Genomic DNA, 227,242 nt, shown 5'->3' with positions numbered 1-227,242 from the left:
CGGACTTCCCGACTGCCGCGATCATCAACGGTCGCGCCGGCATCATCGAAGCCTACCGCACCGGTCGCGGCCGCATTTACATGCGCGCCCGCTCGATCATCGAAGACATCGACAAGGTCGGTGGCCGCCAGCAGATCGTTATCACCGAACTGCCGTACCAGCTGAACAAAGCGCGCCTGATCGAGAAGATCGCCGAGCTGGTCAAAGAGAAGAAGCTCGAAGGCATCACCGAACTGCGCGACGAGTCCGACAAAGACGGTATGCGCGTGGTGATCGAGCTGCGTCGTGGCGAAGTGCCTGAGGTGATCCTCAACAACCTCTATGCCCAGACCCAGCTGCAAAGCGTGTTTGGTATCAACGTGGTTGCGCTGATCGACGGCCGCCCGCGCATCCTGAACCTCAAGGACCTGCTGGAAGCCTTCGTGCGTCACCGTCGCGAAGTGGTCACACGCCGCACCGTGTTCGAACTGCGCAAGGCCCGCGAGCGCGGCCACATCCTGGAAGGCCAGGCAGTTGCGCTGTCGAACATCGACCCGGTAATCGCCCTGATCAAGGCCTCGCCAACCCCGTCGGAAGCCAAGGAAGCGCTGATCAGCACGCCTTGGGAATCCAGCGCCGTGGTGGCCATGGTTGAACGTGCCGGCGCCGACTCGTGCCGTCCGGAGACCCTGGACCCGCAATACGGTCTGCGCGAAGGCAAGTACTTCCTGTCGCCGGAACAGGCCCAGGCCATCCTGGAGTTGCGCCTGCACCGCCTGACCGGCCTGGAGCACGAGAAGCTGCTGGCCGAGTACCAGGAGATCCTCAACCAGATTGGCGAGTTGATCCGCATCCTCAGCAGCGCCGTGCGCCTGATGGAAGTGATCCGCGAAGAACTGGAAGTGATCCGCGCCGAATACGGTGACGTGCGCCGTACCGAAATCCTCGATGCGCGCCTCGACCTGACCCTGGGTGACATGATCCCGGAAGAAGAGCGTGTGGTGACCATCTCCCACGGTGGCTACGCCAAGACCCAGCCATTGGCTGCGTACCAGGCCCAGCGTCGTGGTGGTAAAGGTAAATCGGCGACCGGCGTGAAGGATGAGGACTACATTGCTCACCTGTTGGTCGCCAACAGCCACACCACGCTGCTGCTGTTCTCCAGCAAAGGCAAGGTGTACTGGCTGAAAACCTACGAAATCCCGGAAGCGTCCCGTGCTGCCCGTGGTCGCCCACTGGTCAACCTGCTGCCGCTGGACAGTGATGAATACATCACCACCATGCTGCCGGTCGAGGAATACACCGAAGGTCACTTCATCTTCATGGCCACCGCCAAAGGCACCGTGAAGAAGACCCCGTTGGAATCCTTCAGCCGTCAGCGCAGCGTGGGCCTGATCGCCCTGGAGCTGGACGAAGGCGACGTGCTGATCTCTGCGGCCATCACCGATGGCGAGCGTGAAGTCATGCTGTTCTCCGACGGCGGCAAGGTCACACGCTTCAAGGAATCCGACGTTCGCGCCATGGGCCGTACCGCCCGCGGTGTGCGCGGCATGCGCCTGCCAGAAGGGCAGAAGCTGATTTCGATGCTGATCCCGGAAGAAGGCAGCCAGATCCTCACCGCTTCCGAGCGCGGTTATGGCAAACGCACCGCCATCAGCGAGTTCCCGGAGTACAAGCGTGGCGGCCAGGGCGTGATCGCCATGGTCAGCAACGACCGCAATGGCCGTCTGGTCGGCGCGGTCCAGGTGCTCGATGGCGAGGAGATCATGCTGATTTCCGACCAGGGCACCCTGGTACGTACCCGTGTGGCTGAAGTGTCGAGCCTGGGCCGTAATACCCAGGGCGTCACCCTGATCAAGCTGGCCAAGGACGAGAAACTGGTCGGCCTGGAGCGTGTCCAGGAGCCATCGGAAGTCGAAGGCGAAGAGCTGGAAGGCGAGGAATTCGAAGGCGAGGTGATCGCAGCAGGCGATGACAACGTCGACGAGCCAACCCTCGACGCTGCCGCAGACGAAGAAGAACCGCAGGAATAAGCGGACACACAGGGGGCGGATGAAGATTCGCCCCCTTGTTGTTTGTCCCTTGTGAAATAGCACGTCCTTTGGCTGGACGCGGTCAATGTGGGAGCTGGCTTGCCTGCGATGGCAGCGCCGCGGTATCACTGCGCTACCGAGGTGCCCTTATCGCAGGCAAGCCAGCTCCCACAAGGGTTCGCTCCAGAGAAAGGTTGTTGCCGAACATGATTGCAGCCCCACCAAATCAGAGTGAGATTGGATGTGAGCAAGAGAGCCTATAACTTCTGTGCCGGTCCCGCGGCGCTTCCTGAAGCAGTCCTGCAGCGTGCGCAGGGTGAACTCCTCGACTGGCATGGAAAAGGCCTCTCCGTGATGGAAATGAGCCATCGCAGCGATGAGTTCGTGTCCATCGCCACCAAGGCCGAGCAGGATCTGCGTGACTTGCTGGACATCCCATCCAACTACAAAGTGTTGTTCCTGCAGGGCGGCGCCAGCCAGCAGTTCGCCCAGATCCCGCTGAACCTGCTGCCGGAAGACGGCACGGCTGACTATATCGACACGGGTATCTGGGGTCAGAAGGCTATTGAAGAGGCCTCGCGTTACGGTCACGTCAATGTCGCGGGTACCGCCAAGCCGTACGACTACTTCGCCATTCCCGGTCAGAATGAGTGGAAGCTGTCGAAGGACGCGGCCTACGTGCACTACGTCGCGAACGAAACCATCGGCGGCCTGGAGTTTGATTGGGTGCCGGAAGTCGGTGACGTTCCGCTGGTGTGCGACATGTCCTCGGACATTCTCTCGCGCCCTATCGATGTGTCCAAGTACGGCATGATCTACGCTGGCGCCCAGAAGAACATCGGTCCGAGCGGCATCCTGGTCAACATCATCCGTGAGGACCTGTTGGGTCGCGCCCGTTCGCTGTGCCCGACCATGCTCAACTACAAGGTCGCGGCCGATAACGGCTCGATGTACAACACTCCACCAGCGTTTGCCTGGTACCTCTCCGGCCTGGTGTTCGAATGGCTGAAAGAGCAGGGCGGTGTCGCCGCCATGGGCAAGCTCAACGAAGAGAAGAAGCGCGTCCTGTACGACTTCATCGACGCCAGCGGCCTGTACAGCAACCCGATCAACCTGACTGATCGCTCGTGGATGAACGTGCCGTTCCGCCTGGCTGATGATCGCCTGGACAAGCCGTTCCTGGTCGGTGCCGAAGAGCGTGGCCTGCTGAACCTCAAGGGGCACCGTTCGGTCGGTGGCATGCGCGCCTCCATCTACAATGCCGTCGACATCCACGCGATCAACGCGCTGGTTGAGTACATGGCAGCGTTCGAAAAGGAACACGGCTAATGTCTGAGCAAGAACTCAAGGCCCTGCGCGTGCGCATTGACAGCCTGGACGAGAAAGTCCTGGAGCTGATCAGTGAGCGCGCGCGGTGCGCCCAGGAAGTGGCACGGGTGAAGATGGCCTCCCTGGCCGAAGGCGAAGTGCCGGTGTTCTACCGTCCCGAGCGTGAAGCCCAGGTGCTCAAGCGTGTCATGGAGCGTAATAAGGGCCCACTGGGCAACGAAGAGATGGCGCGGTTGTTCCGCGAAATCATGTCTTCGTGCCTGGCGCTGGAACAACCGCTGAAAGTGGCTTATCTGGGTCCCGAGGGCACTTTCACCCAAGCGGCTGCCATGAAGCACTTCGGTCACGCGGTGATCAGCAAGCCAATGGCGGCGATCGATGAAGTGTTCCGTGAAGTGGCGGCCGGCGCGGTGAATTTTGGCGTGGTGCCGGTGGAAAACTCCACCGAAGGCGCGGTCAACCACACGCTGGACAGCTTCCTCGAACACGACATGGTCATCTGCGGCGAAGTCGAGCTGCGCATCCACCATCACCTGCTGGTGGGCGAGAATACCAAGACCGACAGTATCAGCCGCATCTACTCCCACGCCCAGTCCCTGGCCCAGTGCCGCAAGTGGCTGGACGCGCATTATCCGAATGTCGAGCGGGTAGCTGTCTCCAGCAACGCCGAGGCCGCCAAGCGGGTCAAGGGTGAGTGGAATTCGGCGGCCATCGCCGGTGATATGGCCGCTGGGCTGTACGGCCTGACGCGCCTGGCCGAGAAAATCGAGGACCGCCCGGACAACTCCACGCGCTTCCTGATGATCGGCAGCCAGGAAGTGCCGCCCACTGGCGACGACAAGACCTCGATCATTGTCTCCATGAGCAACAAGCCTGGCGCGCTGCATGAGCTGCTGGTGCCGTTCCATGATAACGGGATTGACCTGACGCGCATCGAGACTCGTCCTTCGCGCAGCGGTAAATGGACTTACGTGTTCTTTATCGACTTCATCGGCCATCACCGCGACCCGCTGGTCAAGGGTGTGCTGGAGAAAATCAGTCAGGAAGCCGTGGCACTCAAGGTGCTGGGCTCTTACCCGAAAGCGGTTTTGTGAGGCTTTAACATGAGTGGCAACTTCCTCACCCTGGCTCAGCCGGGCGTGCAACAACTGTCGCCTTACGTTCCGGGCAAGCCTGTGGATGAGCTGGCGCGTGAGCTGAACCTGGATCCGGCGAACATCGTCAAGCTGGCCAGTAACGAAAACCCGCTGGGCCCGAGCCCGAAGGTGTTGGCGGCGATTCGTGAAGAGTTGGCTGAGCTGACCCGCTATCCCGATGGTAACGGCTTTGCCTTGAAGTCTCTGCTGGCACAAAAGTGCGGTGTCGAGCTGAACCAGGTCACCCTGGGCAATGGCTCCAACGACATTCTTGAGCTGGTTGGTCGTGCGTATCTGGCGCCAGGTTTGAATGCGGTGTTCAGCGAGCATGCGTTTGCGGTCTATCCGATCGTGACCCAGGCGGTGGGCGCTGATGCGAAAGTGGTCCCCGCGAAAGAGTGGGGTCATGACCTGCCGGCCATGCTGGCGGCCATTGATGCCCAGACCCGCGTCGTGTTTATCGCGAACCCTAACAACCCGACCGGCACCTGGTTCGACGCGCAAGCGCTGAGCGACTTCCTGCAAGACGTGCCGGAGCATGTGTTGGTCGTACTGGACGAGGCATACATCGAGTACGCCGAAGGCAGTGATCTGCCGAACGGCCTGGATTTCCTGGCGGCGTACCCGAACCTGCTGGTTTCGCGCACGTTCTCCAAGGCTTATGGCCTGGCATCGCTGCGAGTCGGCTACGGTTTGTCCACGGCAGTGGTTGCCGACGTGCTGAACCGTGTGCGTCAGCCGTTCAACGTCAACAGCCTCGCGCTGGCTGCAGCCTGTGCGGCGGTGAAGGATGCCGAGTACCTGGAAGAAGGCCGTCGCCTCAACGAAAGCGGCATGCTGCAGTTGCAGGAAGGCTTCCGTGAGTTGGGCCTGGGCTGGATTCCGTCCAAGGGCAACTTCATTTGTGTCGACCTCGGCCAGGTCGCTGCGCCGGTATTCCAGGGCCTGTTGCGCGAAGGCGTCATTGTGCGTCCGACCGCCAACTACGGCATGCCGAACCACCTGCGCATTACCATCGGTCTGCCGGCAGAAAACGCCCGCTTCCTGGAGGCGCTGGCCAAGGTTCTGGCCCGTGGTTGATGTCACTGCATTGAAACCTGCTGTGCCTATGATCGGTCGCCTGGTGGTGGTCGGTCTGGGGTTGATCGGCGGCTCCTTCGCCAAAGGCCTGCGTGAAAGTGGGCTGTGTAGCGAAGTGGTTGGTGTGGACCTGGACCCGCAATCGCGCAAGTTGGCGGTTGAGTTGGGGGTGGTGGATCGCTGTGAAGCGGACCTGGCGCTCGCGTGCCAGGGCGCTGATGTGATCCAGTTGGCCGTGCCGATCCTGGCCATGGAGAAATTGCTCGGCGTACTGGCGGGCATGGACTTGGGGCAGGCGATCCTGACGGATGTCGGCAGTGCCAAAGGCAATGTGGTGCGCGCGGCGCAACGGGCCTTTGGTGGTATGCCAGCGCGCTTTGTGCCGGGTCATCCGATTGCGGGCTCCGAACAGAGCGGAGTAGAGGCGTCCAATGCGCAGCTGTTCCGTCGCCATAAAGTCATCCTGACGCCGCTGGAACAAACCGATCCGGCTGCACTGGCGGTGGTGGACCGTCTGTGGCGTGAGCTGGGTGCGGATGTCGAGCATATGCAGGTCGAGCGTCACGACGAAGTGTTGGCCGCAACCAGCCATCTGCCGCATTTGCTCGCATTTGGCCTGGTGGACTCGTTGGCCAAGCGCAACGAGAACCTCGATATTTTCCGTTACGCCGCCGGTGGTTTTCGCGACTTCACGCGGATTGCCGGCAGCGACCCGGTGATGTGGCACGACATCTTCCTCGCCAATCGCGAAGCGGTGTTGCGCACCCTGGACACCTTCCGCAGCGACCTCGACGCCTTGCGCGACGCAGTTGATGCCGGGGATGGCCATCAATTATTGGGCGTGTTTACCCGTGCGCGGGTGGCGCGTGAGCATTTCAGCAAGATCCTGGCGCGCCGGGCCTACATGGAAACCGCTGTGACCGCTGATGAGCTGACCTTCCTCGCCGAACCGGGTGGCCGCTTGAGCGGGCGCATTCGGGTGCCGGGCGACAAGTCGATCTCCCATCGGTCGATCATGCTGGGTTCGTTGGCTGAGGGTGTGACTGAGGTCGAAGGTTTCCTTGAGGGCGAAGATGCCCTGGCGACCTTGCAGGCGTTTCGCGACATGGGCGTGGTGATCGAAGGTCCGCACCATGGGCGTGTGACCATTCATGGCGTGGGGCTGCATGGCTTGAAACCGGCGCCGGGGCCGATTTATCTCGGTAACTCCGGTACTTCCATGCGGTTGCTGTCTGGTTTGTTGGCAGCGCAGAGCTTTGACAGTGTGCTGACCGGCGACGCGTCCCTGTCCAAGCGCCCGATGAGTCGCGTGGCCAAGCCTCTGCGGGAAATGGGCGCGGTGATCGAGACGGGGCCGGAAGGGCGTCCGCCGCTGACCATTCGTGGTGGGCAGTCGTTGAAAGGCCTGGCTTACGCGATGCCGATGGCCAGTGCCCAGGTCAAATCCTGCCTGCTGCTGGCCGGGTTGTACGCTGAAGGTAAAACTGTGGTGACCGAGCCTGCTCCGACCCGTGACCATACTGAACGCATGTTGCGCGGTTTTGGTTATCCGGTGGCGGTGGAGGGGGCGACGGCGTCCGTGGAGTCCGGTCATGCGCTGGCGGCTACCCATATTGAAGTGCCGGGGGATATATCTTCTTCGGCGTTCTTTCTGGTGGCGGCTTCGATTGCCGAGGGTTCTGAGCTGCTGCTGGAGCACGTCGGTGTCAATCCGACGCGTACCGGCGTGATCGATATTCTGCGGCTGATGGGCGCGGATATCACGCTGGAAAACCAGCGTGAGGTAGGTGGCGAGCCCGTCGCAGATCTGCGGGTGCGCGCGGCAGCGTTGAAGGGGATCGAGATTCCCGAAGCGCTGGTGCCGTTGGCGATCGATGAATTTCCGGTGCTCTTCGTCGCGGCGGCCTGTGCCGAGGGGCGAACCGTGTTGCGTGGGGCTCAAGAGCTGCGCGTGAAGGAGTCCGACCGTATCCAGGTCATGGCCGATGGTCTGTTGGCGCTGGGGGTGAAGTGTGAACCCACCGCCGATGGGATTATCATTGACGGTGGCCTGATAGGCGGTGGTGAAGTCCATGCCCATGGTGATCACCGGATTGCCATGGCGTTCAGTGTGGCCTCCCTGCGGGCGGCGACGCCGATTCGTATCCGTGACTGCGCCAATGTTGCTACGTCTTTTCCGAACTTTCTTACACTGTGTGCCCAAGTCGGCATCCGTGTTGCCCAAGAGGCTCAATTGTGAATATCAAAGCACCGGTGATTACCATCGACGGGCCAAGCGGCTCGGGCAAAGGCACGATCGCCGGCATCCTGGCCGAGCGCCTGGGCTGGTGCCTGCTGGATTCCGGCGCGCTGTACCGCCTGCTGGCATTCGCCGCACGCAACCATGGCGTCGACCTGACCAACGAAGAATCCCTGAAGCTGCTGGCAGCGCACCTCGATGTGCAGTTCGTCGGTGCGACGGAAGGTCATCCCCAGCGCATCATCCTCGAAGGAGACGATGTGACGGATGACCTGCGTAACGAACAAGTCGGTTCGTGGGCTTCCCAGGTTGCCGCGCTGCCGGCCGTGCGTGATGCGCTGCTGCAGCGCCAGCGGGCGTTCCAGGAGCCGCCGGGCCTGGTCGCCGATGGCCGTGACATGGGAACCGTGGTGTTTCCCGAGGCACCCTTGAAGATTTTCTTGACCGCCAGCGCCGAGGAGCGGGCTCGCCGCCGCTACTTGCAGTTGAAGGGCAAAGTCGATGGTGTTAGTCTGTCGAGTCTGCTAGATGAGATACGTGCACGCGATGAGCGTGATACCCAGCGCGCAGTAGCCCCGCTCAAGCCGGCGGCTGATGCCATACAGCTGGATTCCACGGAGCTGTCCATCGAGCAGGTGCTGGAACGCATCTTGAGTGAAATCGCCATTCGCGATATCGCCGGGTGATTAAGAAGGCCGCAGGGGACCAGTCATAGTCCTGCGGTGGCTTCTTTTAACTGAAACTGACCCACACCGTCTGGGGTGTGGAGATGGGCGTATTCTTCGCCCTTATCAACAGGAATTAAAATGAGCGAAAGCTTTGCGGAACTCTTTGAAGAAAGCCTAAAAACCCTGAACCTTCAGGCAGGCTCCATCATCACCGGTGTTATCGTTGATATCGATTACCAAGCTCGCTGGGTAACCGTTCACGCTGGTCTGAAGTCTGAAGCTCTGATCCCGCTGGAACAGTTCTACAACGATGCTGGTGATCTGACAATCAATGTCGGTGACGAAGTTCACGTTGCTCTGGACTCGGTTGAAGACGGTTTCGGTGAAACCAAGCTGTCCCGTGAAAAAGCCAAGCGCGCTGAATGCTGGATTGTTCTCGAAGCAGCCTTCGCAGCTGAAGAAGTGGTCAAGGGCGTTATCAACGGTAAGGTTAAAGGCGGCTTCACTGTCGACGTTAACGGCATCCGTGCGTTCCTGCCAGGTTCTTTGGTCGACGTTCGTCCTGTGCGCGACACCACGCATCTGGAAGGCAAAGAACTCGAATTCAAGGTCATCAAACTCGACCAGAAGCGCAACAACGTTGTCGTTTCCCGTCGCAGCGTCCTGGAAGCAGAGAACTCCGCCGAGCGTGAAGCTCTGCTGGAATCCCTGCAGGAAGGCCAACAAGTCAAAGGTATCGTCAAGAACCTCACCGATTACGGCGCATTCGTCGATCTGGGTGGCGTCGATGGCCTGCTGCACATTACCGACATGGCTTGGAAGCGTATCAAGCATCCTTCCGAAATCGTCAACGTTGGCGACGAGATCGATGTCAAGGTTCTGAAATACGATCGCGAGCGCAACCGTGTTTCCCTGGGCCTGAAGCAACTGGGTGAAGATCCATGGGTTGCTATCAAAGCCCGTTACCCAGAAAGCACTCGCGTTACCGCGCGTGTGACCAACCTGACCGACTACGGCTGCTTCGCTGAGCTGGAAGAAGGCGTGGAAGGCCTGGTACACGTTTCCGAAATGGACTGGACCAACAAAAACATCCACCCTTCGAAAGTCGTACAAGTCGGCGACGAAGTGGAAGTTATGGTTCTGGACATCGACGAAGAGCGTCGTCGTATCTCCCTGGGCATCAAGCAGTGCAAATCTAACCCATGGGAAGATTTCTCTGGCCAGTTCAACAAGGGCGATAAAATCTCCGGCACCATCAAGTCGATCACCGATTTCGGTATCTTCATTGGTCTGGACGGCGGCATCGACGGCCTGGTTCATCTGTCCGACATCTCCTGGAACGAAGTGGGCGAAGAAGCTGTTCGTCGTTTCAAGAAGGGCGACGAGCTGGACACCGTTATCCTGTCGGTTGACCCAGAGCGCGAGCGCATCTCCCTGGGCATCAAGCAACTGGAAAGCGATCCGTTCTCCGAGTACGTTCAAGAGAACGACAAAGGCGCCATCGTTAAAGGCACTGTGAAAGAAGTTGACGCCAAAGGCGCCATCATCGTTCTGGCCGACGATATCGAAGCGACTCTGAAAGCCTCCGAAATCAGCCGTGACCGCGTTGAAGACGCGCGCAACGTTCTGAAGGAAGGCCAGGAAGTAGAAGCCAAGATCATCAGCGTTGACCGCAAGAGCCGCGTAATCCAACTCTCCATCAAGTCGAAAGACGAAGTGGAAGAGAAAGAAGCAATCCAGAGCCTGAAATCGGCTCCGGAAGCTGCACCAGGCGAGACCACCATGGCCTCCCTGCTGCGCGAAGCAATGGCTAAGCAGAACTAAGTTCTGTCAGGCCATAGAAAAAGGGCGACTTCGGTCGCCCTTTTTTGTGCCTGAAATTCGTTGAATCAACACCGAGAACCAAGGCGTATAGCTCAGTGTCAGAACTGATTGTAGTCTTAAGAAAAAAGCGGTTCTCTTGTTGTCGCTTCAATAAGGATTTGAATGAACAGGCTTATCGTAATGCTCGCAGTGGTCGTGCTTGCGGGCTGCTCCACCACCAGCGCGAAGACCCACGCCAAGCGCGGCGTCGGCGGCATCGAGATCGATTGCTCGGGCCTGGGTAACAAGTGGGAGAAGTGTGAAAAGCGCGCTGCACGAGAGTGCAAGATGCAGGGGTACAGGGTCATCACCAAGTCCAGCGACGCCGCGGACGAAGAGGGCGACTACCTGTTCGGCTGGAACCCCGCCGGCGCAGTAACTCGCACCATGCTGGTTATCTGTAATTGATGATGGAATGCGCCTATAGGAGGTTGCCATCGGTCCTGCAGATAAGTTGCCTAACGGGCTGTTCAAATTCATCAAGTCATGCTAAAACCTTCGAAGCGCTTTTCCTAGCTGCTTGAAAAAGAAGGGAAAAATATGACGAAGTCGGAGTTGATCGAACGAATTGTCACCCATCAAGGGCTGCTCTCATCCAAGGATGTCGAGCTGGCTATCAAGACTATGCTTGAGCAAATGTCCCAATGCCTGGCGACCGGTGATCGCATTGAGATCCGTGGGTTTGGGAGTTTTTCACTTCACTATCGCGCACCGCGTGTGGGCCGTAATCCAAAAACCGGCCAGTCCGTCAGTCTTGACGGCAAATTCGTACCTCATTTCAAGCCGGGGAAGGAATTGCGTGATCGGGTGAACGAAGACGAGGAAGAAGGCGTCTGATTGACTTTCAGGAGAACGTTATGGCTAGACTCAGGCGCTTTGCATCGATTGTATCTGTTTTGTTCTTCGCGCTCGTCGTCGTTTTTTTTGTGCTCGAGAATCAGCAAGGTGCAACACTGTCGTTTTTCGGTTGGTCCACGGTTGAGCTGCCAGTTTCAGTTTTCACCTTATTGGCGTTGCTGGTGGGAATGATCGTTGGTCCGGCGATAGCGGTCGTGTTCGGTCGTAAGAAAACCCGTCAGAAGGCTTGATCGGTATGTGCTTGGGGGCTGCCGTAGTCTAATGCTTGAACCCTGCGGCGTTCTATTCTCTTGGTAGACGTAACCTGACATAAGTCTGAGTTATTCCTCCTGTTTTAAGGTGAGAGTCTTTACTGTACTGATCAGGCTGTTGAGCGTTTATCTGTATGAAAACTTTCGTCATGTCACATCAATAACCAGTAGGCGTTAATCCCCCAAGGTGTCGGGTCTGGTTCCCGTCCTCTCATTACCGTTGAGGCATGCCCTCACGCATCTGTGTTCGCTTTTGACTTTAAGGACGCAGGCCTTAAAATAGCCACCAATTTCCATGCCCTTCATCTTTAACTGCACCACACAAAGCTTATTTTTCGGGCTGTTTGCTAACGAGCTTCGACGTTTTCCTTGAACCTCTTCACCGTTGAGTATTCCGGGGCGGCATGTTGGCTTTGTTGGTCTGCAGGCATTGAGGTGAGTGGCCGACTAGAAGCTTGTCGTGCTGTGCGCGTTGCTTTAGGACTTACTATGTTCAGCGGAAAAACGCTTCTAATCACCGGTGGCACCGGTTCATTCGGCAACGCCGTCCTCAAGCGTTTCCTCGACAGTGGTATCGCAGAAATCCGCATCTTCAGTCGCGATGAGAAGAAGCAGGACGACATGCGCAAGCGCTATGCCGACACCAAGCTGAAGTTTTACATAGGTGATGTGCGCGACTACCAGAGCGTTCTCAATGCCACTCGCGGCGTGGATTACATTTTTCACGCTGCCGCGCTGAAGCAGGTGCCTTCCTGTGAGTTTCATCCCATGGAGGCGGTCAAGACCAACGTTATTGGCACTGAAAATGTCCTGGAAGCCGCTATCCAGAATTCGGTCAAACGAGTGGTTTGCCTGAGTACCGACAAGGCTGTCTACCCCATCAATGCCATGGGTATCTCCAAGGCCATGATGGAAAAAGTCATGATTGCCAAATCTCGTAACGTGGATGATGCAAAGACAGTTATCTGCGGTACTCGCTACGGTAACGTCATGGCGTCACGGGGTTCTGTAATTCCTTTGTTCATCGAGCAGATTCGTGCAGGTAACGCGTTGACGTTGACCGACCCGAGCATGACTCGCTTCATGATGACGCTGGCTGATGCCGTAGACCTTGTGTTGTATGCTTTTGAACATGGTCGCAATGGTGATCTTTTTGTTCAGAAGGCACCGGCGGCGACAGTTGAAACCCTGGCCAAGGCCTTGACCGCAATGGTCGGCAAGCCTGAGCATCCTATTCAGGTTATCGGCACTCGTCATGGCGAAAAGTTGTTTGAAGCGTTGCTGAGCCGTGAAGAAATGGCTTGCGCTGAAGACAAGGGGGATTACTACCGCATCCCCCCTGATCTGCGTGACTTGAACTATTCGAAATTCGTGGAGCAGGGGGAAGAAAAAATCTCTCGCACGGAAGACTACAACTCTCATAACACTGAAAGGTTGGATGTGGCCGGCATGCAACGGCTGCTGCTCAAGCTTGAGTTCATGAAGGCGATCCAGCGTGGCGAACTCGCTACGCCGGAGGAGTGAGTGATGAAGGTACTGATCACCGGCGCCAACGGTTTTGTCGGTAGGAACCTGATTGCGCATTTAAGTGAGCGCAATGATATCGACGTGGTCGCCTTCACCCGTGATAACAGCATCTCTCAATTGCCCGCGCTGGTTGCCGAGGTCGATTTTGTCTTCCACCTTGCAGGGGTCAATCGTCCGCAATCGTCCGATGAGTTCAAGGTGGGCAACACTGACTTGACCTTGGCCCTGTGCGACGCGATCAAAATGAGTGGCAAGCCCACTCCCGTGCTTTACACCTCCTCGACGCAGGCGGATCGAGATAATGCTTACGGTATCAGCAAGCTGGCTGCTGAGCATGCGTTGCACGATCTACAGGCGAGCCACGGTTCCAAGGTTCATGTCCTGCGCCTGCCCAACGTGTTTGGAAAATGGGCTCGGCCTGATTACAACTCGGCCGTGGCGACTTTCTGCCACAACATCACCCGAGGTCTGCCGATCCAGGTCAATGATCGACACGCGATGGTCAGCCTGGTTTACATCGACGATGTGGTCGACTGTTTCACTCAGCTAATGGACGCCGGCTCGCCTCAGGACTCAGTAGCTCAGGTGTCCCCGGTGTACAGCATTTCTGTGGGCGAGTTGGCGGATCAGTTGCATGCGTTTCGCGACAGTCGCGACACGCTGATCAGCGAGGCTGTGGGCACAGGCCTCGTGCGAGCACTTTACTCGACCTACGTCAGTTACCTGCCGGTCGAGCAATTTACCTACGACGTTCCGAAGTACGGTGACCCGCGCGGTGTTTTTGTTGAAATGCTGAAGACGCGGGACAGTGGGCAATTTTCCTATTTCACTGCCCACCCTGGCGTGACGCGTGGCGGTCATTACCACCACTCCAAGACCGAGAAATTCCTGGTAATCAAAGGCAAGGCCTGCTTTCGCTTTCGCCATATAGTATCAGGGGAGTTTTATGAGCTGTTTACCGAGGGTGAGCAGCCGCGGATAGTGGAAACGGTGCCAGGCTGGACTCACGACATTACCAATGTCGGGGAGGAAGAGATGATTGTCATGCTCTGGGCCAACGAGATCTTTGATCGTGAGCGCCCGGACACCTTTGCAATGCCGGTGGGTACTCAAGCCTGAGCATGGGTGCCTCAGGCAATGCATGGGGCGGACGGCGCCGATGCCAATGATTCTGGAAGAGTGTTGAAATGAAAAAAATGAAAGTTGTCACGGTTGTGGGGACACGCCCTGAAATCATTCGATTGTCACGAGTGATTGCCAAGCTTGACGAACACTGTGAACACATTCTGGTGCATACCGGGCAGAACTACGATTACGAATTGAACGAGATTTTTTTCCAGGACCTCGGTATTCGCAAGCCTGACCATTTTCTCAACGCTGCTGGCGCAAGTGGTGCGCAAACGATCGGCAACGTGATCATTGCGGTGGATCAGGTGCTGGAGGAGGTGAAACCCGAAGCCCTCTTGATCCTCGGTGATACCAACAGCTGCATGGCTGTGATCCCGGCCAAGCGTCGTAAGATCCCGACATTTCACATGGAAGCCGGCAATCGCTGTTTTGACATGCGCGTGCCTGAAGAAATCAATCGCCGCATTGTTGATCACACCGCTGACATCAACCTGACCTACAGCAGCATTGCGCGTGATTACCTGTTGAGCGAAGGGCTGCCGCCGGACAGGGTGATAAAGACGGGCAGTCCTATGTTTGAAGTGCTCAATTACTACCGCGATGGCATCGAGGCTTCGGATGTACTGGGGCGGCTTGGCTTGGAGGCCGGCAAGTTTTTCGTCGTGAGTGCGCATCGCGAAGAGAATATTGATTCCGACAAGAACTTCCTCAAGTTGGTCGAAGTATTGAACACCGTTGCTGCGCATTACGACTTGCCGGTGATCGTGACCACTCACCCTCGTACGCAAAAGCGCGTCGATGCCATGGGCGTTAGCTTCCACAAGAATGTGCAATTGCTCAAGCCGTTGGGGTTCAAGGACTACAACAAGTTGCAACTGACAGCCAAAGTGGTGTTGTCGGACAGCGGCACCATCAACGAAGAATCATCGATCCTCAATTTCCCCGCGCTGAATCTGCGTGAGGCCCATGAGCGGCCGGAAGGGATGGAAGAGGCGGCGGTCATGATGGTCGGTCTGGAAGTCGAGCGCGCCATGCAAGGCTTGCAGCTTCTGGAAAGCCAGGCCGCGGGGCAAGAACGGACGTTACGGCTTGTCGCGGATTACAGCATGCCCAATGTCGCTGAAAAAGTCGTTCGGATCATCCATAGTTACCGTGACTACGTCATGCGCACTGTATGGAAGCAATATTGAGTGGACATGCTCTCCCAGCAAAAGCCACTCAAGATTCTGGTGGTGACCCAGTACTTCTGGCCCGAAAATATGCGCATCAACAACATGGTCGAAGGCTTTGTCGCCAAAGGCCATGCGGTGACAGTGCTCACAGGCGTGCCCAATTATCCGGAAGGGCAGGTCTTTACCGATTTTCGGCGTGAGCCCGCGCAGTTTTCGAACTTTCGAGGGGCTCGTGTGATCAGGGTGCCGATGCTGGCGCGCGGCAAGGGCAACTTCACGCTAGCCTTGAATTACCTTTCGTATTTCAGCAGTGCCTCTATCGTGGGCAGTTACAAACTGCGTGGTGAGTCATTCGATTCGATTTTTGTGTATGGGGTATCGCCAATCATGGGGGCGATCCCGGCCCTGTTGCTTGGCCGCTTGAAAAAGGCCCCGGTACTCATTTGGGTGTTGGATCTGTGGCCGGAGAGCCTGAGGGCGGTTGGGGTTGTCAAGAGTCCCAGACTACTTGGGCTTGTCGGCAAAGTGGTGTCCTGGATCTACAACCGTACCGATTACTTGTTGTTACAGTCGCGGTCGTTCGAGGAGAACGTCAAACAATACTGTACACGTGCAATGGGCGCAGATCGGCTCGTGTATTTTCCCAGTTGGGCTGAGGATGATTTTTCCGGCGAGGTACAGGCGTCTTCCGATCTGCTACAGAGCGACGATGCCGTGTTTACGATCCTCTTTGCCGGCAATATCGGTGATGCTCAGGATTTTCCGGCCATCATGGCTGCAGTCAAGGCTGTGAAGACAGACCTACCCGTGCGTTGGGTAATTGTGGGGGATGGCCGAGCCAGTCAATGGTTGGCCAAGCATGTGGCGGAAAACCGCATGGACAACGTCTTGCTGCTCGGCCGGCACCCTTTGGAAAAAATGCCGGCGCTGTTCGCCGTGGCTGACGCACTGCTGGTTTCGTTAAGGACAAACGACGTTTTCGAGAAAACCATCCCGGGTAAGGTCCAGGCTTACCTGGCATCGGGAAAACCCGTGATCGCCATGATTGACGGCGAAGCGGCCAACGTCGTTACCAGGTCGGGGGCAGGCATGGTCTGTGGTTCAGGCGATGCCCAGGGACTGGCAAGTATCGTGCGTACTATGGGCGCCTTGCCCAAGTCCGAGCTCGAGAGCATGGGCCTTTTGGGAAGGCGTTACTACCTTGAGCATTTTTCCAAAGAGAACTTGTTCGACCGCCTTGAAGCACTTTTCAGGAAGGCGACGTTGAGGCGGAACGAAAAATGACCGGAAATCTATGCTCACCGGCACCGCTCTTGGCAGTACAGCCTGGGCGATGCCTGCGCCAGTCAGTGTCGATCAGCAATGAATGCTAAGCCCTTTTGCCCGCATCTGTTTCAGGAACTGTTTCCTACATGACCATTTGGTTAGTGTTTACCGCCGTGCTCTCAGCATCGCTTCTATTGACTTGGGTCCTACGCCGTTATGCCCTATCGCGTAGTTTGATGGACATTCCCAATGGTCGCAGTTCGCATTCTGTACCGACGCCGCGAGGGGGGAGTCGCAATCGTACTGACCTACCTGGTGGCGTTGGTAGTCGTAGCTATTGCTGGCTGGATCAGTTGGGGTGTCGCGTGGCCATTGTTGGGGGCTGGGGCGTTGATCGCGGTCGTTGGTTTTCTCGACGATCATGGTCATATCGCAGCGCGCTGGCGTCTATTGGCCCACTTTGGCGCAGCGATCTGGGCGTTGGCCTGGATGGGAGGACTGCCCACGATCAGTCTTTTCGGCAATGAATTGGACCTTGGCTGGTTCGGGCACTTACTGGCAGCCTTGTATCTGGTCTGGATGCTGAACTTGTATAACTTCATGGACGGTATTGACGGTATTGCCAGCATCGAGGCCGTCTGCGCTTGTGCAGGCGCGTGCCTGGTGTACTGGCTGACTGGTCATGAAAACCTCATGCTTGCACCGATGCTGTTGGCGGTTGCGGTGCTTGGGTTTTTATACTGGAACTTCCCTCCCGCCCGCATTTTCATGGGCGATGCTGGGAGTGGCTTCCTGGGAGTGGTGATTGGCATCTTGTCGCTTCAGGCGGCGTGGGCTGCACCTGAGATGCTTTGGGTCTGGTTGATTTTGCTGGGCGTATTCGTTGTTGATGCGACCTTCACTTTAGGTCGACGCCTGTTGCGTGGGGACAAGGTCTATGAAGCGCATCGCAGTCACGCCTATCAGTTTGCATCCCGCCTAGCGGGGCGCCATTTGCCGGTTACGCTGACGGTGATGGCGATTAATTTGTTGTGGCTATTGCCTATCGCCCTCTTTGTCGGCCTGGGGTTTGACGGCGTTTTGGGGCTGCTGGTGGCGTATATTCCGTTGGTGTTGCTGGCTATCAAGTTTCACGCGGGGGAGCTTGAGAAAGCGTGATAATTGACTGGCGCTGTAGTTTCATGGGGCTGCTGCACACTCACATGACTGTCGTTTTTTGCTGGCAGTACTAGGGACTGAGGTATAAAAGGGTTTATGGATAGTTTACGTGCCCGATTGGTGGGCTTGCCGCGCAGGCAGAAACGTTTCTTGCAAGTGGCGACCGACATCGTTCTGGTATGGGCGGCGTTATGGTTGGCATTTGTCGTGCGCCTCGGGTTTGATGACCTCAACAACCCCTTCGTAGTCCATTTGTGGCTCTTTCTCAGTGCGCCGGTGATTGCCATCCCGCTTTTTATCCACTTTGGCATGTACCGGGCAGTCATGCGTTATTTCGGCAATGATGCGCTTATTGCGATCATCAAGGCCGTTAGTCTCTCCGCGTTGTTGCTGGCCCTTGTGGTGTACTTGTACAGCAATCACCAGACGGTGGTGCCACGTTCAATCGTATTCAACTATTGGTGGCTAAGCATGGTCATCATTGGCGGCTTGCGTTTGGCAATGCGTCAGTACTTTCAGGGGGACTGGTTTACCGCTGCGCAGCACGTGCCTTTCACCAGTCGTGATGATGGCCTTATCAAGGTGGCTATCTACGGGGCCGGTGCGGCGGGTAATCAATTGGTAGCGGCCTTACGCATGGGGCGGGTAATGCGTCCGGTCGCTTTTATCGATGATGACAGTGGCATCTCGGATCGCATCATTTCGGGGTTGCAGGTGTACAAACCCAAACGTATCCAGCAGATGATCGACGAGACTGGCGCTGAGGAACTGCTGCTGGCGATACCGTCATCCACGCGGGCTCGTCGCAGAGAGATACTGGGTTATCTGGAGGGTTACCCGCTGCATGTACGCAGTGTTCCCGGTTTTATGGACTTGGCCAGCGGTCGAGTCAAAGTCGACGATATCCAGGAAGTGGACATTGCCGACCTGCTGGGCAGAGATCCCGTCCCGGCGCAGCCTGAGTTGCTGGAGCGCTGCATCAAGCACCGTGTCGTGATGGTGTCCGGCGCGGGTGGCTCGATCGGATCGGAACTCTGCCGCCAGATTCTGACGCTGGAGCCTACCAGCCTGTTGTTGTTCGATCACAGTGAGTACAACCTTTACTGCATCCTCTCCGAACTTGAACAGCGCGTTCAATCAGAATCATTGAATGTAACGCTGCTGCCGATACTGGGTTCGGTGCGGCATCAGGACAAACTGCTGGAGGTCATGAATACCTGGTCGGTCGATACGGTCTACCATGCAGCAGCCTATAAACATGTGCCTATGGTGGAGCACAATATTGCCGAAGGTATTCTCAATAATGTAATTGGCACCCTTAATACCGCTCAGGCCGCCCTGCAGGCGGGTGTCGAGAACTTTGTACTTATTTCGACCGACAAGGCCGTGCGGCCAACCAACGTCATGGGTAGCACCAAACGGTTGGCGGAGCTTGTTCTGCAAGCCTTGAGCAAAGAAGTGGCACCGACGTTGTTTGGTGACGCCTCGAACATCTCGCGGGTCAACAAGACCCGTTTCACCATGGTTCGCTTTGGCAACGTGCTGGGCTCGTCAGGTTCGGTCATTCCGCTGTTCCATAAGCAGATCCAGGCCGGCGGGCCCTTGACAGTGACCCATCCGAAAATAACCCGCTATTTCATGACGATACCCGAGGCGGCACAGCTGGTTATTCAAGCGGGTTCGATGGGGCAGGGAGGGGATGTCTTCGTGCTCGACATGGGCGAGCCTGTGAAAATCGTAGAGCTTGCCGAGAAGATGATTCATCTATCTGGCCTGAGTATCCGCTCCGACACCAATCCGCATGGGGATATCCTGATCAATTTCAGTGGGCTGCGGCCCGGTGAAAAACTGTATGAAGAATTGTTAATCGGCGACAACGTGGCTGCTACTCGTCATCCGATGATCATGCGGGCCAATGAAGAACTGTTGGGGTGGGAAGTGCTCAAGGCCCGGTTGCACGGGTTGTTGACGGCGGTTGATGCGGGTGATTTTGCGCTCGTCAGGCAGCTCTTGAAAAACACCGTCAGTGGCTACAGTCCGGAAGGTGAAATTGTCGACTGGATGCACATTCAGCGACACCGCGAAGTCTGACATCGCCATGCCGCTCTGATGGGCCTGTCTTCCGGTCCATCAGAGCTCACAATAGAGCGCGATAGCCTTTACGTTAGAGCTTCCACAACTTTTTGTTCAGTCGGAAGCTCGACAGGTAGACGAACAGCCTCGATAGGTTCATGAACCGATTGGGGCCTACCACGTACAGAATTCCCTTCAGTAAAGAATTGATGATCTGGAGCTTTCCGGAGTGAGTTTGCGCATCGCCAAACCCGGCGGGTTTGTATTGCCCACCTGCCTCGAACAAGTAGTTCTTCTTGGCAAATGTGTAAACAGGGCCGTTGGCATCAAAGGGGTCATGGCCGGTGGTTAGCTCATCCAGTACGCTGGCGTAGGCCCTTCTCAGCGTGGGGGATATGTATTTTCCATCGCTCATGTAATCAAATGCATAGGCTGCGCTGGAGGGGAAGGATGAGAAGTTGGAGAGTCGTTCTTTGTAATAGAAACTAACTTCCTGAAGGTCTTCACGTTTTTTCTCTCTTCCCGCAAATGCACGCTTGCTCAACAGTGCCGGGTTCTTCTCGTCAAACGAACTGAAGTGGAAGAAAACCAGTGGGCATTCTCCGTTTACTGTATAGCCACCCCGGCCGTCAGGCGAGAGGGTTCGTTCATGGCTATTCCAAAAAGCCACGTTGTAACCAAGATTGAATGACACGTGCAGGGTCGGGAAGAAACAGGGAGCGATACTGACCCATTTCTGATCTGTCGAAAGTCCGAATTGCGTTTCGAAATAGCAGTGCTCCAGGCAGCGCTCATTCCACCACTGGAGAAACCGTATGCCTTCTGAGGTATTGGAAACCGCGTAGAAGCCCAGGTTGAAGGAGCCAAAGCGCAGCATCCCGATATCACCTTCAACATGAGGTGTGACGTAGTGGGGCGTTAGAATGATATCCCGCGTGTCGAGCTCTCTCCATAAGCCATCGAGGCGGCTAAATACGCAGGTATCCGGGTCCAGGAAGACCACCTTGTCGTGCTGCTCAAGGAGCTTTAAGGTGATCCAGGGCTTGAGGCTGGTACTGAACTCGACGATGTCGTATTTGAAGGCGTAGTGCCGTACGTCGGCCAATCCGATCTCTTCAACCCAATAAAACTCCGCCAGGTCGGTCGGGAGGTCTATCTCGACCTTGCGATCAAAAATATAGATCTTCAGTTTCGGCTGATCGAATTTATCCAATGACTCGGCCAGCACCAGCGCCTTGGATAAATAAGCCAGATTACATACGGTAAAAATGGCTGAGCGCTCGCCGGTCATGCCTTTTTCATCAGTCACGTTTAAAAATTCCTAATGTATTGATTACCCTGACGAGGATCTGGGAGGCGCAATAGAGGGTCAGTAATCTTGTTATTCTCAGCGCGAAACCAACCTGGCGGCTCTTGAGCGCAGAAAAGATAAGTTTGAGATTCGAAGCAACAGTGTCTTTTATTCTGGACCCTGAATAGGCCCGCATTGAATACGTGCGGCCCGCGATGCGATAGCGACTATCAGCCTGCTCCGTGACATGATCGAAACCCGGTGTGGCACCGCAGACACCAATGCGATAGCCCTTGTTTAACGAATCCAGGCAGAGCTTATAATCCACACTGTCGACGAAGTAGCTGCAGTCCATCCAATCAAGGGCATTGAGTTTATCCAGAAAGTAAAGGCTGCCGCTGTTGATCAGTAAAGGTACATCCCGTACCCGGGCGCTTCCATCGGCTTTAAAGGCAATTGCGCTGAACTCGCTGTAGGCGTCGATGTTGTCGGCATAGTTGTTTTCTATATAAGACAGTGTTTCGCTGCTGAACCCGGTGTCCTGATCAAAAAACAGCAGCGCTGAATGACCTTGTTGGTAGGCATTGGCACACACTGTTGAAATGCCGATGCCCAGCCCCAGATTTTTGCCACAGGTGAAATAATGGATGCGCGGGTCAGGCTCAGCGAGTTCTCGCACGTTGGTAACGTCAGGTGAGTTGTCGAACACGTAGACTTCAAATCCATTCGACGACGTCAATTCGAGCCTGCGCAATAATTCAGCGCCTGCGTGATAGACAACAATACCTACTGCAATCTTACGCGTCATGCCATACCTTTGATGTGTGGAGCCGCCTGTGCTGGGTCACGCTTAAACATTCAACCATTTGCTCTCTTTATCGCTCCAGACTTTCACGACCCTGGCAGGGCAGCCCACAGCAATGACATGACTGGGGATATCTTTGGTGACAATGCTGTTGGCGCCGATGATCGACCCATTGCCAATAGAGGTGTTCGGCAGTACGACGACATTGTCCCCGATCCATACGTTATCGCCAATGGTCACGGGGCCGCTGCTGGCCAGCTTTCTTTCAAAAGGTGTTTCGTAGGGGCTGGATTGGTTCTCCCCCGAGTAGGCGCCGTGGGAATGGTCGGTGATGTGAATCTTGCTGCCCATCAAGACATTGCGACCAATCGTTATTTTGTTGCAACACGCTATATGCAAATGGTCGCTGGCGGAGAAGTTCTCACCAATGTCGACCTGCGGCTGGTACTTGAACGTAAGGTATTGAGAGATCGCGTGTAGCCAGAGCCCTTCACCTACCCTGAAGTTATTACCCAGCGTAATGTGTTCCAGGCCAAAGACCTTGGGCGCACGGCCAAGGTAGGCACGTCGCCCGGGGGCTGGGAAGGCTCTGAGATGAATAAACGCTCGCCATACTAAAAGACATTGCCCGAACACCATAGGAACGATAAAGACGTGATGTTGCTTGAGTTTTTTTAAAAAATAGGACACCGCGGTCTACTCATGTTGGCTGGCGTAAACAGGTGGAAGCAAACTATTGGTTTGTCACCGGTAGAGTGCGTGTGCGTTTGAGATAGAGGTTGACCACCTTGCTGAGCATCGATCTTGGTACGACTGATATCACCATGACGATCCAGCTAGGGTAGGCTACGGAAAGCCTGAGGTCCGGTCGGTACGCTTTATAGATGCCGTAGTTTAACAACCCCCTGGCCCTCAGAGACAGCATACCCTTGATCGTGAACGCGCCGGATACTTGGCCAAAGCGGGTGCAGGCTTCAAGTTTTCCTTGCAATGAATAGCTGACCGGTAACGAAAATATAAAGTTAACCCAGCAGGTCAGGCCGATCTTGAATATTTTGTCTGTGTGGGCCCAGCTGGTTTTTGTGAGGTGCGGGCTTTCAAGTGACGTAATGGACACCTGGGGTAACCAATGAATTTGAAAGGGGCGGTTCGCAATAGACTCGAAGATGATACCTGTTTGTATGAAGTTTGAATCGTGATAGCGAGAAAAGTTGGCATCATTTATCAGTGCTTTGCTATAGATCAAGCAACTCATGCAGCTCATGAGCCCTGCGAGATCTTGTAACAATGCATTGGCGTCTTGATAGGTGGATTCTGGCGTTTCAATCTTGCCTACCAGATTTACCAGTACGGCGTCGTAAGGGGTGTTTGTATTTAAGCGAGTCAATACCTTGTCGAGGTCGTCGGCACAGAATTGAGAGGTATCGCCCAACAGCCATGTGTACGCGGTGTCCGATAAAGACAGTGCTTTTTCAAAGTTTAAATCAGCACCCAGGTTTTCGTGGTTACGTGAGTAGTGCAACAGGGGGTATTCGGCTTTCCATTTCTCGACAACCTGAAAGGTTTCATCTGTCGAGGCATTATCGGAAATGAAAATTTGAATGTTGTGGTGCTTTAGTATCGGCAGGTGTGCGGCCAGCGAACTGTCAAGGAAGTCCGCTCGGTTGTAGGTAGGCAGTGCAATGGACAATACAGGGTTAGGCTGAAGACTCATGATGAACGCCTTTTGAAAGATCTAAAAATCCAATAAACCCACGGCAAGACCAAGACGTACGCACTTGTGAAGCCAGAGAACAGGTATTCAAATGGAAGGTACTTCGCAGCCAGCAAGGTAGTGATCGCGACATATAGCCCGTTGACGACCGATACCACGACCAATGGTTCTTTTTTATAGGCCCTCATGTAGATCGCCATTGCATTGACGATTAACTGCATCAGCCATCCTGTACTGACCATCAACAGAGGGAGGGTGGGCAGCAGGCGGTTCTCTATCAACGGCTGGCCCTCCATCAGCCATAGGCCAGTGAAGAGCGTTACCATACCCATTGCATAAGTCGCTATTGCCAGTGCTAAGCCTTTTTTGAAGGCTTGATCGAGCGCCGTTGTATTACGATGGGCCGCATACATATTTATTTTTGGGGTGATAATGGTTACCCATATGTTCGCGATGCTGAACATGGCCATGCAAATCGCCATTGAAAAGCCAACTTGGCCCGCTTGTACGGCCCCGTGATAGCTGAAGGACAGGGGGGTAAATATAGACAGTACAAAATAGCCGCTGATCCAGCTCAATGCGAAGCGCCACAGGAGCGGCATTATTTCCTTGAACCAAGGGTGGCTGTTGACTTTTGTCAGTTTATAAAGCTGTCCCAACATGGCTTTGTAGCGATGAAGGATTATTGAGGTGCCTGCCAGTGCACCGGCTAATAACGAAAAGGCCAGAGCATACAAGTCTGCGCCGCTGATCAGCAGGATGACGGTCACGCACACACTGATCACGCTGATGTGGAAACGAATTTTCTGAATGTCACCAACACTGTCGCATCCTTCGATGAATGACAGTGCAATGCTATTAATGAATACAATGACGGATGCCACACCGTACACCAACCACGGTAGTTGCCAGTTGACCAGGGAGGTCTTTCCATTGAGTATGAAATACCCGATCAACAGCACGGCCGGGAAAACAACGAGCGCCATGGCGCCGGCCCAGCGCATGGCGAACGATAATAATGTCGCCAATCGGCTGATGTGCTCAGGTGTGCCACAAAGTTCTTTCTGATTGTTGAACTTGAGGTGTGCAAACTCATGCGAGGCGAACAATAGCAGTACGGCAGAAAATCCCATGTCTGCGAACACGGCGAGTGCGGCCATACTGATGAAGGTGTACCAGTATCCTTGGGCTTCGGACGACAGGTAAAGGGGGACTAGGATGAGCAACGCAGGTCCCGAGAGTAATCGCCATAACTGATTTATTGCAGTGTTGCGAAAGTCATGATCGAATATTTTTTTATAGTTCATTTGATGAATTGACATCTTTCGATTTCATGAGTCAATCCTTCAATGGAATTGAAATGTGGGGTGTAGCCCAATGTCGATGCCATTCTGTTTTCGGAGTAATAGTGCTGCTTTGCGCCGGTAGCATTAATGTGTTGGGTGGCTTTTTCGGTGGTGTATTGCAGGCCGAAATTACTCTGAAGATGGTCGAGTATTGAGAACTTGTCGGCTGGGGCTTTGGTATAGCAATCGACAGCTATATTGAGGTCGCCATTGAAGGCCAATGCCTTGGATATCAGCGCGTAAAAGTCCAAAGGGGTTATGTAGTCACGAAACATGTTGGCGGGAGACGTCGTCAGTACGGTGTTGTCCTTGATTGCGCGGACAGCGTCGGTCATGAAGTAACGTGCACTCAAGTCTTGTGTGTGACTGAAGTAGTTGAATACCCGGATATCCACAATGCTAAGACCCTGAAGCGCTCGGTGCCTCGTCTCGGCATAAAACTTTGCGACAGCGTACCAATCCGTTGTTTTCAAATTGTTTATGTCAAACGTGGCGAGTGTCTGGGCTTGCGCGGGGGTTTCGAAATCACCGCCATAAGCTGCACCACTGCTCAGAAATATATAGCGGCACTTGTTGTTGGCTTTGAGATAGTCGAGTGCGAGTTTGTCATACTCATAGGTGATATCGAAAATGGCAGACCCCATTTTCGATGCCACTGCAGGGTCACCGACCCCTACAAAGTTAATGATTGCATCGAACGCAGTGTTGCGATCGAAATCGGCGTATTCAAAGATTTTGATACTTCGTTGTCCTGCGGGTATCAATGCCGATGTGTCGAGTTTGTTTTTGTCCCGCACGAACAGGCTCAGGTCGAACGTTCGAGCTGCGGCGAGTGAACGGGTCAGGTCCTGGGCAATTTGGCTGTTCGCGCCGAATATTGCGATGTGCATCAGCGTGCTGTCCGCGTTTTTTCAGGCAACTGCTGATCAATCGAGCGGCCAAATTCCAGCCGAGGACGGCATTCTCGGGCGTCGGGCATCATCAGTTCGATCAGTGCGGGACGGGGTGATTCAATAAACATCCCGACCTGCGCCGCAAATTCCTCATGGGTGCTCACGACCGTGGAGCTGATGCCGTAAGCCTCACCAATGGCTTTGAACTGTGAGGTGTAGCCGTTCCAGTAGGTCGACGAGTTACGGCCTTCGAAATACATTTCCTGGAACCCGCGGACCATTCCCAGAGAGTGGTTGTTAAGCACAATGATCAAGACGGGCAGTTGATCGCGGGCGATGATATCCAGTTCCTGGATATTGAGCTGGGCGCCCCCGTCACCTGTTATGACAATGACAGGTTTGTTGCCTGCATTGCAGGCGCCAATGGCCGCGGGGATCGCGAACCCCATGGTGCCCAGGCCACCTGAGTGGTGCATGGATTGGCCAGGGCTCAATCGCAACGAGTGTGCTGCCCACATCTGATTGTTGCCGACGTCGGCAACGAAATCGACACCATGCCCTTTGGTCAAAGCGCCAAGGGTTGAGCAGATGACGAAGGGGCTCACTGACCAATCAGTGTATTCATCGACAAAGCTCTGATCGAAATCAGCTCGCAAATCAGCAGCCCAGGCAGCCCATGCCGCGTTTTCTTGCACTTCGCAAAGGGGGAAGTCTGCGAAGAAGGTGTTCAGTTCCATCACGTAGGAGGCGTGCGCCTTAACGCGGTTGTTCAGTTGCCCTTCCATCAGGTCGATCTGGAAAACCTTGGCTTTGCGGGCGAAGTCCTCGGGTTTGGCACCGGTTTGCCGAACATCCAGGCGGCTGCCCAGTACCAACAGAAAGTCGCAATTCTGCACGGCATGATTGGCTGCACGCGTTCCATAAGCGCCGAGCATGCCCAGGTAATTGGCGCTCGCCGGGATCTTTTCAGCCCCTTTCAAGCTGGCTACGTAAGGGATACCAGACGTCTCCAACTGATTGAGCCAATGTGCGAAGTTAGGCGTGTTGACGGCCCCCCCGCCCAGCAGGATCAACGGGTTCCGAGCGCAAGCCAGTGCATTGCTGATCGTCTCGAGGTCGGCTGCTTGCAGTGGCGCTGCAATCTGTTGCGCGCAAGGCAACAAAAACGCGCTGACCGCGGCATCATCGATGTCGGTTCGCTGAATATCCATCGGGATATCCAGCAGTACCGGGCCTGGTCGTCCTTCCCTGGCGAGGTCGATAGCCTTTTGTAAGCACGGAAGCAACTCGTCTACATGCCTGACCTGATAGGCGTACTTGGTAATACTGCTGACCAGCGCCACGCTATCCAGCTCCTGAAAACCCTGTTGGCGGATATTTCTCTCGCCCTTGAGTTCGTAGGTGTTGACCTGGCCCGTCAAGAAAAGACACGGATGGCTATCAAGCCAGCAATCGGCGATGCCGGTGATCAGGTTGGTGGCGCCGGGACCACTTGTGCCCAAGGCGACGCCGAGCACTTCGTGATGTGTGGCGCGGGAAACTGCGGATGCAGCAAACGCGGCCCCTTGCTCATGGTGAACCGAGACCAGTTTGGTCTTGCCCAACTGATTGATGCTGTCAACCAGGTGCGTGATCATTCCGCCGATCAACTCATAACCATACAGAACCTTGTTCTGCGCAAGAACCAACGCTACCGCATCTGATGCTTTCATTGTTTAGAAACCGATCCCGAAAAACTCTTCCAGCTTTTCACCCACAAAATCGAAATGTTCCTGGCCCAACGAAGGCTGTACACCGAGCCAGAAGGTCTGATTCATGGTGCGGTCGGTATTCGTCAGTTCGCCAACCACACGGTACTCCAGGTTCTGGAAGTAAGGCTGGCGTGTCAGGTTGCCGGCGAATAGCAGGCGCGTGCCGATTTTGTGCTGGTCAAGGTACTTGAGCAGGTCGACTCGTTTGACCCCGCTGCTTTCCTTGAGCGTCACCGGGAAACCGAACCACGATGGGTCGCTGTTAGGGGTTGCCTCGGCAATTTCGAGGAATTCGGACAGGCTGGACAAGCGCTCCTTGAGCAGCGCGAAGTTGCGCTTGCGCGTATCGATGAAGTCCTGGGCGCGTTCGAGCTGGGCCAGGCCGCAGGCGGCTTGCATGTCGGTGATTTTCAGGTTGTAGCCCAAATGCGCGTACACGTACTTGTGGTCATAACCTTGGGGTAAGCTGCCATATTGCTGGCCGAAACGGTCGCCGCAGGTGTTGTCACAACCCGGTGCGCAGTAGCAATCGCGGCCCCAGTCGCGGAACGACTCGGCAATCACCTTGAGCATCGGGTTGTTGGTGAACACTGCACCACCTTCGCCCATGGTGATGTGGTGCGCGGGGTAGAAGCTGAGGGTGGCGATGTCGCCGAAAGTGCCTACCAGCTTACCGTCATAGGTTGCACCCAAGGCATCACAGCAGTCCTCCACCAGCCACAGGTTGTACTTTTCGCACAGGGCTTTGACCTTGCCCAGGTTGAATGGGTTGCCCAGGGTGTGGGCAAGCATGATTGCCTTGGTTTTTGGCGTGATGGCCGCTTCGATCAGGTCGGCGTTGATGTTGTGGGTGGCCATGTCAACGTCAACGAACACCGGGATCGCGCCGAATTGAACAATGGGGTTGACCGTGGTCGGGAAGCCCGCAGCCACGCCAATCACTTCATCGCCTTTCTTGATCGCGCGCTCACCGAGTTTGGGTGAGGTCAGGGTGCTGAAGGCGACCAGGTTGGCGGAAGAGCCGGAGTTGACCGACAGTAGGAATTTGACACCGATGAACTCAGCGAGCTTTTTCTCGAATTCGGCATTGAAACGGCCAGTGGTCAGCCATCCATCCAGGGAGGCCTCGACCATCAACTGCAACTCCCGCGCACCGATCACTTTGCCGGACGGTGGAATGACAGTTTCGCCGGCCACGAACGGCTTGCTCGCCAATGCAATGTTGGCGTACTGCTCGACGAGCTTGCTGATTTCCTGGCGGAGCATATCGGGTGTCATGAAAAATCCTGCTAAAAAATAGAGTTAGTTGCTGCTGGCATGCATGGCGAGCATGTAGGCATTGATTTCTTCCAGGCAAAGGGCCTGCATGTCGTTGCCGCTCAACCAGGCACGATGCCAGGTAACAATCCGGGCGAGCGTGGTTTCGAGGTTCCAGCTGGGGGCCCAGTGCAAGTGGGCGCGCGCCTTGGAAATATCTAGCTTGAGGTAGTTGGCCTCATGCGGTTGCGGGTCCTGGTCCAGTTGCCAACGGGCACCTGTACCCCAAGCCTGTACCATGTGATCGATGATCCACTCCACAGGGCGTGCATCTTCATCCTTGGGACCGAAATTCCAGCCCTGGGCAAAACGATGCCCATGGGTCCAGAGATGTTGTGCCAACACAAGGTAACCGCTCAGCGGCTCCAGCACGTGTTGCCACGGCCGGGTGGACTTCGGATTGCGTATCGTGACGGGCTGACCCTTCTCGAAGGCACCGAGAATATCAGGTATCAGCCGGTCTTCCGCCCAATCGCCGCCGCCAATCACATTGCCGGCCCTGCCGGACGCCAACGCAGCACCTTGCGGGTCATTGAAAAATGACTTGCGGTAGGCGCTGGTGATCAGCTCCACGCAGCCTTTGCTGTTGCTGTACGGGTCGTGACCACCCATGGGTTCGTCTTCACGATAGCCCCATTCCCACTCACGGTTTTCATAGCATTTGTCGGTGGTGACGTTGACGATAGCCCGCAGGTTGGGGCATTGGCGTGCGGCTTCCAGCACATGCAGGGTGCCCATTACGTTAGTGGCGTAGGTCTCGACGGGTTCGCGATAGGACAAACGGACCAACGGCTGCGCCGCCATGTGGATCAACACGTCGGGGTTGAAGCTCACCATGCTTTGGGCGATTACTGCGCGATCACGAATATCGCCTTGCTCCGACTCCATGCCTTGGGCCACCTTGGCCTCGACGAACAGGGCAGGGTGTGTCGGTGGCGCCAGGGCAAACCCCTTAACCTGCGCGCCCATGCTCGTTAGCCATAGCGCCAGCCAGCTACCTTTGAACCCGGTATGGCCGGTCAGGAAGACTCTTTTGCCTTGCCAGAAGGTAGGAGAAACGGTCGACTTCATATTCAGTCCCAGGATTTCCAGGGAGCTTTGCCAGACTGCCAAAGATCTTCCAGGTAGTGTTTGTCACGCAGCGTATCCATAGGTTGCCAGAACCCCGGGTGTTCGTAGGCCATGAGTTGGCCCTCGGCTGCAAGCTTCATCAGCGGCTCTTGTTCCCAGGTTGTGCTGTCGTCCTCCAGGTACTGGAGAACCGTGGGGCTCAAGACGAAGAAGCCGCCGTTGATCAGCGCGCCATCTCCTTTGGGTTTTTCCTTGAAGTTCAGCACTTGGCCTTTCTGGATATCCAGTGCGCCAAAACGGCCGGGGGGGAACGTTGCGGTGAGCGTTGCCGCCTTGCCATGTGCCTTGTGAAAGGCCAGGGTCGCGCTGATATCAAGATCGCTGACACCATCGCCATAAGTGAAGCAAAAGGCTTCTTCGTCCTTGACGTAGTCGGCGACACGACGCAGGCGACCGCCAGTCATGGACTCGTCGCCAGTATCGACCAGGGTGATGTTCCAGTCTTCAGCACGTTGGTCGTGCACTTTCATGGTGTTGTCGCGCATGTTGAACGTGACGTCGGACATGTGCAGGAAGTAGTTGGCAAAATACTCCTTGATCACATAGCCCTTGTAGCCGCAGCAGATAATGAAGTCATTGATGCCATGCGCGGAGTACATCTTCAGGATGTGCCAGAGGATGGGTTTGCCGCCGATCTCGACCATGGGTTTGGGGCGCACGCTGGTTTCTTCGCTTAGCCGTGTTCCCAGGCCACCGGCCAAAATAACTGCTTTCATGCTGTCTCCGGGTCAATTCGAGCTTACAAAGGCATCAGAATGGAAATGTTTGAGGGGCAGGCCAGCCTGTGTCAGCATCTCGCGCGCCGTATGGATCATGGCTTCAGAGCCACAGGCATAGACCGAGGTATCGGCCAGGTCAAGGTTTTCTGCAAGGACGGCCTGTTGAACGTATCCGGTGGCGCCTGGCCAGTGTTTACCCGCGCGTGAAAGCACGGGGCGGTAAGTCATGCCCAGCGTCGGGAAGTCAGGGAGCCAGTACAAGTCGTTTTCCGTACGCCCCCCCCAATAAACGTAAACGCGCTTGCCGATGAGGGGTTCGGATTTACTCGCCAAGGCTTCGAGCATGGCCTTTACGGGGGCGATCCCGGTACCTGTCGCCATGAACACCAAGTTTGTAGTGCTGGCGTTACGCAGGCAGAAGGTGCCAAGTGGGCCTTCCAGCCTCAGCAGGTCATTGACTTGGGCTTCACCAAACCAATACTGGCTCATCACTCCATCAGGTACTTGGCGGATATGCAGTTCGAGCTTGGCATCCTCGCGTACGGCGTTGGCAATCGAATAACTGCGGCGCACACCGTCTTTGCCTATGACGTCGATGTACTGCCCAGGAAGGTAGAACAGCGCGCTTTTGGGCGGTGTCCTGAGGACGACCCGTACCACGTCGTCCGCTAGGCGCTCCAGTGTATCGAGGCGGCAAGGCATGGTTTTGATCTGGATGTCGGCCAGCAAGCCCAAGTCTTCGATATCCAGTTCAACATCAGTCAACGCTGCTCGGCAGCACGTCAGGATGGCGCCGTTGGCACGCTCTTCGTCCGTAAGGGCGAGTTCTGGTTGCATCACCTCTGTATCACCCTGGAGCACGTTGGCCTTGCAGACGCCGCAACGACCGGTACGGCAGCTGTATTCCAGTACGGTACCTTGTGACTTTGCACACTCCAGAAGGCTTTTGCCGGATTCACCCGTGAATGACTTGTGGTTCGACAGCGTGACAATAGACATGCGTCAGGCACCACGCTCAACGTTGACGTCACAAGGATTCAATTCATCCCCTGACATGTGGGGAGCGGTGCACCTCTGCCCGAAGCTTTTGATACCCATGTACGTTTACATCTCCTGTCGTCATTACGCCGAACGTCATACCGCATTCAACGCGCAGACTACACCCCTGATGAGGGGCATTTTTAGTAGAGTTCAAAGCGGATAGAAGCAACCAGCGCTAACGCCCCACCGTTGAATCGCATACATAACAAACGGCAACATCGCAGTGAGTTGCCGTGTATTTAATAGTGAACGACCCGATGAGGCTTGCACTGTGTCGACCGGCGTTTAAGTTCGCATTGCGGCCGGGCTGCTCATAAGTGGCGGCAATTCTACCTGTTTGGGACCTTAACTGGAAATGCAGGATGGACGAGGCCTGAGCAGGCCGTCTCACTGGCCTTGCGGGTTGCGGTCATACTCTGTAACCCACCCGTTTTTGACTCCTACCCAACATCACCTAAGTTTGGGAGGCAGCTTAGGAAAGCTGCTTTTCCCTCATCGATGTCATGGAGCGTCACCAATGCAAAACACCTACATCTGCGCCCTTATCTTCGCGTTTCTCACCAGCATCTCCGCTACGACCACCGCAGCCCCTTCCATCAAGCCCGAAGCCCCAACCCCTATCGCCACTCAGATGTCCAAGGCCGAGCAATCCGCCAAGGTCAACCTGAACGCCGCTGATGCCGAAACCCTGCGCCGTGATCTCTTCGGCATCGGGGCTGCCAAGGCCAGGGCGATCGTTGCGTATCGCGAAAGCAATGGGCCGTTCACGGCGGTAGATGAGTTGTTGGAAGTGAAGGGGATTGGTAAGGCTTTGCTGGAGAAGAACCGCGAAAGGCTGGTGATCAATTAAGTCAGGCGAGAAAGCCGGTCACTGACCGGCTTTTTCACGCGTTGAAACCTGGGTTTTCAAACGCGCGCGCACAACCTCCAAGATTCGCATAGCCAATGCCGGATCTTCGACACTCCTGGCGAGCACCAATGCCCCGACCAGCGTCGACATCATCACCAGGCTTTGTTCATCACTCCGTCCATCCGCTAAAGCCGTATCAATCTGCTTTAGCCGCGCGTCGAGTACTGCGTCCGTCGTTGTACTGTGCTGGCCCCTTAGGCCGAGTTCGGAGGACATGGTAGGCAGTGGGCAGCCTTGGTCCGGAGACGTCATGTGCCATTTCGAGAGGTAACTGTCGATAAAGGCTTCCAGCGGCCGCTCCTGGCTGAACAGCATTTCGCAATGAGCATCCAGCTCTGCCGCAGCCGCCTGCAGCGCCTTCTCCACCAACTCATCCTTGGATTTGAAGTGCGCATAAAACCCACCATGCGTCAGGTTCAGCGCCTTCATCAATGGCTGTAAACCAGTCGCGCCGATGCCGTCGCGTCGAAAGCGTACGGAGGCTTCCTTGATGATGCGTTGATGGGTCTGGGCTTTGTGGTCGGGTGAGTAACGCATGGGACGGCCTCAGTGACAGGTTGGCATTCTAACCAACTTGAATCTTTTTACACATCTGCACGTTGGCATGAAACGTGATTACCTAAACGTAAAAGATTGTTCAACAATCGTGAGGTGACCATGACGCTCAGCTTGTCGTTAGCCGACCAGATTGCCTTGGAGCTTCGCGCTGACATCATCGGTGGGCGGCTGCTACCAGGCATGCCGTTGATCGAAGTGGAGCTGGTGAAAGCCTATAACGCATCGCGCAATACCATCCGTGAAGCGTTGCACCGTTTAGGGCAAGAAGGCTTGACCCGTTATGTGCGCAACAAGGGGGTTATGGTGCGGCGGCTGGAGTGTGAGGAAGTGCGTGACTTATTTGTCGTTCGTCGCACCCTGGAACTGCAGGCCATCGCCCAGAGTGGTCCTCTGACGGAGGCCCAATCCGAACGCATGCAAAACGCCATCGACGCCACCACCCTGGCCCGTGAGCGCGAAGACTGGCGGGCGGTCGCCACCCACAGCCTGATGTTTCATCAGCAGGTCGTAGGGTTGATGCGCAGCCCTTTGTTCGATGAGTTTTTTGCCCAGGTCATCGCCCAGTTGCGTCTGGTGTTCTGCGCTGCGCCTGATGAGCAACGCTTCCAATCGCCGTGGTTGGAGCGTGATCGTGAGATTTACACGTTATTGGTCCAGCAGGATAAACCGGCGGCAGGGGAGGCGATGAGCCTGTACCTGGATGACTCGGAACGCGTGTCCCTGGCCCTGTTCAACCATCCCTGATCGAGGATCTGCACCATGTACAAAGACTATCCGGCCGCTTATCAGGTCAGTAAAGGTTCGGCGCTGCAGGTCGATGCGGCGTTTTACGAGCGCATTCGTGATCGAAAAGATCAACGGCGCTTGATTGAGGCGTTTGAGGTGCCGATTCGCACGGGCAGGGCGTGGAAGGTGCCGGCCGGGCATGTATTCCGTGTGACCACGCCAGTCGGTCCGCAGGTGGGGGATTTCAACGTGTGGAACGCCAATGACCCCCGCGAGCGTTTGTGGGCGGCGCGTACGCGTCAGTTGCAGGGCGCGCATGTCAGCACTCATGACCGGCTGTGGTCGAACCTGCCATTTCTGCGGCCTTTGGTGACGATCACCGATGACAGCCTGGCCGGTTACGGCATCGATGAGCACGGCGGGCGTCTGCATGACTTGCTCGGTACGCGTTGCGATCCCTATGTGAACCGCATGCTCACCGGCGAAGACTTTCACCACCATTGCCATTCGAACCTGACCCGTGCAGTTTTGCCCCACGGTCTGACGGAATTCGACGTGCATGACGTGCTGAATATTTTCCAGTGCACGGGCCTCAATCACGACGATATGTACTTCATGAAAGCCTGCCCGGCGCAGAAGGGCGATTACCTGGAGTTTTTTGCCGAGATTGATTTGTTGTGCGCGCTGTCGACGTGCCCGGGTGGGGATCTGTCGTTGCCGATGTGGGGGCCGGATGCACAGGACCCGCTGACGGTATGCCGCCCGCTGGGGGTTGAGGTCTATACGTTGGAGGATGAGCTTCTGAGCGGTTGGAGTCAGCCCGAACGTGCTGCCTATAAGGGGCAGCACGGGTTGCATATTGCCAAGGCGTCCTGGGAATAGCCCAAGGTTCAGCGATCCTGCGCGTCCTTGGCATCCGCCTGGGCATTGCGCTCGGCCACGCGCTTGCGTTGTTCGTCGGTGAGTTCGACTTTGTTGGCGCTGTCGCGCAGCATCATCAGCCCACCGATGATCGACCCGATCGCAACTACCATAATCAACCACGCATACCACGGCATAAGGCTCTCCTTGAGGCAGATTGCCGTGGGAGAACTTTCCCACGGGAATAACTGCTTTGAGTGACGGGCTTTCTCACTAGTTCAGTGTAGGCCCGTTCTGCCTCTCAGTAGATCAGAGCCCGGTCAACATCGCATCTGCCGGTGCATCGGCGCGGTCTTGCGCAGTCATCTGGAAGTAGGCGAATCCCACCACCATGAAGCCCAGGAAGATCAGCCCGATCAGCGCGTTGAACCACGCCATAGCTACCAGGCACACCACCGCCAGTACCAGCGCAATACCCGGCACGATCGGGTAGCCTGGTGCGCGAAAGGTGCGTTCCAGCAGCGGTTCGGTCTTACGCAGTTTGAACAGACTGAGCATGCTCATGATGTACATCACAATGGCACCGAACACCGCCATGGTGATCATCGCTGCGGTCAGTGTCATGCCGCCCAGGTTGATCAGGCCATCGCTATAGATAGCCGCGATGCCGACCACGCCACCGGCGATAATTGCGCGGTGGGGTGTCTGAAAACGCGACAGTTTGGCGAGGAAAGACGGCAGGTAACCGGCGCGGGCCAGGGCGAAGAACTGACGCGAGTAGCCGAGGATGATGCCGTGGAAGCTTGCCACCAGGCCGAACAGGCCGATCCACACCAACATGTGCAGCCAGCCTGAGCTGTCGCCGACCACGGTTTTCATGGCTTGCGGCAAGGGGTCGTTGATGTTGGACAGGGTGCGCCAATCACCCACGCCGCCAGCAAAGAACATCACGCCCATGGCCAGGATCACCAGGGTCAGGATGCCGCTGATGTAGGCCTTTGGAATGGTGCGCTTCGGATCTTTCGCTTCTTCAGCAGCCATGGCCGCGCCTTCGATGGCGAGGAAGAACCAGATGGCGAAAGGGATCGCGGCAAACATGCCGGCAATCGCGGGTGCGCCAAAGGTGTCTGAGCCGGCCCAGCCGTTCAGGGCGAAGTTGCTGAAGCTGAATGCAGGTGCGACGACGCCCATGAACACCAGCAACTCGGCGACGGCGAGCACACACACCACCAGTTCAAAGGTGGCGGCGAGTTTGACGCCGAGGATGTTCAGGCCCATGAACACAATATAAGCACCGACGGCCGCGTGTTTCGGATCGAGTGCGGGAAATTGCACATTAAGATAAGCGCCAATGGCCAAGGCGATCGCAGGCGGTGCGAAGACGAATTCGATCAAGGTCGCGAGCCCGGCGATCAAGCCGCCTTTCTCACCAAAGGCACGGCGGCTGTAGGCAAAAGGGCCGCCAGCATGAGGAATGGCGGTGGTCAGTTCAGTGAAACTGAAGATGAAACAGGTGTACATCGCGGCGACCATCAATGAGGTCACCAGAAAGCCCAGGGTCCCTGCGACGCCCCAGCCATAGCTCCAGCCGAAGTATTCACCGGAGATCACCAGCCCGACGGCGATGCCCCACAAGTGCAGGGTGCCTAAAGTGGGTTTGAGTTGTGTGTTCATCGTGTTGCTCTCCCTGAACCGTTTGGAATGATTCAAGGTGTTGCAGCGGACATGCCAGGCTGAGCATCATTGTCGTAAAGCGGAGCAAGTGTCGTGCGTGGGATGGTTTAGTGTTTGAATTTTTCCAGCCTCGCACCAGTTGAGTGCGGTGGGGTTGCAACTGCCGTCATCGCGGGCAAGCCCGGCTCCCACAGGTTGACCGCATACCGATGTGGTAGCCGGGCTTGCCCGCGCTGAGGCCTTCCTAACGGCTAATCCCCCCTGTAAACCCCGCATAAACCCACTCTTTACGCCGTCTTTACGCCCCACCCACCCCCTCGCTCTCGTTCCTTTACACCACTCCTGCGGACAATTGCTCCACACGCGGCACTCGCCGCTAAACGGAGAGACTTCCATGAGCGTTCTGGACGGGGTGTCACTGCTATTGGCCGTGGCGCTGTTCATTTATTTGCTGGTTGCGCTGTTACGCGCGGATCGGACCTAGGAGCAGGCCATGCACAGTTATGACTATTGGCTGATCATTGCCTTCTTTGCGGTGGTGCTGGTGCCGGCTCCGTTCCTGGGGCGGTTCTATTACAAGGTGATGGAAGGGCAGCGCACCTGGCTCACGCCGGTATTCGGCCCGGTGGAGCGCGCCTGTTATCGCCTGTCGGGCGTGGACGAGCATCAGGAACAAAGCTGGCAGAAATACATGCTGGCCTTGCTCGCCTTCAACCTCGCGGGCTTTTTGCTGTTGTTCTCGATCCTGGTGTTCCAGGACTATCTCCCACTGAACCCGCAGAAATTGCCGGGTCAGGAATGGACTTTGGCCTTCAACACCGCGGTCAGTTTCATGACCAACACCAACTGGCAGTCCTACAGCGGTGAAGCGTCCCTGAGCTACCTCAGCCAGATGGCCGGCCTGACCGTGCAGAACTTCGTCAGTGCCGCCACCGGCCTGGCAGTCTTGGTCGCTCTTTGCCGTGGGATTGGTCGCAAATCGGCCCAGACCTTGGGCAACTTCTGGGTTGATATGACCCGTGCCACCCTCTACGGCCTGCTGCCGTTGTGCCTGGTGCTGGCGTTGTTCCTGGTGTGGCAGGGCGTTCCGCAAACCTTCGCCCACTATGTCGATGCCGTCACCCTGCAAGGCGTGGATCAAGTGATCCCTCTGGGCCCCGCAGCCAGCCAGATTGCGATCAAGCAATTGGGCACCAATGGCGGTGGCTTCTTTGGTGTCAACTCGGCGCACCCGTTTGAAGACCCGACTGCCTGGGCCAACCTGTTCGAAGTGGCATCGATCATCCTGATCCCGGTGGCGCTGGTGTTCACCTTCGGCCACTACGTCAAAGACCTGCGCCAAAGCCGCGCAATCCTCGGCTGCATGCTGGCGCTGTTCCTGATCGGCGGCGCGACCTCGTTGTGGTCTGAATACCAGCCCAATCCGACCCTGAACAACCCAGCCGTGGAGCAGACCGCTCCATTGGAAGGTAAGGAAGCACGCTTCGGCACCACCGGTACGGTGTTGTGGTCGGTGACAACCACCGCGGCGTCCAACGGTTCGGTCAACGGCATGCAGGACAGCCTCAGCCCCCTCAGCGGCATGGTTGCGCTGGTCAACATGATGGTGGGCGAGGTGATCTTCGGCGGCGTCGGCGCCGGTATGTACGGCATGTTGCTCAACGTGTTGATCGCCGTGTTTCTCGCCGGTCTGATGATCGGTCGCACCCCGGAATACCTGGGCAAGAAGTTGCAGGCCAAGGAAGTGCAATTGCTGGTGGTGACCTTGCTGGTGATGCCGGTAGGTGTGCTGGTACTCGGTGCCATCGCCGCTAGCCTGCCAGGCCCGGCCGGTGCCATCAGTAACCCCGGCCCCCACGGTTTCAGCCAATTGCTCTATGCCTACACCTCGGCCAGTGCCAACAACGGTTCGGCGTTCGGCGGCTTCAGCGCCAACACCCCGTTCCACAACCTGATGCTGGGCTTGGGTATGTTGATCGGCCGCTTCGGCTACATCCTCCCGGTACTGGCCCTGGCCGGCAGCCTGGCGATGAAGAAGACCGCACCGATCGGCCAGAACAGCTTCCCGACGCATGGCCCGCTGTTCGTGACCCTGTTGACCGTGACCATTTTGCTGGTGGGCGGCCTGAGCTTCCTGCCGACGCTGGCACTGGGCCCTATTGCTGAACACATGAGCATGGGCTTCTAAGGGGATATGAAAATGAATATGCCTGCAAAAAACGCGGCTCCGGTGCAAACCCAGGAACCCGCCAAAACTGCCATCTCCGCCCTGTGGCGCCCGGCGCTGGTCCAGGCTTTCGTCAAGCTGGATCCCCGCCAACTGCAACGCTCGCCGGTGATGCTGGTGGTCGAACTGACCGCGATCCTCACCACCGTGTTGTGCTTCGTGCCCGATACCACCGTGCCAACCTATGTCGCCGCGCAGATCGCGGTGTGGCTGTGGTTCACCGTGCTGTTCGCCAACTTCGCCGAAGCCTTGGCCGAAGGGCGTGGCAAGGCGCGTGCCGACAGCCTCAAGGCCGGCAGCGAAGGCCTGAGCGCTCGCCGCAAGGAGGCCGATGGCAGCTTCAAGGTCGTGCCGGCCACCAGCCTGCGCAAAGGCGATGTAGTGCGCGTCGCCGCCGGGGAAATGATCCCCGGTGACGGCGAAGTCATCGAAGGGATTGCGGCGGTCAATGAAGCCGCGATCACCGGTGAGTCCGCACCGGTGATCCGCGAGTCCGGCGGCGACCGTTCGGCCGTCACCGGTAACACCCGGCTGGTGTCGGACTGGCTGTTGATCCGCATCACCGCCAACCCTGGTGAGTCGACCCTCGACCGCATGATCGCCCTGGTGGAAGGTGCCAAACGCCAGAAAACCCCTAACGAAGTCGCGCTGGATATCCTGCTGATCGGCCTGACCCTGATTTTCCTGCTGGTGGTGGTGACCCTGCAGCCGTTCGCCCATTTCGCCAGCGGCAGCTTGCCCCTGGTGTTCCTGGTCGCACTGCTGGTGACGCTGATTCCTACGACCATCGGCGGCTTGTTGTCGGCCATCGGTATTGCCGGCATGGACCGCCTGGTGCGCCTCAATGTGATCGCCAAGTCCGGCCGTGCCGTGGAAGCGGCAGGTGACGTGCACGTGTTGCTGCTGGACAAGACCGGCACCATCACCTTCGGTAACCGTCGGTGTGCGGCGGTGGTCGCGGCGCCTGGCGTCAGCGGCAAGGAAGTTGCCGAGGGCGCGTTGTTTGCCTCCCTGGCGGATGACACTGCGGAAGGCAAATCCATCGTCGAATACCTGCGCGCCTTGCACCCTCAGGCCGAACCTTCTGCGGATGAGCTGACCGCCGTGCCGTTCAGCGCGGAAACCCGGTTGTCCGGTGTCGACTACCAGGGTCGTGTGTTCCGCAAAGGCGCGGTGGATTCGCTGTTGGCGTTTATCGGTCAGCCACGCCGCGACTTGCAACCGGCACTGTCGCGGGAAATCGACAAGATTGCCCAAAGCGGCGGCACCCCGTTGCTGGTGTGTGCTGATGGCAAGTTGCTCGGTGCGATCCACCTCAAAGACGTGGTCAAGCCCGGCATCCGTGAGCGTTTCGCCGAGCTGCGCAAACTGGGCATTCGCACCGTGATGGTCACCGGCGACAACCCGCTGACCGCCGCTGCGATTGCTGCTGAAGCGGGCGTGGACGACGTGCTGGCCGAAGCCACGCCGGAGAAAAAACTCGCGCGCATTCGCCATGAACAAAACGACGGTCGCCTGGTGGCAATGTGCGGCGACGGTGCCAACGATGCCCCGGCGCTGGCCCAGGCCGACGTCGGCATGGCAATGAATGACGGCACCCAGGCCGCTCGCGAAGCCGCCAACATGGTCGACCTCGACAGTGACCCGACCAAACTGTTGGATGTGGTGCAGATCGGCAAGGAATTGCTGGTGACCCGTGGCGCGCTGACCACCTTTTCCATCGCCAACGACGTGGCCAAGTACTTCGCGATCCTGCCGGCACTGTTCGCCTCGATCTATCCGCAACTGGGCGCGCTCAACGTGATGCACCTGCAAAGCCCACAGAGCGCGATTCTCTCGGCCATCGTGTTCAACGCGTTGATCATTGTGGTGCTGATTCCATTGGCGCTGCGCGGTGTGCGTGTGCAAGCGGCGAGTGCGGCGGCGCTGCTGCGTCGCAACCTGCTGATCTACGGGGTGGGCGGGATCTTGGTGCCGTTCGTGGGGATCAAGGCGATCGACATGCTACTGACTGCGTTGCATCTGGTTTGACCCGAATCCTGCGGGTACCCGATGGGTGCCCACAGGTTGCAATGACCGAATTGAGGAATCCCAAATGTCCAACATGATCCGTCCGGCCCTGAGCCTGCTGGTGCTCATGACCCTGATCACTGGCGTCGCCTACCCACTGGTGGTGACCGGCGTCGCCCAGGTCGCCTTCCCGGACCAGGCCAATGGCAGCCTGGTGCGCGACGACAGTGGCAAGGTGCGCGGCTCCAGCCTGATCGCCCAGGATTTTACCGGCGACAGCTGGTTCCACCCACGTCCATCGGCCGGCGCTTTCGCGACGGTTTCCAGCAGTGCCAGTAACCTTGGCCCCAGCAACCCGGCGCTGGCGACGCGCATTTTTGATGACGCGAACAAGCAGTGGGTGCGCAGCCAAGGGCCGGTGCCTTTGGCATCGCTGACTACCTCTGGCAGCGGTCTTGATCCACACTTGCCACCACAGGCGATTGCCTATCAACTGGCGCGGGTGGCGGCGGCGCGGAATGTGCCGGTGTCGACCCTGCAGCGGTTGCTCGATGAGCATATCGAAAGCCCGCTGGTGGGCCCGCCGGTGGTGAACGTGCTGGCGCTGAACATGGCGCTGGAAAAACTCTGAACCTCCTGTGGGAGTGGGCTTGCTCGCGAAAGCGATGTATCAGCCAATGTATTTGTTACTGATAGACCGCTTTCGCGAGCAAGCCCGCTCCCACATTGGATCTTCAGTGGGCCCGAATACTTGAATACCTGAAGGAACCCCCAAGCATGAGCGACTCCGGCCGCGCCGATGCCCTGCTAGCCGATCTGCCCCGGGACGGCCGTGGCCGACTCAAAGTATTCCTCGGTGCTGCACCCGGTGTGGGCAAGACCTACGCCATGCTCCAGGCCGCGCACACCCAGCTGCGCCAAGGCGTGAAGTTGATCGCTGGTGTGGTCGAAACCCACGGCCGCGCCGAGACCGAAGCCTTGCTCAGCGGCTTACCGCAGCAACCCTTGCTGCGCAGCGAATACCGCGGCGTGATGCTCGAAGAAATGGACCTCGACGGCCTGCTTGCCGCCAAGCCCAGGCTGGTGCTGGTGGACGAACTGGCTCACAGCAACGCGCCCGGCAGTCGCCATGAAAAGCGCTGGCAAGACATCCAGGAATTGCTCGCTGCCGGCATCAACGTATTCACTACGGTCAACGTCCAGCACCTGGAGAGCCTCAATGACCAGGTACGCGGCATTACCGGCGTGCAGGTGCGCGAAACCCTGCCGGACTGGGTGTTGCAAGAGGCCGACGAACTGCTGCTGATCGACCTGCCGTCCCGCGAGCTGCTGGAGCGTCTGCGCGACGGCAAGGTCTACGTGCCGGAGCAGGCCCGCGCGGCCATCGATGCGTTTTTCACCCAGACCAACCTCATGGCCTTGCGTGAGCTGGCGATGCAAACCGCCGCCGCCCACGTCGATGACGATTTGGCCCAAGGCTATCGCCAGCTCGGCCAGGCCGCGCCGGCGGTGCGCGGTCGCCTGCTGGTGGGGGTGGATGGTGATGCGCAGGCCGAGCGCCTGGTGCGCCATGCCAGCCGCGTCGCGCAGCGTCGACATTTGCCGTGGAGCCTGGTGCATATCGATAACGGCCGCGCGCGGGACGAGCAGTTTCGCTTGCGCTTGCAGAATGCCCAGCAACTGGCCGAGCGTCTGGGGGGCGAGGTGGTGTTGCTGCGGGCGGGGGAGGTGGCCAAAACCCTGATCCAGCACGCCGCCGAGCGCCGTGCCAGCCTGGTGCTGGTCGGCCAGTCACGAATGCGTTGGCGTCGCCGACTGTTCGGTGGTGGCCTGGCCGCGCGTTTGCTGCGTAATGCGCGTGGCTTGGAAATCAACGTGCTCGACAGCGATGATATCCCGGCACCGCCAAGGTTGCCCGATGTGCGTGGGCTGGTGTGGTTCGACTATGCGCTGGCGGTCGTGGCGACGGTGGTGGCGGCTGCGGTGGCGTGGGCAGTGTCCAGCGTCCTGCCGCTGCCGAATATCTCGCTGGTGTTTCTCGCCGCTGTATTGCTGGTGGCGGTGCGCAGCAGCCTGGGGCCATCGCTGGTGTGTGCGGCGTTGTCGTTCCTGACCTATGACTTTCTGTTCATTCCGCCGAATTTTTCTTTCTCGATCCAACGCGAAGAGGACGTACTGACCCTGTTGTTCTTTCTGTTGATGGCGGCGTTGACCGGCAACTTGGCCGCGCGTCAACGCCGGCAGTTGCAGGCGTTGCGCGATACCCAGGAAGAAACCAGCGAACTGCTCGACCTGTCACGCAAACTCACCGCTGCTACTGATCGTCAGGCGGTGGTCAGCGCCGCTGCGCATCACTTGGAAGGCTGGAGCGACCTGGACCTGTGCCTGGTCAATCGCGATGGGCAGGGTGGTTGGATGATCGAGACCGGCGGCCCGCTGACGCTCACCGAAGCCGAGCGCGCCGCGGCTGATTGGGCTTGGCAACATGACCAGCCGGCGGGCATGGGCACCGGTACCTTGCCGTTCGGGCGTTGGTGGTGGTGGCCGTTGTCGGGCGAGGAGGGCCCGCTGGGGTTGCTGGGCGTCAGTCCCAAGCCTGGGCTGGAGTTAAGTGGGCAACGCCGTCGCTTGCTCACCGCCTTGAGCCAACCGCTGGCCCAGGCTTTGGCGCGGGCGCAACTGGCCCAGGAGTTGGAGTCTGCCAGGCTGCACGGTGAGACCGAGCAACTGCGTAGTGCCTTGCTGGCGTCGGTGTCCCACGATCTGCGCACGCCCTTGACCTCTATGCGCGGCAGCATCGATAGCCTGCTGGCGCTCGGTGAGGCCATTCCATTGGAGGACCGCCGCGAGTTGCTCGAAGGCACACGTGATGAGGCCGAACGTCTCGATAGGTACATCCAAAACTTGCTGGACATGACGCGCCTCGGCCACGGCGCGTTGAAACTGGCGCGGGATTGGGTGTCGCCGGGCGATATTGTCGGCAGCGCCCTGGGCCGCCTGCGTGCGGTGCTGGCACCGTTAAAGGTGAGTACCGACGTGCCCGCTGAGTTGCCATTGTTGTATGTGCACGCCGCGTTGATCGAACAAGCGCTGGTCAATGTGTTGGAAAACGCCGCGCGCTTTTCGCCGCCGCAAGGCCGCTTGCAGTTGAGTGCCGGCGTGTCGGATAACCAGTTGTTTTTCGCCGTGGCCGATGAAGGACCGGGTATTCCCGAGGAGGAGCGCGCAAAGATTTTCGACATGTTCTACACCGCCGCCCGAGGCGATCGCGGCGGGCAGGGCACAGGACTGGGCCTGGCGATCTGTCAGGGCATGGTCGGTGCCCATGGTGGGCATATCAGCGTGGCCGACGGGATCGACGGGCGTGGCACCTGCATCACCTTGTTCCTGCCTTTGCCGACACAACCTGGCCTGGAGCGCGAGGCATGAGCTACCCTGTTTTCTTCACGGATTTTGATGGGACACCATGAGCCAGACCGCGACGATTTTGGTCATTGATGACGAGCCGCAGATCCGCAAATTCCTGCGCATCAGCCTGGCCTCCCAGGGCTACAAAGTGATAGAGGCCGGCACCGGCAACGAAGGTCTGGCCCAGGCGGCGCTGAGCAAGCCGGACTTGCTCGTGCTCGACCTTGGCCTGCCGGACATGGACGGGCAGCAGGTGCTGCGCGAGTTTCGCGAGTGGTCGACGGTGCCGGTGTTGGTGCTGTCGGTGCGGGCCAGTGAAGGGCAAAAGGTCGAGGCGCTTGACGGCGGAGCCAATGATTACGTGACCAAACCCTTTGGCATCCAGGAGTTTCTCGCCCGGGTGCGCGCGCTGCTGCGTCAGGCTCCAGCGGGGGAAGCCCAGGAAGCGGCCTTGCGTTTTGGTCCGCTGACCGTGGATCTGGCCTATCGCCGTGTGCTCCTGGACGGTGCCGAAGTGGCGCTGACCCGCAAGGAATACGCGGTGCTGGCCCAATTGGCGCGGCATCCGGGGCGGGTGATTACCCAGCAGCAATTGCTCAAGGATATCTGGGGGCCGACCCATACCGAAGACAGCCACTATCTGCGGATCGTGGTGGGGCATCTGCGGCAGAAGTTGGCGGATGATCCTACACAGCCACGGTTTATCGTGACTGAGGCGGGGGTGGGTTACCGGTTGCTGAGTGCCTAGATTTTTGGCGTCTGGCAGGGCCTCTTCGCGAGCAAGCCCGCTCCCACACTTGAACGAGTTCCGCCTTTGAAATGCGGTCGAATGTGGGAGCGGGCTTGCTCGCGAAGAGGCTATCAGCAGCACCACAGGTTTCAACTCTGCTCACTCTCATACCGATCCAGCGTATCGCTGGCAATCTCCCGACCCAGCGCGATCAACTCCGGCGCCTTGTAAAACTCGAAAAAACGACACACCCGTTTCGGCACGTTGATCAACACGTCAGGCGGGTAGCCAGCAATCTTGTACTGCGCCAGCGACGTCTGCATCACCTCGAAGCTCTGGTTGATCAAGTCGAGGAGCGATGCCGGGCCGACGTTATCGATGATAAATGACCCGGTCGCTGACTTTGGTGCGCCGGGTTTTTCCGGTGCGGCGGCGGGTTGCTGGGATTCCGGCTCGGCGGAGTCCAGCCAAGGGTTGATCTCCGCCGCCTGCGCTTCCAATGCCTCTTGCTCCAGCTTCATCAATTGTTCGGCCTGCTTGCGCCGGAACGGCAAGTGCGAACCGAGTGATTTCGCCAGGTTGTTGAAGCGACTCTTGAAGGCGGGCGGGCGCTGGATCACTGGCAATTGGTAGTGCTTCTGGTTGGTGGCGTTGAGGTTGACCGCGATGATCAAGTCGCAATGGCTCGACACCACCGGCACGATGGGCAGTGGGTTGAGCAGGCCGCCGTCCACCAGCATGCGGTTGCCCTGCATCACCGGGGTGAACAGGCTGGGAATCGCCGCCGAGGCGCGCATGGCCTGGTGCAGGCAGCCTTCCTGGAACCAGATTTCCTGCTGGTTGGTCAGGTCGGTGGCGACGGCGGTGTAGGGGATGCGCAGTTCTTCGATATTGATCTCGCCGACGATCTTGCGGATCTGGCCGAAGACCTTCTCACCGCGAATCGCGCCCAGGCGAAAACTCACGTCCACCAGGCGCAGTACGTCGAGATAATCGAGGCTTTCAATCCAGTTCCGATAGTCATCCAGCTTGCCGGCGGCGTAGATCCCGCCCACGACGGCCCCCATGGAGCACCCGGCGATACAGGCGATGTCATAGCCGCGCCGTTCGATCTCTTCGATCACGCCGATGTGGGCGTAACCACGAGCCCCGCCGGAGCCCAGCACCAAGGCAACACGTTTTTTCATGGTCCATGTCCTCCCCAAGGCAGGGTCCCACAATGCACCCATTGAGGGGGCGGCTTCAATCTTCGCAGGCGACCTGCGATATTTTTCCAGAATAGCCACGGTGCTCGGGTATGCTCTGGTATGTAGGTACTATCGATTTCAGGCTAGGGACAGGCACTTTTCCATGTAGGCAACGTCTACAACGTACGACTGTTTTTTCTATTTGAGGTGTCATCAATGAAAGCCTGGATGTGTGTACCTGTGATCATGCTGGCCCTGGCCGGTTGTGCCGGTAAGACCGCATACCGCGACAGCTGCGGCAGCCAATTGGACGCTGCCTGGAAAGAGCTGGATCTTGCCAAGGCTGAAGGCTTTGCTGGCACGGTGAGCTACTCTAAAGCGCTATCGTTATTGACGGGCGCCAAGACCCAGCAACAATTTGAAGCGTTTGAAGGCTGCTCCAACAAGGCCGAGAAAGCGCGGTTCTATATTCGTGAGTCTCGCGCCGGGCGTTGACCTGCAGCAGCGAGTAGGACTTTTCATCTGGAAGTGAGGGCAGGATGTCAGCTTTGGTCGATCAGTTAGTCGCTCAGGTCATTGGCCTGGAAGTAGGGTTACTGAGCTGCCAGGCTCGCCTCGCCGCCGTTACCGACGATGAAGCCCTGCATGACCTGCGCACCACCGTGCGGCGTCTGCGCAGCCTGTTGCGCCCCTTGCGCGGGTTGCCGGGGGTGGAACAGCTTGAGATGGCCGCCAGCACCGTCGGCCAACTGACGACGCCGCTACGCGACCGCGAGGTGCTGGCGGCGTATTTGCACCAACACGGTCATCACGAGGCCGCCAACCGACGCTTGCGTCTGCAACCTGAGGCCTATCGCCAGGTGGCGAAAAGCCCTGAGCTTGCGCATTTGCTGCTGATCCTGGATGCCTTTCCGCGTTTTATCCGTGCTTCTGAACATCAGAAATTGCTCAAAGGCCTGCGCCCGCGCATTGAAAAACGTCTGGCCAAGCAGTGGCAGCAACTCGGTAAGGCCTTCAAAGACCCTGACCATGACCGGCACCGCCTACGGTTGTTGATCAAGCGGGTGCGCTATGCCGCCGAAGCCTATCCCGAATTGGATAAGTTGCCTGCCAACGCGATGTCACGGCTGAAAAACGCGCAGGGCGCTTTAGGGGATTGGCATGATTGCTGGCAATGGCTGGCCCAGGCTGAGCAGCAGGTGGACCTGCGACCTTGTGTTGCGGTGTGGCAGCGCACCATGGCCAAGGCGGAAGGGCAGGCGGACCGCGTGCTGGAAAAACTCAGCGCCGATTGTTTCTGAACCGGTCCGGCTTTTGGCCGGAATAGGCGCTGTACCTGGCTAGTCCGATGGTTAAGATCGCTCATCTGTTCCTGTTGATGTGAGACCGCCATGCGCTTTAGTGATTTACTCGACGCTGCCCGCAGCAACCCGCTGGATGTCATTATCCCTGCCGAATGGGCCCAGGGCCGCGCGACCTTTGGTGGTTTGGTGGCCGCATTGCAATACGAAGCGCTGCGTGCCCAGGTGCCGGCCGAGCGTCCGCTACGGTCGCTGGCCATCACCTTTGTCGGCCCAGTAGCGCCGGACGTCCCTGCCAGTTACCAAGTCGAAGTGTTGCGCGAAGGCAAGGCCGTCAGCCAATTGCTTGGCCGTGTGGTGCAGAACGGTGAAGTGGCGACATTGGTACAGGCCAGTTTCGGTGCGTCCCGTGAGTCGGAAATTGCTGTCGAGAGCGCAGCGCCACCGGTGTTCAAACATTGGGATGAATGCCAGGAGCTGCCCTACATCAAGGGCGTCACCCCCGAATTCATGCGCCACCTGGCGATGCGCTGGAGTGTCGGCGGCTTACCCTTCACCGGCAATAAATCCCGTGACATGGGCGGTTGGGTTCGCTTACGCGGAGATGTCAAAGAAGAGCCACTGACTGAAGCGCATATCCTCGCCCTGGTCGATGCCTGGCCTCCGGCTTTGCTGCCGCACCTGAAAAAGCCGGCACCCGGCAGCACCCTGACTTGGACCATCGAATTTATCCAGCCCTTGCAGGATCTGACGACCCTCGATTGGTGCCAGTACCACGTCACCATCGAGCACGCCCGCGACGGCTACGGCCACGCCGCCGCCGCCCTTTGGAGCCCGAGCGGCGAGTTGATCGCCATCAGCCGCCAGACCGTAGTGGTCTTTGCCTGACCTCAATGCCGGTGGCGTTGTCGCCAGGCGCGCCACCAGCCACCACTTAGGACAAAACGCGGAAAGGTCACGAACTGCTCGACCACCAGTCGCTGCACCGCATCTTTACGATCACTGAACGGCTCACTGGCCTCGGCTTCCAGGCTATGGCCATGACGCTGCAACGCCAAGCCGGCCAGGATCCCGACCACACCCACGGCGAAACTGGCCAGACTCAGGCTGAAAACCCCGGACACGATCAACAGAAACCCGATGATGAACAGCGGCACGGCAATCAGGTGCAACGCCAGATTGGTCGGGTGCTGATGGTTCTGCGGGTAGTTACGCCATTGCCAGGCGGGAAGGTTGGGGTGACGTTTGCCCATGGTGGTGAATCCTCTGTCCGTTGAAATGGCATGGAGAGAGTTTAGGTGGGGTTGGGGGCAGGAGCGAATTGGGGCTGGCTATGGGGGTGATAGACAGCAAGCACCCCCCTATTAAGTGACCGCTGGATTTTAAATTTTTCAGCGAAAACTAGCGTCGATTCTTTCGACCTTTAATTTGACAAAGTGCTCGTTAAATTCTGGATGGTCATAGTGTATGCCTTGAGCGCTCAGCGATGTGAAGGTGAAAAATTTATCGTCACAAAGCTCACCGTAAAGGATGTAGGAATAACCAGGAGCTATCTTTTCGACCAACAAGCCGCTCGGCTCAGCACGCTCGAGCTCGCAGGTGTCGGGAAAGTTCAAGGTCAGTTCCACGTCATAGGATTTCCCAACTTCTATTTCGTAGGGGCAATAACTGATAAAGCAATTTACAATCGTCCCCTCTATGAGCAGCGTAATGTCTTCTTCTATCTGATCATTGAGTGCTAAAACGCGCGCTCTTTTATAGTTATTTGCTGTAAGGTCTGATGGTTTTGTCAGTGGCTTCGCCATTTATCATCCTCCAGAAGTCTTTTCCGCTTTTGGTGTGCAGAGTGGTTATGTGGCCATTTGTATTTGATCCTGCAAAAGCAAATTTGGCTTGCCCTGTCCTATTTGTTCCCATAAGTAAAACATAGCTGATCGTTGGTGTGCCCCTGTACACGTATTGCACAGGTGTACCTTTGCTTACGACATGACGGGCCGCAAGTAGGTATTCGTGACTGCTTTCTACTCGAAATTCAGTTCCATGCTTGTCGTAATGTTCGTTAAGTTTTTGCTCGCTGGCAAATTCCGTCGGACGTTTTGATACAGCCGGGCTATTGGGCTCAGCTCTCGTTACCCTGATTTTATCTGTTGGCTCTTCTGTTCGAGCTTGCGATTTGCATCGGCCTCCTTCTGGACAATTACTTAAGCCCAAAGGATCAATCCACCCTGTCGGATTAGGCGCGTACTGGTACGTGTTGATCCCACCCGCCAGCTTCACCGGGTCCGGCGTCAGGTAACGGCCGATATCCGGATTGTAGTAGCGATGGCGGTTGTAGTGCAGCCCGCTTTCTTGGTCGAAGTATTGGCCTTGGAAGCGCAGCGGGTTGTCGACTTTTCCGATATCGACGCGGGTGATTTCACCGTAAGCACGGTAGTGCGCGGACCAGACGATTTCGCCGTCGGGGTTGGTGAGTTCCTGTGGGGTGCCGAGGTGGTCGAGTTGGTAGTGGTAGGCCTTGGTTTCCTTTGGGCCGAAGCCTTCCAGCAGGGCCAGCGGGCGAAAGGTGTCCGGTTCGTAGAGGTAACTGCGATGGCGGTTCGCGTGGTGCTCGGCGATGAGTGTGTCGCCCTGCCAGAAAAACTCCGTAGTGATGCCGTCAACGGTTTTGCTGATACGCCGCCCAAACGGGTCGTAGCGGTAGCTGGCGGTTTGGCCGTTGGGTTGGGTGGTGCCGATCAGGCGATGCTGGCAGTCGTAGCGGTATTCGGTGACGAGGGTGTGGCCCTTGCCACGTCGTTCGCGGATGAGGTTGCCGAAGGCGTCGTAGTCGTAGTGATGGTCACCTTGGATCATCAGGCGGTTGCCGGCGACGATGTCGGGGCCGGGGCGGTTTTGCATGAGCAGGTTGCCGGCGGGGTCGTGGGCGAAGCGTTCCTGCTCACCTTGGGAGTGGTCGGCGCGGATGAGGCGGCTCAGTGCGTCATAGTGGTAGTGGTGTTCACCTTTACGGGTATCTAGGCGCCGGGTGAGGTTGCCGCATGTGTCGTAGTGATACTGGCGCTGGTAAATGGCACCTTCGACGTTGCACAGTCCGTGGTTGAACAGGCGCCCCTGAGTGTCGTACTGGTAACTGCTGAGCAGCTTTCCCTGGCCTCTTTGGTGTTCTCGACCGGTGTCGAATAGATGAGCGGTGAGCGTTTGGCCATTTACCTCGACCTTCCCAAGCAGGCCGCCTTTGGCATGATTGAACGTCACCCGGTTGTTGTCCGGTAGGCGCAAGGTTTGCAGGTTGTCACAGGCGTCGTAGCCGTAGCGCAGGGTGCCCCAGCCTTGGTGCTCGGCGGTGAGGCGGTTTTGGCTGTCGTACTCGTAGGCCAGCGCCCAGTGGCCATCCTCGACGCTTAAGAGGTTGCCTTGGCGGTCGTAGGCGTAATCGACTTGGTTGCCGTCGGGCAGGGTTTTTCTTACGAGTCGACCGGCATAGTCGCGCTCGTAACGGGTAACCAGCTGACTGCCGTCATCGCCGTGTTCGGTCTTCTCCTGAAGGTTGCCGTTGAGGTCGTAGGCGTAAGCCGTGCGCTGGCCATCAAAGCCGATTTCCTGTTGGATCAGGCCGTTGCTGTGGTATTGGAGTCGGTAGGTTTCGCCCACCTCGTTTTCGATCTCGGTCAGCAATAACCTAACGTTGTCGTACCGGTATTTGACCTGAGTGCCATCAGCGTTGATGCGACGGCTGATCAGGTGCAGGCCGTCGGCGTATTCGTAGCGGGTGACGTGGCCGAGTTCATTACGTTCGGAGGTGATTTTTCCGTAAGCGTTGTAGCTGTATTCCCGTGTGGCACCGCCCGGTAGCACAACACGGATCAACCGACCCACGCTGTCCCATTGATACTGGGTTAGCGCCCCCTGTGCATCTTCACGGGCAACCTGTCGCCCAAGGTCGTCATAGCAATAGCGCTTGATGACGCCGTTCGGCAACTGCTCCTCAAGCAACTGCCCACGCTCATTCCACACCAGCCGATGACAGCTGTGATCCGGGTACCAGACACCAACCAGTTGCCCATATTTGTTGTAGCTGTAGTCAGTAGCGTTGCCGTCAGGATCGGTCTTGCGCGTCACGTCGCCCTGGTCATTACGCTCGTATTTCCAGACCGCCTGACCCCGCCTTACAACCCGTACGAATCCATTGTCATGCTCGTAGGTCGTCGGCTCATCGTCCCCCGGAAACAGCGCCACCAAACGCCCGGCTTCGTCGTACTGATACGCCGTGATCGCTCCCAGCGGATCCTGCTCAACCGTCAGTCGGCCTTTGTCATCGTAGGATTTAAAGTGTTGGGCACCGTCAGGGTCCACGCGCTGCACCAGCCGCGCCCGCGGGTCATGCACGTAGACTTCCTGGCTTCCGTCGGCGTTAAACACCGTGACCTGCCCGTTGTCATCCCAGGCGTACCGCGTGTCCATCTGCGTGAAACTGGCCCAATGCCGGACACACCGAGCGGCCTTGCCAGCCCGTTCCCACGCCCAAAAGAAACTCGCTCCACCGGCCAAGCCACGCTCAAGAATCACGTGCTGCTCGTCGTACCGATAAACCTCGCTTTCGCCTACAGCGTTGGTCGCACAAACCAGTCGTCCACCAGCGTCATAGGCGTAGGAAACAACGTTCTGCTCCGTCACCCAGACAAACGGGCCGTCATCCACAGCCCGCTCAATCTGGTAATCCACCGCCACAATGCGGCCCGACGCATAGCGCAAAAACAACGAGCGCCCGACGCCGTTATCCAACCGCTCAATCTGCCCCAGGTAATTACGGGAAATGCGCAGCCGGTTGTCATACGCATCGCTGATCGCTGTCAGCACACCGTCGTGGAAGTGGTAGAAACGTGACCCTTGAGACAGGACTAACTCATCGGGCACAGCCCCCAGGTAGATCGCCGCTTCGGCCAGGCTGTTGGTAATTGCAGGTCGCGAAACAGTGGGCAAGGGCAGGGTGGTCGAGCGATTTTCATGATCGGTCCACACCACCGCATCGCCGGAAACACTCAGCCGATGCGCCAGCGAGTGACTCCAGCCAAACCCCAACCCGCAGTCCATTTCCACCGCACTGCTGCGGTACAAACGGGTCCACTCAAACGGCAAGAGCCCGTCCAGCATTCCATCGGTGAGCGTCAGCAGTTCTTCGCCAGTGACCATGGACACCGGGCAACCGTGCGTGGCGGTCTTGTCCGACGACGTAGCCGCATCCCCATTGGGGTTTCGGGCAGGTGCCGGTACGTCATCCACAGGCTCCTGCCGCACCAACAGCGTCCGCTGCCTGGCCTTGTCGCGCACCACCGGCACGGGGTTGGCAACCACCTGATCCCCAACCTTCAATGGCACATCCGGAATTACTCTGATCGGCGTCGCCGCGCTGCCCAGCAACAACGGCTTGGCCGCTTCGACATGCGCGTCCAACCGAGGCCCGACGAGCTGATCGGCCAGCCTCTCCAGCCACGTACGCACGCGACCCGACTTGATAGGCCCCAACACCTGCATACCCAGTCGAACGTGTACCCCCATGCCTCGCGTGGCCCAGATCAAAAACAGATTGATCAGCACTTCACCGGTGATTTCGCCCGCCAGTTCATACATCTCTGGCGGTGCAAGCATGCGTATCCAGGCGACCATTGCCGACAGATAGATGAACAACAGTGGCTCATCGCTCAGCACCAGCAGGCCATGGGCGATGGCGTCCTTGCCCAGTTTCAGCAGCTCGTCCAGTTCGGCCTGGGTGATGTACTGCAGCAATTTCTCGCTATTGGCCTTGAGGTCCGCCAACAGGTCGTACAGCTGCGTGACGTTATCCCAGAGGTTATAGAGCGCCTTACCGATCCCACCCGCGAACGCCACGCCTTGCATCGCACTTCGCTCGAACGGCGTGGCGCTGGCGAAGTCTTTCCATCGCGGCTTGAAGGTCTTCGTCCATTCATCACGCAGGCGATGTTCCAGCCCGGCGATCACCGACTGATAAGACGCATACAGTGCCTTGACGTGTGCCTTGGAAACGTTGGGGTAAAAGGTGACCTGGTAGCGTTGATCGCGGATGCACTCGTTGACTTCAAGAATGCCGCTGGCATCGATGGTTCGTCGGATAGGGGCACCGAACGGCTTGCCGTCCGATCCGATGGCTTGCAGCATCACCGGCGTATTGCCGATAGGAACAAACCGCGTGCTTTCAAACATGTGCACCAGGGTCAATGAGCCCTGAGCCTTGCAGACGGCGACCGTGCGATTGGGTTTTTTGGAAGACGCGGGAGCGACGAGGGCAACGTCTTCCCCGACTCTGAATACTTGCTCCACGTCCAGCGCTGAACCACTCCAGAAGCTCTCGGCCCATTCGTCAAATGAGTTCAGGCACGACCTGAAGTCACGAAAGACGGTTTCCACGTCCGGCGTTTCGGCATCCATGGGGTAGAGGACGAACTGCGCAATAACGGGAATCATGAAACGGCCCCATTGAGTGGGGCACTGATAGAGAAGAGCATCGGCGGTCCCTCGCGCTGATTGGTCAGGCGAGAGACTTTGGAGAGGTTGGCAGGGAAAAGAAGTCGGCGTTATTCGCCAGGAAGGCTAGGAAATTTCGCTAAGACCTCGGGTAAACCGAGGCTCGGTTGTAGGAGGGAGATTACAGGTTGAACAGTCCTACAGCTTCAACTGCCCAATCGCCTTGCTCAGTTCTCCGGCCAGGGTGGCCAGTTGATTGCTGGTGGTCGCCGAGTCGACGGTCTGCTGCACCGTGTTCTCGGTCACGTCGCGAATGCTGACGACCGCGCGATTCATTTCTTCGGCCACGTGGCTTTGCTGTTCGGCGGCGACGGCGATCTGGGTGTTGCTTTCGCGCATCTGCGCCACGGCACCGGTGATTTCGGCGAGCGCGGCGCCGGCCTCCTGGGCTTGATGCACGCAGTCGTCGGCCTTGAATGAGCTTTCCTGCATGAAGTCCACCGCGTCGCGGGTGCCCGCTTGCAGGGCCGAGACCATGCGGGTGATTTCATCGGTGGAGCTTTGCACGCGCTTGGCCAGGTTGCGCACTTCGTCGGCGACCACGGCGAAGCCACGGCCCATTTCTCCGGCGCGGGCGGCTTCGATGGCGGCGTTGAGGGCGAGCAGGTTGGTCTGCTCGGCGATGCTGTGGATCACGCTGACCACGCCGTTGATTTTCTGGCTGTCTTCGGCGAGCTTCTGGATCATTACGGCGGTTTGTTGCACGCCGGTGGACAGGCCGGCGATCGAGCGTTGTACCCGGGTGACCACTTCCTGGCCGCTGCCGGCGAGGGTATCGGCGGTCTGGGAGAGATCCCTTGTGGCGCCTGCGTGTTGGGCAATGTGATGAACCGTTGCAGTCATCTCGTTGATGGCGGTGGCGGCCTGGTCGGTTTCACTTTGCTGGCCGAGCATGCCGTGCTGTACCTCGTTCATGCTGCTGGCCAGCCGTGCGGCGCCATCGTCCAGTTGCCGGGCGGTGTGCGCCACGGTGTTCACGACGCGCTGGTAACCGGCCTGCATCGCGTTGAACGCGCTGGCCATCTGGCCGACTTCGTCCTTGCACGCCAAGGGTACGCGAGCCGACAGATCGCCGGTTTTCTCTACGTGCAGCATCACGTCCTTGAGGGTGTTGAGCTGGCTGAGCAGGAAGCGGATCAGCAATTGCGACGCGCCGAGCATCGCCAGCATCAGGATCAGGACCGCCACTGCATAGTTGGCGAAGCGTTCCTCGAACACTTGGCTCAAGCTGGGCGCGTAGGCAAGGACGGCAATGTATTGACCATCAGGGCGGGCGACGACTTCAGCGCCCAGCAGCGGGTTATCACCGAACACGGGCATAGGGTTGAACTCGACCCAACCCGTGGCGCTGCCCAGGGCTGACAGATCCTGATCGGCCAATTGTGGGATTTGGCCGCGCTTGAACGTCAGCCAGTGCTCGCCCTTGGGCAGTGTTTCCCCAGCCGGCCAGGCGTCTAGCAGCCGCGCTTGTGCCTGCGCCGAGGCGTGGGAGGCCGTGCTGCGCGCCTGTTGTTCAAGTTGCACGGCATACAGCACCAGCAGCAAGGTAGTGATGAAGGCGACCGCGTTGACGGCCCAGAATTTGTACTTCAGCGAGATATTGCTAAGCCAGGCACCCATGGAAGGTTTTCTCTGATAGCGGAAACAGCATTGGCAAGGTGCCATTATTGTGCCGCTATCGAGTCAAACGGTTTTGACGTGGGTCAATGCACCGCATCAATCCACTTCAGGCAGTCCAAAAAAGCGACGGGCGCATGCGGTGCTGTGGCGGGCGAGGTCTTCCATGCTTTCGTTTCGATGCAGGGCGACTTCGCGCAGGACTTCCGGTAGGTACGCCGGCTCATTCCGGCCATTTTTCGGCTTGGGGCGCAGGGTGCGTGGCAGCAGGTAAGGGGCGTCGCTTTCCAGCATCAGACGCTCACGAGGAATTTCCCTGACAAGTGGGTGCAGGTGTGTCCCACGGCGTTCGTCGCAGATCCAGCCGGTGATGCCGATGTGCAAGTCCAGGTCGAGGTAGCTGAACAACGCCTGCTGTTCGCCGGTAAAGCAATGCACCACGGCGGCAGTGAGATGGTCGCGGTAGTCCTTGAGAATTTCCAACAGGCGCTGGTTGGCGTCACGTTCGTGGAGGAACACCGGCAACTTCAGCTCGACGGCCAGGGCCAAGTGTTCTTCCAGGACTTTTTCCTGCTGCGGTCGCGGGGAGAAATCCCGGTTGAAATCCAGCCCGCATTCACCCACAGCCCGTACGCGGCTTTCGCTGAGCAAACCGCGCAGACGCTTGGCGCTGTCGCCGTTCCAGTCGCTGGCGGAGTGGGGGTGGATACCCGCGGTGCTGAACAGGCGTTGGCCGCTTTCATCCAGTTTTTCGCATAACTCCAAGGCCTGTTCGCTGCCCTCAATGTGGGTGCCGGTGAGCACCAATTGCTGTACGCCGGCGGCGTAGGCTCGGTCGAGTACAGCCTGGTGCTTCTCGTCGAAACTGGAGTTGGTCAGGTTGACGCCGATATCAATGAGTTGCATGGTGCTATCTCCGCCTGCGGCCGGAAAGCATATCAGAGCTGTAGATTTATAAGAAAAACGAAGAACTACAACGAGTTATAGCTGTCTTTGAACGTCGCAAGTTCATTGTGGTGGGCCGAACGCCTTACCCTGTGCCACCGTTGCGCGCAAAGCCTGCGCATAAAGCGCTCTGTTTCTGACACCCACCGCCTCGTTTTTCGCGAGCGCGTTGGCCAGTATTCTTTTCCGGAGAGCGGATGATCCGACCCTCGGCGTTGCTTATGTTGTGCCTGACGTTGCTGCTGCCCATGGCGGCGGTTGCGCGTCTGGACGGGCCGCTGGAAGTGACCAAGCCCGGCAAGGTCCGCGACCTGGCAGAGATTCGCTCCAGTCGCACCCTGCGCGTATTGGTCAATCAGAGCCGTAACAGCTCCGGCGAGGTTCAGGGCCAGGCCATCGGCGTCGAGTACCATCGCCTGCGCGCCTTCGAGCAATACCTCAATGGTCATGCCCGTGATGGCCAGGAAATCAACCTCAAGATCATTCCCAAGGCCAAGGACCAGTTGCTCGGCGCCCTGGCCCGTGGCGAAGGTGACCTGGTGGCACCGGGTGAATTGCTTGATGTGAAGGCGGCGCACAAGATCAGCGCCAGCGATCCGATTGTCAGCGATGTGCCGCTGTGGCTGGTGGGTGTGAAGGGCGAGCGGCGGTTCACCAAACTGGAGCAACTGTCCGGTCGCACCCTGGCGCTGACCACCGGGAGCGCGGCGGCGGATGCCATCAGCCAGGTCAATCAGAAGCTGGCGTTGCACAAGCAACCGCCGGTGAAAGTGGAGTGGGTGGACCCGACCCTGGCTGTGGAAGATGTACTGGAAATGGTCCAGGCCGGCATTTTTCATCTGACTATTGTTGAAAAGCCGATTGCCGAACGCTGGTCGAAGATCCTGCCCAAGTTGCGATTTGATAAGCAGGTAGCGATCAGCGAGCCGGGCGACGAATACTGGTTCGTGCGCCAGGATGCCTCGATGCTGCGGGCCAGCATTGATCGATTCCTCAAGACCTACCGGACGCCGGCCGACCAGGATGTGGCGTTCCAGCGTATTTACCGGCGTCTCTATCAAGTACGCAACCCCCTGGCGCGCGTTGACCGCCAACGCCTGGAAAAACTGCGCCCGGTATTGCAAAAACATGCCCGCGAGCAAGGCATGGATTGGCTGAACCTGGCGGCACTCGCTTTCAAAGAGTCGGCGCTTGATCCGGGTGCACGCAACAGTGGTGGTCCCACCGGCCTCATGCAGATCACGCCGTCCGCGGCGCAGCGAGTGGGGGTCAACAATATCGAGAGCCTTGATAGCAATGTGCAGGCGGGTGCGCGCTACCTGGCGATGATCCGCCGCAAGTTCTTTGCCAGTCCCAAGCTCAACGAGCGCGAGCGTATGGCGTTTGTACTGGCGGCCTACAACATGGGGCCGGAACGGGTGCAGGGCATGCGCACCGAAGCCAAGCGCCGGGGGCTGAACCCGAATCAGTGGTTCTTCCAGGTTGAACGCATCGCCATGGAGCAAGTAGGGATGGGCGGCGTCAGCTATGTTAATAGCGTCAACAAGTACTATTTGGCGTTCGAGAGGGAGCGAGAGTCCCTGGAGCCGCCAGCGCCGAAAATCGCCTCACGGAAGTAATCGATTTAATCGATATTAATTAGGCATTTTTTCGGCTTTTATCATTGCCTAAACTGATTAATATAGCGGCCAACCACCCCCTACTTAGAAAAGGATTATCACCATGAGCCCACTGATCAACAGCATCCTGGCCACCCGCGCCGGTTACGGCCTGACCATTTTGCGCATTGTCGTCGGCATCATTTTTGCCGCCCACGGTTCGCAGAAACTCTTCGGCTGGTTTGGCGGCTACGGTCTGGCCGGTACAGCCCAGTGGATGGAAAGCATCGGCCTGGCGCCGGGTACTCTGATGGCGCTGTTGTCGGGCGGCACCGAGTTCTTTGCTGGCCTGGCGTTGATTATCGGCCTGCTGGCTCGCCCTGCGGCACTGGGCCTGACCATCCTGTCGCTGGTGGCGATCTTCTCGGTGCATATCCATAACGGCCTGTTCATGGCCAACAACGGTTATGAGTTCGCGCTGGCCTTGCTCGGTGGTTCGCTGGCGGTGCTTCTGGAAGGCGCCGGAAAGCTGTCTGCGGATCGCGCCATCGCCAACTGATCCCCGTAGAACCTTCAAGAGGCCCGCCATGTGCGGGCTTTTTGCTGATCTGGATTCTTGACACCGGCCCTCCGGCTTCTCTAGGATGCCGCTCATGCGCCGATTTAAACAGCTAATTGCGGGGCGCCATGGGTGATCGTTATCGGTCCCGACAGAAGCATGCTCCATGCTTCGAAATTCCGCTAAAGCGCTGGTTCGGTGTTGCCTCTCACCTGCCCGCAGACTTTTGAGGCAGAGACACGACACGATGAATGCACTACGCCCCCTGATACGCCTGGCTCCGATCACTGCGGACCTCACTCAACGCAATCCTAAAATCCTCCTGGGCGGCAAGCACCAGCCGACGCTGTTGCGTTACCTGGACGGCTGGCCGCGTCGTACGGGCCGACCTTCCGCGTTCCTGATCCAGTTTGTCGAAGATGGCGATTCCCTTGCGCGGTTTGCCAGCAACAGTTTCGACCTTGCCGTTATCCAGGCGCCAAGTGCACGCGACGCCGATGAGGTCATCCGTCAGTTGACCCGCATTGCTCGGCAAGGGCTGATCGCCCGTCGTTGAGCGTTCAGTGAATCACACTGCCGGCTTTGAGACGACGACGGCGTTGGCCCAGAAAGACCATCCAGGCGATCAGGCATAACGTCAGGGGTATCGCAAAGGTCACGACCAGTTTTATAGCCCGCTCCATATGGCGTACCTGGGCATAAGCTTCGAGCTCCAGGGCATGCAGCTCCATGGGCAGGCGCAGACGCTCCTTGTTGAGCGCCTGCAACCGCGTGGTGGTATCCACTGCCTGGGTGCCGAGGGCGGTTGTCCACGGGCTGAGGCGTTGCCATTCTTGTTCCGTGCGTTGCAGACGCCGCTCCAGTTCGCCGGCTTTCACGCGATAGGCCTGCTTCGCGACTTTGCGCATAGCTTCCAGCCGGTTTGACGAACGTTCCTGCGCCACGCGCGGGCGAATGGCGGCGAGTGTGTCGGGGGCGGACAGGTTGTCCAGCGTATTCAAGACAAACAGCGCGTTGCCGTCCGGCGCGGAGTTGTTGACCTTGTCCATGAGCATGTCCGTGTCAGCAACCACCACGACATGAATATTGGCCGCTTTTTGCAAACCGGGCGGCAGCCCGTTGATGCCATCGGGAAACACCGAATAGCTCGGCCCCTCGATACGCGCAGCAATCACATGAGATCGTTCCTGATTCGACGCCTCTTCCATCAATGCGTCGATCTTGGCTGCGCTCGTGAGGCTATTGGCATCCAACAGGACAGACTGTTCGGAACTTTGCAGGATCGGGGTGAAGGTCGTGCGGCTCTTGCCCAGTTGGGAGAGGGCGCCACTGCTCGATACCGTCACCCTATTGAGGTTCCAGGTACTGATGTCATTTGTGTTCATCGCCTGGCGGGGCAGGTTCAACCGCACCTGATTGGGCGCGCCCGGGGCTTCCCGTGGCGTGTAGAGGTCGTCGACCACCAGCTTGTTCGTCGGCATCTGGATACCCCAGGCCGCCAGCAATTCGTTCAGCCGAGTGTTTTCTGGGGGAAGGTTTGAACGTTGTTCAGTCAACGGGTCGATAAACAACATCAATCTGCCACCCCTCAAGACAAATTGTTCTATTGCATACAGGGCTCGCTCAGACAACGCCTGTGGGTGCACGACCAGCAGCGTTTTGATCGGCTGGGGGACGGATGCGGCACTCGGCTCCAGGTTGACCAGGTCGAACGCCTGCCGCAGTTCCTGCAACAGCCGGCTCGCAGATTCGTCCATCGCCAGCCCCGACAGTAACGCAACGACCGGGCGCTCCGGGTGCTGCAATTTATAAAGCAAATGGCCGATTTCATACTCAAGCAAAGGCTCTTGGTCGAGGCTGAAGGCGCCGATGCGCCGCACACCGTGACCGACACGGGTGCCGATGAGGCCGAGAAAACCCGCATTGTCGTCAAGTCCTGACAGTCGGGCTTTGTAGGCGTCCTCCGAAAAAGGGGCCGGTTCAATAAGGTGCAGGTTGATCATGCCATTGGCCGTTTCCTCATATTCCTTGAGCAGGTCTTCAATGCGCTTGCTGTAGCGTTGTAGCGCGTAGCTTCTTTTCAGGTTGTTGTTGGAGTTGAAATAATACAAGTCCACCGGGTCTTCCAGTGCAGTCAGCAGCTGTTTTACGGCAGGCGCTAAAGTGTGGATTTTTTGCTCGGAAAGGTCCCACCGTAGATCAGGCAGTTTGCCTACCCAAACCAGATTGAACGCCAGGAAAAGCAGGAGGGTGACGGTGAGTGTCATGCTGTTGCGCAGCGAGGACCGCATTAAGAGTTTCCCTTCTCAGCTGTGTTTGTAGTTGAGGGTGACAGTCGTCGCAGTGAGAAAGGCGAGAATCATACTGATGAAGTAAAGCGTGTCCCGAAGTGTGAGTTTCCCATCATCGATGTTGCTGAATCGCAACGTAGGGCTAAGTGCTGCCAAGCTGTCAATCAGCGCGATAGGGGCTTGATGTTCAAGCGCATCCAAGATGGCAGAAAGCCCGCTGGCTGTCAGAAGCAGGCCCAGGGTCAATCCGAAAACGACGGTGCGTTGGCGTACAAATGCACAAATAAAACAACCCACCGACAAGTAACTGCCCGCGAGTAACCAACTAACGACCCATTGCGAAGCAATAACGCTGTTGTCGGGCTTGCCCAAGTAGTTGGCGATGATGACCAGAGGAAACATCAGTAACAGGGCTGTGCCTGCTACGAGCCAGGCGGCGAGGAATTTTCCGATCACCCATTCATAGGTTGTGATGGGCATGGTTTTCATCAGCCCGAGAAAACCTGCACTGGATTCATCCGCCCAGAGTTGCGTGGCCAAGGCAGGCGTCAGTAACAAGTACAACCAGGGGTGAAACTGGAAGAAAACCTGCAAGTCACTGCTGTTCTGTTCTGGCCACGGGCTTACGTATCTTCCCAATGTCACTGACAGTATCAGGAAGACGGCAATGTGCAGGTAAGTACTGGGTGTGCAGGCATAACTGGCGAGCTGGCGCCTTAAAATGATCGGTAATAATTTCAACGGGGCGCCTCCTGGCTCAGGTGGTGGACCACATCATTCAAGCGACCTGGTTCCAGGCTCAATGAGTTGATTTTCCAGCGGCGACTGGCAATCAGCGTGTTGATATGGGGATAGATGGTGTGCCCCGGCATGGCGAGAACGGTCACCGTGCCGGGTGCATGTCGATGCTCTTCGATGCCAGCCACGCCGGGCAGTACGGCCAGCGCCAGCAGGTCCAGTGGGGTGTCCGCGGCCAAGGTGACGGCCTGGAAATGACGCGAGTCGCGTTGTAGATCAGGCAGTGGGGTGTCGGCGACCAGGCGACCACCCGCGATGACAAGTGCACGTGTGCAGAACTCGGACAGTTCATCGCAATGACGAGAGGCGATGATCACTGTCATTTCTTGCGTCAATGACTGGATAAGCCCCCTGAATGAATGCTTCTGATCAGGCGCGAGTCCTTCGGTTGGTTCATCCAGCAGGAGTAGGGCAGGGCTATGCAGAATGGCCTGGGCGATGGCGACTTTGCGTTTCCAGCCGATGGAGAGCGCATCGAGGGGGGCATTGAGCACCGGAAACAGATCCAGTCGCGCTACCGCCTGTTCCAGCCGCGCGCGTTTGTCTGCGCCGTGGAGGCCGCGAACGGCCGCGATGAATTTAAGGAACGCGCTGACGGACATCGTTGGATGGCCAAGGTCCATGGACAGTTGATAGCCAACGCGTTGTTTTGCTTTAAGTGCGTGGGTTTGTATATCGAACCCCTGGATTTTTATATGACCGCTGGACGGCTGCGTTGAACCTGCTAATAGGTCGAGCAGGGTAGTTTTCGCCGTATGATCCTGCCCGAATAATCCCAGGCATTCTTGTTGAGTGGCGCTGAATGAAAGGTCGCTGAGTATGGTTGTGTTACCCGTGTGTTTTGTCAGGTTGCTTATTTCGATCATTTTTTTTACCGAAAAAGTTTGGCATGACGTAAGGGGCGTGAAAAAAGGGTACGGGTAATGGCCACTTTTGGGAATGTCGATAACGCTTATTAAGAGAAGTCCTACGCGCCGGTTAGACAGGCCGCTGAAACAATGTGCTAGGTTTCGGAATGTCCAATTTTTGAATGTTTATTTATTGTTTAGATAAACTTCTGCCCTGCACAATGAGGCCTGAATGCCATGATGTTGCTACGTACCCTTGTTCTTGAGCGCAACGGTCAAGATGCTCCAGTTAACGGTGCACTGCTCTGTGGGTTTGCCGTAGGTCAGACGGCCTCTAACTTTCTTGTCTACAGTATGGATGAGGAAGTAGAGCCGGAAAGTTCCAGGGTTTATATCGCCGTGTTACGTAAGAAAGTTGATCGCTACTTCCTGGGCGCGGTTGAGTCCAGGGAAGATCTGCAGTTGGCATTACATGTGTTTAAGCAAATTCTGACGTTGGCCGCTTCGGGAATGAAGGCGGGCGGGGTTACGGAAACCCAGGTGCCCTATCATTTTGTTGATTTGAAAGGCTGCAAGCTGCCGCCTGCCAGGCCCGAGGACCATCATTCGGTGATCATCAAGAAGGCGCTGGTGATGAAGGTGATCACCCTGGGCATGTCTGCGCCGACGCTGCCGGCGATCGAAAGCGCTTCAGTGATCGTGCCATCCATTCGTTTCTCGTCGCAAATGAGTTCATCTCCCAAAGCGATGACCCCTTCCGAGCCCGTCCGGGCACCTGTGCATCAACAGTCCGTTGAGGAAAGCCGACAGCTACCTGTCGAGGCTCCCTCAATGATGGCGCCGGCCTCACCGGCCGATGGGTTGGAACCACTGAAACGCCCACCGCCCGAAGACCCCAGTACGCTGTTCGAAGTGGACAGCACGTTGACCAATCTGGCCCGTGTTGCTCAAGAGCTGACTCAGCAAAAATTGGCAGCCATCGAACGGGAATCGGCACTTGAGCAATGGCAGGCGCGATTGCAGCAGGAGCAGGAACAATTGGATCAGAAGGTTCGAGAATTGGAACAACGCACCACTCAATTGCATGATCATTCGCTTGCTGTCAGCCAGAGGACCGAAGCCCTGAAGGTGATGACATCGCAGGTATCGGGCTTGCGACAGAGTTTGCGGGGAGTACTGCTTGAGCTGGATCAGGCGTTGGATGGCTAGACTGGCCTGGCTACTTTCGCCGGTTCATTTATCATCAACGCCAGCCAGCCGGCGCCTGGGCTTTGAGCACAGGCGGATCGGCACCTATGGACATTGCCTCGGGATGCAAGCGTTTGAGTACCAAGCTGATTACCAAAGAAGGTCATGAAGCGCTGAAGAAGGAGCTGGATTACCTGTGGCGCGAAAAGCGCCCGGACACCACGCGCAAAGTGACCTGGGCGGCCTCGCTGGGAGATCGCAGCGAAAACGCCGATTACCAGTACAACAAGAAGCTGCTGCGTGAGATCGACCGTCGCGTGCGCTACCTGCGCAAGCGCCTGGAAGACATGCGTGTGGTGGAGTACATGCCCGAGCAAGAGGGCAAGGTGTTCTTCGGTGCTTGGGTAGACATCGAAAACGAGCAGGGTGAGACCAAGCGTTTTCGCATTGTCGGCTATGACGAGATTTATGATCGAATGGACTACATCTCCATCGATTCACCCATGGCGCGTGCGTTGTTGCGCAAGCAGGTAGACGATGAGGCTATCGTGCAGACCCCGAGCGGAGAAGTGTGCTGGTGGATCACCCGCATCGAATATGTGAAGTGAGCGAAGTCGGCCCGCATTCAGTAATGAACGCGGGCCGACTGCGTTTCAGCCTTCGCGTAGCACGGTCAGTGGGCTGGCATTGAGCGCACGACGAGTGCCAAACACACCTGCACCACCGATCAGTACGGCACCGATCACCGGCAGCAGCAACAGCCACGGATGAGGCTGCCAGGCCAGGTCAAACGCATAGCGATACAACACAAAGGTCACCAACTCGGTCCCGAGCGCTGCGAGCAGGCCACTCACGGCACCCAGCAAACCGAACTCGATGCGCCTGGCCTTGACCAATAGCTTGCGCTCGGCGCCCAGTGCGCGCAGCAGTGCCCCTTGTCGGATGCGCTCATCCAAGGTGGCTTGCAGGCCGGAGAACAGCACCGCCATCCCCGCCGCCAACACAAACAGCAGCACGTATTCCACCGCAAGGGTCACTTGCGCAAGGATGCTGCGCAACTGCTCCAGCAGCGCCTCAACCTGCAAGATGGTCACCGCCGGGAAGGCCCGCGACAGGTCGACGATCTGCTGGTCATGCCCTGGCGCCAGGTAGAAGCTGGTCAGGTAGGTGGTCGGCAGATCCTTCAAGGTGCCCGGTTGGAAGATCATGAAGAAGTTGGGCTGGAAGTTGTCCCAGTTGATGGTCCGCAGGCTCGTCACCCGCGCTTCACGATTTTCACCGCCGACCGTGAACACCAGGTGGTCGTCGAGCTTGAGCTTGAGGCTTTCCGCCACCTTGGCTTCGACAGAGACGCCAGGGACTTCATCGGTGGGTTGTTGTGACCACCACGAGCCCGCGGTCAGGGCGTTGCCCGGCGGCAGTTCGGCGGCCCAGGTCAGGCTCAGGTCGCGTTGCACCGCGCGATCACCGCTGGAGTCCTTGCTGACGATTTCCTGTACGGGTTCGCCGTTAATACTGATCAAACGTCCCGGCACCACCGGATACAGCGGTGCGGATTGCGCTTGCAGTTCCAGCAGGCGGGCGCCAAACGCGTCCTTGTCGGCTGGCAGGATATTCAAGGCGAAATAGTTGGGCGCATCCTTGGGCAACTGGTTTTGCCAGGTGTCGAGCAACTCGCCGCGCAACAGGGCGATCAAGCCCATGGACAGCAGGATCAAGCCGAAGGCCAGGGATTGACCCGCCGCCGCCAGTGGGTGACGCAACAGTTGGCCCAGGCCCAGGCGCCAAGGCAGTGACGCGCGAGCCAGCAGGCGACGCAGGCTTTGCAACAGCAGCAGGAGCAAGCCGCCGAGTATCAGCGCAGCGACCACGCCGCCGCCCAGCAGGGCGAAGGTCAGCACCAGGTCGAGGCTCAGGCGCCACATGATCAGGCCCAAGGCAAACAGCGCCGCGCCATAGACCATCCAGGTACTGGAAGGAATCGGCAGCATGTCGCGACGCAATACCCGCAGCGGTGGCACACGACCCAGTGCGGCCAGGGGCGGTAGGGCGAAACCGGCGAGGGCGACCAGCCCTGTACCGATCCCGGCGATCGCCGGCAGCAGCCCACCGGGTGGCACGTCCGCCGGCAGCAGGTCGTGGAGGAAATAGAACAGGCCAAACTGCGCCAGCCAGCCGAGCACGGCGCCGGTGAGGCTCGCCAGCAGTCCCAGTACGCTCAGTTGCAGGCTGAACAGCAACATGGCTTCGCGTCGCGATAATCCCAGGCAGCGCAGCAACGCACTGGCGTCAAAACGTCGGGTTGCGAAGCGGTTGGCCGACAGCGCCACGGCCACACCGGCCAACAGCACGGCCACCAGGCTGGCCATGTTCAGGTAGCGCTCGGCCTTGCCCAGGGCGCCGCCGATCTGCTGGTTGCCGTCCCGGGAGTCCTGCAAGCGTTGGTTGGCGGCGAGGCCTGGCTTGACCAGGTCTCGATAGGTCTGCAGCACGGTGCTGCCCTGTGGGCCGCGCCACAATTCGCGATAACTCACGCGGCTGCCGGGCTGCACCACACCGGTGGCGTCCAGGTCTGCCAGGTTGATCATCACCCTTGGCGTCAGGCTGTAGAAGTTGCCGGCGCGGTCCGGCTCGTAGGTCAGCACGCGGGCCAGGCGCAGCGTCTTCATGCCCACATCGATGCTGTCGCCGACCTTGAGGTCCAGCGCGGTCAGCAGGCGCGCTTCCACCCAGGCTTCACCGGGTTTTGGTCCGCCGCCTGGGGTTTCAGCGCCAAAGGGGGCCGCCGCGCTTTTCAGTTCACCGCGCAACGGGTACTGCTCGTTGACTGCCTTGATGCTGGAGAGCTGGATGCCGTTATCGGTGGCAATGACGCTGGAAAATTCCACGATGCGGGCGTGATCCAGGCCCAGTTCGGTGCCTGAGCGGATTTGCTCCGGTCGTGCGGGCGAGCTGCCTTCCAGTACCAGGTCGGCGCCGAGGAACTCGGTGGCGCGCAACAACATGGCGCCATTGAGACGCGCACCGAAGTAACCGATGGCGGTGCTGGCTGCCACGGCCACCAGCAGGGCGAAGAACAACACGCGCAATTCGCCGGCGCGGGCGTCGCGCAGCAATTGGCGCATGGCAAGGCTGAACAGGCGCAACAGCGGCAAACGTGCCATCAAGGCTCCAGGGGCGCGACCATCAGGCCGGCTTCAAGGCGGATCAGGCGTCGGCAACGGTGGGCCAGACGCTCGTCGTGGGTGACCAGCACCAGGGTCGTGCCGCTCTCTTTGTTGAGTTCGAACAGCAGGTCGCTGATGCGCTCGCCGGTGTGGCTGTCGAGGTTGCCGGTGGGTTCATCGGCAAACAGCACGTCCGGTTCTGCGGCAAAGGCGCGGGCAATCGCCACCCGTTGTTGCTCGCCACCGGAAAGTTGGCGCGGCGAGTGGGTCAGGCGTTGGCCCAGTCCGACACGCTCAAGCAAGTGTCGGGCGCGTTCTCGGGCGTCTTTGCGGCCGTCCAGTTCCAGCGGCAGCATGACGTTTTCCAGCGCGTTGAGGCTGTCGAGCAGTTGGAACGACTGGAACACGAAGCCCACGTGCTCGGCACGGATGCGTGCGCGCTGGTCTTCGTCGAGGGTGCTGAGGGCTTGCCCGGCGAGGGTGACTTCGCCGCTGCTGGGCAGGTCCAGGCCGGCCAGCAGGCCGAGGAGGGTGGATTTGCCGGAGCCGGAGCTGCCGACGATAGCCAGGCTATCGCCCTTGTTCAGTTCCAGGCTCAGTTCGTGCAGGATAGTCAGTTCACCTTCCGCGCTGGGAACCACTTTGCTAAGGTTCCGCGCGGTGAGAATGCTTGCGCCCATGGAGAATCCGATGCGAATGTGGTTTTTGAGTGCTGGCCTGGCCTTGATGTGCATGGCCCAGAACGCAGCGGCGGGTACAGTCCTGATCGTTGGCGATAGTATCAGTGCCGGTTTCGGCCTGGATACCAGCAAAGGGTGGGTTGCCCTGCTGCAACAACGGCTCAAACAGGAAGGTTTCGACGATAAAGTGGTCAACGCTTCCATCAGCGGGGATACCAGCGCCGGAGGCCTGGCGCGGCTGCCGGCGGCGCTTGCAGAGCATAAGCCGGACGTGGTGGTGATCGAGTTGGGTGGCAACGATGGCTTGCGCGGCCAGCCACCCGCGCAATTGCAACAAAATCTTGCGTCGATGATTGATCAGTCCAAGGCCGGCGGGGCCAAGGTGCTGTTGTTGGGGATGCAACTGCCACCCAACTATGGCCCGCGATACACCACCGCATTTGCCGAGGTCTATGGTGCGTTGGCCAAGCAAAAAAACGTCCCGCTGGTGCCGTTTTTCCTCGACGGCGTGGGCGGGCATCCGGAGCTGATGCAGGCCGATCAACTTCACCCGGCGGTCGGCGCCCAGAATAAGTTGCTGGAAAATGTCTGGCCGACGCTAAAACCGCTGTTATGACGCTTTTCTACCGGCAGGCTTTCGGCTAAGGTGGCGCCCCCCCGATTTGGAGCCCCCGATGTCGCGTCCTGCCTGGTCCCTGTTTAACTACCAACTGATCGAGCCGGACGAGCAGCTGGACCTGTTCGCCTGTCAGGAAGTGCGGGTGCATCTGGTGGCGCGTCAACTTGAGCTGGGGGGCTCCATCGATCGCACACTCTGCGGCACGCTCTTGCCTGCGCAACCGCGCTGGTCGCGGGTGGATCGTTCGATTTTCCAGGACCAGCGCCTGTGCCCTTTGTGCCGTGCGATCCTGGAGTCCCAGAAGCGGGGTACGCCGCCGATCTGGCCGGAGCTGCGTTTCGAGTTGTAGGGGGCAGCTAGAAGCGCGCTTCACGTATACAATCGATGTTTACCTACCCGTCGTCTGCGAAGGATTTACCGGATGTTGTCGCGCCTTTCCGTCGTCACCTGCTGCCTGTCTCTCGCTGCACTCTGTGCGGCCGGTTCTGCGTCGGCCCTGCAGTTGCCCTTGCCACCGCCGGGTGAAGACATCGTCGGCCAGGTCCAGGTGATCAAGGCCAAGTACGAAGACACCTTTGCCGACCTGGGCACCACCTATGACCTGGGTTACTCGGAGATGGTCGCCGCCAACCCCGGCGTGGATGCATGGTTGCCGGGCGCGGGCACCGAGATCGTGCTGCCGACGCGCTTCATCCTGCCGCCGGGCCCGCGCGAAGGCATCGTGATCAATCTGGCGGAATACCGACTCTACTACTTCCCCAAGGGCCAGAACGTGGTCTACACGTTCCCGTTGGGGATCGGTCGTGAAGGCTGGGGTTCTCCTATTGCCCACACCAGCATCATCGCCAAGACACCCAACCCGACCTGGACGCCGCCCGCGTCGATCAAGGCCGAGCACGCCGCCAATGGTGACCCGCTGCCCAACGTGGTGCCGGCCGGCCCGGACAATCCGCTGGGTCCGTTCAAGTTCACCCTGGGCACGCCGGGTTACCTGATCCACGGTTCCAACATGAAATTTGGTATCGGCACGCGTACAAGTCACGGCTGCTTCCGCATGTTCAACAACAACGTGTTGGAGATGGCGGGCATGGTGCCGGTGGGGACGTCGGTGCGCATCATCAACGATGCCTATAAATTCGGTCGCAGTGGTGGCAAGGTCTACCTGGAAGCACATACGCCGTTGAATGATGACGGGACGCCGTCGGTGGTCGACAAACACACCGCTGTCATCAACGCCTTGCTCAAGCGTGAAGACTTGGCCAATCAATTGCGGGTGAACTGGGACCAGGTGCGCGATGTGGTCGCGGCGGAAGATGGTTTGCCGACGGAGATCGGCGAGCCTGGCGCGGCCTCGGTCGCCGTGAGCGCGCCGATCGACCTGCAGCAATAAGTCGCTCGATCATAAGCCCGCCACGGTCTTGCGCCGGGGCGGGCTTTTTATTGCCCGAGATTGAGGTACACACCCCAGGCAATAAAAAAGCCGACCCATAAATGGATCGGCTTGATAACAACCCCGAGGGATTATTACTTGCGGCTAGCTTTTTCAAGCATACGCAGAGCGCGCTCGTTAGCTTCGTCAGCAGTCTGTTGTGCTTTTTGAGCAGCAGCCAGAGCTTCATCAGCTTTACGGTAGGCTTCGTCTGCACGGGCCTGGGAGCGAGCTGCTGCGTCTTCAGTTGCAGTCAGACGAGCTTCGGTTTCTTTGGAGACGCTGCTGCAACCGGTAGCCAGAACTGCGGCCAGAGCCAGAGCAGAGAATTTCAGAACGTTGTTCATCGTGTTCCCCTTCAAGGACTTTCTATTAGATAGCTAGTTCGCCCAGAGTGAGCTAATAGCCGGCGTACATACTACCCATTACTTGTAGTAAGTAAACTGACGTAGCGCAAGAAGCAAAAAAAATTCTCGCGCCGAATCTATTTTGGCTAATCTTTTGGAGGTTTGTATAAAAACCGTCCAATTTTTTCGAACAGGCAAAAATTGGATCCAGGCTGAAAGGGCCGGCCCGCATGTGTTAAGCCTTGCAAACAGATGAAATTTTATATATCCACGCTGATACTTCCGTTCAGCATGGCTTTGCGTTGTCCTGCATCTTTTACGCATGTAGAGGTGACTTTAAGAGCGCCTGTTCGTCTTAAGGTTCAAGTGCCGGCAATGTTCAGGCTTTCGATCCCAGGTTGATCGGAGCCCTTTCTATATCCACCAGCGGCAGCGGATGACGAGTGCGCCTTGAGCAATTTCAGGATTGGTGCCTACTATTCCCTACGTGCTGGTTGTAAGCGCTCAGGGTTTTCTCGTTGTCGAAACCGGCACGGGGTGGCGTAGATGTTCCTTCGCCGGAAAAACATCGGTAAGGTAGGGGTCAGAAACCAAGACCCGCGAGGAGTAGTGATGAGCGAGGCGTTGTCCATCCACCATGACCAGGCTGGTCATCAGTTCGAGACCAATGTGGACGGTCATCGTGCCTATCTGACCTATATGGACCTCGGCAAACAGACCCTGGACATCTATCGGACCTTCGTGCCCAACGCACTGCGGGGCCGTGGGATTGCGGCGGCATTGACCGAGGAAGCCTTGAAGTTCGCCGAAGAGGCCGGTTACACGGTGATCCCGTCCTGCTCCTACGTCGAACGCTACATGGAGCGCCACCAGCGCCATGCCGCCAAGCTGTAAGACATAGACAATGCAATGAAAAACGCCGGGCTCAGCCCGGCGTTTTTGTGTGCGCAGTTTAAATCAGGTGCGTTTGCGCTTAGGCAATACGTCCTTGAGCTTGGCGTGCATGCTGCGCAGGGTGTTTTCGGTGGCGGACCAGTCGATGCAGGCATCGGTGATCGACACGCCGTACTGCAAGTCGGCCAGGTCTTTTGGAATCGCCTGGCAACCCCAGTTCAGGTGGCTCTCGACCATCAGGCCGATGATCGACTGGTTGCCTTCCAGGATCTGGTTGGCAACGTTTTCCATCACCAACGGCTGCAGAGCCGGGTCCTTGTTGGAGTTGGCGTGGCTGCAGTCGACCATGATGTTCGGCTTGATCTTCGCCTTGTTCAACGCCTGCTCGCACAGCGCAACGCTGACCGAATCATAGTTGGGCTTGCCGTTGCCGCCACGCAATACCACGTGACCGTAGGCGTTGCCCTTGGTGGTGACGATGGACACGCCACCTTCCTGGTTGATACCCAGGAAGCGGTGTGGGCTGGAGACCGATTGCAGCGCGTTGATCGCCACGGTCAGACCGCCATCGGTGCCGTTCTTGAAGCCCACGGCCGAGGACAGGCCGGACGCCATTTCACGGTGAGTCTGGGATTCGGTGGTACGTGCGCCGATGGCCGACCAACTGATCAGGTCCTGCAGGTACTGCGGGGAGATCGGGTCCAGGGCTTCGGTGGCAGTGGGCAGGCCCATCTCGGCCAGGTCCAGCAGCAATTGACGACCGATGTGCAAGCCGTCCTGGATCTTGAACGAGTCGTCCAGGTACGGGTCGTTGATCAAGCCTTTCCAGCCGACGGTGGTGCGCGGTTTTTCGAAATAGACGCGCATCACCAGGTACAGCGTATCGGACACTTCCGCCGCCAGTACTTTCAGGCGTTCGGCGTACTCATGGGCAGCCTTCAGGTCGTGGATCGAGCAAGGCCCGATGACAACGAACAGGCGGTGGTCGGTGCCGTCGAGAATGTCACGGATGACTTCGCGGCCCTTGGTGACGGTCTGCAGGGCAGCGTCGCTCAGGGGGATTTCGCGCTTGAGCTGATCGGGTGTGATCAGGGTCTCGTTGGATTCGACGTTTAGGTCATTGATCGGTAAATCAGCCATCGTGTTACTCGTCAGGGTCACGGGTGCCGGCCGCCAGCCATCCCCGTGCGGCGGAGCACAGCATGATTTGAATGCAGGGGGAGGAACCTTAGCGCGTAACACGGGCCCGCGACAATGGGCAAAGCCCGCTTTAATCCAGTGCTGGCGCCACAAAGGCCTCATGGGAGAACTCGCCCGCATGGCGCGATACCCACTCGCGGGCGAGGGCTTCGAGTTGCTGGGGTGTCGGCTCGGCATCTTCGTGCTGGCGGCAATAGCGCTGTATCCGGCATGCTTGCTCACCCATGCGGGCACCGAACAAGGCATGTTCGTCGGTAAACGAGATACCGACGCGGTAGCCGGTTTCCACCTTGCGGCACCACGCCACATAGCCCGGATAACGCGCGCTGGCGCCCAGGGAGGGGATGTGCAGATCAACCGCCGTGCCTTCGCGCCAGGCACGTGGCCAATCGCAGGCGATGCCGCCCAGGCCGCTGGTGTGCAGGCGTTGGCGGGGGATAGCAGGAGAGGGGCGTTGGATTAACTCGACAGCGACATCATCAGGGTGAGGTAAAAAACGACCCATGTACACGGACTCCGAGCACCGTCCAATTGACGGCGGTGGCAGCAGTATAGTGAAGGAACTGGAATTGACCGACCTGGATATTGACCAGCAATTGCTGGGATTGCCAGGTATTTCGCTCGTCGTGTTTACGAGCCAGGGGTGTTCCAGTTGCCGTTGGGCGCGCCAACAGTTGCCGGGCTGGCCGTTGCCAGTGGACCGCGTGTGCTGGGTGGACGCCGGGCAGAACGGTGGGGCGGTCGAACGCTACCAGATCTTTCATTTGCCGGCGCTGTTCGTGGTGTGCGAGGGTCAATTCCTGGGGCAAATACACACACGTCTTACGCGTGACGACGTTTTCGACTCAGTAAAACAGGCACTCACCCGTCCACCTGAGGAATTGCCATGACAGCAGTTACACCCCAGTCGCCGCGGATCGGCATCATCGGCACCGGCGCCATCGGCGGTTTCTACGGCTTGATGCTGGCGCGCGCCGGTTTCGATGTGCACTTCCTGTTGCGCAGTGAATACGCGGCGGTCAGCGAGCACGGCCTGCATCTGAACAGCACGGTGCATGGCCCCTTGCACCTGCATCCGGTACAAGCGTATGCCCGTGCGGCCGATATGCCGCCGTGCGACTGGTTGCTGGTAGGCACCAAGTCGACCGGCAACCTCGAGCTGGCCCCGACCCTCGCCCAGGTGGCCGCGCCGGATGCCAAGGTGGTGCTGCTGCAAAACGGCCTCGATGTCGAAGACAGCCTGCGTCAGCACCTGCCCGCATCGCTGCACCTGCTGGGTGGCCTGTGCTACATCGGCGTGCACCGCTCTGCCCCCGGCGTGATCGAGCATCAGGCGTTAGGCCGGGTAAACCTGGGTTATCACAGTGGCACGGCGGCCAATGATGGTGCCGCCCAACAGGCGATCGTCGAAGCCGGCGCAGCGCTGTTTCACAAGGCTGGCATTGAGTCCCAGGCCATGGCCAGCGTGCATCAGGCCCGTTGGCACAAACTGGTGTGGAACGTGCCCTACAACGGCCTCTCGGTATTATTGGGCGCGGGCACCACGGCCATGATGGCCGACGAGTCCAGTCGCGCGCTGATCCAGGCGCTGATGGCCGAAGTGATACAGGGTGCCCACGCCTGTGGTCATGACATCCCGCAAAGCTACGCCGAGCAGATGTTCACCATGACCGAAACCATGGACGACTATCTGCCGAGCATGTACCACGATCACGTGCACAAACGCCCGCTGGAACTGGCGGCGATCTACGCCCGGCCACTCGCTGCCGCCAAGGCTGCCGGGTGCGAACTGCCGCGGATGCAGGCGCTGTACCAAGCCTTGAGTTTCATTGATCGACATAACCGCTGAGTTCGAGGGCACACGATGGCAAAGGGATTGGGCGACAAACTGGTGCTGGCGATCTCGTCGCGGGCCCTCTTTGACTTGAGTGAAAGCCACAAGGTCTACCTGGCCGAAGGGGTCGAAACTTACCGCCAGTACCAGATCGAACACGAGGAGGAAATCCTCGAGCCCGGTGACGCTTTCCCGCTGGTCAAGAAGCTGCTGAGCCTCAATGCCAGTCTCGGCCGTGCCCGGGTCGAAGTGGTGTTGGTGTCGCGCAACAGTGCCGACACTGGCCTGCGCGTGTTCAATTCAATCCAACATTACGGCCTGGATATTTCCCGCGCCGCTTTCGTAGGCGGGCGTAGTCCTTATCCTTATCTGGCAGCGTTTGGTTGCCATCTGTTTCTTTCTACCCACGCTGAAGACGTGCGCAGTGCCCTCGATGCCGGGTTTGCAGCGGCGACGATTCTGTCCGGCGGTCCGAACCGTGCCTCCAGCGAAGAACTGCGCATTGCCTTCGACGGCGACGCGGTGCTGTTCTCCGATGAGTCGGAACGCGTGTACCAGGCCGGGGGGCTGGAGGCGTTCCAGGCCAATGAGCGGGAGTCGGCGCGCCAGCCTTTGCACGGCGGTCCTTTCAAAGGGTTTCTGGCGGCACTCAACTTATTGCAGCGCGAGTTTCCCGATGAGGCCTGCCCGATCCGCACCGCCTTGGTCACTGCCCGTTCGGCGCCGTCACACGAGCGGGTGATTCGCACCTTGCGTGAATGGGATATTCGCCTGGACGAGTCGTTGTTCCTGGGCGGCCTGGAAAAATCCGCGTTCCTGGAGGCGTTTGCTGCCGATGTGTTCTTCGATGACCAGGCCGGGCATTGCGAGAAAGCCATGGAGTTTGTCGCCACCGGGCATGTGCCCCATGGCATCAGTAATGAGGTGAAGCTGTAAGTCAGTCGAAGTCAGCGAGGCGCTGCTAAGCTGATTTCATCTCCGCCATCCTGGCCGCCCAGGAGGTTCTATGATTCGTTCGATGCTGTACGCCACGGACCTCGGTCTGTATGCGCCTTATGTGATGCAGCATGCGCTGGCGCTGGCGCGGACGTTCAAGGCGGACCTGTATGTGATTCACGTAGTCGAGCCCATAGGGCTGTTCGCCGAATCGGTGTTACAGAGCTACCTTGATGAGAAGGCCCTGAGTGAGTGGCAAAGTCAGGGGGTGACCACGGTCATGGCGACGATCGAACAGCGGGTGCTGGACAGTTTTCGCGAGGAGTTGGGTGACGGGGAGCAAGACCTGAAGTTGATTCGCTCGGTACGGGTGATCCAGGGGGACCCGTGTGAGGTGATACTCGACCAACTGCGCAAACTTTCCGTAGACCTGTTGATCGTAGGTAGTCATAGCCATGCAACCGCGGCGGCCACCCCGTTGGGGCGCACGGCTGCTCGGGTGCTGCAGTTGTCTACGGTGCCGGTTTACCTGGTGCCTTCGTTGCAGCGTCGACGCAGTGAGGACGTGTGATGGTTGGGAACGATAAAAAGTTCTAGATTTATCCATCGAACCTTTAATATAGTTATATACCGTCGCTGATACCCGTGGCGTCTATCTGCTTTGAGGGACACATATGAAGCTTCAACAACTGCGCTACATCTGGGAAGTGGCGCACCACGACCTCAACGTTTCCGCTACCGCTCAAAGCCTTTACACCTCGCAACCCGGTATCAGCAAGCAGATCCGCCTGCTCGAAGACGAGCTGGGCGTTGAAGTGTTCGCGCGCAGTGGCAAGCACCTCACCCGTGTCACCCCGGCCGGTGAGCGCATCATCACCACCGCTGGCGAGATCCTGCGCAAAGTCGAAAGCATCAAGCAGATCGCCCAGGAATTCTCCAACGAGAAGAAGGGCACCCTGTCCATCGCCACCACCCACACCCAGGCGCGTTATGCGTTGCCGCCGGTGATCCGCGATTTCATCAAGCAGTACCCGGACGTGGCCCTGCACATGCACCAGGGTTCGCCGATGCAGATCGCCGAGATGGCCGCTGACGGCACCGTCGATTTCGCCATCGCCACCGAGGCCCTGGAGCTGTTCGGCGACCTGGTGATGATGCCGTGCTACCGCTGGAACCGTTGCGTCGTCGTGCCTCAAGGTCACCCGTTGGCCAAGCTGCCGAAGTTGACCCTGGAAGCCCTGGCTGAATACCCGATCGTGACTTACGTATTTGGTTTTACCGGCCGTTCCAAGCTTGACGAAGCCTTCAGCCATCGCGGTCTTACGCCGAAAGTGGTGTTCACCGCAGCCGACGCCGACGTGATCAAGACATACGTGCGCCTGGGGCTGGGCGTGGGCATCGTCGCCAAGATGGCGGTCGACACTGCGCTCGACAAAGACCTGGTGGTGCTGGATGCCAGCGAGCTGTTCGAGTCCAGCGTGACCAAGATTGGCTTCCGTCGTGGCACCTTCCTACGGGGCTTCATGTGCGACTTCATCGAGAAGTTTGCGCCGCACCTGACCCGTGAGGTCATGGCCAAGGCGATCCAGTGCCACAATAAGCAGGAGCTGGAAGCGTTGTTTGATGGCGTTGAGCTGCCCGTCCATTAAGTGAATGAATGCGATCCACTGTAGGAGCTAGCCTGCTCGCGACAATCGTCAACGATAACGCAGGGCGCCAGGATTAACGCGGCGTGCTTGTGTGCTTCGCGAGCACGCTCGCTCCTACAGGTTATCGGGCCTCGGTAACCGTAAAATGTTGCCGAGCGCCCGCCACCAGAATCTCCACCTCATCGCCTTCGAACTTACCCAGCAAGCTTTTGCCCAGTGGCGAGCGCGGGGTGATGACGGTCACCGGTTGCCCGACCACATCGACCTTCAAGCCCGCCGCGTCCGGCGCCAGGAACAGCCACTGCTGGCGACCGTTTTCGTCTTCCAGGCCCAGTAGCGCGCCGATTTCAATGCCCCGCTGATCATCGTAAGCACGCAGTTGCATGTTCTGGCACAGCGCCAACGCTTGCTTGATCTCCTCCACGCGTTTGGCTTGCCCCGCCGCCAGGTAGGATGCTTCCAACCCCAGGGTGTCGTATTTGTTCTCTGCGATGTTTTCTTCGTGGGTCGCGGTTTCGTAGGCGGTCTGCGCGGCGCGTTGGGCAATGTCGAGGTCGAGGGTGAGCTTTTCCAGTACGAGCGGGTGCACGGCGTGTTTATTCATGGTCATCAATCGCAGAATTGCAGGACATTGGCCCGGGTCTTTTCGTTGGGGGCGTTCTGGTCCTGTTGCAGCCAGAACTGGCATTTGGGATTGGACAAGTTACGCGCATTGTTGCGGGCCTGGTCCAGGGTTTGTTGTTGTTCCTGCTTCTGCAGGTTTTGCTGGTACTGCTCGAACATGCGGTTCGGCGGTTCAGGTGCCACCACCGCAGGCTTGCCCAATTGCTGCACGGCCTGGGCCACCGGTGCCAGGCTCTGCGGGAACAGATAGCGCGATGCCAGCCAAGCCGTCAGCGCGATGGCGATAAACCCCAACCACACCCCAAACGCGATGGAAGCACTGAGCTTGAACAGCGACAACGGACGATCAGACATGATGGCCTCCTGGCAGGCATTGACGGCGTGGCGGCAATTGTCGCACAGCCACCGTGCAGAATAATCGCGATCAAGTCTTCTGCATCCGCGCATTTATGCGGACAATCGAGCCTTTGAGCGTTGGAGCCCGGAATGAAAGACCGCTGGGATATTTTTTGTAGTGTCGTCGACAACTACGGCGACATCGGCGTGACCTGGCGCCTGGCCCGGCAATTGGTCGCGGAGCACGCCTGCGATGTGCGCTTGTGGGTCGACGACCTGCGCGCGTTCGAACGCATGTGTCCGGACATCGATGTGGAGCAAGACCTGCAATGGCAGGAAGGCGTCGAAGTGCGCCATTGGCCGGCCGAGTGGGTGAGTGTACCGGCAGCGGATGTGGTGATCGCCGCGTTCGCCTGCCAGTTACCGCCCGACTATATGGAAGCCATGGCTGAACGCGAACGTACGCCGTTGTGGATGAACCTGGATTACCTGAGTGCTGAAGAGTGGGTGGTGGGCTGTCATCGGCTGCCATCGGTGAAATTCAAGGGCGTGCAGAAGTACTTCTTCTTTCCCGGGTTCCGCACCGGCACTGGCGGGTTATTGCGTGAGGCGCGGTTGCTGGAACAACGTAATGCGTTTCAGCAGGATGCCGGTGCACAACGAGACTTCCTACAAGCCTTGGGCATAGTTCCCGCAGTCGATGCGCGGCTGATCTCTCTGTTCGCCTACGAAAATGCTGGCCTCGCCAGCTGGCTCGACGTGTTATCGACGGACGGGCGTGCCACTCATCTGCTGGTTCCGGAGGGGCGTATTCTGGGCGACGTGCAGCGCTGGCTCGATGTGGAACGGCTGGTCGCGGGCGATATCCAGCAACGCGGATCGCTGACGGTGCAGGTCATCGCGTTCGTGCGCCAGGGACAATACGACCGTCTACTGTGGTGCTGCGACTTCAATGCCGTGCGCGGCGAAGACTCGTTCGTGCGCGCCCAATGGGCCGGGCGGCCGTTGTTGTGGCACATCTACCGTCAGGACGAAGACATCCATCTCGACAAGCTCGACGCCTTCCTGGAGCTGTACACCGCCGACTTATCAGCGGCGGCAAGCGCGGCGTTGATCGGTCTCTGGCAAGCCTGGAACACGGAGGCCGATATGGCTCAACCGTGGAAAATGCTGCTGGAGCACTGGCCGGAGGTGAGCCAGCGCGCCGAAACATGGTGTCTGGAACAGGGTTTGCAAGCCGATCTTGCGACGGCGCTGGTGAAGTTTTATGAAAGTTGGATATGATACGCCACCTTGAATTTTGTAAATCCCATCCAAATTTCGGATATATGCAATGAAAACTGGTAAAGAACTGAAACCCGGTACAGTGATCCGTCTCGAAAACGACCCTTGGCTGGTTCAGAAAGCTGAGTTCACCAAGTCTGGTCGTAACAGCGCAATCATGAAGACCAAGCTGAAGAACCTGCTGACCGGTTACAAGACCGAGATCGTCTACAGCGCCGATGACAAACTGGACGACGTAATCCTCGACCGCAAAGAAGCGACCCTGTCCTTCATCAGCGGCGACACCTACACGTTCATGGACACCACTGACTACACCATGTACGAGCTGAACGCTGAAGATATCGAAGCCGTTCTGCCGTTCATCGAAGAAGGCATGGAAGACGTCTGCGAAGCTATTTTCTTCGAAGAGCGCCTGGTTTCCGTAGAGCTGCCGACCACTATCGTGCGTAAAGTGGCATACACCGAAGGTTCCGCTCGCGGCGACACTTCGGGCAAGGTGATGAAGCCTGCCAAGCTGAGCAACGGTACCGAACTGCAAGTGGCCGATTTCATCGAAATCGACGACCTGATCGAAATCGACACCCGCGAAGGTGGTTCGTACAAAGGTCGCGCCAAGAAGTAATTCTGGCCCTGCCGATACGAAAAAAGCCCGACCATGCGTCGGGCTTTTTTATGCGCGTTACGTTTTACTTCAAGTGTTGCTTCAGTTCATCCGAGGCCTGGAGCAGCGCGGAGCGGACTGCTGGGACTTGGCTGACCACGTTGAGCAAACCGTAGTCGTGGATCATGCCGTTGTAACGTACGGTGGTGACCGCTACACCGGCTGCGTCCAGCTTGCGGGCATAGGCTTCGCCTTCATCGCGTAACACGTCGGCGCCGGCTGTTTGAATCAGCGCCGGCGGCAAGCCTTTCAGCTGGTCAATGGTCGCCCGCAGCGGCGAGGCGTAGATCTCGGCGCGCTGGTTGGCGTCGGTGGTGTAGTTGTCCCAGAACCACTTCATCATGTTGCGGGTGAGGAAGTGCCCTTCGGCGTATTGGTTATAGGACCCTGTGTCGAAATTGGCGTCGGTCACCGGCCATAACAGCACTTGGAACTTGATCGCCGGTGTGCCCTTGTCCTTGGCCATCAGGCTGACCACTGCCGCCATATTACCGCCGACACTGTTGCCCGCTACCGCCAGGCGCTTGCCATCGACGTTGATCTCTTGGCCGTGCTCGGCCACCCATTTTGTCGCGCCGTAGGCTTGGTTGATCGCCACCGGGTAGTGCGCTTCCGGCGAAGGTGTGTAGTTGACGAACACCGCCACCGCCCCCGAACCCACCACCAGATCCCGCACCAGGCGTTCATGGGTCGGATAGTCCCCAAGCACCCAGCCGCCGCCGTGGAAGAACATGAACACCGGCAATGTGCCCTTGACCCCGGCCGGACGCACGATGGTCAGGTCCAGCGGCTTGCCATCGACCTGGATGGTCTTCTGGCTCACATCCGCTTTGGGCAAGGTCAGCTTCACACCGGCCTGGGCGCCGGTCAGTACGGCACGGGCGTCCTTTGGCGTCAGTTGTTCCATCGGTTTGCCGGTGCCGGCGTTCAACACGTCCAGAAAAGCTTGGGTGGAGTGTTCGACTTCACCTGACGCAGCAAAGGCGTTGGTGATGGACAAGGCGAGCAGGGTGCCGGTGAGTGCTTTACCAATTGTGTTCATTGCGTTCTCCAGGGGCGGCCGAGGTCATTTAGACAGTCACGTGCAGGCGTACATCAACGTTGCCACGGGTGGCGTTGGAGTACGGGCAGACTTGGTGAGCGGCGTCGACCAGGCTTTGCGCGTCGTCTTGAGCCAGGCCCGGCAGGCTGATGTGCAGGTCGATATCCAGGCCGAAACCACCAGGAATCTGGCCGATACCGACGTGGGCGGTGATCGAGGCGTCATCCGGGATTTTGCGTTTTGTCTGGCTGGCGACGAATTTCAGGGCGCCGATGAAGCAGGCCGAGTAGCCGGCAGCGAACAGTTGCTCAGGGTTGGTGGCCTGGCCGCCGGCGCCACCCAGTTCTTTAGGGGTGGAGAGTTTGACGTCGAGGATGTTGTCGTTGGAAACAGCACGGCCATCACGGCCGCCGGTGGCGGTAGCTACTGCGGTATAGAGCGTTTGCATGGCGTTTTCCTCTTTGTTTTAGCGCTAAATGTTTGCGCGCTAAGTAGTTGGTGAGGAGAATGTATAGCGCCAATGTTTTGCGCGCAAGATAAATTTATAAAATTATTCAGAGGGCGGGACGAACGGTCGTTGTCTGCGGGCGCAGCGGAGTCGACGCCCTTGAAGGGGAAGGGGTTTAAATGCTGGCTTGCAGGTTAGCGCGCAACGCAATCAGGTCGCCCTGCAACTTACGCAATTGGTCCAACTCCAGGCCGCTTGCACCGAGGATGCAGTGGGGAATTCCCATGGCCCGGTCTTGCAGGGCGCGGCCGGCGGCGGTCAATTCCACGACCACCACGCGTTCATCTTCGCGGCTGCGGGTACGGCTGAGCAGGCCTTCGACTTCCAGGCGCTTGAGCAGCGGTGTCAGCGAGCCCGGATCAGTCAGCAGGCGACTGCTGATTTCGCCGACGGTCAAACCATCCTCTTCCCACAACACCATCATTGCCAGGTACTGCGGGTAGGTCAGGCCCAGCGCTTGCAGCAGTGGCTTGTAGACCTTGGTCATCAGCAGCGAGGTCGAGTGCAGGGCGAAGCACAGCTGGTTATCCAGCATCAGGGATTCGCAAGGATCGGGATTTTTGCTCATGGCGTTGCCTCCGGAAAACGTCTCTGGGCTGGAATCTAGCGGGCAAATCTTTAATGCGCCAGATAATTCTGTCCGAGCGGTCAGACCAAGCCACTTTGCAATGCCAGGTCCCACGGCGGCACGGGGCTGAAGCGGGTTTTGAGGTATTCCAGCAACAAGCGGCTGCGTGCGTTGGGTTGCTGTTCCAGGCGTAGTGCATAGATCCCGGTGGTTTCGGGGCTGGGCAGGCCATTTTCGCAAAACAATGGCAGCAGTTCGCCGCGCACCAGGTATTCACTGGCCAGCCAGGTGGGCAGGTGGGCAATGCCCAGTCCGGCCAGGGCACCGGACAGCAAGGCTTCGGCGTTATTTGCACTCATGCGGATGCGACGTGGGCGATAGGTAGCACGGCGCCCATCCAGCTCGAATCGCCAGGCGAATGTTGGCGCCAGGCCATCCCAGTCCAGCCCGTCGTGTTCGCTCAGCTCCTGAGGGTGGTTCGGCATGCCTCGGCTCTTCAGATAGGCCGGGCTGGCACAGGCGACGCGCACGATGCTCGCCAGTGGGGTAGCGATCAACCGCGTGTCGACGATATGCCCGGCGCGCAGTACCAGGTCAACCTTGCCCAGGTGCGCGCCCTGCATGTCCACAAAACTGTCGATCAGATGCAGGTGCACATCCAGCCCTGGGTAGACATTCAGGAAGTCCGCAATCACCGGCGCCAGGTGCCGTCGACCGAACGCCGCTGGCGCATCCACCCGAATCAGACCCTCCGGCGCATGGCTCAACGACACGGCTTCGGCCCGTGCTAATTGCAACTCGCTGACGATCCGCCGCGCCCGCTCGGCAAACGCCACACCCGCCGGGGTCGGCACTACCGCGTGGGTGCTGCGCTGGAATAGGCGGCTGCCCACCGAGCTTTCCAGGCTGTCGATCCGCCGCGCCACCGCGGAGGGCGTCAAGGGATGACGGCGTGCTGCCGCGGAAAAACTGCCGGTTTCCAACACATCGAGAAACAGGCTCAGTTGATCAGTCAGAGTATTGGGGTTCATCAAACGAATGCTTATGCGAGATTGGCACAGCCATTGTGCGTTGCTGTGCGTTTCCGCGCCAGAGTCGACTGCGTAGGATGCAAGGCCTGTGATTGCGGAGTGACAAGCTGTGTTGGATTTAATGATGTACCTGGTATTGGGCGCGGCCCTCGGCACAGTGGGTGGGCTGTTCGGCATTGGCGGCGGGCTGATCGCGATCCCGGTGCTGGGCGTGTTGTTCGGCCTGGATCAGCAACTGGCCCAGGGCACGGCACTGGTGATGGTCGTGCCCAATGTGATGCTAGCGCTGTGGCGCTACCACCAGCGCAACCGCATTGAACTGCGCCATGCGTTGCCGTTGGGCGTGATGGGTTTCAGTTTCGCCTGGCTCGGTTCGATCTGGGCCGTGGGCCTGGATGCGGGCGCCATGCGCATCGGCTTTATTGCCTTCCTGCTGACGCTCTCGGCCTACAACCTGGTGCGCATGTTCACCCGCAACGCACCGCCGACGGCGCAGATGCGTTACTCCTGGCCGTGGCTCGGGGTGCTGGGTGCGGCATCCGGTTCCATGGGCGGTTTATTCGGTGTGGGTGGCGCAGTGGTTGCCACGCCGGTGCTGACCAGTGTGTTCGGCACTAGCCAGGTGGTTGCCCAAGGCCTGTCCCTGGCCCTGGCACTGCCGAGTACCGGTGTAACTCTGGTCACCTACGCCTGGCACCAGGAAGTGGACTGGATGATCGGCGTCCCCTTGGCCATCGGCGGTTTGCTCAGTATCAGTTGGGGCGTGAAAGTCGCCCACGCCCTCCCGGAGCGTGTACTGCGCGGCCTGTTCTGCGGCTTTCTGGTGGTGTGCGCGGTGATGCTGACCTTTAAGGTCTGAAACCTTCGATGATGTATTCCGCCAGGCAGTCGGTGATGGGCGAATTCATCTGGGGGTTGCGCAACAAGTGCAGGTTCATCGAGGGCAGGGGGGGCAGGCCTTCGTCCTTGCCCAGCACCCGCAGGTCTTCAGTCACCAGGCTTTCCATGCTGACCATCACCGCCAGGCCGGCGTTGACCACCGCCTGGATCGCCGCCACGTTGGAGCTGTGATAGGCGAGGCGATAATCCCGCCCGGCCGCCTCCAGTGCTGAGCGCGCCCACTGGGTATAGAGACAGTCGACACCGGACATCGCCAGTGGCAGGGCATCATGCTCGTCCGTGCAAAAGCACGGCGCTGCCACCCACACCATGCGTTCTGTGCGCAACAGCTCACCGATTTCATTGCCTGGCTCGCGGCTGACGACGGTCAACGCCAAATCCCGCCGCTGCATCAGCACTGATGAAGATTCGCAGTGCATCTCGATCTGAATCAGCGGGTAGGCCTTGGAAAACTGCTTGAGAATTCCCGGTAGGAAACGCATCACGTAATCATCTGGCGTGCCGATGCGCACCAACCCCACCATGTGCGGCTCACGCAGGGTGTTGAACACCTCACTGTGCAGTTTCAGGATGCGCCGTGCATAGCCCAGCAACACCTGGCCCTCGGGCGTCAGTCGCACCTGCCGACCATCACGCTCGAACAGCTTGCGCTGCAACACGTCTTCTTCCAGGCGCTTCATCTGCATGCTCACCGCCGATTGGGTGCGGTTGACCAATTCACCTGCGCGGGTGAAACCACCCTGGTCGGCAATGGCGACGAAGGTGCGCAGCACTTCTGTGTCGATGCTCGGAAAGCTGGACAATTGATCAATCTCTGAGATGTATTGCATAAAAAACATTCGTTGGATTGATCATAAGCCCAGGCACACACTTGCGCCATCCCCACTCGAGGGCGCGAAGATGAAAGGTCAAAGAGGTTTTGTGTTGATGGCGAAACGTCCGTTTGCCGGGCTGTTTCACAAGATTGCCCGTTGGCAGGTGGTGCATGCGGAACGCCAGATGCTGGCAACCTTGAGCGATGATGCGCTCAAGGATATCGGGCTCAATCGCGGCGACGTAGAGCAGGAGCGGCAGCTGCATTTCTGGCAAGACCCGCTGCGAAAATGATCGCGGATGCAGTAGGGTGGGTGGCGCGCCCATACGGAGATTCCCATGCCCGCCGACCTGTCTTTTTCACTCAAGCAAGCTCGGCGCATGGCGCTGGCGGCCCAGGGTTTTTCCGGGCGCCAGGCGCCTGCACTGATTAAGGCTGCGCATCTCAACCGGATGATCGAGCGTCTGGGTGTATTGCAGATCGATTCAGTGAATGCCGTGGTGCGCTCGCATTACCTGCCGCTGTTTTCCCGTTTGGGTCATTACTCCCCTTTACTCCTTGAGCAGGCGGCCTGGAGCCAGGGCCGGCGGCGTTCGTTGTTCGAATACTGGGGGCATGAGGCTTCGCTGTTGCCGCTGGCGCTTTACCCGTTGATGCGTTGGCGCATGGCGCGGGCGCAGCAGGGGCAGGGAATTTATTCGCAGATGGCGCGTTTTGGGCGTGAGCAGCAGACCACGATCCGGCGGGTTTTGCAGATCGTCGAGCAGCAGGGCGCGCTGGGTGCTGGTAGTTTGTCGACCCGTGCGGAACGTGCCGGTCCTTGGTGGGACTGGAGCGATGAGAAACACGCGCTGGAATGGCTGTTTGCTGCCGGCCTGGTGACTGTTGCAGGCCGACGCGGCTTTGAACGTCTCTACGATCTGCCAGAGCGGGTCATTCCCAGCGATATCCTTCAAACCTCTGTGACTGAGGCGCAAGCCCAGCGCGGTTTGCTGCTGCACAGCGCTACGGCGCTGGGCGTGGGCACCGAAAAGGACCTGCGCGATTACTTCCGTCTCGACCCTGCCGACAGCCGCTCTCGCCTCGCCGAACTGGTGGAAGACGGCCAACTGCGGGTTTGCCAAGTACAAGGTTGGAAGCAACCGGCTTACTGCCTGCCTGACCCGAAAGTGCCACGCAACGTGCCGGCCAGCGCTCTGCTGTCGCCGTTCGACTCGCTGGTCTGGGAACGCAGCCGCACCGAGCGTCTGTTCGACTTCCGATACCGCCTGGAGATTTATACCCCGCAAGACAAGCGAGTGTACGGCTACTACGTGCTGCCGTTTCTGTACAACGAACGGATCGCTGCACGCGTCGACCTGCGCGCCGAACGCGCCAATGGACGCCTGGCGGTGCATGCGGAGCACGAAGAAGAGTCGGGACTCGATGATGAGGGTATGCAGGCGCTGGCGCAGAACCTGTTGCAAATGGCCGGTTGGCTGGGACTGGAACAGGTGCAGCTCAATTGCCAGCGGCCGAGTGCCGACCGGTTAAGGGCGGCAATGCTTGATAGGGGTGGGCTTTAGGGCCTCTTCGCGAGCAAGCCCGCTCCCACATGTGACCGCGTAGATCCTGTAGGAATGCCGTCGAATGTGGGAGCGGGCGTGCTCGTGAAGGCGTCAGTGCAGGCGACTTAAATCTCAGCGTTTGACTTGTTTAAGCGTCTCGGCAATCAGAAACGCCAATTCCAGCGACTGATCGGCATTCATCCGTGGGTCGCAGTGGGTGTGGTAGCGGTCCGACAATCCATCCTCGGTGATCGGCCGCGCGCCGCCGATGCACTCGGTGACGTTTTGCCCGGTCATCTCGATGTGAATCCCGCCGGCATAAGTCCCCTCGGCCTGGTGCACCTGGAAGAACTCCTTCACCTCGCCCAGGATCTGCGCAAAGTCGCGGGTCTTGTAGCCGCTGCTGGCCTTGATGGTGTTGCCGTGCATCGGGTCGGAACTCCACAGCACCTGCTTGCCTTCGCGCTGCACGGCGCGAATCAGGCCTGGCAGATGGTCGCCGACCTTGCCTGCACCCATGCGTGCGATCAGGTTGAGGCGGCCGGGGTCGTTGTCCGGGTTGAGGATGTCGATCAAGCGGATCAGGTCATCCGGGTTCATGCTCGGGCCGACCTTGACCCCGATCGGATTGTTCACTCCACGCAGGAACTCGACGTGGGCGCCATCCAGTTGGCGGGTGCGGTCGCCGATCCACAGCATGTGCGCCGAGCAATCGTAGTAGTCGTTGGTCAGGCTGTCGCGGCGCACGAACGCTTGCTCATAGTTGAGCAGCAACGCTTCGTGGGCGGTGAAGAAACTGGTTTCGCGCAGTTGCGGCGAGCTGTCCATACCGCAGGCGCGCATGAAGGCCAGCGTCTCATCGATGCGGTCGGCCAGTTGGCTGTATTTCTCGGCCAGCGCGGAGTTGGCGATGAAGTCCAGGTTCCACTTGTGCACTTGGTGCAGGTCGGCAAAACCGCCCTGGGCGAAGGCGCGCAGCAGGTTAAGGGTGGCGGTGGACTGGTGGTAGGACTGCAGCAGGCGGTCCGGGTCCGGCACGCGGCTTGTTTCGTCGAAGCCGATACCGTTGACGATGTCGCCACGGTAAGCGGGCAGGGTGATGCCGTCGATGGTTTCATCGTTGGCCGAGCGCGGCTTGGCGAACTGGCCAGCCATGCGCCCGACCTTGACCACCGGGCAACCGGCGGCGAAGGTCATCACGATGGCCATCTGCAGCAGTACCTTGAAGGTGTCGCGGATTTTCGCGGCGGAGAACTCGGCAAAACTCTCGGCGCAATCGCCGCCTTGCAGCAGGAATGCGCGGCCCTGGGTCACCTCGGCAAACTGGCGACGCAACTCGCGGGCTTCCCCGGCAAACACCAGTGGCGGGTAGCTGGCCAGGTTCTGCTCTACTTGCAGCAAGTGCGCAGCGTCCGGGTACTGGGGTTGTTGCTGGATCGGCAGGGCGCGCCAGCTGTCGGGGCTCCAGGGTTGGCTCATCATGAACTCGATTGGCTGATTAGAGATCGGGCGCCAATGTTATCAGCAATTAGTGCGTGACCTGTTGCCGCCGGTTGGCCGACAATCGCGCCTTTGCCGTGCGGTAAACCGTTAGGAGTAGTGATGACCGAGGAGCGTGTCGAGCGCCTGCTGGCCGAAGTCCATGATGATTTCGGCATGATCCGTGTGCTCGAAGTGGCGGATTACCGGTTTCTGGAATTCGGAGATGCCATCGAACAGAGCTGCGTATTTACCGCCGACCCCAGCTGGCTGGAGTACGACTACACCCGCGCCATGTTGATCGGCGCGTTGTGCCATGAGCAACCGGAAAGCGCGCTGTTCCTTGGGTTGGGCGCCGGCACGCTGACCCAGGCCTGTCTCAAGTTCCTGCCGCTGGAAGACGTGGAAGCCATCGAGCTGCGCCCCGATGTGCCGCGCCTGGCCATCGAGTACTTGGGGCTGGACGACGACCCGCGGCTGTATATTCGCATTGGCGATGCCCTGCAATTGCTCGACAGCGCCGAAGCGGCCGACTTGATCTTTGTTGACCTCTATACCGACGTCGGCCCCGGTGTCGGGCACCTGGCCTGGACCTTCCTGGAAAACTGCCAGAAAAAACTCAATCCCGGTGGTTGGCTGGTGATCAACCAGTGGGCCACCGACGATGGCAAACCCCTGGGGGCGGCGTTGTTGCGTGGCTTGTACCACCGGCATTACTGGGAACTGCCGGTGAAGGAGGGCAATGTGATTCTGCTGGTGCCGTCGGAGCTGGATCAGGTATTGGACCTGGGTGCGCTTTCGGCGCGTGCCGAAGCGTTGGCGCCGCGGTTGGGATACTCGTTGCAGCCGTTGATCAAGGCGATTCGTCCCGCAACCTAGTCGCCTGTAACGATGCCATCGCCGGCAAGCCTGCTCCCACATTTTGACCGCATTTCCCTGTTGAAATGCATTCCCCTGTGGGAGCGGGCTTGCCCGCGAAGAGGCCGGTACTGCCCGTTCAAATACCCTTGAACACCCCAGGGCGCTTCTCGATCATCGCTCGTACGCCTTCCTTGGCATCCTCGCTGTTGAGCAGTTTATCCACCATCGGCGGCAAAGCCGCAGCCGCCACGGTCTCGCCTTCCACCCGCGCCAGCCGTGCCGACATCAACGTGGCCTGTACGCCCAGAGGTGCCTGGCGGGCGATACGGTTGGCCAGTTCGACGGCGCGGGGCAGCAGGTCTTCGCTGGCCATCACTTCCTGCACCAGGCCCAGGCGCAGGGCGTCATGGGCGTCGAACTCATCGCCGGTCAACAGCCAGCGCATGGCGTTGCCCCAGCCGGCAATCTGATGAAAGCGCAACGTCGCGCCGCCAAACGGAAAGATCCCACGCTGAACTTCCATCTGCGCAAAGCGCGTATTGCTGGCGCAGAGGTTGATATCTGCAGCCAGCATCAGCTCTATCCCGATAGTCAGGCAGTAACCCTGGGCCGCGACGATCACCGGTTTGCTCACGCGTGGGCCGGCAAACACGCCCCAGGGATCGCAACCGCCCAAGGGCGGCTGCCAGCCACCGGCCATCACCCCACTGACATTGGCCAGATCGAGCCCGGCGGTGAAGTGATCGCCATGGGCGAACACCACGGCGACCCGCGCGTCGGTGTTTCGATCAAATTCGCCATACGCCAGGCTCAGCTCATTGAGCAGATCCAGATCGAACGCGTTGCGTTTGGCCACCCGGTCCAGGCCTAAAAGCAAGACATGACCCTGGAGTTCACGGCTGACGCGGCTGCTACTGGCTTGATTCATGGGTGTGCCCTCGGGCGCAGGGAAGGATTTCGGACCAAAGGGGCCGAAAGGTAAGGTGAAACGTTTAAGTGTTATGACCAGCAGGGCCGGGCCTTTGAAAAATAGACCTTGCCGGTGTTATCTGCAAAGGCTGTGACACAGCGCGGTTTGTCGGTGCTTTGCGATAAAAAAAGCTCCCTTTTTCAGCTATTTCCGGTATAGTGCGCGCCGGCCTTTAACCGGGCCGCGTTTAGGTAGCGCAATTCCCCGAAGTCAGCTTCGGCTGCACGTCCGCACAGCGGACTCTCCCTTGACGAATCTTTTTCATTCATTCGTTTTCGCAAATCCCCGCCGACAAAGCAGCCAGGGCGACTCTTGAGTCTCAACACGGCATGCGCAGCTTTGGAGCATGGGTCTTTGCGGATGCACTTAGAGGCAGACCCATGACCCAGGAAACCGGCGGCTTCGCCGCTTTTAATCTTAACCCGAATATTCTTGCAGCCGTCGCAGCGACCGGCTACGAAGAGCCTTCGGCGATTCAGCAGCAATCGATCCCGATCATCATGGCCGGCAAGGACATGATCGGCCAGGCGCAAACCGGTACCGGCAAAACCGCCGCGTTCGCTTTGCCTATCCTGCATTGCATCGATCCTGCCAAGCGCGAACCGCAAGCCCTGATCCTGGCGCCAACCCGTGAGTTGGCGCTGCAAGTAGCAACCGCTTTTGAAACCTACGCCAAGCAAATGCCGGGCGTAACCGTTGTGGCCGTTTACGGCGGCGCGCCTATGGGCCCACAACTGAAAGCAATCCGTAATGGCGCACAGATCGTTGTCGCCACGCCGGGCCGTCTGTGCGACCACCTGCGTCGTGACGAGAAAGTCCTGTCGACCGTGAACCACCTGGTTCTGGACGAAGCTGACGAAATGTTGAAGCTGGGCTTCATGGATGACCTGGAAGTCATCTTCAAGGCGCTGCCACCGACCCGTCAGACCGTTCTGTTCTCGGCCACCCTGCCGCAGTCGATCCGTGCCATTGCCGAGCGTCACCTGCGCGATCCAGAGCACGTGAAGATCCAGACCAAGACTCAGACCGTTACCGCGATCGAACAGGCTCACCTGTTGGTTCACGCTGACCAGAAGACCTCGGCTGTATTGAGCCTGCTGGAAGTCGAAGACTTCGACGCCCTGATCATGTTCGTGCGCACCAAGCAAGCGACCCTGGACCTGGCCAGTGCCCTGGAAGCCAAAGGCTACAAAGCCGCTGCGCTGAACGGTGACATCGCCCAGAACCAACGTGAGCGCGTGATCGACTCTCTCAAGGATGGCCGTCTGGACATCGTTGTGGCGACCGACGTTGCCGCCCGTGGCCTCGACGTTCCACGTATCACCCACGTGTTCAACGTTGACATGCCGTACGACCCAGAGTCCTACGTTCACCGTATCGGCCGTACTGGCCGTGCCGGTCGCGAAGGTCGTGCACTGCTGCTGGTGACTCCACGTGAGCGCCGCATGCTGCAAGTGATCGAGCGTGTAACCGGTCAGAAAGTTGCCGAAGTCCGCCTGCCGGATGCCCAAGCCGTTCTGGATGCTCGCATCAAGAAACTGACCAACAGCCTGTCGCCACTGGTGGCTGACGCTGAATCGACTCACGGCGACCTGCTGGACCGCCTGACCGCCGATATCGGTTGCACCCCGCGTGCCCTGGCTGCAGCCCTGCTGCGCAAGGCGACCAATGGTCAAGCCTTGACCCTGGCAGCTATCGAGAAAGAACGTCCACTGGTGCCGAACAGCGCTCCGCGCGGTGATCGTCCAGAGCGTTCCGGCGACCGTCCAGACCGTGGTGATCGCGAGCGTCGTGCTCCAGTGCCATTGGCTGAAGGCCGTGCTCGTTGCCGTACCGCGCTGGGCGCGCGTGATGGTATCGCTGCCAAGAACCTGCTGGGCGCTATCCTCAATGAGGGTGGCCTGGCACGTGAAGCCATCGGTCGCATCCAGGTTCGTGACAGCTTCTCCCTGGTGGAGCTGCCGGAAGACGGTCTGGAAAAACTGCTGGCCAAGCTGAAAGACACTCGCGTTGCCGGTAAGCAGCTGAAGCTGCGTCGCTACCGCGAAGATTGATCCGCCCCTGGGCTGATTGATCGCACATAAAAAATCCCCGACTGGTTCGGGGATTTTTTTTGGCTGAAATTCGCCTGTAGGCGACGGCAAGGGGCGTTAGCCGAAGCGGTAGATGTCCATGCCCAACGCGCCCATAGTGAAGCCTTGGTGCGCGATGCTGAAATCACCCCCAGCGCCACGTGCGAAGTACAGCGGCAGCAGGTGCTCGTCACTGGGATGGCTGCGTACGGCATTCGGCGCCTGGCGCCGATAGTCGTGCAGGGCGGCTTCATCGTCGGCTGCCAGCTTATCGACCACCCAGTCCCGGAAGTCTCGCGCCCATGGCTCGATGCTTTCAGGCCCTGCATGCCAGTCCAACTCGCCCAGGTTGTGGGTGATGCTGCCCGAACCGATCAGCAGTACGCTGTGCTCACGCAGGCTGGCAAGGGCATGCCCGACACGGGTCTGCAGAACAGGGCCCATGCGGCTGGGCAGGGACACCTGTACCACCGGGATATCGGCCGTTGGGTACATCAGCGACAGCGGCACCCAGGTGCCGTGGTCGAATGGACGACGGTCATCGGTGCGGGCATTCAGACCGTCGGCCTTCAGCAACTCGACAATCCTACCGGCCAGTTGCGGGTCGCCCGGCGCCGGGTACTGCACGGCAAACAATTCGCGAGGGAATCCGCCGAAGTCGTGCCAGGTTTCAGGCGTGGCGCTGCCGCTGACCAGGAGTTCGTCGCTTTCCCAGTGCGCCGACACCACCACGATGGCCTTCGGGCGTGGCAACTCGGCAGCAAGACGCTGCAGGGCCGGGCCGCTGGCACCGGGTTGCAGGGCAAGCATGGGCGAACCGTGGGAGATAAACAGGCTGGGGAGCATAAGTGGGGTCCTGAGCGTTAACATGGGCCCATCTTCAGTCAGATCATTGATCTAAATCTAATATAAGTTTTAGCACCATTTGATCGAATTTTATGGAGGATCTATGGAACCTGAGTTTTGGCAGGAGCGCTGGGCGCGCAATCAGATCGGCTTTCATCTGCCCGAGGTCAACCCTTACCTGCAACGACATTGGTCGCAGCTGGCGCTCGTCGAGGGCGCCAGGGTGCTGGTGCCCTTGTGCGGCAAGAGCCTGGACCTGATGTGGTTGGCCAGTCATGGGCTGCGGGTGATGGGGGTGGAGCTGTCGGAGCAGGCCGTGGAGGCGTTTTTCAGCGAACAGAACCTTGTGCCACGTATCACTCGGCGGGATGCCTTTACGGTGTACCAGACTGATCTGATCGAAGTGTGGTGCGGCGACTTCTTCGCTCTGGACGCCGAAGCCTTGGCCGGTTGCACCGCATTATATGACCGCGCCGCCCTGATCGCCTTGCCGCCGCTGATGCGTGCGCAGTACGCCGAGCATTTGAGTCGCCTGCTGCCTTCGGGTTGCCAGGGACTGCTGATCACCCTTGATTACGACCAGTCGCAAAAAGCCGGGCCACCGTTTGCTGTGACGGATGATGAAGTCAAGGTGCTGTTCGGCTCGGACTGGACCGTGAAGACGCTGCAAGAGCAAGACGTCCTGGGGGAGAGCTGGAAGTTTGTTCAGGAGGGTGTCACGCGGCTTGATGAGCGGGTTTATTGGCTGGGCAGGGCGTAAACCTTGTCCATAAAAAAAGGGGCGATCCAATCGCCCCTTTTTTGCAATGCGGGTTATCAGCCCATGCGACGCAGTGCGTCGATACGCTCTTCCAGCGGCGGGTGGCTCATGAACAGGCGAGCCATGCCCTGCTTGATGCCACCGTTGATGCCGAAGGCGGTCAGGCTGTCCGGCATGTGCACCGGCAGGCCCTGCTCGGAGCGCAGGTGTTGCAGCGCTGCGATCATCGCCCCGGTACCGGCCAGGCGGGCACCGGCTTCATCTGCACGGAACTCTCTCTTGCGTGAGAACCACATAGTGATTGCGCTGGCCAGGAAGCCCAGCACCAACTCGGCGAAGATGGTCGCCACGAAGTAGGCAATGCCGCGGCCGCCTTCGTTCTTGAAGATCACCTTGTCGACAAAGTTGCCGATGATCCGTGCAAAGAACATCACGAAGGTGTTCACCACGCCTTGTACCAGCGCCAGGGTGACCATGTCACCGTTGGCCACGTGGCCGATCTCGTGGGCCAACACGGCCTTCACTTCATCGTACGAGAAGCGTTCCAGCATGCCCTGGCTAACCGCAACGAGTGCGTCGTTCTTGTTCCAGCCGGTCGCAAAGGCGTTGGCTTCATAAGCCGGGAAGATCCCGACTTCAGGCATTTTGATACCGGCTTCGCGGGATAACTCCTCAACGGTCTGCAGCAACCATTGCTCGTGCCGGGTACGGGGTTGGGTGATCACCTGGGTGCTGGTGCTCATCTTCGCCATCCACTTGGAGATGAACAGCGAGAACAGCGAGCCGGCAAAACCAAAGACCGCACAGAAAATCAGCAGCTGATTGAGGTTCAGGTCAACCCCGTTGGCCGCCATGAACCCATTGAAGCCGAAAAGGCTCAAGGTGATGCTGGCAATCAGCACGACCGCAAGGTTAGTGGCCAAGAACAGCAGGATGCGCATCATGGTTGTAGAATTCTCCTCATGCTTAATATGTCGCGTACTGCGGGGTATATAAGGTGCGGCATGGGGTGATTCAACCGAGCGACTATTTCAAACTGTGTCCTACAGCTTGAATGTAGAGCCTTGAAGGGCATTTCCGATGGGGAAAAGACGGCTGAATCGGTTTTCCGTAGCCTCGCAGCCCTGTAATTACGGGGGGTAGGTGGCTTTTGCGCTGGCCGCGAACTGCCTGTCTGTGGGAAAGGCAGAGAAGTGTTGCCAGATACTCGCTGTACGACCGATTGTCGGTCGTACAGCGCCGTTTCCATTACTGGCGATAGGACTTGAGGAAGTTGCCGATGCGACCAATGGCCATTTCCAGATCGTCCACACGCGGCAGCGTCACCACGCGGAAGTGATCCGGCCACGGCCAGTTGAATGCGGTGCCTTGCACCACCAGCAGCTTTTCCGACAGCAGCAGGTCGAGCACGAATTTCTCATCGTTGAGGATCGGGCACACCTTTGGGTCGATCCGCGGGAAGGCGTACAGCGCACCCATGGGTTTCACACAGCTCACGCCCGGGATTGCGTTGAGCAGTTCCCAGGTGCGGTTGCGCTGTTCCAGCAGCCGGCCTTGGGGCAGAACCAGATCATTGATGCTCTGGTAGCCGCCCAGGGCGGTCTGGATGGCGTGCTGGCTCGGTACGTTGGCGCACAGGCGCATATTGGCCAGTATGTCGATACCTTCGATGTAGCTCTGGGCGTTGTGCTTGGGGCCGGAGATCGCGATCCAGCCGGAACGGAAGCCCGCCACGCGGTAGGACTTGGACAGGCCGTTGAAGGTCAGGCACAGCAGGTCCGGCGCCAGGGAGGCGGTGCACACGTGCACGGCGTCATCGTAGAGGATCTTGTCGTAGATCTCGTCGGAGAACACCACCAGGTTGTGCTGGCGTGCCAGTTCGAGCATGCCCAGCAAGACTTCCCTGGAGTACACCGCACCGGTCGGGTTGTTCGGGTTGATGATCACCAGAGCCTTGGTGTTCGGGGTGATCTTGGCCTTGATGTCGGCCAGGTCCGGGAACCAGTCTGCGCCTTCGTCACACAGGTAGTGCACCGGATGGCCGCCGGCCAGGGTCACAGCGGCGGTCCACAGTGGGTAGTCGGGCGCCGGCACCAGCACTTCGTCGCCGTTGTTGAGCAAGGCCTGCATGGACATCACGATCAGCTCGGACACGCCGTTGCCCAGGTAGATGTCTTCGATGCCGACACCTTCGACCTGCTTTTGTTGGTAGTACTGCATCACCGCCTTGCGTGCGCTGAACAGGCCCTTGGAGTCGCTGTAGCCCTGGGCGGTGGGCAGGTTGCGGATCACGTCCTGAAGGATTTCGTCCGGCGCTTCGAAACCAAAAGGCGCCGGGTTGCCGATGTTCAGCTTGAGGATGCGATGGCCTTCCTCCTCCAGGCGTTTGGCGTGCTTGAGCACTGGGCCGCGAATGTCGTAGCAGACGTTGGCGAGCTTGTTCGATTTGCTGACCTGCATGGCGATGTGATCCTGAAAATGAACGATCCAGACGGTGGGGACACTACCGTACTGCGAATCCTGCGGGGCCCGCACCCATAAATACGTTTGAATGCCGGTAGCGCGGGTGCCAGACTGGCGTTTTGAAGAGGCGCAATCATACGTGCCGCCTGATCCATGGAAAAGACACAGATCAGGCTTTTTCAGTTGCCGAGGTGTACCGATGGAAAAGTTGCAGAAAACCGTTGAAGAATGGAAGGCGATGCTCGATCCGGAGCAATACAACGTGTGCCGTCTCAAGGGCACCGAGCGACCCTTCAGCGGCAAGTACAATGGCACCAAGACCGACGGTGTGTACCACTGCATTTGCTGCAACGAGCCGTTGTTCGACGCCAAAACCAAGTTCGACTCCGGCTGCGGCTGGCCGAGCTTCTATGCGCCGATCGCCGACAGCGCGATGATCGAGATCCGTGACGTCAGCCACGGCATGATCCGCACCGAAGTCACCTGCGCCAAATGCGATGCCCACCTGGGGCATGTGTTTCCGGACGGTCCGCCGCCGACCGGCCTGCGTTACTGCATCAACTCGGTGTGCCTGAACCTCGTCCCGCGCTGAATTGAACCGCGCGGCGCCCTGTAGGAGCGAGCCCGCTTACTCCTACAGGTGTGGGTTGATATCACGGCATCAATATCGTCAATTAAATTGCACGCAATTGAATTGCTTACTATGTTTGTTGTTCTTTTCTCCCGATCGAGGCATTGCCATGAGCAACAACCTGCTGAGCATCCCTTGCACCACCATCAAGGGTGAGCAAAAGACCTTGGCCGATTTCGCCGGCAAGGCCATCCTCGTGGTCAATACCGCGAGCAAGTGCGGCTTCACCCCGCAATACAAGGGGCTGGAACAGCTCTGGCAGCAGTACAAGGACCAGGGATTAGTGGTGTTGGGCTTCCCCTGCAACCAGTTCGGCAAGCAAGAGCCCGGTAACGAAGGCGCAATTTCCGAGTTCTGCGAGCTGAATTTCGGCGTCAGCTTCCCGCTGTTCAAGAAGATCGACGTGAATGGCAGCGACGCCCACCCGTTGTTCGTGCAACTGAAAGAACAGGCGCCGGGCCTGCTGGGCTCCAAGGGCATCAAGTGGAACTTCACCAAGTTCCTCATCGGCCGTGACGGCCAGGTGGTCAAACGCTTTGCGCCGACCACTAAGCCGCAGGACCTGACCCAAGAGATCGAAGCCCTGCTCAAATGACCGTCTCCCTGGCTCTCGACAACCAACTGTGTTTCAAGCTCTACGCCGCGTCCAGGGCGGTGACTCGCGCATACAAGCCGATGCTCGATCAATTGGGCCTGACTTATCCGCAATACCTGGTGATGCTGGTGTTGTGGGAGTGGCACGCCGCCACGCCGGCGCAACCCACGGTCAAGGCGTTGGGTGAGCGCTTGATGCTGGATTCGGGCACGCTGACGCCGCTGCTCAAGCGCCTTGAGCAACTCGGTTTGGTCAAGCGCCAGCGCAGCGCCAAGGATGAGCGGGAGGTGCACCTGAGCTTGAGCGAAACCGGTGTGCAGTTGCGCGACCAGGCTCATGGGCTCAAGACCCGGCTGCTGTGTGACAGCGGCATCGACCTGAACCAGGCCGACGCCCTGCGCGATGGCCTGGATCAGTTGCTTCGGCAGATCAGAGACTTGTCGTCTTCGGCACCCACAGCTCCAGCAGGCCACTGAGTTCTTCGCGACGGAACGGCTTGGCCAGGTAGTCGTTCATGCCCGCGGCCCGGCAACGTTCGCGCTCTTCGGACAGCGCGTTGGCGGTCAACGCGACAATCGGCAGGTCCGGCCAGCGCCCGCTGCGACGAATCTGCCGGCTGGCTTCGTAGCCGTCCATCACCGGCATATTGCAGTCCATCAACACCAGGTCGAAGTGTTGTTCCTCAAGAAACTTGAGTGCCTCGCCACCGTGGGCGGCCACGATCACCTCACACCCCAGTTTGCTGAGCATACCCTTGGCCACCAGCTGGTTGACCGGGTTGTCCTCCACTAGCAGGATGCGTGCCCTGTGCACCAGGGGCGCGGTTTCCATCTGGATCGGGTCGAGGATCAGTTGCGCGTCGCTGCGCAAGTTACGTTGCAGTATCTGATACAGCGCATTGCGGCTCAGCGGGCGCGCCTGTTGTTGCAGCGGTGCGAGTGCGGCGACTTCTTCACTGGGCATGAAATTGCCATAGGCGGTCACCACCAGGATCGGTGCCGTGATGGTGGGGCGCAGGCGAAACAGGCATTCCGGGCAGTCGGTGATCAGCAGGTCGGGGGTTTGCCCGCTTAAATCTTCATCACGCGGGTAGCATCGGGGTGTCAGCCCCCAGTGGGGCAGCAGGGTGGTGAGCAGTTCCGTCAGGCCGCTGCCGGTGCTGGTGATGGCGATCACTTCACCCTTGAGCGGTGCGGGTTGTATTGCGGGAAGATGGGTGGGCAGCGGCAGGTCGGCGCAGAACTGGCTACCGAACCCCACTTCGGAGCTGATGCTCAGCCGGCCTTTCATGGCTTCACACAGGTTATGTGTCAGCGCCAGACCCAGGCCCGTGCCGCCGAACTGGCGAGTGATACCGGCGCCGGCCTGGGTGAAGGGTTGGAAGATCTTCACCTGGGCTTCCTGCGCAATACCGATGCCGGTATCGCAGACCTCGATACGTACCTGGCCTTCATGCGCGCTGAGGCGAACATCCACGCGGCCGAAGCGCGTGAACTTCAAGGCGTTGGACAGCAGGTTGCTGACGATCTGCCGTACACGGGTCGGGTCGCCCAGGACCTGGGCGGGAAACTGCGGGTCGATCAGGCACGTCAGCTCGACGCTCGGCGCGGCGTTCTGCGACAACAGGTTGGCGGTGTCTTCCACCAGCGAACCCAGGTCGAACGGGATGCGCTCCAACTCCAACTGGCCAGCGTCGAACTTGGACAGGTCGAGGATATCGTTGAGCAACTCCACCAGCACCTTGCCCGAGTCATGGGCTATAGACAGTTGCTGGCGCTGTTCGGCGTTGAGTGGGCTGTCGAGTGACAGCGCGATCATCCCCAGCAGGCCGTTGAGCGGTGTGCGGATTTCGTGGCTCATGTTGGCCAGGAACGCCGCCCGTGCCTGGGCCATGCCCAATGCATGCATCTTCGCCGCTTCCAGTTCATCGTTGGACTGGCTCAGCCGCTGGTTGCTGGCTTTGAGCTCCAGGGTACGGGCAGAGACGATGTCTTCCAGTTGCCCGAGGTATTCGGTGAGCCGATCTTCAGCGTGACGACGTTGCTGGATCTCCGTCTCCATGTTCTCAAACTGCTGATTGGCAACGTTCACCAGCACGCCGATTTCGTCGTGCTCATGGCCCGGTGGGCAATCCAGGCGTGCCTGTTTGCGGTTGCTCAATTCGCGGATGATACGTACCAGGGGCTGGGTCAACATCACGTAGAACAAACCCAGCAAGATGCCGGTCAGTAACAGGCTGCGGACGAAGCCGTTGAGGAGGGTGACCTCCGCGCGGCGCAGGAAGCGGCTACCAAAGGCATAGGTGTCCACGTCCAGGCGTAGCACGCCGAGGGACTCGTTGGGCATATGGCTGAGGAACAATCGGTCTTCAAACTGGCGGTTGGCACCGAACAGGAAGTCGCTGACCGGGCGGTAGGAGCTTTCTTTGCGTGGGCGGTCGACATCGGCCAACACCACACCGTTGTTGTCGATCAACTGGGCATGAATGATGGCGGGGGAGTGCAGCAGGCCCAGGGTCAGTTCCTGAGCCAGTTCGGCGTCGATGTTATAGGCGATGCGTGAGGCGGGGTTATGGCTGATTTCGATCAGCGAGCGAATTTCGCGGTTGATGGATGCGTCTTCGCTGGCATAATCAATGCCGATTTGGATCAGGCTGAGCAAGGTTCCCAAGACGAAACCGACCAGCACAGTCAATCTGGCTTGTTTATAAGACAAGCGGTGGGCGAACTTGATATCCATCGAGTGTTGAACCACTTCACGTTTCCCTTCGCCCGGCAAGCATAGCTGAACATCCACAGGCTCTGGCTTACCCGGCATGAATCGTTTTTTTACGCAGCCTCGTGCGGTCTGCCGCAGGGTTGCCAATACGCCATCTTTTGCAAGAACTTGCCAGAGGAATAATCGTGGATTCTCGATTGGATGCCTTTCTTGAACGGGCCGACGCAGTGCTAGCCCGCCTGGAACCGTTGTTGCCCGCGCCGCGTCAAGCCATTGATTGGAACCAATGCCTGGCTGCCCGCTGGCAGCGTGAGGGCCGCAGTGGTTTCTTGTTGCCGCTGGACGTGAGCCTGGAGATGCGCCTGTCCGACCTGATCGGTGTGGACAAGCAACGTGAAACACTGGCACGCAATACTCAGCAATTCATCGACGGCCTGCCCGCCAACCACGCCTTGCTGTGGGGTTCGCGTGGCACTGGCAAATCGTCCATGGTGCGTGCCTTGCTCGCCCAGCATGCCAAGGCCGGTTTGCGCCTGATCGAAATCGAGCGCGACCATTTGGCCGATCTGCCGCGTGTGGTCGAGCAACTGGTCAAGCTGCCGCAGCGGTTTATCCTGTTCTGCGATGACCTGTCATTCGAGGCCGGTGAAGGCGATTACCGCGTACTGAAAAGCGTACTGGACGGCTCACTCGAACAGGCCCCGGAAAACGTACTGCTGTATGCCACCTCCAACCGCCGCCACCTGGTGCCGGAAAACCAGAGCGACAATGACAACTGGAAACGCGTGGATGGTGAGTTGCACCCAAGCGAAGCGGTAGAGGACAAGATTGCCTTGTCCGATCGGTTTGGTTTGTGGCTGTCGTTCTATCCGTTTACCCAGGAGCATTTCCTGGATGTGGTGGAGCACTGGATCGGCGAGCTGGCGAGCAAGGCCGGTTTGCAGTGGCAGCGCGATGAAGCCCTCGACATCCTCGCCGTACGCTGGGCAACCGGCCGTGGCAACCGCAACGGCCGCTGCGCTTACCAGTTCGCCCGTTACTGGGTGGGCCTCAAATTGCTGGAGCGTCAACCATGATCGACCTACAAAGCGCCGGTACCGGCCTGAATGGCTATGCCATGCTGTGCGCGCAGTTGGAGTCGCTGCTGGCCGATGAGCGGGATTTCATCGCCAATAGCGCGCAGTTCTCTGCGTTCCTGTTCAACCAGCTGGACGACTTGAACTGGGCCGGTTTCTACCTCAACCGTAACGAAGAACTGGTGCTGGGCCCGTTCCAGGGCCAGATCGCCTGTGTGCGCATTCCATTCGGCCGTGGCGTGTGCGGCGCGGCAGCGGCAACGCGCCAAACCCAGCGGGTGGAGGACGTGCACGAGTTTCCCGGGCATATTGCCTGTGACAGCGCCTCGAACAGCGAACTGGTGGTGCCTCTGGTCAAGGACGGCAAGCTGATTGGCGTCCTTGACCTCGACAGCCCATCGCTGTCGCGTTTTACCCTTGAGGACCAGGCGGGTATTGAACAACTGGCGGCGATTTTCCTGAAATTGACCGACTGCTGACGGTTCCATCGGGGGCGAGCCGGGAGGCTCGCTCCCGCCTATTGCTCTGTCGTTAAACTGTCCAGTTGCATTCGCAGCTGCCTTTCCAGTTCAAGCATGCATTTTTCCAGAGTCTTGATGCCGGTTTCGATCAGTGGCAGTTCATCACCTCGGGCACACCCCTGTTCCAGCGCTTCGCACTGAGCGGCCAGTACGCTGGCTTGCACAATGCGCGCGGCGCCCTTGATCTTGTGCGCCTGTTCGATGATGTCTTGGAGTGGCGCCTGTCGAGCCACTAGCGCAATTATTTCCTGGCGGTCATGCGCGCTGCTGCTCAACAACTCCTCCAGCAGGCGCCGGCTCAGTTGCGGGTCGCCTCCCGTCAACGCGTCCAACCTGCTCAGATCCAGCAGTGTACTGGTGGGGTGTGGACCGATCTGCGCCAGCTGTCGCTCCAGTATCGTGAGGCTGATGGGTTTGAACAGGCAGTCGTTCATTCCCGCTTCAGCGCAGCGCCGCTTCTCTTCCGGTTGGGCATTGGCCGTGAAACCCAGTATGACGCAAGGGGGCAACTGCTCGCGTTGTTCGTATTCACGGATGGACCGGCTTAACTCATAACCGTTCATGATGGGCATGTTGCAGTCGGCGATGACCAGGTCGAAGTGTTCCTGGCGCCAAGCCTGGAAGCCGGCCGCGCCATGCTGGGCAGCCGTGAACTGGTGGCCGAGGTAACCCAGTTGCTGGCACATCAGCAAGCGGTTCGCGGGGTGATCATCTACCACCAGCACATTGAGCACCGGCGCAGGCGTGGGGGTTGCCGGCTTGGGTTCTTCCACCGCATGCACGGGCTGCAGGCTGTGCATCTTAAGGCTTACGTACACCTGCGTGCCCACCATGGGAACGCTGCTCAGGCTCAATTGCCCGCCCATCATTGCGCACAGGCTGCGGCAGATCACCAACCCCAGGCCCGCCCCGCTGCGGGCCAGGTGCCCCGAGTTGTCGGCCTGGGAGAAGGGTTCGAACAAGCGCAATTGATCTTCTCGGCTGATGCCTATACCCGTGTCCTCGACCACCAGCTTCATTTCGACTTGCTGCGGCAGGTCGGTAGCGTGCACCTCCACCTTGACCTTCACCTCACCGCGCTCGGTGAATTTGATGGCATTGCTCACCAGGTTCGACAGCACTTGTTTGAAGCGCAGCGGGTCGATCAGGACGTCGGTGTCGTCAAGCCCAGGTTTGAACTCCAGCAGCAAACTGAGCGTCTTCTGGCGCGCCAGGCCGTCGAACACGCGGACCACCGACTCAATCACGTCCTTCAGGTTTACCCGCTCGGGGGACAGGCTCAGTCGGCCTGACTCGATGCGCGCGATGTCGAGGATATCGCCGATCAGCTCCAGCAGGTCCTTGGCCGAGTGGTAGGCAACCTCGATGGCCGGGCGATCCAGATGGCCCTGATCTGCTCGCTTGAGGGTCAGTTCCAGCATGCCGATGACGGCGTTCATCGGTGTGCGTATTTCGTGGCTCATGGTCGCAAGGAAGGTACTTTTGGCGCGGTTGGCCTCATCGGCACGCTCCTTGGCCGCGCGCAGCTCATCGAACAGTTGGCGCCGTTCGCTGATGTCGATCCAGCCTCCGATGATGCCCTGGACTTCGCCGGTCGAGTCGCGATAGGGGAGGATCCAGTGATAGATCGTCAGTTTTTTTCCGCGAATATGCAGGGGGCGATCCACGATCAGCGGGTTGCCTTGCGCGACCACACGCTGATAGTCAGCGTGGTATTGCGACGCTTCTGTTTCCAGTGCCGTACTGATCTGAAGGGCACTTTTTCCGATGACGTCCTCACGCTTGACGTCGAATACCTGCAGGTAGCTGTCGTTACAGGTCTGCAACAGGCCGTTGCGGTCGCGTACGTAAATCGGATGAGGCGTTTCATTGACCAGCGCGCGCATGAATTCGAACTGATCGTTGAGGGCGCGCTCGGCCATCCTGCGATGTTGTATCTGGCGGCGCATGTAGGCGTTCCAGGCCAGCGAGATCAATAGCAGCAGCCCGGTGCCGATGATGATCTGGGCAATCAAGTCGTGGTAGTCGCGCCAGTAGCTGTCGGAGGCGGCGGTGTAGCCTCGCCAGCGGCTGTTGATCACACCGAGCTCATCCGGAGCGATACTGAGCAGCGCCTTGTCCAGGATCGAGCTCAATTCCGTGGCGTCGCGTGAGGTGGCCAGCGCGAAAAGGGCTGGCAGGGTGCCGATGCTGGTGCCGATCTGTAATCTGTCCTGGAAGACGTGTGAAGACAGCAAGTAGTTGGCGACCACCAGTGAGTTCACCGCACCCTCAACGTGGCCTTGCGCGAGTAATTCCGCAGCCTTGAAGGTGTCACTGGTTTCCACCAGTTGGATATGTGGGAAGTCCTTGCGAAGAGTGACTTCGAGAGGGTTACCCTGGGTGATCGCCAGACGTTTGCCGGCCATTTGTTCCAGGTTCAACGGGGCGTCAGGCTCTTTGCGCGTCAGCAGTACGTAGGAGTTTTCCAGGTAGGGACGGCTGAAGTTCAACTGCGTCTCTCGCTCACTGCTGGGCACAATGGCGCCGATGATATCGACTTTGCCGGTGTCGATTTGTTCGATCATCGCGTTGATGTCACGCCCGCGTTGAATCTCGAAGCGTAGCCCGGTACGCAGGCGTATCAGTTCCAGGAGGTCGGCTGTAATGCCGCGGAAATTGCCGTCGGCATCAAAGAACGTCAGCGGCGCAAAGGTTTCGTTGGCGATGACCGTGACCACGGGGTGTGCCTTGAGCCAACGCTCTTCGCGTTGGGTCAGTTGCAGCTTCTGATCGGTCAGCAGAATGTCGCTGCCGGCACTCCAGCGTTTGGCGATGTTTTCCCGTTCATGGGTGGGCAGTGCTGCCAGCACGGCGTTTACGATGTTCAAAAGGATGGGCTGGTCCTGGCGCAGGGCAAAACTAAATCCGTAGGCTTCGTGCTTGCCGAAGTTGGCCATATGGATATTTTTCAGGTAACCCTTGTTGATCATGTAATGGGTGGAAATGGTATCGCCAAGAAACACATCGGCCTGGTCGAATGCGACGGCATTCAACGCATTCTGATAGGAGGGATAGGCACGAATAATGGCCTTTGGATACAGCTTTTGTACCTCCTCCAGGGGCAGGTAGTGGTAGACCAGGCTCAAGCGAAGACCGGCCAGGCCATCGCTGAGGCTGCGGGTTTCTCCTTCGCGTGTTACCAGAACAGGCTGGTCCACGGCATACGGTGCCGAAAGGGTGAGCAATGGATGGGTGGCTTCAAAGCCGTTGGAAGAACCCAGCAGGTCGATTTCACCTGACTCCAGTGCCTGGATGGACGCTTCCCGGGTCGGGTAGCGCTGCACCCTGACGGGTAACGCCAGTGCCTTGGCCAACACCCCGGCGTAATCGGCGGTGATGCCTTCATAGTCGTACCCGCTCGACGTGATATCGAACGGCGGGTAGTCGGGGGCTGCCGTACCCAGGATCAGCTCACGTTTGTTCTGCAGCCACCGGCGTTGAGTGGCGTCCATTGGCGTGTCCAGTTGGACGTTCCCTGCGCGGCTCAGTAAATTATAGTGCTCCGGTTGTGTTGCAGCGGCGAGCACAGTGGTGCTCAGGCACACGCCTGCGCTCAAAATAATGAGATAGTCCTTTATACACTTCGGCATCCGCTTTCTCACACCAGCGCGTTTCGTTTTGCCAGCTCGATAAGTTCTACCAAGGACTTTGCTTTCAGTTTTTGCATAAGCCTCTTTTTATACGTGCTGACGGTTTTGTTACTTAAAAACATTCCTTTGGCAATTTCCTTGTTGGTACGGCCTTGTGCAAAAAGTTGCAATACCATTAACTCTCGATCATTCACTGTTTTGAACAGCTCCAACTCTTCGTAGTTTGCTTCCGGTCCGCTCGTATTCAAGGCCTGGCTGGGAAAGTAGTTATAACCGGATAATACGGCGCGGATCGCACTCAGCAATTCACTCAGATCACCTTCCTTGCACACATAACCATCGGCACCTGAGCGCATGCAGCGAGTAGCAAACAGGGTGGGGGTTTGCGCCGTGAGGATAAGGGTCTTCATGGAGGTATTCATGGAGTTGAAGCGGCATAGCACTTCGAGCCCATCCAGTTTTGGGATTCCGATGTCCAGAATGATCAAGTCCGGAAGGCACTCGCGAACCATTTGTATCGCATCACAGCCATTATCGGTTTCGCCGACGACTTTATAGCCTTCGTGTTCCAGCAGCATTCGAATGGCCAGCCTGATTACAGGGTGATCATCGATGATGAAAACTGTGTTCATAATCATATTCCACGCAAGTGCAAATAAAGCGGGCACATTAGCTCAGAAGTTGAGGTGGGAGGATGAAGCAGCGGGGGGGAAGGTGCAAAACAGGAAAAGTCCTACAACAAAAACGGCTTAGGCTCACGCATTGCGAAGGCTTTGTGGGCGTTCATGTCGGCGCCTCAGGTTATTTGAAGGGTAAACCGCATGCCTGATGTTATCTAGCCAATCTCGGTAAGTTCTCTTAAGGCAGGATGTTTAATTTCCTACATTGATGAAAGCCATGAGTTCGTCCTGGTTCAGCGGTTTTGATAAGTAACCCAGCAGCGGCAGATTCCGCCGAAAGGCTTGCTTGCTCAGATACTCCAATTCGATCACGGGTAAACCACTGAGTAAAATGGCACCTGCTATAAAACATTGGCGGCTGGCTATTTCTATCAACTCCAGTCCAGGCAGGTCGGGCAGGCATTGATCGCACAGCATGAGATCGAAGGGGGCTTCGCCCTGCGTCATCAGTTGGATCGCTTGTTCAGCGTTTTCAGCCAGCGTCAATTGGTCGAAGCCAAAGCTCTTGAGCAGGCACTGGGTGGCAAGGCGCTGAAAGGGGTGATCCTCCACCACCAGGAGTCGAAGGTTGGACTTGAGCATAGGATGGGCACACGGTGAGTCAGATGGCGATTGGGCACGACGTAAAAGCGTGCGCGATTGTTCATCGTATGCTTGTACGAATTCGATCAGGCCGCTCTGTTCCCTTCGTAGGTAGCTTCCTTTCAGGGAGCAGGCGGTTGATCAAACGCTATTGAGGGCTAGAGCGCCCGGTCATCTCACGGGCCATCTCGGTGGCGTAGCTGTCGGTCATGCCGGCGATAAAGTCGATCATTCGCAGGAACGAGGTGTGCAGCGGCCACGCCGGGTCTGGCGCGTTGTTGCCCAGCAGATCGAGGATGCGTCGGTTCTTGAACGACGGCGTGCGTCCGCCGTGCTGCTCCAGGGCCGCACCGCAGAACGCATTCAGGAGAATTTCCAGGGTGGTGTAGGCGCCGATCTCGTGCAGCGTCTTGCGCTTGTCCTGGAAGATCTTCTTGCGCGCCATGTCCTTGGCATCCAGCACACAGCGCTTGGCCGGGCCGTGCATATGTTCTACCAAGTCGCCGGGCAGGGTGCCGGCGAGCAGGGCGTCCTGCTGTTCGACGAAGGCCTGTGCGGCTGCGTTGGTCAGATGTTCGATGGCCTTGCCGCGCAGGATTGCCAATTTGCGTCGGCGCGAGTCATGGGCGCCCAGTTGGCGATAGGTTTGGGGCAGATCGTCGCCCACCAGGTTCAGTAGCAGCGACTCGACTTCGGCGTATTCCAGCAACTCCATTTCCAGGCCGTCTTCCAGGTCGATCAAGGCGTAGCAGATATCATCCGCCGCCTCCATCAAGTACACCAGCGGGTGTCGGGCCCAGCGTTGTTCTTCGAGTTGCGGCAGGCCGAGCTTGTGGGCGATCTGCTCGAGGATCGGCAGTTCGCTCTGGTAGCAGCCGAACTTGTGCTTCTTGTAACCCAGGGAGTCCGCGTGGCGGGCGGTCCATGGGTATTTCAGGTAGGTGCCCAGGGTCGCATAGGTCAGCCGGGTGCCGCCGTCGAACTGGTGGTATTCCAGCTGGGTCAATACGCGGAAACCTTGGGCGTTGCCTTCGAAGTTGAGGAAGTCGTTACGCTCGGCGCTACTCATGTCGTCCAGCCAGCCGCGTCCTGCGGCTTGTTGAAACCAGTGGCGGATGGCGTCTTCGCCAGAGTGCCCGAACGGTGGGTTGCCGATGTCATGGGCCAGGCAGGCCGATTGCACCACCATGCCCAGGTCGCTGGGGTCACACCAGTCGGGCAGGGCGTTGCGCAGGGTTTCACCGACGCGCATGCCGAGGGAGCGACCCACGCAGCTCACTTCCAGGGAGTGGGTCAGGCGCGTGTGGATATGGTCGTTGCTGGAGACAGGGTGCACTTGGGTCTTGCGCCCCAGGCGACGAAAGGCGCCGGAGAAGATAATACGGTCATGGTCTTTGTGAAACGGGCTACGCCCCAGTTCTTCCGGGCTGTGCAGCGGTTTGCCAAGACGTTCGCGAGTCAACAGGGTGGGCCAATCCAAGGCGGGTACTCTCCGTGCGGTGAATGACCCTCCCAGCTTCCCGGTTCAGCGTGCCCTGGGCAAGCGAAAATCTACAGCCCGGCCGCGTCGATATCGATTAACAGCAAACGCTGACCGTTTTCGAAGAATTGTCCGGCCGTGAGGCAATACTGGTTGGTGGTGGCGTCGCGGTAGGTCGAGGACAGGGTCAGGCGACGTTCTTCCCAGCCTTCGGCCAGCAAGTGATAGAAGTAGGGGCGCCATGACCAGTTGTGGCCCAGGTAGCGGCTATCGGACTGCCAGGCATCCTGGCGCCACTCGAAGTTGGGTGTCAGCTGGGTGCCGTGCCGGTCACACTGGTAGAAGCGCAGCAGCCAGGGAAACGCCGGCAGTTGCGGCAGTTTGCTCAACGGTGCCTGGGCCTGGGCCCAGGTTTGCAGGATCTTCATCAGTTCGACCAGTTGATGGCGCAGCTGCATGATCCGCCCGCGCTCCGCCAGCTTCTGCTGGACGTAGGCCGCGCGCAATTGGGCGAAGCGCGGGACGAAGGCGTCGGCGGCGAACCAGTCCAACCGGGCCTGGGCAAACAGATAACCCTGTACATAGCGCGAGCCGCACTCCAGGGCAAAGCGCAACTGCGCCTCGGTTTCCACACCTTCGGCAATGATCCAGCAACCGGTCTTCTCGGCCATTTGCGCCAGGGCACGCACCACTTCACTGCTTGGCCCACCACGGGCAGCTTCCTGGAACAGGCGCATGTCCAGCTTGAGGATATCCGGCTGCAACGCCAGCACCCGGTCGAGCTGGGAATAGCCGGCGCCAAAGTCGTCGATGGCGATGCGCGCACCGGCTTCGCGATAGCGCGCCACCACGTCAGCCAGGCGACGGATGTCGCCACCCAGCTCGGTGATCTCGAACACGATGCGCTGCGGATCGACGCCATGGTGCTGGATCTGTTTGAGGCTCGGCAGGGCCTGGCCCGGTCGCAGGCGATTGATCCAGCGTGGCGAGATGTTCAGGCTCAGGAACCAGTCTTTGGGGGCTTCATGCAAGCGGCTCAGCGCATTGTCGCGAATCTGTCGGTCGAGTCGGCGCAAGGTTGCGCCCGGTGTGCGCGGGTCAGCGAACAGCGGGCCTACGGACTGCAGGCGACCGTCAGCCTGACGCAGACGGCCCAGGGCCTCGACGCCGGCGATGCGGCCCGTGGCAGTGTCGATAAACGGCTGGAAGCAGGCGAGCGGTTGCCCGTCGATCACGGCGCCTCCTTAGAATGGTTGGCGAAAAAAGGCCCGACCCTCGAAATGAGGGCCGGGCCGTTTCTGTTAGCAAGAATGCAGCCAGCCAGGCTCAACTTTTACGCGAAGAGCCCTGCATGGCCAGTTTGATCAGCGGGATCAAGCCGGCACCGAGGCGCACCAGGCGCGTCAGGCTGCCGATACCACCGCCCTTGGCGCCTTTGCCGGTAAAGAAGCCCATCAGCGTCACCGCGGCCACGCCCCACAGCGGCGCGTGCTTGAGGCCGAGGCTGTCTTGCCAGTTATGGCCCAGGTTGCGCACCTTGTTCAAAGGCAGCATCAACTGCTGGGACTCGTGGCGAATCTCCTGACGGTGCATTTCCATGCGCAGACGAATCAACGCCTTGCGCATTTCCCGGCGGGAGGTGGTTTTCGGGATTTCAGTGATGCTCATGGCAGCAGGCGCTCCCGGTCATTGGCCAGCTCTTCGAGGGTGGCGTGGAACGGCGTGGACTCATCAAACACCGCCGCTTTCAAGCGCACCCCGCAAAACGCTGCGGCCAGGGTGTAGAACACGCACAGGCTGATGATCCCGGTCAGGCGATAACCGGTGTCCCAGACGAGGATCATCACCAGCGTGGACAGGCCCACCAGCAACAGCAGCGCAAACACCAGCGCCAGGCCGGCAAACAGCAGCAGGCTGACGGTGCGGGCTTTCTGTTCCTGCAATTCGATGCCAAACAATTCGACGTGGCTGTGCAGCAAGCCCAGTACGGCCGCGCCCAGACGTCTTGAGGTGGTGCCCGTGGACGAGCCCGTTTCGCCGATAGACATGATTAGCGCCTTGTGGCCAGCAGGCCGATCAGAAAGCCCACGCCGGCAGCAATGCCCACCGACTGCCAAGGGTTGGCTTGCACGTAATCTTCGGTCGCAGTGACCGCCGCCTGCCCGCGTTCGCGCAGGGAGTCCTCGGTCAATTGCAGGGTTTCGCGGGCCTTGAGCAGGCTTTCGTGGATCTTGCTGCGCAGCTCGTCAGCCTGGTCACCCGCCAGCACCTTGGTGTCATCCAGCAACTTTTCAGTGTCGCTGACCAGGGTTTGAAAATCCGCCATCAGTATTTCTTGAGCAGTCTTTGCAGTTCTTCTGGCCATGGGTATCTCCGTGATTGGCTGATCTGTACGTTTTCGAGTCACCGGCTTCGGTGAAGGTTCAGTGCAATTGTGTGGTACAGCTTTTGCTTTGCCTTGGTGCGCAGGCCCTGAGGCTTGCGCTGAATCTGGGCGGTCGGGCAGGAAGCCTTGAAAAACCTTACCCTAAATAACTGAAATTCGCGGAAAAACCCTATCGGTATCGGCTTGTTGTGTTGATCGCTGCGCTAAAGCGGTTCACGCCCTCTTAAGAGGGGTGGGGCCGGCGGTGCCAATTTAGTGCGCGCAACCCCGGATTGAACCGCTTTGGTGCTTTTTGCCTTTATTGCAGGCCTGCCAACCTCCATGGAAAATTTGCACAGTGCAGTGGACACGCTCGTCCACAGTTCCAATACCCTGTTTATTCTGATCGGCGCGGTCATGGTCCTGGCGATGCACGCGGGCTTCGCGTTCCTTGAAGTCGGTACGGTACGCCAGAAGAACCAGGTCAACGCGCTGTCGAAGATCCTCAGCGACTTCGCTATCTCTACGTTGGCCTATTTCTTTATAGGCTATTGGATCTCCTACGGTGTGAGCTTCATGCAACCGGCGGCGGTGATCAGTGCCGACCATGGCTATGGTCTGGTGAAGTTTTTCTTCCTGCTGACCTTTGCGGCGGCGATCCCAGCCATCATTTCCGGGGGCATTGCCGAGCGTGCACGGTTTGCTCCACAACTCTGCGCTACGGCGTTGATCGTGGCATTTATCTATCCGTTTTTCGAAGGCCTGGTGTGGAACGGCAATTTCGGTCTGCAGGCCTGGCTGCTCGCGACCTTCGGTGCCAGCTTCCATGACTTTGCTGGCTCCGTGGTGGTGCATGCCATGGGCGGGTGGCTGGCGCTGGCGGCGGTGTTGCTGCTTGGTCCGCGCAACGGACGTTACCGCGAGGGGCGCTTGGTGGCGTTCGCGCCGTCGAGCATTCCGTTCCTGGCGTTGGGTTCTTGGATTCTGATCGTCGGCTGGTTTGGCTTCAACGTGATGAGCGCGCAGACCCTGAACAGCGTCAGCGGCCTGGTGGCGGTCAACTCGCTGATGGCCATGGTGGGTGGCACGGTTGCGGCCCTGATCATCGGCCGCAACGACCCAGGCTTCCTGCATAACGGCCCACTGGCCGGGTTGGTGGCGATCTGCGCCGGTTCCGACCTGATGCATCCGGTGGGCGCGCTGGTCACGGGTGCAGTCGCTGGCGGCTTGTTTGTGTGGTTCTTCATCGCGGCCCAGGATCGCTGGAAGATCGACGACGTGCTGGGTGTGTGGCCCTTGCACGGCCTGTGCGGCGTGTGGGGCGGCATTGCCTGCGGCATTTTCGGCCAGACAGCCCTGGGTGGATTGGGCGGCGTCAGCCTGATCAGCCAGTTGATCGGCACGGCCCTTGGCGTGCTGGTGGCGTTGGTGGGCGGCCTGCTGGTATACGGCGTGATCAAGCGCGTGCATGGGCTGCGCCTGAGCCAGGAAGAGGAGTACTACGGTGCGGACCTGTCGATCCACAAGATCGGCGCGGTCAGTCAGGATTGATCGGCGCCTCGTCAGCGGCGTCCGGGTGTGAGTAAAAGCCGTGCAGCAGGCGATAGCGGTTCTGCCGCACCTCATCGACTCGCGCCTGGACCTGTTGGTCCGGCAGGCCTAGCAGGATCAGGGCGTGGGAGGCGAGCATCAGGCTCGACTCCAACAGCTCGGGCACCACTTCGCTGGCGCCCGCGGCTTTCAGTTCCGCGAGCTGGCTGTCATCGCGAGTGCGCACCAGGATCGGCACTTCGGCGTTGATCCGGCGCGCCTCTTTCAACACCGCCAAGGCGACATCGCTGTTGTCCACGGCAATCACCACCAGCCGCGCACGTTCCACGCCGACCGCGCTGAGCAGGGCGCCGCGCCGACAGTCGCCGTAATGCACGCTGCTGTCTTCGGTGGCTGCTTCCTGTACGCGCTCCGGGTCGTCATCCAGGGCGATATATGCCTGTTGTTCCTTGCGCAGAAAACGCCCGATCGATTGGCCGACGCGGCCATAGCCGCAGATCACTGCGTGCCCGCGCAGCTCGGCGTTCAGCGCAGTGATTTCTTCCAGTTGCACTTGCTGGTTGGGTTTGCGGTGCAGGCGCAGGGCGATGCCAGGTGCGGCGCGCAACAGCAGCGGCGTGAGCAACATCGAGCAGAAGGTCGCCGCGAGCAACAAACCGTTGAATTCGTCAGGGATCAACCGGCTCTGCTGCATCTGTGCCATCAATGCAAAGCAGAACTCGCCACCCTGGGCCAGGGCCAGGCCGCTGCGCCAGGCTGTTTCACTGTCGCTGCCGCGCAGCTTGACCAGCACGGCGACCACGCAGCCTTTGACCAGCATCAAGGTAAGGGTCAGGCCGAGGATGAGCAGGCTGTGGCTGACAAACAATTGCAAGTCGATGAGCATGCCGATGCTGACGAAAAACAACCCTAGCAGGATGTCGCGAAAGGGCCGGATATCCGCCTCGATCTGGTGACGGTAGTGGCTTTCGCCCAACAACATGCCGGCCAGGAACGCCCCAAGAGCCGGGGAGAGCCCCAAGAGGTGAGTGAGCCAAGCGGTCAGCAACACGATCACCAGCGCCAGCAGCACAAACAACTCCGCTGAATGGGAGGCCGCCACTTCATGAAACAGCCGTGGCAATAACCAGCGACTGGCGAGCAGCAGGCCGACAAACAACACCACGGTCTTGCCCAGGGTCAGTGGCAGCGCCCAATACCAGGCTTGCTCGCCAGTGCCGGCGAACACCGGCACCAAGGTCAGCAGTAACACCGCTACCACATCCTGGAACAGCAACACGCCAATGGCGTTCTGGCCATGACTGCTGAAGATTTCCCCGAGGCTGGTCAGCTCCTTGCTGACGATGGCCGTGGATGACAGCGCCAGCCCAGCCCCCAGCAACAGGGCGATACCCGGCGCCACGCCCAGGATCATCAGCAACAGCCCCAGTAGCACCCCGCACCCCAACACCTGCAGGCTGCCCAGACCAAACACCACACGGCGCAGGGCCAGCATCTTGGTCAAGGAAAACTCCAGGCCCAGGGAGAACAGCAGGAACACCACGCCCAGTTCGGCAAGGTCGGGCAGCTCTTCGCTGTCATTCACCCAGTCCAGCGCGGTGGGTCCCACGGCCAGGCCGACGCAGAGGTAGCCCAGCACGGGCGGCAACTGCAGCCGGCGAAACAGCGCAATCACCACCAGGGATGAGGCCAGAATGATCAGCAGGTTGGCAAACACACGCATCTCCGTTGCAAGGGGGCAGGCAAAAAGCCGCAAGAGTCGGTGAATCAGTTATAGGCCATGGTGACCTGGGTCAGGGTTTTTGTGGTGGTGGGCTTCATGCCGCCACCGGGCATAGAATGTTGACCTACTTTCTGATCAGGTCCATTCGTCATGCTTCCTGAATGCCAGCTATTAGGCACCGTGGGTTGCCATCTTTGTGAGATTGCCGAAGCCGAAATCATGCCGCTCGTCGATAACGGGTTGCTGGTCGAACTGGTGGATATCACCGACCCCGAGGACCTGACCGAGGTCTACGGCCTGCGGATTCCGGTGCTGCGTCGGGTGGACAGCGGTGCGGAACTGGATTGGCCATTCGACACACAACAGGTTGTTGCCTTCCTTCGTTAGGTTTATGCGATGGCAGGTTTCCAAATATTAAGTTACTGTATGTTTGTACAGCGATTGAAATAGAGGGAACGCCCGTGGTGAATGTCGAACAACTGAAAAGCAGCGTCAATCGCATGTCCGCCGACGTGGTGCGCGATGCGGTGAAGGAGCTGTGCCTCGATGGTCTGGTCACGGAAGGCAAGACGCCGTTCAACAAAGTGCACTTCAATACCTGTTTTGCCGAGATCGAGGCGCTGTTCCAGCGCGCCGGCTACCACAAGCAGCTGGATGTGGTGGGGTACCAGGGGTTGTTGTACGCGTTGTACGATCCGGGCCGTTGGGAAGCGGTGGATGTGCTGCGCTGGCTCAAGGAATTCACCGAGGCCGCCAGTGCCTCGCCGATCCTGCGGGCGGAGTTGGCCAAGGCCTGAGATCGGCCCTAGGCTCAATCCCGCTGCATGCGGGATAATGCCCGCCTGTTTGGTCAAAGGCGTCGAGCATTTCATGTCCACCTCCGGTTTTTCCGCGTCCCAACACCAAGCCAGCACGTTGTATCTGCCCCCCGGCCCTTGGGTGACGGTGCTGGATTGCCTGTGCGAGCACTTTCCGGCCATCGGCCGCGAACACTGGCTGGATCGCATCGCGCGAGGCCGAGTGCTGGATATCAACGGCAGCCCGATCGCCCTGGACCTGGCCTACAAGGAAGGCTTGTGCATCTACTATTTCCGCGAAGTGCCAAACGAGAAAGTCATCCCGGTGCAGGAAACCATCCTGTATGCCGACGAGCATCTGGTGGTCGCCGACAAACCGCACTTCCTGCCCGTGACCCCGGCCGGTGAATACGTCGAGCAAACCCTGCTGCGCCGTTTGATTCGCCGCCTGGATAATCCATCGCTGGTGCCGTTACACCGTATCGATCGGCACACCGCGGGGCTGGTCCTGTTCTCGGCCAACCCGGCCAGTCGCTCGGCTTACCAGCAACTGTTTCCCACGCGCCAGATCGATAAATTCTACGAAGCCATTGCGCCAGCACTGCCGGACCTGACGTTCCCCAGGGTGCATAAAAGCCGGCTGGTCGATGGCGAGCCGTTCTTTCGCATGCAGGAAGGTCAGGGTGTCGCCAACACCGAAACGGCCGTGGAGGTGCGCGAGAAAAAGGGCGATTTGTGGCGTTATGGCCTGTTCCCGGTGACGGGCAAGAAACACCAGTTGCGCGTGCACATGACCGCCCTCGGCGCGAGTATCTGTAACGACCCGTTCTACCCTGAGGTGATCAAGGACGCGGTAGACGACTACGCCAACCCCCTCAAACTGCTCGCCCAGGGTGTGCGGTTCATTGACCCGGTCACGGGTGAAGAGCGCAGTTTCCGCAGTCGGATCACCCTCGACTGGTAACCCCCGGAAACGACAAGGCCCGCGCGAGGCGGGCCTTGATGGCAAACGTTAAGACTTACAAGTCTTTGACGGTGCGAACCTGGTCTTTGTTGATGCGGGTGCGCTTGCCGTCAAGTTGTTCGAATTCGTAGAAACCCGAATCTTCATTGTATTTCGGGGTGTCGACGGCCTGGATTTCGCGACCGTCATTCAAGGTGATCACTGTTGGCGAGGCGCAACCGGCGAGGGTGGCGAGGCCCAGTGCAAGCATGAGAGCGGCGATGGTCCGTTGAGTCATGAGTCTGTCTCCGAGAGAATACTTTTTAATAGCTGACCTTGTGACGCGTGCAGCGCCGACAAAGTTCCTTGTGCGAGGTTCATTCTGACACGCCCGATGGCGTCTGTAACAGCTCCGGCGTATTAAGGTTGGCCAGGCGAGGGTCATCCGCCGGGCATTCCAGACCCACGCCGCCCAGTTGTAGAAACAGCTTGCGCGGGCTGCGCTCACCGGCCTGCCACGCGCTGTCTACCGCGTCGCGCAGGCCGGTGGGGACGATGCAGATCAACGGTTCCCAGAACGCACCATGGCGCACCATCACCGGCAGCCGCGGGTTGCGTTGCGCGGTTTCACGCAGCGCCTGGATCAGCCCTGCGTCGACATGCGGCACATCGCACGGCAGTATCAGCAGGTGCGCATGACGTGCGGCGGCGAGTCCCGCCCGGATACCGGCGAGCGGGCCGGGGAAGTCCGGGTTGTCGTCATTCACCAGCTGGTCGGCATAGGCGCCATAGTGTTGCGGGTTGCGGTTGCACGAGATGATCAGGTCATCCGTGAGCGGTCGCACCAAACGTTGCACGTGCGCGATCAAGGGCTGGCCGCGCCATTCCAGCAAGCCTTTGTCCTGGCCGCCCATACGTTGGCCGCGCCCGCCGGACAGCAGCAGCACCGAGCAGGGCAGGAGGGATGAATCGATAGGCATAACGGTTCCGCAGCGGCAGCAAAAGGGGGGCCTGTGATATAACATCGGGCTGTTCCTTCGACAACCGGACCGTGCCATGAAAGCCAAGGCAGATGCGCCCTTCGTACCCCTGAATATCGCTGTATTGACCGTCAGCGACACCCGTACCCTCGACACCGATACCTCCGGCCAGGTCTTTGTCGACCGCCTGACTGCCGCCGGCCACCACCTGGCCGAGCGCGTGCTGCTCAAGGACGACCTCTACAAGATCCGCGCCCAGGTCGCTCACTGGATCGCCGACGACGTGGTGCAAGTCGTGCTGATCACCGGCGGCACCGGCTTCACCGGCCGCGACAGCACCCCCGAAGCGGTGAGCTGCCTGCTGGACAAACAGGTCGATGGTTTTGGTGAACTGTTCCGTCAGATTTCCGTGGCCGACATTGGCACGTCCACCGTGCAATCCCGTGCCCTGGCCGGCCTGGCCAATGGCACCCTGGTGTGCTGCCTGCCGGGTTCCACCAATGCGGTGCGCACTGGTTGGGATGGCATCCTCGCCGAGCAACTGGACAACCGTCACCGCCCGTGCAATTTCGTACCGCACCTGAAACAGGCTGAGCCTTGTGAGTCCCGTGGGTAAGCCCGGCAAGACCGGCGCTCTGCTGCCGGTGGAAGACGCGTTGGCACAGCTGCTGGCCATGGCCGAAGCCGCGCCGATCCGCGAGCAGGAAACGCTGCTGCTGGCGGACTGCGACGGCCGTGTACTGGCGCAAGACCTGATCTCCACCCTCGACCTGCCGCCGTGGCCAAACAGCGCCATGGACGGTTACGCCGTGCGCCTGGCGGACTGGACGGGGGAGCCGTTGGTGGTCAGCCAGCGGATTTTCGCAGGGCAGGCGCCACAGCCTCTGGCGGCGGGCACCTGCGCCCGCATCTTCACCGGCGCCCCGGTGCCGGAAGGGGCCGACTGCGTGGAAATGCAGGAAAACGCCGTGGTTCACGCCGATGAGCGCGTGAGCTTCACCGAACCTCTGCACGCCGGCCAGAACATCCGCCCCCAGGGCCAGGAAACCACGGTTGGCGAGTTAGTGTTGTCGGCCGGCACGCGCCTGGGCCCGATTGAACTGGGGCTGGCGGCGTCCCTCGGTCGTGATCGCCTGGCGGTGGTACGCCGCCCGCGCGTGGCGGTTTTGTCCACCGGTGATGAACTGATCGAGCCGGGCTTGCCGCTGGGGCCGGGGCAGATCTACAACAGCAACCGACGGGTGCTGTGCTCATGGCTGGCGCGCATGGGTTGCGAAGTGATCGACGCCGGCATCTTGCCGGACGATCTGGAGCAGACCCGCGCACGTCTGGGCGGTTTGGGCAGTGTCGACTTGATCCTGTCGACGGGCGGTGTGTCGGTGGGCGAAGCGGACTTTCTTGGGATCGCCCTGCGTGAAGAGGGTGAGCTGGCGTTGTGGAAGCTGGCTATCAAACCCGGCAAGCCGCTGACCTTCGGCCACTTCCGTGGCGTACCGGTGATCGGCCTGCCAGGCAACCCGGCGTCGACGTTGGTGACGTTCGCGCTGCTGGCACGCCCTTACTTGCTGCGCCGCCAAGGTGTGCAGGATGTCGAGCCATTACGTTTTGCAGTGCCAGTGGGGTTCACCTGGCCCAAGCCGGGCAATCGCCGCGAATACCTGCGCGGTCGTATCGAGCAGGGCAAGGCGATCATCTACCGCAACCAGAGCTCCGGCGTGCTGCGCAGTGCGGCGTGGGCGGAGGGGTTTGTGGAGGTGTTGGAGGGGACGACGCTGGAGATGGGTGACCGGGTCAATTTCATTCCTCTAAGTGAAGTTCTGAACTGAACACAGGTCAAAAAAGTGGGAGCGGGCTTGCTCGCGAATGCGTTGGATCAGCCAGCGCATTGAGTGGCTGACACACCACATTCGCGAGCAAGCCCGCTCCCACAGTTTGTTTTGTGTTTGTCTGTGAGTCAGTAGTCATCCCCACGCTCCGTCACATCCCGCTCCACCGGGCCCGCATCCGGGTCATACCCCACCGGGAACTTGCCCTTCAATGTCCATGCAAACGCAATGATCTCGGCAATCGTGCGGTACAACTCCTCTGGAATGCTGTCACCCAGTTCCATCCGCGCCAGCAGCTTCACCAGCTCGGCGTTTTCATAGATGGGCACTTCGTTTTCCCGCGCCAGCTTCAGGATGGCCTCGGCCAGGGCATCGTCGCCCTTGGCGGTCAGGGTTGGTGCCTGCTGGCCGTCGTACTTGAGGGCGATCGCCTGGCGCGGTGGCGTAGGGTTTTTCATGCGGTCTCATCCACCCAGCGTTGCTCCAGTCCGGTTTTAGGCCCGCGCGGCGGGGTGCCGAGGTGGCAATCGAGGTCGCCGACATTGATGCCCGATGTCACCAGGCGTTCGCGCAGGTTGCCCAAGTGGCTTTCGATCAAGCTGGCGGTAAAGGGCCGGGAGGCCCACAACTGGCTGGACAGTTTGCCCTGGCTCAATTGCGCCTGGACCTGCAAAGGCCCCAGCGGCTCCATGTCGAAAGCCAACTCGACGCGCCAGAGCATCTGTTTGGCGTCCTTTTTTTCTTTGCGATCGGGCTGATCCTTGTCCGGCGCCGGCTCTTCGCGTTGGAACTTGACCTGCAACGGCACGATGTCCTGCAGGGTGCGCATGGGGATTTCCAACTGCCAGGTGGTTTGCAGGCGGCCGTCGGCGGTGGTGCCTGTTTGTTCCAGACTCGACAGCTGATGGCTTTGCAACCGCGAGATCGCCCCGGCGGCCAGGCGCAGCAGGTTTTCCAGGTCGCCTTCGCCTTCCAGTTTTGCCATCAACCGTTCGGGCAGTGGGAAGCCGGCGGGCATCTGGCGCGCGCTGACCTGGCCGAGCGTATTCAGTGGACTGCGCACGAAGTTGGGCAGCACCTGGGCCAGGGTGTTGGCGGCGAGGATGGCATTCATATTGGTGTTGGCGGGTAGGGCTGGCAGCAAATCGGCGACCAGGCGCAGCAAGGCGCCTTTCATATCCAGAGGCGGGATCTGTGGGTTTTGCCCGGCAAGCAGCTTGGCTTCAAGAAACGCGCCGCTGTTCTGGATGACTTGCGCCAGTACCTTGGGATTGCTGACCTGGGCCAGGTCGGGCAGGGCGGCAAGCAAACGCTCGGCGGCGCCGCGCAGCTCGGCGGAGGTCGTGTCGCCGCGCGGCAGGTTTTGCAGCGCGGTGAAGACCGCATCCAGCGAGCCCTGGCGACTTTGCTGGGTCGACAGTTGCTGCGTGACGGCCAACTGATCCTTGAGCCCGCTCAACGGCACAAAGCTCAAGGTCTGCGTATTCTGCACCACAGCGCTGAGCAGGCTGCCGACGCGCAGTGGCTGGGGGCTTTCCACGCTCAGGGTCGCGCCGGCCAGCGCGCTGTTGAGCACGGTGACCAATGACCGATAGATCGCCGGTTGCGCCGTGCCCTGGGGCAGCATCTGGGTGGTCAGCACCTTGGCCTGCAACAGTGTGCCCACCGGCATCTGATTCGTGTCGATGCGGGTGAGGGCGGCGACATTGGCGCTCAAGGCTTGTTGCAGGCTGAGGGTCAGGTTGCCGGTGGGCGTCTGGCTCACCGCCACGTTGCTGCCCAACGGCAGCGGCTGCGGGCTGCTTGCCTGCACCAATGTCTGGCGACCGCCCTCGAGGGTCAACTTGAGCAACAACTGAAAGGCTTCACCGCCTTGTTTCAGGGCGATGACCTCGGCATTCGCGGTTTTCCCGGGGTCGATCAGGCCGATCTGCGGCTCCAGCAGTTTCAACAGTTCGCCGGCCACAGGCGCAGGGCCGGGCCCGGCTGCCGGAGCAGGTGGAAGCGTAGGAAGGTTGATCTCACCGGTCATCGCGCGCGTCGTCTCTGGGGAAATTGCCCTCTTTAGAGTAGGGCATCACATGTATAATGCCGCCCGTCTGCAAAGAGAGCGGTAAAAACCTCACAACTATTTGATCCAGCTCTCTAAAATCGGTCGCCAAAGCCGTTATTGTGCATTTCTCTTTAACGGCCGCTGCACCGCCGACTTGAACCGTAAAGGCCCGCGATCTTTTGACCAGCCCTCTTCTTGAAGCCGTAGCGCTCTCCTGTGAACGCGACCTGCGCCTGCTGTTCGAGCACCTCGAATTGCGGCTGACGGGCGGTGACATGGTGCAGGTCAGCGGGCCCAACGGCAGCGGCAAGACCAGTTTGCTGCGCCTGCTGGCAGGGTTGATGCAGCCCACGGCTGGTGAAGTTCGACTGAATGGCAAACCCCTCAACGAACAACGCACCGAACTGGCACGCAACCTCATTTGGATCGGCCACGCCGCCGGGATCAAAGACGTGCTCACCGCCGAAGAAAATCTCGGCTGGCTCAGCGCCCTGCATCATCCCGTATCCCGCGATGCCATCTGGCAGGCTCTGGCCGCCGTCGGCCTCAAAGGCTTTGAAGATGTTCCCTGTCACACCTTGTCCGCCGGTCAACAGCGCCGCGTGGCTCTGGCGCGTTTGTATCTGCCGGGCCCGCCGTTATGGATTCTCGACGAGCCCTTCACCGCCCTGGATAAACAAGGCGTCGCCCAGCTTGAAGAGCACTTGGCGCGGCATTGCGAACAGGGCGGCACGGTATTGCTCACCACCCACCACACCCTGACGCGTATGCCCGCCGGCTACCGTGATCTTGACCTGGGGGAGTGGTCAGCATGAGCGTATTCGCCCTGTTGGTCGCCCGCGAAGCGCGGTTGCTGTGCCGTCGGCCGGCCGAACTGGCCAACCCGCTGGTGTTTTTCGCAATTGTCATCGCGTTGTTCCCGCTGGCGGTCGGCCCTGAGACTAAACTGTTGCAAACCTTGTCCCCAGGACTGGTGTGGGTGGCCGCGCTTTTATCGGTTCTGCTCTCGCTGGACGGGTTGTTTCGCAGTGATTTCGAAGACGGTTCCCTGGAACAGTGGGTCCTTTCGTCGCACCCCCTGCCACTTCTGGTACTGGCCAAGGTGCTGGCACACTGGGCTTTTTCCGGCCTGGCACTAGTCTTGCTCTCGCCGCTGCTGGCGATGATGCTGGGCTTGCCCGTCGAATGCCTGCCGGTGTTGCTCCTGTCCTTGTTGCTCGGTACGCCGGTGCTCAGCCTGTTGGGGGCGGTGGGCGCAGCGTTGACCGTGGGTTTGAAGCGGGGTGGCCTGTTGCTGGCCCTGTTGATTCTGCCTTTGTACATCCCGGTATTGATCCTGGGCAGTGGTGCTTTGCAGGCCGCGCTCATGGGCATGCCGGCGACCGGTTACCTCTTGTGGCTTGGTAGCCTGACCGCCCTGGCGGTAACCCTGACACCCTTTGCTATAGCCGCCGGCCTGAAGATCAGCGTCGGCGAATAATGAGGTCTGGTTAAGCGTTGTCTTAACCAGTAAAGACCCTAAGCTTTTCGCAACGACGAAAAGCTACCGTGATGGATACAGCAATGAACTGGACCTGGTTTCACAAGCTCGGCTCGCCCAAATGGTTCTATGGCATCAGCGGCAAGCTGCTGCCGTGGCTGAGCGTCGCCGCCGTGTTGCTGATCGGCATCGGCCTGGTCTGGGGCCTGGCCTTCGCGCCGCCGGACTACCAGCAAGGCAACAGCTTTCGCATCATCTATATCCACGTTCCCGCCGCGATGCTGGCCCAGTCCTGCTACGTGATGCTGGCGGTGTGCGGCATCGTCGGCCTGGTGTGGAAGATGAAACTGGCGGACGTGGCCCTGCAATGCGCTGCGCCGATTGGTGCGTGGATGACTGCCGTGGCGCTGGTCACCGGCGCGATCTGGGGCAAACCCACCTGGGGCTCATGGTGGGTGTGGGATGCACGACTAACGTCCATGTTGATCCTGCTGTTCCTGTACTTCGGTCTGATTGCCCTGGGCAACGCGATCAGCAATCGTGACAGCGCTGCCAAAGCCTGCGCGGTGCTGGCGATTGTCGGCGTGATCAACATCCCGATCATCAAATACTCGGTAGAGTGGTGGAACACCCTGCACCAGGGCGCCACCTTCACGCTCACCGAAAAGCCGGCAATGCCCGTAGAGATGTGGGCGCCGCTCCTGTTGATGGTGTTGGGGTTCTACTGTTTCTTCGGCGCCGTGCTGCTGATGCGCATGCGCCTCGAAGTGCTCAAGCGTGAATCGCGCACCCGTTGGGTCAAGGCCGAAGTACAAAGCAGCCTGGGAGCGCGCGCATGAGTTTTGCTTCTTTCAGCGAGTTTCTCGCCATGGGCCATCACGGCCTGTATGTCTGGACGGCCTATGGCATCTGCCTGGCAGTGCTGGCCCTCAACGTCGCCGCGCCGATCCTGGCCCGCAAGCGTTACCTGCAACAAGAGGCGCGTCGTCTGCGCCGGGAGACCGATAAGTGAATCCGCTGCGTAGAAAGCGTCTGTTGATCATTCTTGCGATTCTGGTGGGCGTCGGCATTGCCGTCGGCCTGGCCTTGAGCGCCCTGCAGCAGAACATCAACCTGTTCTACACCCCGACCCAGATCGCCAATGGCGAAGCGCCGGTGGACACACGGATCCGCGCCGGCGGCATGGTTGAGAAGGGCTCACTGAAGCGTTCCGGTGATTCCCTCGACGTGACCTTCGTGGTCACCGACTTCAACAAGGCCGTGACCATCACCTACCGCGGCATCCTCCCGGACCTGTTCCGCGAAGGCCAGGGCATCGTCGCCCTGGGCAAGCTCAATGCCGACGGCGTGGTGGTGGCCGACGAAGTGCTGGCCAAGCACGATGAGAAATACATGCCGCCGGAAGTCACCAAGGCCCTGAAAGACAGCGGCCAATCCGCGCCAACGCCTGCCAAGGAGGGCTAAGCCATGACGTCCGCACTGTTTATTCCGGAGCTGGGGCAGTTGGCGATGATCCTCGCCCTGTGCTTTGCCATCGTCCAGGCCGTGGTGCCATTGCTCGGCGCCTGGCGCGGTGATCGCTTGTGGATGAGCCTGGCGCAGCCTGCGGCCTGGGGCCAGTTTGCGTTCCTGCTGTTCGCGTTTGGCTGCCTGACCTACGCCTTCATGACCGACGACTTTTCCGTCGCCTACGTCGCCAACAACTCCAACACGGCGTTGCCTTGGTACTACAAGTTCAGTGCCGTGTGGGGCGCCCATGAAGGTTCGCTGCTGCTGTGGGCGTTGATCCTCGGCGGCTGGACCTTCGCCGTGTCGGTGTTCTCCCGGCAACTGCCGCAAGTGATGCTGGCTCGCGTGCTGGCGGTGATGGGCATGATCAGCATCGGCTTCCTGCTGTTCCTGATCATGACCTCCAACCCGTTCAGCCGCATCCTGCCGCAGATCCCGGCGGACGGGCACGACCTCAACCCATTGCTGCAGGACATCGGCCTGATCGTGCACCCGCCGATGCTCTACATGGGTTACGTGGGGTTCTCGGTGGCCTTCGCCTTCGCCATCGCCGCCTTGCTCGGCGGACGTCTCGATGCGGCCTGGGCGCGCTGGTCGCGGCCGTGGACCATCGTGGCCTGGGCGTTCCTCGGCATCGGTATCACCTTGGGGTCCTGGTGGGCCTACTACGAACTTGGCTGGGGCGGCTGGTGGTTCTGGGACCCGGTGGAAAACGCCTCCTTCATGCCCTGGCTGGTCGGTACCGCGCTGATTCACTCGCTGGCCGTCACCGAAAAACGCGGCGTGTTCAAGAGCTGGACCGTGCTGCTGGCCATCGCGGCGTTTTCCCTCAGCCTGCTCGGCACATTCCTTGTGCGTTCGGGCGTGCTGACCTCGGTGCATGCGTTCGCGTCCGACCCTGAGCGCGGCGTTTTCATCCTGATCTTCCTGCTGTTTGTGGTGGGGGGTTCCCTGACGTTGTTTGCGTTGCGTGCGCCAGTGGTCAAGAGCCGGGTCGGCTTCAACCTGTGGTCGCGGGAAACCCTGTTGCTGGGCAATAACCTGGTGCTGGTGGTGGCCGCGTCGATGATCCTGCTCGGCACCCTGTACCCGCTGGTGCTGGATGCCTTGAGCGGCGCCAAGTTGTCCGTGGGCCCGCCGTACTTCAACGCGTTGTTTATCCCGTTGATGGGCCTGTTGATGGTGGTGATGGCCGTTGGCGTGCTGGTGCGCTGGAAAGACACCCCGGTGAAATGGCTGGTGGGCATGCTGATGCCGGTGCTGCTCGGCAGCGTGGCCTTGGCCGTGATCGCCGGGGTTGCCTACGGCGATTTCAACTGGGCAGTGCTCGCCACCTTCCTGCTCGCCGCCTGGGTATTGCTGGCCGGCGTGCGTGACATCTTTGACAAGACTCGCCACAAAGGCCTGATCAAAGGCCTGCCAACCCTGACCCGCAGCTATTGGGGCATGCAGATCGCCCACATCGGCATCGCCGTGTGCGCCCTGGGTGTGGTGCTCTCCAGTCAGAACAGCGCCGAGCGCGACCTGCGCCTGGCACCGGGAGAGTCCATGGACCTGGCCGGTTACCACTTCATTTTTGAAGGCGCCAAGCACTTCGAAGGGCCGAACTTCACGTCAGACAAAGGCACCGTTCGTGTAGTCCGCAACGGTAAGGAAATCGCCGTGCTGCACCCGGAAAAACGTCTGTACACCGTGCAGAGTTCGATGATGACCGAGGCCGGTATCGACGCCGGTTTCACCCGCGACCTGTATGTGGCGCTGGGTGAACCCTTGGGCGACGGTGCCTGGGCGGTGCGTGTGCATGTGAAACCGTTTGTACGCTGGATCTGGTTCGGCGGCTTGCTCACCGGTTTCGGTGGTTTGCTGGCTGCGCTGGACCGGCGTTATCGGGTCAAGGTCAAGAGCCGGGTGCGTGAAGCCCTCGGTCTGCAAGGAGCGGCGGTATGAAGCGTTGGTTGATGGTTGTGCCGCTGGCGTTGTTCCTGGTGGTCGCCGTGTTCCTGTATCGCGGTCTGTATCTGGACCCGGCCGAGCTGCCCTCAGCGATGATCGGCAAGCCGTTCCCGGCGTTTTCACTGCCGACCGTGCAGGGCGACAAGACCCTGACTCAAGCTGACTTGCTGGGCAAACCGGCGCTGGTCAACGTGTGGGGCACCTGGTGCATCTCCTGCCGTGTCGAACACCCGGTGCTGAACAAGCTGGCCGAGAAGGGCGTGGTGATCTACGGCATCAACTACAAGGACGACAATGCGGCGGCCTTGAAATGGCTGGCCGAGTTCCACAACCCTTATCAGCTGGATATCCGTGATGAAGACGGCAACCTCGGTCTGAACCTCGGCGTCTACGGTGCCCCGGAGACCTTTTTCATCGATGCCAAGGGCGTGATCCGCGACAAGTACGTCGGTGTGATCGACGAAGTGGTCTGGCGCGAGCAACTGGCCGCCAAGTACCAGGCACTGGTCGATGAGGCCAAGCCATGAAGCGTCTGTTAGCCGCTGCAGTCCTGGCTCTTGGACTGGTCGGCGTGGCCCATGCCGCCATTGACACCTACGAGTTCGCCAAGGACGGTGATCGCGAGCGCTTTCGCGAACTGACCAAGGAACTGCGCTGCCCCAAGTGCCAGAACCAGGACATCGCCGACTCCAACGCACCCATCGCCGCCGACCTGCGCAAAGAGATCTTCCGCATGCTGGGGGAGGGCAAGGACAACCAGCAGATCATCGACTTCATGGTCGACCGCTACGGTGATTTCGTGCGCTACAAACCGGCCCTCACCGGCAAGACCGCGCTGCTCTGGTTCGGCCCCGCCGGGCTGTTGCTGACTGGCGTGGTGGTGATGGCCGTGATTGTGCGCCGCCGCCGCGCCGCGCCGACCGATGGTTCCGACGCGCTGTCCCCTGAAGAGCGTAAACGCCTCGACCAATTGCTGGACACCAAGACTGATGATTGATTTCTGGCTCGCAGCCGGCTTGCTGCTTCTGATTGCCCTGAGTTTCCTGTTGATCCCTATACTGCGCGGCCGCCGTGCCCAGCGTGAAGAGGACCGCACCGCGTTGAACGTGGCGCTGTACCAAGAGCGTGTCGCCGAGCTGCAAGTGCAGCAGGACGAAGGCGTGCTCAACGCCGCGCAACTCGACACCGGCCGCGCCGAAGCGGCGCGTGAATTGCTGGCCGACACTGAAGGTGTAGAAAAGCCCCGTGAATCGCGCCTGGGCAAGCCGCTGCCATTTCTGGCCGCGTTTTTGGTGCCAGTCCTGGGTGTTGCGCTGTACCTGCATTACGGGGCCAGCGACAAGGTTGAACTCACCCGCGAATTCTCCCAGCCACCGGTGTCCATGGAAGACATGACCCAGCGCCTGGAACGCGCCGCCGCCGCCCAGCCGGATTCGGCAGAAGGCCTGTACTTCCTGGGCCGTGCCTACATGGCCCAGGACCGGTCCGCCGATGCCGCCAACGTGTTCGAACGCACCGTGGCGCTGGCCGGTCGTCAGCCGGAACTGCTCGGCCAGTGGGCCCAGGCGCAGTACTTTGCCGACAACAAACAGTGGTCGCCCAAGGTTCAGGCGTTGACGGACGAGGCCTTGAAGCTTGATCCGAAGGAAGTCACCAGCCTTGGCCTGCTGGGTATCGCTGCGTTTGAAGGCCAGCGTTATCAGGAGGCTATCGACTACTGGAACCGTCTGCTGGCCCAGCTGCCACCGGAAGACAACTCCCGTGCGGCGTTGCAAGGCGGTATCGACCGTGCTGCCGAAAAACTCAAAGAGAGCGGTGGCACCGTCGTCCCTCAAAAAGCCGCGATGAAAGTTCGTGTGGATCTGAGCGCCGACGTGAAGGCCAAAGCCCTGCCCACCGACAGTGTATTCATCTTCGCCCGCGCCGTGAAAGGCCCGCCGGCACCGTTGGCAGCCAAACGCGTCACCGTCGCCGAACTGCCGATCACCGTCGAACTGGACGATGCCGACGCAATGATGCCGCAGTTGAAACTGTCGAACTTCCCCGAAGTCCAACTGGTTGCGCGCATATCCCGGGCAGGTGTTCCGACAGCTGGCGAATGGATCGGCCGCAGCCAACCCTTGGCCAGCACCACTACTGCGCTGCAGCAGCTGACCATCGACAGTCCGGATAAGTAATTTCGAGGAAACGCCTATGACCGCACTCGCAAGAATCACCCTGCTCAGCCTGGTATTGGGCCTGAGCGCTTGTGCGGTCCACCGCCCACCTCCTGCGCCCACCGGCCCGACCATTCCACCGTCGGGCCCGTCGACCCAGCCGAGCACCAAGCCGTCCGGCCCGGTGACCCCAGCGCCGAAGCCAGTGCCGACTAAGTCAGCGACGTTCGCCCCACCGCCGGGCGCGGTGAGCCACTGGGACGGCAGGATGCAGGTGTATGTGCTCGACGAACAGCCCGACACCTTCTACCGCCAGCGCACCTACTACCGCTGGAGCAACGGCTGGAGCCGCTCCATCAGCCCGAACGGCCCATGGGAAGAAACCGACGTGCAAGGCGTGCCGCCGGGGTTGAGCAAGCAATACGCGCAATGACAAAAGGCGACCTTTGAAAGGTCGCCTTTTTTATTCTCAACAGCCAACCTGGCCCTCAACCCCCCACTTACCGTCGGCCCAGGTAAGAGGGCGCGCCAAACGTGGTGCGCGGCGGGTGGGACTCGGGTAATGTGGCCGCCGCCGGCCTGGCGGCTGAGGGATTGCTGGGTATACTTTCCAGTGACTATTGCCCGGCCAGCCTCTGGGGAGCAGTCAAGATGATTAGCCTGGGCTTCCGGTAGTGCAACAAGCAGGGCGACAAGCGAAGAGGGTGTTTTGATGGCAGGCAGGTTGATCTATCTCATCGGGCCCTCCGGCTCGGGCAAGGACAGCCTGCTGGATGCCGCACGCCCACGTCTGGCCGAGCGCGGTTGTCGCATTGTGCGCCGCGTTATCACTCGCTCGGCAGAAGCGGTGGGCGAGGCGGCGCAAGGGGTCAGCCCGGAGCAGTTCGCCTCGATGCAGGCCGAGGGCGCATTTGCGCTCAGCTGGCAGGCGAATGGCTTGTCCTATGGCATTCCGAAAGTGATCGACGATTGGTTGGCGGCAGGTGACGACGTGCTGGTCAACGGCTCCCGCGCGCACCTGGCACAGACCCGCGAGCGTTATCCGACGTCGCTGGTGTTGCTGCTGACGGTGGATCAGGCGGTACTACGCCAGCGCTTGATCGCACGCGGGCGTGAGGCACTGGTGGATATCGACGCCCGCCTGGCACGCAATGCGCGGTTCACTGCCGAGTTGATCGCGGGGAATGGGGCGGGGTTGTTCGTGCTGGACAACTCCGGTCCCCTGGAACATACGGTCGAGCGCCTGCTGTGCTGCCTCGACCACGGGCACTCGGCATGCGCCTGACGCGGGCGTTGTGCAGTATTGAGGAAATCGGTGCGCAACACGGGGTGTCGACATTTAGGAACCGAGCGCGTTCCTCTACGTGCCATTCATTGAGGCTATAGGGTCAGCTCGACGGGATCATCCGTGTTGGTGATAGTAAACCCGTCCACCTATTCCACACCAGTTCACCGATGCGCAGGGCGACGTCGATGTCTTCTCATGTGTTTACGGTGTCGAGCAGGCAGGTTTTCAATATCCCGTAAAACAGCCGTCAGTCAGCCCCGCGTCTTTTGTGCTTGAGTAAAGATAACTCTAGGGTTACTTTTATTCAGGCCAAGCCAAGGAGGCAGGGGTGCAAAGCAGGTTATTGATCAAAGAACTGCAAGAGGCGGGTTGGGTGTTGGACCGGGTCGCGGGCAGTCATCATATTTTTACTCACCGCTATAACCCGTACACCATTCCGGTACCCCACCCAAAAAAGGACCTGCCGCTGGGCACTGTCAAAAGCATCAGGAAACGCGCCGGCTTGTTTCAGTTTTAAGGAGAACATTCATGCAATACCCAATCTGTATCGAATGGGGCGATGACTTCACCGCCACCGGTATTCAGATCCCCGACATCCCTGGCGCAGTCACCGCAGGGGACAGCTTTGAGGAGGCCTATAACGCTGCGGTGGAAGTCGCCCACATCATGCTGCAAGAGATTGCCGCAGAGGGTGGACCGATCCCCCTGCCAACGTCGGTGGCCAACCATCATGCGCACGAAGATTACGCCGGCATGGGCTGGGGGATGTTGGAGTTGGATATCTCGCCCTACCTGGGCAAGACCGAGAAGGTCAATGTGACCTTGCCCGGTTATGTGATCCAGCGCATCGACCGTTATGTGCGTGAGCACAAGGTCAAGAGTCGCTCTTCCTTTCTGGCGGATGCCGCGCTGGAGAAGCTGGTGCGGTCCTGAGGAAGATTTAAGGGATATGTCCTGATCGTTGGGAAAATAGCGTACTGGCACGCGAAGTGCTTTTTTAGATTTTGTTTTTTTCTTGTTAAAACAACTCGATGCCGCCCGGGATTTTGTGTTGTCGGGTGTTTAAATTGCAACGGAATACCTGGTTGTATCGCCTCCTGTTTCGACGCGCGCAGGTGTTGCGGTTAGAACCAAATCTGCGTTGGTATCGGATTTTTCAGCGTGCGAATTTACCTCTGGAAGGGTTGGTCAACGATCGCTTGGCCGGCTCCCGTTATTGAAACCAAAGGTGTCGCACAATGAATAATTATGACCTGCGCAGTAGGAGCTCTCTGAATAGCGTGCCGGTAGCGGACTTCGGCCCGTTGGGTGTGGGGGCTGGGAGTAAACCGTCTTACACAACGGACCAGGCGGCTAATCAACTTACCCGGGAAAACCTGCGTTTTCATGACCGTAATGGTGATTCGAAAGTCGATGTGAATTACACGGTGGACAACAGCTTCACCCACCAGCAGCAGGGGCGCGTCCGCCAGGCAGTGCAGTCCTGGCAGGATGTCGCCAATATCAACTTTCGCGAGCAGGCGAGTGGGACGGACGGCACTCTCAACATTCGCAACAATCCGGGCGGTGATCGAGGGGTGGCCACCTTTCCTGGCCGTTTCACTACCCAGACTTCAGCCACGATTGGCACGCGCAGAGAAAACGGGGCACCGGCATTGGGCAGTCAGTTTTCGATAACGGCTATCCATGAGATCGGCCACGCCATTGGCCTGCAGCATCCAGGGAACTACAACGGGAACGGTTTCGATTACCTGAACAGCGCGGTCTACGCCGAGGATACCAAGGCGCGTACGGTGATGAGTTATTGGTCGGAAAAAAACCAGAAGGGACACGACTTCAAAGGGCAGAATCCGTCCGCGCCGATGATGGACGATATTGCAGCGGCACAACGCTTGTACGGGGCCAATCACCAAACCCGTAACACCAATACCACCTATGGCTTCAACTCCAATACTGAGCGCGAGGCGATGAGCCTCAAGAGCGCTGCTGACAAACCGGTTTTCTGTGTCTGGGACGGTGGTGGCGTCGACACGATGGACTTCTCCGGGTTCTCCCAGGATCAGAACATCAACCTGAAAGCCGAATCGTTTTCCGATGTGGGCGGGCTGAAGGGCAATGTGTCCATTGCCAAGGGCTGCACGATTGAAAACGCGATTGGCGGCTCTGGCCGGGACACTGTGTCGGGCAATGAGGCCGCGAATCGGCTCAAGGGCGGCGGAGGGGGCGACACCCTGAGAGGCGGTGGCGGCGCGGACACCTTTGTCTACGACAAGGCCAGCGACTCCACGCCGACTGACCCGGACATGATCCAGGATTTCACCAGCGGTACGGACAAGATCGATGTGTCGGGCGCCTTGAAGGGCGCTGGGTTGAGCGGCCTGGCCTTCACTGATCGGTTCACGGGGCGAGCCGGTGAAGCGGTGCTCAAGCATGACCCCGGCACAGGCCTTTCAAGCCTGGCCATTGACCTGAAGGGAACGGGCAACGCGGACCTATTGATCAAGAGCAAGGGCGCGATCAAGCCAACTGATGTGCAGTGGGGCGGTCAAGCGCCTGAGGTTCAGCCTGCACCTGCACCCGTGCCGACACCCACGCCGACACCGACACCGACACCGCCTCCGGTCCCAACACCCGCTCCCTCCCCGTTGCCGGATAAGGCACAGGAACACGCCGCCGGCTTGATTCAGATGTTCGCCACCACTCTGCTAGCATTTTTCTCGCAGTTGCTGAGCCGGCTGACATCGCCGTCCGGCCAAGCATCCGCGGAAAAAAACCAGTCTTGAACCGCTGCCTCAAGCAGTGGCGACTGTGGCCTGGCGTGAAGCACTGAGGAACCGCAGTAACGCAATCAGAGGGAATGCGCTGCCCACCAGCATCACGCCCAGCCAGCCGCCGTGTTCATACACGCTGCTGGCAATCGCCGAGCCGAAGGCGCCGCCAATAAAGATGCTGGTCATGTACAGCGCGTTCAGGCGGCTGCGGCTGTTGGCGTCGAGGGCGTAGATAGCGCGCTGGCCGAGCACCATATTCATCTGCACGCAGAAGTCCAGGACCACACCGGTCACGGCCAGGCCGATCACGCTGTACGACGGGTGTACAAAGGCCGGCAGGAAACTCAACGCCGCAAACAGCATGGCCAGCAACGAAGCGCGATGGGTATGCCCGGCATCGGCCAGGCGACCGGCGACGGGCGCCGCAATGGCGCCCAGCGCACCGACCAGTGCAAACAGCGCGATCTCGCTTTGGCTCAGGCCGTGGTTACGCGCCAGTTCCAGTGGGGCAGCGGTCCAGAACAGGCTGAAGGTGGCGAACATGCAACCCTGATAGAACGCCCGTTGGCGCAATACCGGTTGCTCACGCAGCAACGTGCCGAGGGAGCGCAGCAACTGGCCATAGGTGGCACTGTGGTCAGGCTGGCGCTTGGGGATGGTGATCAGCAACACCACGCTGATTAACGCCATCAACGCCGCAGCGGCCATGAACATTGCGCGCCAACCGAAGTGGTCCGCCACCACGCTGGACACGGGCCGAGCCAGCAGGATGCCCAACAACAGACCGCCCATGATGCTGCCGACCACGCGGCCTCGGGACTCGGCGGGTGCCAGGTGCGCGGCCAGCGGGATCAGGATCTGCACCGACACCGAGCTGAAGCCGATCAGCAGCGACACCAGCAGGAACAGGTTCGGTTGTTCGGTAAATGCCGCCCCCAACAGGCTGGCGATGGCCAGCACGGTGGTGGCGATCATCAGCTTGCGGTTTTCCAGCAGGTCACCCAGCGGTACCAGGAAAAACAGGCCCAGGGCGTAACCAATTTGTGTCAACGAGACGATCAGGCTGGCCATGGCGGGCGTCAGGCCGATGTCCGGCGCGATCAGCTCGATGATCGGTTGTGCATAGTAAATGTTGGCAACGATGGCGCCGCAGCAAAACGCGAACAGCATCACCATGCTCCGGGTCATGGTGGTTGTAGCGTGGGAGGTAGCGTTCATGGTGTTCTCATAAAAGCGAATGAAAGTGAGGCGAGCCTAAAGACAACACCGTAGACCGGGTAGGCCGCTTGCAGTGATAACACTCATGCCCAGTAATGATGAGTGAATCGTTAACTTTCGGCGCGAAGGGTGATGATACATTCAGGCACAACTGCCGAAACAGGAAATTGAAGGTCATGAAAATCACATTGAACAAGATGCTCCTGGCTTCCACGCTTGCCGCCGCCATGGCCGTGGGCCTGGCCCAGGCCGAGGATGTCCCGCGGGTGGGCGTACGCGGCGCCATCACGGCGATGGAGGGCGACGCGATGCACGTCAAGGTCAACAGCGGCGAGGACGTCATCGTGCACCTGACCCCAAGCACTCAGGTGCGCGCGGTCACCCTGGCCAAGATCGATGAGATCAAGCCGGGCAGCTACATTGGCTCCGCCGCCATGCCCAACGCCGATGGCAGCCTGACGGCGCTGGAAGTGCACGTGTTCCCACCGGCCATGGCCGGCACGGGCGACGGGCATCGCGCGTTTGACTTGAAGGAAGGCAGCAGCATGACCAACGGCACCGTCGGCGACCTGGTGGTCAGCAACGGGCGGACGTTGACGGTGAAATACAAAGGCGGCGAACAGAAGATCGTGGTGCCGGAGGATGTGCCGATCGTCAACCTGGAACCTGGCGATCGCAGCTTGCTCAAGCCAGGGGTGAAGGTGGTGATGTTTGCGGCGCAGGGGGCGGATGGGATCATCACTGCCCAGGCTATCTCAGCCGGCAAGGATGGCGTGACACCACCGATGTAAAGTCTGGCGCAGAACCCAATGTGGGAGCGGGCTTGCTCGCGAATGGGGAGTATCAGTCACTGAATCAGTTGGCTGATACACCGCATCCGCGAGCAAGCCCGCTCACACAGGTTTAGTGCGTTGCGTCAGTTATTGACCCGAGTAAACCTGATCAAACACCCCACCATCATTAAAGTGGGTCTTCTGCACCGTGCGCCAGTCACCAAAGGTCTTCTCTACCGACAGGAAGTCGACTTTCGGGAAGCGGTCAGTGTATTTGGCCAGCACTTTCGGGTCACGTGGACGCAGGTAGTTGTTCGCCGCGATTTCCTGACCTTCCGGCGACCACAGGTACTTCAGGTAGTCTTCGGCGGCCACGCGGGTGCCTTTCTTCTCGACCACCTTGTCGACCACCGACACCGGTGGCTCGGCTTCGGCGGAGACGCTTGGATAGACCACTTCGAACTGATCGCGACCGAATTCACGGGCGATCATTTCCGCCTCGTTCTCGAACGTCACCAGCACGTCACCGATCTGGTTGGTCATGAAGGTGGTGGTGGCCGCACGGCCACCGGTATCCAGCACCGGTGCCTGTTTGAATAGCTTGCCGACAAAGGCCTTGGCCTTGTTTTCATCGCCGCCGTTCTTCAGCACATAGCCCCAGGCCGACAGGTAGGTGTAGCGGCCGTTACCCGAGGTTTTCGGGTTGGGCACGATCACCTGCACGCCGTCTTTCAACAGGTCCGGCCAGTCCTTCAGGGCTTTTGGGTTGCCTTTGCGCACGATGAAGACCGTGGCGGAAGTAAACGGCGCGCTGTTGTTCGGCAGGCGAGTGACCCAGTTGTCCGGCACCAGCTTTCCATTGTCGACCAGGGCGTTGATGTCGGTGGCCATGTTCATGGTGATCACGTCAGCCGGCAGGCCGTCGATCACCGAGCGCGCTTGTTTGCTGGAACCACCGAAGGACATCTGCAGGGTCAGCTTGTCGTTCGGGTGTTCGGCTTCCCAGTGCTTCTGGAAAGCGGCGTTGTAGTCCTTGTAGAAATCGCGCATTACGTCGTAGGAGACGTTGAGCAGTGTGACGGGTGCGGCCTGGACGGCGCCCGCCAGGGCAAGGCCGGCGGCCAGGAGAGAGGCGCTAACGAGTTTTTTCACTGCTCATTCCTTGTTGTTCGAGACGGTTGTCAATTGAGTAGGGGCAATTTGCCAGCGACTATAGCTGGCGCCGCATAGACGCTTAAAGATTAAAACGTACTTTGCTTATTCCACTTTATGGAAAAGGTTGCTCCCGCAGCGCGAGCAGAAGGCGGCATTTGGCTCATGGCTGTTCTTCTTGCACACCGGGCAGTCGGTTTGCAGCTGTTCGCCCCGCATTGCGCTCGCCAGTTCAGCGGTAAAAATCCCGGTGGGCACGGCGATGATCGAATAACCGGTGATCATCACCAGCGATGAAATCACCTGGCCCAACGGCGTCTTCGGCACAATGTCGCCAAAGCCCACGGTGGTCAGGGTCACGATGGCCCAGTAGATGCCCTTGGGGATGCTGGTAAAGCCGTGCTCCGGACCTTCGATCACGTACATCAAGGTGCCGAACACCGTGACCAGCGTGCACACGCTGACCAGGAACACCACGATCTTCTGCTTGCTGCCCCGCAACGCCGACATCAGGTAGTTGGCCTGCTTGAGGTAGGGGCTGAGCTTGAGCACGCGGAAGATCCGCAGCATTCGGATGATGCGGATGATCAGCAGGTACTGCGCATCGCTGTAATACAGCGCGAGGATGCCGGGCACGATGGCCAGCAAGTCCACCAGCCCATAAAAGCTGAAGGCATAGCGTAACGGCTTGGGCGAGCAATACAGGCGCAACCCGTATTCGATCAGGAAGATCAGCGTGAAGCCCCATTCGATATAGGCCAGCACATCGGCGTAGTTCTGGTGTATCTGGTCGATGCTGTCGAGCATCACGATCACCAGGCTGGCGAGGATGATCAGCAGCAAGATGCCGTCAAAGCGCCGCCCGGCGACCGTGTCACTTTGAAAAACCATGACGTAGAGCCGCTGGCGCCAGTCGTTATTGCTGTCCATAAATCCCGCCTGAAACGAATATCGAGCAAGCCTAGGGGGATTCGAAGGGCCTGTCCATGCGGGGTTTGCGCAGCACCCGAGCGCCAGCGCGCACCAGCCAACAGGCGAGGATGAACGGCGCGGTCAACGCCGGCAGATGCAGGGCGGCAAAGCCTGGGGTGAGGGTGATTGCCAGCAGGATGCCGAGCAGCGGCAGCCAGGGTTGGCGACGTATTTGGCTCAACGCCACGGCAGCCAGCGCCGGGTTGTAGCTGTGCAGGCCAAGGAGGGCAGTGGCGGGTTCGTCCAGCCACAGCGCGATCAGTACGCCGACACTGGCGCCGATCAACGCCCAGGTGGCCGCGCGGCGGTTGGCCAACCACAGGCCCAACGCAATCAAGGCGCCGGCCACAGGCTGGTCCAGCAGCATGATTTGGGCGAGCCCGGTAAAAGGCGCGGTGAAGATGGCCGAGGCGTCGGGTACGTTCAGGGCAAATGCGCGCTCCGGCACGGTGCCCAGCAGCAACCAACCCAGGCCGACAAACGGTGCGGTGTAGGCGGGCAAATCACTGGGCTGAGTGGCGCGTTTCAACCATTGCCGCGTCAGGATCGCACTCAAGCCACCGCACGCCAGGATCAGCGGCGGCAACACGGCTGACCAGGCGAAGTGCTGGCTGATCAACAACCCCAGCAACACGCCGTTGTAGCTGTACAGCCCTGCCTGGCGTTCGGCCTTGGGATAGCCCCGGCGCTGGGCCGTGAGCAACCCCGCCAGGCCTCCCAGCAGCGCGCCGCCGAGCAAGGTCGGCGCGCCGATCAGGATCGCCAGCAGGCACAGCAGGCCACACAGCGGCTGGCGCTGCAGGAAGATCTGGCTGAAGCCGTTAAGCAGGGCTTCGGCCCAGTCGGGACAGGTTGGGTTGTGCATTTGGGGTCATTCAATCAGGCCGAGTTGCCCTTATCGCAGGCAAGCCCGCTCCCACAGTTGACCGAGTTTTCATGTCGAACATCGATCAAATGTGGGAGCGGGCTTGCCCGCGATGAGGCCCTTACAGACGCTAAATCAACGTCTCGATACGCAGTGAGTTCGTCGACCCCGGCTGCCCGAACGGCACCCCCGCCGTAATCACCAAGGTATCCCCACGCTCCGCCATCCCCTGCGCCTGGGCAATCTCCAGCGCCGTGGAACACACCTCGTCTACTTGGCGCAGCCTGTCATTGACCACCGAATGCACGCCCCACGCCACGCTCAACCGCCGCGCCGTGGACAGGTTCGGCGTGAGGTTGAGGATCGGCGACACCGGCCGTTCCCGCGCCGCGCGCAGACTGGAACTGCCCGACTCGCTGTAGTTCACCAGCACTGCCACCGGCAGGATGCTACTGATGCGGCGGATTGCGCAGCTGATGGCGTCCGATACGGTGGCATCCGCCTTCGGTCGGCTGACGTCGAGCTGAGCCTGGTAATCGGGGCCGTTCTCCACCTGGCGGATGATCTTGCTCATCATCTGCACGGCTTCCAGCGGGTATTCGCCGGATGCGGTTTCCGCCGACAGCATCACCGCGTCCGCGCCTTCGGCCACGGCATTGGCGACATCGGTGACTTCGGCGCGGGTCGGAGCCGGTGAGAAGCGCATCGACTCCAGCATCTGGGTCGCCACCACCACCGGTTTGCCCAGTTGGCGGCAGGTACTGATGATGTCTTTCTGGATCTGCGGCACACTCTCGGCGGGCACTTCCACGCCCAGGTCGCCTCTGGCCACCATGATCGCGTCGCTCAGTTCGGCGATTTCCTGCAGGCGCTGCACGGCCGAGGGCTTCTCGATCTTGGCCATCAGGAAGGCCTTGTCGCCGATCAGCTCGCGGGCTTCGCGGATATCTTCCGGGCGCTGTACGAACGACAGTGCCACCCAGTCCACGCCCAGCTCCAGGCCAAAGCTCAAATCGCGCCGATCCTTGGCGGTCAATGGGCTGAGCTCCAGCAGGGCTTGTGGGACGTTCACGCCTTTGCGGTCAGACAATTCGCCGCCGTTCAGTACGGTGGTGTCGATGGCGTCGGCATGTTTGGTGATGACCCGCAGGCGCAGCTTGCCATCGTCCAGCAGCAGGTCCATGCCGGGTTCCAGCGCCGCGATGATTTCCGGGTGGGGCAGGTTGACCCGACGCTGGTCGCCCGGTGTTTCGTCCAGGTCCAGGCGCAATGCCTGGCCACGCACCAGTTGCACCTTGCCCTCGGCAAAGCGCCCGACCCGCAGCTTCGGCCCTTGCAGGTCCATGAGGATACCCAGCGGGTAATTCAGCTGACGCTCGACCTGACGAATCCACTGGTAGCGCTGGGCGTGGTCGGCGTGGTCGCCGTGGCTGAAATTGAGCCGGAAGATGTTCACGCCAGCTTCCACCAGCTCGCGGATGTCGTCGATACCGTCGGTGGCCGGGCCCAGGGTGGCGAGGATTTTGACCTTCTTGTCAGGCGTCATGTTTGGCAGTCTCAAGGATCAGGATGGCGCGGAAGTCGTTGACGTTGGTGCGCGTGGGCTCGGTGATGATCAAACCGTCGAGGGCGGCGAAATAGCCGTAGCCGTTGTTGTTATCCAGCTCGTCGCTGGCCGACAGGCCGAGGGCTTCGGCGCGCGAATAACTGCACGGCGTCATGATGGCGCCGGCGTTGTCTTCCGAGCCGTCGATGCCGTCGGTGTCACCGGCCAGGGCGTACACGCCGGGCAGGCCCTTTAGGCTGTCGGTGAGGCTCAGCAGGAACTCTGCATTGCGTCCGCCACGACCATTGCCATGTACCGTCACGGTGGTTTCGCCGCCGGAGAGAATCACGCACGGCGCTGCCAGCGGCTGGCCGTGTTGCACGATCTGTCGGGCGATGCCGGCGTGCACTTTAGCCACGTCCCGCGCTTCGCCTTCCAGGTCGCCGAGGATTAATGGACTGAACCCGGCCTGGCGCACTTTTACGGCGACTGCCTCCAGGGATTGCTGGGGGCGGGCGATCAATTGGAAGTGGCTACGGGCGAGCACCGGGTCGCCGGGCTTGACGGTTTCCGAGGCGGGGTTTTGCAACCAGCTGCGCACCGAAGCGGGGGCGTCGATGTTGTAGCGCTTGAGGATCGCCAGGGCTTGTTGCGAGGTGCTGGGGTCTCCGACCGTCGGGCCGGAGGCGATCACCGTGGCCTGGTCGCCCGGCACGTCGGAAATCGCGTAGGTGTATACAGTGGCCGGCCATGCCGCTTTCGCCAATCGACCGCCTTTGATGGCCGACAGGTGCTTGCGCACGCAATTCATCTCGCCAATGGTGGCACCGGATTTGAGCAGGGCTTTGTTGATGGCCTGTTTGTCGGCCAGGGTGATGCCCTCGGCGGGCAGCGCCAGCAGGGCAGAGCCACCGCCGGACAACAGGAAGATAACGCGGTCGTGCTCCGTCAGGTTGCTGATCAGTGCCAGCACGCGCTGGGCCACGGCCAGGCCGGCGGCATCGGGCACCGGGTGAGCGGCTTCGACGACTTCGATTTTCTGGCACGGCGCGCCGTGCCCGTAGCGGGTCACGACCAGGCCGGTGACTTCACCCTGCCAGACGTTTTCCACGACCAGGGCCATGGCGGCAGCCGCTTTGCCAGCGCCGATCACGATCACACGACCGCTGCGGTCGGCGGGCAGGTAGGGTTCAAGGACTTGCCGGGGGTGGGCGGCGTCGATGGCTGTGGCAAACAGCTCGCGAAGCAGGTGTTGCGGATCGACCGACATAAGCGGGCTCCCGGGGATTCTTGTTATTAGAGGTGCATCACGTTTCGGATCGGAATGCGATCAAATGTGGGAGCGAGCTTGCTCGCGAAGGCGGTCTGACATCCATGCTGACTGATCGACCTCTTTCGCGAGCAAGCTCGCTCCCACACTCGACCGCATTTCAAAGGTGCGGTGAAACGGGGTTATTTATCGCGAATCGAGAAATTCGCCATATGTTCCAGGCCCTTGATCAGCGCCGAGTGGTCCCAGTTAGCGCCGCCAATCGCGGTGCAGGTGCTGAAGACTTGCTGCGTACCGGCGGTGTTCGGCAGGTTGATCCCCAATTCCTTGGCACCGGCCAGGGCCAGGTTGAGGTCCTTCTGGTGCAGGTTGATACGAAAGCCCGGGTCGAAGGTGCCCTTGATCATGCGCTCGCCATGCACCTCAAGGATTTTCGACGAAGCGAACCCGCCCATCAGCGCTTCACGCACCTTGGCCGGGTCGGCGCCGTTCTTGGAGGCGAACAGCAGCGCTTCGGCCACCGCCTGGATATTCAGCGCCACGATGATCTGGTTGGCGACCTTGGCGGTCTGCCCATCACCATTGCCGCCCACTAGGGTGATGTTCTTGCCCATGGCCTGGAACAGCGGCAGGGCGCGTTCGAAGGTCTGCGGTTCGCCGCCGATCATGATGCTCAGGATGCCGGCCTTGGCACCGACCTCACCGCCGGACACCGGTGCATCCAGGTACTGCGCGCCGGTTTCGTTGATCTTTGCTGCGAACGCCTTGGTGGCGGTGGGGGAGATCGAGCTCATGTCGATCACGACTTTGTTCGGCGACAGGCCAGCCGCGACGCCGTCTTTGCGGAACAGCACGTCGTCGACCTGCGGGGTGTCCGGCACCATCACGATGATGAACTCGGCCTCCTGCGCCACTTGCTGAGGGTTGGCCAGGGCCACGGCGCCCGCGTCGACCAGGGCTTGCGCAGCCTTGCCGTGGTGCTCAGAGAGGAACAGTTGGTGACCTGCTTTCTGCAGGTTGGCGGCCATGGGTTGGCCCATGATGCCGGTGCCGATAAATCCGATTTTAGCCATGAGAAAAGCCTCTTGTTATTCGGTATGTAGCGACCTGTCAAACGCCGCAGGTCCAATGTGGGAGCGGGCTTGCTCGCGAAGGTATTTCATTCAACATTGGCGTCGACTGATGCACCGCTTTCGCGAGCAAGCCCGCTCCCACATTTGGGGTTTGTGTTGTGTCTGTTAGATCGCGTTGTGGGTTTTGAGCCAACCCAAACCGGCTTCGGTGGTGGTCAACGGCTTGTATTCACAGCCGACCCAACCCGTGTAGCCGATGCGGTCCAAATGTTCGAACAGGAAGCGGTAGTTGATCTCGCCGGTGCCCGGCTCGTTGCGCCCTGGGTTATCCGCCAGCTGGATGTGGTTGATCTCACCCAGGTGCGCGGCCATGGTGCGGGCCAGATCGCCTTCCATGATTTGCATGTGGTAGATGTCGTATTGCAGGAACAGGTTGTCGCTGCCCACCTGTTCGCGAATCGACAGGGCTTGCGCCGTGTTGTTCAGATAGAAGCCTGGGATGTCACGGGTATTGATCGCTTCCATCACCAGCTTGATGCCCACGGCTTGCAGTTTTTCGGCGGCGTACTTGAGGTTGGCGACGAAGGTCTTTTCCAGAATCTCGTCGTCAATGCCTTGTGGCCGGATGCCTGCCAGGCAGTTGATCTGGGTGTTGCCCAGCACTTGGGCGTAGGCGATCGCCAGCTTGACCCCGGCACGAAACTCCTCGACCCGGTCGGGGTGGCACGCCAGGCCGCGTTCGCCCTTGGCCCAGTCGCCGGCCGGCAGGTTGAACAGCACCTGGGTCAGGCCGTGGGCGTCAAGTTGCGCCTTGATTTCGGCAGAGCTGAATTCATAGGGGAACAGGTACTCGACACCTTCGAAGCCCGCATCGGCGGCCGCTTTGAAACGGGCAAGAAAGTCCTGTTCGGTAAACAGCATGGACAGGTTGGCGGCGAAACGCGGCATAAGGTTCTCCTTAATCGAGCAGGGAAATGGCAGTCGGCGCATCGTTGCCGACCAGTGCCAGATCTTCGAATTCGTTGACGGCGTTGATCTCGGTGCCCATGGAAATATTGGTGACGCGCTCCAGAATAATCTCAACGATCACTGGAACCTTGAATTCTTCGATCATCTCCTCGGCGCGACGCAGGGCCGGCGCGATCTGGCTTGGTTCGAATACGCGCAGGGCCTTGCAACCCAGGCCTTCGGCGACGGCGACGTGGTCTACACCGTAGCCGTTGAGTTCCGGGGCGTTGAGATTGTCAAAGGACAGCTGCACGCAGTAGTCCATTTCAAACCCGCGCTGGGCCTGGCGGATCAGACCGAGGTAGGAGTTGTTCACCACCACGTGGATGTATGGCAGCTTGAACTGCGCGCCCACGGCCAGTTCTTCGATCATGAACTGGAAGTCATAGTCGCCCGACAGTGCCACCACCTTGCGGCTCCGGTCAGCCTTGACCACGCCGAGCGCGGCGGGAATGGTCCAACCCAACGGGCCGGCCTGGCCGCAGTTGATCCAATGCCGCGGCTTGTACACGTGCAGGAATTGCGCGCCGGCAATTTGCGATAAGCCGATGGTGCTGACGTAGCAGGTGTCTTTGCCGAACACCTGGTTCATTTCTTCGTAAACGCGCTGTGGCTTGACTGGCACGTTGTCGAAGTGAGTCTTGCGGTGCAGGGTGGCTTTGCGTTGCTGGCAGTCGTTCAGCCAGGCGCTGCGGTCCTTCAACTTGCCGGCGGCTTTCCACTCGCGGGCCACTTCAATGAACATCGTCAGGGCGGAGCCGGCGTCGGAGACGATGCCCAGGTCCGGGGTGAAAACGCGGCCGATCTGCGTCGGCTCGATGTCGACGTGAATGAACGTGCGACCCTCGGTGTACACCTCCACCGAGCCGGTGTGGCGGTTGGCCCAGCGATTACCGATGCCCAGCACCACGTCCGACTTGAGCATTGTCGCGTTGCCATAACGGTGGGACGTCTGCAGACCGACCATGCCGACCATCTGTGGGTGATCGTCCGGAATGGTGCCCCAGCCCATCAGGGTCGGAATCACCGGGATGCCGGTCAGTTCAGCGAATTCAACCAGCAGCTCGCTGGCGTCGGCGTTGATCACGCCCCCACCGCTCACCAGCAGTGGGCGTTCAGCCTTGTCCAGCAGCGCCAGGGCTTTTTCCACCTGCACGCGGGTTGCCAGTGGCTTGGCCAGGGGGAGTGGCTGGTAGGCGTCGATGTCGAATTCGATCTCGGCCATCTGCACGTCGAACGGCAGGTCGATCAGCACGGGGCCCGGGCGGCCGGAGCGCATTTCGTAGAAGGCTTTCTGGAAGGCGTACGGCACTTGGCCGGGTTCGAGGACGGTGGTCGCCCACTTCGTCACCGGCTTGACGATGCTGGTGATGTCCACGGCCTGGAAGTCTTCCTTGTGCATGCGGGCGCGGGGTGCCTGGCCGGTAATGCATAGGATCGGGATTGAGTCGGCCGAGGCGCTGTACAGGCCGGTGACCATGTCAGTGCCCGCCGGGCCCGAGGTGCCGATGCACACGCCGATATTGCCGGCCTTGGTGCGGGTATAACCCTCGGCCATGTGGGAGGCGCCTTCAACGTGGCGAGCAAGGACGTGATCGATGCCACCCACCTTCTGCAAGGCCGAATACAGCGGGTTGATCGCGGCGCCCGGGATGCCGAAGGCGGTGTCCACACCTTCGCGGCGCATCACCAGGACAGCGGCTTCGATTGCTCTCATTTTGCTCATGATTTTGGTGCCTCTTGCGTTTTGTAATTGTATACAAGTGGTGTCTGGTCAAAGTGTATTCACGGCGAGCGGCGCAGGTCAATGCATTTTATGCACGGGTCTTTACGTTCGTCGGAACAGCTTTTTTCGGCGTATGGAGCCTTTGTGCGAAAATATTGTATACAAAATTAAAAGTCATTGTGTTCTATTTGTTTGATCGAGCATCTGATCATTCAGACCTCCACCGCTTTCCCAATAACAAAAGAAGGACGGCACCATGAGCGCTTTAACCTTGAAACTCGCCACCCAACTGGCCAGCCAGGCCCTCAGCGCCGGGCGCACCATCTCAGCCGCACCGCTGACCATCGCCGTGCTCGACAGCGGCGGCCATCTGGTCACCCTGCAACGCGAAGATGGCGCCAGCCTGCTGCGCCCGCAGATCGCCATCGGCAAGGCCTGGGGCGCGATCGCCCTGGGCAAGGGCTCACGCCTGCTGGCGCTGGACGCGCAGCAGCGCCCGGCGTTTATCGCGGCGTTGAATAGCCTGGGGCAGGGCAGCGTGGTGCCCGCGCCGGGCGGGGTGTTGATTCGGAGTCAGGAGGGCGTGGTGCTGGGGGCGATTGGAATCAGCGGGGATACGTCGGATATTGATGAGCAGTGCGCGATTACGGCGATCGAGGGGGTGGGGTTGATGGCGGATGCGGGGGTGTCGGCCTGATTTTTTGCTGTTCTGTCGGGCCTCATCGCGGGCAAGCCCGCTCCCACACTTGAATGAGTTCACACATTTATATTTGTGAATACGCTCAAATGTGGGAGCGGGCTTGCCCGCGAATGCAGGCGACTCAGTATCCAGTCAAAGCCAAATCGCATCCCAAAGTGGGTAGTCGCCACACTTCTTTACCAGACCCGCCCGCAGAGGGTTGGCCACGATGTACCGGGCGATTCCTTCAAGGCTTTCTTCCCGCCGTACGGCATGGTCATGAAAACCAGGTTGCCATAAGCGTCCTTGACGGCCTGAAACCGCATTCACTATTCGAGTACTTTTAGACTTCACCTGGCGCATCAAATCGGCAAGTGAGCCCTTTTCCAATGAGATCAACCAATGGAAATGATCGGGCATCACTACCCAAGCCAAAGAAGTAGCCAGCCCTTGATGCTGGGCAATCCTGAACTGCTGCACGACCAGCCGGCCCAGTTTGAAGTCACTGAATATAGGTATTCGATCAAGGGTATTACTGGTCAGCAAATAGACACGGTTGGGTTCGTCATAGCGACCAATACGCAGGCGATTTGAAGCAGGTTGATCAAGCATTCCTTAGCCCCTCTTCAGATGGAGTTCTGAGAGGCTAGATCAGCTAGTTAATGCCGATCGGCAGGCTTTTGGCAGGATGTGTCTGGGAGGGCGCTTTCGCGAGCAAGCCCGCTCCCACAGGGGGGTGGCAGTGTTCTTGCTATTTATGTCAGTCCGGCTCACACCCCTTGAGCACCAGTCTGATAATCGTTTGCGCCGCCGCCTCATAATCCGCCTCATCCAGCTTGGCCTTCCCGGTTACCGCCGAGATCTGCCAATCAAAATCCGCATAGGTCTGCGTCGCCGCCCAGATGCTGAACATCAAGTGATTGGGGTCAATCGGCGCAATCAGGCCACGATCCACCCAGCTTTGGATGCACGCGATATTGTGCTTGGCCTGGGCGTTGAGCTGCTCGACCTGATCCGCACTGAGGTGCGGCGCGCCGTGCATGATTTCACTGGCGAACACTTTGGAGGCGAAGGGCAGGTCGCGGGAGATGCGGATCTTGGAACGGATGTAGTTGCTCAGGACCACCGAGGGCTCGCCGTCCGGGTTGAACGGCGTGGAAGCAGCCAGGATCGGCTCGATAATGCTTTCGAGCACCTCGCGGTAGAGGTTGTCCTTGGACTTGAAGTAGTAATAGACGTTGGGCTTGGGCAGCCCGGCCTTGGCGGCGATGTCGCTGGTTTTGGTCGCGGCGAAGCCCTTGTCGGCAAACTCCTCGCTGGCCGCCCGCAGGATTTTTTCTTTGTTGCGCTCGCGAATGGTGCTCATGAACCAGAGGTTTCCTTGCCAGTACAGGCGGTTGCGCATGGTAGCACCGGCCATCCGCGCGCCTCAACAATGTGCCCATAAAGCGTTGCGCCGCGCTATGCTCGGTCCATCCCTCTCTAATGGAAGCCCGATTCATGGCAGGAAGCAGTTTGTTGGTGTTGATCGACGATATCGCCGCAGTACTCGATGACGTTGCCCTGATGACGAAAATGGCGGCGAAAAAGACCGCCGGCGTGCTGGGTGATGACTTGGCGCTCAATGCCCAACAGGTCTCTGGGGTGCGCGCCGAGCGGGAAATTCCCGTGGTGTGGGCGGTGGCCAAGGGCTCCTTCGTCAACAAGTTGATCCTGGTGCCCACCGCCTTGTTGATCAGTGCGTTTGCGCCTTGGGCGGTGACGCCGCTGCTGATGCTTGGCGGGGCCTACCTGTGTTTCGAAGGTTTCGAGAAACTCGCGCACAAGTTCCTACACAGCAAGGTCGAAGACCACGCCGAACATGCGCAATTGGTCAAGGCTGTGGCCGATCCGGCCATCGACCTGGTGGCCTTTGAAAAGGACAAGATCAAAGGCGCCATTCGCACTGATTTCATCCTTTCGGCCGAGATCATCGCCATTACCCTCGGCACCGTGGCCGATGCGCCATTGACGCAGCAGGTGATCGTGCTGTCCGGTATCGCCATCGTCATGACCGTGGGCGTCTACGGGCTGGTGGCCGGTATCGTCAAGCTGGATGACCTGGGCCTGTGGCTCACCCAGAAGCCTGGCCAGGCGGCGCGCAGTATCGGTGGCGCTATCCTGCGCGCGGCGCCTTACATGATGAAGAGCCTGTCGGTGATCGGTACGGCGGCGATGTTCCTGGTGGGTGGCGGGATCCTTACCCACGGCGTGCCGGTGGTGCATCACTGGATCGAGACGGTCAGCCAGAGTGCTGGCGGGATGGCGTGGTTGGTGCCGACGTTGCTCAATGGCGTGGCGGGGATCATCGCCGGCGCGGTGGTGCTGGCGGTGGTCAGCGGGGTGGGCAAGCTCTGGAACACCGCGAAGGCTTGATCGCGCAATAAAAAAAGGCCATTCAATCGAATGGCCTTTTTTGTGGGCGTTTACTCGGCAATCTGCAACTTGCGTGATTCCGTATAGATGTACCGCACCTTCTCATACTCGAACGGCGAGTTCATCTGGCCATACCGAAAGCTGGTCTGGTAACGCTTGTCTACCGCACGCAACGCCCAGATTTCCGGGTGGTTGGAACTGACTTCCGACACGTTGAGGAAGTTGATCTGGGTTTCCGCGCCGTAGTCGACGATCAGGCCGCCGGTGTCGCGCAGGTTCGACGGGCCAAAGATCGGTAGCACCAGGTACGCACCGCCTGGCACACCGTAGAACCCCAGGGTCTGGCCAAAGTCTTCGCTCTGGCGTGGCAGGCCCATGGCGGTAGCCGGGTCCCACAGGCCGGCGATGCCGATGGTGGTGTTGACCAGCAGGCGGCCGGTGGTTTCCAGGGAGCGATGGCCTTTAAGCTGCAGCAGGCTGTTCAACAGGTTGGGCACATCGCCCAGGTTGTTGAAGAAGTTGCTCACGCCGGTGCGCAGGAAGCTGGGCGTCACGTAGGTGTAGCCGTTGACCACCGGCAGGAACACCCATTGGTCGAAGCGGTAGTTGAAGTGGTACACGCGACGGTTCCACGATTCCAGCGGGTCATACACGTTGAGTGCAGTGAGCGACGAACGCTCGAACTCACGCTGATCCAGGCCCGGGTTGAACTTGAGTTTGGTCAGCGGTTCCTTGAACCCATCGGCGTCGACATTGACCGGCTCATGGGCCTTGCTGTTGTCGGCATTGGCCACGCCTGCGCACATCAAGGCGGCAAGCAGCAGAAGATATTTAGCCACGGAAGAACTCCAGCATGGCGTCGGCGTTGACGCGGTAATTTAGGTTGCCGCAATGGCCGCCCAGCGGGTAGACGGTCAAGCGATCGCCGAAGGTTTTACGCAGGAAGCCGAGGTCGCCTGGGCCAAGAATCACGTCGTCGGCGTTGTGCATCACGGCGATCTTCGGGTTGGTGTGCAGGTAGTCCTTGAGGGCGTACAGGCTGACTTGGTCAACCAGTTGCAACAGGCTGCCGCCGTCGGAGCGGGCGCGCCACATCGGAATCACTTGTTCGGTGAGGTAGCAATCGAAGTCGCACTGCAGCGCACGCTTGAGGAACGGCGTCAGGCTGGTGCCTTCGGTGATCGGGTACTTCGGCGGGATGATCAGGCCGCGGCGGTTGATCAGGTCCGAAGTGAAGGCGATGTCGGCCGCCGAGAAGCGGAACGAAGTACCGATCAGCATGGCCATTTGTTCGTTGGTCAGGTGCTGCTTGGATTGCTGGAAGTCGTAGAGCAGGGCATCGTTCAGGTCGATGTAGCCCTTTTGCTGGAAGTAGCGGGTCAGCTTGCTCAGCACCAATTCATAGAAGGTGGTGGTGTTGTTGATGCCTTTCACCTCGGTCTGCACCAGCTTGTCGAGGTTGGTGATCGAGGTGTAGAGGTTGACCGGCGGGTTGAGCAGCAAGACTTTCTTGAAGTTGAAGCTGCGACGGGTCTCGTCGAGCTTGCTAACGAACGCCGCATCCAGCGCGCCGAGGCTGTAGCCGGTGAGGTAGAAGTCGGTCACCGGCAGCGAAGCGTTCTGCGCGCGCACGGCTTGCATCACGCGGTACATGTCTTCGGCGTCTTCCTGGGTGATACCCGGGGTGGCGAAGCGCGAGGCGGCGCTGATGAAGTCGAAGCTGGTGGGCGACGACAGTTGCACCACGTGGTAGCCGGCTTGGTAATACAGCTTTTTAAGGTATTCGTTGATGCTGCTGTCAAACCGCGCACCGGTGCCCGCGATCAGGAAGATCAACGGCGCGGCGCGATCCTGCTTGGCGATGCGGTAAGTGAGTTTCTTCACCGCCCAGAAGTTGTCCGGCAGGCTGAACTCGCGCTCGGGGCGCATGTTCAGGGTGTAGTCGGACTGGTTGATCTCGTCATCGCTCGGCAATTTCGGCCGAAGGTCAGGCGGGGTAGTGGCGATGGTCGCTTCGAACGGATTCGTCAAAGGGAAGCCATAGGTGGCCTGGTCGATATCGACGGCCAGTGCTGACGCACTCAAAAAAAGGCTGCCCAGCAAGGCAGCGCAGCGCAAGGAACGGAGCATGACTTAATCCCTAGGAGGAAACGTACTTAATGAAGTTCGCAGGCTATGACCGCCGTCCACTCGCCGAAGTGCCATCACGCGGCACGAAATGTCGGAAAAAAGGCGGAATCGGGGTAATAGTAGCCAGACGATACACGTTGACACGTATAGGTAAAAATTAATTGTGTGTATGCGCCTTGCCAACGGCCTCTGGCGCATTAAGCTGAGCGCCGTTTTTGCCTATTGGAGTGCCCCAATGTCCCATCGTTTTCCGTTGATACTGCTGCTTATTGCCCTGCCGCTGTGGCTGGCCGCCAGTTATGGCGCACGCTACGGCTTTATGGAAGATGGCCAGTGGGTGGGGATCTGCGCGGATGAGGCCAGCCGCTGGGAATGCCAGCTGCGTTCAAACCTGGGGTTGATGATTCACTTCAAGGTGTTGGGCTGGGCGGCGTTGATCACGTCGCTGCTGGCGTTTTTCGTGCCGGGGCGGGCGGGGTGGGGGTTGGCGGTGCTGGGGATGGTGTTCGGCCTGCCGGCGCTGGCGTTGTACAACACCACGTTTGCGGTGTTTGCGGTGGTGATTGCGGGGTTGCGGTTGGTCAGGAAGCCTCGGGCTGCTTGATAGAACCTCTTCGCAGGCAAGTCGAAGCGGCGGTTCGACGCTTCGACTTGCTCGCGAAAGCGGTCTTAAGCCTTGCGCACCCGCAGGCAACGCCACAAGGCTGCAACCATGAGCAGGCTGACCATGGCCCAGCCCCACGCCTGCTGGTTCAGCAAGCCTTCACGGTACAGTTGTGGCGCAACGCCAGCGCCGATGATAAAGGCCAGCAGCGCAATCTCCCGACGCGGTCCCGTCACCGGTCGCACCAGGTACACCAAGGCTGGCAGCAGCAGCGCCGCGCTTGGGAAGCTGCGATAGCGCGGATCAAACACCAACGTCAGCATCATCACCGCACCCGCGAACCCGGCAATCGCCACCAGCCAGCCTGCGCGCTGCTCCAGCCAGTCGAATGCCCGCTCACGCCAACCTTCCCGTGCGCTCAACGCCAATGCCGCGTGAGCCAGCACCAGCAGGTTCAACACCAGCAGCAACCCCGCCCACACCCATTCATCATTAAAGCGCGCCGTCACGCGGGTCAGCTCGGCCCAGGTGCCGATGGAGCAAGCCGCCACCGCACCCAACAGCGGCAGGGCAATAGCGGCACGCGGGCTGCGTATACGCCCCCCCAGCACCAGAGTGCCCAACAGGATAATCCCGCCGACGCCCAGCCATAGCGGCCAGTACGGCACGTTGGTCACCGCCCCGGCGAGGATGCCCTTGTCCTGGCGATCCGCATCGAACAGGCCCCAGTAACCGCCCACGGCGCCTTCGCTCGCACGTTTCCAGGGTTGGTCAAAGGCTTCAATCAGGTTGTAGTGCCAGCCATTCGCCTCAGCCATGGCTACAAAACCGCGCATGAACTTGGCCTCATTGACCCGGCTCGGTACGGCGGTCTCGCGCTGGCGGCCTTCGCTTGGCCAGCCGGTTTCACCGATCAAGATGTCCTTGGGTGCAAACTTGTTGCCGAAGGTCTGGCGCACATCGCCCACGTGCTTGAGGGCCTGGTCGATGCCCGATGGATCATCTTCCCAGTACGGCAACAGGTGGATAGTGAGGAAATCCACCGCCGGGGCGATTTCCGGGTGTTGCAGCCAGAACTCCCACACATCCGCGTAGGTCACCGGCTGCTTGATCTGGCTTTTGACGGTCTGGATCAGCTTCACCAGCTGTGCGGCGGTGACTTCCTTGCGCAGCAGCGCTTCGTTGCCGACGATCACGGCTGTGACCACATCCGGGTGGGCGTTGGCCGAGGCGATCAGTTCGTCGATTTCCTTTGCGGTCGCTACCGGGTCGCTGCTCACCCAGGCCCCGGCCATCACCTTCAGTCCATGCTTGCGCGCCATGTCCGGCAAGGCTTCCAGGCCGGTCATGGAATAGGTGCGAATGCACTCGAAGCGGGTGGCAAGCAGGGCAAGGTCGGCGTCCATGCGTTCGGGGCGCAGGGCGAACGGCTGGTCGAACGGCGATTGATCTTTATCGAACGGGGTATAGGACGCGCACTGCATCTTGTGCGTGGCGCTGGCGACATCGGGCAGCACGACGGGCCGGCCGAGGCCATACCAATAAGCAAAGAGGGCCAGCAGGCCGAGGATCAAGGCGAAGCAATAGGGCAGGGCAGGGAAGCGGGCGGTCGCAGGCATGGTCGGCTTATCTGGAGGAGCAAAGGCGCGCATCTTACCCGGATTTGCCCCGTCTCAGTGGGGATGCATAATTTTGACATGCAAAGTTCAGGCGGGATTTTGACGCAGGGTCCTACAAAACATCCTACTGGCGATGTGATGTCGTTCCTTGCTTGCAGGATGTCGTTGACAGAGCAGGTCGAACACCCGGGCAGGTTGATGATCGAGGTGTCAGTACTCCGCTGACGGCGCACTACCGTGATCGATGCGCGTGAAGGGGGCGCGGTGCACCACATAACAACAGGTTGACGTCGCTCGGCATTCGCCGGGCGCAGCACTTTCGGGGAAGTACTATGAAGATGCGACGACTCTTGGGCGCAGCTGCCACTCTGGTAGTTGCGATGAGCTCCACACTGGCCAGCGCCGACAGCAAGACCCTGAGCATCGGCTATGTGGATGGCTGGTCCGACAGCGTGGCCACCACCCACGTGGCGGCAGAAGTGATCAAGTCCAAGCTCGGTTATGACGTGAAACTGCAAGCCGTCGCCACCGGGATCATGTGGCAGGGCGTGGCCACCGGTAAGCTCGACGCCATGCTCTCCGCCTGGCTGCCCGTCACCCACGGCGAGTACTGGGCCAAGAACAAGGACAAGGTGGTCGACTACGGCCCCAACTTCAAAGACGCGAAGATCGGCCTGATCGTGCCGGAGTACGTCAAGGCCAAGTCCATCGAAGACCTCAAGACCGACACCACCTTCAAGAACAAAATCGTCGGTATCGACGCCGGTTCGGGCGTGATGCTCAAGACCGACGAAGCCATCAAGCAGTACGGCCTCGATTACAAACTGCAAGCCAGTTCGGGCGCGGCAATGATCGCCGAGTTGACCCGTGCCGAAGACAAACAGGAGTCCATTGCGGTCACCGGTTGGGTGCCACACTGGATGTTCGCCAAGTGGAAACTGCGTTTCCTGGACGATCCAAAAGGAATTTATGGCGCTGCTGAAACCGTCAACAGCATCGGCAGCAAAGGCCTGGAGAAGAAAGCGCCGGAAGTCGCGGCCTTCCTGAAGAAATTCCAGTGGGCCTCCAAGGACGAAATCGGCGAAGTGATGCTGGCGATTCAAGAAGGCGCCAAGCCTGATGCCGCGGCCAAGGACTGGGTTGCCAAGCACCCTGAGCGTGTCGCCGAATGGGTCGGTAAGTAGAACCCCAGTTACAACCCTGTGGGAGGGGGCTTGCCCCCGATGGCGATGGTCCAGTCAGAGTGTTTTTGACTGACGCTCCGCCATCGGGGGCAAGCCCCCTCCCACATTAATTTCACGCCTCGCAAATCTTCCTGTGCTCGCGCAAACCCTCGCTACACTCCCTCTAATACTAAGGTCGTCTGGAACCTGTTCCGCAGCCGCATACAGTGGATACGTTCCAATAATAAAAAAGCTGTGCTGCGAGGATAAAAACAATGAACGACAGCATTTACCTCTCGATTCAAAACAGCCCGCGTTTCAAGGAGCTGGTGAGAAAAAGGGAAAGGTTCGCCTGGATTCTCTCGGCGATCATGCTAGGGCTTTACTCCGCTTTCATCCTGTTGATCGCCTACGGGCCACAATTACTGGGGGCCAAGATCAGCCCCGGTTCGTCGATCACCTGGGGCATTCCCCTGGGCGTCGGGCTGATTGTGTCCGCTTTCGTCCTGACCGGCATCTATGTGCGTCGGGCCAATGGCGAGTTTGACGACCTGAACAATGCGATTCTCAAGGAGGCTGCGCAATGATCCGGCGTCTACTGGCAATATTGGGTGCTTCGATCTTTGCTCCAGCCGTTTGGGCGGCGGACGCATTGACCGGTGAAGTGCACAAGCAACCCCTGAACGTTTCGGCCATCGTGATGTTCGTCGTGTTTGTCGGCGCCACCCTGTGCATCACCTATTGGGCCTCCAAGCGCAACAAGTCGGCAGCCGACTACTACGCGGCCGGCGGCAAGATCACCGGTTTCCAGAACGGCCTGGCGATTGCCGGTGACTACATGTCGGCGGCGTCCTTCCTGGGGATTTCCGCGCTGGTCTACACCTCCGGTTATGACGGCCTGATCTATTCGATCGGCTTCCTGGTGGGCTGGCCGATCATTCTGTTCCTGATCGCCGAGCGCCTGCGTAACCTGGGCAAGTACACCTTTGCCGACGTGGCGTCCTATCGCTTGGGCCAGACCCAGATCCGCAGCCTGTCGGCTTGTGGTTCGCTGGTGGTGGTGGCGTTCTACCTGATCGCGCAGATGGTTGGTGCGGGCAAGCTGATTCAACTGCTGTTCGGCCTGGACTACCATGTAGCGGTGATCCTGGTGGGTATCCTGATGGTGCTCTATGTGCTGTTCGGCGGCATGCTGGCGACCACTTGGGTACAAATCATCAAGGCCGTGCTGTTGCTGTCGGGGGCCTCGTTCATGGCGCTGATGGTGATGAAGCATGTCAACTTCGACTTCAATGCCCTGTTCTCCGAGGCGATCAAGGTTCACCCTAAAGGTGAGGCGATCATGAGCCCCGGCGGCTTGGTGAAAGACCCGATTTCAGCGTTCTCCCTCGGGCTTGCGTTGATGTTCGGTACGGCTGGCCTGCCACACATCCTGATGCGCTTCTTCACCGTCAGCGACGCTAAAGAAGCGCGCAAGAGCGTGTTCTACGCCACAGGTTTCATCGGTTACTTCTACATCCTGACCTTCATCATCGGCTTTGGCGCGATCCTGCTGGTCAGCACCAATCCGGCGTTCAAGGATGCAGCAGGCGCCTTGATGGGCGGCAACAACATGGCGGCAGTGCACCTGGCCAACGCGGTGGGTGGCAGTATCTTCCTGGGCTTCATCTCGGCCGTGGCCTTCGCCACCATCCTCGCGGTGGTTGCCGGTCTGACCCTGGCCGGTGCTTCGGCGGTGTCCCATGACCTGTACGCCAGCGTGATCAAGAAAGGCAAGGCCAACGACAAGGACGAGATTCGCGTCTCGAAGATCACCACGATTGCCTTGGGCGTCTTGGCTATCGGCCTGGGTATCCTGTTCGAAAGCCAGAACATTGCGTTCATGGTCGGCCTGGCGTTCTCCATTGCTGCCAGTTGTAACTTCCCGGTGTTGCTGCTTTCCATGTACTGGAAAAACCTCACCACCCGTGGTGCGATGATTGGTGGTTGGCTGGGGCTGGTCAGTGCCGTTGGCCTGATGGTGCTGGGCCCGACCATCTGGGTGTCGATCCTGCACCATGAAAAAGCCATCTTCCCTTATGAGTACCCGGCGCTGTTCTCGATGATCATTGCGTTCGTCGGCATCTGGTTCTTCTCCATCACCGACAAGTCGTCGGCGGCAGAGAAAGAACGTGCGCTGTACTTCCCGCAGTTTGTGCGTTCGCAGACTGGCCTGGGGTCGAGTGGGGCTGTTAGCCACTAACCGCTGTAACCGCTACAAAAAAATGCCCCGGTCGTGAGATCGGGGCATTTTTTTGCTTTTATTGGTAACGGATTCCACAAAACTGTTTCTCAAATCCTGTATCAATAAAAGTGCCTTCACCTTGGCTGGGTCAACCACGATCCATTCTAGTGGCCGGCTTGCCGACGATAGCCCTCCTTGAACCTGGAGCTATGCTTGTGGGCCTCATCGCTGGCAAGCCAACGCCTGCGGAGGTCGGTGCTGGCAGAAACAAATAAGGCCTCCAGAGGAGGCCTTATTCAGTGCAACTAAGCGGTTGAATGCTTACTTGCGATCTTCCAACTGGGTGATGTCACGCGACTCGTAGCCGGTGTACAGCTGGCGTGGGCGGCCAATCTTGTACGGGCTGGAGAGCATTTCTTTCCAGTGGGAGATCCAGCCCACGGTCCGCGCCAGGGCGAAGATCACGGTGAACATGCTGGTTGGAATGCCGATCGCCTTGAGGATGATCCCCGAGTAGAAGTCGACGTTCGGGTACAGCGAGCGTTCGATGAAGTACGGGTCGGTCAGGGCGATCTCTTCCAGGCGCATGGCCAGTTCGAGTTGCGGATCGTTCTTGATGCCCAGTTCCTTCAACACTTCGTCGCAGGTCTGCTTCATCACGGTGGCGCGCGGGTCGCGGTTCTTGTAGACCCGGTGACCGAAGCCCATCAACTTGAACGGATCGTTCTTGTCCTTGGCCTTGGCGATGAACTTGTCGATGTTCGAGACATCGCCGATTTCATCGAGCATGGTCAATACGGCTTCGTTCGCACCGCCGTGGGCAGGGCCCCACAGTGCGGCGATACCGGCGGCGATACAGGCGAACGGGTTGGCACCCGAAGAGCCTGCCAGGCGGACGGTAGAGGTGGAGGCGTTCTGTTCGTGGTCGGCATGGAGGATGAAGATCCGGTCCATGGCCTTGGCCAGCACCGGGCTGATCGGTTTGATCTCGCACGGCGTGTTGAACATCATGTGCAGGAAGTTTTCCGCGTACGTCAGGTCGTTGCGCGGGTACATCATGGGTTGGCCCATGGAGTACTTGTAAACCATTGCGGCCAGGGTCGGCATCTTGGCAACCAGGCGGATCGCGGAGATTTCGCGATGCTGCGGGTTATTGATGTCGAGGGAGTCGTGATAGAAGGCCGACAGGGCGCCGACCACGCCGCACATGACGGCCATCGGGTGGGCGTCGCGACGGAAGCCGTTGAAGAAAGTCTTCAACTGCTCGTGAACCATGGTGTGGTTCTTCACGGTGCTGACAAACTGGGCTTTCTGCTCGGCTGTTGGCAATTCGCCATTTAGCAGCAGGTAGCAGGTTTCCAGATAGTCCGATTTCTCGGCCAGTTGCTCGATCGGGTAGCCGCGATGCAGCAAAATGCCATTATCACCATCGATGTAGGTGATCTTCGACTCGCAAGAGGCGGTCGACATGAAGCCTGGGTCGAATGTGAAACGGCCCGTGGCCGTCAGGCCCCGTACGTCGATAACATCGGGACCAACGGTGCCGGTTAAAATGGGCAGCTCGACGGGGGCTGCGCCCTCGATGATCAACTGCGCTTTTTTGTCAGCCATGTGGCCTCCTATTTATGCTTCAAATCATCAGACAGACCCCCCACGCAGGGCCCGCACCACTATATTGATATAAATCCAGATGTCAATTTGCCTAAAGTCTTGCAGCAGAAGGCTTTAACCGTACTTTTTCCTCGAAATTGACTGCCGTTTACGCCTTTTATTCCCCCAGCGCAATCCGCTATTAGGGTGAGGAGTGCGCGTTGTCATTAGTAACCTAACTGTCTATACTCGGCCACCGACCGCCAAGGGCTTTTGGGCTTGCTTTCATTGGGGGTCGCACTCCCTGGGTGGTGCTTACCTGACCAGTGCACTCCCCAACAACTTTGCCCTGATTGTTAGGGGCTCTTCAGTGTGAAAAAAAGCCGTGAATAGCCAACGACCTGTAAACCTAGACCTAAGGACCATCAAACTCCCCATCACCGGCGTTACGTCGTTCCTGCACCGTGTTTCCGGCATCATCCTGTTCCTGGGCTTGGGCATCATGCTTTATGCATTGAGCAAATCCCTGGGTTCCGAGGAAGGATACGCCGAGGTGAAGGCATGCTTGACCAGCCCGCTGGCCAAGTTCGTAGCATGGGGCCTCCTGTCCGCTCTGCTGTATCACCTGGTAGCCGGTGTGCGCCACTTGATCATGGATATGGGCATCGGTGAGACGCTGGAAGGCGGCCGCCTGGGCTCGAAAATCATCATCGCCATTTCCGTGGTGCTGATCGTTCTGGCAGGAGTTTGGATATGGTAACCAGCGTTACGAATCTGTCGCGTTCGGGCCTCTATGACTGGATGGCACAGCGTGTGTCTGCGGTCGTTCTCGCGGCTTATTTCATTTTCCTGATCGGATACCTCGTTGCAAATCCGGGTATCGGCTATGAGCAATGGCATGGCCTGTTCTCCCACAATGCAATGCGAATCTTCAGTCTGCTGGCCCTTGTTGCCCTGGGCGCACACGCCTGGGTCGGCATGTGGACCATCGCGACCGACTACCTGACGCCGATGGCGCTGGGCAAGTCCGCGACCGCAGTACGTTTCCTCTTCCAGGCAGTCTGCGGCGTCGCGATGTTCGCTTACTTCGTCTGGGGTGTGCAGATTCTTTGGGGTATCTGATTCATGGCTAACATTCCAACTATTTCATTCGACGCCATCATCATTGGTGGCGGCGGTGCTGGCATGCGCGCTGCGCTGCAGCTGGCCCAGGGCGGTCACAAGACTGCCGTGATCACCAAGGTGTTCCCGACCCGTTCCCACACCGTATCGGCCCAGGGTGGCATCACCTGCGCCATCGCCTCCGCCGACCCGAACGATGACTGGCGCTGGCACATGTACGATACCGTCAAGGGTTCCGACTACATCGGTGACCAGGACGCTATCGAATATATGTGTCAGGAAGGCCCGGCCGCGGTGTTCGAGCTGGACCACATGGGTCTGCCGTTCTCCCGCACCGAGCAAGGCCGTATCTACCAGCGTCCATTCGGCGGTCAGTCGAAGGATTACGGTAAAGGCGGGCAGGCTGCCCGTACTTGCGCCGCTTCCGACCGTACCGGTCACGCGCTGCTGCACACCCTTTATCAGGGCAACCTGAAAGCCGGTACCACGTTCCTGAACGAGTACTACGCGGTCGATCTGGTGAAGAACGCGCAAGGCGAGTTCGTCGGTGTGATCGCCATCTGCATCGAAACCGGTGAAACCACCTACATCCGCGCCAAGGCTACCGTGCTGGCGACTGGCGGTGCAGGCCGTATCTACGCGTCGACCACCAATGCCCTGATCAACACCGGTGACGGCGTCGGCATGGCACTGCGTGCCGGCGTACCGGTACAAGACATCGAAATGTGGCAGTTCCACCCGACCGGCATCGCCGGCGCTGGTGTACTGGTGACCGAAGGTTGCCGTGGTGAAGGTGGCTACCTGATCAACAAGCACGGCGAGCGTTTCATGGAGCGTTACGCTCCGAACGCGAAAGACCTTGCTGGTCGTGACGTTGTTGCCCGTTCGATGGTTAAAGAGATCATCGCCGGTAATGGCTGTGGCCCGAATGGCGACCACGTGCTGCTGAAGCTCGATCACCTGGGCGAAGAAGTGCTGCACAGCCGTCTGCCAGGTATCTGCGAGCTGTCCAAGACTTTTGCTCACGTTGACCCGGTGGTTGCTCCGGTTCCGGTTGTTCCAACCTGCCACTATATGATGGGCGGCGTGCCGACCAACATCCACGGCCAGGCGATCACCCAGAACGCCGAAGGCGAGGACGAGATCATCCACGGTCTGTTCGCTGTAGGCGAAGTGGCTTGCGTATCGGTGCACGGTGCCAACCGTCTGGGCGGCAACTCGCTGCTCGACCTGGTGGTATTCGGCCGCGCTGCCGGCCTGCACCTGGAAAAGGCGCTGACCGACGGCATCGAATACGATGACGCGACCGATGCCAACATCGAGGCTGCACTGGCTCGCCTGAACGCTCTGAACGAGCGCACCGATGGCGAAGACGTGGCTACCCTGCGTCGCGAGCTGCAAAGCTGCATGCAGAACTACTTCGGTGTATTCCGTACCGGCGAATACATGCAGAAGGGTATTGCCCAGCTGGCCGATCTGCGCAAGCGCATCGCCAACGTCAAGATCAACGATAAGAGCCAGGCGTTCAACACTGCTCGTATCGAAGCCCTTGAGCTGCAAAACCTGCTGGAAGTGGCCGAAGCGACCGCAATCGCTGCCGAGGTTCGCAAGGAGTCCCGTGGTGCTCACGCCCGTGAAGACTTTGAAGATCGCGACGACGAAAACTGGTTGTGCCACACCCTGTACTTCCCGGGTGACAAGCGCGTGACCAAGCGTGCCGTGAATTTCTCGCCGAAGACGGTTCCGACGTTTGAACCGAAGATTCGGACTTACTAAGGGTGGCTGCCATGTTGAAAGTCAGTGTTTACCGCTACAACCCTGATCAGGACGCTGCGCCGTTCATGCAGGAATTCCAGGTCGATACCGGTGGTAAAGACTTGATGGTGCTGGATGTACTGGCACTGATCAAAGAGCAGGACGAAGGTTTCTCCTATCGTCGCTCTTGCCGTGAAGGTGTGTGCGGTTCCGACGGCATGAACATCAACGGCAAAAACGGCCTGGCGTGCATCACGCCGCTGTCCGCCGTGGTCAAAGGCAACAAGCTGATCGTTCGTCCACTGCCAGGTTTGCCGGTTATCCGTGACCTGGTCGTCGATATGAGCATCTTCTACAAGCAATACGAGAAAGTTAAGCCGTTCCTGCAGAACGACACGCCGGCTCCGGCCATCGAGCGTCTGCAGTCCCCGGAAGAGCGCGAGAAGCTCGACGGTCTGTACGAGTGCATCCTGTGCGCTTGCTGCTCGACTTCGTGCCCGTCCTTCTGGTGGAACCCGGACAAGTTCCTGGGTCCAGCTGCCCTGCTGCAAGCGTACCGCTTCCTGGCAGACAGCCGTGATACCAAGACGTCCGAGCGTCTGGCTTCGCTGGATGACCCGTTCAGCGTATTCCGCTGCCGCGGGATCATGAACTGCGTCAACGTATGTCCCAAAGGCCTGAACCCGACTAAGGCCATTGGTCACATCCGTAACATGCTGCTGCAGAGCGGCGTGTAACCGACGTTGTAGTAAAGGCAGGACCGTTGTGCCCGTAAATGCTACGGCGCAGGCTTCAACCGGCGCCGTAGTTTTAACTTGAGCAGCGACTTACAAAGCCGCGGCTCTTATTTTGAAGAAATGAGACAAGCAGGGGCATTCGGGTTGGTACCCGAACTATCAGCGTGATCCTAAGTGGCTTGTTTTGGTCGCTGCACTTGGCCTTTTGCAAGCAAACTCGGTGTTTTCGCCGGTGGTGTCCCCAAATCGAGGGTGACCAAGCATGCAAGAAAGCGTGATGCAGCGCATGTGGAACAGCGGCTATCTTTCAGGTGGTAACGCTGCCTATGTGGAAGAGCTTTATGAGCTCTACCTGCACGACCCTAACGCTGTGCCAGAAGAATGGCGCACCAAATTTCAGACGTTGTCTTCAGACGGCAACGCTGCCACCGATGTATCGCACGCAACAATTCGCGATCAGTTCGTGCTGCTGGCAAAGAACCAGCGCCGCGCCCAACCGGTTTCCGCCGGCAGCGTGAGCAGTGAGCATGAGAAGAAGCAAGTTGAAGTATTGCGACTGATCCAGGCCTACCGGATGCGTGGCCACCAGGCGGCCCAGCTTGACCCGCTGGGGCTCTGGAAGCGTCCTGCACCTGCTGACCTGTCGATCAATCATTACGGCTTGACCAATGCCGATCTTGATACGACCTTCCGTGCCGGCGACCTGTTCATCGGCAAAGAGGAAGCGAGCCTACGCGAAATTCACGAAGCGTTGCAGCAGACATATTGCCGCACCATTGGCGCTGAGTTCACGCACATCACCGATTCCGAGCAACGCCACTGGTTCCAGCATCGCCTGGAAGGTGTGCGTGGTCGTCCGGTGCTGTCTGCCGACGTACGCAGCCACCTGCTCGAGCGCGTCACCGCTGCCGAAGGCCTGGAAAAATACCTGGGCACCAAATACCCGGGCACCAAGCGTTTCGGTCTGGAAGGCGGCGAAAGCCTGATCCCGATGCTCGACGAGCTGATCCAGCGTTCCGGTTCCTACGGCACCAAGGAAATCGTGATCGGCATGGCTCACCGTGGTCGCCTGAACGTGTTGGTCAACACCTTCGGCAAGAACCCGCGTGAGCTGTTCGACGAGTTCGAAGGCAAGAAGAAAGTCGAGTTGGGTTCCGGTGACGTTAAATACCACCAGGGCTTCTCGTCCAACGTGATGACCACCGGCGGTGAAGTTCACCTGGCCATGGCCTTCAACCCATCCCACCTGGAAATCGTTTCTCCAGTGGTCGAGGGTTCGGTCCGTGCCCGCCAGGATCGTCGTAACGACACCACCGGTGAAAAGGTCCTGCCGATTTCCATCCACGGTGACGCGGCATTCGCCGGTCAAGGCGTGGTCCTGGAAACTTTCCAGATGTCGCAGACCCGCGGCTTCAAGACCGGCGGTACCGTTCACATCGTCATCAACAACCAGGTTGGCTTCACCATCAGCAACCCGCTGGACGCGCGCTCTACCGAGTACGCCACCGACGTTGCCAAGATGATCCAGGCGCCGATTCTCCATGTGAATGGTGATGATCCGGAAGCCGTGCTGTTCGTGACCCAGCTTGCTATCGACTATCGCATGCAGTTCAAGCGTGACGTAGTGATCGATCTGGTTTGCTACCGCCGTCGCGGTCACAACGAAGCCGACGAACCAAGCGGCACCCAGCCGTTGATGTACCAGCAGATCACCAAGCAGCGCACCACCCGTGAGCTGTACGCCGAAAGCCTGACCAAGGCCGGTGTGGTTGACGATGCACGTGTTCAGGCCAAAGTCGATGAATACCGCAACGCGCTGGACAACGGTCTGCATGTAGTAAAAAGCCTGGTTAAAGAGCCGAACAAAGAGCTTTTCGTTGACTGGCGTCCATACCTGGGCCACGCCTGGACTGCGCGTCACGATACGTCGTTCGATCTGAAGACCTTGCAGGAATTGTCCGCCAAACTGCTGGAAATTCCTGAAGGTTTCGTGGTCCAGCGCCAAGTGGCGAAGATCTACGAAGACCGCCAGAAGATGCAAGCCGGCGGCCTGCCGATCAACTGGGGTTACGCCGAAACCATGGCGTACGCGACCCTGGCGTTCGAAGGTCACCCGATCCGCATGACCGGCCAGGACATCGGCCGTGGTACGTTCTCGCACCGTCACGCGGTATTGCACAACCAGAAAGACGCGGGCACCTATATCCCGTTGCAGAACCTGTACGAAGGCCAGCCACGTTTCGACTTGTACGACTCGTTCCTGTCCGAAGAAGCGGTTCTGGCGTTCGAATACGGTTACTCGACCACCACGCCAAACGCGCTGGTGATCTGGGAAGCCCAGTTCGGCGACTTCGCCAACGGTGCCCAAGTGGTTATCGACCAGTTCATCACCAGCGGCGAGCACAAGTGGGGTCGCCTGTGCGGTCTGACCATGCTGCTGCCACACGGTTATGAAGGTCAGGGTCCTGAGCACTCCTCGGCCCGTCTGGAGCGTTACCTGCAGCTGTGCGCCGAGCACAACATCCAGGTGTGCGTGCCGACTACGCCGGCCCAGATCTACCACTTGCTGCGTCGCCAGGTGATCCGCCCACTGCGCAAGCCGCTGGTAGTGCTGACGCCGAAGTCGCTGCTGCGTCATAAATTGGCCATCTCGACCCTGGAAGATCTGGCGGATGGTTCGTTCCAGACCGTGATCCCGGAAATCGACGCGCTGGACGCGGCAAAAGTGACGCGCCTGGTCCTGTGCAGCGGCAAGGTCTACTACGACCTGCTGGAAAAACGCCGTGCCGAAGGCCGCGAAGACATCGCCATCGTGCGTATCGAGCAGCTTTACCCGTTCCCGGAAGACGACCTGATGGAGGCCATCGCGCCTTACACCAACCTCACTAATGTGGTGTGGTGCCAGGAAGAACCGATGAACCAGGGCGCGTGGTACAGCAGCCAGCATCACCTGCGTCGCAGCATCGGCAACCACAACAAGGCCCTGGGCCTTGAATATGCCGGCCGTGATGCTTCCGCTGCACCTGCGTGTGGTTATGCGTCGATGCACGCCGAGCAGCAGGAAAAACTGCTGCAAGATGCTTTCACTGTTTAACGCCTTCGCGCTGACTGAAACCGAATTTTAAGGACCCACAGATAATGGCTATCGAAATCAAAGCCCCGTCATTCCCGGAATCGGTTGCCGATGGCACCGTTGCCACCTGGCACAAGAAACCAGGCGACGCTGTAAAGCGTGACGACCTGATCGTCGACATCGAGACCGACAAAGTCGTGCTGGAAGTGTTGGCCGAAGCTGACGGCGTGCTGGGCGCAATCGTTGCCGAAGAAGGCGCTACCGTGCTGTCGAACCAGGTACTGGGCTCGATCGAAGAGGGCAGCGCTGCTGCTGCCGCTCCTGCCGCTGCCGCTGCACCAGCTGCTGCTTCGGCTCCAGCCGCTGCTCCGGCTGCTGGTGGTGAAGATCCAATCGCTGCACCGGCTGCCCGTCAGCTGGCTGAAGAGAATGGCATCAACCTGGCTTCCATCAAGGGCACCGGCAAAGACGGCCGTGTGACCAAGGAAGACGTGGTTGCCGCTGTTGAAGCCAAGAAAAACGCTCCAGCTGCCGCACCTGCCAAGGCTGCTGCCCCGGCTGCCGCTGCTCCAGTGTTCGCCGCTGGCGACCGCACCGAGAAGCGTGTACCGATGACCCGCGTACGTGCCACCGTGGCCAAGCGTCTGGTTGAAGCACAGTCGAACATGGCGATGCTGACCACCTTCAACGAAGTCGACATGACCGAAGTCATGGCCCTGCGTTCGAAGTACAAGGATCTGTTCGAGAAGTCCCACAACGGCGTGCGCCTGGGCTTCATGTCCTTCTTCGTGAAAGCCGCCACCGAAGCGCTGAAACGCTTCCCGGCAGTGAACGCTTCCATCGACGGCAACGACATCGTTTACCATGGCTACGCAGACATCGGCGTTGCCGTGTCCAGCGACCGTGGCCTGGTGGTTCCAGTACTGCGTAACGCCGAGCTGATGAGCCTGGCCGAAATCGAAGGCGGCATCGCCACCTTCGGCAAGAAAGCCCGTGACGGCAAGCTGACCATCGACGAGATGACCGGCGGTACCTTCACCATCACCAACGGTGGTACCTTCGGTTCGATGATGTCGACCCCGATCGTCAACCCACCGCAAGCCGCGATCCTGGGCATGCACAACATCATCCAGCGTCCGATGGCCATCAACGGCCAAGTCGTGATCCGCCCAATGATGTACCTGGCGCTGTCGTACGATCACCGCCTGATCGATGGTAAAGAAGCCGTGACTTTCCTGGTGACCATCAAGAACCTGCTGGAAGACCCGGCTCGTCTGTTGCTGGATATCTGATTGAAGCAGCTGCAAGTTGCGAGCTACAAGCTGTAAGAAAAAAGCAGCTTGGCTTGCCGCTTGCGGCTAAAAGCTTGTCGCAAATAGAGGATCTATTTTCATGACACAGAAATTTGACGTCGTAGTGATTGGTGCAGGTCCTGGCGGCTACGTTGCCGCCATCAAGGCCGCACAATTGGGCCTCTCGACTGCTTGCATCGAAAAATACACCGACAAGGAAGGCAAACTGGCATTGGGCGGTACTTGCCTGAACGTTGGTTGCATTCCTTCCAAGGCGCTGCTGGACAGCTCCTGGAAATTCCACGAAGCCCAAGACGGCTTCGCGATCCACGGCATCCACCATGCCGGCGTGACTATGGACGTACCTGCAATGGTCGGCCGTAAAGCCAACATCGTCAAAGGCCTGACTTCCGGCGTTGCCACCTTGTTCAAGGCCAACGGTGTGACTTCCCTGCAAGGCCACGGCAAGCTGCTGGCCGGCAAGAAAGTTGAAATCACCAAGCCAGACGGTTCGACCGAGATCATCGAAGCCGAAAACGTGATCCTGGCTCCAGGCTCCCGTCCAATCGACATTCCGCCTGCTCCAGTTGACCAGAACGTGATCGTTGATTCGACCGGTGCCCTGGAATTCCAAGCCGTGCCTAAGCGCCTGGGCGTGATCGGCGCTGGCGTGATCGGCCTGGAACTGGGTTCGGTGTGGTCCCGCCTGGGTTCCGAAGTCACCGTGCTGGAAGCCCTGGACACGTTCCTGCTGGCTGCCGACACCGCTGTATCGAAAGAAGCCCTGAAAACCCTGACCAAACAAGGTCTGGACATCAAGCTGGGCGCTCGTGTGACCGGTTCGAAAGTCAACGGTGAAGAAGTTGTCGTCAACTACACCGACAAGGATGGCGAAAAGACCATCACTTTCGACAAGCTGATCGTAGCCGTTGGTCGCCGTCCAGTGACCACCGACCTGCTGGCAGCCGACAGCGGCGTGACCCTCGACGAGCGCGGTTACGTGCACGTTGACGATCACTGCGCGACCACCGTGCCGGGCGTCTACGCCATCGGCGACGTGGTGCGTGGCATGATGCTGGCGCACAAGGCTTCCGAAGAAGGCATCATGGTTGTCGAGCGCATCAAGGGCCACAAAACCCAGATGAACTACGACCTGATCCCATCGGTTATCTACACCCACCCGGAAATTGCATGGGTCGGCAAGAACGAACAGCAGTTGAAAGCTGAAGGCGTTGAAGTTAACGTCGGCACCTTCCCGTTTGCCGCTTCTGGCCGTGCCATGGCAGCCAACGACACCGGTGGTTTTGTCAAAGTCATTGCTGATGCCAAGACTGACCGCGTATTGGGCGTCCACGTGATTGGCCCAGGCGCAGCAGAACTGGTTCAGCAGGGCGCGATCGGTATGGAATTCGGCACCAGTGCCGAGGACATCGGCATGATGGTCTTCTCCCATCCGACGTTGTCCGAAGCGCTGCACGAAGCCGCGTTGGCAGTGAATGGCGGCGCCATCCACATCGCCAACAAGAAGAAGCGCTAAGCGAGATAATAAGAAACCACGGCGGAGTTGCCCGTCGTGAGCCTTGCGCGCAAGACTCACCGCGGAATATCCGCTGGACGCAGTCTTGCGCAGCTTTACGGGCCTTGAGCCCCGCAAGTTGCGCAAGCAGCAGTCACAGGTGGCGCGGCACTCATAATGAGCGCAGCGCCGAATGCGCAGTACCTAACGAAGACGGTAAAAAGCATGAATCTTCACGAGTATCAGGGTAAGCAGCTGTTCGCTGAATACGGCCTGCCAGTTTCCAAGGGCTACGCAGTAGACACCCCGGAAGCAGCAGCAGAAGCTTGCGACAAAATCGGCGGCACCGAGTGGGTTGTCAAAGCCCAGGTCCACGCTGGTGGTCGCGGTAAAGCGGGCGGCGTTAAGCTGGTTCGCAGCAAAGAAGACGCCAAAGCCTTCGCACAGCAGTGGCTGGGCAAGCGTCTGGTGACTTACCAGACTGATGCCAATGGCCAGCCAGTCACCAAGATCCTGGTTGAATCGTGCACTGATATCGCTAAAGAGCTGTACCTGGGCGCTGTCGTTGACCGTTCGAGCCGTCGCATCGTGTTCATGGCTTCCACCGAAGGTGGCGTGGACATCGAGAAAATCGCTCACGAAACCCCAGAAAAAATTCTGAAAGCCACTATCGATCCACTGGTGGGCGCTCAGCCATTCCAGGGTCGCGAGCTGGCTTTCCAGTTGGGTCTGGAAGGCAAGCAAGTTGCCCAGTTCGCCAAGATCTTCGTAGGTCTGGCCAAACTGTTCCAGGATCACGATCTGGCCCTGCTGGAAGTGAACCCGCTGGTGATCAAGGCTGACGGCGATCTGCACTGCCTCGACGCCAAGATCAACATCGACGCCAACGCCATGTACCGTCAGCCTAAGCTGAAGACTTTCCACGATCCGTCGCAAGACGATCCGCGCGAAGCGCACGCCGCCAAGTTCGAACTGAACTACGTAGCACTGGAAGGCAACATCGGTTGCATGGTCAACGGTGCTGGCCTGGCCATGGGTACCATGGACATCGTCAACCTGCATGGCGGCAAACCAGCCAACTTCCTCGACGTGGGCGGTGGTGCTACCAAGGAACGCGTAACCGAAGCCTTCAAGATCATCCTGTCCGACTCCAACGTCGCCGCAGTACTGGTCAACATCTTCGGCGGCATCGTTCGTTGCGACATGATTGCCGAAGGCATCATCGGTGCAGTGAAAGAAGTCGGCGTTAAAATCCCGGTTGTTGTTCGCCTTGAAGGCAACAACGCTGAACTGGGCGCTAAAGTACTGGCAGAAAGCGGTTTGAACATCATCGCGGCTACCAGCCTGACCGACGCTGCTCAACAAGTTGTCAAAGCTGCGGAGGGCAAATAATGAGCGTCCTGATCAATAAAGACACCAAAGTTATCTGCCAGGGTATTACCGGTTCGCAAGGTAGTTTCCACACCCAGCAAGCCATCGAATACGGCACTAAGATGGTCGGTGGTGTAACGCCTGGTAAAGGCGGCACCGAGCACCTGGGCCTGCCAGTGTTCAACACTGTGAAAGACGCTGTAGCTGCCACTGGCGCCACCGCCAGCGTGATCTACGTTCCAGCTCCTTTCTGCAAGGACTCGATCCTGGAAGCAGCATTCGGCGGCATCAAGCTGATCGTTTGCATCACCGAAGGCATTCCTACCCTGGACATGCTGGACGCTAAAGTTAAGTGCGACGAGCTGGGCGTAGTCCTGATCGGCCCTAACTGCCCAGGCGTGATCACTCCAGGCGAATGCAAGATCGGCATCATGCCAGGTCACATTCACTTGCCAGGTAAAGTCGGTATCGTTTCCCGTTCCGGCACCCTGACCTACGAAGCTGTCAAGCAAACGACTGACGCCGGTTTCGGCCAGTCGACTTGCGTCGGCATCGGTGGTGACCCGATCCCAGGCTCGAACTTCATCGACATCCTGAAGCTGTTCCAGGAAGACCCGAAGACCGAAGCGATCGTGATGATCGGTGAGATCGGCGGTTCGGCTGAAGAAGAAGCGGCTGCCTACATCAAGGCACACGTGACCAAGCCGGTTGTTTCCTACATCGCTGGTGTGACTGCCCCTGCGGGCAAGCGCATGGGCCATGCTGGCGCAATCATCTCTGGCGGCAAAGGCACTGCAGACGAGAAATTCGCTGCGCTGCAAGACGCAGGCGTTAAAACCGTGCGTTCGCTGGCAGACATCGGCAAGGCCCTGGCCGAGCTGACCGGTTGGGCTGTCAAGTAAGCCTCGCGCTTAACTGACGCTTCACCACACAAAGGCCACCTTCGGGTGGCCTTTGTGCATTCTGAAGTTGGTGAAGATCTAGGTGGGGGAGCGGGCTTGCTCACGAAAGTGGCGTGTCAGTCAGCTTGCGAGTGGCTGATACACCGCTTTCGCGAGCAAGCCCGCTCCCACATCCGGTCGCATTTCAAAATTTAGATATGAAAACGCGACATAAAAATGTCGCTTATCGGACAGTTCGCCCCCCAACAGTGCGTTTGACCCGCAAATTCGTTAGGCTAGCCGCCTCTTTATGCGTGCGCATCCCAAAAGGAAGCCCCGCGCTAGACCGGTCGGCTCCCATAAGGGCCGACAGTATTTCCCTCATCCATAGGGAATCCCTCTCTAAATTCCGATTCAGTAGTGTGGTATTTCCTCAAATGAAAGTGTTGAAAAGCCAGGATGTCCTGGCGTTGGGCTTTATGACTTTTGCCCTGTTCGTGGGCGCCGGCAACATCATCTTCCCGCCTATCGTTGGTTTGCAGTCCGGGCCTCATGTCTGGATGGCAGCGCTGGGCTTTTTGGTCACCGCAGTGGGTTTGCCGGTGGTCACCGTGATCGCCCTGGCCAAGGTGGGTGGCGGTATGGACGCGCTGAGCAGCCCGATCGGCAAGATCGCCGGCGGCCTGCTGGCGGCGGCGGCGTATCTGGCGGTAGGGCCGCTGTTCGCCACCCCGCGTACTGCGACCGTATCCTTCGAGGTGGGCCTGGCGCCGCTGACCGGCGAAAGCCCGCTGGCACTGTTCCTCTACAGCTCGGTGTATTTCCTGGTGGTGTTTTTTGTCTCCCTCTACCCAGGTCGACTGCTGGACACCGTAGGTCGCTTCCTGGCGCCGCTGAAGATCATCGCGCTGGCCATCCTCGGTATCGCCGCATTCGCCTTGCCGGCCGGCGATGTAGGCGTCGCTACCCAGGAATATGTGGCTGCACCGTTCTCCCAAGGTTTCATCAATGGTTACCTGACCATGGATACCCTGGGCGCCCTGGTATTCGGCATCGTGATCGTCAATGCCATTCGCTCCCGTGGCGTCGAGTCGCCGAAGCTGATCACCCGCTACGCCATCATTGCCGGCCTGATCGCCGGTGTGGGCCTGGCACTGGTGTATATCAGCCTGTTCCGCCTTGGCTCGGGCAGCCATGAAGTCGCCGCCGGTGCTGCCAATGGCGCCGCGGTATTGCACGCCTATGTGCAACACACGTTTGGCTCGCTGGGCAGCGGCTTCCTGGCTGTGCTGATTTCCCTGGCGTGCCTGGTCACGGCGGTCGGCCTGACCTGTGCCTGCGCCGAGTACTTCAGCCGGATCCTGCCGTTGTCCTACAAGACCCTGGTGGTGATCCTGGCGCTGTTCTCGCTGTTCGTGTCCAACCTGGGTCTGACCAAGCTGATTGCCTTCTCGATCCCGGTACTGACCGCGATCTACCCGCCGTGCATCGTGCTGGTGGCGTTGAGCTTCTGCAAAGACTTCTGGCTAGAGCAGGGTCGTATTGTCGGCCCGGTGATGCTGGTGTCGTTCATCTTTGGCTGCATCGATGCGCTCAAGGGCGCTGGCCTGGCGGATTGGATGCCTGCACAGTTGGCCAACCTGCCGCTGAGCGAGCAGGGCCTGGCGTGGTTGGTGCCGTCGGTGATGACGCTGGCTGTGGCGTTTGCGGTTGATCGTATGCTGGGCAAGCGCAGCGAAGCGATCGCTTAAGTCACGTTTTCCGCTGTACTGAAATGCCTCGTATCAATCGATACGGGGCATTTTTTATGCTTATGAGACAACAACCTTCTAAAGTTGGAGCTCGGTAAATGGGGAGCGGGCTTGCTCCCACATTTGGACCGCGCCCGCCACTCCATTTTATGTGTAACAGGACCCACATGTCGTTCGTCGAAGCCAATCAGATCCACCTGCTCGCCGCCCTCTGGTTCGTCCTGTGCTGGGGCGGCTATACCCGTTACGCCGCCTGGAAAGCCCGCGACACAGCCTGCCTGGCCAGTGTGTTGCATCTGTATCGCGAAGACTGGATGCGCCGCATGCTGCTGCGCGACAACCGCATCGCCGACGCCAGCGTGATCGGTAACCTGGAGCGCAACGCCTCGTTCTTCGCCTCCAGCACCTTGATTATCCTCGCCGGCATTCTCACCGTGCTCGGCGCTTCCGAGCGCGCGGTGTCGTTGCTGGCGGATATTCCCATGGTGCAGCAGGCTTCCCAGGGCATGTCGGAGATCAAGCTGCTGTGCCTGGCGCTGGTGTTCGTCTATGCGTTTTTCACATTCAGCTGGTGCATGCGGCAGTACAATTTCGCGGCGGTGCTGGTGGGGTCGGCGCCGATGATCGGTGAGCGGCATGTGTCGGAGCAGGAGCGCAATGCGTTTGCCCTGCGCGCGGCGCGGGTGATCTCCATGGCTGCCAACCAGTTCAACTTCGGCCTGCGCTCTTACTACTTCGGCATGACCATGCTGGCGTGGTTTGTCAGCCCCTGGTTGTTCATGTTGATGAGCAGTGGGGTGGTGTTGGTGCTGTACCGTCGGGAGTTTCATTCCGACGTGCTGCAAGTGATGGTGTATACGCAGACGGACACACCGCCGCCGGAAGCGGTTAAAGAAGCTGCTTAACTAAACCTTCAGATAAAAACCCCAGACAAAGTAAAGCCCGCTATCTAAGCGGGCTTTCTTTTTGCAGCCAAGCTATTTCAAGCCGCGGTCTCAAGAACCGGTGGCAGGGGTAGCAGGTGCTGCTTCTTTTGCGGCGGCTTCGTTCGATTCAGCCTGAGCTTTGGCAGCATCGGCGTTTTCTTTCGCAGCGTCGTTCACTTTATCCTGAGCCTTCGCCATGTCTTTCTGAGCTTGCTCAGAGTGCGCGGCGGCGTCTTGGGCTTTGTCTTCGGATTTCTTGTCGCAGGCAGCGAGACCGAGGGCAGCGGCGAGCATCATGGAAATAGCTAAAGTCTTGCGCATGGGTGTTTCTCCTTATTGAAGATATCTACTGGCCTTTCGAGCATGGCGGTTCGGCATTAGTTCCTTTTATTCCATAGATATATAAATCGCTGCCTAACCGGAACTTTTGTCCGGACCCTCGATTTCGTGGATCAACATTAATAAGAGTCTTTAACGAATGACCGAAAATCCCCTGTTGGCGCGCGCGGCGCGCTTTGTTTCGGCCTTGCGCCATTGCCAGGTGCTGGGCATTACCGCTCATCAGGCCAGCGAGGAGGGCATTACCTTGGTCATGCCCTACGCCCCGCATTTGGTGGGCGATCCCCGGTCGGGCGTGATCCACGGCGGCGCGCTGACCTCCCTGATGGACACCGCCTGTGGCATGGCCACCCTTTGTGTATTGCCGGAATTCGAGGTGTGCCCGACCCTCGACTTGCGTGTTGACTACATGCATCCCGCTGCGCCGCACCAGCCGGTGTACGGCTTCGCCCAATGCTACCGGGTGACCACCGACGTGATCTTCACCCGTGGCTTTGCCTATCAGGATGATCCGCAACAACCCATCGCCCATGTGGTGGGCACGTTTATGCGCATGGGCAAGCGCCTCAAGGGTGCGCAAGGGTTGGGCAACACGATCAAGGGAGCGCAGGCATGACGCACCGATTCAAGACCCGCCTGGAACAGGCCCATGAGCGCGGCGATTATGAGGCGTTGCTCAACCTGATCCCCTACGCCAAGCTCATCGGTATCGAATGCACTCGGCTGGGGGATGAGCTGCTGTTCCGGCTGCCCGCCAACAAGGACAATATTGGTAACCCCATATTGCCGGCACTGCACGGCGGCGTGATCGCCGGCTTCATGGAGCTGTCCGCCGCGCTGCACCTGCTGGTCTTCACCGGTGCGCCGGGCATTCCGAAAATCATCGACTTTTCCCTGGATTACCTGCGCGCCGGGCAGTTTCGCGACACCTACGCCAAATGCCAGGTCTGGCGTCAAGGCCGACGGGTGGCAAACGTCGCGATCACTGCCTGGCAAAGCACTGCCGCAGAACCCATCGCCACCGCCCGCGCGCATTTCAAGATCGAGGAATCGAGCCGCCCTTGAAATCCTGGTCTTAGCCCCCAACTTTGATGACAACCCGCCGCCAACCCTCAAGGGCGCGGCCACTGCCATCCAATTGGAGTTTGATGACCATGAGTGTGGAAACTCAAAAGGAAACCCTGGGCTTCCAGACCGAGGTGAAGCAACTGCTGCACCTCATGATCCATTCGCTGTATTCCAACAAGGAAATCTTCCTTCGCGAATTGATCTCGAACGCCTCTGACGCTGTCGACAAATTACGTTTCGAAGCCCTGTCCAAGCCTGAGTTGCTGGAAGGTGGCGCCGAACTGAAAATCCGTGTGAGCTTCGACAAGGACGCCAAGACCGTCACCCTCGAAGACAACGGCATCGGCATGAGCCGCGAAGACGCGATTACCCACTTGGGCACCATCGCCAAATCCGGTACTGCCGACTTCATGAAAAACCTGTCGGGCGACCAGAAGAAAGATTCGCACCTGATCGGCCAGTTCGGCGTGGGCTTCTACTCGGCCTTCATCGTGGCCGACAAAGTAGAAGTGTTCAGCCGCCGTGCCGGCCTCGACGCCAGCGAAGGCGTGCACTGGTCGTCCAAAGGTGAGGGCGAATTCGAAATCGCCACTATCGACAAGGCCGACCGTGGCACCCGTATCGTCCTGCACCTTAAATCGGGTGAAGACGAATTCGCCGATGGCTGGCGCCTGCGTAACATCGTCAAGAAGTATTCCGATCACATCGCCCTGCCGATCGAACTGCCGAAAGAACAGGCTGCCGCTGAAGGCGAAGAGGCTCCAGCCCAGGAATGGGAAGTGGTCAACCGCGCCAGCGCGCTGTGGACCCGTCCGCGTACCGAGATCAAGGACGAGGAATACCAGGAGTTCTACAAGCACATCGGTCACGATTACGAAAACCCGCTGAGCTGGAGCCACAACAAGGTCGAAGGCAAGCTGGAATACAGCTCGCTGCTCTACGTACCGGCGCGTGCTCCGTTCGACCTGTACCAGCGTGAAGCGCCGAAAGGCCTGAAGCTCTACGTGCAGCGTGTGTTCGTGATGGACCAGGCGGAATCCTTCCTGCCGTTGTACCTGCGCTTCATCAAGGGCGTGGTCGACTCCAACGATTTGTCGCTGAACGTTTCGCGGGAAATCCTGCAGAAAGATCCGATCATCGACTCTATGAAGTCGGCGCTGACCAAGCGCGTACTCGACATGCTGGAAAAACTGGCGAAGAACGAGCCTGAGCAATACAAAGGCTTCTGGAAAAACTTCGGCCAGGTCATGAAAGAAGGCCCGGCGGAAGATTTCGCCAACAAGGAAAAAATCGCCGGCCTGCTGCGCTTTGCCTCGACGCATGAAGAGGGCGGCGAGCAGGTTGTGTCCCTGGCCGAGTACCTGGCACGCGCCAAGGAAGGTCAGGACAAGATCTACTACCTGACTGGCGAAACCTACGCCCAGGTCAAGAACAGCCCGCACCTGGAAGTCTTCCGCAAGAAAGGCATCGAAGTGTTGCTGCTGACCGACCGTATCGATGAGTGGCTGATGAGCTACCTCAACGAATTCGATGGCAAATCCTTTGTCGACGTGGCCCGTGGTGACCTGGACCTGGGTAACCTGGACTCCGAAGAAGAGAAGAAAGAAGCCGAAGAAGTCGCCAAGTCCAAAGAAGGCCTGGTTGAGCGGATCAAGGCGTCCCTGGGCGATGCCGTCAGCGAAGTGCGCGTGTCGCACCGTCTGACCGATTCCCCGGCGATCCTGGCGATCGGCGAGCAGGACCTGGGCATGCAGATGCGCCAGATCCTCGAAGCCAGTGGCCAGAAGGTTCCGGATTCCAAGCCGATCTTCGAGTTCAACCCGGCACACCCGCTGATCGAGAAACTCGACGGCGAGCAAAGCGAAGAGCGGTTTGGCGACCTGTCGCACATCCTCTTCGACCAGGCGGCCCTGGCCGCTGGCGACAGCTTGAAAGACCCGGCCGCCTATGTGCGCCGCCTGAACAAGCTGTTGGTTGAACTGTCGGTTTGACCCTGAAGTAAAAAAACCCGCTTCGGCGGGTTTTTTCGTTCTGGCGCTCCAACAGGGAGCACGTTGCGCCGAATGGTTAATTCACCTCAACTGGAGTAAACGATGAGCCAAGTCACTGTACGTTCCGTGGTCTATCAGATTGATGGCCAGTCCTATGAAAGCCGCCTGGCGTTTGATGCCAGCCACAAGGGCCCGCTGCCGGGCCTGCTGATGGCGCCGAACTGGATGGGCGTGAGTGCGGGGGCTGAGGAGATCGCCAAAAGCGTGGCCGGCAAGGGCTACGTAGTACTGATCGCCGACCTCTACGGCCAGACTGTGCGCCCTTCGAATGGTGATGAGGCCGGCGCTGCGATGATGCCGCTGAAGAACGACCGTGCGTTGTTGAACAAGCGCATGCAGGCGGCATTCGAGCAACTGCAGGGCCAGACCGAGGCCGCCGTTGATACGTCGAAACTGGCGACCTTTGGTTTCTGTTTCGGCGGTTGCTGCTCCCTGGAACTGGCGCGTACCGGTGTGCCGGTCAAGGCTGCCATCTCGTTCCACGGCACCCTCGACACGCCGAACCCGGCGGACGCGAAGAACATCAAAGGCTCTGTGCTGGTCCTGCATGGCGCTTGCGACCCGTTGGTGCCCAAAGAGCAACTGCCGGCGTTCGAAGATGAAATGAACGCGGCGGGCGTGGATTGGCAATTGCTGAGCTACGGCGGCGCGGTGCATTCCTTCACCGACCCGCATGCAAACGTGCCGGGCAAAATGATGTACGACGCGAAGACTGCCAAGCGGGCGTTCCAGTCGATGCATAACCTGTTGGATGAAGTGTTCAAGGGCTAAATCTCTAGCGCTTGTTCGGACCTCTTCGCGAGCAAGCCCGCTCCCACATTCGACCGCACTCCGACAGGGTAAACGCGGTCGAGTGTGGGAGCGGGCTTGCTCGCGAATGCTATCTCACAGGCAATTCAATTCTTTCGGACTCACCCGGCACCGTCGGCCAATCCCCAGCCGCCCAGCGCTGCCTGGCCTGTTCGATCACCGCCGGATCACTCGCGACAAAATTCCAATTTATCCGCCGTGGCCCATCCAGTGGCGCGCCGCCAAACACCATCAGGTGGCAATCGCTCTCGGCGAACAGTGTCATTTCCTGCCCGGCCGGCAGTACCACCAAGCTGTGCACCTCCAATGCTTCCCCCTCCAACTGCGCCTCGCCCTCCAGCACATACACCGCCCGTTCCTCATGCTCATCAGGAATCAGCAGGGTCGTGGCCGTTTGCATGCGTACCTCGGCATACAACGTAGGCGATAGCACCGGCACCGGCGATTTGAGGCAGAACCCATCACCCGCGATCAGGCGGATCTGCACGCCGAGGTTGTCACTCACCGGCAGGCTCGCGGCCGGGTGATGGCTGTAATGCCCCGGCCCCGTTTCGTGGTCCTTTGGTGATGCCAGCCAGACTTGCAGCCCATGCAGGCTGAAACCTCTGGCCTTGAGCGCCTCGGGTGTACGCTCGACGTGGGCAATCGCGCTGCCGGCGGTCATCCAGCTGACATCGCCGGCGTGCACCACCTGGTCCGAACCCAGGCTGTCTTTGTGCTGCAAAGCGCCTTCGAACAGATAAGTGAGCGTGGACAGACCAATATGCGGGTGTTGGCGGATATTCATGCCGTCGCCCGGTGCATAACGGGTGAGCAGCATATGGTCGAAAAACACGAAAGGCCCGACGCTGCGGCATTCTCGCGACGGCAGCGGGCGCAGGATCGGTTGGCCCTCGACATCTTCGGGGCGAGGGCGGATCACGGTGAGGGTGGTCATGGTGCGTCCCAATCTGAGCGGGTTGGATGCTGCTGAGCATAACCCGCTCGGTAGGATGTTGCCGCTATTGGCTGAAGGCACCTTCCGACAGCTTCGTCTCAATGCTGACGTCGGCGGTGGTCATCAGCTTGTGCACCGGGCAGCGATCCGCCACACGGTGCAGCTCGTCGCGTTGTTCGTCGGTGAGGACGCCCTTGAGCGTCAGCGTGACGTTGAGTTTGTATTTACCCTTTTGTTCTTCGGCGGCGTCATGGGTGACTTCTACGGTTACGCCGGAAAGCGGGATGTCTTTCTTCTGTGCGTAGAGCTTGACGGTCAATGCTTTGCACGACGCCAGCGCGGCGTCGAAGTAGTCGTGGGGGGAGGGCGCCGAATCATCGCCGCCCAGGCTTTTGGGCAGGTCGGTAAACAACTCATGGTTGTTGATATTGACGCTATGGCGGAAATTGTCCTGGTTCAGGGTATTTACGGTAACAGGCATGGTAAACCTCACAGGGTGACAGGATGAAGGTCATGCAGTTATAGAGCATGCTGGCACTTCGGTGTTCCGCGTTTTTTTGCCGGATGAACCCCGGTGGGGCGCGCAAGGTCTACCCGTATCAGCCCTTATCGAGGTGTTACCGTGCCCTGGACCCGTCTGACGCTTGCCCTGTTGCTCACCGCCGGCAGCCTTGTTGCGCAGGCCCGCGACTATGCCTACAGCGATGCGCACCTGCATTACGTCGATTTCTTTCAGGAAACCGCGGGCATGGACAAGCTGCTCAAGGCGATGGCCGACAACCGCATTGAGCATGTGATGATTTCCGGCATTCCGGTCGCGAAGAAGTGGCACGAAGACGAACCCAAGCGCCCACGCTATTACGCCGGTGATGACGCCGATGCTTATTGGTACAGCGCCACCGACGTGATCGTTGCGGCAGCGGTCAACAAGCTGACCCCTGAACAGCGCCAGCACTTTCATCCGTTCCTGTCGGGCTTCAATCCTAACGACAAGAACTCGGATGCCCATATCCAGCGCATGCTCGACCTCAACCCAGGGCTGTGGCAGGGCATCGGCGAAGTCTTCACGCGCCATGACGACCTCACGGCCATCACGGCGGGCGACACGCCGCGCGCGAACAACGAAGCCATGACCCGCATCTATCACCTCGCAGCGGAAAACGACCTGCCGGTGATGCTGCACTCCAACATCACCTCCAAACGCGAGCGTAACCCGCTGTACCTCGCCGAAGTGGAGGAGCCGCTGCGCAACCATCCCCACACGCGCTTTATCTGGGCCCATGCCGGCACCAGCAAGGAAATCCACCGCCACCAGGTGCAGATGGACTTTTTGCTGCCCACCTTGAGCCGCCTGCTGGAGGCTTATCCCAACCTGTATGTTGACCTGTCCTGGAGCATGCTCACGCCGTATCTGCTCGATGACGCAGGCCAGCCTCGCCCGGAGTGGGTAAAGCTGGTGGAACGCTTCCCGGAGCGCTTTATGCTGGGCTCGGATGTCGTAGGGCGGTTCAACAAGCTGGGTAAGGAGATGCGCCGCTTTGACCCTTTTCTCGATGCCTTGCCTGAGGATGTGGCGCAAAAAGTTGCGCGGGATAACTTTCTTTCCGTCCTGCCTAAAGCGAACCAAGAGGGTGCAGCCCGTTGATATCGCGTTTTGGTCTTACGCAACGGCCGTAACGGGCCGATAACGTTCAAGAGCCAGCTGCAAATGGATGCAGCGCGTTTGGAAGGAGCCAAGGCATGAGTATCAGAAGTCTGAATATCGCCCCGCGCGCGGGATTGGGGTTTGGCGTGTTGGCGTTGATGGTGTTTGCCCTGGGCGGCTTTGCCCTGTTGCAGATGGCCAATATGCGCCAGCAGTCGGATCAGGTGGAAAACAACTGGCTGCCCAGCGTGATGGCGGTGGGGGATATGAGTCAGGACCTGCTTCGCATCCGTGCGCTGACGTTGCGCCTGCTGGTCAACCGCGACCCCCAGGCGCTGGCGCAGAATGAACAGAAACTCACTGAAATCAAAGCCAACCTGCATCGCGCTCGAACGTTGTATCAGGGCTTGATCGTATTGCCCGCCGAACAAGTGTTATTTGATCGCTTCAAGGCCGAAGAAGCGCGCTACCTCGAACGTCAGGAGCAGGTGGTGACCTTGTCCAAGGCCAATCAACTGGAGGATGCGATCCGGGTGGTCAACGGCGAAATGAACCAACTGGCTGACGAAATGGCGGCGACGCTGCGCGAACTGGTGACCTTGAACAAGACCAGTGCCAACCAGGCCGCAAGCCTGGCACAAAGCGTATTCAGCCAGTCGCGCATTTGGGTGATCGGCATGATTGTGCTCACGGCGCTGGTCACCATTGGCCTGGCGGTATTGCTGACGCGCAGTATCGTGCTGCCGCTGGCACAGTCGTTGAAAGTGGCCCAGGGCGTCGCGAGCGGCGATTTAACCGGTGAGATCAGTGTCCGTGGCCGCGACGAACCGGCGCGCTTGCAGCAGGCGCTCAAGAGCATGCAGGAAAATCTGCGTGACACCATCCGGCGCATATCCGAATCGTCGAACCAACTGGCGTCGGCTTCCGAAGAGCTGAGTTGCGTCACGGAGGACGCGACGCGTGGCTTGCATCAACAGAGCCAGGAAATCGAGCAGGCCGCCACGGCCGTCAACCAGATGACCGCCGCGGTCGAAGAGGTGGCAAGCAATGCAGTGGCCACGTCGCAGGCGTCGTGCGAATCCGACCGCATCGCCCAGCGTGGGCGTGAGCAGGTGCAGCAGACGGTGGTGTCGATTGAAGCGCTGGCCACCGATGTGACCGACAATGTGACGCAGGTCGAGGACTTGGCGCAGAAGGTCTATGGCATCAGCAAGGTGCTGGACGTCATCCGCTCGATTGCCGAACAGACCAACCTGCTGGCGCTGAATGCGGCGATCGAAGCGGCACGTGCCGGGGATGCCGGACGTGGTTTTGCGGTAGTTGCGGACGAGGTGCGCGCCTTGGCCCACCGCACCCAGCAGTCGACCCAGGAAATCGAACAGATGATCAGCGGGATCCAGCAGGGTACCGATCAGGCGGTCAGCTCGATGCAGCAGAGCAATACACGGGCGCGCTCCACGCTGGATATCGCCAAGTCGGCAGGCACGGCGTTGGAGGAAATTGCCTCGGCATTTACCCTGATCAACGAGCGTAACCTGGTGATTGCCAGCGCGTCTGAGCAACAGGCGGCAGTGGCGCGTGAGGTGGATCGCAATCTGATGAACATTCGCGATTTGGCGCACCAGACGTCAACGGGGGCGAATCAGACCAGTGCCGCGAGTCACGATTTGTCGCGGCTGGCGGTGGACCTGAACACGCTGGTGGCGCGGTTTTCGGTGTAGGGCGGGAAGCCGAGGGGGCCCCTTCGCGAGCAAGCCCGCTCCCACACTTGACCGAGTACCTTCTAAAGAAATGCGGTCAGTGTGGGAGCGGGCTTGCTCGCGAAGCAGGCGACTCGGTCCTGAGTTGATTGCCCACAAAAAAGCCCCGAACCAGTCGGGACTTTTTCATGCGATCAAGCGACAGGCCTTACTTACCCTGCCAGCGTTTCAGCACCAGGGTGGCGTTAGTGCCTTGGCGCACCAGACGTCAACGGGGGCGAGTCAGACCAGTGCCGCGAGTCACGATTTGTCGCGGCTGGCGGTGGACCTGAACACTCTGGAGGCGCGGTTTTCGGTGTAGGGCGGGAAGCCGAGGGGGCCCCTTCGCGAGCAAGCCCGCTCCCACACTTGACCGAGTACCTTCTAAAGAAATGCGGTCAGTGTGGGAGCGGGCTTGCTCGCGAAGCAGGCGACTCGGTCCTGAGTTGATTGCCCACAAAAAAGCCCCGAACCAGTCGGGGCTTTTTCATGCGATCAAGCGACAGGCCTTAATTACCCTACCAGCGTTTCAGCACCAGGGTGGCGTTAGTGCCTTGGCGCACCAGACGTCAACGGGGGCGAATCAGACCAGTGCCGCGAGTCACGATTTGTCGCGGCTGGCGGTGGACCTGAACACTCTGGTGGCGCGGTTTTCGGTGTAGGGCGGGAGACCGAGATGGCGCCATCGCAGGCAAGCCAGCTCCCACATTTGACTGTGTTTACAATTCAAACTGTGGGAGCTGGCTTGCCTGCGATAGAGGCGGCGCGGTCTCACCTGTAATCACCCACAAAAAAGCCCCGAACCAGTCGGGGCTTTTTCATGCGATCAAGCGACAGGCCTTACTTACCCTGCCAGCGTTTCAGCACCAGGGTGGCGTTAGTGCCTTGGCGCACCAGACGTCAACGGGGGCGAATCAGACCAGTGCCGCGAGTCACGATTTATCGCGGCTGGCGGTGGAACTGAACACTCTGGTGGCGCGGTTTTCGGTGTAGGGCGGGAAGCCGAGGGGGCCCCTTCGCGAGCAAGCCCGCTCCCACACTTGACCGAGTACCTTCTAAAGAAATGCGGTCAGTGTGGGAGCGGGCTTGCTCGCGAAGCAGGCGACTCGGTCCTGAGTTGATTGCCCACAAAAAAGCCCCGAACCAGTCGGGGCTTTTTCATGCGATCAAGCGACAGGCCTTAATTACCCTGCCAGCGTTTCAGCACCAGGGTGGCGTTAGTGCCACCAAAGCCGAAGCTGTTGCTCATCACGGTGTCGATTTTTGCATTCTCAACGGTTTTGGTCAGGATCGGCATGTCAGCCACCACCGGATCAATCTCGTCGATGTTGGCCGAGCCGGCCATGAAGTTGCCTTCCATCATCAGCAGGCAGTAGATCGCTTCGTGAACGCCGGCGGCGCCCAGGGAGTGACCCGACAGGCTCTTGGTGGAGCTGATGGCTGGCGCCTTGTCGCCGAAGACCGCACGCACGCCTTCCATTTCCTTGGCGTCGCCGACCGGAGTCGAGGTGCCGTGGGTGTTCAGGTAGTCGATTGGGGTATCTACAGTGGACATGGCCATCTGCATGCAACGGATGGCGCCTTCACCGCTCGGGGCAACCATGTCGTAGCCGTCGGAAGTGGCGCCGTAGCCGACGATTTCCGCGTAGATCTTGGCACCACGGGCCAGAGCGTGTTCCAGCTCCTCGACCACCACCATGCCGCCACCGCCGGCGATGACGAAACCGTCACGCTTGGCGTCGTAGGCGCGGGAGGCCTTTTCCGGGGTTTCGTTGTATTGAGTGGACAGCGCGCCCATGGCGTCGAACAGGAACGACTGGCTCCAATGCTCTTCTTCACCGCCGCCGGCGAATACGATGTCCTGCTTGCCCAGCTGGATCTGCTCAACCGCAGTACCGATGCAGTGTGCACTGGTGGCGCAGGCGGAGGAGATCGAGTAGTTCACGCCCTTGATCTGGAACGGCGTGGCCAGGCAGGCCGAAACGGTGCTACCCATGGTCCGCGTGACACGGTAAGGGCCAACGCGCTTCACGCCTTTTTCGCGCAGGATGTCCAGCGCTTCCATCTGGTTGAGGGTCGATGCGCCGCCGGAGCCGGCGATCAGGCCGGTGCGTACGTTCGATACCTGGTCGTCGCTCAGGCCGGAGTCGGCGATCGCGTCTTTCATGGCCAGGTAGGCATAGGCGGCAGCGTGGCCGACGAAGCGATAGATCTTGCGATCAATCAGCTCTTCGAGGGGCAGGTCGATGGAGCCGGAAACCTGGCTACGCAGACCCATTTCGGCATATTCCGGGTTGAAGCGGATGCCAGGGCGACTTGCACGCAGGTTAGCGGTGACGGTCTCTTTGTCATTGCCCAGGCAAGAAACAATGCCCAGACCAGTGATAACGACGCGGCGCATGCGGATAACCCTTAAAAGTTGTCAGTGGAAGTGAATACGCCGACCCGAAGGCCTTCGGCAGTATAGATCTCGCGACCGTCGACGCTCACCGAACCATCGGCGATGGCCAGGTTCAGCTTGCCCTTGAGGACGCGCTTGATTTGAATGTTATAGGTGACTTTCTTGGCGGTCGGCAGAACCTGGCCAAAGAACTTCACTTCGCCCGAACCCAGGGCGCGGCCGCGGCCAGGCAAACCTTGCCAGCCGAGGAAGAAACCGACCAGCTGCCACATGGCGTCAAGGCCCAGGCAACCTGGCATCACTGGGTCGCCTTCGAAATGGCAGGCGAAGAACCACAGGTCCGGGGTGATATCCAGCTCGGCGACCAATTCACCTTTGCCGTACTTGCCACCCTCTTCGCTGATATGGGTGATGCGATCCACCATCAGCATGTTCGGGGCGGGCAGTTGCGCGTTACCTGGGCCGAACAGCTCACCGCGACTGCAGCGCAGCAGGTCTTCCCGAGTAAAGGCGTTTTGTTTGGTCATGCGAGCTCCTCAATAATCCCATGCGGCAGGGTAGGGTAAATCTTCCCGAACCGAATGAAGCGTTCATGCCTCATGTCGGCAGCCTACACATAGACTATTGCGTTGTAGTGAAAGTCACAGCGGCAAGGTACTGAATGTACACTTGTTCACTGAAATTTTAAACCGGGCCTGTTTATGGGCCCGTTCGGGTGCCTAAGACTGCCGCACTTTCGTCTTTCACGCCAGTCGGACTTGGCTGATGGCGCGGCGCTATTGCACCCAACGTTGTAGGATTTGCTGCAAATCCGTGCGTTTGAACGGCTTGGCCAGGTAATCGTTCATTCCCGCTGCCAGACAGGCTTCACGGTCGCCCTGCAAGGCGTTGGCAGTCAGGGCGATGATCGGCAGGTCGGCGCAACCCGGCAACTGCCGAATCTGCCGGGTGGCTTCGTAGCCGTCGATCACCGGCAGCCGGCAATCCATCAGGATGGCGGTGAAAATCAGGCTCTCGGCGCTGCGGATCGCCTCGGCACCGTCGGTGGCCAGGCTCACTTCAAAGCCCAGGCTGCGCAGCATGGCTTCGACCACGGCGCGGTTGACCGGGTTGTCTTCCACCAACAGCACATGGCGACCATCGCCTGCGCCGGTTTTGCCGTCGGCGTCGCTGGCGATGGCCGGCACGCTGTGCTGGTCAATGGCCAGCGGAATTTCCAGGGTGAACACCGAGCCGCGGGCTTCTTCGCTCTGGGCGCGCAGGGTGCCGCCCATGCGTTCGGCCAGGGTTCGGGCGATGGGCAGGCCCAGGCCGGTGCCGCCGTAACGTCTTGAAATGGAACTGTCGGCCTGCTGGAACGCATCGAACATCAATTCCAGGCGTTCGGCGGAAATCCCGATGCCACTGTCGCGCACGGTGCAGGTGAACCACACCAGTTCATGGTCGAGGGTCTGCCAGTGTGGCTCGATGCTGACGTTGCCGTGCTCGGTGAACTTCAGCGCGTTGCCGATCAGGTTCACCAGAATCTGACGGATCCGCGTCGGGTCGCCCTGCACCCGCAAGGTATCCATCCCTGGCGGAATCGACAGCTCCAGCGCCAGCCCGCGCTGCTGGGCGCTGTGCTGAAACGCCTGGGCGCAGCTGTTGATCAGGTCCGCCAGGTTGAACGGAATGTGCTCCAGCTCCAGCGCCGCGCGCTCGATACGCGAGAAGTCGAGGATATCGTTGATCACCTTGAGCAAATGCTCGGTGGACTCCGACGCCAGCGCCGCGTACTCGGTCTGTTCTTCGGTCATCTCGGTGGTTTCCAACAACTGCAACATGCCCAGCACGCCGTTCATGGGTGTGCGCAACTCATGGCTCATCATCGCCAGGAAATCCGATTTCGCGTTGTTGGCCCGCTCGGCCTCTTCGCGAGTCTGGATCAACTGGGCCATGGCCTGTTGCTGTTCGCGGCTGGCCTGGTTGAGGCCTTCGGCGAGGTTGTTGATATGCCGAGACAGGTCGCCCAGTTCGGAGTCGTCCACGATCGGCAACGGCGTCTTGTAGTCGCCTTGCTGGATCGCCTTCACCGCATGGCCCATGGCGCTGATCGGCTGCGACAGGCTGGCGGCCAGGCGCCGTGCGAGCAGGAAGGTAAACAGGAGGGCGAACAGCGCGAGGATGCCGGCCTTGAAGAGGATCTCCTGCTGGCGCTGGCTGAAGGCATCGTTGGACATGCCGACGATCACGCGGCCCAGGTAGTCAGCGCGCGGGGCCTTGGATTCGTTGAGGTTGTCCTGGAAGAAATCATTGCCGAGCTGAATGTGTTGCAGGCGGATCGGCGCCTGGAACACTTTGACTGACAGCGACCGGTCATGTTTCTCCGACGGTTGCTCGACATACACGAGGATATTCTCGCTGCTGTCCTGGATTTCCAGGAAGCGCACATGGGGCGTGGCCAGCGTGGCGCGCAACAGGCTGTCGAGCACGTCATTGTTGCCGGAAATCACCCCGTACTCGGTGGCGGGCGCCAGTTGGTTGGCGATCAACTGGCCGGTGTGGTCCAGTTCCTGGCGCAGGTCCTGGATACGCACGAAGGTGAAGAAGCTGATCAACAGCAACGTCAGCAACAGCGCCGGGCCCAGGGTAATGAGCTGGGTGCGGGTGTTGATGTCCCAACGACGACGCAAGGTCATGGGCGTTTTTCTCCTTCGGCCAATCGGGTGGCGACACTGGCTTCGTCCACCTGTTCGATCCCCAGTGAGCGCGCGACTTGCGGGTTGCCCACGACTTTGAAGCGTTCCGGGTACAGCGAGTGCGGCCAGTTGGCCGGCGAGTGGTCGAGCAGGCGGTCGAGCACGACAAGCCAGTCGGCCTGGTCGCTGTAAGTGCTGGCCAGGCTGCCGGCCCGCACGAAGCCCGCGTTCGGGCCTATCAGCGGCAACTGCTGGGCGTAACTGCTCAGCAACAGGTTCTTCGCGGTCTTCGGGTTGTACAACTGCGGGTCGTCGAGGCCGAGCAGTACGTCACTGTTGCGGAACAGGGTCTGCAGCGGCCGACTGTCAGTAATGTTGTCCCAGAGCTGCGGCACGATTTCCAGGCCCAGTAGCGTTGCGTGCTGGCGCAGTTCAGGCAGCAGGAACTCGCTGTCGGCGCCATAGAGCACGCCGATACGCCGGGCCTGCGGCAGGATGCTCGCGATCAGGCGTAGTTGGCGATCGAGCGGTGGGTCGCTCCACAGCAGGCTAATGCGTGGGTGCGGCATGGTGCCCAGGCGCTGATGGGCTTGCAGGCGGCTGATGCGCAGCACCAGGGTCGGTGGGCCCTGGGGCTCTTGCAGGCGCCAGTCGAGGCCGGGCAGGTCCAGCAGGATCAAGCGCGTGGTTGCCGGTAGGCGGCCGGGTGCCGGCAAGTCTTTGAGGGCGGTAAAGGTGATACGGTCTTCCGGGCGCTGCTGGGCCAGGGCCTGGGCAAAGGCCTGCACCCCGGCGCCGTCTTCGGCGGCGGTCAGCAGGATGTCGGCGCTCCACGCCGGCGCGGCCATCAGAAGACAGGCGAGCAGCACCGCTCGCCGCCAGAGTCGAGTGATAAACAGGCCGGTCATCCGTGACGAGTCGCCCATGTCAGAACTCTAACTCGGCACTGAAGTAGAGCACGTGGCGATGGTCATAGTTGTTGTCGGCCCAGGTCGTGGGCTGGTTGTCGAGGCGTTCTTGCAGCATGCCGGCCAGCTCCACATTGGCTTTGCCCAGGGCAATGCGCTTGGCCACCCGCAGGTCGACCCGTTCGAAGCGATATTGGTTGAGTGCGTCATCGCCATAGTAGAACAGCGCACTGGACCAACCCTGGCCCCATTCACGCAACCAGCCGGCGGAGCCGCTGTTGCGGGCGGTCTGTGCTTTGTCCAGCGGGTTGCTGGTGCTGGCGTCGACGTAAGCGTAGGTAAGGCGCAGGCGGTCGGCATTGCTCACGCGCCAGTCGAACTGCGACTCGGCGCCGGTAAACCGAGCGCTGTTGGCGTTGCTGGCAATGTACTGGTTATTGCGCAGCGGCGAGCTGATCATGTCGGTGATCTCGTCGTAGAACAGTTTCACGTCCATGTTCAGCCCGATGTCGGCAAAGAAGCCGTTGTACCCCAGTTCCCGTGACTTCATCATCTCTTTATCGAGGTTGCCCGGGCCCCGGGTTTTTACGAAGTATTGCCCGGTGGTCTGCCCATAGGCCGGGGAGCTGAGGTTGGTGACGCGATAACTCCAGTTGACGTTGTTCTCGAACATGTCCGGGGAGCGGATCGCCTCGGAGTACACCGCGCGCAAGCCGTGGCGCGGGTTGATCAGGTAGTTGACCGCCACCCGTGGCGTCAGCGAGTTGCCGCTCAGGTGGGTGTCTTCATACATGGCGCCGCCTTGCAGTAGCCAGTGCTCGCTGGCGCGCCATTCCAACTGGCCGAACAGGCGCCAGGTGGTGTCGTCCAGGGTGCCGTTGAAGTAGGTGTCGGAGTCGGCGCGGTCGTAGCGGTAGTTCATGCCGCTGACCAGACGCAGGCTGTCGGACAGGCTGAGCGTGTCCTGAATCTCCAGGTCGTAGCGGCTTTCGCGGGTGCTCTGGTCGATGTCACCGCACACGCTTTGGCTGGCACCGTCGCGCCACTGCTGCAGCACTTGGTTGGCCAACGCCTGCTCGGCGGCGTTGCCCGGTGGTGCGCTGCCCTGGCTGTAGGTGTCCATGTGCCGGGCCAGCAGTTCGGCGTAATTGGGGTTCATCTGCCACAACTGGGTCAGTTCGGGGCTGAATGAGACTTTGGCGTCACAGGCTTTCCAGATCTGGCGGCGGTCCCACTGTTGGGCGGAGCCCTGGATGTACAGGCTGTGATCCGGGTTGAAGTCGAAGTTCCAGCGCAGGGAGCCGGCGTAATCCTTGGCGGTGACGTCGGAATTGTTGCCGCCTTCGGTAATCCCTGCGAAGACCGGGCTGTAGGTATACGGCCGCTGGTTGGTGCCTTCCTTCGCGTCCAGCTGCAGGTCGATGCTTTGTTGCGTGTTCAGCGTTTGGCTGATGGCCAGGCTGAAGCGGTTGAGACGGCGGCTGTCACGACGGTCTGCGCCGGTGGCATCGCTGTCGAAGCCGTCGTCCTGTTGCCCGGAGAGGGACAGGCGCAGGTCACCGGTTTCCCAGCCCGCGCCCTGGCTGGCATAGAAATCATTGATACCGCGTTCGCCACGCACCACTTTTAACCGCGTGCCGTGGCTGTTGGCCGGCGAGCGCGTAAGAATGTTGACCACCGCCATCAGCGCATTGGCGCCGTAGCTGACGGTGTTGGGGCCACGGAACACTTCAATGCGCTCGATATCTTCCATGGCCACCGGAATATCGCTCCAGTCCACGGTGGCCAGGCCCGCGCGATACACCGAGCGGCCGTCGATCAACACCTGCATGCGCCGCGCATCGCTGGCACTGGTGCCGTGGTAGTTCACCGCGGCCTGGTTGCCGGTGGTGTAACCGACCATCATCCCCGGCACCAGCCGCAGCAACTCGCTGATGTCCCGCGCGCCGCTGGCCTTGATCAGCTCGCGGTCGATCACGGTCATGCTGCCGGGCACCGCGGCGGCCGACTGCTTGAGGCGCGTGGCCGTCAACACCTGGGGGAGCGGCTGGCTGTCGAGGAACAGATCGTCGGCCATGGCTGGCGCGCTGCACAGCAGCATCAGCCACAGAGATGAACGGGGAGGAGGGGCCAAATACACGGCACGGCCTTGATAATTACGGATAGCCGCCCATGTTAACTGAGGTGGGGCCTTTTGCCAGTCGTCGGACTTGCAATTGCGTCATGAAAATGTGGCATTTTCCGACAAACGCACGAATTGATACGGGGGCTGGCCGCCAGCGGGTCGGCCCGTATAATGCCGCCATCGCCACTGGTATGGATTAACGGATTGCATATGACTGAACAGCGCCCTATTGCGGTCCTGGGAGGCGGAAGTTTTGGTACCGCCGTGGCAAACCTGCTGGCCGAGAACGGCCACGCCGTGCGCCAGTGGATGCGCGATCCCGAACAGGCCGAGGCCATTCGGGTGCACCGGGAAAATCCGCGTTACCTTAAAGGCATCAAGATTCATCCGGCGGTCGAGCCTGTCACCGACCTGCTGGAAACCCTTACGGCGTGCGACCTGTGCTTCGTCGCGCTGCCGTCCAGCGCCTTGCGCTCGGTGCTGGCACCCCACGCCGAGCGTCTGGCCGGCAAGCTGCTGGTCAGCCTGACCAAGGGCATCGAGGCGCAGACCTTCAAGCTGATGAGCGAAATCCTCGAAGAGATCGCTCCCCAGGCGCGCATTGGCGTGCTGTCCGGGCCGAACCTGGCAAGGGAAGTTGCCGAACACGCGCTGACCGCCACGGTTGTCGCCAGTGAAGATGAGGAACTGTGCGAACGCGTCCAGGCCGTGTTGCATGGCCGTACTTTCCGCGTCTACGCCAGCGGCGACCGCTTTGGCGTCGAGCTGGGCGGTGCGCTGAAAAACGTCTACGCGATCATTGCAGGCATGGCCGTCGCGCTGGGCATGGGCGAAAACACCAAGAGCATGCTGATCACCCGCGCCCTCGCCGAGATGACCCGTTTTGCGGTGAACCAGGGTGCCAATCCGATGACCTTCCTGGGGCTGGCGGGCGTGGGCGACTTGATCGTCACCTGCTCCTCGCCGAAAAGTCGCAATTACCAGGTCGGGTTTGCGCTTGGCCAGGGCCTGAGCCTGGAAGACGCAGTCACGCGTCTGGGTGAAGTGGCCGAAGGGGTCAACACCCTCAAAGTACTCAAGGCCAAGGCCCAGGAAGTGGGCGTCTATATGCCGCTGGTCGCCGGGCTGCACGCGATCCTGTTTGAAGGCCGCACCCTGAACCAGGTCATCGAGTTGCTGATGCGCGCCGAGCCCAAGACCGATGTCGACTTCATTTCCACCAGTGGTTTCAACTGAGGAACGCGTCATGAACGATCCGAAAGCAGCCCCCAAGTACGAATCCATTGCCCTGCGCATCCTGTGGATGCTGGTGTTTGCCCTGGTGTGGCAGGTGGCGCAGTTCCTGCTCGGCGCACTGGTGGTGGTGCAACTGATCTACCGCCTGGTCTACAGCGCCCCGAACCTGGGCCTGATGAACTTCGGCGACAGCCTCAGCCAGTTCCTGGCGCAGATCGGCCGCTTCGGCAGCTTCCACACCGAACAGAAGCCGTGGCCTTTCGCCGACTGGCCGACCCCGCGCGCGCCCGAGGGCGAAGCCGCCCACAGCGTGCCGCCGGCGCCGCATCCGGTGCGTGATGAAGAGCCAAAGCTGTGAAGCTGTGGATACTGCGCCACGGTGAGGCCGAAGGGCATGCCCGCACCGATGCCGAGCGCAACCTCACCGAGCACGGCCGTGGAGAAGTGTTGCGCAGTGCCGCGCACCTGATCGACCAGCCCCTGAGCGCGATCATCGCCAGCCCCTATGTGCGGGCGCAGCAAACTGCGCACCTGGTGCGCGATGCATTAGGTTTCGAACCGGAAATCCGCACGGTGCCGTGGCTGACCCCCGAGGGCAACCCGCTGCTGGTGCTGGAGAAGCTCGACACCGATGACAACGTGCTGCTGGTCAGCCATCAACCGTTGGTGGGCAGCCTGATCAGCTTTTTGCAGCACGGTCACCTGCGGCAGCCACAGCCGATGCACACCGCCAGCCTGGCGGAACTGGAAGGGGATTTCCCGCTGGCGGGGCTGATGAACCTGGTCAACGTGAAGAATCCGTAGGCTTTATCGCGGTTTTGTGTGTGCTATATAGTCAACCAAGCAAGTGCTTGGTTGGCTATCGTCGGACCACAAAGGAGCGCGTCCCATGCCCGTCGCTTTTCGTTTGCCGTTGCAGGTCTTCTTCGAACGTGAAGCGCGACATCCGCGCCAAACCTTTCTGGTGCAGCCCGTCGGTGATGGCGAGGTGCAAAGCCTTACCTGGGGCGACGTTGGCCACCAGGCTCGCTGCGCCGCGAACTGGCTGCGCGCCCGGGAGTTGCCCCAGGGCTCGCACATTGCGTTGATCTCGAAAAACTGCGCCCACTGGATCATTGCCGACCTGGCGATCTGGATGGCCGGCCATGTCTCGGTGCCGCTCTACCCCAACCTCACCGCTGATTCCGTTGCCCATGTGCTGACTCATTCCGAGGCGGCGTTGGTGTTGATCGGCAAGCTTGATGATTGGCCAGCCATGGCGCCCGGTGTGCCTAAGGATGTGCCGACCATCAGCCTGCCGTTGTGCCCGTCGGGCGAGTTCGATTTCAGTTGGGCCGATCTGCAGGCCTCCTCGCCGATTCAGGATGACCCGGCACCGGCCGCCTCGGACCTGGCCACCATCATTTATACCTCCGGTACCACGGGCCTGCCCAAAGGCGTGATGCACAGCTTCGGCGCGCTGGGGTTTGCCGCGACCCGTGGTACGGCGTTGTTTGGCTTGGGTGAGGGCGACCGGTTGTTGTCCTACCTGCCGCTGTGCCACGTGGCGGAGCGGATGTTTGTGGAAATGGCCTCGATCTACACCGGGCAAACAGTGTTTTTCGCCGAAAGCCTGGAGACGTTTCTGGTGGACCTACGCAGGGCGCGTCCGACCGCACTGTTTGGCGTGCCGCGCATCTGGACCAAATTCCAGATGGGCGTCTACGCCAAGGTTCCGGCAAAACGCCTTGACACCTTGCTGCGCCTGCCGTTCATCGGCAAGCGTGTGGGCCACAAGGTGCTCGCCGGCCTGGGCTTGGACGCGTTGCGTATCGCGCTTTCGGGGGCAGCGCCTGTGCCTGAAGCGCTGCTGCGCTGGTATCGGCGGCTGGGCCTGGACGTGCTTGAGGTGTATGGCATGACCGAGAGTTGCGGCTACTCCCATGTTTGCCGTCCCGGTCAGCAAACCCTCGACTGGATCGGCCTGCCTTGCCCCGGTGTTGAAGTGCGTATCGATCCTGCGGGGGAAGTGCAGGTGCGGAGCGGTGCGACCATGCTCGGCTACTACAAGGACCCGCAGAAAACCGCCGAGACGATCACCGCCGATGGCTTCCTGCGCACGGGGGACAAAGGCGAGCAGGACACCGAGGGCCGTCTGCGCCTGACCGGACGGCTGAAGGAGATCTTCAAGACCAGCAAGGGCAAATACGTGGCCCCGGCGCCGATCGAAAACCGCCTGGCCGAACATGCGCGTATCGAGCAGGTGTGTGTGGTGGGGGATGGGTTGAGCGCGCCTATTGGTTTGTGCGTATTGTCGGCGGTGGAACAGGACCCGCAAGCGCTGCGCAGCAGTCTTGAACGTTGGTTGGTACAGGTCAACCAGACGCTGGACAAGCATGAGCGCCTGCGCCAACTGGTGGTGGTGAAAGACAGTTGGGCAGTGGAAAACGGCTTTTTGACGCCGACCTTGAAGATCAAACGCAACGCGATCGAATCGACTTACGGTGAATATTTCCAGCGGTGGAGCGAGCGTTCCGAAACGGTTCTGTGGCAGGATTAGGGCCGTAATAAAACCAATAAGGACAATTCCATGAGCCTGTGGCGCACCCAACCGAATATCGAACAACTCAACGCGATCCAGAAAAACACCATCGGTGAACTGCTCGATATCCGCTTTGAAAGCTTCGACGACGATTCCCTGACCGCCAGCATGGTAGTCGACCATCGCACCCATCAGCCCTACGGCCTGTTGCACGGCGGCGCGTCGGTGGTGTTGGCCGAGAGCGTCGGCTCTATGGCGGCCTATCTGTGTATCGACCCGAGCAAGTTTTATTGCGTCGGCCTGGAGGTCAACGCCAACCACCTGCGCGGTGTGCGTAGCGGGCGGGTGACGGCGGTGGCCAAGGCGATCCATATCGGTCGCACCACCCAGGTCTGGGACATCCGCCTGACAAGCGATGAGGGCAAGGCCAGTTGCGTGTCGCGCCTGACCATGGCGGTGGTGCCGCTGGGCGAGAACCCGCCGGCGCGATAGGTGTGGCGTGAGTGTCATCATTCCTGGCAGTTACAGTCATTGCTGTGCCGGCTGGGCATGGTGACAATCAATCTCTGTTTTTGTAGATGGATCCGGTATGTCGCAGCACGTGTTTTTTGCTCACGCCAATGGCTTCCCCTCGGCTACCTACGGCAAGTTGTTCGCCGCCCTGGCCCCGGAATATACGGTGGCCCACCTGCCGCAGCACGGTCACGACCCCCGATTTCCGGTGGACGATAACTGGCAGAACCTGGTGGACGAGTTGATCCATCACCTGGAACAGCAACCTGAGCCGGTGTGGGGCGTGGGCCATTCCCTCGGTGGCGTGTTGCACCTGCACGCGGCCATGCGGTGCCCACAGTTGTATCGCGGGGTGGTGATGCTGGATTCGCCCGTGCTGACCCGCGCGGACCGCTGGGTGATTCGTGCGGCCAAGCGCTTGGGTTTTATCGACCGCTTGACCCCGGCCGGACGCACCCTGGGCCGTCGCGAGGAATTTACCGACCTGGAGGCGGCGCGCAGTTACTTCGCCGGCAAAACCCTGTTCCGTGGCTTTGACCCGGAATGCTTCGACGCTTACCTGCAACATGGCCTGTATCAGGTGGGCGATCGCCTGCGCCTGCGCTTCGACCCAGCCACCGAAATCAGCATCTACCGGGGCGTGCCCCACACCAGCCCCGGCCAGGTGCGCCAGTTGAAGGTGCCGCTGGCGGTGGTGCGCGGTCGGCAAAGCCGGGTGGTGATGCGTCACCACGCCAACGGGGTCGGGCGCCTGCCCATGGGCGAAATGCTCACGATGCCTGGTGGCCACATGTTTCCCCTTGAACGCCCGCAAGACACCGCGGCGTTGATCAAGAACCTGTTTTCCCGCTGGGAAGCCCGCGAGCGCAGCTGCGCATGAGCACGCCGGTCGAAGAAGTCCGCCTGAGCCTGCCGCATATCGAACTGGCGGCCCATCTGTTTGGCCCCGAGGACGGTTTGCCGGTGATCGCCCTGCATGGCTGGCTGGACAATGCCAACAGCTTTGCGCGACTGGCGCCGAAACTTCAGGGCTTGCGCGTCGTTGCACTGGATATGGCCGGGCATGGGCATTCGGCGCATCGTCCTACAGGTGCCGGTTATGCCTTGTGGGATTACGTCTATGACGTGCTGCAAGTCGCTGAGCAACTCGGGTGGAAACGTTTTGCATTACTTGGTCACTCTCTCGGCGCGATCGTGTCCCTGGTGCTGGCCGGCGCGTTGCCGGAGCGTGTGACCCACCTGGGATTGATCGACGGCGTGATCCCGCCGACAGGCAGCGGTGAGAACGCCGCCGAGCGGCTGGGTATGGCTTTGCAGGCGCAATTGAACCTGCAGGAAAAGCGCAAGCCGGTCTATACCACCCTGGATCGAGCGGTCGAAGCGCGCATGAAAGGGGTAGTGGCGGTCAGCCGCGAAGCCGCAGAACTGCTGGCCCAGCGCGGTTTGATGCCAGTGCCGGGCGGTTACACCTGGCGCACCGACAGCCGTCTGACCCTGGCTTCGCCGATGCGCCTGACCGACGAACAAGCGATGGCCTTCGTGCGGCGCGTAGCTTGTCCTACTCAATTGGTGGTCGCTGCGGATGGCATGCTGGCGAAACATTCCGAATTGCTTTCCCAGCTACCCTTTGCAGTCAGCACGCTGCCAGGCGGCCATCATTTGCACTTGAATGAGGAGTCCGGCGCGGTCCTTGTTGCAGACTGTTTCAATCGGTTCTTCTCCGCGCCTTGACTTGGGGCGGTCAACTGCCGAGGCTGGGCGGATTGATAGGGAGTCAACCATGAACTACTTCAACACCGCTGTGACCTCCGATGGCCAGGGCTCGTTGATCTTATGAGCGTGCGTAACGGATGTATCCGTATCCTGGGCTTGAGCCTTTTGAGCCCACTGGTATTCGCCGCCGACGTACCGGGCAGCCAGGACCTGCCCACCGTGGCCCGTCAGGTCGATTCGCAAATTGTCGACTACCGTCCCGCCGAAGAAAAAGAACGTATCTACCCCATGGGCGCGATCCGCAAGATCAGCGGCCAACTGCGTTATGAAGGCCAGGCCACCGCCCGCGGCCAGACCTCCGCCATCACCTATGAACTGCCCCCCGAACACAGCTCCAGCGCCGCGTTTACGGCAACGCGTGAAGCGTTGCAGGAAAAGGGCGCGCAGTTGTTGTTCTGGTGCCAGGCCCGGGATTGCGGTGAAAGCAGCCTGTGGGCCAATGAAGTGTTCGGCAACGCCAAGCTGGTGGGTGCCGACGGCCAGCAGGAATACCTGCTGCTGCGCCTGGCGGCTCCCCAGGAAAACTCCCTGGTGGCGCTGTACGGCATCACCCGTGGTAATCGCCGCGCCTATCTGCATGTAGAGCAGTTGGATGCCAGCGCGCCGTTGGCCGACCTGTTGCCCACCTCTGCGACCCTACTGCGTGAGTTGAAAAGCACCGGCGAGCTGGATTTTCCCGCACTGGGCGGCGACCCTGACGACACCTGGCTGACCCTGATTTCCCGTGGCCTGAACCTGGATGCCACGTTGCGCGTCAGCCTGACCGGCCCGACCGCTGAGGCCTGGCGCCAGGCGCTGGTTGACAAGGGCGTGCGCGCTGCGCGCATGGAAATCGGCACGGGTGACGCCAAGGGCCTGCACCTGCATCTGATACGCTAGGCGTAACAGGGCGAACGGACCCGTGCCGTTCGCCTAAGCTGTCTTCCTACAGTCTTCCTTTCGAGATCCTACATGCTCAATAACGATCGCCTACTGGTGCAAATCCTGCTGCTGGTGCTGTTCGGTGCCAGTTTCTGGGTGATGGCGCCGTTCTGGTCGGCGCTGTTCTGGGGCGCGGTGCTGGCGTTTGCCAGCTGGCCGTTGATGGTCCTGCTCACCCGCTGGCTGGGGGGGCGGGAATCCTTGGCCGCCGGCATCCTCACGTTGGGTTGGATGCTGCTGGTGGCGCTGCCGCTGGTGTGGCTGGGTTTCAACCTCGCGGATCACGTGCGCGATGCAACGGCGTTGATCAAGGATATCCAGGTCGACGGCTTGCCGGAGGCGCCTACCTGGCTCGGCTCGATCCCCTTTGTCGGCGAACGGCTGGTGGCGATGTGGGACAGCATTGATCAGCAGGGCGCAGCCTTGATGGTCAGCATCAAGCCTTACCTGGGGCAGGTCGGCAACTGGTTGCTGGCGCGCAGCGCGCAAATCGGTGGGGGGATTCTGGAACTGACCCTTAGCCTGGTATTCGTGTTCTTTTTCTACCGTGATGGGCCGCGCCTGGCGATGTTCGTTCACCGCCTGTTGGAACGCTTGATCGGCGATCGCGCTGGCTACTACATCGAACTGGTGGCCGGCACCGTACAGCGGGTGGTCAACGGCGTGATCGGCACCGCCGCCGCGCAAGCGCTGTTGGCGTTGATCGGCTTCTTGATTGCTGGCGTACCGGGCGCGCTGGTGCTGGGTATCGTCACCTTCCTGCTCAGCCTCATCCCCATGGGCCCGCCGCTGGTATGGATCCCGGCCACGGCCTGGCTGGCCTGGAAGGGCGACTACACCTACGCGGTGTTCCTCGGCGTGTGGGGCACCTTCATCATCAGCGGCGTGGACAACGTGCTCAAGCCGTACCTGATCAGCCGTGGTGGCAACCTGCCGCTGGTGATCGTGCTGCTTGGCGTGTTCGGCGGCTTGATTGCGTTTGGGTTCATCGGCCTGTTTATTGGTCCGACCCTGCTGGCGGTGGCCTACAGCCTGTTGATGGATTGGAGCGCAACCCATGCCCAAGGACGGCGGGAAGATAAACCCCTGTAACTGACCGGTAAAGATCATTGTGGGAGCTGGCTTGCCTGCTCCTGCATGAGTCCGTGTTGGCCCTTCAGACCCTGGGCAACCACATCACGGCGGTCAGCCCACCACCCGGTGTTTCCTCCAGGTCCAGCCGACCGCCGAGGCGTTCCGCCGCCTCCTTGGAAATCGTCATGCCCAGGCCGACACCGCCGGAGTTGCGATTGCGTGAGCCCTCCAGGCGATAGAACGGCTCGAACACCGCCTCACGCTTGTCAGCGGCGATGCCGGGGCCGTGGTCGATCACGCGGATCACCAAGGCCTCGCGGCTGTCCGTCAGTTCGATGCGCGCCGTACCGGCATAGCGCAGGGCATTGTCGATCAGGTTGTTGAGGCACGAACGCAAGGCCATCGGCTGCACCTGTAGCGGCGCGCAGGTGCCGGCGAACTGCACGTCGGCGCCCTGGTCCTGGGCGTTTTCGCTCATCGACTCCACCAGCGCCTGCACGTCCAGCCAATGCCGGGCTTCGCTGGTGCGTTGCTCGTGCAGGTAGCTCAGGGTGGCGTCGAGCATGCCGATCATGTCGTCGAGGTCCTGGCGCATCTGGCCCTGCAGCTTGGTGTCGTCGATCTGTTCCAGGCGCAGCTTGAGGCGTGACAGCGGGGTGCGCAGGTCATGGGAAACCGCGCCAAGCATGCGCGCACGCTGGCTGACCTGTTCGCGGATACGCCGTTGCATCAGGTTAAACGTCGACGCGGCCTGCTGTGCCTCACGCGGTCCCGATTCGTCGAGGGGCGGGCTGTCGAGGTCCAGGCTCAAGCGCTCGGCGGCTTCGCTCAGGCGCTGAATCGGACGGCTCAGCAACTTGGCACCGTACCAGGCCGCAATGATCAGCGAGATGAATTGGAACGTCAGCGGCACCACCGGGCCGCCAAACCACGGGCGCTTGTGCTTGGGCAGGGGCTTCATCGTGCCGTCGGGCTGTTCGACAAAGGTTTCCTGAGGCGGCGGGGGCGGGCCGTAATAGCGAAACCAGGAGAACGCCAGCACGTGGGCCAGGATAATCGCTACCAGCAACACGCCAAACAGTCGACCGAATAACGTGTTGAAGCCGTTACGCATTAACCGATATCCCGTGCATCGAACAGGTAGCCTTCGCCACGCACGGTCTTGATCAGGTGCGGGGCCTTGGGGTCATCCCCGAGTTTTTGCCGCAGGCGCGACACCAGCAAGTCGATGCTGCGATCAAAGGCCTCAATGGAACGGCCTCGGGCGGCATCCAGCAATTGCTCACGGCTCAATACCCGGCGCGGGCGCTCGATGAACACCCACAGCAGGCGGAATTCTGCGTTGGACAGCGGCACCACCAGGCCATTATCGGCGACCAGTTGGCGTAACACGCTGTTGAGGCGCCAGTTGTCGAAGCGGATGTTGGCGCGCTGTTCGGTGCGATCATCGCGCACTCGGCGCAGGATGGTCTGGATCCGCGCTACCAGCTCACGCGGCTCGAATGGCTTGGACATATAGTCGTCGGCGCCCAGTTCCAGGCCGATGATCCGGTCGGTGGGTTCGCAGCGGGCGGTGAGCATCAGGATCGGGATGTCCGACTCCGCGCGCAGCCAGCGGCACAGCGACAGGCCGTCTTCACCCGGCAACATCAGGTCAAGCACCACCACATCGAAGGTTTCTGCTTGCATGGCCTGGCGCATCGCGGTGCCGTCGGTGACGCCGGTGGCCAGGATGCCGAAGCGCGCGAGGTAATCGATCAGCAGTTCACGGATCGGCACATCGTCGTCAACGATCAGCGCGCGGGTGTTCCAGCGTGTGTCATCGGCGATCACTGCGCCTTTTTGCTCGTCGTTCAAAGAGACGGAAGGGGTCTGCATAATGCGATCATCTGCCTGGTCGTTGCGGTCAGCATAGGCGCCCAGCCCCATGGCTGGAAGTGCTGGTCGGTGGGTCGTGCGAGCGAGGCTAGCCGAGGGGCGTGTTGGGGGCGTGTCGTGAATGTATCAACTTTGAAATAATTGCAGAAAATGCCCGCCCGATGGCGGTTGGTCAGTATTTACCGATCATCGGATCCCGCAACGGCGCCGCTTGCGCTACAATCCGCGCCGATTTCGACTTGCCTGAGAGCCCATTCCAATGTCCGTCTGCCAGACTCCTATCATCGTCGCCCTGGATTACCCCACTCGTGACGCCGCACTGAAGCTGGCTGACCAGTTGGACCCGAAGCTTTGCCGGGTCAAGGTCGGCAAGGAACTGTTCACCAGTTGCGCCGCGGAAATCGTCGGCACCCTGCGTGATAAAGGCTTCGAGGTGTTCCTCGACCTGAAATTCCACGATATCCCGAACACCACCGCTATGGCGGTCAAGGCCGCCGCCGAAATGGGCGTGTGGATGGTCAACGTGCACTGCTCCGGTGGCCTGCGCATGATGAGCGCCTGCCGTGAGGTGTTGGAGCAGCGCAGCGGTCCTAAACCTTTGCTGATCGGTGTGACCGTACTCACCAGCATGGAACGCGAAGACCTGGCTGGCATCGGCCTGGACATCGAACCCCAGGAGCAAGTGCTGCGCCTGGCTGCCCTGGCGCAGAAAGCCGGCCTCGACGGCCTGGTGTGCTCGGCGCTGGAAGCCCAGGCGCTGAAAACCGCGCACCCGTCGCTGCAATTGGTGACCCCGGGGATTCGTCCTGCGGGCAGCGCCCAGGACGATCAGCGCCGCATCCTGACGCCGCGCCAGGCACTGGACGCGGGTTCCGATTATCTGGTGATCGGTCGTCCGATCAGTCAGGCGGCGGATCCGGCCAAGGCGTTGGCGGCAGTTGTCGCTGAAATCGCCTAAACAACGGGTAGGCGCTGCTGACTTGCCAGCGATGGGGCGCTTGCTACCGCTGGCGGCTAAACCGGCATCCCTGCCGGTTTAGCCGCCCAATCCCTGTCGAATTGCGGCCAGCGTTTTTGGGGGAGTGGTTACATTGGGTTCAGCTGCGTCAGCTGACCTTGAGCACCAACTTCCCGAAGTTCTCCCCGTTGAACAGCTTCATCAACGTCTCCGGGAACGTCTCCAGCCCCTCCACGATATCTTCCTTGCTCTTGAGCTTGCCCTGGGCCATCCAGCCGGCCATTTCCTGCCCGGCAGCGGCAAAGCCTGCAGCGTGATCCATCACCACAAACCCTTCCATGCGCGCGCGATTGACCAGCAGTGACAAGTAATTGGCCGGACCTTTCACGGCTTCCTTGTTGTTGTACTGGCTGATGGCGCCGCAGATCACCACGCGGGCTTTCAGTGCCAGGCGGCTGAGGACGGCATCGAGAATATCGCCGCCGACGTTATCGAAATACACATCCACGCCTTTGGGGCACTCGCGTTTGAGTGCAGCGGGCACGTCTTCGCTTTTGTAATCGATGGCGGCATCGAAGCCCAGCTCATCCACCAGGAATTTGCACTTGTCGGCGCCACCGGCAATGCCCACCACACGGCAGCCCTTGAGTTTGGCAATCTGCCCGGCAATGCTGCCCACGGCACCGGCCGCGCCGGAGATCACCACGGTTTCGCCGGCCTTTGGCGCACCGGTGTCCAACAGTGCAAAGTAGGCGGTCATGCCCGTCATGCCCAAGGCAGACAGGTAGCGCGGCAAAGGCGCCAGTTTCGGGTCAACCTTGTAGAAGCCACGCGGCTCGCCCAGGAAATAATCCTGCACGCCCAGCGCACCGTTGACGTAGTCGCCGACGGCGAACTTCGGGTTGTTCGAGGCAATCACCTTGCCCACACCCAGCGCGCGCATCACCTCGCCGATGCCGACCGGCGCAATATAGGACTTGCCTTCATTCATCCAGCCGCGCATGGCCGGGTCGAGGGACAGGTATTCGTTATGCACCAGCACTTGGCCGTCCTGGGGCGTGCCCACCGGGACTTCCTGGTAAGTGAAGGTGTCCCGGGTGGCCGCGCCGACCGGGCGCTTGGCGAGCAGGAATTGGCGGTTGGTCTGGGCGGTCATGGTGGCGACTCTTCTGGAAATGAACCTGAAGTGATAGCCCTTCAATGGGCAGGGAGCAAGGTTCACCGAGGGCGCGAATGCCGGTCGATAGGTGTTGCTGATAGTCGCCAGGTGGCCCTTATCACTGCGATCCATGCAGCCCCAACCGGCGGTTTGATAGTGCTGACGCGTCCGGCGCGGCGTTGGCTAGACTCGACCCACCGCTTTTTCTCCCACAGGACATCTTCTATGAGCATGACGTTTTCCGGCCAGGTCGCTCTGGTGACCGGCGCCGCTGCCGGTATTGGCCGCGCCACCGCGCTGGCGTTCGCCGCCGAAGGTTTGAAGGTCGTGGTTGCCGATTTGGATGCAACGGGCGGTGAAAACACCGTCGCCCTGATCCATCAGGCCGGCGGCGAAGCGCTGTTTGTGCGCTGCAACGTCACGCTGGAGGCGGACGTCCAGCAATTGATGGCCCAGACCCTTGCCGCCTATGGTCGCCTGGACTACGCCTTCAATAATGCCGGGATCGAAATCGAAAAGGGCAAGCTGGCCGACGGCAGCCTGGATGAGTTCGACGCGATCATGGGTGTCAACGTCAAGGGCGTGTGGTTGTGCATGAAGCACCAGTTGCCGCTGCTGTTGGCCCAGGGCGGCGGGGCGATCGTCAACACCGCGTCAGTCGCGGGGTTGGGCGCGGCGCCGAAGATGAGTATTTATGCGGCTTCCAAACATGCGGTGATTGGCCTGACCAAATCGGCTGCCATCGAGTATGCGAAGAAGAAAATCCGCGTCAACGCGGTCTGCCCGGCCGTGATCGATACCGATATGTTCCGGCGAGCCTATGAAGCCGACCCACGCAAAGCTGAATTTGCCGCTGCCATGCACCCGGTGGGTCGCATCGGCAAGGTCGAGGAAATTGCCAGTGCGGTGCTTTATCTGTGCAGCGACGGTGCGGCGTTTACCACGGGTCAAGCCTTGGCGGTGGACGGTGGTGCGACCGCAATCTAGGACCTCACGCCGCCCTCCATTCGAAAAGGTTTGGGGGGCTGTGGGGCGTTTCCATAGATGGCGGAGTGCCCCGTCAGAATGTGTATCATTAGGTAAATAATCCAACAAAATCAATGATTTAATAAGTATTGGCAGGCGGTCGAAATGGGCTTCTGTGCTTAACTGTTCCGGGTTGAATAACAGACAGTTGAAGTGAGTGGCGCATGGATTTAGGGATCGATCGACAAGCCCTTGTACCGGTGGTGCAGCAAATCATCAGCGCAGTGACGCAATGGATTCGCTCGAGTGGCGCGAGCCCCGGCACGCGCTTACCGTCCATTCGACAGGTGGCCCTCGATAACTTGCTCAGCCAATCCAGCGTGATCGAGGCGTTCGAGCGGATGGTTGCCCAGGGTGTGCTGGTTTCCAGGCCCGGTTCGGGTTTCAGCGTGGCCCAGCCGCCCGCTTTGCCTGAGGACCTTTGGTACGAAGGTGCGGAGCGGGGATGGGGCACCTTCGTTGATAGCCCACTGGGCGAACTGAAGTTGGGCTGCGGCTGGTTGCCGGATGCCTGGCGTGAAAGCGATGACATCAGTTACGCGATTCGTGAGGTCACTCGAACCGACACCGCCGGCCTGTTCAACTACAGCACGCCATTGGGGTTGCCGGCGCTGCGCGAACAACTGTTCAAGCGCCTGAGCCGAATCCACATTGCTACCCACCAGGACCGTATCCTCACCACGGCGGGCGCAAGCCATGCCCAGGACTTGCTGATACGCACCCTGCTCAAGGCCGGCGACTGCGTGGTGGTCGAAACGCCCGGGTACGGCAACCTCTATCGGCAATTGGCTTTTCACGGCGTGCAACTCCTGCAAGTCCCGCGAACCCCCGGAGGCCCGGATATTCCGGCGCTGGAGGCGCTGCTGCAGCGGCATCGGCCCAAGTGCCTGTTCATCAACAGCCTGTACCACAATCCCACCGGCTCCAGCCTGTGCCGCACGGTGGCAGAGCGTTTGCTGGAGCTGGCGCGGCGCGACAATTTCCTGATCGTTGAAGAAGATGTTTTCGGTGACCTGCAACACGCCAGTTGCACACGCCTTTCAGCACTGCCCCATGATGATCGGGTGATCTACGTCGCCAGCTTTTCCAAAACCTTGAGCAGTGCCTTGCGCGTAGGTTACCTGAGTGCCAGCGCCGCGATCATCGCGCAGTTGGCCAGCCTCAAGACCCTGACCGGTTTCGGCACTTCACGCTTTGCCGAAGCGGTGGTGGTCACGCTGCTCGCAAATGGCACCTACCGCAAATGGGTACAGCGCTTGCGCAAGCGGCTGAACACGCAAATGGCAGCTACGCTACAGGTGCTGGAGGACGAGGAGTGGGAGGTGTTCGCCATACCTGCAGGCGGTATGTTCCTGTGGGCTCGTCCGGGAGTAGGGGACTGGTCACAGTTGCAGGCATGTGCCCGACGGCTCGGCGTTCTGTTGTCGCCGGGGGCGCTGTTCAGCCCAACCAGCGAGCCCAGTGAGTGGCTGCGCATCAACGTGGCCTATGCCGCTGATCAACGGGCGTTGGCGTTGTTCCGCGCCATGGGGCCCGCCAGATCGACCTCGACCATTCTGAAAACGACGAGTGTGTAGCTTTTTGCCATTATTGTGGCGCCAACGACTTGTGTTCAGTGCCTTGTGGTTGCGACTCTCGCCTGTGTAAACAAGGCTCGATGGCAACCGCCATTGCAAGAGGATTCAAGTGCAATGATTTCGGCCGTGCAACGACAATTCGCCAACCTCGGTATGGCAAAAAAACTGGGCTTGGGCTTCACCCTGGTACTGCTGCTGACGGCGTTGATCGCAGCGATCGGCGTGTGGTCCCTGCAAACCATTGGTCAGCGTTTCGAAGGGCTCAAGGCCATGTCGTCGCTGAACAGCGGTTTACTCAAGGTGCGCCTGATCGAGCAGGACTACGCGTTGCACGCCGATCCCAAGGCCGTCGACGCCCTGCATGAAAGTGTCGATGCCTTGGCGGCTCTTGCGGCCAGTCTCAAGGCCCAGTCGGCGGCCAACGTGCCGGTGATGACCGATGTCGAGGAAGCCTTGGCCGCCTACCGCAAGGCGTTCGATGAGTTTGTCGAATTGACCCAGACCAAGGACCTGGCGTTGGAAATGGCCAGTTGGTCGGTGTCCAGCGTGGCGAACAATCTGGATGTGCTGCAGGCCGGGCTGGCGGATGACGGCGCCTATGGCCTGAAGGAAAGCCAGGGTAAGGAAGGCGCTGAGTTTATCGAGCAGGCGGGGCAGGTCAGCCAGGTGTCGCGCCTGATGCTGCAGGCCATGAATGAAGCTCATGTACGCCTGAACCAGAGCCGTAAAGTCGATGAAGACACCAGCGAACAAGGCAAGATCGAGCAAGCCGACCAGGCCCTGGCCCAGGTCGAGCAACTGAAGACCTCGGTCAAGGACTCTGGCTACCAGACCGTGCTCAACGAAGTCGCCGGGCATATCGCCGCCTTCAGTGAAAAACTCGGTGAGTACACCGGGCTACTGGCTCAAGAGAAGGTGGTCTACAAACAGTTGCATGATCGGGCGGACCAAGTGGTCAGCCGGGTCAACCAGGCATACGACGCCGAAGACCAGTCCATGCAGGCGCAGTTGAAGAAAAGCTCAATGCTGATCCTCGGTTCTTCGGCCCTGGCCTTGCTGGTGGGGTTGATAGCGGCGTGGGTGATCACCCGTTTGATCGTCGCACCGCTGCGCAGCGTGATTGCCGTGGCGCAGCAGATCGCCGCCGGCGATTTGAGCGGGCGCATGGAGGTCAACCGCCGTGATGAAATCGGGCAGTTGATGCAGGCCATGCAACAGATGGGCAACGGGCTTAGCCAGATGGTCAGCGGCCTGCAAGCCGGTATCGAGCAACTGGCCAGTTCGGCGCATTCCTTGTCCAGCGTCACCGAGCAGACCAATGTCGAGGTCAGCAGCCAGAAAGAAGAAACCGAACAGGTCGCCACGGCGATGAACCAGATGACCGCCACCGTGCATGACGTGGCACGCAACGCCGAAGAGGCCGCGCAAGCCGCACAGACCGCCGATGAAAAAGTCGATAGCGGTCAGCGGGTCGTGCGCCAGAGTTTGCAGCGCATCGAGTTGTTGGCCACTTCCAGCTCCAGTGCGAGCGCCAGCATCGAGAGCCTGAGCGCGGAGATCCAGCATATTGGCAGCGTGTTGAGTGTGATCAAAAGTGTGGCCGAACAGACCAACCTGCTGGCGCTCAACGCCGCCATCGAGGCCGCCCGCGCTGGCGAGCAGGGTCGTGGTTTTGCGGTGGTTGCCGATGAAGTACGGGCCTTGGCAAAGCGTACTCAACACTCCACCGAAGAAATCGAACGACTGGTCAGCACCTTGCGCAGCGCGGCACAGTCCTCGGTGCAGCAGATCCAGCAAAGCGGGGAGTTGGTGAAGCTGGCGGTGAGCGATGCCCTGGAAACCGAAAGTGCCTTGGGCAGCATCGCGGTGGCGGTGTCGTTGATCCAGCAGATGAACCAGCAGATTGCCGCGGCGGCCGAGGAGCAAAGCTCGGTGGCCGAAGAGATCAACCGCAGCGTCACCAGTATCCGCGCCAGTGCCGATCAGTCGGCGTTGAGTATGCAAGGCAACGCCGCGTCGAGCATTCAGCTGGCGCAGTTGGGGGCGGAACTCAAGGGTATGGTGGGACACTTCCGCCTATGATCGCTGCACGTTGGCAGCGACCGCAGGGGAAGGGCGGTCAGGCGTTGTTGGCGAGGAAAGTCAACAGGGCTTCGTTGACGAAGTCCGGGTTTTCCCTTGCGCTGATATGGCCTGCTTCCGGAATCAGGATCAGGCTGCAGCCGATCAGCCCGGCCATTTCCTCGGACTCGGCGGGAGGGCGTGGTTTGTCCTGCTCGCCGCACATCACCAGCGTGGTATCGGCGTCCAGGCGTGGGAGCTGCTCCAGTATGTCTTCGCGACTGAAGATCAACCGACCCAGGGGCACGATGCTCTGCAACAGGCGCTCCTTGGAGTAACCCTGCAATTGCTTGCGGAAATCCTGGTACAGCGCTGATTCGCGGTCGATGCCCGGGCGGAAGAAGATCGGCGCCACCACATCCAGCAACGGCTCGGGGATCGCGCCGGCGTCTTCGATCATCTTGAAGAGTGAGAAATAGTACTGGCGCGTGGCCTCGGGCTCGGCGCCCAGGTAGGTGTCCATCAGCACCAGGCTGTTGATCCGCTCGGGAGCCCGCAGCGCCAGGCGTGCGCCCCACATACCGCCGACCGAGAGCCCCACCAGGTTGATCTGTGCAATATCCAACTGGTCAATCAGGGTCAGGGCCTGGCGTGCCAAGTCATCAAGGGAGCGGGTTTGCGCCGGCAACGAAGCGGATTCACCATGGCCCCACAGTTCGGGCACGATCATCCGGTACTGTTGCGACAGGGCCTCGATCTGTGGCGACCACATGTCGGCGTCCCACAGGTAGCTTGAACCGAGCAGGACGACTGGGCCTGTGCCCTGGTCTACGTAGTGCAGCGGTTGTCCATCAATGACGGCGACGGGCATAACGGGCCTCTGACTTCACGGAGTAAGGGGCACTTTTTTACGCTAGTCGGGCGCGTGGGGATAGATGCAAAGTGATGGCATCTTGTGAAGCCATGAGGTTGTAGTGAGCCGGGCAAGCCCGCTCAACACAGGCTCGCCCCACGACCGCACAATCAGTCGTAGATGACTTTTTTCTTCCACTCGGCGTCGGCATCCACCACTTTGAGGCCTTCGGTAAGTTCGTTGATTTCGTCTTCGGCGGGCTTGCTGTTGGTCAGCACCGTCGAGTTCGCGCGGACCAGCTGGGCTTCCAGGTGTTGCAGCTGCGCGCTGTAGATCGCCGGCTCCGGCTGTTTACGCAGGTACTGCACGCCACGCTCGAATGCCAGGCGTGCCTGGCCCGGCTGAGCCTGTTGCAGGGCGTGCTGGCCAAGGTTGTTGAAGAACTCGATATGCAGCAACACCAGGATATGGCGGATTTCCCGGATCCAGTGCTTGGCCTCGTTGGCCGGCAGGAAACCGTCCTGGGCGGCGCGGGTGACCTGGCCGTGCAGGGCTTCGAGCAGGAAACGCACGTCCTTGGCCTTGGCTTCGGTCTGGATCGGCGCAGGCGGGTTGTTCACCGGGATCGATTCGCCCTGGGCCACCAGCGCATTCAGCTCGGCGATGCGGGCTTTCAGCGCTGCGCTGCCTTTGTTGAGGTTCAGCAGGCGCTGGTTGACGTTGAGCTCCAGGCGGGTGATCAACAGTTTGAGTGCCGGGGTCATCAACTGGCCGGGGAAGGTCTCGGTGATTTCACCGCAACGGCGCAGACGATCATTAAGCTCGATCTCGGTGCGCTTCTTTTCAAGCTTGTTGTTTTCCACCACGTGGTTCATGTAGCCAATGGCGATCAGTATTGCGATCCCGGCTATTACCAGCAGGGTGATCATGAGTGGTGTCACCGGTGTGACCTCTTTATAGGGTTTACAGTAGAGTGTAGTGACTGGGCCATCCGGCGGATAGGACTGATCGACCAGTTGCCCGGGTAGTTTGCTTCTATATAGATAGGCGCTCCCTGCATGGATGCACATTGCCATCATTTGCCAGCGTGAACTATAGCGTCTTGTCGGGCGCCAGAATATAGGCGTCAAAGCCCGGCCGCGCACAATCTGCCCGCAAGCCCGCAAAGCAGGTCGAAGTCATTGATTTTAATAAATTTATCCTTGGGGGTTGACGACCTTTCAATCCATCCATAGAATGCGCGCCACTTAACGCGTAAAGCACACAGCGAAACGCGGCTAGGTAGTGAATGTTGTACGTGTGTCCCCTTCGTCTAGTGGCCTAGGACACCGCCCTTTCACGGCGGTAACAGGGGTTCGAGTCCCCTAGGGGACGCCAATTTGCGGGAATAGCTCAGTTGGTAGAGCACGACCTTGCCAAGGTCGGGGTCGCGAGTTCGAGTCTCGTTTCCCGCTCCAAGTTTAAGCAGTGTGGCTCTCGGGCGGCACTGAGTGAAACCAGGGCATGATCTTCGGATCTAACCTCTGGGCACTGAAATACACACCATGTGTTTCAGTTGTGTGTCCCCTTCGTCTAGTGGCCTAGGACACCGCCCTTTCACGGCGGTAACAGGGGTTCGAGTCCCCTAGGGGACGCCATTTGCGGGAATAGCTCAGTTGGTAGAGCACGACCTTGCCAAGGTCGGGGTCGCGAGTTCGAGTCTCGTTTCCCGCTCCAATTTAAGCAGTGTGGCCTTCGGGCGGCACTGAGTGAAACCAGGGCATGATCTTCGGATCTAACCTCTGGGCACTGAAATACACACCATGTGTTTCAGTAGCGTGTCCCCTTCGTCTAGTGGCCTAGGACACCGCCCTTTCACGGCGGTAACAGGGGTTCGAGTCCCCTAGGGGACGCCATTTGCGGGAATAGCTCAGTTGGTAGAGCACGACCTTGCCAAGGTCGGGGTCGCGAGTTCGAGTCTCGTTTCCCGCTCCATATTCAACAAAAACGCCGATCAGCAATGATCGGCGTTTTTGTTTGTGCGCGTTTTATCGTGCATTCGCCGCTTTGGCCAAGCGCAACGTGGCCTCGCGGATTTCTTCCTGGTTCAGCGATGCGAAGCCCAGGCGCAGCGCATTTTCCGCCTGGTCCATCGGTGAGAACTGTCGGCCGCTGCGGACGACCAGCCCGTGGTCCAATGCGCTTGCTACCATCCGGTCGACGTTTATCTGAGCGTCGAACCGCACCCATAGCGCCAGCCCGCCTTCTGGCTCCCGTACACTGATCCGCTCGCCGAACGCCTCATGCAGGCACGTCTGCAAGGTTTCACGGCGGGCGCGGTATTCCTTCGATACCCGGCGCAGATGTTTCTTGAGTTCGCCGTCGTTGATCAGGTCTGCGAGCATGGTTTGCGCGACTGCATCGGCATCGCCCAGCATCAATGCGGCGTTGCTGTGCAAGGCTTCGACCACCTGCGCGGGAGCCACCACATAACTGCAGCGAAACGTCGAGCCGAGGGCCTTGGATAAGGAGCCGATATAGATCACATGGCGCTGGGCGCGATCGCTTGCCAGGGGCAAGTAGGGCCGCCCATTGAAGTGATACTCATGGTCGTAATCTTCTTCGATGATGCAGAAGTCGTGCAGCGCCGCCAATGCCAGCAACTGTTGCCGCCGTGCTGCGTGCAGGCTCACGGTGGTGGGGAACTGGTGGTGCGGCGTGAGATAGATCATCCGTACCTGATGTTCGCGGCACAGGCGGTCGATCTGGTCCGTGCGACAGCCTTCTTCGTCGATGTCCACCGTGACCAGTTGCGCGCCCAGCTTGCGGAAGATTTCCCACGCCGGTGGGTAACTCAGGCGCTCCACCAGGACCACGTCGCCGGGTCTGAGCAACAGGCTGGCGGTCAGGTACAGCGACATCTGGGTGCCTTGGGTCAGGCAGATGTTTTCGGCGCTGACCGTCAACCCACGGTTGTTGCGCAGCATCTCGGCCAGGGCGCAGCGCAAATGGTAGCCGGTGCCCTCGCTGCCGTAGCGCAGGGTGTTGGACGCGAAGCTGTTGCGTAGGGCGTTGCGGTAATAGCGGTGCAACACGGCTTGGGGCAGCAAGCGGTGGTCGCTGGTGCCGTTATCGAAAAACAGCGCGTCATGCCGATGATTCAGCGCGGTCACCTGGGCGTTCTGGGTGAAATACGCAGCGGTGGTCTGCGCCAGGATGGGCGGAGCGAAGGACGCTTGCGCGCGACTCGGCAGTTGTTTGGACGTCAACTGCGCATTGACGAACGTTCCGCGCCGCGGCTCGCTGACCAGCCAACCCTTGGTCAAGGCCTCTTCGTAGGCCAGGATCACGGTCTTGCGGTTGACGTCGAGCAACTGCGCCATCTCCCGTGTGCCCGGTAGCAAGGTGCCGGGCGCCAATCGTCCTTCCACGATTGCGGCCACCAGGCCTTCGGCAATCTTGCGGTAGGACGCCTGCCTGGCAGTGTCGTCCAGCTTGAGCAGCGGGCGCCATTTTCGCATCTGGACCATCTGAAGTATCCAAAACTGGAGGTTTTAATGGGCCTAGTCTAACGCAACAATCAAGCCTCACTCACCCCGAGGTTGTTATGAATACACGCCATATCGTCGAACTGTCCCCCTCGGGGAAAACCTTTGAGGCCGGTGACGAACTGTTGCTGGATGCGATGCTCGCCAACGGTTTGTCGGTGCCGTTTTCCTGCCGACGCGGGGCCTGTGGCTCATGCAAGGTGGTGGTCGCAGAAGGGACATACCGGGCCAAATACCTGGCGCCGGATGCACCCGCGCCGTGTTATCCGTTGGCAGCCAATGAGATGCTGTTGTGCCAGAGCCACGCCTGCGGCGACATGCGCCTGGAAATCCCCGGATGGTCGCTGGACACGCCCGCGCGGGTGGTCGAGGCGCAGGTCGTGAGCAAGCGCGCACTGAGCCCCGACATCATTGAACTGGTGATGATGCCGGACAGGCCGCTGGTGGTGCGGGCGGGCCAGTACCTCAAGTTCTGCCTGGTCGATGGCGACTCGCGGTGCTTCTCGATCGCTAACCTGCCGGCCGGAGACGATGGGCGCCTGGTGTTTCAGATTCGTCAGGTAAGCGGTGGGCTGTTTTCCGAGACGCTCCTCAGCGACCTCGATGCCGGGGACCTGTTGCAATTGGAAGGGCCGTTTGGTGCCTGCACCTGGCAGGAAACGGATGACAGCCCTGTCGTCCTGTTCGCCACCGGCACCGGTTATGCGGGCATCAAGCCGATCCTGCTGACAGCGTTGGCGCGCAACGTCGAAGTCACGCTGTACTGGGGAGGGGCGCAACCTGCGGATTTTTATGACCGTGCATTCCTGGCTGACGCGAGCGCCGCGCACCCGGGTTTTTGCTGGCATCCGGTGCTGGCGTCGCAGGGTAGGGTGCAGGAGGTTGCGTTGAGTCACGGGCATGCCTGGGAGCAAGCGCAGGTGTACGCGTGCGGTAACGCCGCAATGATCCGCCAGGCCCGCGAGCAGTGTCTCGACGCGGGCTTGCCGGCGCACCGGTTTGTTGCCGAAGCCTTTGTGCCCAGTGGTTGCTCAGGCGCGCAAACGCCCTTGCCCGCGTTTGACCCGATCTGGGAAAAAGTCGGCCCCCGCTACTCGTTTGACGGCATGCTGGCGGCACGTGACCAATCCATCCGTGCCCTGGCGGCGATTGCGAGCCGCCTCAAGGTTGGCATGACCACCGGCGAAGCCCTCGACATGGCCGCCGAGCAGCTGCAGGCCATGGGCGCATCCCACACCTGGCATCCGACCTATATCCGCTTTGGCGACGACACGGTCCGGCCCCCCCGCGAAGGGATTGACCGTCAGCGCAGGCTGCGCGCCTCCGATATCGCCGTGGTCGACCTGGGCCCGGTGTGGGACGGCTATGAAGGCGATTATGGCGATACCTTTGTGTTCGGTGATTCGCCGTTGCACCTGGCATGCCGCGCGGCACTGCACGAGGTCTTCGACGAGACCCGCGAAGCCTGGTTGCGCGGCCTCACCGGGCGCGAACTCTATGACTTTGCCGAGCAAAGCGCGGTGTCAAAAGGCTGGAGGCTGGCGCGCAATCTCGCGGGGCATCGTCTTGCGGATTTTCCTCACGCATTGTTCGAGTGCAAGGACCTGGCCGATCTGGAGATCCCGCCGAGCGAAATGGCCTGGGTGCTGGAAATCCAGCTGTGCCATCCCACGGAACCGGTCGGTGGTTTTTTCGAGGATATATTGATGCTGCAAGCGTGAAGAGCCCGCCGTTGCGGCGGGCTGCTTTACATCAGCGCTTGGCTCAGAGCTTCGGCAGTTGGCCGATACGGCCCATCATTTCAGTCACGATCTGCAGGTCCAGCAGGAACTGGTCGACGGTCTTGAATTCGTTGTCGGTGTGCCCGGTGTACTTCACTTCCGGACGCGCCAGGCCGAATTGCACGCCGTTGGGCAGTTCATGCACGGAGGTCGCGCCGGCCGATGTGCCGAACGTGTGATCCATGCCCAGGTTTTCGCTGGCCACCGCCAACAGCGCTTTGACCCACTCACCTTCAGGGTTGCGGTACATCGGTTCGGCCACCGAGTAGGTGAAGTCCACCTTGACCTTGGTTTTCTTTTCCCAGGCGCTCAGCTTGTCGGCGATCTCGGCCTTGAGTTTTTCCGGCGACTTGCCCTTCGGCACGCGCAGGTTCACCGCCAACTTGAAGGCCTTGTCATCCAGGCCGACAAAGGTCAGCGAAGTGGTCAGCGGACCCATGAACTCATCGGAGAAGCCCACGCCCAGCTTGCCGCCCAGGTAGTCCAGGCCCCAGTTGTCGGATGCATAACGGGCGGCGTCAGTGATGTGGTTGTGCTTGAGGGCGATCTTGCCATCGACGCTGTGAATCAGCTCCAGCATGCGCGCCACTGGGTTGACCCCGGATTCCGGCTCGGACGAGTGCGCGGACACGCCGGTGACGGTCAGCTTGACGTCTTTGCCATCGACCTTGGTGGCCACTTCAAAATCACCACCGTTGCGCTTGGCGTATTCGGTGCCGGCCTTCTGCAGGCTGGCGGCCAATTCGGCAGGCTTGTCGCTGACGAACGTTGCCACCGAGGCCGACGGAATCTGGTTGGTGGCCATGCCACCGGTCATCGCGATGATTTCCGCGCCTTTGCCTTCACCCTTGCGACGCGGGAAGGTAGCCATCACCGTGCCGTAGCCTTTCTCGGCAATCACCACCGGGTAGCCGCCGTCCAGCGCCAGGTTGTACTGCGGTGTCGGGTTCTTTTCGAAGTAATACGGAATCGCGTCGCCGGAAGTTTCTTCGGTGGTGTCCACCAGCAGCTTGAAATTGCGCGCCAGCGGCAGTTTTTCTTCCTTGATCACCTTCATGGCATACATCGCTACCACGATGCCGTTCTTGTCATCCTCGGTGCCACGTCCGTACATGCGGTCGCCGATCAGCGTGACCTTGAACGGATCGAGCTTGGTGCCGTCTTTCAGCACCCAATTTTCCGGCGTCACCGGCACCACATCGGCGTGGGCGTGGATGCCGACCACTTCATCACCGCTGCCTTCCAGGGATATTTCGTACACACGGTTGTCGATGTTGCGAAAGTTCAGGTTAAAGGCCTTGGCCAGGTCCTGGATCTTGCCGGCAATCTTGATGAATTCCGGGTTCTTGTATTGCGGCAGACCGTCGACATTAAAGGTCGGGATTTCCACCAGCTCGCGCAGGGTTTCGGTGGCGGCCTTGCCGTATTTCACACGGGTGTAGATGCCGAGCAGGCGATTGATTTCGTTCTGCTGGTCGGCGCTCAGGGTTTTATTGTCGAGGAAGGCATTGATCGCCGGGCCCACGTCGCTGGTTTTGCCCATATCGCCCTTGGCCAGTGTGCCGAGGAAACCGCGAAAATCGGTGACGGACGTTTCGCTGAAACTCTTGAGAATCGCCGTGCTCTGGTCTGGAGTGATGTTAGCGAACGCGGGGCTGGATAGGGCCGAGAGGCTCGCGGCGAACAGGGTGGCAGCCGCCAATTGCTTGAGTGGGAAGTGCATGGAAAGACGCATTCCTTTGCAGGTAGTGAGTGGGAAGTTTCTGATCAATCTGTCAGAAACATTTCCACACACTACCACTACTCAGGTGCCACTGGTCAATGCTGGCCAGGGTGGGGCTCGGGGTACTCCTCGGTCACGTTCAAGGCTCTAGCGTAGGGCCCATCCCACAATTGCGCATGCAATTCCCCGACACGCTTGGCCATCGCTTCGCTGCGCATCACCACTTCCAGGTTGCGCGAATTATCCAGATACCCGCCCAACCAGTTGCTGGTGCCGATCCAGGCAACCTGGCCGTCGATCTCCATGGTCTTGCTGTGGATCACCCGCGCATACGGGATAAAGCCTTGCTTGGCTTGCGGCAGGGTGACGATCTTGACTTGGACGTTGGGCAACACCGCCAGGCTTTTGAGGTAGGGCAGTTCCAGCGCGTCGGTGTTCCAGTTGGACACCATCAGCTTGATCGACACCCCACGTGCCGCTGCCGCGCGCACGGCGTTGTCGATCACCGCGTAGTACGGACGCGTCTTGTCGGGTCCGTAGGACAGTGGCGCGTAGTCCAACAGTTGCACGCGCACCTCGTGCTTCGCTTCGTTCAGCAGGCGTGGCAGTTCCAACTGTGAGTCGCCCACGCCCGGTGGGTTGTAGCGTTGCGGGCTGGCGACCAGGTAGTTGCCGGTGCGCGGTGGTGCATTGCGTGTGACAGGCAGCGGCACCGGTTGGTTGTCGGTCAAGGCCTGCTGGGCTTTCCAGTCCTGCTCGAAGATCGCTTGCACCTGGCTTACCACGGTCGGGTCGGTGATGCGCAGCCCGGTTTCGTGGATGTGTTCCAGTGAACGCCAATCGAAATTCTGGCTGCCCACGAAGGCCTGCTTGCCGTCCACTACCAAGTATTTGGCGTGGATGATGCCGCCGCTCACGCGCGCGTAGGGCAACACACGAAAGGTCAGGTTGGGGATCGCCCGCAAGCGTTCCAGAGTGGAGGCTTCCGACAACTTGATGCCTTTTTCTTCCAGCAGAAAGCGAATCTTCACACCGCGTTTACCGGCGGCTTCCAGGCGTTCAATCACGCGGTCCATCACCGAGCCCGGATGATCGACGGCGTAGAATTGGCCGATATCGATGCTGCTTTTTGCACCGTCGAACAGTTCGCTCCATACCGGGCCCGGTTGACGCAAGTCGTCGGTACCGAGGGCGGTGTCCACCGGCACGGTGTGCACCAGTTCAAACCCCGGAATCGAAAAGTCCGCCTGGACCAGCGGACTCATGAGCAAGCCTGCCAGGCCTGCAATGCGCAATTTCAAGGAAACGGACATAGGGATTCCCATCGGAAAAGAAAAGCGGGCGCATTGCGCGCCCGCTGTTACGGTTACGCCGTGCGGCTGTGCAGCGGCGTCGGCACCAGGTGCGGCACTTCACTCTGCACGCGGGCGCCGGTGGCGGCGCGGATCAGCAGGATTTTCAGCTGATCGTTGATGCGTTCCAGGCTGTCCTGGAAGAAGTTGTGGAACACCACGCAGAACAGCGCGATGGCGATCCCCAGGCCGGTGGCGAACAAGGCCGTCCCGATACCACCGGAAATCTGCCCTGGATCAGACACACCCGCCGTGGCCAGCGCCTTGAAGGTGTCGATAATGCCGAGGATGGTGCCCAGCAAACCCAACAGCGGGGCGGCGGTGGTGATGGTTTCGATGATCCACAGGCTGCGGGCCAGTGGCGCACGAGTGGTCAGGTATTGGGTTTCGATCACGTCATCCAGGTCCTTGCGCGAACCTTGCGAGGCTTTCTGTGCCAGGACCGGCAACACCATGCTCAGCGGCAGGCTGTCACGGCGGATCAGGCTTTCCGGCAGGTCGCGCTCGCTGTGCACATTGGCGCCCAGCACCTCGGTCAGCGCACGAGCTTGCCTGCGTACATAGGCGAAGTAAATCCCGCGTTCGATGGTGATAAAGATCGCGATGGCCATCGCGGCATACATCACATAAAAGGTGATGTCGTGGAGCAGGTTCATGTCCATGTTCACTTACCTCGCAATTAGAAGTTGGCTTCCAGGGAAACCGTCACGGTGCGTTCCAGGCCTACGATGTAGGCAGGGTCGCCGTCGCGGAAACCGCTGTAGCTGGCCGCGTTGGTCTTGGTGGTGTAGACGCCGTCCAAGTATTTCTTGTCGAACAGGTTGTCGACGTTCAGGCGCAGGGTCGCGTCCTTGACCACCTTTTTGTCCACCGGCAGGTAAATACCCGCGCCGGCGTTGAACACGGTGCGGCCGGAGATGGCTTCGTCGTTGGTCAGGTCGCCGTAGAGCTTGCTGGTGTACTTACCGCCGAAGGTGCCGTAGAAACGGCCGTCGTCGTAGCCGATGTTGGCGGCCAGCATGTTTTTCGGCACGTTGGCGAACTGCTTGCCGCTGGTGGGCAACACGATGGCTTTGCCGGCGTTGTAGACGGTCAGGTCGTCTTGCTGCTCGGCCTTGGTGTAGGTGTAGGAGGTGTAGTAGTTGAAGTGATTCGGCAACAGGCCGCTCCACTCCAGCTCCAGGCCGCTGTTGTTGACGGAGCCGGCGTTGATGTCGGCGAAGTCGCCGTTGATGTCGCGCGACGACACCTGGCGATCCTTGAACTGCATGTAGAACAAAGTGGCGGCTACGGTCATGTCTTCATCGGTGTAACGCCAGCCCAACTCATGGTTCCAGCTGGTTTCCGGCTTGGAGTCGATGGAGCCGACGCCTTTGTCGTACAGCACGTAGTTCTGCGGGATGCGCATGTTGCGCGACAGGCTGTAGAACAACTGGTCGCGTTCGTCCAACTGGTATTTCAGGCCGGCGTTGGGCAGCAACTTGTTGTAGGTCTGGTTACGTTTTTCCGGCTGCTCGGTGAGGCTGCCGTGGTTGGTGCCGTCGCGCTTGACGTTCATGTAGGCCAGGCCCGCGATCAGGGTCCAGTCCGAGTTGATGTACCAGGTGTCCTGGGCCCAGACCTTCTGCGCCGGGGTGATGGTGAAGCGGTCGCGACCCTGGATGGTGTTGCCGTTGGCATCGGCCACGGCGTCGTTGGAGTCCGGCCAGGTGTCCACCGGCTTGCCATTGGACTTGAGCGGAATGAACGGCTGGGTCTGGCTTTGGCGTGCGCGTTCGTACCAGTAGCCGACTTGCAGGCTGTGGTCGCCCAGGTCCCAGTTCAGTTTGGTGGTGATGCCCGGACGCCAGGTCTGGGTGCGCGAAGGGCGGTAGTACACACCGCTGTTCGGGGTGCCGTCGGCGTTGTATTGGGCGCCGGTGGGCAGGTTGCCCAGGTCGAATACGCCAGCCTGGTTCGAGCCGCGGTTCAGCGCATAGCTGGACGAGCCGACACCGCTGCCGTTACCCCAGTAGTAATACGGGATCACCGACAGCGCGAGGTTGTCCGCCAGTTTGAACTGAGTATTGAGCACGGCGGTGAACGTCTGGAACGGGTTCTGCGCCAGCGCGTAGTAGCTGTTGTACTTGCCGTTGCTGCCCACGGTAGGTGTGGCGGGGTAGGGGTCGTACTTGCGGCCGTTCTGCTGGTACTGGGCCTTGGTCAGTTGGCTGTAGCTGTTGTTGTCCTGCTCGTGGTACTTGAGGATCAGGTTGGCGGTGTTGCCATCGCCAGCGTCGAAGAAGCTGTTCCACTCGACCTTGTCCGCGCGCACGGCGCCGGAACCGCGCCACATCTGGCCTTCGGTATGCGACGCCGACAACCAGTTGCTCAGGCCGTTGATCTCGCCGGTATTGAGACGGGCAAAGGTCTTGCGCGTGGCGTTGCTGCCCATCACCTGTTTGACGAATGCCCCGGTTTCCTTGGTCGGGCGAATGGTCACGATGCCGATGTTGCCGCCGCTGGAACCGATGTGCGGACCGTCGGCTTCCGAGGAACCCTGGGTGACGAAAATCTGCTCAATGTTTTCCGGGTCGCCCAACAGGTTGGAGTACAGCGCGTAGTTGCCCGAGTCGTTGATCGGCATGCCGTCCACCGACATTCCCACCTGGTCGGAGTTGAGCCCGCGCATGGTGAAACGAAAGCCGGACAGGCCAGTGTTGTCTTCGCTGGAAATGTTCAAGCCTGGGGTGTACTTGAGCTTGTCCACGGCGTTGCCGGTGGCGGTCTGTTTATCCAGCGCTTCCTTGGTTACGGTGGAGCGGCCCTTGATGCTTTCTTCCTGCACCATGTAGCCGCCATCTGCCGTGGCTTTGCCCTGAACCCCAATAGTCCCGACGTCGCTGTTGTTGGTGTCGGCCATGACCATTCCCTGGCCCATGCTTGCGGCAACGAGTGCCAGATGAATCCGTGTGAACCTCATCTCTGTCGTCCTGGTGTCGGGTGCTTATTGCACGCTGTAGTTGAAGGTGGCGGTGAAGCGCTGCTCATTGCGGCCCCCGAAGGCTTGCTCGGGGAACGGCTTGACTTGCTTGATGCGACGCAAGCTGTTGGTGGCGGCCCGGTTGAGCAACATGCTCGAGGCCTGGGTTTGCAAGCCGGAGTCGAGAACCCGGCCCTGGCGATCGACCAGCAACCAGACCACCACTTCGCCGGTCGGGCGTTCGAGGGAGGCCTGACGCCCGGTGGGATACTGCTTGTAGGTGTCCAACTCGTTGCGCAGCCCCTTGAGATAGCCGCCTTCCAGTGCTTGGCCATCGACCTTAGGTGGCGCAGGCGGCGCGGGCGTCGGCGCGACCTGTGCCACAGCCGCCGGTGCCGGTTTGGCAGTGACCGGTGGCGGAGCCGGTGCAGGTGTCGGTTGGGCGACTATGGGCTTGGGCACAGGTTTCGGCTTGGGCTCATGCTTGGGTTTGGGCAGCGGTTTTGGCGGCGGTGGCGGCGGGGCTGGCTCGGCCTCTTCATCCTCGATCACCGGCGGTGGCGGCGCTTGTTCCACCACCGGCTCCGGGATCACTTCCGGCTCCGGCTCGACCAACGCCAACTCGACCGCCGATTCGTCATAAACCGGCTCGACCTTCAACGTCTGGGACTGGATACCCACTGCAATCAGGACCAGGGCGATCAGGGCCGGAACGCTGCCCAGCAGCTGACGCGCACGAAACAATACGTACATGATCAGGACTTACGCGTAGCAATGGACACGGAGGTAAAGCCACCCAGGCGCAGGGTGTCCATCACTTCCACCAGGCGCGAAACCTCCACGCCTTTGTCGCTGTTAACGATGATGGTCGACTTGGTGTCGGGCTTTTCCGCCGCTTTCAGCGCCGGCACCAGCGCGTCGACCGTGAGGTCCTTGCCATCCAGTTGCAGTTGGCCTTCCAGGCCCAGTGTCAGGATGAATTTGTTCTGTGGTTTGAGCTGCTGCGAACTGCTGGCGCTGGGCAGTTGCGTCTTCATGCCGAGGGCCGGAATCACGTTCAGGCTCACGAGTACGAAAAACACCAGGAGGAACATCATCACGTCGATCATCGGGATCAGTTCGATGTGCGCCTTGCGTTTTTTCGGTTCGTCCCAGGTTCTCATTCCGCTACCCCGTTATTGAATTAGGGGCGACACGCTAACAACCAAAAATGACCGATTGGTTAACTTTAATTGACGTTTTGAGGGCTCTAGGACGCGTCTTACAGGCGAATCTCAAGACATTTTTGTGACGTAACAGAATTGACATGTGGCAGGAGCACTCTCAAAAACTTTACTTCGAGGGCCCCTGGAAATGAGCCGTGAGCTGCCACAAATATCCACGTCGCGACTGTTAATGCGCGCACTGGAAAACCATCAGGCCGAGACGTTGTGGGGCCTCGCCAACGGTCCGAACATCGCAGATAACACGGCGAGCATTCCCTCGCCTTACACCCTCGAAACGGCGCAGAACTTTATCGAGGGCATGCAGCAAAAATTTCACTCGGCCCACCTGTTGAGCCTGGGCATGCATCGGCGTGACTGCGGTGAACTGATCGGCATCGTCAGCCTGCGCATCAACCCGGCCCACCGCTATGGACATTTGGGCGGGTGGGTAGCGGCGGATGCGCGCAACCAAGGGTATGCAGCAGAGGCGGCGCGTGCGCTGATGGACTACGGTTTTTCCGAACTCGACCTGCACCGTGTGGGCAGCCAGTGTTTCAGTCGCAACAAAGAGTCGGCGCGGGTCATGGAGAAAATCGGCTTGCGGTACGAAGGCTGCATGCGCGGGGCGTTCCTCAAGAACGGCGTGCATGAGGACATGCTGGTGTTCGCCACGGTGCGTGAGGATTGGGAGTTACGGCGGTGAGTGGTGAGGTTGATCATGGCCGGCGCCGGGTGCTTGCCGGGCTGGCCGTCGCCACCACGTTTTCGATCCTCAGTCCGTTTGCGCGCAGCGCCGGAGTGGACTATCCGTTCACCCTCGGCGTGGCGTCCGGAGACCCGTTGCCCGACGGGTTTGTGATCTGGACACGCCTGGCGCCTTTGTTCAATGCCGCGGATGGCCGGGGTGGCTTGAGCCGATCGGTTCCGGTGCGTTGGCGGGTCGCCAGCGATGCCGCCATGAGCCGCGTGGTGCGCCAGGGCGAGGTCATGGCCAGCGAGCGCTGGGGGCATTCAGTGCATGTGGAAGTCGCGGGGCTGGAGGCGGGCCGGCCTTACTGGTATCAGTTCGAAGGGCTTGGGGCACAAAGCCCGGTGGGGCAGTCGCGCACGGCGCCGGGCGTGCATGCCATGACGTCGGCGCGCCTTGGGTTTGTCTCGTGTTCCCACTGGGAGCGCGGTTATTTCAGTGCCTATCGCCACCTGGCAGAGGAGCAGCCCGACCTGGTGTTTTTTCTCGGCGACTACATCTACGACAGTTCCTACGCGGCGGATTCGGGCAAGATCATTCGCTCCCACGGCAGCGGCAATGCAGTGAGCCTGAGCGACTATCGCAACCGCTATGCCCTGTACAAAACCGATCCGGATCTACAGGCCCTGCACGCCGCCGCACCGAGCGTGGCGACCTGGGATGATCACGAAGTGCAGAACGACTACGCCAACCGCTGGTCCCAGGATCCCAGGGTCCCTGTCGCACAATTTATGCAGCAGCGGGCGGCGGCCTACCAGGCTTACTACGAGCATATGCCGTTGCGTGCCAGCAGCTTGCCGAAGGGGCCGGACATGCGCATTTATCGACGCCTGGACTACGGCCGACTGGCCCGCTTCCACGTGCTGGACGGTCGGCAATATCGTTCCGAACAACCGTGCATTTTGGCCAATGGCAGTCACCAGGGGCATATTGCCGATAACCTCTGTCATGACTTGCGCGACCCTGGCCGAACCCTGCTTGGTTGGCAGCAAGAGGCCTGGTTGGACCAAGGGTTTGCCCAGTCGAAGGCGCAATGGAACATCATCGCCCAGGACCTGCTGGTGGCCCCGTTGACCCAGCGTGACCTGACCAACCACAAACCGGGACGTTGGACCGACGGTTGGGATGGCTACATGGCCAATCGCTCACGGATGCTGGCTTCCATCGAACGTAACCGGGTCAGCAACCCGGTGTTCTGGGGCGGTGATATCCATTCGTTCTGGGTGACGGATCTGCAGGCTGATGGCAACAACCCGGACTCGCAGGTGGTGGCCACGGAATTTGTCGGCACTTCAGTGACGTCCGACGGCCCGCCCTTTGACGCGTTCAGCAAGCTGCTGCCTCTCAACCCGCATGTGAAGTTTTTCGACAGCCGCCAGCGGGGGTATGTGTCGGTGGAGGTGGAAGCACACAAGATGCTCACGAACCTGCGTGTGATTACCGACCCCCGCGACCCGGCGGCCACGGTGTCGACCCTCAAGTCATTTGTGGTGGAGTCTGGGTGGGCGGGGGCGATTGAGGTTTAAGCGATTTCGTAGCGCACCGACAGCGCACCCTTTTTCTCCGACAGGGCCAGGATGCTCACCTGGCCCAATTCGCTCAGCGCCTGCACGTGGGTGCCGCCGCAGGCATACGCGGGCAATTCGCCGAAGCCGACTTCGCGGGTGCCGTCTTCCAGGTTCATGTGGCGCGGGTAATCCGCGGCGATCCATTGGTTGACCTGTTGCTGGAGCGCCTCGGCTTCCATGGCTTGCGCCGCTTCGCCACGGATGAAGGTGATCTTGCCTTCGCCGGGCCAGTGATGAGCCTTGATCGGCATCCAGCCCAGGGCCTCGCCTGCGTTGCCGATCAGGTGCCCGGCGGAATGCAATCGGGTGTGTAACGTGCGGCGCTGTTCGTCGACCCGAGCGGTGATCGGACCGGGTTCCAATGGGCGGTCGACATAGTGCACCACGCGGTCGGCTTCCTGGGTGACGCGAAGTACAGTGCTTTCACCGAGCCAGCCGGTATCGAAAGGTTGCCCGCCGCCCTGTGGGTGAAAAATCGTCGACTGCAGGATGACTGCAAACTGCTCCCCGTGAGGTGTGCAACTCAACACCTCAAGCTCGGCAGTCAGGTGGTCGTGGGTAAAAAACAGGCGCTCGGTCATGATCTACATCCGCATCAGGGTTCTGCGGGCAGTATAAATAGTGCGTGGATAGGTGATAATCCATTCAATTATCAATGGACCTGTGCACCATGAGCATCAATCTTCCTTTGCCGCTGCTGGGCGAAATGGCGATTTTCGTCAAAGTGGTGGAAACCGGCAGCTTCTCCGAGGCCGCCCGGCAGCTGGGTGCTTCGCCTTCCTCGGTGAGCCGCAGCATTTCTCGCCTGGAGAAGGCCCTGGCGACGCGCTTGCTGCAGCGCACCACGCGAAAGTTGCGCCTCAGCGAAGGCGGGGAGGAGGTGTTCAAGCGCTGCCAGGAGATGGTCAGCGCGGCGCGCTCGGTGATGGAGATCAGCGGCCAGTTCACCCATGAAGCCGAAGGGCTGGTGCGAGTCAGCGTGCCCAAGGCGGTGGGGCGGTTTGTGGTGCACCCGCATATGCCGGAATTCCTGCGGCGTTATCCCAAGGTGGATGTGCAGTTGATCCTGGAGGATCGCCAGGTGGACATGATCGATGACAATGTCGACCTGAGCATCCGCATCACCGACAGCCCACCGCCGGGGTTGGTGGGTCGGCAGTTGTTGCCCATCGAGCATTTGCTGTGCGCGACGCCGCAGTACTTGGCCGCACACGGTACGCCGGGGCATCCCCATGATCTGCTGGCGCACAGCTGCATCTACCTGGGGGAGACACCCGGTGATTCACGCTGGAAATTCCGCCAGGCTGGCAAGGCCGTGACGGTTGCGGTGCGCGGGCGTTACGCGGCGAACCACACCGGGGTTCGGCTGGATGCGGTGTTGCAGCATGTGGGTATCGCCAGCTTGCCGTATTTCACGGCGCGCCACGCGTTGGAGGAGGGGCGGTTGGTACAGGTGTTGCCGGCGTGGGACTTTATTGCGTCCTACCATGGCGAGGCGTGGTTGCTGCATTCGCCCACGCGGTATCTGCCGCCGAAGTTACGGGTATTTATCGATTATCTGGTGGCGTGCATGGCGAAGGAGCCGACGTTGCGTCGGCCCATTCCAGGTCGCTGATCAGTGCTTGCTCTGGTCGTCCGGCATGGCCAGTAGCTGCTTTTCCTGGTTCCAGTCGAACGGTTCGTCGTTCTGTTCGGCTTCGAAGCGACGTTCTTCCAGCGCCTGGTACAGGTCCAGTTCTTCGTCGGGCATGAAGTGCAGGCAGTCACCGCCAAAGAACCACAGCAGGTCGCGCGGCACCAAGTGGGCAATCTGCGGGTAACGCAGGATGACCTGGCTCATCAGGTCCTGGCCCAGGTACTGGCTTTCGATCGGGTCGATCGGCAGCAGGGCGCGCAATTCGTCGAAGCGCTCCAGGAACAGTGAATGGCTTTCCTCGGGCACCTGTTCGGCTTCGCCGACGGCAACCAGGATGCTGCGCAGGTGGTCGAGCAAGACGAGATGATCGGCAACGACGTTGGACACGAGATAAGTCCTCTAAAGCAAAAACGGGCGCGAGAGTATATAGCTCTCGCGCCCGTATTTATATGACCACTGGGATCAGCGGACTTTACCCTCAGCCTGGGTCAGCTCTTCCTTGCTGAAATCGTCCACGTCGATCACCTTGCGCCGTGCCGCTTCCGCCTCACGCAAGGTGTGCGCTTCGGCCGGCTGCAACACGCCTGCGTGCAGCGCGGCGTCGATGGCGTGTTCCCCGGCAGTCGGCTTGACCTGCCCGCTCTTGAGTGCCATGTGCAGTTTCTTCTGCAGCGGATGGCTGGCGCCGAGCAGGTCGTAGGCATGTTGCAAGGCGCCTACCGGATCTTCCGCCGATTGCGGTCGGTAGCAGCCGGCCAGCAACTCTTCCAGGGTCGGGTCGCCCTTGGCACGGCCGATCACCGCAGCCACTTCGGCATCCAGCGCATCCGACGGCCCGGTATGGCGACGGCCGAACGGGAACACGATCACCCGCAGCAGGCAGCCCAGCACCTTGTTCGGGAAATTGCTCAGCAGTTCATCCAGCGCACGTTCCGATTCGCCGAGGCTTTCTTCCATGGCCCAGGCAAACAGCGGTTCCAGGTGATCCGGCGAATCCAGGTCGTGATAACGCTTGAGTGCGGCCGACGCCAGGTACATATGGCTCAGTACATCACCCAGGCGTGCCGACAAGCGTTCGCGACGCTTCAACTCGCCACCCAGCAGCATCATGCTCAGGTCAGCCAGCAGCGCGAATGCGGCAGCCTGGCGGTTGAGTGCACGGAAGTAGCCCTGGCTCAAACGATTGCCCGGCGCCTTCTCGAAATGCCCCACCCCGAGGTTCAACACCAAGGTACTGGCGGCGTTGCTCACGGCAAAACCGATGTGTTGCATCAACAGCCCATCGAACTCCTTCAATGCCTGGTCATGGTCTTCGCGACCGGCCAGGGCCATTTCCTTGAGCACGAACGGATGGCAGCGGATCGCGCCCTGGCCGAAGATCATCAGGTTGCGCGACAGGATATTCGCGCCTTCTACGGTGATGAAGATCGGCGCGCCTTGCCAGTTGCGGCCCAGGTAGTTGTTCGGGCCCATGATGATGCCCTTGCCACCGTGCACGTCCATGGCGTGGCTGATGCACTCGCGGCCGCGTTCGGTGAGGTGGTACTTGAGGATCGCCGACAGCACCGAGGGTTTTTCCCCCAGGTCGACGGCATTGGCGGTGAGCATGCGTGCGCTGTCCATCAGCCAGGCGTTGCCGCCGATACGCGCAAGGGCTTCCTGGATACCCTCGAAGGCCGACAGCGGCACATTGAATTGCTCGCGCACCTGGGCGTATTGGCCGGTCACCAGGCTGGTGAACTTGGCCGCGCCGGTGCCCACGGCGGGCAGGGAGATCGAACGGCCCACCGAGAGGCAGTTCATCAACATCATCCAGCCTTTGCCGAGCATTTCCTGGCCACCGATCAGGAATTCCAGGGGGATGAACACATCCTTGCCGGCGTTGGGGCCGTTCATGAAGGCGGCGCCCAAAGGCAGGTGGCGACGGCCGATTTCCACGCCGGGGGTGTCGGTGGGGATCAGCGCCAGGCTGATGCCCAAGTCTTCCTCTTCACCCAGCAGATGGTCCGGGTCGTGGGCCTTGAAGGCCAGGCCGAGCAAGGTCGCAACCGGGCCGAGGGTAATGTAGCGTTTTTCCCAGTTCAGGCGCAGGCCGAGTGTTTCCTTGCCTTCCCATTCACCTTTGCAGATCACGCCAGTGTCCGGCATCGCGCCCGCGTCGGAGCCGGCCAGTGGGCCAGTCAATGCGAAGCAGGGGATGTCATCGCCACGGGCCAGGCGCGGCAGGTAGTGGTTGCGCTGTTCTTCGGTGCCGTAGTGCAGCAGCAGTTCGGCCGGGCCGAGAGAGTTGGGCACCATCACGGTCGATGCCAGGTCACCGCTGCGGGTGGCGAGCTTCATCGCGACCTGGGAGTGGGCATAGGCGGAGAAGCCCTTGCCGCCATATTCCTTGGGAATGATCAGGGCGAAGAAACCGTGGGTCTTGATGTGTTCCCAGGCCGCGGGCGGCAGGTCCATGGCCTGGCCGATTTCCCAGTCGCTGACCATGGCACAGAGTTCTTCGGTGGGGCCATCGATAAACGCCTGTTCTTCTTCGGTCAGTTGCGCCTTGGGGTAGGCCAGCAACTTGTCCCAGTCCGGGCGACCGCTGAACAGTTCGCCGTCCCACCAGACGGTGCCGGCGTCGATGGCATCGCGCTCGGTCTCGGACATCGGCGGCAGGACTTTCTGGAACCAGCTGAACAGTGGCTTGGTGAAGTATTGGCGGCGCAGGTCGGGCAGCAGCAGGGGAGCGGCCACCAAGGCGATCAACACCCAGAAGATCAGCAGCAGCCAACCCGGTGCATGGCTCCAGGCGCCCATCGCCAGCAGGTAGACGGCGACCACGCCCAGGGCGGGCAGGGGCGCGACGCGGCGGTGTGCGAGGTAGGCAATGCCGACCACCAGCACCAGTATCCACAACAACAGCATATTCAATCCTCCGTGAAAACAGGGGCGAAACCACCAGGGAGCTTAGTCGGCATCCGAACAAGCGGGGTGATCAGGGTGTAACGAGATTTGGCCGATTCGTCGTTATCTCCAAGACAGGCCTGTGGTTAGACTCCAGGCTTCCTTCGGAGATAAAGCTCATGGATACCTACCTGAGTCCCAGCCGCTTCATCGATAGTGACCACCCTGCGGTGGTGGAGTTCGCCGAAAAACACCGTGGAACCCGTAGGGATTTTAGTGACCAGGCAGTCAGCCTCTATTACGCCGTGCGTGAGGCGATTCGCTATAACCCCTATACCTTCAGCCGCGATCCAGACACATTAAATGCCAGCTTCGCCCTGTCCACCGGCGAAAGCTATTGCGTGCCCAAAGCCACCTTGCTCGCCGCCTGTGCCCGCCACTGCGGCATTCCGGCGCGCATCGGCCTGGCGGATGTGCGCAATCATTTGTCGACGCCACGCCTGATCGCGTTGCTCAAGAGTGATGTATTTGCCATGCACGGTTATACCGAGCTTTACCTCAACGATCGTTGGGTCAAGGCCACGCCGGCGTTCAACCAGCAACTGTGCGATGTGTTCGATGTACCGCCGTTGGATTTCGACGGCCTCCACGACAGCGTCTTCCACGCGTTCAATCGCCAAGGCCAGCGATCGATGGAGTACGTGGTCGACCACGGGCAATTTCCTGACGTGCCCGAGGCCTTCTTCTTCGCCCACATCCAAGCGTGTTACCCCCATCTGTTTGCCGAGGATATGCCGCCGTTACTGGGCGACATGCAGAGCGATTTGAGCCGCGTGTGAACCGGCGTATGCTGCTGCCTTCATCTAGCCATGTTCATCAACAACAAAGGCGCGGTCATGCTGAAAATCTGGGGTCGTAAAAATTCATCAAACGTCAGGAAGGCACTGTGGTGCGCCGAGGAACTCGGCCTGGACTATGAAGCAATTGATGCGGGCGGGGCTTTTGGTGTGGTCGACACGCCGCAATACCGGGCGTTGAACCCCAACGGCCGGGTGCCGATGATCGAAGACGGTGACTTCGTGCTGTGGGAGTCCAACACCATCGTGCGCTACCTCTGCGCCAAGCAGGCTTGCCGCTGGTATCCGACAGACGTGAAAGCCCGCGCCAACGCGGAAAAGTGGATGGACTGGACCACGTCGACCTTTGCCGAACCGTTCAAGATCGTATTCTGGGGCGTGCTGCGCACCCCGGCGGAAAAACAGAACTGGGACACCATCCACGCCGGTCGCCAGGCCTGTATCGATGTGCTCAAAACCGTTGATGAAGCGCTTGCTACACAGCCGTATCTGTCGGGCAACGAGATCGGCATGGGCGATATCCCGTTGGGCAGCTTTATCTACGCCTGGTTCGAAATGCCCATCGAACGGCCCGCAATGCCCCATCTAGAGGCCTGGTATGCGCGCCTGCAGCAGCGTCCGGCTTACCGCAAAGCGGTCATGACCGCGTTGACTTAATACTGACTATTAATACAGGTGACTGTACTTGTGCGGCGCGGGCAAGCACCATGCTTGTCATGCGCCGCCGTTGAACTACCTGGGCTGCGCCCTCATCTACTCTTTCTATTCCCTTCTTTGGTGCGTAATCCGATATGAGTTCCGCTCTGTCCATCCGGCAGCTAACCAAAACCTACGGCAACGGTTTCCAGGCCCTGAGTGGTATCGATCTGGACGTTGCCGAAGGTGACTTCTTCGCCTTGCTCGGCCCCAATGGCGCCGGCAAATCCACCACCATCGGTATCCTCTCGACCCTGGTCAACAAGACCAGCGGCACGGTGAATATCTTCGGCCATGACCTGGACAAATCCCCGGCGGCGCTCAAGCGTTCCATCGGCGTGGTGCCCCAGGAATTCAACTTCAACCAGTTCGAAAAGACCTTCGACATCGTCGTGACCCAGGCCGGCTACTACGGCATCCCGGCGAAAGTCGCCAAGGAACGCGCCGAGCAGTACCTGACCCAACTGGGCCTGTGGGACAAGCGCGATGTGCCGTCGCGTTCGCTGTCCGGCGGCATGAAACGCCGGCTGATGATCGCCCGCGCATTGGTGCACGAGCCGCGTCTGCTGATCCTCGACGAGCCTACTGCCGGCGTGGACATCGAACTGCGTCGCTCGATGTGGACTTTTCTCACCGAGCTGAACGAGAAGGGCATCACCATCATCCTCACCACCCACTATCTGGAAGAGGCTGAGCAGCTGTGCCGCAACATCGGCATCATCGACCACGGCACCATCGTCGAAAACACCAGCATGCGAAACCTGCTGGGTCAGTTGCATGTGGAAACCTTTTTGCTCGATCTGAAAAACAACTTGTCGGCGCCGCCGCAACTGCTCGGCTACCCGAGCCGCCTGGTGGACAGCCACACCCTGGAAGTGCAGGTGGACAAGGCCATGGGCATCACCGCGTTGTTCACGCAGTTGGCAACCCAGAACATCGAAGTGCTGAGCCTGCGTAACAAAACCAATCGCCTTGAGGAGTTGTTCGTGTCCCTGGTGGAGAAAAATCTGGCGAAGGTGGCGGTATGAGTTCCGAACTGCAACCCAACCTCGTCGCGCTGCAAACCATCGTCTATCGCGAAGTGAAGCGCTTTACCCGGATCTGGCCGCAGACCCTGCTGCCGCCGGCGATCACCATGGTCCTGTACTTCGTGATCTTCGGTAACCTGATCGGCCGCCAGATTGGCGACATGGGTGGCTTCACTTACATGGAGTACATCGTGCCGGGCCTGATCATGATGTCGGTGATCACCAACTCCTACGGTAACGTGGTCTCCAGTTTCTTCGGCAGCAAGTTTCAGCGCTCCATCGAAGAACTGATGGTGTCGCCGGTGTCGCCCCATACCATCCTGATCGGCTACACCCTCGGCGGTGTGCTGCGTGGGTTGATGGTGGGCGTGATCGTCACCCTGTTGTCGCTGTTCTTCACCCACCTGCAGGTGCATCACCTCGGGGTCACCATTCTGGTGGTGGTACTGACGGCGACGATCTTCTCGCTGCTGGGTTTCATCAACGCCGTGTTTGCACGCAACTTCGATGATATTTCGATTATTCCGACCTTCGTGCTGACGCCGCTGACCTACCTGGGCGGGGTGTTCTACTCCATCAGCTTGCTGCCGCCGTTCTGGCAGACCGTGTCGTTGGCCAACCCGGTGCTGCACATGGTCAACGCCTTCCGCTACGGCATCCTGGGGGTGTCGGACATCAAGATCAGCGTGGCGATCACGTTCATGTTGGTGGCGACCGTTGTGCTGTATATCGGTTGCGCGAAGTTACTGGTGAGCGGACGCGGGATGCGCACGTAAGCGCTGACCTGAACGCGGTCAAAAATGTGGGAGCGGGCTTGCTCGCGAAGGCGGTATGTCAGTTACAGAATGTACTGACTGATCCACCACCTTCGCGAGCAAGCCCGCTCCCACATTTGGTTTTGTGTAAGGGCTTCAGACCTTCAGTGCCAGTTCGATCAGCCTATGCAGCTCTTCAACCGTCAGCGGCGTGGTCGAGAATAGAATACGAAACACCGTTGGCGCCGCCAGCAGATTGATCAGGTGATCCACGCTCGGCGGGCTGCTGTCCGGATAGCGATCGACAATCGCCTGAAACTGCCCGCTCAGGATGCTCACGCAATAGCCTGGCGTCTGGCTGCACTGCACATCCCGCATCATGTTCCGTCCAGGCTCCGAACTCATCTCATCCAGATACTGCTCGGCCCAGGCCTGCAGGTCACCGCGCAGGCTGCCGGTATTCGCCGGCTCGCTGTCCGGGCGCATCCGCGCCAACGCCACATCCGCCAGTAGCACAGATAGATCGCCCCAACGCCGGTAGATGGTCGAGGGCGTAACCCCCGCGCGCGCAGCGATCATCGGCACAGTGACGCTGGAGCGCTCATGGGCTTCCAGCAGTTCACGCACGGCTGAATGGACGGATTCTTGTACCCGGGCACTACGGCCCCCCGGGCGGAGGCCTTCTTTTATCGCCATGATTGTGACCTTAACACAAAGAATTTGCTTTAAGCCTGGCCTGGTAGCACACTGCACAAAAGCAAAATATTAGCTTTAGCGGAGTGTGCGTATGTCCAACCCGATTTCTCAGCGTTCCAGCCTGGTGTTCCTCGCGATCACCTTGCTGACGTTTCTCGCCGCCTCCAGTGCGCCGACGCCGTTGTATCACCTGTATCAGGAGGGCCTGCATTTTTCCGCAGGCATGCTCACGCTGATCTTTGGCGTCTATGCGTTGAGTCTCCTGGTGGCACTGCTGACCGTTGGCTCACTGTCGGACCATCTGGGACGCAAGCCGGTGATTTTTACCGCGTTGATCTTGAACATGCTGGCGATGCTGCTGTTTATCAATGAAGGCAGCGTGGCCTGGTTGATTGCCGCACGTACGCTGCAGGGCTTTGCTACGGGCATGGCCACTGCCGTACTGGGCGCGGCACTGCTGGACACGGATCGCCAGCAAGGCCCACTGGTCAACAGCGTAGCGCCGTTGCTGGGCATGGCCTGCGGTGCGATGGGCAGCAGTC

Annotated in this window: 212 protein-coding genes, 6 tRNA genes and 5 pseudogenes (2 of these 223 cut by a window edge); 130 read left to right on the top strand and 93 right to left on the bottom strand. The window is 59.7% G+C overall.

The genetic code is table 11. The features are described 5' to 3' along the window. From gyrA to AB4O08_RS04475, 16 genes and pseudogenes are all read left to right on the top strand, one after another. Positions 1-2,012: the 3' portion of a DNA gyrase subunit A gene (gyrA, locus tag AB4O08_RS04550; protein WP_010211963.1), read on the top strand. Its footprint begins 643 nt before the window's first position; 2,012 of the gene's 2,655 nt are visible here — the last part of the coding sequence; its start codon lies beyond the left edge, outside the window; the stop codon is at positions 2,010-2,012. 243 nt (positions 2,013-2,255) lie between these two features. Continuing rightward, positions 2,256-3,341: a 3-phosphoserine/phosphohydroxythreonine transaminase gene (gene serC / locus AB4O08_RS04545; protein ID WP_010211962.1), complete on the top strand. Its 1,086-nt coding sequence runs from the start codon at positions 2,256-2,258 to the stop codon at positions 3,339-3,341. Then, on the top strand, positions 3,341-4,435 hold the full coding sequence (gene pheA / locus AB4O08_RS04540) for a prephenate dehydratase (protein ID WP_003172650.1): 1,095 nt from the start codon (positions 3,341-3,343) through the stop codon (positions 4,433-4,435). Before serC ends, pheA begins: the two co-directional genes overlap by 1 nt. 9 nt (positions 4,436-4,444) lie before the next feature. Continuing rightward, positions 4,445-5,557: a histidinol-phosphate transaminase gene (gene hisC / locus AB4O08_RS04535; protein WP_021490947.1), complete on the top strand. Its 1,113-nt coding sequence runs from the start codon at positions 4,445-4,447 to the stop codon at positions 5,555-5,557. Between the two features lie 28 nt (positions 5,558-5,585). Further along, on the top strand, positions 5,586-7,796 hold the full coding sequence (locus AB4O08_RS04530) for a bifunctional prephenate dehydrogenase/3-phosphoshikimate 1-carboxyvinyltransferase (RefSeq protein ID WP_042570763.1): 2,211 nt from the start codon (positions 5,586-5,588) through the stop codon (positions 7,794-7,796). Beyond that, positions 7,793-8,482, top strand: a complete 690-nt coding sequence (cmk, locus tag AB4O08_RS04525) for a (d)CMP kinase (protein WP_010211955.1) — start codon at positions 7,793-7,795, stop codon at positions 8,480-8,482. Before AB4O08_RS04530 ends, cmk begins: the two co-directional genes overlap by 4 nt. Before the next feature lie 120 nt (positions 8,483-8,602). Further along, positions 8,603-10,288, top strand: a complete 1,686-nt coding sequence (gene rpsA, locus AB4O08_RS04520) for a 30S ribosomal protein S1 (RefSeq protein WP_010211953.1) — start codon at positions 8,603-8,605, stop codon at positions 10,286-10,288. A gap of 162 nt (positions 10,289-10,450) precedes the next feature. Further along, the gene (locus AB4O08_RS04515; protein WP_042570764.1) at positions 10,451-10,735 is read left to right on the top strand and encodes a lipoprotein; all 285 of its coding nucleotides are present in this window, start codon (positions 10,451-10,453) and stop codon (positions 10,733-10,735) included. A 132-nt stretch (positions 10,736-10,867) separates the two neighbouring features. Further along, complete coding sequence (ihfB, locus tag AB4O08_RS04510) at positions 10,868-11,164, top strand: integration host factor subunit beta (protein ID WP_003218804.1); 297 nt, start codon at positions 10,868-10,870, stop codon at positions 11,162-11,164. A gap of 20 nt (positions 11,165-11,184) precedes the next feature. After that, the gene (locus AB4O08_RS04505) at positions 11,185-11,415 is read left to right on the top strand and encodes a lipopolysaccharide assembly protein LapA domain-containing protein (protein ID WP_010211950.1); all 231 of its coding nucleotides are present in this window, start codon (positions 11,185-11,187) and stop codon (positions 11,413-11,415) included. A 510-nt stretch (positions 11,416-11,925) separates the two neighbouring features. After that, on the top strand, positions 11,926-12,960 hold the full coding sequence (locus AB4O08_RS04500; RefSeq protein ID WP_010211948.1) for a polysaccharide biosynthesis protein: 1,035 nt from the start codon (positions 11,926-11,928) through the stop codon (positions 12,958-12,960). A 3-nt stretch (positions 12,961-12,963) separates the two neighbouring features. Continuing rightward, the gene (gene wbjC / locus AB4O08_RS04495) at positions 12,964-14,082 is read left to right on the top strand and encodes a UDP-2-acetamido-2,6-beta-L-arabino-hexul-4-ose reductase (RefSeq protein WP_021490944.1); all 1,119 of its coding nucleotides are present in this window, start codon (positions 12,964-12,966) and stop codon (positions 14,080-14,082) included. Positions 14,083-14,150: 68 nt separating this feature from the next. Further along, positions 14,151-15,281 (top strand): non-hydrolyzing UDP-N-acetylglucosamine 2-epimerase, encoded by a 1,131-nt coding sequence (gene wecB, locus AB4O08_RS04490; RefSeq protein ID WP_042570765.1) that lies wholly within the window; start codon positions 14,151-14,153, stop codon positions 15,279-15,281. A gap of 6 nt (positions 15,282-15,287) precedes the next feature. Then, complete coding sequence (locus AB4O08_RS04485; protein ID WP_031290440.1) at positions 15,288-16,547, top strand: glycosyltransferase family 4 protein; 1,260 nt, start codon at positions 15,288-15,290, stop codon at positions 16,545-16,547. 128 nt (positions 16,548-16,675) lie between these two features. Continuing rightward, positions 16,676-17,687, top strand: a pseudogene (locus AB4O08_RS04480) (MraY family glycosyltransferase). Between the two features lie 96 nt (positions 17,688-17,783). Next, a complete protein-coding gene (locus tag AB4O08_RS04475; RefSeq protein ID WP_460114726.1) occupies positions 17,784-19,778 on the top strand; it encodes a polysaccharide biosynthesis protein in 1,995 nt (664 codons plus the stop codon). A 73-nt stretch (positions 19,779-19,851) separates the two neighbouring features. Here the strand turns inward: AB4O08_RS04475 and AB4O08_RS04470 are convergent, their stop codons facing one another. The 11 genes from AB4O08_RS04470 to AB4O08_RS04420 are packed head-to-tail and all read right to left on the bottom strand — an operon-like array spanning position 19,852 to position 31,726. Next, complete coding sequence (locus tag AB4O08_RS04470) at positions 19,852-21,069, bottom strand: glycosyltransferase family protein (protein ID WP_050513961.1); 1,218 nt, start codon at positions 21,067-21,069, stop codon at positions 19,852-19,854. Then, a complete protein-coding gene (locus AB4O08_RS04465; RefSeq protein ID WP_010211940.1) occupies positions 21,062-21,859 on the bottom strand; it encodes a glycosyltransferase in 798 nt (265 codons plus the stop codon). Before AB4O08_RS04465 ends, AB4O08_RS04470 begins: the two co-directional genes overlap by 8 nt. A gap of 42 nt (positions 21,860-21,901) precedes the next feature. Continuing rightward, positions 21,902-22,546 (bottom strand): DapH/DapD/GlmU-related protein, encoded by a 645-nt coding sequence (locus AB4O08_RS04460; protein WP_010211938.1) that lies wholly within the window; start codon positions 22,544-22,546, stop codon positions 21,902-21,904. A 43-nt stretch (positions 22,547-22,589) separates the two neighbouring features. Then, positions 22,590-23,570: a glycosyltransferase family 2 protein gene (locus AB4O08_RS04455; protein WP_021490942.1), complete on the bottom strand. Its 981-nt coding sequence runs from the start codon at positions 23,568-23,570 to the stop codon at positions 22,590-22,592. Then, complete coding sequence (locus tag AB4O08_RS04450; protein ID WP_226994543.1) at positions 23,567-24,892, bottom strand: hypothetical protein; 1,326 nt, start codon at positions 24,890-24,892, stop codon at positions 23,567-23,569. Before AB4O08_RS04450 ends, AB4O08_RS04455 begins: the two co-directional genes overlap by 4 nt. After that, on the bottom strand, positions 24,874-25,806 hold the full coding sequence (locus AB4O08_RS04445; protein ID WP_460114725.1) for an NAD-dependent epimerase/dehydratase family protein: 933 nt from the start codon (positions 25,804-25,806) through the stop codon (positions 24,874-24,876). Before AB4O08_RS04445 ends, AB4O08_RS04450 begins: the two co-directional genes overlap by 19 nt. Then, complete coding sequence (locus tag AB4O08_RS04440) at positions 25,806-27,521, bottom strand: thiamine pyrophosphate-binding protein (protein WP_045791174.1); 1,716 nt, start codon at positions 27,519-27,521, stop codon at positions 25,806-25,808. The genes AB4O08_RS04445 and AB4O08_RS04440 overlap by 1 nt, the downstream gene beginning before the upstream one ends. A 3-nt stretch (positions 27,522-27,524) precedes the next feature. Then, positions 27,525-28,838 (bottom strand): lipopolysaccharide biosynthesis protein RfbH, encoded by a 1,314-nt coding sequence (rfbH, locus tag AB4O08_RS04435; protein ID WP_021490939.1) that lies wholly within the window; start codon positions 28,836-28,838, stop codon positions 27,525-27,527. Between the two features lie 24 nt (positions 28,839-28,862). Continuing rightward, entirely contained in the window at positions 28,863-29,948 is a 1,086-nt protein-coding gene (gene rfbG, locus AB4O08_RS04430) for a CDP-glucose 4,6-dehydratase (RefSeq protein WP_042570770.1), read from the bottom strand. A 2-nt stretch (positions 29,949-29,950) separates the two neighbouring features. Next, a complete protein-coding gene (gene rfbF / locus AB4O08_RS04425) occupies positions 29,951-30,724 on the bottom strand; it encodes a glucose-1-phosphate cytidylyltransferase (RefSeq protein ID WP_010211927.1) in 774 nt (257 codons plus the stop codon). A gap of 12 nt (positions 30,725-30,736) precedes the next feature. After that, positions 30,737-31,726 (bottom strand): FAD-binding oxidoreductase, encoded by a 990-nt coding sequence (locus tag AB4O08_RS04420; RefSeq protein WP_047541566.1) that lies wholly within the window; start codon positions 31,724-31,726, stop codon positions 30,737-30,739. A 559-nt stretch (positions 31,727-32,285) separates the two neighbouring features. On the opposite strand from AB4O08_RS04420, the gene AB4O08_RS04415 reads away from it, so the two are divergent. Continuing rightward, complete coding sequence (locus AB4O08_RS04415) at positions 32,286-32,618, top strand: ComEA family DNA-binding protein (RefSeq protein ID WP_010211925.1); 333 nt, start codon at positions 32,286-32,288, stop codon at positions 32,616-32,618. Between the two features lie 18 nt (positions 32,619-32,636). Here AB4O08_RS04415 and AB4O08_RS04410 read toward each other — a convergent pair whose 3' ends face one another. Then, on the bottom strand, positions 32,637-33,215 hold the full coding sequence (locus tag AB4O08_RS04410; RefSeq protein ID WP_010211924.1) for a TetR/AcrR family transcriptional regulator: 579 nt from the start codon (positions 33,213-33,215) through the stop codon (positions 32,637-32,639). Between the two features lie 120 nt (positions 33,216-33,335). Here AB4O08_RS04410 and AB4O08_RS04405 point away from each other — a divergent pair, with 120 nt between their 5' ends. Continuing rightward, positions 33,336-33,980 carry a GntR family transcriptional regulator gene (locus AB4O08_RS04405; protein ID WP_031290438.1) on the top strand — a complete coding sequence of 215 codons (645 nt, stop codon included), beginning with the start codon at positions 33,336-33,338 and terminating at the stop codon, positions 33,978-33,980. 15 nt (positions 33,981-33,995) lie between these two features. Then, positions 33,996-34,844: an urea carboxylase-associated family protein gene (locus tag AB4O08_RS04400; RefSeq protein WP_010211920.1), complete on the top strand. Its 849-nt coding sequence runs from the start codon at positions 33,996-33,998 to the stop codon at positions 34,842-34,844. Positions 34,845-34,852: 8 nt separating this feature from the next. Here AB4O08_RS04400 and AB4O08_RS04395 read toward each other — a convergent pair whose 3' ends face one another. Together AB4O08_RS04395 and eat are read right to left on the bottom strand one after the other, a co-directional pair. Continuing rightward, the gene (locus AB4O08_RS04395) at positions 34,853-35,020 is read right to left on the bottom strand and encodes a DUF2897 family protein (RefSeq protein ID WP_460114724.1); all 168 of its coding nucleotides are present in this window, start codon (positions 35,018-35,020) and stop codon (positions 34,853-34,855) included. A gap of 112 nt (positions 35,021-35,132) precedes the next feature. Further along, on the bottom strand, positions 35,133-36,497 hold the full coding sequence (eat, locus tag AB4O08_RS04390) for an ethanolamine permease (RefSeq protein ID WP_010211919.1): 1,365 nt from the start codon (positions 36,495-36,497) through the stop codon (positions 35,133-35,135). A 394-nt stretch (positions 36,498-36,891) separates the two neighbouring features. Here eat and kdpF point away from each other — a divergent pair, with 394 nt between their 5' ends. From kdpF to AB4O08_RS04360, 6 genes are all read left to right on the top strand, one after another. Then, positions 36,892-36,981, top strand: coding sequence for a K(+)-transporting ATPase subunit F (gene kdpF / locus AB4O08_RS04385; RefSeq protein WP_010211917.1), 90 nt, complete (start codon positions 36,892-36,894; stop codon positions 36,979-36,981). 9 nt (positions 36,982-36,990) lie between these two features. After that, entirely contained in the window at positions 36,991-38,685 is a 1,695-nt protein-coding gene (gene kdpA, locus AB4O08_RS04380; RefSeq protein ID WP_010211915.1) for a potassium-transporting ATPase subunit KdpA, read from the top strand. Between the two features lie 12 nt (positions 38,686-38,697). Next, positions 38,698-40,755 carry a potassium-transporting ATPase subunit KdpB gene (gene kdpB, locus AB4O08_RS04375; RefSeq protein WP_191629903.1) on the top strand — a complete coding sequence of 686 codons (2,058 nt, stop codon included), beginning with the start codon at positions 38,698-38,700 and terminating at the stop codon, positions 40,753-40,755. 64 nt (positions 40,756-40,819) lie between these two features. Beyond that, a complete protein-coding gene (kdpC, locus tag AB4O08_RS04370; RefSeq protein ID WP_010211912.1) occupies positions 40,820-41,365 on the top strand; it encodes a potassium-transporting ATPase subunit KdpC in 546 nt (181 codons plus the stop codon). A gap of 146 nt (positions 41,366-41,511) precedes the next feature. Further along, entirely contained in the window at positions 41,512-44,163 is a 2,652-nt protein-coding gene (locus AB4O08_RS04365; RefSeq protein WP_042570775.1) for a sensor histidine kinase, read from the top strand. A 37-nt stretch (positions 44,164-44,200) separates the two neighbouring features. Further along, positions 44,201-44,890 (top strand): response regulator, encoded by a 690-nt coding sequence (locus AB4O08_RS04360; protein ID WP_010211910.1) that lies wholly within the window; start codon positions 44,201-44,203, stop codon positions 44,888-44,890. A gap of 131 nt (positions 44,891-45,021) precedes the next feature. Here the strand turns inward: AB4O08_RS04360 and AB4O08_RS04355 are convergent, their stop codons facing one another. After that, positions 45,022-46,059: a patatin-like phospholipase family protein gene (locus AB4O08_RS04355; protein WP_010211909.1), complete on the bottom strand. Its 1,038-nt coding sequence runs from the start codon at positions 46,057-46,059 to the stop codon at positions 45,022-45,024. A gap of 216 nt (positions 46,060-46,275) precedes the next feature. Between AB4O08_RS04355 and AB4O08_RS04350 the strand changes: the two genes are divergently transcribed. From AB4O08_RS04350 to AB4O08_RS04340, 3 genes are all read left to right on the top strand, one after another. Next, positions 46,276-46,554: a hypothetical protein gene (locus AB4O08_RS04350; RefSeq protein WP_003172685.1), complete on the top strand. Its 279-nt coding sequence runs from the start codon at positions 46,276-46,278 to the stop codon at positions 46,552-46,554. Positions 46,555-46,598: 44 nt separating this feature from the next. After that, positions 46,599-47,360 carry a CHAD domain-containing protein gene (locus AB4O08_RS04345; protein WP_460114723.1) on the top strand — a complete coding sequence of 254 codons (762 nt, stop codon included), beginning with the start codon at positions 46,599-46,601 and terminating at the stop codon, positions 47,358-47,360. 90 nt (positions 47,361-47,450) lie between these two features. Beyond that, entirely contained in the window at positions 47,451-48,248 is a 798-nt protein-coding gene (locus tag AB4O08_RS04340) for an acyl-CoA thioesterase (protein WP_198581509.1), read from the top strand. Between the two features lie 2 nt (positions 48,249-48,250). Here AB4O08_RS04340 and AB4O08_RS04335 read toward each other — a convergent pair whose 3' ends face one another. The 5 genes from AB4O08_RS04335 to AB4O08_RS04315 form a co-directional block, all read right to left on the bottom strand. Then, a complete protein-coding gene (locus tag AB4O08_RS04335; RefSeq protein WP_010211905.1) occupies positions 48,251-48,613 on the bottom strand; it encodes an Mpo1-like protein in 363 nt (120 codons plus the stop codon). 138 nt (positions 48,614-48,751) lie between these two features. After that, complete coding sequence (locus AB4O08_RS04330) at positions 48,752-49,165, bottom strand: hypothetical protein (RefSeq protein ID WP_460114722.1); 414 nt, start codon at positions 49,163-49,165, stop codon at positions 48,752-48,754. After that, positions 49,122-53,840 (bottom strand): RHS repeat-associated core domain-containing protein, encoded by a 4,719-nt coding sequence (locus tag AB4O08_RS04325; RefSeq protein WP_460114721.1) that lies wholly within the window; start codon positions 53,838-53,840, stop codon positions 49,122-49,124. The genes AB4O08_RS04330 and AB4O08_RS04325 overlap by 44 nt, the downstream gene beginning before the upstream one ends. A 198-nt stretch (positions 53,841-54,038) precedes the next feature. Beyond that, positions 54,039-54,743 (bottom strand): methyl-accepting chemotaxis protein, encoded by a 705-nt coding sequence (locus AB4O08_RS04320; RefSeq protein ID WP_420865036.1) that lies wholly within the window; start codon positions 54,741-54,743, stop codon positions 54,039-54,041. Positions 54,744-55,616: 873 nt separating this feature from the next. Beyond that, entirely contained in the window at positions 55,617-56,423 is an 807-nt protein-coding gene (locus AB4O08_RS04315) for a TatD family hydrolase (RefSeq protein WP_010211895.1), read from the bottom strand. Positions 56,424-56,659: 236 nt separating this feature from the next. Between AB4O08_RS04315 and AB4O08_RS04310 the strand changes: the two genes are divergently transcribed. The 3 genes from AB4O08_RS04310 to AB4O08_RS04300 all read left to right on the top strand — a co-directional run bounded on the left by AB4O08_RS04310 (position 56,660) and on the right by AB4O08_RS04300 (position 59,175). Continuing rightward, entirely contained in the window at positions 56,660-58,081 is a 1,422-nt protein-coding gene (locus AB4O08_RS04310) for an MltF family protein (protein ID WP_045791168.1), read from the top strand. A gap of 103 nt (positions 58,082-58,184) precedes the next feature. Continuing rightward, on the top strand, positions 58,185-58,619 hold the full coding sequence (locus AB4O08_RS04305) for a DoxX family protein (RefSeq protein WP_010211891.1): 435 nt from the start codon (positions 58,185-58,187) through the stop codon (positions 58,617-58,619). 247 nt (positions 58,620-58,866) lie between these two features. After that, entirely contained in the window at positions 58,867-59,175 is a 309-nt protein-coding gene (locus AB4O08_RS04300) for a class I SAM-dependent methyltransferase (RefSeq protein ID WP_460114720.1), read from the top strand. Positions 59,176-59,179: 4 nt separating this feature from the next. On the opposite strand, the gene AB4O08_RS04295 is transcribed toward AB4O08_RS04300, so the two are convergent. The 3 genes from AB4O08_RS04295 to AB4O08_RS04285 are packed head-to-tail and all read right to left on the bottom strand — an operon-like array spanning position 59,180 to position 62,574. Next, positions 59,180-60,910 carry a Gldg family protein gene (locus AB4O08_RS04295; RefSeq protein WP_460114719.1) on the bottom strand — a complete coding sequence of 577 codons (1,731 nt, stop codon included), beginning with the start codon at positions 60,908-60,910 and terminating at the stop codon, positions 59,180-59,182. Between the two features lie 15 nt (positions 60,911-60,925). Continuing rightward, positions 60,926-61,651, bottom strand: coding sequence for an ABC transporter permease (locus tag AB4O08_RS04290; protein WP_044286856.1), 726 nt, complete (start codon positions 61,649-61,651; stop codon positions 60,926-60,928). Further along, a complete protein-coding gene (locus AB4O08_RS04285) occupies positions 61,648-62,574 on the bottom strand; it encodes an ABC transporter ATP-binding protein (RefSeq protein ID WP_460114718.1) in 927 nt (308 codons plus the stop codon). Before AB4O08_RS04285 ends, AB4O08_RS04290 begins: the two co-directional genes overlap by 4 nt. Before the next feature lie 219 nt (positions 62,575-62,793). Between AB4O08_RS04285 and AB4O08_RS04280 the strand changes: the two genes are divergently transcribed. After that, positions 62,794-63,765: a hypothetical protein gene (locus AB4O08_RS04280; protein WP_010211883.1), complete on the top strand. Its 972-nt coding sequence runs from the start codon at positions 62,794-62,796 to the stop codon at positions 63,763-63,765. Positions 63,766-63,878: 113 nt separating this feature from the next. Next, positions 63,879-64,352: a transcription elongation factor GreB gene (gene greB / locus AB4O08_RS04275; RefSeq protein ID WP_010211882.1), complete on the top strand. Its 474-nt coding sequence runs from the start codon at positions 63,879-63,881 to the stop codon at positions 64,350-64,352. 45 nt (positions 64,353-64,397) lie between these two features. Here greB and AB4O08_RS04270 read toward each other — a convergent pair whose 3' ends face one another. Together AB4O08_RS04270 and AB4O08_RS04265 are read right to left on the bottom strand one after the other, a co-directional pair. After that, positions 64,398-66,908, bottom strand: coding sequence for an ABC transporter permease (locus AB4O08_RS04270; protein WP_010211881.1), 2,511 nt, complete (start codon positions 66,906-66,908; stop codon positions 64,398-64,400). Next, entirely contained in the window at positions 66,908-67,591 is a 684-nt protein-coding gene (locus AB4O08_RS04265) for an ABC transporter ATP-binding protein (RefSeq protein WP_005786391.1), read from the bottom strand. Before AB4O08_RS04265 ends, AB4O08_RS04270 begins: the two co-directional genes overlap by 1 nt. A gap of 10 nt (positions 67,592-67,601) precedes the next feature. Here AB4O08_RS04265 and AB4O08_RS04260 point away from each other — a divergent pair, with 10 nt between their 5' ends. The 3 genes from AB4O08_RS04260 to AB4O08_RS04250 all read left to right on the top strand — a co-directional run bounded on the left by AB4O08_RS04260 (position 67,602) and on the right by AB4O08_RS04250 (position 69,600). Beyond that, the gene (locus tag AB4O08_RS04260; protein ID WP_010211880.1) at positions 67,602-68,207 is read left to right on the top strand and encodes an arylesterase; all 606 of its coding nucleotides are present in this window, start codon (positions 67,602-67,604) and stop codon (positions 68,205-68,207) included. A 58-nt stretch (positions 68,208-68,265) separates the two neighbouring features. After that, positions 68,266-68,559 (top strand): hypothetical protein, encoded by a 294-nt coding sequence (locus AB4O08_RS04255; RefSeq protein ID WP_010211879.1) that lies wholly within the window; start codon positions 68,266-68,268, stop codon positions 68,557-68,559. Positions 68,560-68,631: 72 nt separating this feature from the next. Further along, entirely contained in the window at positions 68,632-69,600 is a 969-nt protein-coding gene (locus AB4O08_RS04250; protein WP_010211877.1) for a L,D-transpeptidase family protein, read from the top strand. A 134-nt stretch (positions 69,601-69,734) separates the two neighbouring features. On the opposite strand, the gene oprI is transcribed toward AB4O08_RS04250, so the two are convergent. Next, positions 69,735-69,986, bottom strand: coding sequence for an outer membrane lipoprotei OprI (oprI, locus tag AB4O08_RS04245; protein ID WP_003172710.1), 252 nt, complete (start codon positions 69,984-69,986; stop codon positions 69,735-69,737). A 612-nt stretch (positions 69,987-70,598) separates the two neighbouring features. Between oprI and AB4O08_RS04240 the strand changes: the two genes are divergently transcribed. Next, entirely contained in the window at positions 70,599-70,880 is a 282-nt protein-coding gene (locus tag AB4O08_RS04240; RefSeq protein ID WP_003189869.1) for a GNAT family N-acetyltransferase, read from the top strand. A 63-nt stretch (positions 70,881-70,943) separates the two neighbouring features. Here the strand turns inward: AB4O08_RS04240 and AB4O08_RS04235 are convergent, their stop codons facing one another. Next, complete coding sequence (locus AB4O08_RS04235; protein WP_010211874.1) at positions 70,944-72,020, bottom strand: 3-deoxy-7-phosphoheptulonate synthase; 1,077 nt, start codon at positions 72,018-72,020, stop codon at positions 70,944-70,946. Positions 72,021-72,150: 130 nt separating this feature from the next. Then, the gene (locus AB4O08_RS04230) at positions 72,151-72,585 is read right to left on the bottom strand and encodes a PilZ domain-containing protein (RefSeq protein WP_010211873.1); all 435 of its coding nucleotides are present in this window, start codon (positions 72,583-72,585) and stop codon (positions 72,151-72,153) included. Between AB4O08_RS04230 and AB4O08_RS04225 the strand changes: the two genes are divergently transcribed. From AB4O08_RS04225 to cysB, 5 genes are all read left to right on the top strand, one after another. Further along, the gene (locus tag AB4O08_RS04225) at positions 72,584-72,970 is read left to right on the top strand and encodes a YbbN family protein (protein ID WP_010211871.1); all 387 of its coding nucleotides are present in this window, start codon (positions 72,584-72,586) and stop codon (positions 72,968-72,970) included. The genes AB4O08_RS04230 and AB4O08_RS04225 overlap by 2 nt on opposite strands. Further along, positions 72,967-73,929, top strand: a complete 963-nt coding sequence (locus AB4O08_RS04220; RefSeq protein WP_010211869.1) for a putative 2-dehydropantoate 2-reductase — start codon at positions 72,967-72,969, stop codon at positions 73,927-73,929. The genes AB4O08_RS04225 and AB4O08_RS04220 overlap by 4 nt, the downstream gene beginning before the upstream one ends. 15 nt (positions 73,930-73,944) lie before the next feature. Beyond that, positions 73,945-74,850 carry a 5'-nucleotidase gene (locus AB4O08_RS04215; protein WP_106120329.1) on the top strand — a complete coding sequence of 302 codons (906 nt, stop codon included), beginning with the start codon at positions 73,945-73,947 and terminating at the stop codon, positions 74,848-74,850. Positions 74,851-74,920: 70 nt separating this feature from the next. Next, positions 74,921-75,421 carry a universal stress protein gene (locus tag AB4O08_RS04210; RefSeq protein WP_010211866.1) on the top strand — a complete coding sequence of 167 codons (501 nt, stop codon included), beginning with the start codon at positions 74,921-74,923 and terminating at the stop codon, positions 75,419-75,421. A 103-nt stretch (positions 75,422-75,524) separates the two neighbouring features. Then, positions 75,525-76,499 (top strand): HTH-type transcriptional regulator CysB, encoded by a 975-nt coding sequence (gene cysB / locus AB4O08_RS04205; protein WP_010211864.1) that lies wholly within the window; start codon positions 75,525-75,527, stop codon positions 76,497-76,499. 121 nt (positions 76,500-76,620) lie between these two features. On the opposite strand, the gene AB4O08_RS04200 is transcribed toward cysB, so the two are convergent. Continuing rightward, positions 76,621-77,103 (bottom strand): GreA/GreB family elongation factor, encoded by a 483-nt coding sequence (locus AB4O08_RS04200; RefSeq protein WP_010211861.1) that lies wholly within the window; start codon positions 77,101-77,103, stop codon positions 76,621-76,623. 5 nt (positions 77,104-77,108) lie between these two features. Beyond that, entirely contained in the window at positions 77,109-77,477 is a 369-nt protein-coding gene (locus AB4O08_RS04195) for a hypothetical protein (RefSeq protein WP_010211859.1), read from the bottom strand. Between the two features lie 132 nt (positions 77,478-77,609). Between AB4O08_RS04195 and earP the strand changes: the two genes are divergently transcribed. Both earP and AB4O08_RS04185 read left to right on the top strand, forming a co-directional pair. Then, positions 77,610-78,743, top strand: coding sequence for an elongation factor P maturation arginine rhamnosyltransferase EarP (earP, locus tag AB4O08_RS04190; RefSeq protein WP_236267177.1), 1,134 nt, complete (start codon positions 77,610-77,612; stop codon positions 78,741-78,743). Between the two features lie 49 nt (positions 78,744-78,792). After that, the gene (locus tag AB4O08_RS04185; protein ID WP_003172723.1) at positions 78,793-79,365 is read left to right on the top strand and encodes an elongation factor P; all 573 of its coding nucleotides are present in this window, start codon (positions 78,793-78,795) and stop codon (positions 79,363-79,365) included. A 64-nt stretch (positions 79,366-79,429) separates the two neighbouring features. Here AB4O08_RS04185 and AB4O08_RS04180 read toward each other — a convergent pair whose 3' ends face one another. From AB4O08_RS04180 to AB4O08_RS04165, 4 genes are all read right to left on the bottom strand, one after another. Next, a complete protein-coding gene (locus tag AB4O08_RS04180; protein WP_236267178.1) occupies positions 79,430-80,446 on the bottom strand; it encodes an alpha/beta hydrolase in 1,017 nt (338 codons plus the stop codon). Positions 80,447-80,474: 28 nt separating this feature from the next. After that, positions 80,475-80,894, bottom strand: coding sequence for an organic hydroperoxide resistance protein (locus AB4O08_RS04175; protein WP_010211852.1), 420 nt, complete (start codon positions 80,892-80,894; stop codon positions 80,475-80,477). Between the two features lie 175 nt (positions 80,895-81,069). Further along, positions 81,070-81,522 (bottom strand): MarR family winged helix-turn-helix transcriptional regulator, encoded by a 453-nt coding sequence (locus tag AB4O08_RS04170; RefSeq protein WP_010211851.1) that lies wholly within the window; start codon positions 81,520-81,522, stop codon positions 81,070-81,072. A gap of 80 nt (positions 81,523-81,602) precedes the next feature. Next, positions 81,603-82,553, bottom strand: a complete 951-nt coding sequence (locus AB4O08_RS04165; protein ID WP_021492244.1) for a LysR family transcriptional regulator — start codon at positions 82,551-82,553, stop codon at positions 81,603-81,605. Between the two features lie 109 nt (positions 82,554-82,662). On the opposite strand from AB4O08_RS04165, the gene AB4O08_RS04160 reads away from it, so the two are divergent. Next, positions 82,663-83,412 (top strand): sulfite exporter TauE/SafE family protein, encoded by a 750-nt coding sequence (locus tag AB4O08_RS04160; protein ID WP_010211849.1) that lies wholly within the window; start codon positions 82,663-82,665, stop codon positions 83,410-83,412. On the opposite strand, the gene AB4O08_RS04155 is transcribed toward AB4O08_RS04160, so the two are convergent. Next, entirely contained in the window at positions 83,402-84,283 is an 882-nt protein-coding gene (locus AB4O08_RS04155) for a LysR family transcriptional regulator (RefSeq protein WP_032882913.1), read from the bottom strand. The two genes, AB4O08_RS04160 and AB4O08_RS04155, sit on opposite strands and share 11 nt — an antisense overlap. Positions 84,284-84,353: 70 nt before the next feature. On the opposite strand from AB4O08_RS04155, the gene AB4O08_RS04150 reads away from it, so the two are divergent. Continuing rightward, positions 84,354-84,560, top strand: coding sequence for a DUF1127 domain-containing protein (locus AB4O08_RS04150; protein ID WP_010211847.1), 207 nt, complete (start codon positions 84,354-84,356; stop codon positions 84,558-84,560). A 45-nt stretch (positions 84,561-84,605) separates the two neighbouring features. Continuing rightward, positions 84,606-85,832 carry a winged helix-turn-helix domain-containing protein gene (locus AB4O08_RS04145; protein ID WP_460114717.1) on the top strand — a complete coding sequence of 409 codons (1,227 nt, stop codon included), beginning with the start codon at positions 84,606-84,608 and terminating at the stop codon, positions 85,830-85,832. Positions 85,833-85,946: 114 nt separating this feature from the next. On the opposite strand, the gene AB4O08_RS04140 is transcribed toward AB4O08_RS04145, so the two are convergent. After that, on the bottom strand, positions 85,947-87,293 hold the full coding sequence (locus tag AB4O08_RS04140; RefSeq protein WP_010211845.1) for a class II 3-deoxy-7-phosphoheptulonate synthase: 1,347 nt from the start codon (positions 87,291-87,293) through the stop codon (positions 85,947-85,949). 123 nt (positions 87,294-87,416) lie between these two features. Here AB4O08_RS04140 and AB4O08_RS04135 point away from each other — a divergent pair, with 123 nt between their 5' ends. Further along, the gene (locus tag AB4O08_RS04135) at positions 87,417-88,172 is read left to right on the top strand and encodes a spermidine synthase (protein ID WP_010211844.1); all 756 of its coding nucleotides are present in this window, start codon (positions 87,417-87,419) and stop codon (positions 88,170-88,172) included. A 118-nt stretch (positions 88,173-88,290) separates the two neighbouring features. Here the strand turns inward: AB4O08_RS04135 and AB4O08_RS04130 are convergent, their stop codons facing one another. Next, entirely contained in the window at positions 88,291-89,082 is a 792-nt protein-coding gene (locus AB4O08_RS04130) for a crotonase/enoyl-CoA hydratase family protein (RefSeq protein ID WP_045792378.1), read from the bottom strand. 422 nt (positions 89,083-89,504) lie between these two features. Here AB4O08_RS04130 and AB4O08_RS04125 point away from each other — a divergent pair, with 422 nt between their 5' ends. Next, positions 89,505-91,178 (top strand): DEAD/DEAH box helicase, encoded by a 1,674-nt coding sequence (locus AB4O08_RS04125; protein WP_010211841.1) that lies wholly within the window; start codon positions 89,505-89,507, stop codon positions 91,176-91,178. Between the two features lie 96 nt (positions 91,179-91,274). Here the strand turns inward: AB4O08_RS04125 and AB4O08_RS04120 are convergent, their stop codons facing one another. Then, a complete protein-coding gene (locus AB4O08_RS04120) occupies positions 91,275-92,042 on the bottom strand; it encodes a DODA-type extradiol aromatic ring-opening family dioxygenase (protein WP_154846904.1) in 768 nt (255 codons plus the stop codon). A 103-nt stretch (positions 92,043-92,145) separates the two neighbouring features. Here AB4O08_RS04120 and AB4O08_RS04115 point away from each other — a divergent pair, with 103 nt between their 5' ends. Then, entirely contained in the window at positions 92,146-92,802 is a 657-nt protein-coding gene (locus tag AB4O08_RS04115; protein WP_010211839.1) for a thiopurine S-methyltransferase, read from the top strand. Positions 92,803-92,858: 56 nt separating this feature from the next. Here the strand turns inward: AB4O08_RS04115 and htpX are convergent, their stop codons facing one another. Beyond that, positions 92,859-93,746 (bottom strand): protease HtpX, encoded by an 888-nt coding sequence (htpX, locus tag AB4O08_RS04110; protein ID WP_010211838.1) that lies wholly within the window; start codon positions 93,744-93,746, stop codon positions 92,859-92,861. 304 nt (positions 93,747-94,050) lie between these two features. Next, complete coding sequence (locus AB4O08_RS04105) at positions 94,051-95,262, bottom strand: pyridoxal phosphate-dependent aminotransferase (protein WP_010211837.1); 1,212 nt, start codon at positions 95,260-95,262, stop codon at positions 94,051-94,053. 202 nt (positions 95,263-95,464) lie between these two features. Between AB4O08_RS04105 and msrB the strand changes: the two genes are divergently transcribed. From msrB to AB4O08_RS04090, 3 genes are all read left to right on the top strand, one after another. After that, positions 95,465-95,857: a peptide-methionine (R)-S-oxide reductase MsrB gene (msrB, locus tag AB4O08_RS04100; RefSeq protein ID WP_010211836.1), complete on the top strand. Its 393-nt coding sequence runs from the start codon at positions 95,465-95,467 to the stop codon at positions 95,855-95,857. Positions 95,858-96,005: 148 nt separating this feature from the next. Next, positions 96,006-96,491: a glutathione peroxidase gene (locus AB4O08_RS04095; protein WP_010211834.1), complete on the top strand. Its 486-nt coding sequence runs from the start codon at positions 96,006-96,008 to the stop codon at positions 96,489-96,491. Beyond that, the gene (locus AB4O08_RS04090; protein WP_010211832.1) at positions 96,488-96,967 is read left to right on the top strand and encodes a MarR family winged helix-turn-helix transcriptional regulator; all 480 of its coding nucleotides are present in this window, start codon (positions 96,488-96,490) and stop codon (positions 96,965-96,967) included. Before AB4O08_RS04095 ends, AB4O08_RS04090 begins: the two co-directional genes overlap by 4 nt. Here AB4O08_RS04090 and AB4O08_RS04085 read toward each other — a convergent pair. Further along, complete coding sequence (locus AB4O08_RS04085; RefSeq protein WP_029529199.1) at positions 96,921-99,230, bottom strand: hybrid sensor histidine kinase/response regulator; 2,310 nt, start codon at positions 99,228-99,230, stop codon at positions 96,921-96,923. The two genes, AB4O08_RS04090 and AB4O08_RS04085, sit on opposite strands and share 47 nt — an antisense overlap. A gap of 164 nt (positions 99,231-99,394) precedes the next feature. On the opposite strand from AB4O08_RS04085, the gene AB4O08_RS04080 reads away from it, so the two are divergent. Further along, a complete protein-coding gene (locus AB4O08_RS04080) occupies positions 99,395-100,285 on the top strand; it encodes an ATP-binding protein (RefSeq protein WP_010211829.1) in 891 nt (296 codons plus the stop codon). Then, entirely contained in the window at positions 100,282-100,764 is a 483-nt protein-coding gene (locus tag AB4O08_RS04075; RefSeq protein WP_010211827.1) for a GAF domain-containing protein, read from the top strand. The genes AB4O08_RS04080 and AB4O08_RS04075 overlap by 4 nt, the downstream gene beginning before the upstream one ends. 38 nt (positions 100,765-100,802) lie before the next feature. Here AB4O08_RS04075 and AB4O08_RS04070 read toward each other — a convergent pair whose 3' ends face one another. The 8 genes from AB4O08_RS04070 to AB4O08_RS04035 form a co-directional block, all read right to left on the bottom strand. Then, positions 100,803-104,438: a transporter substrate-binding domain-containing protein gene (locus AB4O08_RS04070; RefSeq protein ID WP_460114716.1), complete on the bottom strand. Its 3,636-nt coding sequence runs from the start codon at positions 104,436-104,438 to the stop codon at positions 100,803-100,805. An 8-nt stretch (positions 104,439-104,446) separates the two neighbouring features. Next, positions 104,447-105,070 (bottom strand): response regulator transcription factor, encoded by a 624-nt coding sequence (locus AB4O08_RS04065; RefSeq protein ID WP_010211823.1) that lies wholly within the window; start codon positions 105,068-105,070, stop codon positions 104,447-104,449. Positions 105,071-105,310: 240 nt separating this feature from the next. Further along, a complete protein-coding gene (locus AB4O08_RS04060; RefSeq protein WP_021492236.1) occupies positions 105,311-105,700 on the bottom strand; it encodes a response regulator in 390 nt (129 codons plus the stop codon). A 148-nt stretch (positions 105,701-105,848) separates the two neighbouring features. Continuing rightward, entirely contained in the window at positions 105,849-107,180 is a 1,332-nt protein-coding gene (locus AB4O08_RS04055; RefSeq protein WP_010211819.1) for a deoxyguanosinetriphosphate triphosphohydrolase, read from the bottom strand. Between the two features lie 71 nt (positions 107,181-107,251). After that, positions 107,252-108,415, bottom strand: a complete 1,164-nt coding sequence (locus AB4O08_RS04050; protein WP_042570788.1) for an EAL domain-containing protein — start codon at positions 108,413-108,415, stop codon at positions 107,252-107,254. 91 nt (positions 108,416-108,506) lie between these two features. Further along, complete coding sequence (locus tag AB4O08_RS04045) at positions 108,507-108,848, bottom strand: hypothetical protein (protein WP_042570789.1); 342 nt, start codon at positions 108,846-108,848, stop codon at positions 108,507-108,509. Next, the gene (locus tag AB4O08_RS04040) at positions 108,845-109,228 is read right to left on the bottom strand and encodes a phage holin family protein (RefSeq protein ID WP_021492234.1); all 384 of its coding nucleotides are present in this window, start codon (positions 109,226-109,228) and stop codon (positions 108,845-108,847) included. Before AB4O08_RS04040 ends, AB4O08_RS04045 begins: the two co-directional genes overlap by 4 nt. Before the next feature lie 2 nt (positions 109,229-109,230). After that, positions 109,231-109,545, bottom strand: coding sequence for an ElaB/YgaM/YqjD family protein (locus AB4O08_RS04035; RefSeq protein WP_010211812.1), 315 nt, complete (start codon positions 109,543-109,545; stop codon positions 109,231-109,233). 342 nt (positions 109,546-109,887) lie between these two features. On the opposite strand from AB4O08_RS04035, the gene AB4O08_RS04030 reads away from it, so the two are divergent. Then, positions 109,888-111,096 carry an ammonium transporter gene (locus tag AB4O08_RS04030; RefSeq protein ID WP_010211811.1) on the top strand — a complete coding sequence of 403 codons (1,209 nt, stop codon included), beginning with the start codon at positions 109,888-109,890 and terminating at the stop codon, positions 111,094-111,096. Here AB4O08_RS04030 and AB4O08_RS04025 read toward each other — a convergent pair. Beyond that, positions 111,083-112,819 (bottom strand): cation:proton antiporter, encoded by a 1,737-nt coding sequence (locus tag AB4O08_RS04025; protein ID WP_021492232.1) that lies wholly within the window; start codon positions 112,817-112,819, stop codon positions 111,083-111,085. The genes AB4O08_RS04030 and AB4O08_RS04025 overlap by 14 nt on opposite strands. A 150-nt stretch (positions 112,820-112,969) precedes the next feature. Between AB4O08_RS04025 and AB4O08_RS04020 the strand changes: the two genes are divergently transcribed. The 3 genes from AB4O08_RS04020 to AB4O08_RS04010 all read left to right on the top strand — a co-directional run bounded on the left by AB4O08_RS04020 (position 112,970) and on the right by AB4O08_RS04010 (position 114,580). Continuing rightward, positions 112,970-113,206 carry a glutaredoxin family protein gene (locus tag AB4O08_RS04020; protein WP_010211808.1) on the top strand — a complete coding sequence of 79 codons (237 nt, stop codon included), beginning with the start codon at positions 112,970-112,972 and terminating at the stop codon, positions 113,204-113,206. Between the two features lie 74 nt (positions 113,207-113,280). Then, a complete protein-coding gene (locus AB4O08_RS04015) occupies positions 113,281-113,616 on the top strand; it encodes a hypothetical protein (protein ID WP_021492231.1) in 336 nt (111 codons plus the stop codon). 73 nt (positions 113,617-113,689) lie between these two features. Next, entirely contained in the window at positions 113,690-114,580 is an 891-nt protein-coding gene (locus AB4O08_RS04010; protein ID WP_010211806.1) for a pseudouridine synthase, read from the top strand. A gap of 55 nt (positions 114,581-114,635) precedes the next feature. Here the strand turns inward: AB4O08_RS04010 and AB4O08_RS04005 are convergent, their stop codons facing one another. Together AB4O08_RS04005 and mobA are read right to left on the bottom strand one after the other, a co-directional pair. After that, positions 114,636-114,857: a YgdI/YgdR family lipoprotein gene (locus AB4O08_RS04005; RefSeq protein WP_010211805.1), complete on the bottom strand. Its 222-nt coding sequence runs from the start codon at positions 114,855-114,857 to the stop codon at positions 114,636-114,638. Positions 114,858-114,936: 79 nt separating this feature from the next. Beyond that, positions 114,937-115,539, bottom strand: a complete 603-nt coding sequence (gene mobA / locus AB4O08_RS04000) for a molybdenum cofactor guanylyltransferase MobA (protein ID WP_460114715.1) — start codon at positions 115,537-115,539, stop codon at positions 114,937-114,939. Between the two features lie 76 nt (positions 115,540-115,615). On the opposite strand from mobA, the gene moaB reads away from it, so the two are divergent. Together moaB and AB4O08_RS03990 are read left to right on the top strand one after the other, a co-directional pair. Further along, positions 115,616-116,155, top strand: coding sequence for a molybdenum cofactor biosynthesis protein B (gene moaB, locus AB4O08_RS03995; RefSeq protein WP_460114714.1), 540 nt, complete (start codon positions 115,616-115,618; stop codon positions 116,153-116,155). Next, entirely contained in the window at positions 116,139-117,365 is a 1,227-nt protein-coding gene (locus AB4O08_RS03990) for a molybdopterin molybdotransferase MoeA (RefSeq protein WP_029529197.1), read from the top strand. Before moaB ends, AB4O08_RS03990 begins: the two co-directional genes overlap by 17 nt. A gap of 128 nt (positions 117,366-117,493) precedes the next feature. On the opposite strand, the gene AB4O08_RS03985 is transcribed toward AB4O08_RS03990, so the two are convergent. Next, on the bottom strand, positions 117,494-117,823 hold the full coding sequence (locus AB4O08_RS03985) for an EscU/YscU/HrcU family type III secretion system export apparatus switch protein (protein WP_010211799.1): 330 nt from the start codon (positions 117,821-117,823) through the stop codon (positions 117,494-117,496). Continuing rightward, entirely contained in the window at positions 117,820-119,397 is a 1,578-nt protein-coding gene (fliK, locus tag AB4O08_RS03980) for a flagellar hook-length control protein FliK (protein WP_460114713.1), read from the bottom strand. Before fliK ends, AB4O08_RS03985 begins: the two co-directional genes overlap by 4 nt. Before the next feature lie 200 nt (positions 119,398-119,597). Here fliK and ccmA point away from each other — a divergent pair, with 200 nt between their 5' ends. The 15 genes and pseudogenes from ccmA to AB4O08_RS03905 all read left to right on the top strand — a co-directional run bounded on the left by ccmA (position 119,598) and on the right by AB4O08_RS03905 (position 130,587). Then, positions 119,598-120,233 (top strand): cytochrome c biogenesis heme-transporting ATPase CcmA, encoded by a 636-nt coding sequence (ccmA, locus tag AB4O08_RS03975; protein ID WP_010211794.1) that lies wholly within the window; start codon positions 119,598-119,600, stop codon positions 120,231-120,233. Then, positions 120,230-120,898 carry a heme exporter protein CcmB gene (gene ccmB / locus AB4O08_RS03970; protein WP_003189951.1) on the top strand — a complete coding sequence of 223 codons (669 nt, stop codon included), beginning with the start codon at positions 120,230-120,232 and terminating at the stop codon, positions 120,896-120,898. The genes ccmA and ccmB overlap by 4 nt, the downstream gene beginning before the upstream one ends. A gap of 83 nt (positions 120,899-120,981) precedes the next feature. Continuing rightward, the gene (locus AB4O08_RS03965; RefSeq protein ID WP_010211793.1) at positions 120,982-121,737 is read left to right on the top strand and encodes a heme ABC transporter permease; all 756 of its coding nucleotides are present in this window, start codon (positions 120,982-120,984) and stop codon (positions 121,735-121,737) included. After that, the gene (ccmD, locus tag AB4O08_RS03960; protein ID WP_010211791.1) at positions 121,734-121,910 is read left to right on the top strand and encodes a heme exporter protein CcmD; all 177 of its coding nucleotides are present in this window, start codon (positions 121,734-121,736) and stop codon (positions 121,908-121,910) included. The genes AB4O08_RS03965 and ccmD overlap by 4 nt, the downstream gene beginning before the upstream one ends. Further along, positions 121,907-122,362 (top strand): cytochrome c maturation protein CcmE, encoded by a 456-nt coding sequence (gene ccmE, locus AB4O08_RS03955; RefSeq protein ID WP_042570794.1) that lies wholly within the window; start codon positions 121,907-121,909, stop codon positions 122,360-122,362. Before ccmD ends, ccmE begins: the two co-directional genes overlap by 4 nt. A 3-nt stretch (positions 122,363-122,365) precedes the next feature. Continuing rightward, positions 122,366-124,354: a heme lyase CcmF/NrfE family subunit gene (locus AB4O08_RS03950; protein WP_021492223.1), complete on the top strand. Its 1,989-nt coding sequence runs from the start codon at positions 122,366-122,368 to the stop codon at positions 124,352-124,354. Beyond that, the gene (locus tag AB4O08_RS03945; RefSeq protein WP_010211784.1) at positions 124,351-124,887 is read left to right on the top strand and encodes a DsbE family thiol:disulfide interchange protein; all 537 of its coding nucleotides are present in this window, start codon (positions 124,351-124,353) and stop codon (positions 124,885-124,887) included. Before AB4O08_RS03950 ends, AB4O08_RS03945 begins: the two co-directional genes overlap by 4 nt. Beyond that, complete coding sequence (locus tag AB4O08_RS03940) at positions 124,884-125,357, top strand: cytochrome c-type biogenesis protein (RefSeq protein ID WP_010211783.1); 474 nt, start codon at positions 124,884-124,886, stop codon at positions 125,355-125,357. Before AB4O08_RS03945 ends, AB4O08_RS03940 begins: the two co-directional genes overlap by 4 nt. Next, entirely contained in the window at positions 125,350-126,537 is a 1,188-nt protein-coding gene (gene ccmI / locus AB4O08_RS03935) for a c-type cytochrome biogenesis protein CcmI (protein WP_460114712.1), read from the top strand. The genes AB4O08_RS03940 and ccmI overlap by 8 nt, the downstream gene beginning before the upstream one ends. Positions 126,538-126,553: 16 nt before the next feature. Further along, entirely contained in the window at positions 126,554-126,949 is a 396-nt protein-coding gene (locus AB4O08_RS03930) for a hypothetical protein (RefSeq protein ID WP_010211781.1), read from the top strand. Between the two features lie 89 nt (positions 126,950-127,038). Then, a pseudogene (locus AB4O08_RS03925) lies at positions 127,039-127,176 on the top strand (alpha-D-ribose 1-methylphosphonate 5-triphosphate diphosphatase); the annotation flags it as partial. 52 nt (positions 127,177-127,228) lie between these two features. Further along, entirely contained in the window at positions 127,229-127,801 is a 573-nt protein-coding gene (phnN, locus tag AB4O08_RS03920; RefSeq protein ID WP_010211780.1) for a phosphonate metabolism protein/1,5-bisphosphokinase (PRPP-forming) PhnN, read from the top strand. A gap of 331 nt (positions 127,802-128,132) precedes the next feature. Further along, positions 128,133-128,321, top strand: a complete 189-nt coding sequence (locus tag AB4O08_RS03915) for a type II toxin-antitoxin system HicA family toxin (protein ID WP_010211777.1) — start codon at positions 128,133-128,135, stop codon at positions 128,319-128,321. An 11-nt stretch (positions 128,322-128,332) separates the two neighbouring features. Then, positions 128,333-128,737 (top strand): type II toxin-antitoxin system HicB family antitoxin, encoded by a 405-nt coding sequence (locus AB4O08_RS03910; protein ID WP_010211776.1) that lies wholly within the window; start codon positions 128,333-128,335, stop codon positions 128,735-128,737. A gap of 305 nt (positions 128,738-129,042) precedes the next feature. Further along, positions 129,043-130,587: a M10 family metallopeptidase C-terminal domain-containing protein gene (locus AB4O08_RS03905; protein ID WP_252958875.1), complete on the top strand. Its 1,545-nt coding sequence runs from the start codon at positions 129,043-129,045 to the stop codon at positions 130,585-130,587. A gap of 9 nt (positions 130,588-130,596) precedes the next feature. Here AB4O08_RS03905 and AB4O08_RS03900 read toward each other — a convergent pair whose 3' ends face one another. Further along, the gene (locus AB4O08_RS03900; RefSeq protein ID WP_460114711.1) at positions 130,597-131,793 is read right to left on the bottom strand and encodes an MFS transporter; all 1,197 of its coding nucleotides are present in this window, start codon (positions 131,791-131,793) and stop codon (positions 130,597-130,599) included. 176 nt (positions 131,794-131,969) lie between these two features. On the opposite strand from AB4O08_RS03900, the gene AB4O08_RS03895 reads away from it, so the two are divergent. Beyond that, positions 131,970-132,584 carry a DUF5666 domain-containing protein gene (locus AB4O08_RS03895; RefSeq protein WP_021492218.1) on the top strand — a complete coding sequence of 205 codons (615 nt, stop codon included), beginning with the start codon at positions 131,970-131,972 and terminating at the stop codon, positions 132,582-132,584. A 129-nt stretch (positions 132,585-132,713) separates the two neighbouring features. Here the strand turns inward: AB4O08_RS03895 and AB4O08_RS03890 are convergent, their stop codons facing one another. The 8 genes from AB4O08_RS03890 to gcl all read right to left on the bottom strand — a co-directional run bounded on the left by AB4O08_RS03890 (position 132,714) and on the right by gcl (position 142,178). Beyond that, positions 132,714-133,718, bottom strand: a complete 1,005-nt coding sequence (locus AB4O08_RS03890) for a sulfate ABC transporter substrate-binding protein (protein WP_010211770.1) — start codon at positions 133,716-133,718, stop codon at positions 132,714-132,716. 105 nt (positions 133,719-133,823) lie between these two features. Beyond that, positions 133,824-134,648, bottom strand: a complete 825-nt coding sequence (locus tag AB4O08_RS03885; protein WP_010211769.1) for an ion transporter — start codon at positions 134,646-134,648, stop codon at positions 133,824-133,826. 31 nt (positions 134,649-134,679) lie between these two features. Next, positions 134,680-135,555: an urea transporter gene (locus tag AB4O08_RS03880; RefSeq protein ID WP_010211768.1), complete on the bottom strand. Its 876-nt coding sequence runs from the start codon at positions 135,553-135,555 to the stop codon at positions 134,680-134,682. 130 nt (positions 135,556-135,685) lie between these two features. Further along, positions 135,686-137,101, bottom strand: coding sequence for a pyruvate kinase (gene pyk, locus AB4O08_RS03875; RefSeq protein ID WP_154846894.1), 1,416 nt, complete (start codon positions 137,099-137,101; stop codon positions 135,686-135,688). Beyond that, positions 137,091-138,371: a glycerate kinase type-2 family protein gene (locus AB4O08_RS03870; protein ID WP_047543534.1), complete on the bottom strand. Its 1,281-nt coding sequence runs from the start codon at positions 138,369-138,371 to the stop codon at positions 137,091-137,093. The genes pyk and AB4O08_RS03870 overlap by 11 nt, the downstream gene beginning before the upstream one ends. A 182-nt stretch (positions 138,372-138,553) precedes the next feature. Then, positions 138,554-139,444 (bottom strand): 2-hydroxy-3-oxopropionate reductase, encoded by an 891-nt coding sequence (locus AB4O08_RS03865; protein ID WP_460114710.1) that lies wholly within the window; start codon positions 139,442-139,444, stop codon positions 138,554-138,556. Between the two features lie 165 nt (positions 139,445-139,609). Then, on the bottom strand, positions 139,610-140,392 hold the full coding sequence (hyi, locus tag AB4O08_RS03860; protein ID WP_010211763.1) for a hydroxypyruvate isomerase: 783 nt from the start codon (positions 140,390-140,392) through the stop codon (positions 139,610-139,612). A gap of 10 nt (positions 140,393-140,402) precedes the next feature. Next, positions 140,403-142,178, bottom strand: coding sequence for a glyoxylate carboligase (gene gcl / locus AB4O08_RS03855; RefSeq protein ID WP_021492214.1), 1,776 nt, complete (start codon positions 142,176-142,178; stop codon positions 140,403-140,405). 256 nt (positions 142,179-142,434) lie between these two features. On the opposite strand from gcl, the gene AB4O08_RS03850 reads away from it, so the two are divergent. Next, complete coding sequence (locus AB4O08_RS03850) at positions 142,435-142,875, top strand: GlcG/HbpS family heme-binding protein (protein WP_044286883.1); 441 nt, start codon at positions 142,435-142,437, stop codon at positions 142,873-142,875. 135 nt (positions 142,876-143,010) lie between these two features. On the opposite strand, the gene AB4O08_RS03845 is transcribed toward AB4O08_RS03850, so the two are convergent. Together AB4O08_RS03845 and AB4O08_RS03840 are read right to left on the bottom strand one after the other, a co-directional pair. Continuing rightward, entirely contained in the window at positions 143,011-143,469 is a 459-nt protein-coding gene (locus tag AB4O08_RS03845; RefSeq protein ID WP_106120165.1) for an REP-associated tyrosine transposase, read from the bottom strand. Positions 143,470-143,617: 148 nt separating this feature from the next. Continuing rightward, the gene (locus AB4O08_RS03840; RefSeq protein ID WP_010211756.1) at positions 143,618-144,223 is read right to left on the bottom strand and encodes a TetR/AcrR family transcriptional regulator; all 606 of its coding nucleotides are present in this window, start codon (positions 144,221-144,223) and stop codon (positions 143,618-143,620) included. 134 nt (positions 144,224-144,357) lie between these two features. Between AB4O08_RS03840 and AB4O08_RS03835 the strand changes: the two genes are divergently transcribed. Beyond that, positions 144,358-145,272, top strand: coding sequence for a DUF808 domain-containing protein (locus AB4O08_RS03835; protein WP_042570804.1), 915 nt, complete (start codon positions 144,358-144,360; stop codon positions 145,270-145,272). A 50-nt stretch (positions 145,273-145,322) separates the two neighbouring features. Here AB4O08_RS03835 and AB4O08_RS03830 read toward each other — a convergent pair whose 3' ends face one another. Together AB4O08_RS03830 and AB4O08_RS03825 are read right to left on the bottom strand one after the other, a co-directional pair. Next, positions 145,323-146,111, bottom strand: a complete 789-nt coding sequence (locus tag AB4O08_RS03830; protein WP_010211753.1) for an MlaA family lipoprotein — start codon at positions 146,109-146,111, stop codon at positions 145,323-145,325. Then, positions 146,104-147,402, bottom strand: coding sequence for a serine protein kinase PrkA (locus AB4O08_RS03825; RefSeq protein WP_010211752.1), 1,299 nt, complete (start codon positions 147,400-147,402; stop codon positions 146,104-146,106). The genes AB4O08_RS03830 and AB4O08_RS03825 overlap by 8 nt, the downstream gene beginning before the upstream one ends. Positions 147,403-147,637: 235 nt before the next feature. Here AB4O08_RS03825 and AB4O08_RS03820 point away from each other — a divergent pair, with 235 nt between their 5' ends. After that, complete coding sequence (locus AB4O08_RS03820; RefSeq protein ID WP_069673346.1) at positions 147,638-148,006, top strand: hypothetical protein; 369 nt, start codon at positions 147,638-147,640, stop codon at positions 148,004-148,006. Positions 148,007-148,071: 65 nt separating this feature from the next. Here AB4O08_RS03820 and AB4O08_RS03815 read toward each other — a convergent pair whose 3' ends face one another. Next, positions 148,072-149,625: a glycoside hydrolase family 17 protein gene (locus AB4O08_RS03815; RefSeq protein WP_187517363.1), complete on the bottom strand. Its 1,554-nt coding sequence runs from the start codon at positions 149,623-149,625 to the stop codon at positions 148,072-148,074. Positions 149,626-149,957: 332 nt separating this feature from the next. Here AB4O08_RS03815 and AB4O08_RS03810 point away from each other — a divergent pair, with 332 nt between their 5' ends. The 3 genes from AB4O08_RS03810 to AB4O08_RS03800 all read left to right on the top strand — a co-directional run bounded on the left by AB4O08_RS03810 (position 149,958) and on the right by AB4O08_RS03800 (position 153,030). Beyond that, the gene (locus tag AB4O08_RS03810) at positions 149,958-150,809 is read left to right on the top strand and encodes a glycine betaine ABC transporter substrate-binding protein (RefSeq protein ID WP_010211747.1); all 852 of its coding nucleotides are present in this window, start codon (positions 149,958-149,960) and stop codon (positions 150,807-150,809) included. A 254-nt stretch (positions 150,810-151,063) separates the two neighbouring features. Continuing rightward, the gene (locus AB4O08_RS03805; RefSeq protein ID WP_010211745.1) at positions 151,064-151,375 is read left to right on the top strand and encodes a DUF485 domain-containing protein; all 312 of its coding nucleotides are present in this window, start codon (positions 151,064-151,066) and stop codon (positions 151,373-151,375) included. Then, entirely contained in the window at positions 151,372-153,030 is a 1,659-nt protein-coding gene (locus tag AB4O08_RS03800) for a cation acetate symporter (protein WP_010211744.1), read from the top strand. The genes AB4O08_RS03805 and AB4O08_RS03800 overlap by 4 nt, the downstream gene beginning before the upstream one ends. Positions 153,031-153,333: 303 nt before the next feature. Here the strand turns inward: AB4O08_RS03800 and gltA are convergent, their stop codons facing one another. Next, positions 153,334-154,623, bottom strand: a complete 1,290-nt coding sequence (gene gltA, locus AB4O08_RS03795; RefSeq protein ID WP_003204440.1) for a citrate synthase — start codon at positions 154,621-154,623, stop codon at positions 153,334-153,336. A gap of 364 nt (positions 154,624-154,987) precedes the next feature. Here gltA and sdhC point away from each other — a divergent pair, with 364 nt between their 5' ends. The 11 genes from sdhC to AB4O08_RS03740 all read left to right on the top strand — a co-directional run bounded on the left by sdhC (position 154,988) and on the right by AB4O08_RS03740 (position 169,005). Then, positions 154,988-155,362 (top strand): succinate dehydrogenase, cytochrome b556 subunit, encoded by a 375-nt coding sequence (gene sdhC / locus AB4O08_RS03790; protein ID WP_003172804.1) that lies wholly within the window; start codon positions 154,988-154,990, stop codon positions 155,360-155,362. Next, positions 155,356-155,724, top strand: a complete 369-nt coding sequence (sdhD, locus tag AB4O08_RS03785) for a succinate dehydrogenase, hydrophobic membrane anchor protein (protein ID WP_003172805.1) — start codon at positions 155,356-155,358, stop codon at positions 155,722-155,724. Before sdhC ends, sdhD begins: the two co-directional genes overlap by 7 nt. A gap of 3 nt (positions 155,725-155,727) precedes the next feature. Next, complete coding sequence (sdhA, locus tag AB4O08_RS03780) at positions 155,728-157,500, top strand: succinate dehydrogenase flavoprotein subunit (protein WP_010211741.1); 1,773 nt, start codon at positions 155,728-155,730, stop codon at positions 157,498-157,500. Positions 157,501-157,511: 11 nt separating this feature from the next. Next, positions 157,512-158,216, top strand: a complete 705-nt coding sequence (locus AB4O08_RS03775; RefSeq protein WP_003172807.1) for a succinate dehydrogenase iron-sulfur subunit — start codon at positions 157,512-157,514, stop codon at positions 158,214-158,216. Between the two features lie 262 nt (positions 158,217-158,478). Continuing rightward, entirely contained in the window at positions 158,479-161,310 is a 2,832-nt protein-coding gene (locus AB4O08_RS03770) for a 2-oxoglutarate dehydrogenase E1 component (RefSeq protein WP_010211737.1), read from the top strand. Between the two features lie 44 nt (positions 161,311-161,354). Next, positions 161,355-162,581: a 2-oxoglutarate dehydrogenase complex dihydrolipoyllysine-residue succinyltransferase gene (gene odhB, locus AB4O08_RS03765; protein WP_010211736.1), complete on the top strand. Its 1,227-nt coding sequence runs from the start codon at positions 161,355-161,357 to the stop codon at positions 162,579-162,581. A gap of 100 nt (positions 162,582-162,681) precedes the next feature. After that, positions 162,682-164,118, top strand: coding sequence for a dihydrolipoyl dehydrogenase (gene lpdA, locus AB4O08_RS03760; protein ID WP_010211733.1), 1,437 nt, complete (start codon positions 162,682-162,684; stop codon positions 164,116-164,118). Between the two features lie 204 nt (positions 164,119-164,322). Beyond that, a complete protein-coding gene (gene sucC, locus AB4O08_RS03755; protein ID WP_003233235.1) occupies positions 164,323-165,489 on the top strand; it encodes an ADP-forming succinate--CoA ligase subunit beta in 1,167 nt (388 codons plus the stop codon). After that, complete coding sequence (sucD, locus tag AB4O08_RS03750) at positions 165,489-166,370, top strand: succinate--CoA ligase subunit alpha (protein ID WP_003172813.1); 882 nt, start codon at positions 165,489-165,491, stop codon at positions 166,368-166,370. The genes sucC and sucD overlap by 1 nt, the downstream gene beginning before the upstream one ends. 416 nt (positions 166,371-166,786) lie before the next feature. Beyond that, positions 166,787-168,100: a branched-chain amino acid transport system II carrier protein gene (gene brnQ, locus AB4O08_RS03745; protein ID WP_010211728.1), complete on the top strand. Its 1,314-nt coding sequence runs from the start codon at positions 166,787-166,789 to the stop codon at positions 168,098-168,100. Between the two features lie 167 nt (positions 168,101-168,267). Further along, positions 168,268-169,005, top strand: a complete 738-nt coding sequence (locus AB4O08_RS03740) for a DUF599 domain-containing protein (protein ID WP_010211727.1) — start codon at positions 168,268-168,270, stop codon at positions 169,003-169,005. A gap of 90 nt (positions 169,006-169,095) precedes the next feature. On the opposite strand, the gene AB4O08_RS03735 is transcribed toward AB4O08_RS03740, so the two are convergent. Then, complete coding sequence (locus AB4O08_RS03735; RefSeq protein WP_010211724.1) at positions 169,096-169,347, bottom strand: hypothetical protein; 252 nt, start codon at positions 169,345-169,347, stop codon at positions 169,096-169,098. Between the two features lie 157 nt (positions 169,348-169,504). On the opposite strand from AB4O08_RS03735, the gene AB4O08_RS03730 reads away from it, so the two are divergent. From AB4O08_RS03730 to AB4O08_RS03715, 4 genes are all read left to right on the top strand, one after another. Then, on the top strand, positions 169,505-169,981 hold the full coding sequence (locus AB4O08_RS03730) for a PaaI family thioesterase (RefSeq protein WP_047543517.1): 477 nt from the start codon (positions 169,505-169,507) through the stop codon (positions 169,979-169,981). Then, on the top strand, positions 169,978-170,430 hold the full coding sequence (locus tag AB4O08_RS03725; RefSeq protein ID WP_010211720.1) for a PaaI family thioesterase: 453 nt from the start codon (positions 169,978-169,980) through the stop codon (positions 170,428-170,430). The genes AB4O08_RS03730 and AB4O08_RS03725 overlap by 4 nt, the downstream gene beginning before the upstream one ends. 89 nt (positions 170,431-170,519) lie before the next feature. Beyond that, the gene (htpG, locus tag AB4O08_RS03720) at positions 170,520-172,424 is read left to right on the top strand and encodes a molecular chaperone HtpG (RefSeq protein ID WP_010211718.1); all 1,905 of its coding nucleotides are present in this window, start codon (positions 170,520-170,522) and stop codon (positions 172,422-172,424) included. A gap of 102 nt (positions 172,425-172,526) precedes the next feature. Continuing rightward, positions 172,527-173,255, top strand: a complete 729-nt coding sequence (locus AB4O08_RS03715) for a dienelactone hydrolase family protein (RefSeq protein WP_021492553.1) — start codon at positions 172,527-172,529, stop codon at positions 173,253-173,255. Between the two features lie 109 nt (positions 173,256-173,364). Here AB4O08_RS03715 and AB4O08_RS03710 read toward each other — a convergent pair whose 3' ends face one another. Then, positions 173,365-174,231: a pirin family protein gene (locus tag AB4O08_RS03710; RefSeq protein WP_010211714.1), complete on the bottom strand. Its 867-nt coding sequence runs from the start codon at positions 174,229-174,231 to the stop codon at positions 173,365-173,367. A 64-nt stretch (positions 174,232-174,295) separates the two neighbouring features. Next, entirely contained in the window at positions 174,296-174,712 is a 417-nt protein-coding gene (locus tag AB4O08_RS03705; protein WP_021492563.1) for an OsmC family protein, read from the bottom strand. Positions 174,713-174,853: 141 nt separating this feature from the next. On the opposite strand from AB4O08_RS03705, the gene AB4O08_RS03700 reads away from it, so the two are divergent. The 3 genes and pseudogenes from AB4O08_RS03700 to AB4O08_RS03690 form a co-directional block, all read left to right on the top strand. Continuing rightward, on the top strand, positions 174,854-175,876 hold the full coding sequence (locus tag AB4O08_RS03700) for an amidohydrolase family protein (RefSeq protein WP_137206496.1): 1,023 nt from the start codon (positions 174,854-174,856) through the stop codon (positions 175,874-175,876). Positions 175,877-175,971: 95 nt separating this feature from the next. Next, positions 175,972-176,694, top strand: a pseudogene (locus AB4O08_RS03695) (MCP four helix bundle domain-containing protein); the annotation flags it as partial. Between the two features lie 291 nt (positions 176,695-176,985). Continuing rightward, a pseudogene (locus AB4O08_RS03690) lies at positions 176,986-177,597 on the top strand (methyl-accepting chemotaxis protein); the annotation flags it as partial. 1,198 nt (positions 177,598-178,795) lie between these two features. Here AB4O08_RS03690 and fabB read toward each other — a convergent pair. From fabB to AB4O08_RS03665, 5 genes are all read right to left on the bottom strand, one after another. Further along, entirely contained in the window at positions 178,796-180,016 is a 1,221-nt protein-coding gene (gene fabB / locus AB4O08_RS03685) for a beta-ketoacyl-ACP synthase I (protein WP_021492133.1), read from the bottom strand. An 11-nt stretch (positions 180,017-180,027) separates the two neighbouring features. Beyond that, the gene (gene fabA, locus AB4O08_RS03680; protein ID WP_010211704.1) at positions 180,028-180,543 is read right to left on the bottom strand and encodes a 3-hydroxyacyl-[acyl-carrier-protein] dehydratase FabA; all 516 of its coding nucleotides are present in this window, start codon (positions 180,541-180,543) and stop codon (positions 180,028-180,030) included. Between the two features lie 249 nt (positions 180,544-180,792). Then, positions 180,793-182,694, bottom strand: a complete 1,902-nt coding sequence (locus AB4O08_RS03675) for an ATP-binding protein (RefSeq protein ID WP_010211700.1) — start codon at positions 182,692-182,694, stop codon at positions 180,793-180,795. Continuing rightward, positions 182,691-183,620 carry an ABC transporter substrate-binding protein gene (locus tag AB4O08_RS03670; protein WP_305378229.1) on the bottom strand — a complete coding sequence of 310 codons (930 nt, stop codon included), beginning with the start codon at positions 183,618-183,620 and terminating at the stop codon, positions 182,691-182,693. Before AB4O08_RS03670 ends, AB4O08_RS03675 begins: the two co-directional genes overlap by 4 nt. Position 183,621: 1 nt before the next feature. Further along, entirely contained in the window at positions 183,622-185,742 is a 2,121-nt protein-coding gene (locus AB4O08_RS03665) for a TonB-dependent receptor plug domain-containing protein (protein WP_021492131.1), read from the bottom strand. A 195-nt stretch (positions 185,743-185,937) separates the two neighbouring features. Here AB4O08_RS03665 and AB4O08_RS03660 point away from each other — a divergent pair, with 195 nt between their 5' ends. The 9 genes from AB4O08_RS03660 (at position 185,938) to AB4O08_RS03620 (ending at position 193,783) form a co-directional block, all read left to right on the top strand. Next, on the top strand, positions 185,938-186,963 hold the full coding sequence (locus AB4O08_RS03660; RefSeq protein ID WP_010211695.1) for an NAD(P)H-dependent glycerol-3-phosphate dehydrogenase: 1,026 nt from the start codon (positions 185,938-185,940) through the stop codon (positions 186,961-186,963). Positions 186,964-186,973: 10 nt separating this feature from the next. Beyond that, positions 186,974-187,321, top strand: a complete 348-nt coding sequence (locus AB4O08_RS03655; RefSeq protein WP_010211694.1) for a DUF4389 domain-containing protein — start codon at positions 186,974-186,976, stop codon at positions 187,319-187,321. Further along, a complete protein-coding gene (gene sixA / locus AB4O08_RS03650; RefSeq protein WP_042572456.1) occupies positions 187,318-187,767 on the top strand; it encodes a phosphohistidine phosphatase SixA in 450 nt (149 codons plus the stop codon). The genes AB4O08_RS03655 and sixA overlap by 4 nt, the downstream gene beginning before the upstream one ends. Positions 187,768-187,852: 85 nt before the next feature. Continuing rightward, positions 187,853-189,502 (top strand): AMP-binding protein, encoded by a 1,650-nt coding sequence (locus AB4O08_RS03645; RefSeq protein ID WP_460114709.1) that lies wholly within the window; start codon positions 187,853-187,855, stop codon positions 189,500-189,502. A gap of 30 nt (positions 189,503-189,532) precedes the next feature. Next, positions 189,533-189,976 carry a hotdog fold thioesterase gene (locus AB4O08_RS03640; RefSeq protein WP_010211688.1) on the top strand — a complete coding sequence of 148 codons (444 nt, stop codon included), beginning with the start codon at positions 189,533-189,535 and terminating at the stop codon, positions 189,974-189,976. Positions 189,977-190,073: 97 nt separating this feature from the next. Further along, the gene (locus tag AB4O08_RS03635; RefSeq protein ID WP_010211687.1) at positions 190,074-190,877 is read left to right on the top strand and encodes an alpha/beta fold hydrolase; all 804 of its coding nucleotides are present in this window, start codon (positions 190,074-190,076) and stop codon (positions 190,875-190,877) included. Next, positions 190,874-191,728, top strand: a complete 855-nt coding sequence (locus AB4O08_RS03630; RefSeq protein WP_021492128.1) for an alpha/beta hydrolase — start codon at positions 190,874-190,876, stop codon at positions 191,726-191,728. Before AB4O08_RS03635 ends, AB4O08_RS03630 begins: the two co-directional genes overlap by 4 nt. Before the next feature lie 102 nt (positions 191,729-191,830). Further along, on the top strand, positions 191,831-192,649 hold the full coding sequence (locus tag AB4O08_RS03625) for a DUF4892 domain-containing protein (RefSeq protein ID WP_010211685.1): 819 nt from the start codon (positions 191,831-191,833) through the stop codon (positions 192,647-192,649). 72 nt (positions 192,650-192,721) lie between these two features. Further along, complete coding sequence (locus AB4O08_RS03620) at positions 192,722-193,783, top strand: AI-2E family transporter (RefSeq protein ID WP_010211684.1); 1,062 nt, start codon at positions 192,722-192,724, stop codon at positions 193,781-193,783. A gap of 64 nt (positions 193,784-193,847) precedes the next feature. On the opposite strand, the gene AB4O08_RS03615 is transcribed toward AB4O08_RS03620, so the two are convergent. Both AB4O08_RS03615 and AB4O08_RS03610 read right to left on the bottom strand, forming a co-directional pair. Beyond that, positions 193,848-194,879, bottom strand: a complete 1,032-nt coding sequence (locus AB4O08_RS03615; RefSeq protein WP_010211683.1) for a sensor histidine kinase — start codon at positions 194,877-194,879, stop codon at positions 193,848-193,850. Continuing rightward, positions 194,879-195,643, bottom strand: a complete 765-nt coding sequence (locus tag AB4O08_RS03610) for a response regulator (RefSeq protein ID WP_031290855.1) — start codon at positions 195,641-195,643, stop codon at positions 194,879-194,881. The genes AB4O08_RS03615 and AB4O08_RS03610 overlap by 1 nt, the downstream gene beginning before the upstream one ends. Before the next feature lie 259 nt (positions 195,644-195,902). Here AB4O08_RS03610 and pyrF point away from each other — a divergent pair, with 259 nt between their 5' ends. After that, positions 195,903-196,601: an orotidine-5'-phosphate decarboxylase gene (pyrF, locus tag AB4O08_RS03605; protein WP_010211681.1), complete on the top strand. Its 699-nt coding sequence runs from the start codon at positions 195,903-195,905 to the stop codon at positions 196,599-196,601. 148 nt (positions 196,602-196,749) lie between these two features. Here pyrF and AB4O08_RS03600 read toward each other — a convergent pair whose 3' ends face one another. Beyond that, a complete protein-coding gene (locus tag AB4O08_RS03600; protein ID WP_010211680.1) occupies positions 196,750-197,757 on the bottom strand; it encodes an NADP-dependent oxidoreductase in 1,008 nt (335 codons plus the stop codon). A gap of 228 nt (positions 197,758-197,985) precedes the next feature. Here AB4O08_RS03600 and AB4O08_RS03595 point away from each other — a divergent pair, with 228 nt between their 5' ends. The 4 genes and pseudogenes from AB4O08_RS03595 (at position 197,986) to AB4O08_RS03580 (ending at position 202,445) form a co-directional block, all read left to right on the top strand. Beyond that, entirely contained in the window at positions 197,986-198,747 is a 762-nt protein-coding gene (locus tag AB4O08_RS03595; RefSeq protein WP_010211676.1) for an SDR family oxidoreductase, read from the top strand. A 203-nt stretch (positions 198,748-198,950) separates the two neighbouring features. Then, positions 198,951-200,363: an aminotransferase-like domain-containing protein gene (locus tag AB4O08_RS03590; RefSeq protein ID WP_010211674.1), complete on the top strand. Its 1,413-nt coding sequence runs from the start codon at positions 198,951-198,953 to the stop codon at positions 200,361-200,363. Positions 200,364-200,477: 114 nt separating this feature from the next. Further along, positions 200,478-201,539: pseudogene (locus AB4O08_RS03585) on the top strand (HAMP domain-containing protein); the annotation flags it as partial. Continuing rightward, entirely contained in the window at positions 201,528-202,445 is a 918-nt protein-coding gene (locus AB4O08_RS03580) for a methyl-accepting chemotaxis protein (RefSeq protein ID WP_420865035.1), read from the top strand. The pseudogene AB4O08_RS03585 and the gene AB4O08_RS03580, both read left to right, overlap by 12 nt. Before the next feature lie 37 nt (positions 202,446-202,482). Here AB4O08_RS03580 and AB4O08_RS03575 read toward each other — a convergent pair whose 3' ends face one another. Further along, positions 202,483-203,295, bottom strand: a complete 813-nt coding sequence (locus AB4O08_RS03575) for an alpha/beta fold hydrolase (RefSeq protein WP_460114708.1) — start codon at positions 203,293-203,295, stop codon at positions 202,483-202,485. A 152-nt stretch (positions 203,296-203,447) separates the two neighbouring features. After that, entirely contained in the window at positions 203,448-204,218 is a 771-nt protein-coding gene (locus AB4O08_RS03570; RefSeq protein ID WP_010211670.1) for a hypothetical protein, read from the bottom strand. Positions 204,219-204,578: 360 nt separating this feature from the next. Here AB4O08_RS03570 and AB4O08_RS03565 point away from each other — a divergent pair. The 6 genes from AB4O08_RS03565 to AB4O08_RS03540 all read left to right on the top strand — a co-directional run bounded on the left by AB4O08_RS03565 (position 204,579) and on the right by AB4O08_RS03540 (position 205,251). Beyond that, positions 204,579-204,654, top strand: a tRNA-Glu gene (locus AB4O08_RS03565). Positions 204,655-204,658: 4 nt separating this feature from the next. Beyond that, positions 204,659-204,734, top strand: a tRNA-Gly gene (locus AB4O08_RS03560). Positions 204,735-204,838: 104 nt separating this feature from the next. Then, a tRNA-Glu gene (locus AB4O08_RS03555) sits at positions 204,839-204,914 on the top strand. Between the two features lie 3 nt (positions 204,915-204,917). Continuing rightward, positions 204,918-204,993, top strand: a tRNA-Gly gene (locus AB4O08_RS03550). Between the two features lie 103 nt (positions 204,994-205,096). Then, a tRNA-Glu gene (locus AB4O08_RS03545) sits at positions 205,097-205,172 on the top strand. A 3-nt stretch (positions 205,173-205,175) separates the two neighbouring features. Next, positions 205,176-205,251: transfer RNA gene (locus AB4O08_RS03540), tRNA-Gly, on the top strand. A 53-nt stretch (positions 205,252-205,304) separates the two neighbouring features. Here AB4O08_RS03540 and pdxR read toward each other — a convergent pair. Then, positions 205,305-206,786 (bottom strand): MocR-like pyridoxine biosynthesis transcription factor PdxR, encoded by a 1,482-nt coding sequence (gene pdxR / locus AB4O08_RS03535; protein WP_047543498.1) that lies wholly within the window; start codon positions 206,784-206,786, stop codon positions 205,305-205,307. Positions 206,787-206,863: 77 nt separating this feature from the next. On the opposite strand from pdxR, the gene AB4O08_RS03530 reads away from it, so the two are divergent. Further along, positions 206,864-208,525, top strand: coding sequence for a M24 family metallopeptidase (locus tag AB4O08_RS03530; RefSeq protein ID WP_010211668.1), 1,662 nt, complete (start codon positions 206,864-206,866; stop codon positions 208,523-208,525). A gap of 43 nt (positions 208,526-208,568) precedes the next feature. Here the strand turns inward: AB4O08_RS03530 and AB4O08_RS03525 are convergent, their stop codons facing one another. The 6 genes from AB4O08_RS03525 to AB4O08_RS03500 form a co-directional block, all read right to left on the bottom strand. Then, positions 208,569-210,308 (bottom strand): dipeptidase, encoded by a 1,740-nt coding sequence (locus tag AB4O08_RS03525; RefSeq protein ID WP_154974517.1) that lies wholly within the window; start codon positions 210,306-210,308, stop codon positions 208,569-208,571. Between the two features lie 95 nt (positions 210,309-210,403). Further along, positions 210,404-211,621: a phospholipase D-like domain-containing protein gene (locus AB4O08_RS03520; RefSeq protein WP_010211664.1), complete on the bottom strand. Its 1,218-nt coding sequence runs from the start codon at positions 211,619-211,621 to the stop codon at positions 210,404-210,406. Between the two features lie 53 nt (positions 211,622-211,674). After that, the gene (locus tag AB4O08_RS03515) at positions 211,675-212,322 is read right to left on the bottom strand and encodes a MotA/TolQ/ExbB proton channel family protein (RefSeq protein WP_029529194.1); all 648 of its coding nucleotides are present in this window, start codon (positions 212,320-212,322) and stop codon (positions 211,675-211,677) included. A gap of 17 nt (positions 212,323-212,339) precedes the next feature. Then, on the bottom strand, positions 212,340-214,622 hold the full coding sequence (locus AB4O08_RS03510) for a TonB-dependent receptor (protein ID WP_460114707.1): 2,283 nt from the start codon (positions 214,620-214,622) through the stop codon (positions 212,340-212,342). Between the two features lie 24 nt (positions 214,623-214,646). Beyond that, a complete protein-coding gene (locus AB4O08_RS03505) occupies positions 214,647-215,375 on the bottom strand; it encodes an energy transducer TonB family protein (RefSeq protein ID WP_045792358.1) in 729 nt (242 codons plus the stop codon). Positions 215,376-215,377: 2 nt separating this feature from the next. Continuing rightward, positions 215,378-215,785, bottom strand: a complete 408-nt coding sequence (locus AB4O08_RS03500) for an ExbD/TolR family protein (RefSeq protein WP_005786670.1) — start codon at positions 215,783-215,785, stop codon at positions 215,378-215,380. A gap of 190 nt (positions 215,786-215,975) precedes the next feature. On the opposite strand from AB4O08_RS03500, the gene AB4O08_RS03495 reads away from it, so the two are divergent. After that, a complete protein-coding gene (locus tag AB4O08_RS03495; protein ID WP_460114706.1) occupies positions 215,976-216,530 on the top strand; it encodes a GNAT family N-acetyltransferase in 555 nt (184 codons plus the stop codon). Further along, positions 216,527-218,101: an alkaline phosphatase D family protein gene (locus AB4O08_RS03490; protein ID WP_044286910.1), complete on the top strand. Its 1,575-nt coding sequence runs from the start codon at positions 216,527-216,529 to the stop codon at positions 218,099-218,101. The genes AB4O08_RS03495 and AB4O08_RS03490 overlap by 4 nt, the downstream gene beginning before the upstream one ends. On the opposite strand, the gene AB4O08_RS03485 is transcribed toward AB4O08_RS03490, so the two are convergent. After that, a complete protein-coding gene (locus AB4O08_RS03485; protein WP_021492118.1) occupies positions 218,098-218,724 on the bottom strand; it encodes a serine-tRNA(Ala) deacylase AlaX in 627 nt (208 codons plus the stop codon). The genes AB4O08_RS03490 and AB4O08_RS03485 overlap by 4 nt on opposite strands. Positions 218,725-218,813: 89 nt before the next feature. Here AB4O08_RS03485 and AB4O08_RS03480 point away from each other — a divergent pair, with 89 nt between their 5' ends. Beyond that, positions 218,814-219,758: a LysR family transcriptional regulator gene (locus tag AB4O08_RS03480; RefSeq protein WP_010211654.1), complete on the top strand. Its 945-nt coding sequence runs from the start codon at positions 218,814-218,816 to the stop codon at positions 219,756-219,758. Here AB4O08_RS03480 and AB4O08_RS03475 read toward each other — a convergent pair whose 3' ends face one another. Beyond that, positions 219,759-220,166 (bottom strand): PA2817 family protein, encoded by a 408-nt coding sequence (locus AB4O08_RS03475; protein WP_010211653.1) that lies wholly within the window; start codon positions 220,164-220,166, stop codon positions 219,759-219,761. It abuts the gene before it with no gap. Between the two features lie 75 nt (positions 220,167-220,241). Then, a complete protein-coding gene (locus tag AB4O08_RS03470; protein ID WP_047543477.1) occupies positions 220,242-222,689 on the bottom strand; it encodes an acyl-CoA dehydrogenase in 2,448 nt (815 codons plus the stop codon). Between the two features lie 158 nt (positions 222,690-222,847). Between AB4O08_RS03470 and AB4O08_RS03465 the strand changes: the two genes are divergently transcribed. The 4 genes from AB4O08_RS03465 to AB4O08_RS03450 all read left to right on the top strand — a co-directional run bounded on the left by AB4O08_RS03465 (position 222,848) and on the right by AB4O08_RS03450 (position 226,025). Next, complete coding sequence (locus tag AB4O08_RS03465) at positions 222,848-223,507, top strand: transglutaminase-like domain-containing protein (RefSeq protein WP_010211651.1); 660 nt, start codon at positions 222,848-222,850, stop codon at positions 223,505-223,507. Between the two features lie 57 nt (positions 223,508-223,564). Next, on the top strand, positions 223,565-224,182 hold the full coding sequence (locus AB4O08_RS03460) for a glutathione S-transferase family protein (RefSeq protein WP_010211650.1): 618 nt from the start codon (positions 223,565-223,567) through the stop codon (positions 224,180-224,182). A gap of 134 nt (positions 224,183-224,316) precedes the next feature. Next, a complete protein-coding gene (locus AB4O08_RS03455; RefSeq protein ID WP_010211649.1) occupies positions 224,317-225,249 on the top strand; it encodes an ABC transporter ATP-binding protein in 933 nt (310 codons plus the stop codon). Then, positions 225,246-226,025: an ABC transporter permease gene (locus AB4O08_RS03450; RefSeq protein ID WP_010211648.1), complete on the top strand. Its 780-nt coding sequence runs from the start codon at positions 225,246-225,248 to the stop codon at positions 226,023-226,025. Before AB4O08_RS03455 ends, AB4O08_RS03450 begins: the two co-directional genes overlap by 4 nt. 135 nt (positions 226,026-226,160) lie before the next feature. Here the strand turns inward: AB4O08_RS03450 and AB4O08_RS03445 are convergent, their stop codons facing one another. After that, positions 226,161-226,700 carry a TetR/AcrR family transcriptional regulator gene (locus tag AB4O08_RS03445; RefSeq protein WP_021492115.1) on the bottom strand — a complete coding sequence of 180 codons (540 nt, stop codon included), beginning with the start codon at positions 226,698-226,700 and terminating at the stop codon, positions 226,161-226,163. A 91-nt stretch (positions 226,701-226,791) separates the two neighbouring features. Here AB4O08_RS03445 and AB4O08_RS03440 point away from each other — a divergent pair, with 91 nt between their 5' ends. Beyond that, positions 226,792-227,242, top strand: partial view of an MFS transporter gene (locus tag AB4O08_RS03440; protein WP_010211645.1) — the start only. 743 nt of this gene lie beyond the right edge of the window; the window shows 451 of its 1,194 coding nt (coding positions 1-451); the start codon lies at positions 226,792-226,794; the stop codon falls past the right edge of the window.

The organism is Pseudomonas sp. H3_E07 (genome assembly GCF_054668895.1).
Note: the sequence above shows the minus strand (reverse complement) of the source record. Positions and strands in the feature narration are given on the sequence as shown.

Bases quoted from the DNA above. Each gene is read 5' to 3' on its own strand.
- pheA (WP_003172650.1), top strand. From the start codon at position 3,341: ATGTCTGAGCAAGAACTCAAGGCCCTGCGCGTGCGCATTGACAGCCTG.
- hisC (WP_021490947.1), top strand. From the start codon at position 4,445: ATGAGTGGCAACTTCCTCACCCTGGCTCAGCCGGGCGTGCAACAACTG.
- AB4O08_RS04530 (WP_042570763.1), top strand. From the start codon at position 5,586: ATGATCGGTCGCCTGGTGGTGGTCGGTCTGGGGTTGATCGGCGGCTCC.
- rpsA (WP_010211953.1), top strand. From the start codon at position 8,603: ATGAGCGAAAGCTTTGCGGAACTCTTTGAAGAAAGCCTAAAAACCCTG.
- AB4O08_RS04515 (WP_042570764.1), top strand. From the start codon at position 10,451: ATGAACAGGCTTATCGTAATGCTCGCAGTGGTCGTGCTTGCGGGCTGC.
- ihfB (WP_003218804.1), top strand. From the start codon at position 10,868: ATGACGAAGTCGGAGTTGATCGAACGAATTGTCACCCATCAAGGGCTG.
- AB4O08_RS04505 (WP_010211950.1), top strand. From the start codon at position 11,185: ATGGCTAGACTCAGGCGCTTTGCATCGATTGTATCTGTTTTGTTCTTC.
- AB4O08_RS04500 (WP_010211948.1), top strand. From the start codon at position 11,926: ATGTTCAGCGGAAAAACGCTTCTAATCACCGGTGGCACCGGTTCATTC.
- wbjC (WP_021490944.1), top strand. From the start codon at position 12,964: ATGAAGGTACTGATCACCGGCGCCAACGGTTTTGTCGGTAGGAACCTG.
- wecB (WP_042570765.1), top strand. From the start codon at position 14,151: ATGAAAAAAATGAAAGTTGTCACGGTTGTGGGGACACGCCCTGAAATC.
- AB4O08_RS04485 (WP_031290440.1), top strand. From the start codon at position 15,288: ATGCTCTCCCAGCAAAAGCCACTCAAGATTCTGGTGGTGACCCAGTAC.
- AB4O08_RS04475 (WP_460114726.1), top strand. From the start codon at position 17,784: ATGGATAGTTTACGTGCCCGATTGGTGGGCTTGCCGCGCAGGCAGAAA.
- AB4O08_RS04465 (WP_010211940.1), bottom strand. From the start codon at position 21,859: ATGACGCGTAAGATTGCAGTAGGTATTGTTGTCTATCACGCAGGCGCT.
- AB4O08_RS04455 (WP_021490942.1), bottom strand. From the start codon at position 23,570: ATGAGTCTTCAGCCTAACCCTGTATTGTCCATTGCACTGCCTACCTAC.
- AB4O08_RS04450 (WP_226994543.1), bottom strand. From the start codon at position 24,892: ATGTCAATTCATCAAATGAACTATAAAAAAATATTCGATCATGACTTT.
- AB4O08_RS04445 (WP_460114725.1), bottom strand. From the start codon at position 25,806: ATGCACATCGCAATATTCGGCGCGAACAGCCAAATTGCCCAGGACCTG.
- AB4O08_RS04440 (WP_045791174.1), bottom strand. From the start codon at position 27,521: ATGAAAGCATCAGATGCGGTAGCGTTGGTTCTTGCGCAGAACAAGGTT.
- rfbH (WP_021490939.1), bottom strand. From the start codon at position 28,838: ATGACACCCGATATGCTCCGCCAGGAAATCAGCAAGCTCGTCGAGCAG.
- rfbG (WP_042570770.1), bottom strand. From the start codon at position 29,948: ATGAAGTCGACCGTTTCTCCTACCTTCTGGCAAGGCAAAAGAGTCTTC.
- rfbF (WP_010211927.1), bottom strand. From the start codon at position 30,724: ATGAAAGCAGTTATTTTGGCCGGTGGCCTGGGAACACGGCTAAGCGAA.
- AB4O08_RS04420 (WP_047541566.1), bottom strand. From the start codon at position 31,726: ATGTCTATTGTCACGCTGTCGAACCACAAGTCATTCACGGGTGAATCC.
- AB4O08_RS04415 (WP_010211925.1), top strand. From the start codon at position 32,286: ATGCAAAACACCTACATCTGCGCCCTTATCTTCGCGTTTCTCACCAGC.
- AB4O08_RS04410 (WP_010211924.1), bottom strand. From the start codon at position 33,215: ATGCGTTACTCACCCGACCACAAAGCCCAGACCCATCAACGCATCATC.
- AB4O08_RS04405 (WP_031290438.1), top strand. From the start codon at position 33,336: ATGACGCTCAGCTTGTCGTTAGCCGACCAGATTGCCTTGGAGCTTCGC.
- AB4O08_RS04400 (WP_010211920.1), top strand. From the start codon at position 33,996: ATGTACAAAGACTATCCGGCCGCTTATCAGGTCAGTAAAGGTTCGGCG.
- AB4O08_RS04395 (WP_460114724.1), bottom strand. From the start codon at position 35,020: ATGCCGTGGTATGCGTGGTTGATTATGGTAGTTGCGATCGGGTCGATC.
- eat (WP_010211919.1), bottom strand. From the start codon at position 36,497: ATGAACACACAACTCAAACCCACTTTAGGCACCCTGCACTTGTGGGGC.
- kdpF (WP_010211917.1), top strand. From the start codon at position 36,892: ATGAGCGTTCTGGACGGGGTGTCACTGCTATTGGCCGTGGCGCTGTTC.
- kdpA (WP_010211915.1), top strand. From the start codon at position 36,991: ATGCACAGTTATGACTATTGGCTGATCATTGCCTTCTTTGCGGTGGTG.
- kdpB (WP_191629903.1), top strand. From the start codon at position 38,698: ATGAATATGCCTGCAAAAAACGCGGCTCCGGTGCAAACCCAGGAACCC.
- kdpC (WP_010211912.1), top strand. From the start codon at position 40,820: ATGTCCAACATGATCCGTCCGGCCCTGAGCCTGCTGGTGCTCATGACC.
- AB4O08_RS04365 (WP_042570775.1), top strand. From the start codon at position 41,512: ATGAGCGACTCCGGCCGCGCCGATGCCCTGCTAGCCGATCTGCCCCGG.
- AB4O08_RS04360 (WP_010211910.1), top strand. From the start codon at position 44,201: ATGAGCCAGACCGCGACGATTTTGGTCATTGATGACGAGCCGCAGATC.
- AB4O08_RS04355 (WP_010211909.1), bottom strand. From the start codon at position 46,059: ATGAAAAAACGTGTTGCCTTGGTGCTGGGCTCCGGCGGGGCTCGTGGT.
- AB4O08_RS04350 (WP_003172685.1), top strand. From the start codon at position 46,276: ATGAAAGCCTGGATGTGTGTACCTGTGATCATGCTGGCCCTGGCCGGT.
- AB4O08_RS04345 (WP_460114723.1), top strand. From the start codon at position 46,599: ATGTCAGCTTTGGTCGATCAGTTAGTCGCTCAGGTCATTGGCCTGGAA.
- AB4O08_RS04340 (WP_198581509.1), top strand. From the start codon at position 47,451: ATGCGCTTTAGTGATTTACTCGACGCTGCCCGCAGCAACCCGCTGGAT.
- AB4O08_RS04335 (WP_010211905.1), bottom strand. From the start codon at position 48,613: ATGGGCAAACGTCACCCCAACCTTCCCGCCTGGCAATGGCGTAACTAC.
- AB4O08_RS04330 (WP_460114722.1), bottom strand. From the start codon at position 49,165: ATGGCGAAGCCACTGACAAAACCATCAGACCTTACAGCAAATAACTAT.
- AB4O08_RS04325 (WP_460114721.1), bottom strand. From the start codon at position 53,840: ATGATTCCCGTTATTGCGCAGTTCGTCCTCTACCCCATGGATGCCGAA.
- AB4O08_RS04320 (WP_420865036.1), bottom strand. From the start codon at position 54,743: ATGACTGCAACGGTTCATCACATTGCCCAACACGCAGGCGCCACAAGG.
- AB4O08_RS04315 (WP_010211895.1), bottom strand. From the start codon at position 56,423: ATGCAACTCATTGATATCGGCGTCAACCTGACCAACTCCAGTTTCGAC.
- AB4O08_RS04310 (WP_045791168.1), top strand. From the start codon at position 56,660: ATGATCCGACCCTCGGCGTTGCTTATGTTGTGCCTGACGTTGCTGCTG.
- AB4O08_RS04305 (WP_010211891.1), top strand. From the start codon at position 58,185: ATGAGCCCACTGATCAACAGCATCCTGGCCACCCGCGCCGGTTACGGC.
- AB4O08_RS04300 (WP_460114720.1), top strand. From the start codon at position 58,867: ATGAATGCACTACGCCCCCTGATACGCCTGGCTCCGATCACTGCGGAC.
- AB4O08_RS04295 (WP_460114719.1), bottom strand. From the start codon at position 60,910: ATGCGGTCCTCGCTGCGCAACAGCATGACACTCACCGTCACCCTCCTG.
- AB4O08_RS04285 (WP_460114718.1), bottom strand. From the start codon at position 62,574: ATGATCGAAATAAGCAACCTGACAAAACACACGGGTAACACAACCATA.
- AB4O08_RS04280 (WP_010211883.1), top strand. From the start codon at position 62,794: ATGATGTTGCTACGTACCCTTGTTCTTGAGCGCAACGGTCAAGATGCT.
- AB4O08_RS04270 (WP_010211881.1), bottom strand. From the start codon at position 66,908: ATGGCACGTTTGCCGCTGTTGCGCCTGTTCAGCCTTGCCATGCGCCAA.
- AB4O08_RS04265 (WP_005786391.1), bottom strand. From the start codon at position 67,591: ATGGGCGCAAGCATTCTCACCGCGCGGAACCTTAGCAAAGTGGTTCCC.
- AB4O08_RS04260 (WP_010211880.1), top strand. From the start codon at position 67,602: ATGCGAATGTGGTTTTTGAGTGCTGGCCTGGCCTTGATGTGCATGGCC.
- AB4O08_RS04255 (WP_010211879.1), top strand. From the start codon at position 68,266: ATGTCGCGTCCTGCCTGGTCCCTGTTTAACTACCAACTGATCGAGCCG.
- AB4O08_RS04250 (WP_010211877.1), top strand. From the start codon at position 68,632: ATGTTGTCGCGCCTTTCCGTCGTCACCTGCTGCCTGTCTCTCGCTGCA.
- oprI (WP_003172710.1), bottom strand. From the start codon at position 69,986: ATGAACAACGTTCTGAAATTCTCTGCTCTGGCTCTGGCCGCAGTTCTG.
- AB4O08_RS04240 (WP_003189869.1), top strand. From the start codon at position 70,599: ATGAGCGAGGCGTTGTCCATCCACCATGACCAGGCTGGTCATCAGTTC.
- AB4O08_RS04235 (WP_010211874.1), bottom strand. From the start codon at position 72,020: ATGGCTGATTTACCGATCAATGACCTAAACGTCGAATCCAACGAGACC.
- AB4O08_RS04225 (WP_010211871.1), top strand. From the start codon at position 72,584: ATGTACACGGACTCCGAGCACCGTCCAATTGACGGCGGTGGCAGCAGT.
- AB4O08_RS04230 (WP_010211873.1), bottom strand. From the start codon at position 72,585: ATGGGTCGTTTTTTACCTCACCCTGATGATGTCGCTGTCGAGTTAATC.
- AB4O08_RS04220 (WP_010211869.1), top strand. From the start codon at position 72,967: ATGACAGCAGTTACACCCCAGTCGCCGCGGATCGGCATCATCGGCACC.
- AB4O08_RS04215 (WP_106120329.1), top strand. From the start codon at position 73,945: ATGGCAAAGGGATTGGGCGACAAACTGGTGCTGGCGATCTCGTCGCGG.
- AB4O08_RS04210 (WP_010211866.1), top strand. From the start codon at position 74,921: ATGATTCGTTCGATGCTGTACGCCACGGACCTCGGTCTGTATGCGCCT.
- cysB (WP_010211864.1), top strand. From the start codon at position 75,525: ATGAAGCTTCAACAACTGCGCTACATCTGGGAAGTGGCGCACCACGAC.
- AB4O08_RS04200 (WP_010211861.1), bottom strand. From the start codon at position 77,103: ATGAATAAACACGCCGTGCACCCGCTCGTACTGGAAAAGCTCACCCTC.
- AB4O08_RS04195 (WP_010211859.1), bottom strand. From the start codon at position 77,477: ATGTCTGATCGTCCGTTGTCGCTGTTCAAGCTCAGTGCTTCCATCGCG.
- earP (WP_236267177.1), top strand. From the start codon at position 77,610: ATGAAAGACCGCTGGGATATTTTTTGTAGTGTCGTCGACAACTACGGC.
- AB4O08_RS04185 (WP_003172723.1), top strand. From the start codon at position 78,793: ATGAAAACTGGTAAAGAACTGAAACCCGGTACAGTGATCCGTCTCGAA.
- AB4O08_RS04180 (WP_236267178.1), bottom strand. From the start codon at position 80,446: ATGAACACAATTGGTAAAGCACTCACCGGCACCCTGCTCGCCTTGTCC.
- AB4O08_RS04175 (WP_010211852.1), bottom strand. From the start codon at position 80,894: ATGCAAACGCTCTATACCGCAGTAGCTACCGCCACCGGCGGCCGTGAT.
- AB4O08_RS04170 (WP_010211851.1), bottom strand. From the start codon at position 81,522: ATGAGCAAAAATCCCGATCCTTGCGAATCCCTGATGCTGGATAACCAG.
- AB4O08_RS04165 (WP_021492244.1), bottom strand. From the start codon at position 82,553: ATGAACCCCAATACTCTGACTGATCAACTGAGCCTGTTTCTCGATGTG.
- AB4O08_RS04155 (WP_032882913.1), bottom strand. From the start codon at position 84,283: ATGCAATACATCTCAGAGATTGATCAATTGTCCAGCTTTCCGAGCATC.
- AB4O08_RS04150 (WP_010211847.1), top strand. From the start codon at position 84,354: ATGAAAGGTCAAAGAGGTTTTGTGTTGATGGCGAAACGTCCGTTTGCC.
- AB4O08_RS04145 (WP_460114717.1), top strand. From the start codon at position 84,606: ATGCCCGCCGACCTGTCTTTTTCACTCAAGCAAGCTCGGCGCATGGCG.
- AB4O08_RS04140 (WP_010211845.1), bottom strand. From the start codon at position 87,293: ATGAGCCAACCCTGGAGCCCCGACAGCTGGCGCGCCCTGCCGATCCAG.
- AB4O08_RS04135 (WP_010211844.1), top strand. From the start codon at position 87,417: ATGACCGAGGAGCGTGTCGAGCGCCTGCTGGCCGAAGTCCATGATGAT.
- AB4O08_RS04130 (WP_045792378.1), bottom strand. From the start codon at position 89,082: ATGAATCAAGCCAGTAGCAGCCGCGTCAGCCGTGAACTCCAGGGTCAT.
- AB4O08_RS04125 (WP_010211841.1), top strand. From the start codon at position 89,505: ATGACCCAGGAAACCGGCGGCTTCGCCGCTTTTAATCTTAACCCGAAT.
- AB4O08_RS04120 (WP_154846904.1), bottom strand. From the start codon at position 92,042: ATGCTCCCCAGCCTGTTTATCTCCCACGGTTCGCCCATGCTTGCCCTG.
- AB4O08_RS04115 (WP_010211839.1), top strand. From the start codon at position 92,146: ATGGAACCTGAGTTTTGGCAGGAGCGCTGGGCGCGCAATCAGATCGGC.
- htpX (WP_010211838.1), bottom strand. From the start codon at position 93,746: ATGATGCGCATCCTGCTGTTCTTGGCCACTAACCTTGCGGTCGTGCTG.
- AB4O08_RS04105 (WP_010211837.1), bottom strand. From the start codon at position 95,262: ATGCAGGTCAGCAAATCGAACAAGCTCGCCAACGTCTGCTACGACATT.
- msrB (WP_010211836.1), top strand. From the start codon at position 95,465: ATGGAAAAGTTGCAGAAAACCGTTGAAGAATGGAAGGCGATGCTCGAT.
- AB4O08_RS04095 (WP_010211834.1), top strand. From the start codon at position 96,006: ATGAGCAACAACCTGCTGAGCATCCCTTGCACCACCATCAAGGGTGAG.
- AB4O08_RS04090 (WP_010211832.1), top strand. From the start codon at position 96,488: ATGACCGTCTCCCTGGCTCTCGACAACCAACTGTGTTTCAAGCTCTAC.
- AB4O08_RS04085 (WP_029529199.1), bottom strand. From the start codon at position 99,230: ATGGATATCAAGTTCGCCCACCGCTTGTCTTATAAACAAGCCAGATTG.
- AB4O08_RS04075 (WP_010211827.1), top strand. From the start codon at position 100,282: ATGATCGACCTACAAAGCGCCGGTACCGGCCTGAATGGCTATGCCATG.
- AB4O08_RS04070 (WP_460114716.1), bottom strand. From the start codon at position 104,438: ATGCCGAAGTGTATAAAGGACTATCTCATTATTTTGAGCGCAGGCGTG.
- AB4O08_RS04065 (WP_010211823.1), bottom strand. From the start codon at position 105,070: ATGAACACAGTTTTCATCATCGATGATCACCCTGTAATCAGGCTGGCC.
- AB4O08_RS04060 (WP_021492236.1), bottom strand. From the start codon at position 105,700: ATGCTCAAGTCCAACCTTCGACTCCTGGTGGTGGAGGATCACCCCTTT.
- AB4O08_RS04045 (WP_042570789.1), bottom strand. From the start codon at position 108,848: ATGAGCATCACTGAAATCCCGAAAACCACCTCCCGCCGGGAAATGCGC.
- AB4O08_RS04040 (WP_021492234.1), bottom strand. From the start codon at position 109,228: ATGTCTATCGGCGAAACGGGCTCGTCCACGGGCACCACCTCAAGACGT.
- AB4O08_RS04035 (WP_010211812.1), bottom strand. From the start codon at position 109,545: ATGGCCAGAAGAACTGCAAAGACTGCTCAAGAAATACTGATGGCGGAT.
- AB4O08_RS04030 (WP_010211811.1), top strand. From the start codon at position 109,888: ATGGAAAATTTGCACAGTGCAGTGGACACGCTCGTCCACAGTTCCAAT.
- AB4O08_RS04025 (WP_021492232.1), bottom strand. From the start codon at position 112,819: ATGCGTGTGTTTGCCAACCTGCTGATCATTCTGGCCTCATCCCTGGTG.
- AB4O08_RS04020 (WP_010211808.1), top strand. From the start codon at position 112,970: ATGCTTCCTGAATGCCAGCTATTAGGCACCGTGGGTTGCCATCTTTGT.
- AB4O08_RS04010 (WP_010211806.1), top strand. From the start codon at position 113,690: ATGTCCACCTCCGGTTTTTCCGCGTCCCAACACCAAGCCAGCACGTTG.
- AB4O08_RS04005 (WP_010211805.1), bottom strand. From the start codon at position 114,857: ATGACTCAACGGACCATCGCCGCTCTCATGCTTGCACTGGGCCTCGCC.
- mobA (WP_460114715.1), bottom strand. From the start codon at position 115,539: ATGCCTATCGATTCATCCCTCCTGCCCTGCTCGGTGCTGCTGCTGTCC.
- moaB (WP_460114714.1), top strand. From the start codon at position 115,616: ATGAAAGCCAAGGCAGATGCGCCCTTCGTACCCCTGAATATCGCTGTA.
- AB4O08_RS03985 (WP_010211799.1), bottom strand. From the start codon at position 117,823: ATGAAAAACCCTACGCCACCGCGCCAGGCGATCGCCCTCAAGTACGAC.
- fliK (WP_460114713.1), bottom strand. From the start codon at position 119,397: ATGACCGGTGAGATCAACCTTCCTACGCTTCCACCTGCTCCGGCAGCC.
- ccmB (WP_003189951.1), top strand. From the start codon at position 120,230: ATGAGCGTATTCGCCCTGTTGGTCGCCCGCGAAGCGCGGTTGCTGTGC.
- AB4O08_RS03965 (WP_010211793.1), top strand. From the start codon at position 120,982: ATGAACTGGACCTGGTTTCACAAGCTCGGCTCGCCCAAATGGTTCTAT.
- ccmD (WP_010211791.1), top strand. From the start codon at position 121,734: ATGAGTTTTGCTTCTTTCAGCGAGTTTCTCGCCATGGGCCATCACGGC.
- AB4O08_RS03950 (WP_021492223.1), top strand. From the start codon at position 122,366: ATGACGTCCGCACTGTTTATTCCGGAGCTGGGGCAGTTGGCGATGATC.
- AB4O08_RS03945 (WP_010211784.1), top strand. From the start codon at position 124,351: ATGAAGCGTTGGTTGATGGTTGTGCCGCTGGCGTTGTTCCTGGTGGTC.
- AB4O08_RS03940 (WP_010211783.1), top strand. From the start codon at position 124,884: ATGAAGCGTCTGTTAGCCGCTGCAGTCCTGGCTCTTGGACTGGTCGGC.
- ccmI (WP_460114712.1), top strand. From the start codon at position 125,350: ATGATTGATTTCTGGCTCGCAGCCGGCTTGCTGCTTCTGATTGCCCTG.
- AB4O08_RS03930 (WP_010211781.1), top strand. From the start codon at position 126,554: ATGACCGCACTCGCAAGAATCACCCTGCTCAGCCTGGTATTGGGCCTG.
- phnN (WP_010211780.1), top strand. From the start codon at position 127,229: ATGGCAGGCAGGTTGATCTATCTCATCGGGCCCTCCGGCTCGGGCAAG.
- AB4O08_RS03910 (WP_010211776.1), top strand. From the start codon at position 128,333: ATGCAATACCCAATCTGTATCGAATGGGGCGATGACTTCACCGCCACC.
- AB4O08_RS03905 (WP_252958875.1), top strand. From the start codon at position 129,043: ATGAATAATTATGACCTGCGCAGTAGGAGCTCTCTGAATAGCGTGCCG.
- AB4O08_RS03900 (WP_460114711.1), bottom strand. From the start codon at position 131,793: ATGAACGCTACCTCCCACGCTACAACCACCATGACCCGGAGCATGGTG.
- AB4O08_RS03895 (WP_021492218.1), top strand. From the start codon at position 131,970: ATGAAAATCACATTGAACAAGATGCTCCTGGCTTCCACGCTTGCCGCC.
- AB4O08_RS03885 (WP_010211769.1), bottom strand. From the start codon at position 134,648: ATGGACAGCAATAACGACTGGCGCCAGCGGCTCTACGTCATGGTTTTT.
- AB4O08_RS03880 (WP_010211768.1), bottom strand. From the start codon at position 135,555: ATGCACAACCCAACCTGTCCCGACTGGGCCGAAGCCCTGCTTAACGGC.
- pyk (WP_154846894.1), bottom strand. From the start codon at position 137,101: ATGACGCCTGACAAGAAGGTCAAAATCCTCGCCACCCTGGGCCCGGCC.
- AB4O08_RS03870 (WP_047543534.1), bottom strand. From the start codon at position 138,371: ATGTCGGTCGATCCGCAACACCTGCTTCGCGAGCTGTTTGCCACAGCC.
- AB4O08_RS03865 (WP_460114710.1), bottom strand. From the start codon at position 139,444: ATGGCTAAAATCGGATTTATCGGCACCGGCATCATGGGCCAACCCATG.
- hyi (WP_010211763.1), bottom strand. From the start codon at position 140,392: ATGCCGCGTTTCGCCGCCAACCTGTCCATGCTGTTTACCGAACAGGAC.
- gcl (WP_021492214.1), bottom strand. From the start codon at position 142,178: ATGAGCAAAATGAGAGCAATCGAAGCCGCTGTCCTGGTGATGCGCCGC.
- AB4O08_RS03850 (WP_044286883.1), top strand. From the start codon at position 142,435: ATGAGCGCTTTAACCTTGAAACTCGCCACCCAACTGGCCAGCCAGGCC.
- AB4O08_RS03845 (WP_106120165.1), bottom strand. From the start codon at position 143,469: ATGCTTGATCAACCTGCTTCAAATCGCCTGCGTATTGGTCGCTATGAC.
- AB4O08_RS03840 (WP_010211756.1), bottom strand. From the start codon at position 144,223: ATGAGCACCATTCGCGAGCGCAACAAAGAAAAAATCCTGCGGGCGGCC.
- AB4O08_RS03835 (WP_042570804.1), top strand. From the start codon at position 144,358: ATGGCAGGAAGCAGTTTGTTGGTGTTGATCGACGATATCGCCGCAGTA.
- AB4O08_RS03825 (WP_010211752.1), bottom strand. From the start codon at position 147,402: ATGCTCCGTTCCTTGCGCTGCGCTGCCTTGCTGGGCAGCCTTTTTTTG.
- AB4O08_RS03820 (WP_069673346.1), top strand. From the start codon at position 147,638: ATGTCCCATCGTTTTCCGTTGATACTGCTGCTTATTGCCCTGCCGCTG.
- AB4O08_RS03815 (WP_187517363.1), bottom strand. From the start codon at position 149,625: ATGCCTGCGACCGCCCGCTTCCCTGCCCTGCCCTATTGCTTCGCCTTG.
- AB4O08_RS03810 (WP_010211747.1), top strand. From the start codon at position 149,958: ATGAAGATGCGACGACTCTTGGGCGCAGCTGCCACTCTGGTAGTTGCG.
- AB4O08_RS03805 (WP_010211745.1), top strand. From the start codon at position 151,064: ATGAACGACAGCATTTACCTCTCGATTCAAAACAGCCCGCGTTTCAAG.
- AB4O08_RS03800 (WP_010211744.1), top strand. From the start codon at position 151,372: ATGATCCGGCGTCTACTGGCAATATTGGGTGCTTCGATCTTTGCTCCA.
- gltA (WP_003204440.1), bottom strand. From the start codon at position 154,623: ATGGCTGACAAAAAAGCGCAGTTGATCATCGAGGGCGCAGCCCCCGTC.
- sdhD (WP_003172805.1), top strand. From the start codon at position 155,356: ATGGTAACCAGCGTTACGAATCTGTCGCGTTCGGGCCTCTATGACTGG.
- sdhA (WP_010211741.1), top strand. From the start codon at position 155,728: ATGGCTAACATTCCAACTATTTCATTCGACGCCATCATCATTGGTGGC.
- AB4O08_RS03775 (WP_003172807.1), top strand. From the start codon at position 157,512: ATGTTGAAAGTCAGTGTTTACCGCTACAACCCTGATCAGGACGCTGCG.
- AB4O08_RS03770 (WP_010211737.1), top strand. From the start codon at position 158,479: ATGCAAGAAAGCGTGATGCAGCGCATGTGGAACAGCGGCTATCTTTCA.
- odhB (WP_010211736.1), top strand. From the start codon at position 161,355: ATGGCTATCGAAATCAAAGCCCCGTCATTCCCGGAATCGGTTGCCGAT.
- lpdA (WP_010211733.1), top strand. From the start codon at position 162,682: ATGACACAGAAATTTGACGTCGTAGTGATTGGTGCAGGTCCTGGCGGC.
- sucC (WP_003233235.1), top strand. From the start codon at position 164,323: ATGAATCTTCACGAGTATCAGGGTAAGCAGCTGTTCGCTGAATACGGC.
- sucD (WP_003172813.1), top strand. From the start codon at position 165,489: ATGAGCGTCCTGATCAATAAAGACACCAAAGTTATCTGCCAGGGTATT.
- brnQ (WP_010211728.1), top strand. From the start codon at position 166,787: ATGAAAGTGTTGAAAAGCCAGGATGTCCTGGCGTTGGGCTTTATGACT.
- AB4O08_RS03740 (WP_010211727.1), top strand. From the start codon at position 168,268: ATGTCGTTCGTCGAAGCCAATCAGATCCACCTGCTCGCCGCCCTCTGG.
- AB4O08_RS03735 (WP_010211724.1), bottom strand. From the start codon at position 169,347: ATGCGCAAGACTTTAGCTATTTCCATGATGCTCGCCGCTGCCCTCGGT.
- AB4O08_RS03730 (WP_047543517.1), top strand. From the start codon at position 169,505: ATGACCGAAAATCCCCTGTTGGCGCGCGCGGCGCGCTTTGTTTCGGCC.
- AB4O08_RS03725 (WP_010211720.1), top strand. From the start codon at position 169,978: ATGACGCACCGATTCAAGACCCGCCTGGAACAGGCCCATGAGCGCGGC.
- htpG (WP_010211718.1), top strand. From the start codon at position 170,520: ATGAGTGTGGAAACTCAAAAGGAAACCCTGGGCTTCCAGACCGAGGTG.
- AB4O08_RS03715 (WP_021492553.1), top strand. From the start codon at position 172,527: ATGAGCCAAGTCACTGTACGTTCCGTGGTCTATCAGATTGATGGCCAG.
- AB4O08_RS03710 (WP_010211714.1), bottom strand. From the start codon at position 174,231: ATGACCACCCTCACCGTGATCCGCCCTCGCCCCGAAGATGTCGAGGGC.
- AB4O08_RS03705 (WP_021492563.1), bottom strand. From the start codon at position 174,712: ATGCCTGTTACCGTAAATACCCTGAACCAGGACAATTTCCGCCATAGC.
- fabB (WP_021492133.1), bottom strand. From the start codon at position 180,016: ATGCGCCGCGTCGTTATCACTGGTCTGGGCATTGTTTCTTGCCTGGGC.
- fabA (WP_010211704.1), bottom strand. From the start codon at position 180,543: ATGACCAAACAAAACGCCTTTACTCGGGAAGACCTGCTGCGCTGCAGT.
- AB4O08_RS03675 (WP_010211700.1), bottom strand. From the start codon at position 182,694: ATGACCTTGCGTCGTCGTTGGGACATCAACACCCGCACCCAGCTCATT.
- AB4O08_RS03670 (WP_305378229.1), bottom strand. From the start codon at position 183,620: ATGGGCGACTCGTCACGGATGACCGGCCTGTTTATCACTCGACTCTGG.
- AB4O08_RS03660 (WP_010211695.1), top strand. From the start codon at position 185,938: ATGACTGAACAGCGCCCTATTGCGGTCCTGGGAGGCGGAAGTTTTGGT.
- AB4O08_RS03655 (WP_010211694.1), top strand. From the start codon at position 186,974: ATGAACGATCCGAAAGCAGCCCCCAAGTACGAATCCATTGCCCTGCGC.
- AB4O08_RS03645 (WP_460114709.1), top strand. From the start codon at position 187,853: ATGCCCGTCGCTTTTCGTTTGCCGTTGCAGGTCTTCTTCGAACGTGAA.
- AB4O08_RS03640 (WP_010211688.1), top strand. From the start codon at position 189,533: ATGAGCCTGTGGCGCACCCAACCGAATATCGAACAACTCAACGCGATC.
- AB4O08_RS03635 (WP_010211687.1), top strand. From the start codon at position 190,074: ATGTCGCAGCACGTGTTTTTTGCTCACGCCAATGGCTTCCCCTCGGCT.
- AB4O08_RS03630 (WP_021492128.1), top strand. From the start codon at position 190,874: ATGAGCACGCCGGTCGAAGAAGTCCGCCTGAGCCTGCCGCATATCGAA.
- AB4O08_RS03625 (WP_010211685.1), top strand. From the start codon at position 191,831: ATGAGCGTGCGTAACGGATGTATCCGTATCCTGGGCTTGAGCCTTTTG.
- AB4O08_RS03620 (WP_010211684.1), top strand. From the start codon at position 192,722: ATGCTCAATAACGATCGCCTACTGGTGCAAATCCTGCTGCTGGTGCTG.
- AB4O08_RS03615 (WP_010211683.1), bottom strand. From the start codon at position 194,879: ATGCGTAACGGCTTCAACACGTTATTCGGTCGACTGTTTGGCGTGTTG.
- AB4O08_RS03610 (WP_031290855.1), bottom strand. From the start codon at position 195,643: ATGCAGACCCCTTCCGTCTCTTTGAACGACGAGCAAAAAGGCGCAGTG.
- pyrF (WP_010211681.1), top strand. From the start codon at position 195,903: ATGTCCGTCTGCCAGACTCCTATCATCGTCGCCCTGGATTACCCCACT.
- AB4O08_RS03600 (WP_010211680.1), bottom strand. From the start codon at position 197,757: ATGACCGCCCAGACCAACCGCCAATTCCTGCTCGCCAAGCGCCCGGTC.
- AB4O08_RS03595 (WP_010211676.1), top strand. From the start codon at position 197,986: ATGAGCATGACGTTTTCCGGCCAGGTCGCTCTGGTGACCGGCGCCGCT.
- AB4O08_RS03590 (WP_010211674.1), top strand. From the start codon at position 198,951: ATGGATTTAGGGATCGATCGACAAGCCCTTGTACCGGTGGTGCAGCAA.
- AB4O08_RS03580 (WP_420865035.1), top strand. From the start codon at position 201,528: ATGGAGGTCAACCGCCGTGATGAAATCGGGCAGTTGATGCAGGCCATG.
- AB4O08_RS03575 (WP_460114708.1), bottom strand. From the start codon at position 203,295: ATGCCCGTCGCCGTCATTGATGGACAACCGCTGCACTACGTAGACCAG.
- pdxR (WP_047543498.1), bottom strand. From the start codon at position 206,786: ATGGTCCAGATGCGAAAATGGCGCCCGCTGCTCAAGCTGGACGACACT.
- AB4O08_RS03530 (WP_010211668.1), top strand. From the start codon at position 206,864: ATGAATACACGCCATATCGTCGAACTGTCCCCCTCGGGGAAAACCTTT.
- AB4O08_RS03525 (WP_154974517.1), bottom strand. From the start codon at position 210,308: ATGCACTTCCCACTCAAGCAATTGGCGGCTGCCACCCTGTTCGCCGCG.
- AB4O08_RS03520 (WP_010211664.1), bottom strand. From the start codon at position 211,621: ATGTCCGTTTCCTTGAAATTGCGCATTGCAGGCCTGGCAGGCTTGCTC.
- AB4O08_RS03515 (WP_029529194.1), bottom strand. From the start codon at position 212,322: ATGGACATGAACCTGCTCCACGACATCACCTTTTATGTGATGTATGCC.
- AB4O08_RS03510 (WP_460114707.1), bottom strand. From the start codon at position 214,622: ATGAGGTTCACACGGATTCATCTGGCACTCGTTGCCGCAAGCATGGGC.
- AB4O08_RS03505 (WP_045792358.1), bottom strand. From the start codon at position 215,375: ATGTACGTATTGTTTCGTGCGCGTCAGCTGCTGGGCAGCGTTCCGGCC.
- AB4O08_RS03500 (WP_005786670.1), bottom strand. From the start codon at position 215,785: ATGAGAACCTGGGACGAACCGAAAAAACGCAAGGCGCACATCGAACTG.
- AB4O08_RS03495 (WP_460114706.1), top strand. From the start codon at position 215,976: ATGAGCCGTGAGCTGCCACAAATATCCACGTCGCGACTGTTAATGCGC.
- AB4O08_RS03485 (WP_021492118.1), bottom strand. From the start codon at position 218,724: ATGACCGAGCGCCTGTTTTTTACCCACGACCACCTGACTGCCGAGCTT.
- AB4O08_RS03480 (WP_010211654.1), top strand. From the start codon at position 218,814: ATGAGCATCAATCTTCCTTTGCCGCTGCTGGGCGAAATGGCGATTTTC.
- AB4O08_RS03470 (WP_047543477.1), bottom strand. From the start codon at position 222,689: ATGCTGTTGTTGTGGATACTGGTGCTGGTGGTCGGCATTGCCTACCTC.
- AB4O08_RS03465 (WP_010211651.1), top strand. From the start codon at position 222,848: ATGGATACCTACCTGAGTCCCAGCCGCTTCATCGATAGTGACCACCCT.
- AB4O08_RS03460 (WP_010211650.1), top strand. From the start codon at position 223,565: ATGCTGAAAATCTGGGGTCGTAAAAATTCATCAAACGTCAGGAAGGCA.
- AB4O08_RS03455 (WP_010211649.1), top strand. From the start codon at position 224,317: ATGAGTTCCGCTCTGTCCATCCGGCAGCTAACCAAAACCTACGGCAAC.
- AB4O08_RS03450 (WP_010211648.1), top strand. From the start codon at position 225,246: ATGAGTTCCGAACTGCAACCCAACCTCGTCGCGCTGCAAACCATCGTC.
- AB4O08_RS03445 (WP_021492115.1), bottom strand. From the start codon at position 226,700: ATGGCGATAAAAGAAGGCCTCCGCCCGGGGGGCCGTAGTGCCCGGGTA.